The sequence below is a fragment of the Staphylococcus schleiferi genome, assembly GCF_025558325.1.
Taxonomy (GTDB): domain Bacteria; phylum Bacillota; class Bacilli; order Staphylococcales; family Staphylococcaceae; genus Staphylococcus; species Staphylococcus schleiferi.
The window spans coordinates 1,557,129-1,787,814 of sequence record NZ_CP094712.1 but is presented as its reverse complement, the minus strand read 5'-3'; the positions used below and the strand labels follow the sequence as shown (position 1 = coordinate 1,787,814).

Annotated in this window: 205 protein-coding genes, 1 tRNA gene and 2 pseudogenes (2 of these 208 only partly in view); 181 read left to right on the top strand and 27 right to left on the bottom strand. The window is 36.0% G+C overall.

Annotation, left to right across the window (positions count from 1 at the left end; all coding sequences use genetic code 11):
• The 5 genes and pseudogenes from MUA40_RS08365 to MUA40_RS12140 all read left to right on the top strand — a co-directional run.
• On the top strand, window positions 1-795 hold the 3' portion of the coding sequence (locus MUA40_RS08365) for a class I SAM-dependent rRNA methyltransferase (RefSeq protein WP_016424747.1). 375 nt of this gene lie to the left of the window's left edge; only the last 795 of its 1,170 coding nucleotides appear in the window; its start codon lies off the left edge, out of view; it ends in the stop codon at window positions 793-795.
• Window positions 796-853: 58 nt separating this feature from the next.
• Window positions 854-1,384, top strand: coding sequence for a hypothetical protein (locus tag MUA40_RS08360; RefSeq protein ID WP_037559087.1), 531 nt, complete (start codon window positions 854-856; stop codon window positions 1,382-1,384).
• A 166-nt stretch (window positions 1,385-1,550) separates the two neighbouring features.
• The gene (locus tag MUA40_RS08355; RefSeq protein WP_016424749.1) at window positions 1,551-1,817 is read left to right on the top strand and encodes a phosphocarrier protein HPr; all 267 of its coding nucleotides are present in this window, start codon (window positions 1,551-1,553) and stop codon (window positions 1,815-1,817) included.
• Window positions 1,817-3,538, top strand: coding sequence for a phosphoenolpyruvate--protein phosphotransferase (gene ptsP / locus MUA40_RS08350; RefSeq protein WP_016424750.1), 1,722 nt, complete (start codon window positions 1,817-1,819; stop codon window positions 3,536-3,538). The genes MUA40_RS08355 and ptsP overlap by 1 nt, the downstream gene beginning before the upstream one ends.
• Window positions 3,539-3,757: 219 nt before the next feature.
• Window positions 3,758-5,077: pseudogene (locus tag MUA40_RS12140) on the top strand (ISL3 family transposase).
• Window positions 5,078-5,154: 77 nt separating this feature from the next.
• On the opposite strand, the gene MUA40_RS08335 reads toward MUA40_RS12140, so the two are convergent.
• Window positions 5,155-5,391 (bottom strand): glutaredoxin family protein, encoded by a 237-nt coding sequence (locus MUA40_RS08335; RefSeq protein ID WP_016424751.1) that lies wholly within the window; start codon window positions 5,389-5,391, stop codon window positions 5,155-5,157.
• A 204-nt stretch (window positions 5,392-5,595) separates the two neighbouring features.
• On the opposite strand from MUA40_RS08335, the gene MUA40_RS08330 reads away from it, so the two are divergent.
• The 3 genes from MUA40_RS08330 (at window position 5,596) to MUA40_RS08320 (ending at window position 8,957) form a co-directional block, all read left to right on the top strand.
• Window positions 5,596-6,942 carry a cytochrome ubiquinol oxidase subunit I gene (locus MUA40_RS08330; protein ID WP_262569388.1) on the top strand — a complete coding sequence of 449 codons (1,347 nt, stop codon included), beginning with the start codon at window positions 5,596-5,598 and terminating at the stop codon, window positions 6,940-6,942.
• A complete protein-coding gene (locus tag MUA40_RS08325) occupies window positions 6,942-7,970 on the top strand; it encodes a cytochrome d ubiquinol oxidase subunit II (protein ID WP_126496403.1) in 1,029 nt (342 codons plus the stop codon). The genes MUA40_RS08330 and MUA40_RS08325 overlap by 1 nt, the downstream gene beginning before the upstream one ends.
• 327 nt (window positions 7,971-8,297) lie before the next feature.
• Complete coding sequence (locus MUA40_RS08320) at window positions 8,298-8,957, top strand: potassium channel family protein (protein ID WP_016424754.1); 660 nt, start codon at window positions 8,298-8,300, stop codon at window positions 8,955-8,957.
• 160 nt (window positions 8,958-9,117) lie between these two features.
• Here MUA40_RS08320 and rnjA read toward each other — a convergent pair whose 3' ends face one another.
• Together rnjA and MUA40_RS08310 are read right to left on the bottom strand one after the other, a co-directional pair.
• Window positions 9,118-10,803: a ribonuclease J1 gene (gene rnjA, locus MUA40_RS08315; RefSeq protein WP_016424755.1), complete on the bottom strand. Its 1,686-nt coding sequence runs from the start codon at window positions 10,801-10,803 to the stop codon at window positions 9,118-9,120.
• Window positions 10,803-11,018 carry a DNA-dependent RNA polymerase subunit epsilon gene (locus tag MUA40_RS08310; RefSeq protein WP_016424756.1) on the bottom strand — a complete coding sequence of 72 codons (216 nt, stop codon included), beginning with the start codon at window positions 11,016-11,018 and terminating at the stop codon, window positions 10,803-10,805. Before MUA40_RS08310 ends, rnjA begins: the two co-directional genes overlap by 1 nt.
• A gap of 342 nt (window positions 11,019-11,360) precedes the next feature.
• Here MUA40_RS08310 and MUA40_RS08305 point away from each other — a divergent pair, with 342 nt between their 5' ends.
• Window positions 11,361-11,630, top strand: coding sequence for a hypothetical protein (locus tag MUA40_RS08305; protein ID WP_016424757.1), 270 nt, complete (start codon window positions 11,361-11,363; stop codon window positions 11,628-11,630).
• A 157-nt stretch (window positions 11,631-11,787) separates the two neighbouring features.
• Here MUA40_RS08305 and def (MUA40_RS08300) read toward each other — a convergent pair whose 3' ends face one another.
• On the bottom strand, window positions 11,788-12,339 hold the full coding sequence (gene def, locus MUA40_RS08300; RefSeq protein WP_016424758.1) for a peptide deformylase: 552 nt from the start codon (window positions 12,337-12,339) through the stop codon (window positions 11,788-11,790).
• A gap of 459 nt (window positions 12,340-12,798) precedes the next feature.
• On the opposite strand from def (MUA40_RS08300), the gene MUA40_RS08295 reads away from it, so the two are divergent.
• The 13 genes from MUA40_RS08295 to MUA40_RS08235 all read left to right on the top strand — a co-directional run bounded on the left by MUA40_RS08295 (window position 12,799) and on the right by MUA40_RS08235 (window position 25,585).
• Window positions 12,799-13,431 carry a YkyA family protein gene (locus tag MUA40_RS08295; RefSeq protein WP_016424759.1) on the top strand — a complete coding sequence of 211 codons (633 nt, stop codon included), beginning with the start codon at window positions 12,799-12,801 and terminating at the stop codon, window positions 13,429-13,431.
• 159 nt (window positions 13,432-13,590) lie between these two features.
• On the top strand, window positions 13,591-14,703 hold the full coding sequence (gene pdhA, locus MUA40_RS08290; RefSeq protein ID WP_050331357.1) for a pyruvate dehydrogenase (acetyl-transferring) E1 component subunit alpha: 1,113 nt from the start codon (window positions 13,591-13,593) through the stop codon (window positions 14,701-14,703).
• Window positions 14,704-14,706: 3 nt separating this feature from the next.
• Complete coding sequence (locus MUA40_RS08285; RefSeq protein WP_050331356.1) at window positions 14,707-15,684, top strand: alpha-ketoacid dehydrogenase subunit beta; 978 nt, start codon at window positions 14,707-14,709, stop codon at window positions 15,682-15,684.
• A 134-nt stretch (window positions 15,685-15,818) separates the two neighbouring features.
• Window positions 15,819-17,120: a dihydrolipoamide acetyltransferase family protein gene (locus tag MUA40_RS08280; protein WP_016424762.1), complete on the top strand. Its 1,302-nt coding sequence runs from the start codon at window positions 15,819-15,821 to the stop codon at window positions 17,118-17,120.
• Window positions 17,121-17,123: 3 nt separating this feature from the next.
• Complete coding sequence (gene lpdA, locus MUA40_RS08275; protein WP_126496409.1) at window positions 17,124-18,530, top strand: dihydrolipoyl dehydrogenase; 1,407 nt, start codon at window positions 17,124-17,126, stop codon at window positions 18,528-18,530.
• A gap of 123 nt (window positions 18,531-18,653) precedes the next feature.
• The gene (locus MUA40_RS08270) at window positions 18,654-18,926 is read left to right on the top strand and encodes a UPF0223 family protein (RefSeq protein WP_016424764.1); all 273 of its coding nucleotides are present in this window, start codon (window positions 18,654-18,656) and stop codon (window positions 18,924-18,926) included.
• A 101-nt stretch (window positions 18,927-19,027) separates the two neighbouring features.
• Window positions 19,028-19,567, top strand: coding sequence for a helix-turn-helix domain-containing protein (locus tag MUA40_RS08265; RefSeq protein ID WP_016424765.1), 540 nt, complete (start codon window positions 19,028-19,030; stop codon window positions 19,565-19,567).
• A gap of 13 nt (window positions 19,568-19,580) precedes the next feature.
• Window positions 19,581-20,681 (top strand): ABC transporter ATP-binding protein, encoded by a 1,101-nt coding sequence (locus MUA40_RS08260; protein ID WP_016424766.1) that lies wholly within the window; start codon window positions 19,581-19,583, stop codon window positions 20,679-20,681.
• Complete coding sequence (locus tag MUA40_RS08255) at window positions 20,668-21,474, top strand: ABC transporter permease (protein ID WP_016424767.1); 807 nt, start codon at window positions 20,668-20,670, stop codon at window positions 21,472-21,474. The genes MUA40_RS08260 and MUA40_RS08255 overlap by 14 nt, the downstream gene beginning before the upstream one ends.
• Window positions 21,471-22,283, top strand: a complete 813-nt coding sequence (locus tag MUA40_RS08250) for an ABC transporter permease (RefSeq protein WP_016424768.1) — start codon at window positions 21,471-21,473, stop codon at window positions 22,281-22,283. Before MUA40_RS08255 ends, MUA40_RS08250 begins: the two co-directional genes overlap by 4 nt.
• Window positions 22,280-23,353: an ABC transporter substrate-binding protein gene (locus MUA40_RS08245; RefSeq protein ID WP_262569385.1), complete on the top strand. Its 1,074-nt coding sequence runs from the start codon at window positions 22,280-22,282 to the stop codon at window positions 23,351-23,353. Before MUA40_RS08250 ends, MUA40_RS08245 begins: the two co-directional genes overlap by 4 nt.
• Before the next feature lie 65 nt (window positions 23,354-23,418).
• Entirely contained in the window at window positions 23,419-24,456 is a 1,038-nt protein-coding gene (gene auxB / locus MUA40_RS08240) for a lipoteichoic acid stability factor AuxB (protein WP_016424770.1), read from the top strand.
• A 466-nt stretch (window positions 24,457-24,922) separates the two neighbouring features.
• Entirely contained in the window at window positions 24,923-25,585 is a 663-nt protein-coding gene (locus MUA40_RS08235) for a DUF4064 domain-containing protein (protein ID WP_016424771.1), read from the top strand.
• Window positions 25,586-25,641: 56 nt separating this feature from the next.
• On the opposite strand, the gene MUA40_RS08230 is transcribed toward MUA40_RS08235, so the two are convergent.
• Window positions 25,642-26,253 carry a YktB family protein gene (locus MUA40_RS08230; RefSeq protein WP_016424772.1) on the bottom strand — a complete coding sequence of 204 codons (612 nt, stop codon included), beginning with the start codon at window positions 26,251-26,253 and terminating at the stop codon, window positions 25,642-25,644.
• Window positions 26,254-26,368: 115 nt separating this feature from the next.
• Here MUA40_RS08230 and MUA40_RS08225 point away from each other — a divergent pair, with 115 nt between their 5' ends.
• Window positions 26,369-27,187 carry an inositol monophosphatase family protein gene (locus MUA40_RS08225; RefSeq protein ID WP_126496413.1) on the top strand — a complete coding sequence of 273 codons (819 nt, stop codon included), beginning with the start codon at window positions 26,369-26,371 and terminating at the stop codon, window positions 27,185-27,187.
• Window positions 27,188-27,265: 78 nt separating this feature from the next.
• Here the strand turns inward: MUA40_RS08225 and MUA40_RS08220 are convergent, their stop codons facing one another.
• Entirely contained in the window at window positions 27,266-27,457 is a 192-nt protein-coding gene (locus MUA40_RS08220; RefSeq protein WP_228480309.1) for a DUF5325 family protein, read from the bottom strand.
• Between the two features lie 92 nt (window positions 27,458-27,549).
• Between MUA40_RS08220 and typA the strand changes: the two genes are divergently transcribed.
• The 3 genes from typA (at window position 27,550) to MUA40_RS08205 (ending at window position 31,794) form a co-directional block, all read left to right on the top strand.
• On the top strand, window positions 27,550-29,400 hold the full coding sequence (gene typA, locus MUA40_RS08215) for a translational GTPase TypA (protein WP_016424775.1): 1,851 nt from the start codon (window positions 27,550-27,552) through the stop codon (window positions 29,398-29,400).
• A 264-nt stretch (window positions 29,401-29,664) separates the two neighbouring features.
• Window positions 29,665-30,792, top strand: coding sequence for an NADH-dependent flavin oxidoreductase (locus MUA40_RS08210; protein WP_016424776.1), 1,128 nt, complete (start codon window positions 29,665-29,667; stop codon window positions 30,790-30,792).
• 291 nt (window positions 30,793-31,083) lie between these two features.
• Window positions 31,084-31,794: a transposase gene (locus MUA40_RS08205; RefSeq protein ID WP_126496624.1), complete on the top strand. Its 711-nt coding sequence runs from the start codon at window positions 31,084-31,086 to the stop codon at window positions 31,792-31,794.
• On the opposite strand, the gene MUA40_RS08200 is transcribed toward MUA40_RS08205, so the two are convergent.
• The gene (locus tag MUA40_RS08200; RefSeq protein ID WP_050332208.1) at window positions 31,786-31,971 is read right to left on the bottom strand and encodes a DUF2197 domain-containing protein; all 186 of its coding nucleotides are present in this window, start codon (window positions 31,969-31,971) and stop codon (window positions 31,786-31,788) included. The two genes, MUA40_RS08205 and MUA40_RS08200, sit on opposite strands and share 9 nt — an antisense overlap.
• Before the next feature lies 1 nt (window position 31,972).
• Complete coding sequence (locus MUA40_RS08195; protein WP_016424778.1) at window positions 31,973-32,455, bottom strand: hypothetical protein; 483 nt, start codon at window positions 32,453-32,455, stop codon at window positions 31,973-31,975.
• A 136-nt stretch (window positions 32,456-32,591) separates the two neighbouring features.
• On the opposite strand from MUA40_RS08195, the gene MUA40_RS08190 reads away from it, so the two are divergent.
• From MUA40_RS08190 to MUA40_RS08180, 3 genes are all read left to right on the top strand, one after another.
• Window positions 32,592-32,867: an Fpa/YlaN family protein gene (locus MUA40_RS08190; RefSeq protein WP_016424779.1), complete on the top strand. Its 276-nt coding sequence runs from the start codon at window positions 32,592-32,594 to the stop codon at window positions 32,865-32,867.
• 71 nt (window positions 32,868-32,938) lie between these two features.
• Window positions 32,939-34,159 carry a cell division peptidoglycan polymerase FtsW gene (ftsW, locus tag MUA40_RS08185; RefSeq protein WP_016424780.1) on the top strand — a complete coding sequence of 407 codons (1,221 nt, stop codon included), beginning with the start codon at window positions 32,939-32,941 and terminating at the stop codon, window positions 34,157-34,159.
• A gap of 345 nt (window positions 34,160-34,504) precedes the next feature.
• Entirely contained in the window at window positions 34,505-37,954 is a 3,450-nt protein-coding gene (locus tag MUA40_RS08180; protein WP_016424781.1) for a pyruvate carboxylase, read from the top strand.
• 105 nt (window positions 37,955-38,059) lie between these two features.
• Here the strand turns inward: MUA40_RS08180 and MUA40_RS08175 are convergent, their stop codons facing one another.
• Complete coding sequence (locus MUA40_RS08175; RefSeq protein ID WP_037559095.1) at window positions 38,060-38,968, bottom strand: COX15/CtaA family protein; 909 nt, start codon at window positions 38,966-38,968, stop codon at window positions 38,060-38,062.
• A 216-nt stretch (window positions 38,969-39,184) separates the two neighbouring features.
• Here MUA40_RS08175 and cyoE point away from each other — a divergent pair, with 216 nt between their 5' ends.
• The 4 genes from cyoE (at window position 39,185) to MUA40_RS08155 (ending at window position 42,620) form a co-directional block, all read left to right on the top strand.
• Window positions 39,185-40,096: a heme o synthase gene (gene cyoE, locus MUA40_RS08170; RefSeq protein ID WP_167732957.1), complete on the top strand. Its 912-nt coding sequence runs from the start codon at window positions 39,185-39,187 to the stop codon at window positions 40,094-40,096.
• 27 nt (window positions 40,097-40,123) lie between these two features.
• Window positions 40,124-40,585: a DUF420 domain-containing protein gene (locus MUA40_RS08165; protein ID WP_016424784.1), complete on the top strand. Its 462-nt coding sequence runs from the start codon at window positions 40,124-40,126 to the stop codon at window positions 40,583-40,585.
• A 531-nt stretch (window positions 40,586-41,116) separates the two neighbouring features.
• Window positions 41,117-42,187: a CAP domain-containing protein gene (locus tag MUA40_RS08160; RefSeq protein WP_262569377.1), complete on the top strand. Its 1,071-nt coding sequence runs from the start codon at window positions 41,117-41,119 to the stop codon at window positions 42,185-42,187.
• Complete coding sequence (locus MUA40_RS08155; RefSeq protein ID WP_194368641.1) at window positions 42,177-42,620, top strand: YlbF/YmcA family competence regulator; 444 nt, start codon at window positions 42,177-42,179, stop codon at window positions 42,618-42,620. Before MUA40_RS08160 ends, MUA40_RS08155 begins: the two co-directional genes overlap by 11 nt.
• A gap of 128 nt (window positions 42,621-42,748) precedes the next feature.
• Here the strand turns inward: MUA40_RS08155 and MUA40_RS08150 are convergent, their stop codons facing one another.
• Complete coding sequence (locus MUA40_RS08150; RefSeq protein ID WP_016424787.1) at window positions 42,749-43,678, bottom strand: lysophosphatidylglycerol phospholipase D; 930 nt, start codon at window positions 43,676-43,678, stop codon at window positions 42,749-42,751.
• 96 nt (window positions 43,679-43,774) lie between these two features.
• Here MUA40_RS08150 and MUA40_RS08145 point away from each other — a divergent pair, with 96 nt between their 5' ends.
• The gene (locus MUA40_RS08145) at window positions 43,775-44,020 is read left to right on the top strand and encodes a YlbG family protein (protein WP_016424788.1); all 246 of its coding nucleotides are present in this window, start codon (window positions 43,775-43,777) and stop codon (window positions 44,018-44,020) included.
• Window positions 44,021-44,022: 2 nt separating this feature from the next.
• On the opposite strand, the gene MUA40_RS08140 is transcribed toward MUA40_RS08145, so the two are convergent.
• A complete protein-coding gene (locus tag MUA40_RS08140; RefSeq protein WP_016424789.1) occupies window positions 44,023-44,412 on the bottom strand; it encodes a DUF7147 family protein in 390 nt (129 codons plus the stop codon).
• A 63-nt stretch (window positions 44,413-44,475) separates the two neighbouring features.
• Between MUA40_RS08140 and rsmD the strand changes: the two genes are divergently transcribed.
• On the top strand, window positions 44,476-45,030 hold the full coding sequence (gene rsmD / locus MUA40_RS08135) for a 16S rRNA (guanine(966)-N(2))-methyltransferase RsmD (RefSeq protein WP_016424790.1): 555 nt from the start codon (window positions 44,476-44,478) through the stop codon (window positions 45,028-45,030).
• Window positions 45,023-45,508: a pantetheine-phosphate adenylyltransferase gene (coaD, locus tag MUA40_RS08130; protein ID WP_016424791.1), complete on the top strand. Its 486-nt coding sequence runs from the start codon at window positions 45,023-45,025 to the stop codon at window positions 45,506-45,508. The genes rsmD and coaD overlap by 8 nt, the downstream gene beginning before the upstream one ends.
• A gap of 304 nt (window positions 45,509-45,812) precedes the next feature.
• Here the strand turns inward: coaD and MUA40_RS08125 are convergent, their stop codons facing one another.
• Window positions 45,813-46,946 (bottom strand): nucleotidyltransferase, encoded by a 1,134-nt coding sequence (locus MUA40_RS08125; protein WP_016424792.1) that lies wholly within the window; start codon window positions 46,944-46,946, stop codon window positions 45,813-45,815.
• Window positions 46,947-47,072: 126 nt separating this feature from the next.
• On the opposite strand from MUA40_RS08125, the gene MUA40_RS08120 reads away from it, so the two are divergent.
• The 5 genes from MUA40_RS08120 (at window position 47,073) to pheT (ending at window position 52,655) form a co-directional block, all read left to right on the top strand.
• On the top strand, window positions 47,073-47,612 hold the full coding sequence (locus MUA40_RS08120) for a YceD family protein (protein ID WP_262569375.1): 540 nt from the start codon (window positions 47,073-47,075) through the stop codon (window positions 47,610-47,612).
• Window positions 47,613-47,659: 47 nt separating this feature from the next.
• On the top strand, window positions 47,660-47,833 hold the full coding sequence (gene rpmF / locus MUA40_RS08115) for a 50S ribosomal protein L32 (protein ID WP_262569374.1): 174 nt from the start codon (window positions 47,660-47,662) through the stop codon (window positions 47,831-47,833).
• Window positions 47,834-47,984: 151 nt separating this feature from the next.
• Entirely contained in the window at window positions 47,985-48,731 is a 747-nt protein-coding gene (locus tag MUA40_RS08110) for a TrmH family RNA methyltransferase (protein WP_016424795.1), read from the top strand.
• 461 nt (window positions 48,732-49,192) lie between these two features.
• A complete protein-coding gene (gene pheS / locus MUA40_RS08105) occupies window positions 49,193-50,263 on the top strand; it encodes a phenylalanine--tRNA ligase subunit alpha (RefSeq protein ID WP_016424796.1) in 1,071 nt (356 codons plus the stop codon).
• The gene (gene pheT / locus MUA40_RS08100; protein ID WP_016424797.1) at window positions 50,250-52,655 is read left to right on the top strand and encodes a phenylalanine--tRNA ligase subunit beta; all 2,406 of its coding nucleotides are present in this window, start codon (window positions 50,250-50,252) and stop codon (window positions 52,653-52,655) included. The genes pheS and pheT overlap by 14 nt, the downstream gene beginning before the upstream one ends.
• Window positions 52,656-52,819: 164 nt before the next feature.
• Here pheT and rnhC read toward each other — a convergent pair whose 3' ends face one another.
• Window positions 52,820-53,755, bottom strand: coding sequence for a ribonuclease HIII (gene rnhC, locus MUA40_RS08095; RefSeq protein WP_016424798.1), 936 nt, complete (start codon window positions 53,753-53,755; stop codon window positions 52,820-52,822).
• Window positions 53,756-54,090: 335 nt separating this feature from the next.
• Here rnhC and zapA point away from each other — a divergent pair, with 335 nt between their 5' ends.
• The 12 genes from zapA (at window position 54,091) to MUA40_RS08035 (ending at window position 66,869) form a co-directional block, all read left to right on the top strand.
• Window positions 54,091-54,357: a cell division protein ZapA gene (zapA, locus tag MUA40_RS08090; RefSeq protein WP_016424799.1), complete on the top strand. Its 267-nt coding sequence runs from the start codon at window positions 54,091-54,093 to the stop codon at window positions 54,355-54,357.
• A 1-nt stretch (window position 54,358) separates the two neighbouring features.
• Entirely contained in the window at window positions 54,359-54,880 is a 522-nt protein-coding gene (locus MUA40_RS08085) for a CvpA family protein (protein ID WP_016424800.1), read from the top strand.
• A 71-nt stretch (window positions 54,881-54,951) separates the two neighbouring features.
• Window positions 54,952-56,661 (top strand): DNA polymerase/3'-5' exonuclease PolX, encoded by a 1,710-nt coding sequence (gene polX / locus MUA40_RS08080; protein WP_167732952.1) that lies wholly within the window; start codon window positions 54,952-54,954, stop codon window positions 56,659-56,661.
• A 15-nt stretch (window positions 56,662-56,676) separates the two neighbouring features.
• The gene (locus MUA40_RS08075) at window positions 56,677-59,025 is read left to right on the top strand and encodes an endonuclease MutS2 (protein WP_016424802.1); all 2,349 of its coding nucleotides are present in this window, start codon (window positions 56,677-56,679) and stop codon (window positions 59,023-59,025) included.
• 77 nt (window positions 59,026-59,102) lie between these two features.
• Entirely contained in the window at window positions 59,103-59,417 is a 315-nt protein-coding gene (trxA, locus tag MUA40_RS08070; protein WP_016424803.1) for a thioredoxin, read from the top strand.
• A gap of 221 nt (window positions 59,418-59,638) precedes the next feature.
• Window positions 59,639-61,429, top strand: a complete 1,791-nt coding sequence (gene uvrC, locus MUA40_RS08065) for an excinuclease ABC subunit UvrC (RefSeq protein ID WP_016424804.1) — start codon at window positions 59,639-59,641, stop codon at window positions 61,427-61,429.
• A gap of 159 nt (window positions 61,430-61,588) precedes the next feature.
• Window positions 61,589-62,200, top strand: a complete 612-nt coding sequence (locus tag MUA40_RS08060; RefSeq protein ID WP_016424805.1) for a succinate dehydrogenase cytochrome b558 subunit — start codon at window positions 61,589-61,591, stop codon at window positions 62,198-62,200.
• Window positions 62,201-62,231: 31 nt separating this feature from the next.
• A complete protein-coding gene (gene sdhA, locus MUA40_RS08055; protein ID WP_016424806.1) occupies window positions 62,232-63,998 on the top strand; it encodes a succinate dehydrogenase flavoprotein subunit in 1,767 nt (588 codons plus the stop codon).
• Complete coding sequence (gene sdhB / locus MUA40_RS08050) at window positions 63,998-64,801, top strand: succinate dehydrogenase iron-sulfur subunit (RefSeq protein ID WP_016424807.1); 804 nt, start codon at window positions 63,998-64,000, stop codon at window positions 64,799-64,801. The genes sdhA and sdhB overlap by 1 nt, the downstream gene beginning before the upstream one ends.
• A gap of 174 nt (window positions 64,802-64,975) precedes the next feature.
• Window positions 64,976-65,782 carry a glutamate racemase gene (racE, locus tag MUA40_RS08045; RefSeq protein ID WP_016424808.1) on the top strand — a complete coding sequence of 269 codons (807 nt, stop codon included), beginning with the start codon at window positions 64,976-64,978 and terminating at the stop codon, window positions 65,780-65,782.
• Window positions 65,783-65,784: 2 nt separating this feature from the next.
• Entirely contained in the window at window positions 65,785-66,369 is a 585-nt protein-coding gene (locus tag MUA40_RS08040) for an XTP/dITP diphosphatase (protein WP_016424809.1), read from the top strand.
• Complete coding sequence (locus tag MUA40_RS08035; protein ID WP_016424810.1) at window positions 66,366-66,869, top strand: YfcE family phosphodiesterase; 504 nt, start codon at window positions 66,366-66,368, stop codon at window positions 66,867-66,869. Before MUA40_RS08040 ends, MUA40_RS08035 begins: the two co-directional genes overlap by 4 nt.
• Window positions 66,870-67,092: 223 nt before the next feature.
• On the opposite strand, the gene MUA40_RS12135 is transcribed toward MUA40_RS08035, so the two are convergent.
• On the bottom strand, window positions 67,093-67,164 hold the full coding sequence (locus MUA40_RS12135) for an epsilon family phenol-soluble modulin (RefSeq protein ID WP_095658923.1): 72 nt from the start codon (window positions 67,162-67,164) through the stop codon (window positions 67,093-67,095).
• Between the two features lie 468 nt (window positions 67,165-67,632).
• Here MUA40_RS12135 and MUA40_RS08030 point away from each other — a divergent pair, with 468 nt between their 5' ends.
• From MUA40_RS08030 to MUA40_RS08005, 5 genes and pseudogenes are all read left to right on the top strand, one after another.
• Window positions 67,633-70,764 (top strand): fibrinogen-binding adhesin SdrG C-terminal domain-containing protein, encoded by a 3,132-nt coding sequence (locus tag MUA40_RS08030; protein ID WP_262569368.1) that lies wholly within the window; start codon window positions 67,633-67,635, stop codon window positions 70,762-70,764.
• Window positions 70,765-71,027: 263 nt separating this feature from the next.
• A pseudogene (locus tag MUA40_RS12130) lies at window positions 71,028-72,347 on the top strand (ISL3 family transposase).
• Window positions 72,348-72,660: 313 nt separating this feature from the next.
• On the top strand, window positions 72,661-73,158 hold the full coding sequence (locus MUA40_RS08015; protein WP_016424813.1) for a fibrinogen-binding protein: 498 nt from the start codon (window positions 72,661-72,663) through the stop codon (window positions 73,156-73,158).
• A gap of 424 nt (window positions 73,159-73,582) precedes the next feature.
• The gene (locus tag MUA40_RS08010) at window positions 73,583-73,768 is read left to right on the top strand and encodes a type II toxin-antitoxin system HicA family toxin (RefSeq protein WP_016424814.1); all 186 of its coding nucleotides are present in this window, start codon (window positions 73,583-73,585) and stop codon (window positions 73,766-73,768) included.
• A 33-nt stretch (window positions 73,769-73,801) separates the two neighbouring features.
• Window positions 73,802-74,197 (top strand): type II toxin-antitoxin system HicB family antitoxin, encoded by a 396-nt coding sequence (locus MUA40_RS08005; RefSeq protein WP_016424815.1) that lies wholly within the window; start codon window positions 73,802-73,804, stop codon window positions 74,195-74,197.
• A 239-nt stretch (window positions 74,198-74,436) separates the two neighbouring features.
• On the opposite strand, the gene MUA40_RS08000 is transcribed toward MUA40_RS08005, so the two are convergent.
• Window positions 74,437-74,510 (bottom strand) — tRNA-Arg (locus tag MUA40_RS08000).
• 297 nt (window positions 74,511-74,807) lie between these two features.
• Window positions 74,808-76,112 carry a TrkH family potassium uptake protein gene (locus MUA40_RS07995; RefSeq protein WP_016424816.1) on the bottom strand — a complete coding sequence of 435 codons (1,305 nt, stop codon included), beginning with the start codon at window positions 76,110-76,112 and terminating at the stop codon, window positions 74,808-74,810.
• 633 nt (window positions 76,113-76,745) lie between these two features.
• Here MUA40_RS07995 and MUA40_RS07990 point away from each other — a divergent pair.
• Window positions 76,746-77,432, top strand: a complete 687-nt coding sequence (locus tag MUA40_RS07990) for a YjjG family noncanonical pyrimidine nucleotidase (RefSeq protein WP_262569367.1) — start codon at window positions 76,746-76,748, stop codon at window positions 77,430-77,432.
• 255 nt (window positions 77,433-77,687) lie between these two features.
• On the opposite strand, the gene MUA40_RS07985 is transcribed toward MUA40_RS07990, so the two are convergent.
• The gene (locus MUA40_RS07985; RefSeq protein WP_016424818.1) at window positions 77,688-78,143 is read right to left on the bottom strand and encodes an N-acetyltransferase; all 456 of its coding nucleotides are present in this window, start codon (window positions 78,141-78,143) and stop codon (window positions 77,688-77,690) included.
• A 133-nt stretch (window positions 78,144-78,276) separates the two neighbouring features.
• Between MUA40_RS07985 and bshC the strand changes: the two genes are divergently transcribed.
• The 36 genes from bshC (at window position 78,277) to MUA40_RS07805 (ending at window position 120,084) form a co-directional block, all read left to right on the top strand.
• Window positions 78,277-79,890 (top strand): bacillithiol biosynthesis cysteine-adding enzyme BshC, encoded by a 1,614-nt coding sequence (gene bshC, locus MUA40_RS07980; protein ID WP_262569366.1) that lies wholly within the window; start codon window positions 78,277-78,279, stop codon window positions 79,888-79,890.
• A gap of 145 nt (window positions 79,891-80,035) precedes the next feature.
• Complete coding sequence (gene mraZ, locus MUA40_RS07975) at window positions 80,036-80,467, top strand: division/cell wall cluster transcriptional repressor MraZ (protein WP_016424820.1); 432 nt, start codon at window positions 80,036-80,038, stop codon at window positions 80,465-80,467.
• A gap of 15 nt (window positions 80,468-80,482) precedes the next feature.
• On the top strand, window positions 80,483-81,418 hold the full coding sequence (gene rsmH, locus MUA40_RS07970) for a 16S rRNA (cytosine(1402)-N(4))-methyltransferase RsmH (protein WP_167732740.1): 936 nt from the start codon (window positions 80,483-80,485) through the stop codon (window positions 81,416-81,418).
• 15 nt (window positions 81,419-81,433) lie between these two features.
• Window positions 81,434-81,838 carry a cell division protein FtsL gene (ftsL, locus tag MUA40_RS07965; RefSeq protein ID WP_016424822.1) on the top strand — a complete coding sequence of 135 codons (405 nt, stop codon included), beginning with the start codon at window positions 81,434-81,436 and terminating at the stop codon, window positions 81,836-81,838.
• Window positions 81,819-83,969 (top strand): penicillin-binding protein, encoded by a 2,151-nt coding sequence (locus MUA40_RS07960; protein WP_262569364.1) that lies wholly within the window; start codon window positions 81,819-81,821, stop codon window positions 83,967-83,969. Before ftsL ends, MUA40_RS07960 begins: the two co-directional genes overlap by 20 nt.
• A gap of 186 nt (window positions 83,970-84,155) precedes the next feature.
• The gene (gene mraY / locus MUA40_RS07955) at window positions 84,156-85,121 is read left to right on the top strand and encodes a phospho-N-acetylmuramoyl-pentapeptide-transferase (protein ID WP_167732741.1); all 966 of its coding nucleotides are present in this window, start codon (window positions 84,156-84,158) and stop codon (window positions 85,119-85,121) included.
• Window positions 85,122-86,471 carry a UDP-N-acetylmuramoyl-L-alanine--D-glutamate ligase gene (murD, locus tag MUA40_RS07950; protein ID WP_016424825.1) on the top strand — a complete coding sequence of 450 codons (1,350 nt, stop codon included), beginning with the start codon at window positions 85,122-85,124 and terminating at the stop codon, window positions 86,469-86,471.
• A 15-nt stretch (window positions 86,472-86,486) separates the two neighbouring features.
• Entirely contained in the window at window positions 86,487-87,434 is a 948-nt protein-coding gene (locus MUA40_RS07945; RefSeq protein WP_016424826.1) for a cell division protein FtsQ/DivIB, read from the top strand.
• 338 nt (window positions 87,435-87,772) lie between these two features.
• Window positions 87,773-89,173, top strand: a complete 1,401-nt coding sequence (gene ftsA / locus MUA40_RS07940; RefSeq protein WP_262569363.1) for a cell division protein FtsA — start codon at window positions 87,773-87,775, stop codon at window positions 89,171-89,173.
• Between the two features lie 29 nt (window positions 89,174-89,202).
• Complete coding sequence (gene ftsZ, locus MUA40_RS07935; protein WP_016424828.1) at window positions 89,203-90,372, top strand: cell division protein FtsZ; 1,170 nt, start codon at window positions 89,203-89,205, stop codon at window positions 90,370-90,372.
• Between the two features lie 140 nt (window positions 90,373-90,512).
• Window positions 90,513-91,325 carry a peptidoglycan editing factor PgeF gene (gene pgeF, locus MUA40_RS07930; protein ID WP_016424829.1) on the top strand — a complete coding sequence of 271 codons (813 nt, stop codon included), beginning with the start codon at window positions 90,513-90,515 and terminating at the stop codon, window positions 91,323-91,325.
• Window positions 91,326-92,000 (top strand): YggS family pyridoxal phosphate-dependent enzyme, encoded by a 675-nt coding sequence (locus MUA40_RS07925; protein ID WP_016424830.1) that lies wholly within the window; start codon window positions 91,326-91,328, stop codon window positions 91,998-92,000.
• Window positions 92,001-92,005: 5 nt separating this feature from the next.
• Window positions 92,006-92,572 carry a cell division protein SepF gene (locus tag MUA40_RS07920; protein ID WP_016424831.1) on the top strand — a complete coding sequence of 189 codons (567 nt, stop codon included), beginning with the start codon at window positions 92,006-92,008 and terminating at the stop codon, window positions 92,570-92,572.
• Between the two features lie 11 nt (window positions 92,573-92,583).
• Window positions 92,584-92,874, top strand: a complete 291-nt coding sequence (locus tag MUA40_RS07915; RefSeq protein WP_016424832.1) for a YggT family protein — start codon at window positions 92,584-92,586, stop codon at window positions 92,872-92,874.
• A gap of 640 nt (window positions 92,875-93,514) precedes the next feature.
• Complete coding sequence (locus tag MUA40_RS07910; RefSeq protein ID WP_016424833.1) at window positions 93,515-94,348, top strand: MurR/RpiR family transcriptional regulator; 834 nt, start codon at window positions 93,515-93,517, stop codon at window positions 94,346-94,348.
• A gap of 132 nt (window positions 94,349-94,480) precedes the next feature.
• Window positions 94,481-95,398 carry a dihydrodipicolinate synthase family protein gene (locus MUA40_RS07905; protein WP_126496363.1) on the top strand — a complete coding sequence of 306 codons (918 nt, stop codon included), beginning with the start codon at window positions 94,481-94,483 and terminating at the stop codon, window positions 95,396-95,398.
• 41 nt (window positions 95,399-95,439) lie between these two features.
• Window positions 95,440-96,981, top strand: a complete 1,542-nt coding sequence (locus MUA40_RS07900) for a sodium:solute symporter family protein (protein ID WP_016424835.1) — start codon at window positions 95,440-95,442, stop codon at window positions 96,979-96,981.
• Window positions 96,982-97,001: 20 nt separating this feature from the next.
• A complete protein-coding gene (locus MUA40_RS07895; RefSeq protein WP_016424836.1) occupies window positions 97,002-97,451 on the top strand; it encodes a NanQ anomerase/TabA/YiaL family protein in 450 nt (149 codons plus the stop codon).
• A 10-nt stretch (window positions 97,452-97,461) separates the two neighbouring features.
• Entirely contained in the window at window positions 97,462-99,567 is a 2,106-nt protein-coding gene (locus MUA40_RS07890) for a sialidase family protein (RefSeq protein ID WP_262569359.1), read from the top strand.
• A complete protein-coding gene (locus MUA40_RS07885; protein ID WP_016424838.1) occupies window positions 99,567-100,679 on the top strand; it encodes a Gfo/Idh/MocA family protein in 1,113 nt (370 codons plus the stop codon). The genes MUA40_RS07890 and MUA40_RS07885 overlap by 1 nt, the downstream gene beginning before the upstream one ends.
• 592 nt (window positions 100,680-101,271) lie before the next feature.
• The gene (locus tag MUA40_RS07880; RefSeq protein ID WP_126496358.1) at window positions 101,272-102,042 is read left to right on the top strand and encodes a YlmH family RNA-binding protein; all 771 of its coding nucleotides are present in this window, start codon (window positions 101,272-101,274) and stop codon (window positions 102,040-102,042) included.
• 23 nt (window positions 102,043-102,065) lie between these two features.
• Window positions 102,066-102,683, top strand: a complete 618-nt coding sequence (locus tag MUA40_RS07875; RefSeq protein WP_126496356.1) for a DivIVA domain-containing protein — start codon at window positions 102,066-102,068, stop codon at window positions 102,681-102,683.
• Window positions 102,684-102,881: 198 nt separating this feature from the next.
• A complete protein-coding gene (gene ileS / locus MUA40_RS07870; RefSeq protein ID WP_016424841.1) occupies window positions 102,882-105,626 on the top strand; it encodes an isoleucine--tRNA ligase in 2,745 nt (914 codons plus the stop codon).
• A gap of 326 nt (window positions 105,627-105,952) precedes the next feature.
• Entirely contained in the window at window positions 105,953-106,435 is a 483-nt protein-coding gene (gene lspA / locus MUA40_RS07865) for a signal peptidase II (RefSeq protein ID WP_016424842.1), read from the top strand.
• A gap of 2 nt (window positions 106,436-106,437) precedes the next feature.
• Window positions 106,438-107,355 (top strand): RluA family pseudouridine synthase, encoded by a 918-nt coding sequence (locus MUA40_RS07860; protein ID WP_016424843.1) that lies wholly within the window; start codon window positions 106,438-106,440, stop codon window positions 107,353-107,355.
• A 365-nt stretch (window positions 107,356-107,720) separates the two neighbouring features.
• On the top strand, window positions 107,721-108,245 hold the full coding sequence (gene pyrR, locus MUA40_RS07855; protein ID WP_050331977.1) for a bifunctional pyr operon transcriptional regulator/uracil phosphoribosyltransferase PyrR: 525 nt from the start codon (window positions 107,721-107,723) through the stop codon (window positions 108,243-108,245).
• Window positions 108,246-108,424: 179 nt separating this feature from the next.
• Complete coding sequence (locus tag MUA40_RS07850; RefSeq protein WP_016424845.1) at window positions 108,425-109,717, top strand: uracil-xanthine permease family protein; 1,293 nt, start codon at window positions 108,425-108,427, stop codon at window positions 109,715-109,717.
• A gap of 19 nt (window positions 109,718-109,736) precedes the next feature.
• Entirely contained in the window at window positions 109,737-110,615 is an 879-nt protein-coding gene (locus MUA40_RS07845) for an aspartate carbamoyltransferase catalytic subunit (protein WP_016424846.1), read from the top strand.
• 15 nt (window positions 110,616-110,630) lie between these two features.
• Complete coding sequence (locus MUA40_RS07840; protein ID WP_016424847.1) at window positions 110,631-111,905, top strand: dihydroorotase; 1,275 nt, start codon at window positions 110,631-110,633, stop codon at window positions 111,903-111,905.
• 2 nt (window positions 111,906-111,907) lie between these two features.
• Complete coding sequence (locus MUA40_RS07835; protein ID WP_016424848.1) at window positions 111,908-113,008, top strand: carbamoyl phosphate synthase small subunit; 1,101 nt, start codon at window positions 111,908-111,910, stop codon at window positions 113,006-113,008.
• Window positions 113,001-116,174 (top strand): carbamoyl-phosphate synthase large subunit, encoded by a 3,174-nt coding sequence (gene carB, locus MUA40_RS07830; protein WP_126495952.1) that lies wholly within the window; start codon window positions 113,001-113,003, stop codon window positions 116,172-116,174. Before MUA40_RS07835 ends, carB begins: the two co-directional genes overlap by 8 nt.
• A gap of 14 nt (window positions 116,175-116,188) precedes the next feature.
• Entirely contained in the window at window positions 116,189-116,953 is a 765-nt protein-coding gene (locus MUA40_RS07825; RefSeq protein ID WP_167732754.1) for a dihydroorotate dehydrogenase electron transfer subunit, read from the top strand.
• A complete protein-coding gene (locus tag MUA40_RS07820; RefSeq protein ID WP_016424851.1) occupies window positions 116,950-117,882 on the top strand; it encodes a dihydroorotate dehydrogenase in 933 nt (310 codons plus the stop codon). The genes MUA40_RS07825 and MUA40_RS07820 overlap by 4 nt, the downstream gene beginning before the upstream one ends.
• Entirely contained in the window at window positions 117,872-118,576 is a 705-nt protein-coding gene (gene pyrF / locus MUA40_RS07815) for an orotidine-5'-phosphate decarboxylase (protein ID WP_016424852.1), read from the top strand. The genes MUA40_RS07820 and pyrF overlap by 11 nt, the downstream gene beginning before the upstream one ends.
• The gene (gene pyrE / locus MUA40_RS07810) at window positions 118,564-119,172 is read left to right on the top strand and encodes an orotate phosphoribosyltransferase (protein ID WP_016424853.1); all 609 of its coding nucleotides are present in this window, start codon (window positions 118,564-118,566) and stop codon (window positions 119,170-119,172) included. Before pyrF ends, pyrE begins: the two co-directional genes overlap by 13 nt.
• A gap of 498 nt (window positions 119,173-119,670) precedes the next feature.
• Entirely contained in the window at window positions 119,671-120,084 is a 414-nt protein-coding gene (locus MUA40_RS07805) for a VOC family protein (RefSeq protein ID WP_016424854.1), read from the top strand.
• A 204-nt stretch (window positions 120,085-120,288) separates the two neighbouring features.
• Here MUA40_RS07805 and MUA40_RS07800 read toward each other — a convergent pair whose 3' ends face one another.
• Complete coding sequence (locus MUA40_RS07800; protein WP_194368849.1) at window positions 120,289-121,023, bottom strand: hypothetical protein; 735 nt, start codon at window positions 121,021-121,023, stop codon at window positions 120,289-120,291.
• A gap of 446 nt (window positions 121,024-121,469) precedes the next feature.
• On the opposite strand from MUA40_RS07800, the gene MUA40_RS07795 reads away from it, so the two are divergent.
• On the top strand, window positions 121,470-122,558 hold the full coding sequence (locus MUA40_RS07795) for a trypsin-like serine peptidase (protein WP_016424856.1): 1,089 nt from the start codon (window positions 121,470-121,472) through the stop codon (window positions 122,556-122,558).
• A gap of 179 nt (window positions 122,559-122,737) precedes the next feature.
• On the opposite strand, the gene MUA40_RS07790 is transcribed toward MUA40_RS07795, so the two are convergent.
• The gene (locus tag MUA40_RS07790) at window positions 122,738-124,441 is read right to left on the bottom strand and encodes an Rqc2 family fibronectin-binding protein (RefSeq protein WP_126495950.1); all 1,704 of its coding nucleotides are present in this window, start codon (window positions 124,439-124,441) and stop codon (window positions 122,738-122,740) included.
• A 161-nt stretch (window positions 124,442-124,602) separates the two neighbouring features.
• On the opposite strand from MUA40_RS07790, the gene gmk reads away from it, so the two are divergent.
• The 4 genes from gmk to priA all read left to right on the top strand — a co-directional run bounded on the left by gmk (window position 124,603) and on the right by priA (window position 129,240).
• Complete coding sequence (gene gmk / locus MUA40_RS07785) at window positions 124,603-125,226, top strand: guanylate kinase (RefSeq protein ID WP_016424858.1); 624 nt, start codon at window positions 124,603-124,605, stop codon at window positions 125,224-125,226.
• The gene (gene rpoZ / locus MUA40_RS07780) at window positions 125,226-125,435 is read left to right on the top strand and encodes a DNA-directed RNA polymerase subunit omega (RefSeq protein WP_016424859.1); all 210 of its coding nucleotides are present in this window, start codon (window positions 125,226-125,228) and stop codon (window positions 125,433-125,435) included. Before gmk ends, rpoZ begins: the two co-directional genes overlap by 1 nt.
• A gap of 194 nt (window positions 125,436-125,629) precedes the next feature.
• Window positions 125,630-126,835, top strand: a complete 1,206-nt coding sequence (gene coaBC, locus MUA40_RS07775; protein WP_194368851.1) for a bifunctional phosphopantothenoylcysteine decarboxylase/phosphopantothenate--cysteine ligase CoaBC — start codon at window positions 125,630-125,632, stop codon at window positions 126,833-126,835.
• Window positions 126,832-129,240 carry a primosomal protein N' gene (priA, locus tag MUA40_RS07770; RefSeq protein WP_167732747.1) on the top strand — a complete coding sequence of 803 codons (2,409 nt, stop codon included), beginning with the start codon at window positions 126,832-126,834 and terminating at the stop codon, window positions 129,238-129,240. Before coaBC ends, priA begins: the two co-directional genes overlap by 4 nt.
• 638 nt (window positions 129,241-129,878) lie before the next feature.
• Here priA and MUA40_RS07765 read toward each other — a convergent pair.
• A complete protein-coding gene (locus MUA40_RS07765; RefSeq protein ID WP_016424863.1) occupies window positions 129,879-130,499 on the bottom strand; it encodes a hypothetical protein in 621 nt (206 codons plus the stop codon).
• Between the two features lie 457 nt (window positions 130,500-130,956).
• On the opposite strand from MUA40_RS07765, the gene def (MUA40_RS07760) reads away from it, so the two are divergent.
• The 9 genes from def (MUA40_RS07760) (at window position 130,957) to MUA40_RS07720 (ending at window position 139,888) form a co-directional block, all read left to right on the top strand.
• Window positions 130,957-131,442: a peptide deformylase gene (def, locus tag MUA40_RS07760; RefSeq protein ID WP_016424864.1), complete on the top strand. Its 486-nt coding sequence runs from the start codon at window positions 130,957-130,959 to the stop codon at window positions 131,440-131,442.
• Entirely contained in the window at window positions 131,435-132,367 is a 933-nt protein-coding gene (gene fmt, locus MUA40_RS07755; protein WP_016424865.1) for a methionyl-tRNA formyltransferase, read from the top strand. The genes def (MUA40_RS07760) and fmt overlap by 8 nt, the downstream gene beginning before the upstream one ends.
• Entirely contained in the window at window positions 132,368-133,669 is a 1,302-nt protein-coding gene (rsmB, locus tag MUA40_RS07750) for a 16S rRNA (cytosine(967)-C(5))-methyltransferase RsmB (RefSeq protein WP_016424866.1), read from the top strand.
• A 6-nt stretch (window positions 133,670-133,675) separates the two neighbouring features.
• Window positions 133,676-134,770, top strand: coding sequence for a dual-specificity RNA methyltransferase RlmN (rlmN, locus tag MUA40_RS07745; protein WP_016424867.1), 1,095 nt, complete (start codon window positions 133,676-133,678; stop codon window positions 134,768-134,770).
• Window positions 134,771-134,776: 6 nt separating this feature from the next.
• Window positions 134,777-135,520 (top strand): Stp1/IreP family PP2C-type Ser/Thr phosphatase, encoded by a 744-nt coding sequence (locus MUA40_RS07740; protein ID WP_016424868.1) that lies wholly within the window; start codon window positions 134,777-134,779, stop codon window positions 135,518-135,520.
• Window positions 135,517-137,541, top strand: a complete 2,025-nt coding sequence (gene pknB / locus MUA40_RS07735) for a Stk1 family PASTA domain-containing Ser/Thr kinase (RefSeq protein WP_126495948.1) — start codon at window positions 135,517-135,519, stop codon at window positions 137,539-137,541. Before MUA40_RS07740 ends, pknB begins: the two co-directional genes overlap by 4 nt.
• A 179-nt stretch (window positions 137,542-137,720) precedes the next feature.
• Entirely contained in the window at window positions 137,721-138,596 is an 876-nt protein-coding gene (rsgA, locus tag MUA40_RS07730; RefSeq protein ID WP_155976633.1) for a ribosome small subunit-dependent GTPase A, read from the top strand.
• Window positions 138,596-139,246: a ribulose-phosphate 3-epimerase gene (gene rpe / locus MUA40_RS07725; protein ID WP_016424871.1), complete on the top strand. Its 651-nt coding sequence runs from the start codon at window positions 138,596-138,598 to the stop codon at window positions 139,244-139,246. The genes rsgA and rpe overlap by 1 nt, the downstream gene beginning before the upstream one ends.
• A gap of 3 nt (window positions 139,247-139,249) precedes the next feature.
• Window positions 139,250-139,888 (top strand): thiamine diphosphokinase, encoded by a 639-nt coding sequence (locus tag MUA40_RS07720; RefSeq protein WP_016424872.1) that lies wholly within the window; start codon window positions 139,250-139,252, stop codon window positions 139,886-139,888.
• 67 nt (window positions 139,889-139,955) lie between these two features.
• On the opposite strand, the gene rpmB is transcribed toward MUA40_RS07720, so the two are convergent.
• The gene (gene rpmB / locus MUA40_RS07715) at window positions 139,956-140,144 is read right to left on the bottom strand and encodes a 50S ribosomal protein L28 (RefSeq protein ID WP_016424873.1); all 189 of its coding nucleotides are present in this window, start codon (window positions 140,142-140,144) and stop codon (window positions 139,956-139,958) included.
• Window positions 140,145-140,480: 336 nt separating this feature from the next.
• Between rpmB and MUA40_RS07710 the strand changes: the two genes are divergently transcribed.
• The 19 genes from MUA40_RS07710 (at window position 140,481) to rplS (ending at window position 160,467) form a co-directional block, all read left to right on the top strand.
• A complete protein-coding gene (locus MUA40_RS07710) occupies window positions 140,481-140,855 on the top strand; it encodes an Asp23/Gls24 family envelope stress response protein (RefSeq protein ID WP_016424874.1) in 375 nt (124 codons plus the stop codon).
• Between the two features lie 12 nt (window positions 140,856-140,867).
• The gene (gene fakA / locus MUA40_RS07705) at window positions 140,868-142,529 is read left to right on the top strand and encodes a fatty acid kinase catalytic subunit FakA (RefSeq protein WP_016424875.1); all 1,662 of its coding nucleotides are present in this window, start codon (window positions 140,868-140,870) and stop codon (window positions 142,527-142,529) included.
• A 362-nt stretch (window positions 142,530-142,891) separates the two neighbouring features.
• The gene (gene sdaAB / locus MUA40_RS07700; protein ID WP_016424876.1) at window positions 142,892-143,557 is read left to right on the top strand and encodes an L-serine ammonia-lyase, iron-sulfur-dependent subunit beta; all 666 of its coding nucleotides are present in this window, start codon (window positions 142,892-142,894) and stop codon (window positions 143,555-143,557) included.
• 16 nt (window positions 143,558-143,573) lie between these two features.
• Window positions 143,574-144,443: an L-serine ammonia-lyase, iron-sulfur-dependent, subunit alpha gene (gene sdaAA, locus MUA40_RS07695; protein ID WP_126495953.1), complete on the top strand. Its 870-nt coding sequence runs from the start codon at window positions 143,574-143,576 to the stop codon at window positions 144,441-144,443.
• A 2-nt stretch (window positions 144,444-144,445) separates the two neighbouring features.
• Window positions 144,446-146,491 carry an ATP-dependent DNA helicase RecG gene (gene recG / locus MUA40_RS07690; protein WP_194368859.1) on the top strand — a complete coding sequence of 682 codons (2,046 nt, stop codon included), beginning with the start codon at window positions 144,446-144,448 and terminating at the stop codon, window positions 146,489-146,491.
• A 144-nt stretch (window positions 146,492-146,635) separates the two neighbouring features.
• Window positions 146,636-147,196 (top strand): transcription factor FapR, encoded by a 561-nt coding sequence (gene fapR, locus MUA40_RS07685; RefSeq protein WP_016424879.1) that lies wholly within the window; start codon window positions 146,636-146,638, stop codon window positions 147,194-147,196.
• Window position 147,197: 1 nt separating this feature from the next.
• Entirely contained in the window at window positions 147,198-148,175 is a 978-nt protein-coding gene (plsX, locus tag MUA40_RS07680; protein ID WP_167732751.1) for a phosphate acyltransferase PlsX, read from the top strand.
• A 1-nt stretch (window position 148,176) separates the two neighbouring features.
• Window positions 148,177-149,103: an ACP S-malonyltransferase gene (fabD, locus tag MUA40_RS07675; protein ID WP_126495945.1), complete on the top strand. Its 927-nt coding sequence runs from the start codon at window positions 148,177-148,179 to the stop codon at window positions 149,101-149,103.
• Complete coding sequence (gene fabG / locus MUA40_RS07670) at window positions 149,096-149,833, top strand: 3-oxoacyl-[acyl-carrier-protein] reductase (protein ID WP_167732752.1); 738 nt, start codon at window positions 149,096-149,098, stop codon at window positions 149,831-149,833. Before fabD ends, fabG begins: the two co-directional genes overlap by 8 nt.
• A 277-nt stretch (window positions 149,834-150,110) precedes the next feature.
• Complete coding sequence (locus tag MUA40_RS07665; protein WP_016424883.1) at window positions 150,111-150,344, top strand: acyl carrier protein; 234 nt, start codon at window positions 150,111-150,113, stop codon at window positions 150,342-150,344.
• A gap of 294 nt (window positions 150,345-150,638) precedes the next feature.
• Window positions 150,639-151,370 carry a ribonuclease III gene (gene rnc, locus MUA40_RS07660; protein ID WP_016424884.1) on the top strand — a complete coding sequence of 244 codons (732 nt, stop codon included), beginning with the start codon at window positions 150,639-150,641 and terminating at the stop codon, window positions 151,368-151,370.
• A 3-nt stretch (window positions 151,371-151,373) separates the two neighbouring features.
• Complete coding sequence (gene smc / locus MUA40_RS07655; protein WP_016424885.1) at window positions 151,374-154,943, top strand: chromosome segregation protein SMC; 3,570 nt, start codon at window positions 151,374-151,376, stop codon at window positions 154,941-154,943.
• A complete protein-coding gene (gene ftsY / locus MUA40_RS07650; RefSeq protein ID WP_167732753.1) occupies window positions 154,944-156,137 on the top strand; it encodes a signal recognition particle-docking protein FtsY in 1,194 nt (397 codons plus the stop codon).
• 3 nt (window positions 156,138-156,140) lie between these two features.
• On the top strand, window positions 156,141-156,473 hold the full coding sequence (locus MUA40_RS07645) for a putative DNA-binding protein (RefSeq protein ID WP_016424887.1): 333 nt from the start codon (window positions 156,141-156,143) through the stop codon (window positions 156,471-156,473).
• A gap of 13 nt (window positions 156,474-156,486) precedes the next feature.
• Entirely contained in the window at window positions 156,487-157,854 is a 1,368-nt protein-coding gene (gene ffh, locus MUA40_RS07640) for a signal recognition particle protein (protein WP_016424888.1), read from the top strand.
• Between the two features lie 389 nt (window positions 157,855-158,243).
• The gene (rpsP, locus tag MUA40_RS07635; protein WP_016424889.1) at window positions 158,244-158,519 is read left to right on the top strand and encodes a 30S ribosomal protein S16; all 276 of its coding nucleotides are present in this window, start codon (window positions 158,244-158,246) and stop codon (window positions 158,517-158,519) included.
• A gap of 259 nt (window positions 158,520-158,778) precedes the next feature.
• Window positions 158,779-159,282, top strand: a complete 504-nt coding sequence (rimM, locus tag MUA40_RS07630; RefSeq protein WP_016424890.1) for a ribosome maturation factor RimM — start codon at window positions 158,779-158,781, stop codon at window positions 159,280-159,282.
• Window positions 159,279-160,004 carry a tRNA (guanosine(37)-N1)-methyltransferase TrmD gene (gene trmD, locus MUA40_RS07625; protein WP_016424891.1) on the top strand — a complete coding sequence of 242 codons (726 nt, stop codon included), beginning with the start codon at window positions 159,279-159,281 and terminating at the stop codon, window positions 160,002-160,004. The genes rimM and trmD overlap by 4 nt, the downstream gene beginning before the upstream one ends.
• Window positions 160,005-160,116: 112 nt before the next feature.
• Window positions 160,117-160,467 carry a 50S ribosomal protein L19 gene (gene rplS / locus MUA40_RS07620; RefSeq protein ID WP_016424892.1) on the top strand — a complete coding sequence of 117 codons (351 nt, stop codon included), beginning with the start codon at window positions 160,117-160,119 and terminating at the stop codon, window positions 160,465-160,467.
• Window positions 160,468-160,918: 451 nt separating this feature from the next.
• Here rplS and MUA40_RS07615 read toward each other — a convergent pair whose 3' ends face one another.
• The 4 genes from MUA40_RS07615 to MUA40_RS07600 form a co-directional block, all read right to left on the bottom strand.
• Window positions 160,919-162,118 (bottom strand): IS110 family RNA-guided transposase, encoded by a 1,200-nt coding sequence (locus tag MUA40_RS07615; RefSeq protein WP_281182775.1) that lies wholly within the window; start codon window positions 162,116-162,118, stop codon window positions 160,919-160,921.
• A gap of 507 nt (window positions 162,119-162,625) precedes the next feature.
• Window positions 162,626-165,223, bottom strand: coding sequence for a YfhO family protein (locus tag MUA40_RS07610; protein WP_392390494.1), 2,598 nt, complete (start codon window positions 165,221-165,223; stop codon window positions 162,626-162,628).
• On the bottom strand, window positions 165,198-167,822 hold the full coding sequence (locus MUA40_RS07605; RefSeq protein ID WP_167732676.1) for a YfhO family protein: 2,625 nt from the start codon (window positions 167,820-167,822) through the stop codon (window positions 165,198-165,200). The genes MUA40_RS07610 and MUA40_RS07605 overlap by 26 nt, the downstream gene beginning before the upstream one ends.
• A 21-nt stretch (window positions 167,823-167,843) precedes the next feature.
• The gene (locus MUA40_RS07600; protein WP_016424896.1) at window positions 167,844-168,227 is read right to left on the bottom strand and encodes a GtrA family protein; all 384 of its coding nucleotides are present in this window, start codon (window positions 168,225-168,227) and stop codon (window positions 167,844-167,846) included.
• A gap of 269 nt (window positions 168,228-168,496) precedes the next feature.
• Between MUA40_RS07600 and ylqF the strand changes: the two genes are divergently transcribed.
• The 3 genes from ylqF (at window position 168,497) to MUA40_RS07585 (ending at window position 170,536) form a co-directional block, all read left to right on the top strand.
• Entirely contained in the window at window positions 168,497-169,360 is an 864-nt protein-coding gene (gene ylqF, locus MUA40_RS07595; protein ID WP_016424897.1) for a ribosome biogenesis GTPase YlqF, read from the top strand.
• Entirely contained in the window at window positions 169,361-170,149 is a 789-nt protein-coding gene (locus MUA40_RS07590) for a ribonuclease HII (RefSeq protein WP_016424898.1), read from the top strand.
• 117 nt (window positions 170,150-170,266) lie between these two features.
• Window positions 170,267-170,536 carry a hypothetical protein gene (locus tag MUA40_RS07585; RefSeq protein WP_016424899.1) on the top strand — a complete coding sequence of 90 codons (270 nt, stop codon included), beginning with the start codon at window positions 170,267-170,269 and terminating at the stop codon, window positions 170,534-170,536.
• A gap of 143 nt (window positions 170,537-170,679) precedes the next feature.
• Here the strand turns inward: MUA40_RS07585 and MUA40_RS07580 are convergent, their stop codons facing one another.
• Window positions 170,680-171,009, bottom strand: coding sequence for a nucleoside triphosphate pyrophosphohydrolase family protein (locus MUA40_RS07580; RefSeq protein WP_016424900.1), 330 nt, complete (start codon window positions 171,007-171,009; stop codon window positions 170,680-170,682).
• Between the two features lie 306 nt (window positions 171,010-171,315).
• Between MUA40_RS07580 and sucC the strand changes: the two genes are divergently transcribed.
• The 41 genes from sucC to rny all read left to right on the top strand — a co-directional run bounded on the left by sucC (window position 171,316) and on the right by rny (window position 220,521).
• The gene (gene sucC, locus MUA40_RS07575) at window positions 171,316-172,482 is read left to right on the top strand and encodes an ADP-forming succinate--CoA ligase subunit beta (protein ID WP_016424901.1); all 1,167 of its coding nucleotides are present in this window, start codon (window positions 171,316-171,318) and stop codon (window positions 172,480-172,482) included.
• Between the two features lie 21 nt (window positions 172,483-172,503).
• Entirely contained in the window at window positions 172,504-173,412 is a 909-nt protein-coding gene (gene sucD, locus MUA40_RS07570; protein WP_167732673.1) for a succinate--CoA ligase subunit alpha, read from the top strand.
• Between the two features lie 212 nt (window positions 173,413-173,624).
• On the top strand, window positions 173,625-174,494 hold the full coding sequence (gene dprA / locus MUA40_RS07565) for a DNA-processing protein DprA (protein WP_262569350.1): 870 nt from the start codon (window positions 173,625-173,627) through the stop codon (window positions 174,492-174,494).
• Between the two features lie 100 nt (window positions 174,495-174,594).
• A complete protein-coding gene (gene topA / locus MUA40_RS07560) occupies window positions 174,595-176,664 on the top strand; it encodes a type I DNA topoisomerase (RefSeq protein WP_167732671.1) in 2,070 nt (689 codons plus the stop codon).
• Window positions 176,665-176,688: 24 nt separating this feature from the next.
• Window positions 176,689-177,993 carry an FADH(2)-oxidizing methylenetetrahydrofolate--tRNA-(uracil(54)-C(5))-methyltransferase TrmFO gene (trmFO, locus tag MUA40_RS07555; RefSeq protein WP_016424905.1) on the top strand — a complete coding sequence of 435 codons (1,305 nt, stop codon included), beginning with the start codon at window positions 176,689-176,691 and terminating at the stop codon, window positions 177,991-177,993.
• 117 nt (window positions 177,994-178,110) lie between these two features.
• Complete coding sequence (gene xerC, locus MUA40_RS07550) at window positions 178,111-179,001, top strand: tyrosine recombinase XerC (RefSeq protein ID WP_016424906.1); 891 nt, start codon at window positions 178,111-178,113, stop codon at window positions 178,999-179,001.
• Window positions 179,002-179,007: 6 nt separating this feature from the next.
• Complete coding sequence (gene hslV, locus MUA40_RS07545) at window positions 179,008-179,550, top strand: ATP-dependent protease subunit HslV (RefSeq protein WP_016424907.1); 543 nt, start codon at window positions 179,008-179,010, stop codon at window positions 179,548-179,550.
• A gap of 15 nt (window positions 179,551-179,565) precedes the next feature.
• Window positions 179,566-180,975 carry an ATP-dependent protease ATPase subunit HslU gene (hslU, locus tag MUA40_RS07540; RefSeq protein WP_016424908.1) on the top strand — a complete coding sequence of 470 codons (1,410 nt, stop codon included), beginning with the start codon at window positions 179,566-179,568 and terminating at the stop codon, window positions 180,973-180,975.
• A gap of 19 nt (window positions 180,976-180,994) precedes the next feature.
• On the top strand, window positions 180,995-181,768 hold the full coding sequence (gene codY / locus MUA40_RS07535; RefSeq protein ID WP_016424909.1) for a GTP-sensing pleiotropic transcriptional regulator CodY: 774 nt from the start codon (window positions 180,995-180,997) through the stop codon (window positions 181,766-181,768).
• A gap of 164 nt (window positions 181,769-181,932) precedes the next feature.
• Window positions 181,933-182,730: a 30S ribosomal protein S2 gene (gene rpsB / locus MUA40_RS07530; protein WP_016424910.1), complete on the top strand. Its 798-nt coding sequence runs from the start codon at window positions 181,933-181,935 to the stop codon at window positions 182,728-182,730.
• Between the two features lie 223 nt (window positions 182,731-182,953).
• The gene (tsf, locus tag MUA40_RS07525; protein WP_262569346.1) at window positions 182,954-183,832 is read left to right on the top strand and encodes a translation elongation factor Ts; all 879 of its coding nucleotides are present in this window, start codon (window positions 182,954-182,956) and stop codon (window positions 183,830-183,832) included.
• A 150-nt stretch (window positions 183,833-183,982) separates the two neighbouring features.
• On the top strand, window positions 183,983-184,705 hold the full coding sequence (gene pyrH, locus MUA40_RS07520; RefSeq protein ID WP_016424912.1) for a UMP kinase: 723 nt from the start codon (window positions 183,983-183,985) through the stop codon (window positions 184,703-184,705).
• Between the two features lie 17 nt (window positions 184,706-184,722).
• Window positions 184,723-185,277, top strand: a complete 555-nt coding sequence (gene frr, locus MUA40_RS07515) for a ribosome recycling factor (protein WP_016424913.1) — start codon at window positions 184,723-184,725, stop codon at window positions 185,275-185,277.
• 331 nt (window positions 185,278-185,608) lie between these two features.
• Window positions 185,609-186,370 (top strand): undecaprenyl pyrophosphate synthase, encoded by a 762-nt coding sequence (locus MUA40_RS07510; RefSeq protein WP_016424914.1) that lies wholly within the window; start codon window positions 185,609-185,611, stop codon window positions 186,368-186,370.
• Between the two features lie 14 nt (window positions 186,371-186,384).
• Window positions 186,385-187,167 (top strand): phosphatidate cytidylyltransferase, encoded by a 783-nt coding sequence (locus tag MUA40_RS07505; RefSeq protein ID WP_016424915.1) that lies wholly within the window; start codon window positions 186,385-186,387, stop codon window positions 187,165-187,167.
• A 19-nt stretch (window positions 187,168-187,186) separates the two neighbouring features.
• The gene (dxr, locus tag MUA40_RS07500) at window positions 187,187-188,317 is read left to right on the top strand and encodes a 1-deoxy-D-xylulose-5-phosphate reductoisomerase (protein ID WP_016424916.1); all 1,131 of its coding nucleotides are present in this window, start codon (window positions 187,187-187,189) and stop codon (window positions 188,315-188,317) included.
• Window positions 188,317-189,603, top strand: coding sequence for an RIP metalloprotease RseP (rseP, locus tag MUA40_RS07495; protein ID WP_262569343.1), 1,287 nt, complete (start codon window positions 188,317-188,319; stop codon window positions 189,601-189,603). Before dxr ends, rseP begins: the two co-directional genes overlap by 1 nt.
• A gap of 25 nt (window positions 189,604-189,628) precedes the next feature.
• The gene (locus tag MUA40_RS07490) at window positions 189,629-191,335 is read left to right on the top strand and encodes a proline--tRNA ligase (RefSeq protein WP_167732670.1); all 1,707 of its coding nucleotides are present in this window, start codon (window positions 189,629-189,631) and stop codon (window positions 191,333-191,335) included.
• 209 nt (window positions 191,336-191,544) lie between these two features.
• The gene (locus MUA40_RS07485) at window positions 191,545-195,852 is read left to right on the top strand and encodes a PolC-type DNA polymerase III (RefSeq protein ID WP_262569342.1); all 4,308 of its coding nucleotides are present in this window, start codon (window positions 191,545-191,547) and stop codon (window positions 195,850-195,852) included.
• A gap of 123 nt (window positions 195,853-195,975) precedes the next feature.
• A complete protein-coding gene (gene rimP / locus MUA40_RS07480) occupies window positions 195,976-196,443 on the top strand; it encodes a ribosome maturation factor RimP (protein WP_016424920.1) in 468 nt (155 codons plus the stop codon).
• An 18-nt stretch (window positions 196,444-196,461) separates the two neighbouring features.
• Window positions 196,462-197,607 carry a transcription termination factor NusA gene (gene nusA, locus MUA40_RS07475; protein WP_016424921.1) on the top strand — a complete coding sequence of 382 codons (1,146 nt, stop codon included), beginning with the start codon at window positions 196,462-196,464 and terminating at the stop codon, window positions 197,605-197,607.
• Window positions 197,608-197,619: 12 nt separating this feature from the next.
• On the top strand, window positions 197,620-197,907 hold the full coding sequence (rnpM, locus tag MUA40_RS07470; protein ID WP_016424922.1) for an RNase P modulator RnpM: 288 nt from the start codon (window positions 197,620-197,622) through the stop codon (window positions 197,905-197,907).
• Complete coding sequence (locus MUA40_RS07465; RefSeq protein WP_016424923.1) at window positions 197,904-198,209, top strand: L7Ae/L30e/S12e/Gadd45 family ribosomal protein; 306 nt, start codon at window positions 197,904-197,906, stop codon at window positions 198,207-198,209. Before rnpM ends, MUA40_RS07465 begins: the two co-directional genes overlap by 4 nt.
• 16 nt (window positions 198,210-198,225) lie before the next feature.
• On the top strand, window positions 198,226-200,328 hold the full coding sequence (infB, locus tag MUA40_RS07460) for a translation initiation factor IF-2 (protein ID WP_016424924.1): 2,103 nt from the start codon (window positions 198,226-198,228) through the stop codon (window positions 200,326-200,328).
• Between the two features lie 272 nt (window positions 200,329-200,600).
• The gene (rbfA, locus tag MUA40_RS07455; protein ID WP_016424925.1) at window positions 200,601-200,945 is read left to right on the top strand and encodes a 30S ribosome-binding factor RbfA; all 345 of its coding nucleotides are present in this window, start codon (window positions 200,601-200,603) and stop codon (window positions 200,943-200,945) included.
• Between the two features lie 80 nt (window positions 200,946-201,025).
• Window positions 201,026-201,943, top strand: coding sequence for a tRNA pseudouridine(55) synthase TruB (gene truB, locus MUA40_RS07450; protein WP_167732669.1), 918 nt, complete (start codon window positions 201,026-201,028; stop codon window positions 201,941-201,943).
• Between the two features lie 15 nt (window positions 201,944-201,958).
• Window positions 201,959-202,930 carry a riboflavin biosynthesis protein RibF gene (gene ribF, locus MUA40_RS07445; protein WP_016424927.1) on the top strand — a complete coding sequence of 324 codons (972 nt, stop codon included), beginning with the start codon at window positions 201,959-201,961 and terminating at the stop codon, window positions 202,928-202,930.
• A 102-nt stretch (window positions 202,931-203,032) separates the two neighbouring features.
• A complete protein-coding gene (gene rpsO, locus MUA40_RS07440) occupies window positions 203,033-203,302 on the top strand; it encodes a 30S ribosomal protein S15 (protein WP_016424928.1) in 270 nt (89 codons plus the stop codon).
• 149 nt (window positions 203,303-203,451) lie between these two features.
• Window positions 203,452-205,551 carry a polyribonucleotide nucleotidyltransferase gene (gene pnp, locus MUA40_RS07435; protein ID WP_016424929.1) on the top strand — a complete coding sequence of 700 codons (2,100 nt, stop codon included), beginning with the start codon at window positions 203,452-203,454 and terminating at the stop codon, window positions 205,549-205,551.
• Between the two features lie 370 nt (window positions 205,552-205,921).
• Window positions 205,922-207,595 carry a ribonuclease J2 gene (gene rnjB, locus MUA40_RS07430; RefSeq protein ID WP_016424930.1) on the top strand — a complete coding sequence of 558 codons (1,674 nt, stop codon included), beginning with the start codon at window positions 205,922-205,924 and terminating at the stop codon, window positions 207,593-207,595.
• A gap of 136 nt (window positions 207,596-207,731) precedes the next feature.
• The gene (locus tag MUA40_RS07425) at window positions 207,732-210,095 is read left to right on the top strand and encodes a DNA translocase FtsK (protein ID WP_016424931.1); all 2,364 of its coding nucleotides are present in this window, start codon (window positions 207,732-207,734) and stop codon (window positions 210,093-210,095) included.
• A 3-nt stretch (window positions 210,096-210,098) separates the two neighbouring features.
• The gene (locus MUA40_RS07420; RefSeq protein WP_016424932.1) at window positions 210,099-210,815 is read left to right on the top strand and encodes a GntR family transcriptional regulator; all 717 of its coding nucleotides are present in this window, start codon (window positions 210,099-210,101) and stop codon (window positions 210,813-210,815) included.
• Between the two features lie 36 nt (window positions 210,816-210,851).
• A complete protein-coding gene (gene yfmF / locus MUA40_RS07415; protein WP_016424933.1) occupies window positions 210,852-212,117 on the top strand; it encodes an EF-P 5-aminopentanol modification-associated protein YfmF in 1,266 nt (421 codons plus the stop codon).
• Between the two features lies 1 nt (window position 212,118).
• Window positions 212,119-213,408 carry an EF-P 5-aminopentanol modification-associated protein YfmH gene (gene yfmH, locus MUA40_RS07410; RefSeq protein WP_016424934.1) on the top strand — a complete coding sequence of 430 codons (1,290 nt, stop codon included), beginning with the start codon at window positions 212,119-212,121 and terminating at the stop codon, window positions 213,406-213,408.
• A complete protein-coding gene (gene ymfI, locus MUA40_RS07405) occupies window positions 213,405-214,109 on the top strand; it encodes an elongation factor P 5-aminopentanone reductase (protein WP_016424935.1) in 705 nt (234 codons plus the stop codon). Before yfmH ends, ymfI begins: the two co-directional genes overlap by 4 nt.
• A 54-nt stretch (window positions 214,110-214,163) precedes the next feature.
• Window positions 214,164-215,009 carry a DUF3388 domain-containing protein gene (locus MUA40_RS07400; protein WP_016424936.1) on the top strand — a complete coding sequence of 282 codons (846 nt, stop codon included), beginning with the start codon at window positions 214,164-214,166 and terminating at the stop codon, window positions 215,007-215,009.
• Between the two features lie 20 nt (window positions 215,010-215,029).
• A complete protein-coding gene (locus MUA40_RS07395; RefSeq protein ID WP_016424937.1) occupies window positions 215,030-215,425 on the top strand; it encodes a helix-turn-helix domain-containing protein in 396 nt (131 codons plus the stop codon).
• A 40-nt stretch (window positions 215,426-215,465) separates the two neighbouring features.
• Window positions 215,466-216,053 carry a CDP-diacylglycerol--glycerol-3-phosphate 3-phosphatidyltransferase gene (pgsA, locus tag MUA40_RS07390; RefSeq protein WP_016424938.1) on the top strand — a complete coding sequence of 196 codons (588 nt, stop codon included), beginning with the start codon at window positions 215,466-215,468 and terminating at the stop codon, window positions 216,051-216,053.
• 259 nt (window positions 216,054-216,312) lie between these two features.
• Window positions 216,313-217,461: a CinA family nicotinamide mononucleotide deamidase-related protein gene (locus MUA40_RS07385; RefSeq protein ID WP_016424939.1), complete on the top strand. Its 1,149-nt coding sequence runs from the start codon at window positions 216,313-216,315 to the stop codon at window positions 217,459-217,461.
• 165 nt (window positions 217,462-217,626) lie between these two features.
• Window positions 217,627-218,670 carry a recombinase RecA gene (recA, locus tag MUA40_RS07380; RefSeq protein ID WP_037559108.1) on the top strand — a complete coding sequence of 348 codons (1,044 nt, stop codon included), beginning with the start codon at window positions 217,627-217,629 and terminating at the stop codon, window positions 218,668-218,670.
• Window positions 218,671-218,961: 291 nt separating this feature from the next.
• A complete protein-coding gene (gene rny, locus MUA40_RS07375) occupies window positions 218,962-220,521 on the top strand; it encodes a ribonuclease Y (protein ID WP_016424941.1) in 1,560 nt (519 codons plus the stop codon).
• Window positions 220,522-220,647: 126 nt separating this feature from the next.
• Here rny and MUA40_RS07370 read toward each other — a convergent pair whose 3' ends face one another.
• Window positions 220,648-220,866, bottom strand: a complete 219-nt coding sequence (locus tag MUA40_RS07370) for a hypothetical protein (RefSeq protein ID WP_016424942.1) — start codon at window positions 220,864-220,866, stop codon at window positions 220,648-220,650.
• Between the two features lie 198 nt (window positions 220,867-221,064).
• On the opposite strand from MUA40_RS07370, the gene MUA40_RS07365 reads away from it, so the two are divergent.
• From MUA40_RS07365 to thiW, 9 genes are all read left to right on the top strand, one after another.
• Window positions 221,065-221,448 (top strand): ArsR/SmtB family transcription factor, encoded by a 384-nt coding sequence (locus tag MUA40_RS07365; protein ID WP_016424943.1) that lies wholly within the window; start codon window positions 221,065-221,067, stop codon window positions 221,446-221,448.
• The gene (locus MUA40_RS07360) at window positions 221,432-223,594 is read left to right on the top strand and encodes a heavy metal translocating P-type ATPase (RefSeq protein WP_262569333.1); all 2,163 of its coding nucleotides are present in this window, start codon (window positions 221,432-221,434) and stop codon (window positions 223,592-223,594) included. The genes MUA40_RS07365 and MUA40_RS07360 overlap by 17 nt, the downstream gene beginning before the upstream one ends.
• Before the next feature lie 329 nt (window positions 223,595-223,923).
• Window positions 223,924-224,718, top strand: a complete 795-nt coding sequence (locus MUA40_RS07355; RefSeq protein ID WP_016424945.1) for a TIGR00282 family metallophosphoesterase — start codon at window positions 223,924-223,926, stop codon at window positions 224,716-224,718.
• A gap of 150 nt (window positions 224,719-224,868) precedes the next feature.
• A complete protein-coding gene (locus tag MUA40_RS07350; RefSeq protein WP_262569332.1) occupies window positions 224,869-226,629 on the top strand; it encodes a 2-oxoacid:acceptor oxidoreductase subunit alpha in 1,761 nt (586 codons plus the stop codon).
• Complete coding sequence (locus MUA40_RS07345) at window positions 226,630-227,496, top strand: 2-oxoacid:ferredoxin oxidoreductase subunit beta (RefSeq protein ID WP_165544941.1); 867 nt, start codon at window positions 226,630-226,632, stop codon at window positions 227,494-227,496.
• Window positions 227,497-227,861: 365 nt separating this feature from the next.
• A complete protein-coding gene (locus MUA40_RS07340; protein ID WP_016424948.1) occupies window positions 227,862-228,164 on the top strand; it encodes a thiamine-binding protein in 303 nt (100 codons plus the stop codon).
• Between the two features lie 101 nt (window positions 228,165-228,265).
• Window positions 228,266-229,813 (top strand): tRNA (N6-isopentenyl adenosine(37)-C2)-methylthiotransferase MiaB, encoded by a 1,548-nt coding sequence (gene miaB / locus MUA40_RS07335; protein WP_262569330.1) that lies wholly within the window; start codon window positions 228,266-228,268, stop codon window positions 229,811-229,813.
• A gap of 1 nt (window position 229,814) precedes the next feature.
• The gene (locus MUA40_RS07330; protein WP_037559109.1) at window positions 229,815-230,168 is read left to right on the top strand and encodes a YlbF/YmcA family competence regulator; all 354 of its coding nucleotides are present in this window, start codon (window positions 229,815-229,817) and stop codon (window positions 230,166-230,168) included.
• A 139-nt stretch (window positions 230,169-230,307) separates the two neighbouring features.
• Window positions 230,308-230,686: the 5' portion of an energy coupling factor transporter S component ThiW gene (gene thiW / locus MUA40_RS07325; protein WP_167732664.1), read on the top strand. It continues 137 nt past the right edge of the window; 379 of the gene's 516 nt are visible here — the first part of the coding sequence; it begins with the start codon at window positions 230,308-230,310; the stop codon falls past the right edge of the window.

Sequence of the window (230,686 nt, the reverse complement as noted above, 5' to 3'; positions counted from 1 at the left end):
TGGTATTCAGTGGGAATTTATCAATTTCGTGATTCTATTCTTGGGGCAATCAAACAGGTCTTTCCGTTTCGTTCAATTTTTGAAAAAACGAGATTTAAACATCAATCTATTAAAGGTGGATGGGTTGAAGGGGAAAAACCGGAATTTCCAATTGTGATTGAGGAAAATTTCACGTTTTACAATGTGCACCTCGATGATGGACCGATGACAGGTATATTTTTAGATCAAAAAGAGGCAAGAAAAAAATTAAGAGATTATTATTCAGAAGACAGAAAGGTTTTAAATCTATTTAGTTATACAGGTGCGTTTTCTGTAATTTCTGCGACAGGCGGTGCAAAAACAACAAGTGTAGACTTAGCGAATCGTTCCCGTCCCATGACTGAAGAAAATTTTGGACTCAATGGTATCGATCCGAAATCACAAAATATTTTTGTCATGGATACGTTTGATTTTTATAAATATGCAGAAAGACATGGGCTGACATTCGATACAATCGTGATTGATCCACCAAGCTTTGCCCGCAATAAAAAGAAGACTTTTTCTGTTACTAAAAATTACCCGCAATTGATTGAAGGGGCTTTAACATTATTAAATGCGAAGGGCAGTCTCATTTTAAGTACAAATCACAGTGCTTATTCATTAAAAGCATTTAAAAATATGGTTAAAAAAACGTTAGATCATGAAGGCGTCGCTTATCAAATTGATGAGGTAATGGGTTTGCCTAAAGATTTTAAAACACATCCACATTTTAAACCGTCGAAATATCTTAAATTGATTTTTGTGACACTTCAGTAATATTTGAAATTGAAACGGGGTATAAGAAGGTAATAACGGTTTGAAAGGTGGAGTTGAAATGGGTATTTCCAATAAAATTAGCGAAACAGTAGGGAATAAAGTCTTAAATATTGAAAACATAAAACGAAAAAATACATTACCAGTCACGACTTCAGAAATAAATGAAAGACGTCAACGTGCTGAAAACCTTGTGAAGAAAAAAGCTTTTCTTTCATCGAGTGCAACCATCGTTCCAATACCAGGATTCGATTTTGGCGTCGATATGAAATTAATGCGTGACATTATAGAAGATGTCAATAAAATTTATGGTTTAGATCACAAACAAGTGAATAAAATGAGCGATGATATGAAAAATCGTGTCTTGATGGCTGCAGGCATTCAAGGCAGTCAATTTATAGGAAAGAAAGTATCAAGCGGTATTTTAAAAGTAGTTGTGAGAGATGTCGCAAAACGTGCAGCGGCTAAACAAACACGTTGGTTTCCTCTTGTAGGACAAGCGGTATCGGCATCAATTAGTTATTACTTTATGAATAAAGTAGGAAAAGATCACATTCAAAAATGTGAAAATGTTGTTAAGGCATTGTTATAATTTATAAAATTCCGTGACGATTTTTTGAACCAATCCTGTGAAAATCAAGGGATGAAAGCATTTACGAATTGAATTTAAATATAGAATTTGGTAATGTTAAGCTATGTAGCAAAGTTAGTAATAATTTAAGCTAGTAAATCTAGAAATTGAAGGAGTAAGATGTAAGATGGAACAACAATCATATGTAATTATTGACGAAACAGGTATTCATGCACGTCCTGCAACAATGCTTGTTCAAACAGCTTCTAAATTTGACTCAGATATTCAATTAGAGTACAACGCTAAAAAAGTCAACTTAAAATCAATCATGGGTGTTATGAGCTTAGGTGTCGGAAAAGACGCAGAAATTACTATTTATGCTGATGGTAGTGACGAAAAAGAAGCAATCAGTGCGATTACTGAAGTCTTATCAAAAGAAGGGTTAACAAAATAATGTCAAATATAATTAAGGGAATTGCAGCTTCAGATGGTGTTGCTATTGCCAAAGCGTATTTGCTCGTTGAACCTGATTTGAGTTTTAGTCAAGAGACAACAGATCAGCCTGAACAAGAAATCCAAAAATTCAACGATGCGTTGAAAAATTCTAAAATAGAGTTAACAAAAATTCGCAATAATGCGGAAGAACAATTGGGTGCTGACAAAGCGGCCATTTTTGATGCGCATTTATTAGTACTTGATGATCCAGAATTGATTAACCCTATTGAAGAAAAAATAAAGAATGACAAAGCAAGCGCACCACATGCGTTAACTGAAGTGTCACAAAACTTTATTTCAATTTTTGAATCAATGGATAATGAATACATGAAAGAACGTGCTGCGGATATACGCGATGTGTCCAAACGTGTTTTAGCACATCTTCTTGGTGTTGAATTACCAAATCCGAGTATTATCGATGAAAGCGTCGTCATTGTGGGCCATGATTTGACGCCATCAGATACAGCACAATTAAATAAACAATATGTTCAAGGATTCGTTACAAATATTGGTGGTCGTACTTCACACTCAGCGATTATGAGTCGTTCATTAGAGATTCCAGCTGTTGTAGGGACAAAATCAATTACTGAATCTGTAGAACAAGGTGATATGGTGATTATTGACGGTTTAACTGGAGATGTTATCATTGATCCAACGGAAGATGAACTAAAAGCGTATCAACATAAACGTGAATCATTCTTTGCTGATCGTGAAGCACTTAAACAATTACGTGATGAACCATCAAAAACAAAAGATGGTCAACATGTTGAACTTGCCGCAAATATTGGGACACCTAATGATTTGCCAGGTGTAAAAGATAACGGTGCAGAAGGTATTGGCTTATATCGTACAGAATTCTTATATATGGGTCGCGATACGATGCCTTCAGAAGATGAGCAATTTGAAGCTTATAAAAAAGTATTACAAGAAATGAATGGTAAACGCGTAGTTGTTCGTACGTTAGATATCGGCGGAGATAAAGAATTGCCATATCTTAACTTGCCTAAGGAAATGAACCCATTCCTTGGATACCGTGCAATTCGTCTTTGTTTAGATCAACCTGAAATTTTCCGTCCACAATTAAGAGCGTTATTACGCGCTTCAACTTACGGAAAACTGAACATTATGTTCCCAATGGTTGCGACGATTAAAGAATTCCGCGATGCAAAAGCGCTTCTTCTTGAAGAAAAAGAAAACTTAAAACAAGAAGGCGTTGAAGTTAGCGATGATATTGAGTTAGGTATTATGGTGGAAATTCCATCTACAGCAGCTTTAGCTGATGTTTTTGCTAAAGAAGTTGACTTCTTTAGTATTGGAACGAATGACTTAATTCAATATACGATGGCAGCTGACCGTATGTCAGAACGTGTATCATATCTTTACCAACCTTACAATCCTTCAATTTTACGCTTAGTTAAGCAAGTAATTGAAGCATCTCATAAAGAAGGTAAATGGACAGGTATGTGTGGTGAAATGGCTGGAGATGAAACAGCTATTCCACTATTAATTGGTTTAGGGCTCGATGAATTTTCAATGAGCGCGACATCCATTTTAAAAGCACGCCGACAAATTAAAAATTTAAGTCAAACTGAGATGACACAATTAGCAGACCGCGCAATTAATTGTGCTACTGTCGATGAAGTTGTTGATTTAGTCAAATCAAAAACAAGTCAGGCTTAGTTCACTTTACTGTAAAACGAACAGGAGCATGCACCTCAAAGTGCACGCTCCTGTTTTGTTTTACACAAATTAACGATAACGCCTTAAAATATGGGTTGTATATTTTTAACGGTTGGTGAAATATTCACTGACCGTTATTTTAATTTTTGATATTAAAAAAGCACAAATATCTCTATAATTGTAAGTGACCAAACCAACGATTAAGGAGATATTGTGCCTATGTGTAATGATATATCAGAAATGCTTGGAATTAAAGTCAAAAATTTAAAAATCACTCAAAATCTAGGATTAGATGTACATAAAAACGTAAAGGCATTATTATACGAAGGCCAATTGACATATCATCCCAGTGCTTGTGCGTGTTGTGGAATTAAAAATGATGCCCATTTAATTATTAAACATGGCTTTCGTAAAACGAAAGTTTATATGGGATTAATTTTTGAAAGACCTGCCTATTTAAAATTGAAGAAACAGCGCTTTTACTGTAAAGCTTGTCAACAAACCTTTACAGCTCAAACACCCTATATTCAACCCCGATGTACCATCTCAAATGAGGTCAAACGCATGATGACCCGGAAACTATCTAAAGTCATCTCTGAAAAGGATGTCGCTGAAAGTCTATGTGTATCACCTTCAACTGTCCATCGCCATTTAAAAGAGGTAAGTGATTCGGTGAAGACGCAGGCACATCATGTTTTACCGGAGCACTTAGCTTTTGACGAATTCAAATCAACGAAAGATGTCGAAGGTGCGATGAGCTTTATTTACTGTGATAGTGTAACCCATGATATCATCGATATTTTACCTGATCGTCGCAAACATAAATGAGAAGCCTATTTTTTAAAGTTCTCTAGAAAGCAACGTGAAAGAGTGAAAACCATCTCTATAGATATGTTTCCACCTTATATCGCACTCATTCAAGACTTATTTCCTCATGCGGAGATAATTATGGATCGCTTTCATATCGTGCAGGCTATCAATCGTGAAATCAATCGATGCCGAGTTCAAGTTATGAATGGTTTTAGGACAAAAGATAGACCTCAATATAATAAATTAAAGCGTTATTGGAAGTTACTATTAAAAGCGCCCTTAGATTTAGATCGAATGATATATCAGTCATACGGACTTTTTAAGTCTTGGCAGAGTCAATACAGTTTAGTTCAGTATTTATTGGAGCTTGATGAGAGGCTCAAAGAGACATATGAAACGGGGCATCGTCTTTTAAGTGCTCTGAAAGTAAACGATATCCAGCAATTACGCTTCATCTTACAGGATTCAAAAACAAAAGATATTTCACAAGGACTCAAGCGCGTCATTCAAACATTCATCAAATATTTGCCCTATATCTCAAATACGATGCGTTATCCACATTTAACGAATGGGCCAATTGAGGGCATTAATAATAAAATAAAACTGATTAAACGGGTTTCTTATGGTTATAGAAATTTCTGGAATTTTAGGAATCGAATCTTAATCATTTCCAAGGTATTTGTAAGTGAATATAAAAAACGCATTAAACAACAAAATAACGTTGCTTAATGCGTTATCGTCTCGCCAACCGACGTTGACAAAGAACCAAAATATGACGTCTGTTGCATATGAGATGACTCCCACTATTATGAAGTAGGAATCCCCAATTTTTGATTTAATTGATCTAAATCAACTTGGAACATAGGCACCTGATCAATCAAAATAAAAGGTGTAGAAAATGCGTCCCAGTCAATCATTTCATTTCGAAATTGCGTATTTGCAATGTTGCGCTCTTCAAAATTAACGTGATTTTCGTTGAGATAATTTTTAACAAACGCACAAGGCGGACAGTCATTTTGTGTATAGATAATTACTTCAGCCATAATTGAGCCAACTTTCTTTTCAATTTGTTCTTCATCATAAGTTAAAAATGGTCAAAAAGCAAATTTATAGTTTGATTAAAAATGACAAATTTAAGTCTTGTCAATAAATTGTCACGTGTGAAGTGAACAAAAAGATATTAAAACTATGAAAGATGGGCTTATAATAAAAATCACTTTACTTTTAAAACTAAGGAGGGAATCAAAATGGATGCAGTGGATATTAGTCGGTTTTTGACAGGAATGACACTTGCAGTCCACATTATTTTTGCAACAATAGGCGTCGGTATGCCACTTTTCTTTGCAATCGCTGAATTTATCGGTATTAAAAAGAAAAGTGATCAACATATAGCATTAGCCCAACGGTGGTCGAAAGGTTACACAATTACAGTGGTCGTTGGTGTAGTAACAGGTACAATTATTGGTTTACAGTTATCATTACTATGGCCTACATTTATGCGAATTGGTGGGCATGTCATCGCATTACCTTTATTTATGGAAACTTTTGCCTTTTTCTTTGAAGCCATTTTTCTAAGTATTTATTTATATACTTGGAATCGTTTTAAAAATCAATGGATACATTTTTTAATTAGTATTCCGGTTATTATTGGTGGTACGTTTTCAGCTTTATTTATTACGTCAGTGAACTCTTTTATGAATACACCAGCAGGAATGGTATTTAAAGATGGAAGAATGGTCAATGTTGATCCAATAGAAGCGATGTTTAATGCTTCTTTCTTTGTTCGTTCATTCCATGTTGTTACAACTGCAGTAATGACAATGGCCTTTATTTTAGCAAGTATTGCAGCATTTAAGTTACTTAAAAATAAAGTGGAAAAAGATCGCCAATATCATCAAGCAGCACTCAAAGTGACAATGATCGCAGGTCTGCTTTTTACGATGCTATCCATGTTAGCAGGCGATTTATCAGCTAAATTTTTACACCATGAACAACCAGAAAAACTTGCTGCGTATGAATGGCACTTTAATACCGAATCTAATGCGGATTTAGTTTTATTTGGTGTGTTGGATGAGTCTACTCAGGAAGTTAAAGGTGCAATCCACATTCCTGGTGCCTTAAGTTTTCTATCTGATAGTCACTTTGATACGAAAGTGAAAGGATTAAACGATTTTCCAAAAGATGAGTTACCCCCTTTGATTGTGCATTATTTCTTTGATCTCATGGTGACATTTGGTATTTTTTGTTTCGTCGTTTCGTTCGCATACGTGATTGCGATGTGGGTGAAAAAATTAAATCCACATCATAAGGTGATTCTATATGCGACTTTATTGACTGGACCTGCAGCAATGTTAGCGATTGAATTCGGTTGGTTTTTAACAGAACTCGGTCGACAACCTTGGATAGTTAGAGGATTCTTAAAAGTTCAAGACGCAGCAACAAATGCAAATGGTCTCGTTTTTGTGACTATGCTTTTTGCAATACTCTATTTCGTGCTCTTGTTCTCTGCAACATACGTATTAGTAAGAATGTTTAAAAATAAAGCGGCATACGAAGATATTGAACGTATCGCAAGAAGTAGAGGTGAATTATGATGAGTTATGAAATCATTGGTATCACTGTTTTGTGGTTGTTTTTATTCGGCTATATCATTGTGGCATCTATCGATTTCGGTGCGGGTTTCTTTTCACTCCATGCGAAACTTTTTGGACAATCTCATTATATTAACCGTTTGATACAACGCTATCTTAACCCAGTATGGGAAGTTACCAATGTATTCTTTGTCTTTTTCTTCGTCGGCATTGTTGGTTTCTTCCCAGATACAGCTTACTATTATGGTACAGTTTTACTGATCCCAGGTTCAATCGCATTAATTCTACTTGCTGCAAGAGGCGCATTTTATGCATTTGAAAACTACGGTCAAGATAGTAAGTTGTCTTGGTTAATGATATATGGTATTTCAGGATTATTAATCCCTGCAGCACTATCGACAGCATTAACAATTTCAGAAGGTGGTTTCCTTAAAAAAACAGCTTCTGGAAGTATCGATCTCAACTGGACAGAGTTGTTGTTAAGTCCATACGGTTGGGCGGTTGTTTTATTAGCTATCGTTTCAGTGTTATATATTTCATCAGGATTTTTAACATTCTATGCGCATCGTGCTCAAGATTGGAAAGCCTACGCACTATTACGTAAATGGTTTCTCATGTGGGGCGCGCCTATGATTTTGATGTCGTTATTTGTATTTTTATCGTTAAGAATACAAAATAAAGCACACTTTAACGCAGCGGTTTTTGATTACGGCTGGTTATTCATAATCAGTTTCGTATCATTTTTAATTGCTGGGGTGCTTACGTACCTCAAAAAGGCGCATGGTATTGCATTCTTATTTGTGATGTTACAAATGGGAACAGCATTTTTCGGTTATGGTCTCAGTAAATTACCATACATTCTTTACCCTTATATTCATATAGATGATGCGGTAACGAATGATAGTATGGCACTTGTATTGACTATCGCTTTTATATGCGGTCTGTTGCTTTTAATTCCTTCACTTTACTTTATTTTGAAGTTATTTGTTTTTGACAAAGACTATGTGAGAGGTCATAAAAAAGGCTACTAACGCACTCAAAATAAAAAACATGTGATTGTTGATTTTAATCAGTTCATTCATGCATAACACATGGATTTGTAGTAATATAAGAATATCATTAATTGATGTGCGCATATTATGAGATAATCAAGTATGATTGATGCATGTAAGTCATTAAGTGGCTCTTTGAGAAAATATTGTTTTGCGCTATGTCGAGTAAACCAAAGGGCTATTGAAAAGATTTTTAATGGGAGTGAAATGAAAGTCTAAAAGGTGTTTTAGATTTTGTTTCACTCCCTTTCCCACGCATGCATTGCGCACATATTTTAGCGTAAAATCAACTTCAGGAGGCCTGTAATGGATAAAGAATATGTAGTCATTGGACTAGGGCGTTTTGGTGGCAGTATTGTTAGAGAATTAAATGCGTTAGACATGGATGTTATGGCGATAGATAAAGACGAAAACCGCGTAGATGAATATAGTGATATTGCAACACATGCTGTCGTGGCAGATACGACGGATGAAGCGGTAATGAAAAGTTTAGGGATTCGTAATTTTGACCATGTCATTGTTGCGATTGGTGAAAACATTCAAGCAAGTACACTGACAACACTTATATTAAAAGAGTTGGGTGTCAAAAAAGTAACGGCAAAGGCACAAAATGATTATCATGCTAAAATTTTGAACAAAATAGGTGCCGATACAGTCGTACACCCTGAAAGAGACATGGGACGTCGTATTGCGCACAATGTTGCAAGTGCGACAGTGTTAGACTACCTAGAGCTGTCAGACGAACATTCTATTGTTGAAATTAAAGTGAGTGAAACAATGGCGGGCCAAACATTAATTGAGCTCGACGTGCGTGCTCAATTTGGTATCAATATTATAGCGATTAAACGAGGAAAAGAAATTATTGTAGCGCCAGATCCAGACATTGCATTAGAATTTGATGATATTTTAATTATTATCGGTCATGATAATGACTTAACGCGTTTTGAGAAAAAAATGGCACATTAGTTTTAAAATAAAAGGACGAAGTTGGAACATGAATGTCAACTTCGTCCTTTTTGAGTTTAAACGCGCATTAAAATTGTTGTAGCATAAAACAACAGAGGGGTTTACGAATTTGATTTATCGCATGCCCCTCTGTTTTATCATTTTTATATCATGACTTTAATTATTTTGTTTTATCATTTACTTTCATAATGACTGGTAAAATCATCGGTTTTCTTGCTGTTTTTTCATATAAATAAGGTTGCAATGTTTCAATAATAGAAGATTTAACTTGATGCCATTGAATATTTTCATTGTTATTCAATTTATTGATTACATCTTGCTTGATTTTTTTCTGTGCATCATAGATTAATTGGCCTGACTCACGCATATATACAAAACCGCGTGAAATAATATCAGGGCCTGACAAAAGTTTGTTCGTATTAAAATCAATACTCACAACGACAATAACAAGTCCTTCTTCAGACAAGAGTTTACGGTCTCTAATAACAACATTGCCGATGTCACCAATACCGCTACCGTCGACAAGGACTGTGCCTGATGGGATACGACCCGCTTTACGCGCACTATCACGCGTAAGCGCAAGCACATCACCAATATCATGAATAAAAACATTTTCTTCTTTAACACCACAATCAATACCAGTTTGACCATGTGCCATTAGCATACGATATTCACCATGAATAGGTAAGAAGAACTTAGGTCGAATAAGGCGTAACATTAATTGTTGGTCACCTTGTGAACCGTGTCCAGAAGTGTGAATATTTGATATTTTACTATGAATCACTTCTGCGCCCGCTTGATAAAGTGCATTGATCGTGCGATTAATACTTTTTGTATTACCTGGAATTGGTGAAGAACTGAAGACAACTGTATCCTCAGGAATAATTTTAATTTGTTTATGCGTACCGTTAGCGATTCGAGATAAAGCGGCCATAGGCTCACCTTGAGAACCCGTACACAAAATAAGTAATTCGTGTTTTGGAATACTATTAATTTTGCTTGGCTCTACAAAAGTTTCAGGTGGTGCTTTAACATAACCCAGTTCAGTACCGATTTTAATATTGTTTTCCATTGATCGACCAAATGTCACGATTTTTCGATTGTACTTTACAGCAGCTTCAACCGCTTGTTGGACACGGTATATATTAGATGCAAATGTTGCAAAGATAATACGTCCGGTACAATTACGGAAAATTTTATCGACATTTTGACCAACTTCACGTTCACTTAAAGTGAAATCGGGAACAAGGGAGTTCGTGGAGTCAGAGAGTAAACAAAGGACCCCTTCGTCACCTAGTTTTGCCATTCTACCAATATTGGCAGGGGCACCTACAGGCGTAAAATCAAATTTAAAGTCACCTGTGTGTACGACTTTGCCTTCAGGCGTATCGACAACGACACCATAAGTTTCTGGAATACTGTGTGTTGTAAGATAGAAACTAATTTTGAAATGTTTAGATTCGATCACTGTATCTTCAGTGATTTCGTTTAAATTAGCTTGACGTAACAAATGATGCTCTTCTAATTTATTACGAATCAGACCTAATGCAAGCGGTCCGCTATAAATTGGTACGTTAATCTTTTTAAGCAGGTAGGGCACACCACCGATATGGTCTTCGTGACCATGTGTGATTACTAATCCCACGATTTTATCTTGATTCTGCTCAAGATACGTATAATCTGGTATAACATAATCGATACCAAGTAAACTATCGTCAGGGAATTTGATACCTGCATCAATGATTACGATTTCGTCTCTGTATTCAACGGCATAAGTATTTTTACCGACTTCACCTAAGCCGCCTAATGCATAGACGCCCACTTCATTTTTTTGAAGTTGTTTCATTATTGTGCTTTCTCCACGTTAAAATGATCGGATTGTTTTTCATACTCTAAATGTGCGCCCTCTAATTTAGTTATGAATTCAATATTGTAGTTGCGTTCTTTTAAATAACGACGAACTTGTTCTTCAGTTTGTGCTTCAACATAAATCGTTTGTGTATTTTCACGTACGATCACTTCATCACGATTATGTTGATAAAATACTTTAAAAATTGACATTAATTCGTTCCTCCTAAATTGGATATCTCTTTATAATAAATCGATTTACATGCCACAGGGTTAAAAATTGAATTTTAAAATAAAAAATATGAACCGAATCATGATTAAACAATGTGTTCAATAACATTCAATTCATCATTTCATTCACTTTAATCTCGCATGTACATCGCTAATTTTGATTTCCGTTCTTGATGAGGGGTATTGTATTTCAAATACAGCCCAGTTGCTTTTATTTTACATGAAGTCATCGAATAAATAAAGCGGAATGTGATAAACTAAAATAGTACCTAAATGAGATAAGTGGTATATCTCTTTAAAATGTCCCGAAAAAAGGTGATGAAGATGAAAAGTGTAGCGCAGTTATTAACAGAAGTTAAAGAGGAACGTAATCGTGAGGACAAAAAATTAATTGAGATTCAGTTCGAAGTCAGAAACGAACAAGTGACAATGTTTTTTGAATATGAAGAAGAGCAAGCAACACAAGATAACCACTACTTTATTAGACATCATCATGATCCAGAGTTTTTAGACATGGAAACTTTTCAATTACTTAAAGAGGCGTTGGATGATGAAGGAATTAGACACAAACAAAGAAGAGATGTGTTTTTATAATCTCAATAGGGCAGTGATGTATATCACCATACATTTAACCTATCCACGTCTCAGGCATCAGCTCATTTAACGAAACCCCAAATCTCACTTGAATTCATCAGAGATTTGGGGCTTTGCTATTTATAATTAGAATTTACTGAATATCAATTGACAATGTTTAAACTTCGACTGCACCATCTTTAGGTTTGAGTGGGTTATCGTGATCGATACGATCATAGAATAAAACGCCATCTAAATGATCGAGCTCATGTTGCACGACAATGGCAGGATAACCTTTAAGTCTCAAACTGATTTCGTTACCATCGATATCATAACCTTTTAATTTGATTCGATAATGACGGTGAACTAAACCAGGCACGTCTTCGTCAACGCTTAGACATCCTTCACCTGTAGGTAAATAACCGTCTTGTACGCTATAGCTTACGATTTTAGGATTGACGATACCCATATCATATGAATTGCCATTTCCATCATCTGGTAAATAAATGGCAAACATACGTTTAGGTACATTGATTTGAGGTGCAGCAAGACCTACACCACTACGTAATTGATATTTTTCAGCAATTTCTGGATCTTGACTATTTCTTAAAAAAGTTTGCATATCTAATAAAGTTTGACGTTCTTCGTCAGTTAATGGGAACTCCACTTCTTTTGATCTTTGGCGAAGTGTTGGATGTCCATCTCTAATAATATCTTTCATTGTTAACATATTTGACACCTTCCTTATTTATTAATATATCAAAAAATGACTTAAAAGTGATAGTCGTTTACTCTTAATTACTCAATAAATATTTGACAAAATTAAAAAGGAATTTGTGATTTTATTCTATATCATGCTAACATCTCAAAAATTGAAAAAAGTGCCACTTTTTAATACGGTTTAAGACGCTTTTTACGGAGAGTCATATTAGTTTAATTTAAACTTAAAATAGACATCTTTTAATAGTTTGAGATAAGTTCAATATATTAATGCGTAATATTGAGTTGTATACGATGTGTTTTGGTATAATGAAAAATGAGTGGGATATGAACCAATAATTCAAAATCGTTACAATAGTAAGGATTTGTAAAATAGAGTTATGAATTGACGCAGAAAACGAAGCATCATTTGAATTATGAAGGAAATTTCATTAATATAGCCATTGACAATATAAGGAGGACCATAAATATGAAATTCAAAAAAACAATGGGTGTAGCAATGGCTGCAACGATATTGCTAGCAGGTTGTAACAATGACAAAGAGCATTTTGAGAACTACAATAATGGACTTGAAAAAATGCAAAAAGCAGAAGCGCCAATTCAAAACATTAATAAAGAAATGAATAAACTTGAAAAAGAAAAAGAAAAAATTTCTAAAGAAGTAAGTGGCAAAGATATCAGCAAAGTTCAAGATAAAGTTAAAGCTTTCTTAGATAATGCATCACAAAGAGAAAAGCAACTTGATAAAGAGTCTAAAGCAATGGCGCAATCAGAGAAAGATTTCCAAAATATCAAAAAAGAATCTAACAAAATTGAAGATAAAGATGACAAAAAAGAATATGATCAGCTAAACCAAGCTTTAGAAGAAAAATATAAAAAGCATAAAGATTTTGTGAAAGGTTATCAAAATATTATTAATAAAGAAAAAGACTTATTTGGTTATTTCAAAAATTCTTCTGGTACTCAACAAGAAGTGGATAAACGATCAGAAGCTTTAAATAAAGCACAAAAAGAAATGAAGAAAAAGGTTGATAACTATACAAAAGCAATTCGAAAAGTACAAACAGAGAAACAAGATGTTGATGAAATCGCTAACAAATAGAATATAACAGTTTGAGTTCTATAGTATAACAGTTGGCTATACTGTTGTTATATCAAGTGTTACAGAAGTTGCATAAAACTGTTTAACAGTTTTTATATTTTGTGTTACACTAAAGTAAGTTGAATTATATTTATAAACGGGAAAGGTATGGTGAATTGCATGGCTGCTAAGTTAAAAGCCCAATTCGATGCAGAACAAGTATTGAAAGATACTGAGTCGAAATTTGAGATGGTTCAAATCTTAGATGCAGATGGAAATGTAACGAACGAAGATTTACTTCCGGATTTATCGGATGAACAGTTAGTTGAATTAATGAGAAGAATGGTATGGACACGTATTTTAGACCAACGTTCAATTTCATTGAACAGACAAGGTCGTCTTGGTTTCTACGCGCCGACTGCTGGTCAAGAAGCTTCACAATTAGCTTCACAATACGCTTTAGAACAAGAAGACTTTATTCTTCCTGGATATCGTGATGTACCACAATTAATTTGGCATGGCTTACCATTGACTAAAGCATTCTTATTCTCACGTGGACACTTTGTAGGTAACCAAATGCCTGAAGGTGTGAATGCGTTAAGCCCACAAATCATTATCGGTGCACAATACATCCAAACTGCAGGTGTGGCACTAGGTCTTAAAAAACGAGGTAAAAAAGCTGTAGCTATCACTTATACTGGTGACGGTGGTTCTTCACAAGGTGACTTCTATGAAGGTATTAACTTTGCTTCAGCATACAAAGTACCTGCGATTTTTGTTATTCAAAATAACAACTACGCAATCTCAACACCACGTGATAAACAAACTGCAGCTAAATCATTAGCTCAAAAAGCAATTGCAGTAGGTATCCCTGGTATTCAAGTTGACGGTATGGATGCTTTAGCAGTATACCAAGCAACTAAAGAAGCTCGTGAACGCGCAATTAATGGTGAAGGTCCAACATTAATTGAAACAATGACTTACCGTTATGGTCCACATACAATGGCTGGGGATGACCCAACTAAATATAGAACTTCTGATGAAGATTCAGAGTGGGAGAAAAAAGATCCGCTCGTTCGCTTCAGAAAATTCTTAGAAAATAAAGGCTTATGGTCAGAAGACAAAGAAAATGAAGTCATCGAACAAGCTAAAAATGAAATTAAAGCTGCAATTAAAGAAGCAGATAAAACAGAAAAACAAACTGTAACTTCATTAATGGAAATCATGTATGAAGATATGCCTTACAATCTTAAAGAACAATACGAAATCTACAAAGAGAAGGAGTCGAAGTAAGCCATGGCACAAATGACAATGGTTCAAGCGATTAATAATGCGCTAGCAACTGAACTTAAAAATGACGAAAACACTTTGTTATTTGGTGAAGACGTTGGTGTAAACGGCGGTGTATTCCGTGTAACAGAGGGTTTACAAAAAGAATTCGGTGAAGACCGTGTATTCGATACACCTTTAGCTGAATCAGGAATCGGTGGTTTAGCGTTAGGTCTTACAACACAAGGATACCGTCCTATTATGGAAATCCAATTCTTAGGTTTCGTATTTGAAGTATTCGACTCAGTTGCAGGACAAATTGCACGTCATCGTTTCCGTACAGGTAACTCTAAAGCTGCACCAGTTACAATTCGTACACCATTTGGTGGGGGCGTACACACACCAGAATTGCACGCTGATAACTTAGAAGGTGTTTTAGCACAATCTCCTGGTTTGAAAGTTGTTATCCCATCAGGTCCATATGATGCAAAAGGATTGTTAATTGAAAGTATCCGTAGCAATGATCCTGTTGTTTATCTTGAACATATGAAATTATATCGTTCATTCCGTGAAGAAGTACCAGAAGAAGAATATACAATTGAAATCGGTAAAGCTAACGTTAAACGCGAAGGTACTGATTTAACAATTATCGCATACGGTGCAATGGTACAAGAATCATTAAAAGCAGCTGAAGAACTTGAAAAAGAAGGTCACTCAGTTGAAGTAATTGACTTACGTACAGTTCAACCATTAGACATTGATACTTTAGTTGCATCAACTGAAAAAACAGGTCGTGTGGTTGTTGTTCAAGAAGCTCAAAAACAAGCAGGTGTTGGAGCAAACGTGGTATCAGAATTATCACAACGTGCCATCTTATCATTAGAAGCGCCAATTGGTCGCGTAGCTGCACCAGATACGATTTATCCATTTACACAAGCAGAAAATGTTTGGTTACCAAATAAAAATGATATTATTGAGCAAGCAAAAGCAACACTAGAATTTTAATAGAGAAATTGAGAAGATGTGTTAAACGAGAAAGTCACAGAGGCACAAATGGAGAATGAAACGGTCAGCCGTTTCTTCTCCTAAATCTGTGTGGACAACTTATTATTAAAAATTGATTTTTAGGAGGAAACAACGTGGCATTTGAATTTAGATTACCCGATATTGGTGAAGGTATCCACGAAGGTGAAATCGTAAAGTGGTTTGTTAAAGCTGGAGATACTATTGAAGAAGATGACGTATTATGTGAAGTACAAAATGATAAATCAGTTGTTGAAATTCCATCACCTGTAAGCGGTACTGTAGAAAAAGTACTTGTTGAAGAAGGAACAGTTGCAGTAGTCGGCGACACAATTGTAATGATTGACGCACCTGATGCTGAAGAAATGGAATTCAAAGGCGGTCATAGTCACGACGGTGGTTCTGATAAAGCAGAAGAAGCACCTCAAGAAGAAGCAAAAGCTGAACCAGCTGCAGCACCTCAAGAAGCTGGTGAAGTCGATGAAAATAGACACGTTAAAGCAATGCCATCTGTACGTAAATATGCACGCGATAATAATGTCAACATTAAAGCTGTCAATGGTACAGGTAAAAATGGTAGAATTACTAAAGAAGATGTAAATGCATACATTAATGGTGGTGGCCAAGCAGCACCTGAATCACAAAGTGCATCAGCATCTGAAGCACCTCAAGAATCTGCAGCACCAGCAGCATCAACAGTTTCAACTGAAGGTGAATTCCCTGAAACAACTGAAAAAATCCCTGCAATGCGTAAAGCAATTGCTAAAGCAATGGTTAACTCTAAACATACTGCACCTCACGTAACATTAATGGATGAAATTGATGTTCAAGAATTATGGGATCACCGTAAGAAATTCAAAGAAATTGCTGCTGAACAAGGTACAAAATTAACATTCTTACCATATGTTGTGAAAGCATTAGTTTCTGCATTGAAAAAATACCCAGCACTTAACACTTCATTTAATGAAGAAGCAGGTGAAGTTGTTCATAAACATTACTGGAACATCGGTATTGCAGCAGATACAGAAAGAGGTTTATTAGTACCTGTTGTTAAAAATGCAGACCGTAAATCAATGTTCGAAATTTCAGATGAAATTAATGAACTTGCTGTAAAAGCGCGTGATGGTAAATTAACTTCTGACGAAATGAAAGGTGCAACATGTACAATCAGTAACATTGGTTCTGCAGGTGGTCAATGGTTTACACCAGTTATCAACCACCCAGAAGTTGCGATTTTAGGTATTGGCCGTATTGCACAAAAACCTATCGTAAAAGATGGTGAAATTGTAGCAGCGCCTGTACTAGCATTATCACTTAGCTTTGACCATAGACAAATCGATGGTGCAACAGGTCAAAATGCTATGAACCACATCAAACGTTTATTAAACAATCCAGAACTATTATTAATGGAGGGGTAAAATATGGTAGTCGGAGATTTTCCAATTGAAACAGATACTATTGTCATTGGGGCAGGCCCTGGTGGTTATGTTGCAGCGATCCGTGCTGCACAATTAGGTCAAAAAGTAACAATCGTTGAGAAAGGTAACTTAGGTGGTGTGTGTTTAAACGTAGGTTGTATTCCTTCTAAAGCGTTATTAAATGTTTCTCACCGCTTTGAACAAGCTCAACACGGTTCAGACCTTGGTATTACAGCAGAAAATGTTTCTTTAGACTTCGGTAAAGTTCAAAATTTTAAAGGTTCAGTTGTTAACAAATTAACAAGCGGCGTTGAATCTTTATTAAAAGGTAACAAAGTTGAAATCGTTAAAGGTGAAGCTTATTTCGTTGATGCACACAGTTTACGTGTTATGGATGAAAAAAGTGCACAAACTTACAACTTTAAAAATGCTATCGTTGCAACAGGTTCACGCCCAATTCAAATTCCTAATTTTGAATTTGGTGGTCGCGTTCTTGATTCAACAGGTGCATTAAACTTACAAGAAGTACCAGAAAAATTAGTCGTTGTTGGTGGCGGTTATATCGGTTCAGAACTAGGTACTGCTTATGCGAACTTCGGTACTGAAGTAACAATTCTTGAAGGTGCGAAAGAAATCTTAGGCGGTTTCGAAAAACAAATGGTTGCACCAGTTAAGAAAGAAATGAAAGCTAAAGGTATGAAGATCGAAACTGAAGCTTTAGCTAAATCTGCTGAAGAAACTGAAAATGGCGTTAAAGTGACTTATGAAGTTAAAGGCGAAGAAAAAACAATCGAAGCTGACTACGTATTAGTAACTGTAGGTCGTCGTCCAAATACAGACGAGCTTGGTTTAGAAGAAGCAGGCGTTAAACTTACTGATCGTGGTTTAATTGAAGTCGATAAACAAAGCCGTACTTCTGTTGATAGTATCTATGCAATTGGTGATATTGTTCCAGGATTACCATTAGCACATAAAGCAAGCTATGAAGCAAAAGTTGCTGCTGAAGCGATTGCTGGACAAAATGCAGAAGTAGATTACATTGGTATGCCAGCAGTATGTTTCACTGAGCCTGAATTGGCACAAGTGGGTTATACTGAAGCACAAGCTAAAGAAGAAGGCATCGAATATAAAGCTTCTAAATTCCCTTATCAAGCAAACGGCCGTGCATTATCATTAGATGATACAAACGGATTCGTTAAATTGATTACACTTAAAGAAGATGACACATTAATTGGTGCGCAAGTGGTAGGTACAAGTGCATCAGACGTGATCGCTGAACTTGGTTTAGCAATTGAATCAGGTATGAATGCTGAAGATATCGCTTTAACTGTACATGCCCACCCAACTTTAGGTGAAATGAGCATGGAAGCAGCTGAAAAAGCTTTAGGATTACCAATCCATACAATGTAATAATAGTTATATAAATGAGGGACCGAAACATCATTGTTTCAGTCCCTTTTTTCAATTTCAGAACAATGTTAGAATGAACAACGAGATGTGTGGAATGGATTCCAACTTTAAGGAGGGGCTCGAATGGATTATCATTATCCAATTGATATGGACTGGTCGAAAGATGAAATCATGGATGTCATTACATTTTTTAATGCGATTGAATCCTACTATGAACAACACATTGCAAGAGAAGTTTTAATGACACGTTATCGTCGTTTCAAAGCAGTTGTTCCGGGTAAAGCTGATGAAAAACGTATTTTTGAAGATTTCAGAAAGCACAGTGGCTATGACAGTTATTTTGTGATGAAACAAGCTAAAGAAAATCCAGATCAAGAAATTTTATCAAACAAGTAAAAAACTATTGTAATTTCGTGAGCGATTTGTTATTTTTATTAAGCATTAAACAAAATGTTTAGTAAAAGTAAACAAGTCGCTTTTTTGAGTGGAGGAACTTTATGGAGATTGGTCAAAAGATTAAAAACTTGAGACGCTTAAAAAATTTAACGCAAGAAGAGCTTGGTGAAAGGACAGATTTATCTAAGGGCTATATTTCTCAAATTGAGAGTAATAAAACTTCTCCAAGCATGGAAACATTCTTAAATATTCTCGAAGTGTTAGGTACTTCTCCAAAAGAATTTTTTGATACGAAATACGTCACAAAAGTACATTATCCGAAAAATGAGCAACTGACTTATGATGAAGATGAAAAAGGGTATTTTTTACAATGGCCAGTAAAACGTTCGAATGAGTTTGATATGGAACCTTTATTACTGACATTGCAACCTTATGCGTCATATAAAGATTTTCAGCCTTCTGTCTCTGACACATTTGTATATTGTTTAGAAGGGAAGGTTACACTGACTTTAGGCGATCATCAATATACTGCTGAACAGGGGGATGCACTTTATTTTAAAGCACATGCCACACATCGTTTATCTAATGCGGGTCATGTTTGTGCAAAGTTGATGATTGTTGCTACATCATCATATTTATAGGAGGGTTTTAGAATTGAGTGAGTTATTATCTTTTAAGAAGATTACTAAAAAGTATGATGAAACGACAATTTTAGATGCAGTTGATTTAGAGATAGAATCTGGTTATTTTTATACGATACTTGGGCCATCAGGATGTGGTAAGACGACGATGCTAAGACTGATTGCGGGATTTGAATCGCCGGACGCGGGAGAAATTGTGTATTTAGGTAAAAACATTAATCAATGGCCAGCAAATCAGCGACAAGTCAATACCGTTTTCCAAGATTATGCTTTATTTCCACATTTAAATGTTTATGATAACGTGGCATTTGGTTTGAAATTAAAAAAGCTAAATAAGCAACAAATTGATGAAAAAGTAAAAGAAGCACTTAAATTAGTAAAGCTTGAAAAATATATTGAAAGTTCTATACATGCATTAAGTGGTGGACAAAAACAACGTATTGCGATTGCACGTGCAATTGTCAATGAACCAGAGATTTTATTACTCGATGAATCGTTATCCGCATTAGATTTGAAATTGCGTACTGAAATGCAGTACGAATTAAGAGCGTTACAGAAACGTCTTGGGATTACTTTCGTATTTGTAACACATGATCAAGAAGAAGCTTTAGCGATGAGCGACTTTATTTTTGTAATGCGTGAAGGAAAAATTGAACAATTTGGAACACCACTTGATATTTATGATGAGCCCGTCAATCGTTTTGTGGCAGATTTTATTGGTGAATCCAATATTGTTGAGGGTGTTATGGTGGAGGACTATATCGTCAATATCTATGGTCAAAATTTTGATTGTGTAGATAAAGATATCCCGCCACAAACGCAAGTCGATGTCGTTATTCGACCAGAAGATATTACAGTTGTTCCTGAAGAAAAAGGGCTTTTTAAAGCGACTGTGACAAGTTCGCTATTTAGAGGCGTACATTACGAAATGATATGTGAAGATCGAAAAGGGTATGAATGGACAATTCAATCGACTAAAAATGCAAATATAGGAGCACGTGTAGGACTCGATTTTGAGCCAGAAGCGATTCATATCATGGTGCCAGGTGAAACTGAAGAAGAGTTTGATAAACGTATAGAAGGTTATGGAGAATTAAGCTATGAAACACATTAATCGTTGGCTCGCAATTCCTTATTTGCTATGGATGGTTTTCTTCATTATCATACCTGTCGTGTTACTCCTTTATTTTTCATTCGTCAATGAAGATGGACACTTTACTTTGATGAATTATCGTCAATTTTTAACAGCGCATTATATGATGATGCTCGGTGAATCTATTATTTATGCCTTTATCATTACCTTGATTTGTCTTTTAGTCAGTTATCCGGCTGCGTATTTTATTCAACAGTCTAAAAATGCAGCCACTTGGTTGTTGATCATGATTATACCTACATGGATGAATTTACTACTTAAGACATATGCATTTATTGGTATTTTCAGTCATGATGGATTTATCAACAAAATTTTGATGTCCTTTCATCTTCCAGCACAGCCTATACTGTTCACAGCGCCAGCCTTTATCTTTGTTTCGGCATATATTTATATTCCGTTTATGTTACTTCCAATTTATAACAGTATGAAAGATATTCCTGAGCAGCTCTTTTTTGCAGCACAAGACTTAGGTGCAAATCGAGCGACGGTGATTAGAAAAGTTTTATTACCGTTAACGGCTGAAGGTGTGAAAACAGGTATTCAAGTGACTTTTATTCCTGCATTATCTCTATTTATGATTACGAGATTGATTGCCGGTAATAAAGTGATTAATATTGGTACAGCGATTGAAGAACAATTTTTGGTGATACAAAACTATGGTATGGGCTCAACAATTGCAATATTTTTAGTGTTATTCATGGCATTTGTCATGGTATTAACACGAAGTAAGCAAAAAGGGGGCACATCAAAATGAAATGGTACGGTAAAACTTATTTGTACACCTTATTAGTCGTTTTGTATTTGCCGATATTCTTTTTAATGTTGTATTCGTTTAATAGTGCGGGGAATATGACGCATTTTGAAGGTTTTACATGGGAACATTATCAAGCTTTATTTCAAAATAAACATCTCTTGCAAGTTGTTTTTAATACAATTGCGATTGCATTATTAGCAGCGAGTATTGCAACTATCATTGGTGTTTTTGGAGCATTGTTGTTGTACCAACTTCGGAATCAAACATTAAAAATGTCGTTGCTCACTTTAAATAACGTTTTAATGGTTTCTTCCGATGTTGTAATAGGGGCTTCATTTTTAATTATGTTTACAGCGATAGGTCATTTTACGGGATATGGATTAGGTTTTACCTCTGTCCTCATCTCACATATTGCCTTTTGTATTCCTATTGTTGTCATTATAGTTTTACCAAAATTATACGAAATGAACGATTCAATTATGAATGCAGCACGTGATTTAGGTGCTACCGAGTTTCAATTATTGAGTAAGGTGCTCATTCCGCATATCATGCCGGGAATTATTGGTGGCTTTTTTATGGCACTAACTTACTCTCTAGATGATTTTACAGTGAGCTTCTTTGTGACAGGTAACGGCTTTAGTGTTTTATCTGTTGAAATCTATGCGATGGCACGACGTGGTGTAAGTATGGAAATTAATGCTATTTCTACGATTTTATTTGTATTGATTATGGTTGGCTTAATCAGCTATCAACTGATACAGCGCCATAAACAGAAGAAGCAATCCAGTAAAAGAGGTGTGACGATATGAAACAATTGATACAACTCATTGGGGGCGCACTCTTACTGGGTTTAATCAGTTTGGGTGTCGGGTATTGGATTAACCATGATGAAATTGGTGGCAAGCAACAAGAAAAGCTGTACGTCTATAATTGGGGAGAATATATTGATCCTGAAATAATTCAGCAATTTGAACAGAAAACAGGGATACAAGTGGTTTATGAAACATTTGATTCTAACGAAGCGATGGAGGCAAAAATTCGCAATGGCGGTACGCATTACGATGTGGCCTTTCCGAGTGATTACACGATAGAAAAAATGAGAAAAGCGCATTTATTGCGTCCAATTGATCATCAAAAAATTCCAAACATGAAGCATCTAGACCCACATTATATGAATCAGCCTTTTGATCCTAAAAATACTTATTCGATTCCATATTTCTTTGGGACAGTCGCCATTTTGTATAATAAAGAAAAATATCCTGATATCGATTTTAATAGTTGGAATGATTTAAAAAATCCACGGTTAAAAAATGATGTATTATTGGTGGATGGCGCTCGAGAAATTATGGGTCTATCTCTCAATAGTTTAGGGTATAGTTTAAATGATACGAATGAGACACATTTAGAATCGGCAGAACAAAACTTAAAAACGTTTTCTCCTAATATTCGAGGTGTTGTAGGCGATGAAATTAAAATGATGCTTGAGCAACATGAGGCGAATGTTGCTGTCATTTGGAGCGGTTCGGCAGCACCATTGTTTCAAGAAAACGATCATTTTGACTATGTCGTGCCAAAAGAAGGTTCGAATTTATGGTTTGATAATATGGTCATTCCTAAAACGGCACAAAATGTTGAAGGTGCACATCAATTTATTAACTTTTTGTTGGATCCTAAAGTGAGTAAGCAAAATACCGAATGGGTGGGTTATGGTACACCTAATCAAACGGCTAGAAAATTATTGCCAAAAGAAATGAGTCACGATCATCGTGTTTACCCAACACGAGAAGAGCAAAAACGTCTTGAAGTGTACAAAGATTTAGGGCCAGATGTGTTAAATGAATACAATGAGCGTTTCCTAAATTTCAAAATGGCGTTATGATTCTAGTGATTTCATTTGAGTTTAGTTATAATTAAGTGAGTAAGATAAATAAGAGGAGTGGAAGCATGACTGGAGAAGCATATACACAAATCAGTCGTCCTGTAAATCGTCTTGCTGAGAAGATTCTTGGCTGGTTGAGTTGGATATTATTATTAGGTGCTACAGTTGTGGCGATGTTTTTTGGCTTGGTTCTCTTTAGTAACGAGAATTCAATTCAAAAACTAGAAAATGGGGTTGCCAATAATGCCACTTTGCAAGATTTTTTAGCAAGTAATAATTTAAATGCAACCCAACTTGTGATTATGTTACAGAACGGTGTATGGGCATTTATCGTATATTTGATCGTATGTCTATTGATTTCATTCCTAGCATTGATTTCAATGAATCATCGTATTGTATCAGGACTGCTATTTTTGTTAGTAGCGATTATTACATTACCATTATTTTTTATTTTAGTTCCATTATTCTTTTTTATTGTTGCGCTAATGATGTTTGGAAGAAAAGAAAAATATGAACTTGTACCTATGTACCAAGACATGGGCGGCTATCCATCATATAGAGAGAATACGTATGATGAAGATGAGGGAGATCTGCCTCATACGCAATCGACACACTTCAATGCGGAAAAAGAGGACACGCATGTTGAAAACGAGGGGCCATCTGATGATGAACCAGTTGTATTATCACGGTCTGCAAAGTATAATCATAAGCCGATTAAGAAAAATGAGGTTGAACAATCAACACATGATATCAATGATGCAGAAGATGACACACTCATTTATGATAGTCGTACAATGTCTCACCAAGCTGAGCCTGAACAAGATGTGGAAAATGATGTAACGACTTCAGAAGAATATGACGAGGATGATACGGTTACATCACCTGAAGCGCTTAAAGCACAACGTAAGCAAGAGAAAGCAGAACTCAAAGCACAACGTAAAGAAGAGAAAAAAGCACGTAAGGCGCATGAAAAAGAACAAAGAAAGCATAGAGTGAGTGCATCGACACAACGTCGCCAAAATTATGATAATCGTTTGAAATTGCAACAAGATAGACCAAAACAGTCTGCTGAAGACAGCGAGCAAGAAGACGAAAAGCAATAACGTTATTTGAATCGCAAAATAAAAAAGGCACTTATTTCAGTGCATGTCTTTAATCATTAAAAGTTAGATTTTAGTATCGCTTTGAGATTAGACATGAACATCGGAATAAGTGCCTTTTAATAATGTAGAAAATAGCACAAGCTTGCCAGTGAATATGATAATAAAAATCTCGATAAATTATTGGTTTAGCCTATTTATTCAAATTTTAATATAATTATCTTTAAATCTTATCTATTTTAATATATCATTGATTTTAGGTGTCCGTTTGACGTTGGATACTAACACGTGTATCACGTTGAGTATATTGATTTTATTTTTACTAATATAAAATGTAACTTATAGGTTTATTGTAAAAATGATGTCATTTTGTGCGGACATGCTCAAAATTTAGCAATACACATAAAATGAAGTATTATGCGTTTACAAGTTTGAAAAAAGGCAATACAGTCAATAAGGAGGTTTTAATATGTCAGATCAATACGTTTATAATCAGCATAAAAATGATGAACGCATCGTCAACAGAAATGATGCAAAAGTACCATTCAAGCGTACAGCAGAGAAAGTTTTAACGTGGGTAGGAATTGTTCTACACGCAATTTGGTTCGTTTTAATTATTGGTGCGATTGCTATTTTTAAAAATCCAGAATTTCAACAACAAATTGAGATGACGGGTCAAGATGCGTCTCAATTGAATAATATTAACCCAACTTCATTGATTACTTTTCTTATTCCTTTAGTTGTTGCGCTAGTGGCCGTATTCTTGTTTAAAAAGCCTATTTTAGCAGGGATATTACTAATTATAGCTGCTGCAACAGGTGTATTTTTAAGCGCAAGTTTGATTTCAGGAATTTTGTGGTTAATTGCAGGTATTATGTTACTTGTCCGCAAGCCAAAAAATGGAAACTACATTTATCAAAATCCTGAACACCGCTCACAACAATATCAAGAAAATCCTCAAGATGTGGAAGCCCAACGTCATCAGGAGAGACAAAATGTTGTACATGAACCACAAGATAGAGAAGTTAATCAAAACCAAACGCAACATGCAGAAAATAGCGGAGATCAGTATCAAAATAATAGAGATGAATCACTAAAAAGATTAGATGATTTAGATCGAGATGATAAATAATTATAAAAAGACTTGGCAATGACCAAGTCTTTTTATTATGGCATCTATGCTTTACATTAACTGTAAAATTTTAAAAGATGCTTAAATGTGTCTTCTAAAAAGGCAATAAATGCTTTATCCGTTTTCAAATGCTCAGATTGAGGAGGAATCGCTCGTGCTACAAAAAACTCGCCCTTTTTAACATTTTTAGCGCGTGCGATACCTTTTTGAAGTTCTTCTTTTGATAAATCTTGTATACGAGATTTATCGGGCTGTGTATGATCTAAAGATATTTGGAAGTCGTTAGGCAGATCAAGAAGCGTTTCTAATTTGTTTTCAAATACTTCAACATCTTTAGCTTTGTTTTTATCTTCATGCATGAGTCCATACATCACAAACAAGTGATCTTCGAATAAGCCAATTTGAAAATGGGGCATCATTTTATAACCACGTTTATTCGTTGCGAAAGCGACCCAAGTATCTTTGGGCGGATTGACCGTACGTCTAGCATGTTTAGCTACATGTGCATAAAAAGTATCACCAGTTAAAGTTTCAAGATAATCTGTAAAATAGTCGCCAAGTGCGTGTAATTGAGGTCGAATTTGTTGTTCTAATGCTTCCATTCTTGCATCTAGACCTTCTACTTCAAAGACTTTAAAATCTTTGGGTTTAAACGTATATTTTGTCATCATACGCCTCCTTATGTATCCGTGTTAAACTGATTTCATTGTAGCATATACCGAACTGCGAAACATTCATCTTGCCCCATTTTAGTGTATAATGAATTTAATAGGAGTGAGTCGAATGCATTTATATGATTTTGCGAAAAGTTTAGTTTTAGAAGCAGGAAATAATATTAGAAAAAAGATGGGTGACACACTTGCAATTGAAGCTAAGTCGAACCCCAATGATTTAGTAACGAATGTAGATAAAGAGACAGAACAGTTTATTGTGAGTCAAATCCAAGAGAGCTACCCAAATCATCGCATTATTGGTGAAGAAGGCCACGGCCATGACATTGAAACGACTGAAGGCATTGTCTGGGTGATTGACCCGATTGATGGTACGTTAAACTTTATTCATCAAAGTGAAAACTTTGCAATATCAATAGGTATCTTTAAAGAAGGGAAGCCTTATGCAGGGTTTGTCTATGATGTGATGAGAGATGTACTTTACCATGCCAAAGCTGGGAAAGGTGCACTGATGAATGAAGAACCTTTACCTCTTTTAGAGGATACTGTCGTAAGTGAGAGTATTATTGGTATGAATCCAAATTGGCTCACAAAACCTAAATTAGGCACAATGTTAGAACCTATCGTAAGTGACTCAAGAAGTGCACGCGCATATGGATCAGCAGCACTCGAAATTGTTTACGTTGCTACAGGACAGCTTGCTGCATATATGACACCACGTTTACAACCATGGGACTATGCTGGAGGCATCATTATACTAGAAGAAGTGGATGGGATTGCGACAAATTTCTTAGGAGAACCTTTAGCAATGACGCATCCGAATTCTGTTCTCGTAGGAAATAAAAAAGTACACACAGCAATTCGACAGGACTATTTGCGTCAGCATGATGAGACACTCATCGCTTTGCATGAAAAGTTGAAACATAAGTAAAATGGGTATAAACAAAGGCTGGGACATCAATGTGTCTCAGCCCTTAAATTTATTAAAAGATGTAGTCATTCGTGGTTGTTATAGCCAATCGTTTTCACGGTATTTCTTTTTTAATGAAAAGCCTACACCAAACGTTGCTACCATTAAAATAAATGTGACGATCATCCAAAATACATTGGTTGCAGCGATTGCAAAGCTAAACATGGTTAAAAAGAAAATTGCAAGAATTGATAGCAATAAAAAAATTGATTGAGATTTTTTCATCTTAATCCCACCTAACTCTGTTTCTTCATTTCATTTCTATGATATAATAAACGAGTTGTAAAAGAAAGTGGTAATTTACCCGAGAAAGGAATTAAAGTATGACAAAATTTAGAGAAGATGTTCGTAACATTGCGATTATCGCTCACGTAGACCATGGTAAAACGACATTGGTTGATGAACTATTAAAACAATCTGGTATTTTTCGTGAGAATGAGCATGTTGAAGAACGTGCGATGGATTCTAATGACTTAGAAAGAGAACGTGGGATCACAATATTAGCGAAAAATACAGCAGTTAACTATAAAGACACACGTATTAATATTTTAGATACACCTGGGCATGCTGACTTCGGAGGAGAAGTTGAGCGTATTATGAAAATGGTAGACGGTGTTGTTTTAGTTGTAGATGCCTATGAGGGAACAATGCCACAAACACGATTTGTTTTGAAAAAGGCATTAGAACAAAACTTGAAACCTGTTGTTGTTGTGAATAAAATTGATAAACCTTCAGCACGTCCTGAGGGAGTAGTGGATGAAGTTTTAGATTTATTCATTGAACTTGATGCAAATGATGACCAACTTGAGTTTCCTGTTGTCTATGCTTCAGCGATTAATGGTACTGCAAGCCTTGATCCTGAAAAACAAGATGAAAACATGCAAAGCTTATATGAAACGATTTTAGAATATATTCCAGCACCAGTTGATAATCGTGACGAGCCTTTACAATTCCAACCTGCATTGCTTGATTATAATGACTATGTAGGGCGTATTGGAATAGGGCGCGTATTTAGAGGGACAATGCGTGTTGGTGAAAGCGTATCATTATTAAAATTAGATGGATCAGTTAAAAATTTCCGTGTGACTAAAATATTTGGTTATTTTGGTTTAAAACGAGAAGAAATTCAAGAAGCCTATGCAGGTGATTTGATTGCTGTCTCAGGTATGGAAGACATTAACGTAGGTGAAACAATCACACCACAAGATCATCAAGATGCATTACCTGTATTACGTATTGATGAACCAACACTTGAAATGACTTTTAAAGTGAATAATTCACCGTTTGCGGGTAGAGAAGGTCAATTTGTAACAGCACGACAAATTCAAGAGCGCTTAGACAACCAACTTGAAACAGACGTATCATTGAAAGTTACACCAACAGACTCACCAGATGCATGGACAGTTGCAGGACGTGGGGAGCTTCACTTATCAATTTTAATCGAAAATATGAGACGTGAAGGTTTTGAATTACAAGTTTCAAAACCACAAGTTATTTTAAAAGATATTGATGGTGTGTTACATGAACCATTTGAACGCGTTCAAGCTGAAGTGCCAGAAGAATATTCAGGTGCAGTGATTGAGTCTTTAGGACAACGTAAAGGTGAAATGGTGGATATGGTAACGACAGATAATGGATTGACACGTCTAATCTTTAACGTGCCTGCGCGTGGATTAATTGGTTATACAACTGAATTCATGTCTATGACACGTGGTTACGGTATCATTAACCATACATTTGATGAGTTTAGACCTCGTATTAAAGGTCGTATTGGTGGACGTCGTAACGGTGTGTTAGTTTCTATGGACCAAGGATCTGCAAGTGAATATGCGATTTTAGGTTTAGAAGACCGTGGTATTAACTTTATGGAACCTGGAACAGATGTATACGAAGGAATGATTGTAGGTCAAAATAACAGAGAAAATGATTTGACTGTCAATATTACTAAAGTTAAACATCAAACTAACGTACGTTCTGCGACAAAAGACCAAACAGAAACAATGAAAAAACCTCGTAAGTTATCGTTAGAAGAAGCGTTAGAATTTATTAACGATGATGAATTGGTAGAGGTAACACCTGAAAACGTGAGATTGAGAAAGAAAATTTTAAATAAAGGTCAACGTGAAAAAGAAGCTAAACGTATTAAACAAATGATGGAATCAGAAGAAAATTAATATAAGTCGACTTTCATTTAAAAGAGTGAGACAAAAAATCAATTTGATTTTAACGTCTCGCTCTTTTTATTATAGGTTAAAAGCACCCACAGAAATTCTTTACAGTCGTTATTGTGTTTGCATTGTTAACTAAATGTACTTGATTAATTGAAAAGAGCGAATTTTTTAAATAAGAGTAAATTTGTTTTAATATAAGCTGTTTATTTTATTTATAATCCGCCTTGTATTAAAATGTGTTCGAAACACATTTGAGGAGGAGTTAAAATGGAGCAAAAGTTTGAGCCATTATTCGAGTCACTAAAATTACCTAACGGAAGCACATTAAGAAATCGTTTTGTCTTAGCACCGTTAACACATACATTGTCAAATGATGATGGGACAACGTCTTCTACAGAGTTAGGTTATATTGAACCTCGAGCTAAAGATGTAGGCTTAGCTATTTCAGCTGCAAGCTATATCAACATTGAAGGTAAAGCATTTCCAGGTGAACCATCAGTGTCGAAAAAAGAAGACTTACCTGGATTGAAAGAACTTGCGTGTACAATGAAAAAAGGAGGCGCTAAAGCAGTCATCCAAATTCACCACGGGGGCGCTAAAGCTTTGCCAGAATTAGTTCCTAATGGCGATGTGAAAGCACCTAGTGCACTTTCAACAGGTGGTTTTGGTCACAAAGAGCCACACGAAGTCCGTGCGATGACTGTTGAAGAAATTCAACAAGCAATTGTTGATTATGGTAAAGCAGCTTCGCTAGCTATTGAAGCTGGATTTGATGGCGTTGAAATTCATGGTGCGAATCACTATCTCATTCATCAGTTTGTATCTCCATTTTATAATCGTCGAGAAGATGAGTGGGGCGAGCCTCTTCGTTTTCCTATGGCTGTAGTTAATGAAGTATTACGTGTCGTTAATGAAGAAGCACCAGATGACTTTATTGTAGGTTATCGTTTTTCACCAGAGGAAGCGGAAGACCCAGGAATTTCAATGGAACTTACACAACGCTTAGTGAGTGAGTTAATTGAAAAACCACTTGATTATCTCCACGTTTCACTGATGGATATTCACTCAGTAACACGCGAAGGTAAGTATAAAGGTCAAAAACGTATCGACTTATTACTTGATTGGATTAACAATCGTATGCCATTAATTGGTGTCGGCGCCATCTTTACTGCTGATGATGCGGTAAATGCGTTGAATACAGGCGTTCCGTTAGTATGCCTTGGACGTGAATTATTATTCGATCCAGCATATATTTCTAAAATTAAATCTGGTCAAACGGACGAAATCATTTCATATTTCGATCCAGAACGTGAAGATAAACACCAATTACCTGAGAGATTATGGGAAGCATTTGCTTCAGGTTTTTACCCATATCCTAAAAAAGAAGAAGCTTAAACGATATAAATTAAGAGTCTGGAACATAAATACCAAAATAAATAGCTCGAAGATGATTTTGAAAAAAATCGTCTTCGAGCTTCCTTTTTATTATCATGCTTCGTATTATATAGGCTCGCTTTCCGAGGGGACAGCCTCAGCCTGTAGTCTTCGGCTCGTCCTGTTCCCTCAGGAGTCTCGCTATAAATACTTCGCTTATATATGTAATCATTCACCATTATACTTAAAAAAATAAGGCACTTTCGTATAATTTAATTCATCACAACAAAAACTAAATTAACGAGGTGCCTTATGCAAAAAGATTATAATATGTCTCAATTAACTCTACCAATAGAAACATCTATTTTAATTCCTGATAATGATTTATCCCAACATGTCAATGATATCGTTGAATCAATACCAGATATTGAATTCGAGGGATTCAAACACCATCGTGGTTCGACTGCTTACCATCCTAAAATGATGTTAAAAATCATTCTATATGCCTACACACAATCTGTTTTCTCTGGACGTAAGATCGAAAGATTACTTCATGATAGTCTTCGCATGATGTGGCTTTCTCAACGTCAAACACCTTCCTATAAAACCATCAACCGTTCAGCTTGTCCACTTCGAAATCAGTGTATGAAATCTAATTCAAAAGCAAATAAAAAAATCATGAGAAATTATAATTGGGAGTACTTTAAAGCTCAAATTAATCAAAAGCTTTCTAAACCAGAAACACAAAAAATCTACAATCAAAGAAAAATTGATGTAGAACCCGTTTTTAGATTTATGAAAGCTATTTTGGTGTTCAATCGAATGTCCGTGCGGGGGATAAATAAGGTCAAACGAGAGTTTGGCTTTGTCCTCATGGCATTAAATTTAAGGAAATTAGTCGCATCTAGTGCGGCTAAACTGATGATAAAAGGAAAAAATCCGAGATTTTTCGTTTTTTACGAAAACCTCGGATTTCATCGATTCCTGAGACAATTTTGTCTCAAGCTCTTGTTTTCATTTTGAATGATAAGATTGCGTGTGAGGTGATGAAATTGGTCGTTGTTTAGGTGTATCTAAGCGACTTTTACATTCATCGCACATAAATGTTTTAATTGGATTGTTCTTCAATCGTTTTGCTAAACGTGTATGCTCATCCAATAAAACTTCAGTATCACATATCACACATTTCACTTTCCACAAATTAACGCACCTCGATATGAGTCACATGCTTGAATTCATATTGATAGCCATCTTCTACTGTATAAACAAAGCTATCGACGCCATTATCTTCATATAAACGTTTGCCTTCTTTGGCAAATTGGAAAAAGAGATATGGTAGAAATTCAAAAGGGATATCGATATGAGATTCCGCATTAGACAGACGAATAATAGTAGCCTCTTTAAGCGGCTCTGCATTTTTGAAAAAAGGTGTCATATTAATAGCAAATGAACCTTGTAACACAGCGCGCTTTTTATAGTCAATCTCAGAATTTAATGTAGGGGGATTCGTTTGGCCTTCTAATATAGCTCGATTCCACTCTCTATTATCATCAAATTGAATCGGTTTTTGACCTTCAAAGACGCCTTTTTCTAAATCTTCTAATGTTACTTTTCGATCGTCAAAAATCCAAGTCGTACTATCAAGCGTGATTGGAAATTTAACAGCACCTTTAATCTGAATCATTGTTAAACACTCCCTCAATTTAGCTAATTTCATTTTATCATACTTAGGAATGAGGCATACTAAATTTACTTGCTTTTTAATATCCGATAAGATAAAATTTTTAATATAAAAGAAAATTTATGGGGGGGACGCTGTCATGAGTAAGCAACAACATATGAGCAATGTTGCATATGAACAGTTGAATAAAGACGCAGAACGTATTTTGCAACTAATTAAAGTTCAAATAGATAATTTAACATTACCTCAATGTCCTTTATATGAGGAAGTTTTAGATACACAAATGTACGGCTTACAAAAAGAAGTTGATTTTGCAGTCAATCTTGGCCTTGTGAGTGAAGAAGATGGCAAAAAGCTAATGTTACGTTTAGAAAAAGAGTTATCAAAATTACACGAAGCATTTACACGTGTCTAACGTTTGCTATCGGTACAAAAGTGTAGCACGTTTTTCGCATTGTAAGTGCGAGGAATTGGATGAATTAACATATGAATAATATGAAAAGATTATTTCGATATATTTTGAGATCCTCTAAATATATCGATTTTCCATTATTAATTACATATCTTGTACTCTGCTTTATTGGATTAACAATGGTGTACAGTGCAAGTATGGTGGCTGCGACGCGAGGAACATTAACAGGCGGTAGACCGGTGGCAGGAACATATTTTTATACGAGACAGATTATTTACGTATTGATGGGTTTTAGTATTGTATTCTTCATGGCTTACATTATGGATGTTAAAATCTTGAAAAAACGTAATGTACAGCTCGGTATGATGGCGATGATTATCTTCTTACTTTTTGCGACACTTGCATTTGGATCTGAAATTAACGGTTCTAAAAGTTGGTTGAATTTAGGATTTATGAATTTACAAGCTTCTGAGTTATTAAAAATCGCTATTATTTTATATGTTCCGTATATTATAGAAAGAAAGCGTTTCGAAATTCAGCGCAATCCTTCAGTTATTTTATGGCCAATCCTGTTTGTAGGTTTTTGTTTAGGTCTCGTCCTTTTACAAAAAGACGTAGGTCAAACGTTACTTACAGGTGCTATATTTTTTAGTATTATCGTTTATTCAGGTATCGGTGTCAAAAACTTAATTAAGATTGGTTCTTACGCTTTAGGAGCATTAATTGTAGTCATTATCATTATTGTTATTTTTAGAATTAATGTTTTACCTTCGTACTTGACGGCACGATTTAGCGCGTTAGAAAATCCATTCAACTATGAATCAGGTATAGGTTACCATCTTTCTAACTCACTATTAGCAATTGGTAACGGTGGCTTGTTTGGTCGAGGCCTTGGAAATAGTATTATGAAACTAGGTTATTTACCTGAACCCCATACTGATTTTATATTCGCAATTATATGTGAAGAGCTTGGTTTTGTGGGTGCCTTTTTAGTAATCGGTTTGATTTTCTTTATCGTTTATCGCGCTTTTGAACTTGCATCACAAACAAAATCATATTTCTATAAGTTGGTTTGTGTAGGTATTGCAAGTTATATTGCTTTACAATCATTTGTTAATCTAGGTGGTATCTCTGGATTAATTCCTTTAACAGGTGTGCCACTTCCATTTATTAGTTTTGGTGGTTCATCTATGCTCAGCTTAAGTGCTGCGATGGGATTACTTTTAATTGTTGCAAAACAAATTAAATACGACGATGCCAAGCAACGTTATTATGAAAAACAAAATAAAATCTAGTCATCTCAAAGAATTTCACAAATTTAAAAGCTTGTGTGCATAAAAGCGAATTTTTATTTTAAATTTCGTTTTTATGCACTTTTTTTATATCTTGAACAGCTTTGTACAATGACAAACGTCATGAGAGATCACTTTTCTTTTTGACATCGATCTCGATAACAGATAAAATGACTTTATCCATTTGTATAAATTATTGTAAATGATAAGTTTTATTTATCATCATTCTGATAGTTGATTTTAAAATACAAATGATTTTTAAACTTGTTTCTTTAAAATACCGAGCTATTTTTGTTATAATTAATATTGTATTTTTAGAATTTTCGAACTATTTAGGAGGCTTATAAAATGAAACGCATCAATAAGCTATTAGTAGCTAATCGTGGTGAAATCGCTATTCGCATTTTCCGAGCGGCAACAGAGTTAGGCATTCAGACGGTTGCAATATATTCAAAAGAAGACATGGGTTCATTACATAGATATAAAGCAGACGAATCGTATTTAGTTGGCGAAGATCTTGGTCCATCAGAAAGTTATTTAAATATTGAACGCATCATTCAAGTGGCAAAAGATGCAGATGTTGATGCAATTCATCCAGGTTACGGCTTCCTAAGTGAAAATATGCATTTTGCAAAACGATGTGCAGAAGAAGATATTATCTTCATTGGACCGCACCTCGAACATTTAGATATGTTTGGCGACAAAGTTAAAGCGCGTGAAACAGCCATTAAAGCAGAGCTACCGGTGATACCGGGAACGGATGGCCCGGTTGACAATTTTGAACGAGCTAAAGCTTTTGCAGAAGAAGCAGGGTTCCCGTTAATGATTAAAGCGACAAGCGGTGGCGGCGGTAAAGGTATGAGAATTGTAAAGGAAGCATCTGAACTTGAAGAAGCCTTTACACGTGCCAAATCCGAAGCTGAAAAATCATTTGGTAATAGTGAAGTTTACATTGAAAAGTTTATTGATAATCCAAAACACATTGAAGTTCAAATTATTGGTGATGAAGCGGGCAATATCATTCATTTATATGAAAGAGACTGTTCAGTCCAACGTCGTCATCAAAAAGTGGTAGAGGTGGCACCTTCTGTAAGTTTACCGACGGCATTAAGAATGCGTATTTGTGATGCGGCAGTCGATTTAATGAAAAAGATTAAATATGTCAATGCAGGAACCGTTGAATTTCTAGTTTCTGGTGATGATTTTTACTTTATAGAAGTAAACCCACGCGTACAAGTTGAACATACAATTACTGAAATGATTACAGGTGTGGATATCGTTAAAACACAAATTTTGATTGCTGACGGTGAGTCTCTACATGATGAAGCGATTGCAATGCCACGCCAAGACGAGATTCATACTTTAGGTTATGCAATACAATGTCGAATCACAACTGAAGATCCTACTCAAGATTTTATGCCTGATACGGGTCGCATCGTAGCTTATCGCTCAAGTGGAGGTTTTGGTGTTCGTTTAGATGCAGGTGATGCCTTCCAAGGTGCAGAAATTTCGCCTTTTTATGATTCATTGCTTGTTAAAGTATCAACACACGCCATCAGTTATAAGGAAGCACGAGAAAAGATGGAGCGCTCATTACAAGAAATGCGTATTAGGGGTGTAAAAACGAATATCCCATTTTTGCGTAATGTCATTAATCATGCTCAATTTGCTTCTGGCGATTACACAACTAAGTTTCTTGAGGCTTCACCAGAGTTATTTGTGATTCAACCTTCGCGTGACAGAGGGACAAAAACATTAGAATATATCGGAAATGTCACAATAAATGGTTTTCCGAATGTAGAGAAACGACCAAAACCAAATTTTGAACACCCGGATATTCCTACTACGGATACGAAAGCGATTGCTCAGTTAAGAGGGACGAAACAGTTGTTAGATGAGAAAGGTCCTCAAGCTGTTGCGGATTGGGTTAAAGCGCAGGATGAAGTCCTTTTAACAGATACGACGTTTAGAGATGCGCACCAATCTTTATTAGCGACACGGGTGCGGACACATGATCTTTTGAAAATTGCGCCTGAAACAGCCAATGTGATGAAAGATAATTTTTCACTTGAAATGTGGGGCGGCGCTACATTTGATGTAGCCTATAACTTTTTGAAAGAAAATCCGTGGGAACGTTTAAGTAAATTAAGAAAAGCGATACCGAATGTCCTATTTCAAATGTTATTACGTGCGTCAAATGCTGTAGGTTATAAAAATTATCCAGACAATGTCATTCAAAAGTTTGTTGAGGAAAGTGCTGCAGCGGGTATAGATGTGTTTAGAATATTTGACTCACTTAACTGGGTAGAGCAAATGAAAGTTGCGAATGAAGCGGTTCAAAAAGCAGGTAAAATTTCAGAAGGGACAATCTGTTATACAGGCGATATTTTAAACCCAGAACGTTCAGATGTTTATACGTTAGATTATTATGTGAAGATGGCACAGACATTAGAAAGAGAAGGTTTCCATATGTTAGCCATTAAAGATATGGCCGGCTTACTAAAACCGAGAGCTGCCTACGAGTTAATTGGTGAACTGAAAGCAGCAGTTAATCTTCCTATTCATTTGCATACACATGATACAAGTGGTAACGGTATTTTAACATACAAGCAAGCTATTGATGCTGGCGTAGATATTATCGATACTGCGGTTGCTGCGATGTCAGGTTTGACGAGTCAACCAAGTAGTAACTCGATCTACTACGCAATGAGTGGTTTTGAGCGTAAGATTCGCATGGACATCGAAGGTCATGAAACACTTTCTCATTATTGGGATGCAGTACGTCCATACTATAGTGATTTTGAAAGTGATATGAAATCGCCACATACGGAAATCTATCAACATGAAATGCCAGGTGGTCAATATTCAAATCTTCGTCAACAAGCTAAAAGCTTAGGTTTAGGTGAACGTTTTAGTGAAGTGAAAGACATGTACCGTCGCGTGAATTTCTTATTTGGCGATATTGTTAAAGTAACGCCATCTTCAAAAGTAGTCGGTGACATGGCGCTTTATATGGTTCAAAATGAATTGGACGAAAAAGATGTTGTTGCTCAAGGACATAAATTAGATTTTCCAGAATCTGTTGTGTCATTTTTTAAAGGTGAGATTGGGCAACCTGTTAACGGCTTCAATAAGGATTTACAACGTGTTATATTGAAAGGACAAGCGCCACTCACTGAGCGTCCTGGTGAATATTTAGAGCCAATCGATTTTGATGCACTTCGTGAAGAATTGCAGGAAAAGCAACAAGAAAAGGTGACAGAGCAAGACCTCATTAGCTATGCGTTATATCCAAAAGTGTACGAGCAATATGTTAAAACATATGAGCAGTTTGGTAATGTTGCCATTTTAGATACACCAACATTCTTCTTTGGTATGAGAGATAATGAAAAAATAGAAATCGAGATTGATAAAGGTAAAATTTTAATTATCCAACTTAAAACAATTACAAATCCTGATGAAAATGGTGTACGAACTGTCTTCTTTGATATGAATGGTCAAGCACGCCGTATTCAAGTGAAAGATGAAAACATTCAAGCTTCTCATCTAGCGAAACCGAAAGCGGATAAAGCAGATCCAACACATATTGGTGCACAGATGCCGGGTACAATTATAGAAGTTAAAGTAGCTGAAGGTGAGCAAGTTGAGGCAGGACAGTCATTGATTATTAGTGAAGCTATGAAAATGGAAACAACGATTCAAGCACCTTTTAAAGGAACAATCAAAAAAATTCATGTTTCAGCGAATGACAGTATTGAATCTCAAGACTTACTTATTGAGATAGAAGCAGAATCATAAAATAATTCGAGTTGTAGCGATTTCTACAATAAAAAAGCTAATTCCCAACTTTTAAAAAGGGAATTAGCTTTTATGTTAAATAAAATGATTAGATGCATATTTGTGCTATTGTTCTCCGCGATTTGACCGCAGTATAAGTAGTAGGAAATAACTGATTAGTCCAAAGAGCAACGTGATAAATAAGGCGTGGAATAATGCAATGATTAAATTAACATTTGTAACGATAGATAACGCCCCAGTTGTTACTTGTAAAATAATCAGTATAAAACTTGCAGTGTACCCGTATTGGATTGTCCGGATATTCGGATAATATTTGACCGCATGAATGTAAGCGACAAGCACTGCGATAAAGGCAATCAGTGCCATAAATCTATGCGCGAGTTGTACCCAATCATGTACATCATGTGGGACAATATCATTAAATGGTACAGGCCATGAACCGTATGCGAGACTAGAATCTGTGTGTCGTACAAGTGCACCTGTATAAATCGTTAAATAAATAATGATAGTCATCACCCAAGTGTATACTTGAAGTGGCTTTTTAATATGTACCTTATTCGCTTCATATTTTTGGTCTAAATCAAAAATAATTAATGTTAAAACAAAAACTGATGAAAAACTAATTAACGAAATACCAAAATGTAGTGCTAAAACATAATCATTTTGTTGCCAAACGACAGCAGCAGCCCCTACCAAAGCTTGAATAAGTAAGAAACCGATACTAATAAGACTTAAAGGTTTTACCTCTTTAATATGACCGATATTTTTCCAAGCAGTAATGACGAGCCATGTCACAAATATCACTGATAAACCAGATACTGCTCTGTGACTCAATTCAATAATGGTATCTATAGGTAGATTTTGGGGCAAGAAAGCACCATGGCATAGTGGCCAGTCAGATCCACATCCGTCTTCTGAGCCCGTTTTTGTAACGAGTGCACCACCAAGTTGAACCCAAGTCATTATCAATGTTGATACGACAGCTAGCCACTTTAGGTTTCGCTTATTAAACAATCTCAAACACCCCACTATTACATAAAATAGTAAATCATTTTTATTAATTTACATTACTGTCATTATATCAAAAAGCTTTCATAAAAATGTGTTTTTAGAGTGAAGTTTTTCAGAATGTCGATAAAGTGTCACAAATTTTTCTTATTTAAACTGGTCATTCTTACGCCTTTCATATATCATTGGTGTATATGTTATTTGAAAAAGGGGGGGGAATTGATGGCAAAGTCAGAAGTTATATCACACACTTCCGGCCGCATCACTTACAAGGAACTGAAACAAATCATTAAGTTAGGTCTTGTCCAAGGCAACTTAATTCCTTCATTTGCGGGTGCTTGGTTAGCGATTGTGATGTCTCATCATGCGTTTTTAGCTTCTATTCCACAAATTATTATTATGATGTTGGGATCAACACTCGTAATGGGAGGCGCATGTGCACTTAACAATTATTATGACCAAGATATCGACCAAGTGATGCCAAGTAAACAAAATAGACCGACCGTTAACGATCGCATTTCAGACCGTCAGTTACTTCTATTAAGTTTTGGAATGATGATTGTTGGTGAAATCTTATTGTTTATGATTAATATGCCGGCTGGCGTGATTGGTTTAACAGGTATTGTCGGCTATGTGTCATTTTATTCTATATGGTCAAAACGTCATACAACATGGAATACTGTCATTGGTAGTTTTCCCGGAGCGGTACCACCTTTAATTGGTTGGGTTGCAATCAACGGCGAACTTAGTATGATGGCGTGGGCATTATTTTTAGTTGTATTTTGTTGGCAACCTATTCATTTTTATGCACTCGCAATTAAGCGTAAAGATGAATATGCGATGGCTCAAGTTCCTATGTTGCCATCTGTTAAAGGATTTAAGCGTACACGTTTAGGTATGTTTTTGTGGTTGGTTTTACTCTTGCCACTTCCATTCTTAATGCACGAATTAGGTAGTGTATTTATTGTCTTAGCATCATTATTGAATATCGGGTGGATATTATTAGGATTGACAAGTTTTAAAACGTCAACGAATCAAACAAAATGGGCAACAAAGATGTTTATCTATTCTTTAAATTACCTCGTTCTGTTTTTTGCTCTTGTTGTCGTTATCTCTTTAATTAAAATGATTTAAAAAGATTACGAGTGAGGAATGAATATCATGAATGTACCTATTTTACCTACAATAAGTACGACGTGTATTGTTATCAGTGCCATACTAGTTGCGATAGGTTGGCGCTTGATATGGAAACGTCGCATCGAGCAGCATAAAAAAACAATGCTATGGGCAGCAGTGTTTGCAGTGACGTTCTTTCTAATTTATGCGAGTCGTACGATATTTATCGGTAACACTGCTTTTGGTGGGCCTGCTTCCGTCAAAGTTTATTACACAATTTTTCTAGTTTTTCATATTACACTTGCCACAGTTGGTGGTGTGTTAGGGCTAGTACAAATTATTACGGGATTAAGAGACAAATACAATGTACATAGAAAAGTGGGGCCTATTGCATCGGTAGTTTGGTTTTTTACCGCAATTACAGGTGTAGCTGTTTATATTCTTTTATATGTTCTTTATCCTGGTGGAGAAACAACTTCTCTGATTAAAGCAACATTTGGGTTTTAAATATTTGGATTGAGCCTCTTTAAGACCAATCGCGTTATTTTAGAAGAGCGGAGCGTCGAAATCTACTTGGTGACTTTAGATTTCTGTTCCGCTCTTTTTATCATATATTTAGACTATGGCGAATGAGACGTATTTTCAAATTTGATACACAAGCATCAAGTAATGCAATTGACCCGGGGTTAATTTTTTCTCACAAAGGGTATTGTTTTGTTAAAATAAATACGATTGACTTTTAAACGACTCAGGTATTGAAATGATGGAATAAAAAGTGCGATGATAAATTAATATACATTTAATGGAAGTAAAGTCATACGTTAATCAATACAAGTTTATGACTCTAGTGATATGTTAGAGAGTGACAGACGTCTAATGAATATTGGCGTTTCTTAACTCATTAACATATTTGTTTTGAACCCAATTAGTTCAAATTAATCATTGGAGTATTAAGAATGCGTTTCTCAAACATTATGGATTATACAAAATGACAACGTTCGTTGCTCAGACGACAAGCATAGGTGAAGGGAGGATACAATGAAAAGTAAAGTTTTAAAAGTAGTTGCAGTTTTATTGTTAGTAGGGTTTTTAGTGTATCTTTTTTATTCGCCAAAGCTAGAATTTGATGTTCTAGAAAATCCGAATCAATCTACTACGACAAAGAAAGAAAAGACGCCGCATATTAAAAAAAATGAAGGTGAAAATCCAAAATTAACGACTGGCGTCGGAACTCTAATGGGTAAGCCAATTCAGCATGTAATGGATCGCTACGGTATCGCGGATCGTATCTATTCGTATCAGAAAGATTATAAATGTTTTGTTTTTAAAGATGACGACCGCTATATGTTGTTTTTAACAAAACACAATAAAGTGAAATCGGTTTATGTGACGGGGGCAAAATCTCAAAATGAAACGGGGCCTATCAAAATCAATGATACCGCGTCGAACCTTTTTAATTCATATTCAATCAATACTGAGCCTCAATTTACCGTAAAAAATCAAAATTATCATTATGAGTTATCTGATAAAGACATTAAAACACAGTCTCTTATTCAATTTGGTAATATTTATGCGCAAGTCTTTATTGATCAACAAAGAAATAAAGTTATCGGTATTCGCTATCTCGACAAAGAAGCATTAGCAGATATCAACCCTTATGCCCAAAACAATAGTAGCTCTAAAGAAACAGACAAGGAGAACGCAAAAGATAAGCCTTCAGATCAAAATGTGAACCAACGATTGACATTGTATGAGTTAACCAACGAAATTCGTAAACTCAATGGACGACAACCTTTAAAAGTGAATCAGACTTTAGAAGATGTTGCAACTGTTGATTTGTTTAATTCTGGAGATGCTGCTAATGCAGAATTTACAGAAAGTAACTTAAACGACCTTGTTAATAAAACAGATATACATTATCAATCTGTATCGCAAAATGTAGGTTATAATTTCAACGATGTCCCTTCACTCGTCCACAGTTGGATTAATTCAGATGTTCACCGCTCCCGGATGTTAAGTAAAAAATATCAAGAAATTGGTGGTGAAGTCGAACAACAATATTATCTATTAATATTTTTAGAGAAAGGTGATGAAGAAAGTGTACGATGAAGCGCTCATGGCAGTTTTAGATCAAGCTGATGAATTGGCTGATAAAATTAAAGCTTCAGAAGCTTTCGATGCTTATCAAAAGGCAAAATCATCTCTGGAATCCGATCAAGTTGCGCAAAGCTTATATGCTGATTTTTTAAAAAGTAAAGTGAAGTATGATGAAGTTCAACGTTTTGGTCGCTATCATCCTGATTATCAAGAAGTGATGAGACAAACAAGACGCCTTAAAAAAGCGTACGAAATGCATAAAAGTGTTGTTAATTTTAAAAGATCTGAAACAGAGTTACAGCAACTCTTAGATGAAGTTGTAACGATTATTGGAACCAGTGTTTCAGAAAATGTAAAGATTGATGCAGGTACACCGCTATTTGAAGCTTTGACTACAGGCGGTTGTGCGACAGGTGCAAGCTGTCAATGTCATCCGCAACTTTAAGTAGGTATTAAATAAAAAGTGCATCAAATAATGCGCAATAGCAAAAGCCAATTTAAACATGTTAAGAAATTCGTTTTTCTTAATGCTTAAATTGGCTTTTTGCGTTAGGTTGATGTGTGCGATGAATTCTAGATGTTGGAGCGATAAGCAGTGAGAAACTGGCGTCCAATCGTAGGGCGATCAGTAACAATCGTATGCACACCTTGTTCTACAAGGTCGTGCATTGCATCCACACTATTGACTCCATAATAGCCAGGGATAATATGAGATTGGTTGAGCCAGTTAATCAATTTTGGCTGAACGAGTGGAATGCGATGAAAATCAGTAGGCATTTGAAACGTTTGTGCGCGTCCGCGGTACCAAGCATGTAGTCCTAAATATAATTTTAAAATTGCGTCAGTTACCTCAGCTTGACTTGCACCAATTGCAATCTCGCCACGGCTGATATCGTAAAAACGTTCGATTTGCACTTTATAAAAGCTGGTTACTAAGACACGTTTTTCTGCGTGGTTTCGCTTGATTGTCTCATATAAGCGTTGGGCAGCAATTTGTCCTTCGTAACTCTGAGGATGATCTTTAATATCAATATTGACCAATTGATTAGGATAGCGAGATAAGAGTTCATCCATCGTCATAATTTTGGCTTCTGGATGGTTTTGGTAAGGTTTTTTACCATTCAAATCTTTAAAACGATAACCTGCATCAAGCGCTTTTAATTCAGCTAAAGTATGGTCACGAACGTAACCTGAACCGTTTGTTGTGCGGTTGACATCAGCATCATGAAATACAATCACTTTTTCATCTTTAGATATGCGAATATCTGTTTCAAATCCTGTAAGATTCATTTCAACCGAATGATCGAAAGCAAGGATAGTCGATTCAGGGCGCTCAGCCATACCGCCACGATGGCTAAATATATAGGGTGCAGGATGCTGGAAAAATTCAGGGATTTGTCGATGCACCGATCCTTTTTTATAATGTTTAATAAAAGCGGCACCGCCTATGAGTGAGGTGATGCTTAATAGAGTTCGAGTAATCAAACGTCGTGATTGCGTCATTCCACTTTCCTCCCATCGGATGATAGATTCTTTAAAGCTACTTTTCGGATGACCCGTCTCATGGTACGATACTATTGTAAAGATTGAGGTGAAAATATGAATATCATACAACGTGAAAAGATTATTATTTATTTAAAAAATATGAAACATGAACGTCATATTAGAAAATATGGCCATATCGTTTATAGTAATCCGCAAGAACAATACGTTTCTATGTATGTCAGCCAAGATCGTGTAGATGAAGTTGTGACAAAATTAATGAAACTAAAATATGTGACTCGAGTTGTTGGCTCACCTTATAAGTATTTAAAAAGAGAATACTCAAAAGAAGTGAACGAATAATGTCATTCTAAATGAGGGATCCAATTTTGTAATCGTAATACACTTTTTAAATAATTAAAATATAATGCTAATTCAGGATAATCATCAGGTGCATGCACGTCAATACCTACCATTTCAATATTGTAGGGTTTGGCAAATGATTGTATCAGCTCATATTTTTTATTGCTCTCTGGATATGGATAACGTACTGCATCCAACATCATATATATCGCTTGAAATTTACGCCCTTCAGTAGGCTGCATAATCATAGCGACAGATGTTAATTGTTTTTCTGACTTAGGCGTATGAAAGAAAACAATACGATCGATACGTTCATAGTTGTATTGAATTAATGTTTTAAACTCATAAAGGTCGGTAAGACCATGTCCTAATACGATAAAAGATTGTTGCATGATGATATCCTCCTTATAAATCAAAGTATATTAAAAATGAAATCAGATTGGAAGTGTGAATCAATGCGGGTCATCGCAGGAAAACATAAAAGTAAGCCTTTAGAAACATTGGAAGGGCGTCATACACGACCTACGATGGATAAAGTGAAAGAAGGAATATTTAATAGTCTTCACTCAGTCTCCGGCTTAGGTTTAGATTTGTTTGCGGGGAGTGGGAGTTTAGGGATAGAAGCACTTTCTCGTGGTATGGATCAAGTTATTTTTGTTGATCAAAACATCCGAGCGGTAAAAATTATACATCAAAATTTGAACAAATTAGGTTTAACACAACAGGCAGAAGTTTACAAAAATAGTGCAGATCGTGCTTTGAAAGCTTTGTCTAAAAGAGAAATTCAATTTGATGTGATTTTTTTAGATCCTCCTTATGAAAAGGGACTTATTGATCAAGCACTTCAAAAAATTCATGAATTTAATTTATTAAAGCAAAATGGTATGATTGTTTGTGAATATAGTCACCGTGAATCAATTGATACGTCACTATTTGAAGAAGTTAAACGTTATCATTATGGTTTGACAGATACTTGTGTTTTGAAAAGAGGAGAAAATAACCATGGTTAATACAAAAGCAGTCATTCCTGGAAGTTTTGACCCCATTACGAAAGGCCATTTAGACATCATAGAAAGAAGTGCTGGCCGTTTTGATGAATTACACGTCTGTGTGTTGCGAAATAGTAGTAAAAAAGGGACATTTACAAATGAGGAACGTGTTTCTCTTATTGAAAAGTCTGTAGAACATCTTTCAAATGTATACGTGCATTCATTTAGTGGCTTGCTTGTTGATTTTTGTGATGAAATTGGTGCGACGACAATTATTAGAGGATTACGTGCGGTCAGTGATTTTGAATATGAACTCAGAATCACCTCAATGAATAAGAAACTTAATGATAAAGTCGAAACACTGTATATGATGAGTTCTATGGATTACTCTTTTATAAGTTCGAGTGTCGTGAAAGAAGTGGCGCAATACGATGCGGATATTTCGGAGTTTGTGCCAAAACACGTTGAAGAAGCTTTATTAAAAAAGTTTGGAAAATAAACAAAACCCACGTCGAACCATAAGCATTTATTAAAAAACATACAATCAATTGGAAATGAAGCGGTAAAACGATATGACGTCAATTGCGTTCAATGGTGTATTGTTCAACGTAAGCATCCGTTCTTACAATGTTTATGATGAAAAGATGATTTTCTTAGTACAACCTTGAAAAACGAATTTAATAACAAACTGGAAAACGTTTTGAGTTGAAGTGAACCTATAGTGCTATTCAAAACGTTTTCTTTTTGTTTATGATAGTTAATTGTAAAAGAGCGATTCTATTGCGCTTTGCATCCGTATAACTTTATCGTGCAATAGAAACAGGTGTGTTGAAATCATTCATTGTTTCGTCTGTTAATAAATTGTATATCTCTGTTGCTTTAATTTCATGTTTGAAAAGGGAAGCATTTTCACGATTGACATTGGTAATGAATTGTTTTTCAGGGGCAATCGATTTTAAATACTTTAAATATTGTTGCCCCTTTTGAGACATTGCTAGTATTCTTACGCCGGGGAGTTGTTGATTGACATCGCTATATTGAAAGTTAAGTAAAATATTCATCAAAATACGTTGAATGTGTGTATAAGTATAGCGCTTTGTTTTTAGTGCTGTCATCAATTCATCATAGTTTGAAACTTGAGTAATGACTTTATGTAATCTATTTTCAAAGCCTTCGCTCATCGTATAGATGCTTTTTAAACTTTCAGGAGATTGTTGTAATATCGACAATTTAATCAATTGAAATAACCGTTCTGAGTCGCAATAAGGTTGCGTCATGAGTTGAACATTTTGTTTAGGAACCATCGTTTTCCAAACATCATCTTTACCGCATAAACTTTTGCGAATAGCGGTACCACTTGCTAGGTAGTCATGTTGAAATTGGTCATCGTGATGGTGCGTGTGCGCGCGACTTATAGTCATCGGCTGAAGTTTTGGATTATGGCGCAAGATGTTTTTAATGTAGGCAATTGCAAGTACATTATTAGGTTCTGCTAAAAGGTCGGTATTTAAAGTTTCACCTGCAATGCGTGCAAAGCTTTTACCAGATTTAATTTCACGTTTAAAAGCGTCTGTCTCTTCTAGTTCAAGCAATTGTTCTGCAGTTTGTTTCAACTGAACCATATCGCCACTTTCACTACCAAAGCTGAGCACATCTGCTTGCATATACGTAGCCACTTTGATCCCCATTTCAGCAAAGATATCGCTAGATGAAAGTGATCCGAGTAAAGGTAATTCTACAACAATATCACAAGCCACTGTAGCCATTTGTGCACGTTTAAATTTATTAAATATAGCAGGCATGCCACGCATCATAAATTGACCGCTCATAACAGCGATAGTGACATCAGCCTTAGCTTCTCGTTGGCTTTGAGTTGCATGGTAGAGATGCCCGTTGTGGAATGGATTATATTCTGTAATCATGGCAACACTTTTCATTTGCATTCTATCCTTTCGTGTTTCATTATAAATATTGTATCAGAACATAAGATGTTAAGAAAAAATCTTGACAACTTAAGATTCAAAAGTTAAAATAAATTTTGTGCTTGTTAGAGGTGAAGCCATATGAAATGGTCAATAACACAATTAAGAAAATACCAAGGACAACCTTTTAAATTTAGTCAAACCGTTACATTTAACGATCTTGTTCAAAAATTAGATATTTTGGACTTATCTCCTATTCAAATAGAAGGGGAGCTTACCGTTAAATCCAACGAAGTAGTTGCTCAAATGCATTTAACTGGGAATTATACTATGGCATGCGCGCGAACATTAGTCCCCGTGGATGTTCCATTAGATGCATCAACAACAGAAGTGTTTGACTTAGATGGTTTGTATGAAGATGAGGACGATGAGCATTATCATCTTGCAACGGATGGCATGATTAACCTCCGAGATATCGCCGAGGAAATCGTAATGCTTGAAAAGCCAATGCGCGTTGTTGCCGATGATAGCGAAGACATGCTGACAGGTGGTCAAGGTTGGGAAGTTATTGACGAAGATGATTTGCATAATGACCCATCTCATGATGAATCAAAAGTAAATGTCGATCCAAGGCTTCAGAAATTACAACAATTATACGATGATCTTAACCATGCACGCTAAGCTTTTTGAAATACATGCGTCTAATCGAATAAAAGGGAGGATTAATCATGGCAGTACCAAAAAGAAGAACTTCTAAAACAAGAAAAAACAAACGTCGTACTCACATTAAATTAGCAGTACCTGGTTTTCAAGAGTGCGGAAACTGTGGTGAATTTAAATTAGCTCACCTTGTATGCCCAAGCTGTGGTTCATACAAAGGTGAAGAAGTCGTTTCTAAATAATAGACTTTTTACAGTTTAATAATATTAAGTTAAAATAAGGCTGGAACTATTGCTGTTCCAGCCTTATTTTTCTGGATATTATAAAATACATTAACCAAAATTGAGACAGTTGCCACACTTACAGGATAGGTGGAAGTGAAAAGAGGTTATTATGGAACAAATCACATCTATACAAAATGCAAAAATCAAAAATTTTAATAAGTTAAAAAAGAAAAGGGAACGAGATAAACAAGGTTTAGCGATTATAGAAGGACCACATTTGATTGAGGCCGCTTTTCAAAGTGGTATTATCATCAAGCAATTATTTATGATTGAACCACAACGTGTCGACCAAGGGTTGATTCAACATGCTGAAGAAGTGTATGAAATCAATCAAAAAGTTGCTGAGAGTTTGTCAGGGACGATGACCCCACAGGGCGTTTTCGCGGTAATAGAAAAGTCTGAAGTGAATATGAAGCAAGCCCAACAAGTACTTATTTTAGATCGTATCCAAGATCCAGGGAATTTAGGTACGCTTATTCGAACAGCGGATGCTGCAGGCTTAGATTTAGTGATACTTACTAAAGGGACTGCAGATGTCTATCAAGATAAGGTTTTGCGTGCGAGTCAAGGAAGTGTTTTTCATATTCCTATCCAAGTTGTCGATAACGTTATAGATTTTATCGCTCACTTCGATGGCCCGATTTATGGAACAGCACTTGAAGAGGCAACAGTTTATCATCAAGTGGCTACACGCCAATCTCATTTTGGATTAATCGTTGGAAACGAAGGACAAGGGGTTGCACCTGAATTATTGCAACATGCGACTCAAAATTTAACCATCCCAATCTATGGACAAGCTGAAAGTTTAAATGTCGCAGTCGCTGCAGGGATTTTAATGTTTTATTTGAAAGGATAAAAGAGAACGAATCTGGGTTGACCCTTTCTAACTGCATGTATATAATAAACGTATTAACAATTCAACAATTGCGAACAAAAAGACGTAAACTATTAAAGAAGTTGCTTAGGGAAGTATGACATTAACTGAAAGTGATACTCAACTTACATAGTTTTTTTCACCTTTTTAGCTACTTAAAGAGATTTAAGTCGGAGTGATATCCGTTATCAACATCAAATCAGAGTGTATGTATTTATTTTACATAAAACTGGGTGGTACCACGGAAAGATTTCGTCCCATTTCTATTGGGGTGGAATCTTTTTTATTTTCATTAAATGAATGGAAAAGAAGTATAGGCTACGACAAAATTGCCGCTTAGTCAACGAAAAATCTAAAATGATAAAGTGGGGAAAAAGTAAAAATTAAGTTTTACTTTTTTGATGACGAGGCAAGTGTTGGTTTAAATAAAAGGAGGAACAATAATGGTGCAAAATGATGAAATGACGAAAATCAAACATCAAGCGATTGAAGACATTCAACAAGCAGAAGATGAAAAATCATTGCAAGATGTTAAGGTTAAATATCTAGGTAAAAAGGGGCTAGTCACTGGACTTATGAAACATATGAAAGACTTGCCTAAAGAAGAAAAACCGGCTTACGGTCAACAAGTGAATGTCGTTAGACAAGCGATTGAAAGTGACATTGAAGCACGACAAACTGTTTTAGCTGAAGCTAAATTAAATCAACAGCTTGCAGAAGAGTCAATTGATGTGACACTTCCAGGTAGAAAAGTTGCAAACGGTGCACAACATCCGTTAACACGGACTATAGAAGAAATTGAAGATTTATTTTTAGGCTTAGGTTATGAAATTGTTACAGGTTATGAAGTAGAACAAGATTACTATAATTTTGAAGCATTAAACTTACCGAAGTCACACCCAGCTAGAGATATGCAAGATAGCTTTTATATCACAGAAGAAATATTGCTTCGTACACACACATCACCTGTACAAGCGCGAACTATGGAAAAAAGACAAGGACAAGGTCCTGTTAAAATTATTTGTCCAGGTAAAGTTTATCGACGTGATTCAGACGATGCAACGCATAGTCATCAATTCACACAAATTGAAGGTCTCGTTGTAGACGAAAACATTAAAATGAGTGACTTAAAAGGAACGTTGGAGTTATTAGCGAAATCATTGTTCGGTGCTGATCGTGAAATTCGCTTACGCCCAAGTTATTTCCCGTTCACTGAACCATCAGTAGAAGTTGACGTGTCTTGTTTTAAGTGTAAAGGAAAAGGCTGTAATGTATGTAAACACACAGGCTGGATAGAAATTTTAGGTGCAGGCATGGTGCATCCCAACGTGCTAGAGATGGCAGGCTTTGATTCAACTAAATACTCTGGATTTGCTTTTGGTATGGGGCCAGACCGAATCGCAATGCTCAAATACGGTATAGAAGACATTCGTCATTTCTATACAAATGATGTGCGTTTCTTAAATCAATTTAAAGCAGTAGAAGATAGAGGTGACCAAGATGTTAATATCTAAAGAATGGCTAGAAGAATACGTTGAAATTGATGTTTCTGTCAAAGATTTAGCAGAACGAATTACACGTACAGGTATTGAAGTAGATGATATTCATGATTTTACAAAAGATATTAAAAATTTAGTTGTAGGTTATGTTGAATCAGTGGCAGCACATCCAGATGCGGCTAAATTAAATATTTGCCAAGTTGATATTGGCGAAGAAGCACCTGTACAAATCGTCTGTGGTGCTCCGAATATTGGAGAAGGGCAAACTGTCATTGTCGCAAAAGTTGGAGCTAGATTACCGGGTGGCATCAAAATTAAAAAGGCAAAATTACGTGGAGAAGTCTCTCATGGTATGATCTGTTCATTACAAGAAATAGGCTTATCAAGTAGTGTTGTGCCAAAAGCATTTGAAAACGGGATTTATCAATTTTCATCAAAAATTACACCAGGAACAGAGGCACTTGAGGCACTCTATCTCAATGATCAGTCTATGGAATTCGATTTAACACCAAACCGAGCAGATGCATTAAGTATGATTGGAACAGCATATGAAACAGCGGCGCTTTATGGTAAAAAAGTAACAAAACCTGAAACAACAGCGACTGAATTAGAAGAAAGCGCAACTAATGCAATATCAGTCAAAGTAGAAAATGCCTCAAAAGTACCTTATTATAGTGCACGCGTTGTAAAAAACGTGAAAATTGAACCTTCACCAGAATGGATGCAAGCACGTTTAATGAAAGCAGGTATTCGCCCAATTAACAATGTTGTAGATATTTCTAACTATGTCATGTTGGAGTACGGTCAACCACTACATATGTTTGATAAAGATCAAATCGGTTCAAACGAAATTGTAGTTAGACGAGCACATGAAAATGAGTTGATGACGACTTTAGATGATCAAGAAAGAAAATTACTGGATACAGACATTGTTATCACAAATGGCAAGCAGCCGATTGCACTTGGTGGTGTAATGGGTGGAGATTTTTCTGAAGTTACACCCCAAACACAAAACGTAGTCGTCGAAGGTGCCATTTTCGATTCAGTATCGATTCGTCATACTTCACGCCGTTTAAATTTAAGAAGCGAATCTTCTAGCCGTTTTGAAAAAGGACTGGCAACAGAATTCTTAGATGAAGCGGTCGATCGTGCGTGTTATTTACTAGAAACACTTGCGAGTGGACAAGTTTTAAGTGGTCGCGTTTCAGATGGAGATTTGGGCGCGTTGACTACAGAAATTAAGATTACTACTGATAAAGTAAATCGAACTGTCGGTTTTAATCTTACAGAGGCAGACATTATCCGTGTCTTTAATCAACTTGGTTTTGAAACTGAAGTCGATGGTTCAGAAATCACTGTTAAAGTGCCATCACGCCGTCGTGATATTACAATACAAGCTGATTTAATTGAAGAAATTGCAAGAATATATGGTTATGACAACATTCCATCGAGTCTGCCAATATTTGAACATGTAACAAGTGGCGCACTCACTGATCGTCAACGTAAAACACGTGTGGTTAAAAATGCATTAGAAGGTGCGGGTTTATCTCAAGCGATTACTTATTCTTTAGTTGATCAAGAACGTGCAACTGCATTTACAACAGTAGACCGAGAAACGATTTCATTATTAATGCCAATGAGTGAAGCACATTCAACATTACGCCAAAGCCTTATTCCACATTTAATAGATGCAACGCAATATAATGTAGCTCGTAAAAATCATAATATTGCTTTATATGAATTGGGTAATGTCTTTTTTGGTAACGGGGAAGGCGCATTACCAGACCAAGTGGAATATTTAAGTGGTATCATGACTGGAGAATATGTCTCTAATCCTTGGCAAGGTAAAAAAGAAATAGTGGATTTCTATCTGTTAAAAGGTGTTGTTGATCGTGTAGCTGATAAATTAGCATTGCACTTTGAGTATGAAACAGCACAAATCGACGGGCTACATCCTGGCCGTACGGCAGCTGTAATTTTAAATGGAGAAGCGATTGGTTTTATTGGTGAGCTTCATCCAACAGTAGCAAAATCTTATGACCTGTCACGTACTTACGTTTTTGAATTGAATTATGAAAAAATCATGCAACAATCTGTGGGATATATCAATTACCAACCTATTCCTAAATTCCCAGGTGTAACAAGAGATATTGCATTAGTTGTGAAGTCAGAAGTAAGAGCTGCAAACTTAATACAAACGATTCGTGAAAATGGCGGAGAAATCTTGAAAGATGCTTCTGTATTTGATGTCTATGAAGGAGAACACATGGAAGAAGGTCAAAAATCCGTTGCGATACGACTTGAATATTTAGATGAAACAAATACGCTAACTGAAGAACAAGTCTCAAAAGTTCACGAACTGATTCTTTCTGCTTTAGAAGCTAAAGGCGCGACTTTAAGAGCTTAATAGCAAAAGTATATGGTAAAGAAACATCTAGCAGGGTCTCAGTATAGAATTAAAATTATAGAATCATAAAAAGCTATATCACAATATACTAAAAAATGTAGGGAAACTAGCCATTTTAAATTGCTGTTTTCCTACATTTTAATTTATTGGGTTTAATGACATAATCAAGCGTTGTATTTTGCATCCACGAGTTTAAGTGCTTTATTACGGTTGCTAAAATGTTTTTTACTTATTTGATCTAACGTTTGAATACCGTGCTTCTCTATTATTTTTGCTGCGGTGAGATCTACTTTATGGCTCGCACCTTTTAATATAGGCATACGATACTTATCTGATAATAAGTCCATATGTTTAACAAAAGCGTAGCGTGAAATGATACTTGCTGCCGCAATGGCTAGTGATTTTGATTCACCTTTCGTTTCAAATTGTGTTTTGTCCAATTCAGGGACGTTGCCTGATGCATATCTTTGATAAACAGCAGGTTGAGCGAATTGGTCAATCACAATATAATCGAGCGTTGTGTTATCGATTTTCTCTAATACATTTTTAATGCATTCGTTATGTAAGACGGCTTTCATTTTAACTTGTGACCAGCCCAAACTTTGGCGTTCATTGTACTTAGGGTTATCGAGTACAAGGAGTGAGTGAGGTAAAAAAGTGACAAGTTGCTCTGCTAATTCCGTAATTTTAGCATCCGTTAATTTTTTTGAATCGTCCACCCCTAATTCTTTAAGAATGGGGATATTTTGTTTTGAAACGAAACACGCACATACCGTAAGTGGACCAAAATAGTCGCCACTCCCAGCTTCGTCGCTCCCTATACAGCTCATATTGTTATATGAAATCGAGGTCGTTGACTTTGATTGCTTTTGTGATGGAGTTGAGGAAGGATTTGCTTTCGACCCAAGAAGTTGCTTAGCGATTGCTTCAGCGTTTTGCCCTTGAAACATTACTTTTTTTGAATGATAAATACTAATCGTAACACCTTTATACTTCGCGCGTGCTTGCATCCCTGTAGGAAGGTTTTGCATTTCTGGTTTCAGTTGAGCTAAAAGTTGCTCGATGTCAGCTGAACTCAGTTTTACAACAATATTTGACATGTTTTAACCTCGCTTCTTATTTTTCCTCTCAAATCGTAACATAGCAAAGAGAGGATATAAACGATAAAGTAGAATTCAACGGTTTCGTCTATAACTTGCAGTTCGCCATTTGAACTCAACTCTCTATACGGAATGTTATATTATTTGAAGAATATTCATTGTAGATAATAAGCAATGTGACGTCAACTTGATATATAGGTATAAATGAAAAAAGAGGGTTCTCTTCGTTTGTATTTCTAACGAAGCATTGTACTCTGAATGATACACAAAAGCACCTATCTCGTGTATAATGAACCATGATGAATAAAAATGAAAATAGGGCTAGGTGAGTGAAGATGGGTGAGTTCAAAAATCGAATCAATGTAACGATTAATGATCAGAATTATACGATTTTAGGAGAAGACGATCCTGAACATATTCGTTATGTCGCTGACTTAGTAGATGGTAAAATAAAAGAGTTAGGACGCAAAAATGCAGGTTTGGATTCTGTTAGAAAATCTGTATTAACTGCAGTTAATGTTATGCATGAACTCGTACTCTTAGAAGAAGAAAATGCACGTTTGCGAGAAGAGATACAGCGTTTAAAACAAAGAGGCAACTAATGTGTTATTATTATTAATTTTAATTGTCATATTTTTGTTTGCGATGACAGGATTTCATAGAGGCGGGGTTGCGAGTGCACTACATTTAGGAAGTACGTTTTTTTCGTTATGGGTGGCAAGTCGCTTTTATCAGCCACTTAGTCATTACTCTAAATTATTTATACCTTATCCGAGAACGCGTGCATATGAAACGGATTTTGTAGTAGCATTAGATCATCACGAGGCACGATTCAATCACATTGTGGTATTTCTCCTCATTGTGATTGTCATCAAAACAATGATGTATCTTGTGATTAACAGTTTTGACCAGCTGTTTGAGACGCAACGGATGGCAATGTTTAATCGTTTAACGGGTGCATTTGTAGCATGCTGTTCTGCATTCATTTGTCTGCATTATATCTGCTTTTTATTTGCGTTATTTCCAGATGCAACCCTTCAAAATGCATTGGCGCATTCTATGACAGGTCAGTGGTTCGTAACAGAGGTTCCACTTTTATCAGAGTTTACATTGAATTTAAAATAGACCAAATCAACGAGGCTGAAACGTAAATGGATCTCATACTGTTTCACCCTCTTTTTTAATGAGGTGATATGATGACAAAAAAAGATGTAATTCGTTTATTAGAAGATATTGCGACATATATGGAATTAAAAGGTGAAAATGCGTTTAAAGTATCTGCATACCGCAAAGCAGTGCAGAGTCTAGAAGCTGATGAACGTACAATGGACCAAATTAAAGATGTGACAGAGTTAAAAAATATTGGGAAAGGTGTAGGAGAAGTAATCAACATGTTTGTACAAACCGGAAAATCTCCTACGTTAGAATCACTGAAAGCTGAAGTTCCGAGCGGCCTCATCCCTTTGCTTAAAATAAAAGGATTAGGCAGTAAAAGAATTGCTAAACTTTATCACGAATTAAATATTACAGATCAGGCATCTTTTCAAAAGGCATGTGAAAATCATGAGATCAGCGCACTCAGTGGTTTTGGTAAAAAAACTGAAGAGAAATATTTAGAAGAAGTAAAAGCATTAGGTGCCAAAAAAGAGCGTTATCCTATTGATACGATGATGGGTTTAAGTCGTACAATTGATGACTATTTACAAACAATTGACGAGATTGAGCGTTTTGAAGTTGCAGGTAGTTTTCGTCGTATGAAAGAAATGAGTAAAGATTTAGACTATATCATTAGTACGAATGCGCCTTTAAAAGTGCAAAAGCAACTGTTAGAGATGCCCAATAAAGTAGAAGATGTCGCGGTAGGTGAAACGAAAGTCTCATTGGAGTTGAGTTATGATGACGAGACGATTGGTGTGGATTTCCGTTTAATCGAGCCTAATGCCTTCTATCATACACTACAACACTTCACAGGTTCTAAAGCGCATAATATTAGAATTCGACAAATTGCTAAAGAAACACAAGAAAAAGTGAGTGAGTATGGGATTGAGCAACCAGATGGTCATTTACTACAATTGGATAGTGAAGCGGCGATTTATGAACATTTCGGTGTGCAATGGATAGAACCAAGTATGCGAGAAGATGGTTCAGAATTTGATAGAGACTTGTCAAAAATTATCAGATTAGAAGATATAAATGGTGACATTCATATGCATACAACTGCAAGTGATGGTGCACATCAATTGCGTGAGATGATTGAAGCGAATATTGAAAAAGGCTATGGTTTTATGTGTATCACTGACCATTCTCAAAGTTTACGAGTAGCTAATGGCTTGTCAGTCGAACGTTTATTAAAACAAAACGAAGAGATTAAAGCATTAAATGAAGAATATTCAGAGATAGATATTTATTCAGGGACAGAAATGGATATTCTTTCAGATGGACGATTAGATTATGATGATGACATATTATCACAATTGGACTACGTCATTGCATCAATTCATCAAAGTTTTAATCAATCTGAAAAAGAAATTATGAAGCGTTTAGAAAGTGCGTGTCGAAATCCTTACGTTCGCCACATTGCTCACCCGACTGGACGCCTTATTGGACGAAGAGACGGCTATAAACCAGATATTAATCAGTTGGTAAAATTATGTCGAGAAACTGGCACAGTTTTAGAAATCAATGCTAACCCAAAACGGTTAGATTTAAGTGCCGATGTGTTACGTCAAAATCCAGACTTAATGGTAACAATTAATACAGATGCGCATCATACAAGACATTTAGATTTTATGAAATTTGGTATCGCAACAGCGCAAAAAGGTTTTGTAAAAAAAGAAAATGTAGTGAATGCTATGTCTCGTGAAGCATTTAAATCATTTATTAGAAACCCAAAGCAACCTAAATAGAAATTGAGGGATTGGATGAAACAAAAAACTTTAGAAATATTAGAGTTTGATAAAATTAAATCATTGATAGAACAAGAAGTGATGAGTGATTTAGCAGTTGAAAAGGTTAAGCAGCTGACTCCCTCTTCTGACTATGATACGGTCGTTCATCAAATGAATGAAATGGATGAAATTGCTAAAATTTATAATCAATATCGCATCCCGAGTATGAGCGGATTATCACGTGTAGAACCCTTCATTAAACGTGCAACAATTGGCGGTACTTTAAATGTACAGGAATTAAATGCGATAAAGATGCTGATTCAAGTTCAAAATCAGTTTAAGACATTTTATAATCAAATCGTTGAAGATGAAGAGACGATTAACTATGAAAGTTTGGATACACAGATGCAGCAATTACCGGTTTTAACTGACTTATATCAATCAATTCATCAAAAATGTGATAGTGATGATTTGTATGATTCTGCAAGTGTGCAGTTACAGTCGATTCGAAGTCGTATCTCTAAAACAAATCAAAATATTAAAACACAGCTTGATCGCATTGTAAAATCTACTGGAAATCAAAAAAAGCTTTCTGATGCCATTGTGACAGTGAGAAATGAACGTAATGTAATTCCTGTTAAAGCTGAATATCGACAAGACTTTAATGGTATTGTTCATGACCAATCGGCGTCGGGTCAAACACTTTATATTGAACCTGCATCAGTTGTAGAATTAAACAACCAAGTGAGCCGTTTGCGCAGTGAGGAAGCAACAGAGCGCCAACGCATTTTAGCTCAATTGACACAGGAAGTTGCAGAAGAAGCTGACGCTTGCTTGCTTTCTGAAAAGGTCATGGGACATTTAGACTTTTTGGTTGGTAAAGCGAGATATGCCTCTAAAATCAAAGGAACTAAACCAGAATTTTTTAAAGAGCGACAAGTCTATTTGCCGAAAGCATTTCATCCACTCTTGGATCGTGAAACGGTTGTGGCGAATACAATAGAATTTGCTTCTTCTATTCAAACAGTGATTATTACCGGTCCGAATACGGGTGGTAAGACCGTGACGCTTAAAACATTGGGGTTAATCATTATCATGGCACAATCTGGCTTACTGATTCCAACTTTAGATGGCAGTCAATTGAGTGTATTTGATCATGTGTTTTGTGATATTGGTGACGAACAATCCATTGAGCAGTCGCTGTCAACGTTTTCTTCACATATGAAAACCATCGTTTCTATTTTAGACGAAGCGAATGCACAAAGTTTGATACTTTTTGACGAATTGGGTGCTGGAACTGATCCAAGTGAAGGTGCGGCATTAGCTATGAGCATTCTTGATGATGTTCATGAGTTAGGCGCGCTTGTGATGGCAACAACGCATTATCCTGAATTAAAAGCTTATAGTTATAATCGTGCAGGTGTGATGAATGCAAGTGTTGAATTTGACGTCAATACGTTAAGCCCGACTTACAAATTATTAATGGGTGTACCGGGACGTTCAAATGCGTTTGATATTTCTAAGCGTCTAGGATTAAAATCTAAAATTATTCATCACGCAAAGTCAATGATTGGTCAAGATGAACAAGAAATTAATGAAATGATTGCAGCATTAGAAAATAATGCGAAACGTGTAGATAATCAACGCATTGAATTAGATCGTCTTGTTCGTGAAGCTTCTCAAACACATAAAGCATTATCAGAAGCATATGAGAAATATCAAAACTATGAAGCACGATTAATGGAAGATGCTAAAGAGAAAGCGAATCAGCGTGTGAAATCCGCAATGGAAGAAGCAGATGATATTTTGAAATCGTTGCGAGAGATGCGCGATCAAAAAGGTGCAGAAGTTAAAGAACATGAACTTATCGAACAAAAGAAACGACTTGAAGACCAGTATGAAGCATCCTCAATCAAACAAAATGTTAAAAAGCAAAAATGGGATGATATTGTGGCTGGCGATGAAGTTAAAGTGTTATCGTATGGTCAAAAAGGTGAAGTTTTAGAGCTGTTGGACAATGAAGAAGCAGTTGTACAAATGGGGATCATTAAAATGAAAATCCCGTTAAAAGATTTAGAGAAAAAAGAAAAGACTAAAGAAAAAACGACAAAAATGGTCACAAGAACAAACCGTTCACCTGTCAAAATGGAGTTAGATTTAAGAGGGTATCGCTATGATGAAGCCATGAGCGCGTTAGACCAATATCTTGATCAAGCGGTATTGAGTAATTACGAAGACGTATATATTATTCACGGAAAAGGAACGGGTGCACTTCAAAAAGGTGTACAACAACATTTGAAAAAACACAAAAGCGTCTCCACTTTTAGAACGGGGATGCCAAGTGAAGGTGGGTTTGGTGTGACGGTTGCTACAATTAAATAATGAGCAATTGTAGTGAAATGCAAAATACAATTTGTTATAATTTGACCATCACATGATAATTAAGGAGGCAACTTCGTATGGCATTAATAGAAGTAAAAGATTCAAATTTTGAAGAACAAATTAATGAAGGTGTTAAATTAGTAGACTTTTGGGCAACTTGGTGTGGTCCATGTAAAATGATTGCGCCTGTTTTAGAAGACTTAGCGCAAGATTATGATGGTAAAGCTGATATCTTAAAATTAGATGTTGACCAAAACCAAGCAACAGCTGCAAAATACGAAGTAATGAGTATTCCAACACTTATCGTATTTAAAGATGGTGAGCCAGTTGATAAAGTTGTTGGTTTCCAACCAAAAGAAAATTTAGCTCAAGTTCTAGATAAACACATTTAATGTGAGTGCCTCTTTTTTAATTTAAACGAAAGACGTTATCGCATTATTATGAAAAATTAAAAGCGCAATAGGTGATGACATGATTGATGCGCTTAAAAGAAGCTAATATCTATAAAATCGCCATTGCGGGGGTGAGATAGATTATAATTGTAATTGATTATAATTCTGTTTCACTCCCTTTTCATTGTTAGAGCTGGGGAAATAAAGAAGGTGAATGAATGATGGAGGATACAAAGCAGCATATTAGGCAAAAATTATCTGTGTTGCCTATGGAGCCGGGTTGTTACTTGATGAAAGATCGGCAAGACCAAGTGATTTATGTAGGGAAAGCGAAGAAATTAAGAAATCGTGTCCGTTCTTACTTTACAGGTGCACACGATACGAAAACAACGCGACTTGTGAGAGAAATAGTTGATTTCGAATATATTGTCACATCGAGCGAGACAGAGTCGTTGTTGTTGGAACTAAATTTAATTAAAAAGTATCAACCTCGTTATAACGTATTATTAAAAGATGATAAAAGTTATCCGTTTATTAAAATAACAAAAGAGCGGCACCCTAAACTGATCGTAACGCGAACAGTTCGTAAAGGAAGCGGAAAATATTTTGGACCTTATCCTAATGCTTATTCTGCACATGAAACGAAAAAATTATTAGATCGTATCTATCCATTTCGTAAATGTGATAAAATGCCAGATCGTTTATGCCTCTATTATCACATTGGGCAATGTTTAGGACCTTGTGTGTATCCAGTAGACCAATCAGAATATGAAAGAATGACAAGGGAAATTACCGAATTTTTAAACGGGGAAGATAAAACGATTTTAAGAAATCTAGAAGAAAAAATGCAAAAAGCGAGTGAAAATCTAGAGTTTGAACAAGCGAAAGAATATCGTGATTTAATTCAACACATTCATAATTTAACGAAAAAGCAAAAAATTATGTCAGCTGATCAAACAGTTAGAGACGTCTTCGGTTATAGTGTGAATAAAGGATGGATGTGTATCCAAGTCTTTTTCATTAGACAAGGTAATCTGATTGAAAGAGAAGCAACGATGTTTCCTTTGCAACAAACCCCTGAAGAAGAATTCTATACGTTTATTGGTCAGTTCTATCAATTAAATCAACATTTCTTACCTAGAGAAGTTCATGTTCCTTCAAATCTTGATACGACTATGATTGGCTCAGTGGTAGATACGAAAATCCTTTCACCTCAGCGTGGTCAAAAAAAGCAACTTGTTGATATGGCAAATAAAAATGCACATATTGCATTAGACAATAAATTTGAACTCATTGCTAGAGATGAATCTCGAACAGTCAAAGCAATCGAACAATTGGGTGATGCGATGGGAATTCAAACACCTATTCGTATTGAGGCTTTTGATAATTCGAACATACAAGGGGTGGATCCTGTTTCTGCAATGGTCAGTTTTATCGATGGAAAGCCAGATAAAAAAGGATATCGTAAATACAAAATAAAATCTGTCGAAGGTCCTGACGACTACAAATCTATGCAAGAAGCAGTGCGTCGTCGCTATACACGTGTGTTAAATGAAGGTTTGCCTCTTCCAGACTTGATTATTGTTGATGGTGGGAAAGGTCACATGTCAAGTGTCGCAAGTGTATTAGAAAATGAGTTGGGCTTAGACATTCCAATTGCGGGGCTCGCTAAAAATGACAAGCACCAAACTTCAGAATTATTGTATGGAGAGACTGCGCAGGTTATTCCGTTGAAGAAAAATAGCCAAGCTTTCTATTTATTACAACGTATTCAAGATGAAGTGCATCGTTTTGCGATTACTTTCCATCGTCAAACGAGACAAAAAACAGGAATGCAATCAGTGTTAGATCAAGTGGAAGGTATTGGTCCAAAACGCAAAACAAAATTATTAAGAACATTTGGTTCGATTAAAAAAATGCGTGAAGCAAGTGTGGATCAACTTCAAGAAGCAGGACTGCCTAAAAATACTGCAACTTTACTCTATGAAACACTAAATGAACAAAATGAATGAATTTGGTATGAGAATCATTCTCATACCCAAATTTGTCACATTTAGTGTTACAATAAAAGAGAGTTGATTTCTTTTTTTACATTCATATGCAAACGTTTTCTATAATCCGACACTTAAAAAGAAATCAAAAATTAAAAAGTATTGCAGGGGGGACTTCCTTTGGCACAATCGAAGAATCAATTCTACCTTCGACGTTTACATTCTTTACTTGGTGTGATTCCATTAGGGGCGTTTTTACTTGTTCATTTAATGGTAAACCATCAAGCAACACAAGGGGTAGAAGCATTTAACAAAGCGGCACATTTTATGGAGTCGTTACCATTTCTATATGCCTTAGAGATTATCATGATTTATATTCCAATTTTATATCATGCGGTCTATGGGGTACATATAGCGTTTACAGCGAGTCAAAATATCGGGCATTACTCGTATATGCGAAACTGGTTATTCTTACTTCAACGTGCATCTGGATTATTAACATTTGTGTTTATTATGATTCACTTATGGCAAACACGTATTCAAAAATTCTTCGGGCAAGAAGTCAATTTTGATATGGTTCATCAAATTGTTTCTAATCCAGCTTGGCTCATTTTCTATATCGTATGTATTATTGCGGTAGTATTCCATTTTTCGAATGGTCTTTGGTCATTCTTAGTAACATGGGGTTTCTTACAATCACCAAAATCACAACGCGTATTTACTTGGATTTCACTGATCGTGTTCGTGATTGTTTCTTATATCGGTGTTAGCGCAATTTTAGCTTTCGTATAACGTTTAATCATTTCAGGGGAGTGACAATTCTATGGCAGAGAAGAAAATTATTGTTGTCGGAGGCGGACTAGCCGGTCTCATGTCAACAATTAAAGCAGCGGAACAGGGAGCGCATGTAGATTTATTCTCAATTGTTCCAGTAAAACGCTCTCACTCTGTTTGTGCGCAGGGTGGTATTAATGGAGCAGTCAACACTAAAGGTGAAGGTGATTCTCCATGGATACACTTCGACGATACAGTTTATGGGGGCGACTTTTTAGCGGATCAGCCTCCAGTTAAAGCCATGACTGAAGCAGCGCCGAAGATAATCCACTTATTAGACCGTATGGGTGTCATGTTTAACAGAACAAATGAAGGTTTATTAGACTTCCGACGTTTTGGTGGAACATTACATCACAGAACTGCTTTCGCGGGAGCAACAACAGGTCAACAGTTGCTATATGCATTAGATGAACAAGTGCGTAGCTTCGAAGTTGATGGCTATGTGACTAAATATGAAGGTTGGGAATTTTTAGGTATTGTTAAAGATGAGGACAATGCTGCACGTGGTATTGTTGCTCAAAATATCACAACTTCAGAAATCCAATCTTTCGGTTCAGATGCTGTAATTATGGCAACAGGTGGCCCGGGTATTATCTTCGGTAAAACAACGAACTCTATGATCAATACAGGTTCTGCAGCTTCGATTGTTTATCAACAAGGGGTTAAATATGCTAATGGTGAGTTTATCCAAATCCATCCAACTGCAATTCCAGGCGATGATAAACTTCGTCTTATGAGTGAATCCGCTCGTGGTGAAGGTGGACGTATTTGGACATACAAAGATGGTAAGCCGTGGTATTTCTTGGAAGAAAAATATCCTGACTATGGTAACCTCGTACCGCGTGATATTGCGACACGTGAAATTTTTGATGTCTGTGTCAACCAAAAGCTCGGTATCAATGGTGAAAACATGGTATACCTCGATTTATCGCATAAAGATCCACACGAATTAGATGTTAAGCTCGGTGGTATCATTGAAATTTATGAAAAATTTACTGGTGATGATCCACGTAAAGTACCAATGAAAATTTTCCCAGCGGTTCACTATTCGATGGGTGGCCTTTATGTAGATTATGATCAAATGACAAATATAGATGGGTTATTTGCAGCAGGAGAGTGTGACTTTTCACAACATGGGGGTAACCGCCTAGGTGCTAACTCACTCTTATCCGCAATATATGGCGGAACAGTAGCTGGACCGAACGCAGTTAAATATGTTGAAAATGTTGAAAAATCATATGTCGACATGGATGAAAGTATGTATCAACGTCGTGTAGAAGAAGAGCAAGCACGTTTTGATAAGTTGTTGAATATGAAAGGAACAGAAAACGCATATAAATTGCACCGTGAACTTGGTGAAATTATGACAGCGAATGTTACGGTAGTACGTCATAACGATAATCTTTTAGAGACGGATAAAAAGATTGTTGAATTAATGAAACGTTATCACGATATTGACATGGAAGATACATCACAATGGAGTAACCAAGCGGTCTTCTTTACACGTCAATTGTGGAATATGCTTGTACTCGCACGTGTGATTACAATTGGTGCTTACAATCGTAATGAATCACGTGGTGCACATTATAAACCTGAATTCCCGAACAGAAATGACGATGAGTGGTTGAAACATACATTAGCTGAGTATAAAGGACCAGAAGAAAAACCAGCATTCACATATAAACCAGTTGATGTGAGCTTAATTCCACCTCGTAAACGTGACTACACAAGTAAGTCAAAAGGGGGTAAAAAATAATGGCAGAAACGGTAGAAAAACAACCAACTGAAACAAAAACTTCTAAGAAAACAGTTACGTTAATTATTAAACGTCAAAAAGATCAAAACTCAAAACCTTATGAAGAAACATTTGTTATTCCTTATCGAGATAACATGAATGTGATTGCTGCGTTAATGGAAATTCGTCGTAATCCGATTAATGACAAAGGGGAAAAAACAACACCTGTCACATGGGATATGAGTTGTTTAGAAGAGGTTTGTGGTGCGTGTTCAATGGTGATTAACGGGCGTGCACGTCAATCATGTTCTGCTATTGTTGATCAACTAGAACAACCGATTCGACTTGAGCCTATGAATACTTTCCCTGTTATCCGTGATTTACAAGTAGACCGTACACGGATGTTTGATAATCTTAAACGTATGAAAGCATGGGTACCTATTGATGGAACATATGACTTAGGCCCAGGACCTCGTATGCCAGAGAAAAAACGTCAAACAGCATATGAATTATCAAAATGTATGACTTGTGGGGTATGCTTAGAAGTATGTCCAAACGTGACAAGTACAAACAATTTTGTAGGCGCACAAGCTATTTCCCAAGTACGTTTATTCAACTTGCATCCAACAGGCGCTATGACTAAAGATGAACGTTTAAATGCGCTCATGGATCAAGGTGGCTTACAAGCATGTGGTAACTCACAAAACTGTGTGCAAGCTTGTCCTAAAGGTATTCCATTAACAACATCAATTGCTGCACTTAATCGTGAAACATCATTCCACATGTTCAAATCGTTCTTTGGTTCAGACCATGAAATTGAATAATTGAAATATAAGCGGTGAATGGACTTAAATGTGAGTCTATTCACCGCTTTTTCTATTTCCATATAAAAGAAAAACGCGTATTGATGATTAGATGACAGGTACGCTTTCAGTGTCCAATAATATAACAGATATGATAAAATAAAATACATAATGAAAATGAACAGGATGAATGTGATGGATAAACCGATTGGTGTTATGGATTCGGGCGTTGGTGGCTTAACTGTTGCGAAAGAGATTATGAGACAGCTTCCTAATGAAACAATTTATTACTTAGGGGATGTTGGACGTTGTCCATATGGTCCGAGAAACCAAGAAGAAGTTAAACAGTTTACGATTGAAATGGCGATGTATTTAACACAGTTTGATATAAAAATGCTTGTAATTGCTTGTAATACGGCGACAGCCGTTGCTTTAGAACCTTTACAAAAGCAATTAAGAATTCCGGTTATCGGAGTGATTGAACCTGGGGCACGTACAGCGATTATGACAACTAAAAATCAAAACGTACTTGTCTTAGGGACAGAAGGAACAATTAAATCTGAAGCTTACAGAGAGCATATTAAGCGTATTAATCCTAAGGTAGACGTGTACGGTGTGGCATGTCCAGGCTTTGTCCCATTGGTAGAAGAAATGAAGTATAAAGATCCAACGATTACGAATATTATTATTCACCAGACGCTTAAGAGTTGGAGACAAACGGATGCGGATACAGTGATTTTAGGTTGTACCCATTATCCACTGCTTTATCAACCGATATTTGACTACTTTGGTAAAACGAAAACAGTCATTTCATCTGGTTTAGAAACAGCGAGAGAAGTGAGTGCACTTTTAACATTTAGTCAAGAACATGCCAACTATGATCCACATCCGAAACATCGTTTTTTCGCAAATGGGGAAGTGAGATACATGACTTATATTATTAAAGAATGGCTCAATATAGACACACAAGTAGAACGAATACATTTAGGTGAGGAGGAATAAAAATGACGGATATTGTTATTGCATCGTCAAATAAAGGTAAAATAAACGATTTTAAAGTTATTTTTTCAGATTATAATGTGATTGGAATCAATGAAATCATTGAAGACTTTGATGTAGAAGAAACAGGCACTACATTTGAAGAAAATGCACGTTTGAAATCTGAAGCGGCAGCTAAAGCTTTAAATAAGACTGTGATTGCTGATGATAGTGGTTTAGAAGTAACCGCTTTAAATGGCGAACCTGGCGTTTATTCAGCACGATATGCAGGACCAGAGAAAAATGATGAAGCTAACATTCAAAAAGTACTTGAAGGTTTAGAAGATAAAAACGATCGCACAGCTCGTTTTGTTTGTGTCATCAGTATGACCACTGCAGAAGGCGTGACGAAAACATTTAGAGGTACGGTTGAAGGGGAAATTACCTTGAACAAAATTGGTGAAAATGGATTTGGCTATGATCCTATTTTCTTAGTACCCGATCAACAAAAAACTATGGCGCAATTAACAGCTGAAGAGAAATCAGATATTAGTCATCGACGAAAAGCAATAGATCAACTACAAGCCTATATTGAAGGTGAGGCAAAATGAAAAAACTGATCGTCGCTAGCGATAATCACTCAGAATCAGGGATCTTGTATCAAATTTATGAAGAACATCAAGATGCAGACGCATTTTATCATTTGGGCGATTCCGAATTTGCCTATCAAGATACAGAGTTAAGTTTATATCATCGCGTAAAAGGCAACATGGACTTTTATCCAGAATTTCCAGAATCACAAGTAGACAATTTTGAAGAAGCAAATGTTTTTTACACACATGGCCATTTATTTGGGGTCAATCGTTCACGTGTCGAATTGGCACATGTTGCAGCACAACATCAAGCAGCGATTGCATTATACGGACATACCCATGTCGCACGTTACGAAAAAATCAATGATGTACACGTGATTAACCCAGGAAGCATATCACAATCTAGAAGTGACATTGAAGAAACATATGCAGAAGTGATAATCGATGGAAAAGACAGTGAAGTTCGATTTAGAAATCGTAATCACAAGATAATCGATACGATCCCTTTCGAACTATAAAGAAGTATTTTTAAATCACTTATGACAAAAAGCAAGGATGTATCGAAAGGATAGTATTAATTTCAGTGTCATCTGTATTATTATTTATTTAAAGAAAATCATGTTTTGACTGAATCAAAGTGAATTATCATATAAAAAAGCCGCTTTTCCATAATATTTTATGGATGAGCGGCTTTTTAGGTACATACATCATACATACGAGCGGTTCGTGTTAAAAGCAAGATTATTTGTTGTCGCCACCAAATAAACCTTTGATGAATTCGATGGCTTTTTTGATTAAGTTGATGATAAACATTGTCTTCACCTCCTTTGTATTTCTTAACTGTAGTATAACGGCTAATCTCCTTGTTTAGCGTATTTTTACGTACTTGGTTACTTTAGTTTCTTAAATGTAGTTAATAAATTAATCACAGACAGTCACGATTGCGTAAGTGTCTTATTTTATTAAATAATAAACTCAAAATAGATAGTATTATAATAATGTTTTATAACAATAAAAATCAAACGATTTTCTCTAATAACTCATGAGGCATTAAAAAATGTTTTTCTCAATTTTTATTATTTCACACTACTATTGTCACTAAGACTGAGGGGCAGAGTTAAATTCATATTACTTTTATAGTGTGAAACTATTTATTTATTCATCTTTTAATTTTTTACTTTATCAAGCAAAAGGGTTGCTTGATTGAATTAATCTCTATATAATACGGCTTAATGTACTTGAAGCCAGATATATATTTAATGAAAAGGGAGAAAATAATTAGTGAAAAAAACTCAAAAATTTAGTATTAGAAAGCATAAATTTGGTGCTGCCTCAGTTTTATTAGGGATTATGGTATTTATAGGAATCGGTCAGCATCATGAAGCTGAAGCCGCAGAAGATGTTAAAAAGCAAAGTACAGTAGGGAATAGAAATGAAGATAACAGTGAAATAGATGAAAATACTACAGAACAAATAAATGTAGAGCAAGAACCAAGCCAAGAACAAAATCAAGATTTAAAACTACAGGCAGAAAATCAACAAAGCCAAAGTGAAAATCAAACAGAAGCGAATGCTGTTTCAGCACAACCTGTTAAAGCAGAAGCACAAGAGCAAGTGCCTTCGAATACAACAGTTGAAGCATCTGAACCAAAATCTGAAGAAACAGGTGATGGGAAACCTGCAACTCAGAATCAAACTGCACCTCAATCATTAACAGCACCTACTACACCAAAGAGCGCAGAAACACAAACATCCACACCACATGTAAGGGCTACAACTTATAACAACCCCCAACAAGGTCAAGACGTTACGAATAAAGTAGAAGTAGTAAACAGTTCTATTACAGGGAAAGATCAAAATAAAACTGTAAATCCACATAATGCTGAGCGTGTAACATTAAACTATGAATGGAAATTTAAAAATGGTATAAAACCAAATGACTATTTTGACTTTACTATTAGTGACAATGTAGACACTAAAGGCGTTTCAAAAATTGGTAAAGTTCCAATGATAAAAGATAGTGAAGCAATTATTGCGACTGGACAAATTTTAAATGAAACTACAATTAGATATACGTTTTCTAATTATGTTGAAAATAAGCAAGAATTAAATGCGCAATTGTCACTTAACTTATTTATTAGACCTGATAAAGTGACAAATGCGGGTAGTCAAACGATTATTTCTAAATTAGGTGATAAAGAAACAAGTCAATCATTTAATGTAGTTTATCTACCAGGTGTCACTGATTATTATGGGGTAAATGTAAATGGAAGAATTTATGAGCTCGATAAAGAAAATAAAACTTTTAAACATCTTGCTTATATAAATCCAGATAAAGCGTCGGTTAAATCAGTGACAATTTATGGTAATCTAACTCAAGGAAAACCATCGAATCAATATACACCTAATGTGAAAGTATATAAATTTAAAGGGCAAGGGAAGCTCGCTGAAAGTGTTTATGCAGACTTAAAAGATGTGACTAAATTTGAAGATGTTACGTCTAACGTCAATTTAAAAACAAGCGGTGGAGGATCATATACGCTTGAATTTCCAGATTTAACAAATGGTGCTTATTTAGTTGATTACGAATCAAAATTTGAAGTTTCAAATAGTGACTTAAATTTAAGAACTGTATTGGATGGATATAACGGAAATACACGTTATTACTATTACCCGCATACTAGATTAACATGGGATAACGGTGTGGCTTTTTATTCTAATAAAGCAAATGGCGCAGGAAAAAACCGACCATTAGAACCAATTATTCAATCAAGTACACCAATAGATCTTGATATGAACACAGCACCTGAACCTGAAAGATATGAAGCAACGGGTGTTTTAGAAGAAAGTGAAGACAGTAAACCAATTGTTTTTGAAAGTCAATCTGGTCAAGATTTCGGAGATGGTGGTTATGACTATACCGAAACTGTAGAAGACTCTAATCCAATAGAGATTTCAGAATCAACACATGAGAACTCAGAGCATCATTCAGATGTTGTAGAATTTGAAGAAGAAACAAATCCGGGTGGTAGTGAAAGTCAACATGAGTCAAATGTTGTTGAATATGATGAAGATACGGCTAAAGGTATTGTGACAGGAGCTGTGACTGACCATACTACAGTTGAAGATACAAAAGAATATACAACTGAAAACAATTTAGTTGAATTAGAAGATACGTTAAATCCTAATGTGAGTGGTCAAGCTGAAGGGCCTATTGAAGAAATTACTGAAAATGACAACTACAATGAAATGAGTGGTTTGGGCTTAGAAAGTGGAGATAATGGTTACACAGAAACTGAAGAAATTGACGAAAATCATTTTATTGATACAAATAGTCAATTAGGAACTGAAAATGGAACAAATTCAGATGATCAAACATTTGAAGAGGATACAGAAGAAGATAAGCCTGTATACGAAATCGGCTCAAGTCAAGAAATAGTCGAAGATACAACATTACCAAGTGAAAGTGGAATGAACTCAGGTAATCAAACGTTTGAAGAAGATACAGATGAGGACAAACCTGTATACGAAATCGGCTCAAGTCAAGAAATAGTCGAAGATTCAACGTTACCAAATGAAAGTGGAATGAATTCAGGTAATCAAACGTTTGAAGAAGATACAGATGAGGACAAACCTGTATACGAAATCGGCTCAAGTCAAGAAATAGTCGAAGATTCAACGTTACCAAATGAAAGTGGAATGAATTCAGGAAACCAAACGTTTGAAGAAGACACAGAAGAAGATAAAGATGTTATTCAACAAGGTGGTCACAGTCCGGTAGATATTACTGAAGACACCCAACCACAAATCGGTGGTCAGCATCAAGGTGAACAAACGCTTGAAGAGGATACTGTAAAACCAGATCAACCGCAGCCACCTGTTGATCATGAGTTCACACCTCAAGAAAATGTACCGCCTGTACCACCTACAGATAAGGAAACAGCACCGAAAGATCAAGAAATGCCAAAACCACCAGTGAATGAAGAAACTCAGCCAAATCAACCAAATCAACCAGAATCACCGACACCACAAGAGGATAAAGAAATGAATCCAAATCAACCGCAACCTTCTTCACCACCAATGGAAAATACTACTTCTAATGATTCAAAAACACCAATGGCTCCTAAAGATTCAGAGACAATGCCAGCTGTTTCAAAACAGACTACAATGACTAGTGGCCAAGTGAAGAAAACTAATCAGGCTGAAGCTATGGTCCAAACAGAAAATCAAAAATTACAGATGAATCAAGCAGAAGATGCAAAAGAAGATCAACATAGTAATGCTGATGAAAAAGCCTTACCGAATACTGGTCAAGGAAAAGCAAATCAAACTCCTGCTGTTTTAGGTACTATATTTGGCGTATTTGGTCTGTTACTTCTACGTCGCAGAAAAAATAATCAACATACAAAATAGTATTGTATTCCTATGAAATAAATCTTTTGAATAAGGTTTTAAGCAAGAAGAGCTCGTTTTTGATGTGCACCCCAAAAGTTAGACCTAAAATCTAACATTTGGAGGTCACTCCATTTAAACGGGCTCTTTTTTATTGTGGTTGTATATTTTTAACGGTTGGTGAAATATTCACTGACCGTTATTTTAATTTTTGATATTAAAAAAGCACAAATATCTCTATAATTGTAAGTGACCAAACCAACGATTAAGGAGATATTGTGCCTATGTGTAATGATATATCAGAAATGCTTGGAATTAAAGTCAAAAATTTAAAAATCACTCAAAATCTAGGATTAGATGTACATAAAAACGTAAAGGCATTATTATACGAAGGCCAATTGACATATCATCCCAGTGCTTGTGCGTGTTGTGGAATTAAAAATGATGCCCATTTAATTATTAAACATGGCTTTCGTAAAACGAAAGTTTATATGGGATTAATTTTTGAAAGACCTGCCTATTTAAAATTGAAGAAACAGCGCTTTTACTGTAAAGCTTGTCAACAAACCTTTACAGCTCAAACACCCTATATTCAACCCCGATGTACCATCTCAAATGAGGTCAAACGCATGATGACCCGGAAACTATCTAAAGTCATCTCTGAAAAGGATGTCGCTGAAAGTCTATGTGTATCACCTTCAACTGTCCATCGCCATTTAAAAGAGGTAAGTGATTCGGTGAAGACGCAGGCACATCATGTTTTACCGGAGCACTTAGCTTTTGACGAATTCAAATCAACGAAAGATGTCGAAGGTGCGATGAGCTTTATTTACTGTGATAGTGTAACCCATGATATCATCGATATTTTACCTGATCGTCGCAAACATAAATGAGAAGCCTATTTTTTAAAGTTCTCTAGAAAGCAACGTGAAAGAGTGAAAACCATCTCTATAGATATGTTTCCACCTTATATCGCACTCATTCAAGACTTATTTCCTCATGCGGAGATAATTATGGATCGCTTTCATATCGTGCAGGCTATCAATCGTGAAATCAATCGATGCCGAGTTCAAGTTATGAATGGTTTTAGGACAAAAGATAGACCTCAATATAATAAATTAAAGCGTTATTGGAAGTTACTATTAAAAGCGCCCTTAGATTTAGATCGAATGATATATCAGTCATACGGACTTTTTAAGTCTTGGCAGAGTCAATACAGTTTAGTTCAGTATTTATTGGAGCTTGATGAGAGGCTCAAAGAGACATATGAAACGGGGCATCGTCTTTTAAGTGCTCTGAAAGTAAACGATATCCAGCAATTACGCTTCATCTTACAGGATTCAAAAACAAAAGATATTTCACAAGGACTCAAGCGCGTCATTCAAACATTCATCAAATATTTGCCCTATATCTCAAATACGATGCGTTATCCACATTTAACGAATGGGCCAATTGAGGGCATTAATAATAAAATAAAACTGATTAAACGGGTTTCTTATGGTTATAGAAATTTCTGGAATTTTAGGAATCGAATCTTAATCATTTCCAAGGTATTTGTAAGTGAATATAAAAAACGCATTAAACAACAAAATAACGTTGCTTAATGCGTTATCGTCTCGCCAACCGACGTTGACAAAGAACCTTTATTGTTTAATTATGGAAAGTGATATAAATATTGAATTCTTAATTCGAAATTAATGTATAGGAAGTAAAGAGAGTTCATTATTATTTTATTGTTGCCTACTGCTAAAGCGAATTCATAAGCTAAGAGAAATGCTGAATACATCTCAAAATCATTAAATTCATTTAATAATGATGATAAATAGTTATGAATAGTTAATTAATAGTTAATTACTAAATGGTAGAAAATCATGTATTGTATATATCTGTTAGTTATAAAAATTGGAGGAAAAAATTATGAAAAATAAATTGATAACAAAATCATTATTAGCTATTGCTACAATTGGAATTACAGCAACAACATTTATTGGAACTGCTGATGCAAGTCAAGGATATGGTCCAAGAGAAAAAACACCAGTAAGTATTAAAAATAACATCGTGACATATAGTGATGGAACATACAAATATCAATCAAGACCACATTTCAATAAAACACCAAAATACATTAAATTTATCCACGCAAACAATATTGTTGAATATAATGATGGTACATTTAGCTATGGTGCCCGTCCACAAATCAACAAAGCTGAAAAGAAAAGTGACTTAACGATAAAAAGAGAGCAACAACTTGCGAATGCTAAACAATTAGTAACAGAATTTGAAAAAACACATACAGTTCAAGCGCATAGAAAAGCACAAAGAGCCGTAAACATTGTTTCTTTTGAATATAAAGCTCAAAAGGATGCACTACAACAAAGAATCGAAAATGTTTTAAAACAAGGATATGTAAAATAATCAAGTATTTAAATACTGGTTTTAGATTTTAATTCATGACATTACACTCTTTAAAGCTAACGTATTGGTTAATCTGACATATTGGGAGTTTGTCAGAATGAATTCAATAAACCTATACCAACCAATAACTGATATGTCTATGCGATAGGGAAGTTTAAAAGTTAATTTAATCCAATAAAAAGCGCCATGATTTCTAATAATTGTTAGAAAACATGACGCTTTTTATTATAAAAAATACATAAAAATGAAGTAATGCAAGCGGTTATCATTTTATACTTTTTTCTACTGAATATAAGAGTAAAATGATAGTCAAATATAAAAAGTAACTTTATTACCTTATCAAATTAGGACGTCTTAATTGGTCTGTCTTTTTAATTATTAGTCTCTTAACATATGTTATAATATATGTATTAGTTGAAAATTGATGAGCTCATCAAGAGAAGTTATTGAGAAGATTGAGCAAGGTGAGTGGTATCTTGTAAGAGTGGTTGGTAGTCACCATCACTTTAAACATCCAACGCGTAAAGGTAAAGTCACTGTTCCACATCCGAAGAAAGATTTACCACGTGGAACAGAACGCTCAATGTTAAAGCAAGGAGGACTTTTATAGCCTCTTATATCTTCTTTTATAGGAGGGATGAATATGAAGTATCATTTCTATGCAGTATTACAACAAGAAAATAACGACTATAACGTATACTTTCCGGATTTACCAGGTGCGATAACGTTTGGTAATGACATTGAAGATGCTGTATTTATGGCACAGGATGCATTAGAGGGGCATTTACTGGTGAAGGAAGATGATGGTGACGAGATACCTAAACCATCTGAGTTTAAGGAGCTTGTCAATAATCTAGAGGATAATGAGCAATTACAATTAGTGACTGTCGATACTAAACTTGTTAGGATTAAAGAAGAGAATAAGACAGTGAATAAGATGGTTACATTGCCACAGTATCTGGTTGTGTTAGGTAAAGAGAAAGGTGTTAACTTTAGTCAGACATTACAGAGAGCATTGAAAGAAGAATTAAATATATAAGATTGAGACATCACATTGCGTGGTGTCTTTTTATGATGACTAAAATAGTAATTAGCGCGAACGTTGGTATAGATAAGGTGGGGTTAACAATTAAACAATAAATATTACCGGATGATTTTTTGTGATCGGATAATAATAAAAACTATACCGGCGACAGACGGGGTAATTAAGCAATAATACAATTTTGACACGCGCAAAACAAAAACCCTCTAACAACAATAGTTAGAGGGTTTAATTAGCGTCCTGGGAGGGATTCGAACCCCCGACCGATGGCTTAGAAGGCCATTGCTCTATCCAGCTGAGCTACCAGGACATTTTTAACACAAGATTAATTATAACGAACAATTTGTGATAAATCAATATTGTCTTCAAATCTTTTATATACAATTAACACGATATACAAAATATTACAATATAAATTTGTCGGTATATATTAGAATCCTAAACAAGAACAACACGAGGCGATTTTAAACAATAAAATTTGAGTTTTCATATTAATTTTAATTTGTAAACCAACTTTAAAATAAAAAGACAGTTGCTGACGGAAATATACGTTAGTTTTAAAATCTAGCGTAATCTTTGTCAGTAACTGCCAAATTAGAAAGAAGTATCACAAGTATAAGTGACTTTTTGCGTAATGGAATGTTTCTCTTGTTCTATGTTGCAAGAGTCCTAATAGTGTAAGCACACCTACTTTACCTACAATCATTGTCATTATAATAAGCAACTTAGCGACTGTGCCATATTCCGTCGAAATACCTGTAGACAAACCGACTGTACCGAATGCAGAGATGACTTCAAAGGCAATCGCTTCAAATTGTAAGTTAGGTTGTGCGACTGAAAAGCAAAAGATAATCATAATCACGAACATCATAGCTGTTAACGTAATCGCAACCGCTTTTTGAATTTGTTTTTGATCAATAGAACGGCGGAATAAATGTGTGTGGCGGTGACCGTTCAACGATGTGATGACATATAAAATCACAAGTGCGAATGTCGTGACTTTTATCCCACCGGCTGCACTGATAGGTCCAGCACCAATAAACATCAAAATCATCGTCAACATTAATGTACCTGGCGCGAGATGTGAAAAATCAATGGTATTAAAGCCTGCTGTTCTCGTACTTACAGATTGAAAGAACGATGCTAGAAGTTGTTGTGAAAACGACATCCCTTTAAAAGCGTGTGCGTATTCTAAGACAAAGTAACCTAATGTACCAACAACAATTAATATAAATGTGACAAAAAGAGTGACTTTTGTATGAAGCTGCAATCTTTTAAGTTGATGCGTTGTAACAATATCGAATAAAACGATATAGCCGATACCGCCTAAAATAATTAACATCGCTACCATCAAATTAACGACGGGATCATGAGCGTAAGCAATTAAGTTATCACTAAAAAGTGAAAATCCTGCATTATTCAGCGCAGAGACAGAGGTAAAAACGCTAATAAAAAGGCCATAAGACCAACCATATTCAGGCACAAATACAGTTGAAAGTACGAGTGCACCTATTGTTTCGAAACTGATTGTGAATATGAAAATAAATTTAGAAAAATCTGTGACATTTAATGATTCATCAATATTTAACTCCAATTTGAAAAGCTGATTATTTCGATAACTAATGCGTTTTTGAGATATAATTAATGCCAATATTGAAACTGCGACAATCCCCATACCACCAATTTGAATAAGGAGCATGATGATTGTTTCTCCCAAAACGTTAAACTGGGATGTAATATCGACTGTTGATAAACCCGTAACTGTAAAAGCACTCGTTGCTACGTACAATGCGTCAATAAAAGAAATGGGCTTTTTACCCGTCCACGGTAAATAGAGAAGGATGCTTCCTATGAGTGTGGTAGTTAAAAATAATGTGAGATATATTTGAATTGGTTGTTTTTTACTATACATCAATAAAGCCTCAGTTCTTTTTTGGTTATAATAACACGTTATCTTGAAAAAACAAATTTCTACTTTTTTGAACAACAAAATAAAGTAGGAAGCTAATGCACTCGAGAAAAGTGCGTCTATCCTCCTACTTTATCATAAAAAGTTAATATTGAGATAATAGAAAAATTATTTTTTTCCAAACGTGTCAACTAAACCTTTGATTAAATTGATAATACCTAAAATAACATTTGCCCAAGTCATAGGAATGACCTCCTTTGATGTATTTGTACATTTATTATAATGTCTGAATCTTAGAAAAAGTGCATTATTTCCTACTTTATTGTTTTTTAGACTTAAACGTCATTAAATGTGTCGAAATGTTGACAGTTAGGGCGCTATTTCATACAGATACGCAAAAAGTGGTTAATGAAGCATTCGATGGGGTCAATCACTTTTGTTTCACTCTTCAACTTAATTCAGCCTCTCAGTAGAACCATCAATATAATACAAATAAGCATTTCGGTAATGTATTGTAATTATTCATAAGTGCATCATTGACAACGGCTGCTTCGATTGTACATTATATTTGTGTTTCAATAGATTGCTATTTTTGGTAAACTTGTGTGCATATTAAGAATAAATGGAGTGGAAAAAATGAGCTATAAAGTGATTTTATTCGACTTTGATGATACATTGGTGGATTTTCATGATGCCGAAGTCAAAGCTTATGCGCATTTAATGTCAACCTATAGAGTACCCAAAGCGATGCAAGATTATGAAGGCTTTAAAAAAATCGACCAAGCCCATTGGGAAGCTTTTCAACGCGGCGAGTTAACGAGACAAGAAGTGTTAAGTCATCGTTTTGTAGAAACTTTTTCAACATACCAAATGGAGATGGATGGCCACGAAGCGGACGTTACTTTTCGTGATGGCCTCGCTTTAGCACCTATCAAATGGTTAGATGGTATAGAGCACCTGTTAGATCAATTAAAACATAGATACGAAATCGCAATTGTCACAAACGGTGTGACGGATACTCAAAAACGTCGTATTGCGAAAACGGATTTAAAATCCTTTATAGCAAATATTTTTATATCGGATGAAATTGGTGCACAAAAGCCGCGTGTTGAATTTTTTGACTCGGTTTTCAACGTTTATAAGGATTATCAAAAAAGTGATTTTTTAATTATCGGTGATTCTTTAACTTCAGATATTCAAGGCGGTATCAACGCAGGGATTGATACATGTTGGTACAATCATCGCCAGTTAGACAACAATACAGCAATTGAACCGACATATACAATCGAACACATCTGTGATTTAACCCGAATTCTGAAATAGCGGATAAATCATAAAGAGTGGACGGACTGTCTTATCAGATACTGTCCTTTATGATTTTGAGTCTATACATAGGTAAAGAGGATTCGATTCGAAACTCCGGGTGAAGATCACCAGTACATTTAGATTTGATGTTAAATAAAAAAAGAGTAGGGCGGAAATCAATGTCATTTCGTCGTCCTACTCCAATATGCGACGTGTGAAGATAATAGCACGTCGTTTTTTATGATTTGATTTATATTTTTGTCGCTACATGAATTATGATTTAGTTTGAGGTTCCCAAACTAAAATATCATGGCCATCATCATTTTTAGCATTTAAATCTTTAAAACCATTTTTGACAAAGAAGTCTTTTGATTCAAATCTCGCAATTGCTTTAATAGGTAATTGAAATGATTTTGCATAATCAATTAATGCAGAACCATAACCTTTATCTTGATATTTTTTTAAAACTTCAAGCTTCCAAACGACAAGATAATCTTCATAATCAGGGAAATACGTTTCTTCAACTTCACCTTTACGATATAAAGCCATCCTTGCGCCTATTTTCTCACCAACATAAATGCCGTAAAATGGTGATTTTGAACTTGCATCAATCATTTCCCCATGTAGTTCATTCACCATATACAAATCTTTGTTACCAAAATTCTGACGAAAGTCCTCAAAAAGTTCCTCAGTTTTATAGTTAATATCGAGGTGTTCAACTTTAGTCATGTGATAACCCCCCTTTGTTTATATTAATTTAATTATAACTTATTTATTTTAATTTTTGAAGCAAGCCGTAAGATTGTCAGATATTGATTGAACCTTTATACTGTTATGGAATACTGTTTAAGGAGAAATGAGCATGGATTGTTTAAGTATTTCAGTTAATGAGAGGGATCAATTTATACAGCGCATCATGAAGCAAGATAACGATGTGCTGAAATTTTATGATTATGATCCAACTGAAGGGGAGAGTTTTGAGCGGCGAATGCAAGCCCCTAATAATGGAAGGGAAAAGGCAATTGCTAAAGTAATTCGCAACTATATGTCTGATTTGGTTTTATCCGATGCTCAAGCACGTACATTAAAAGCACTAGAAGCGGGTGCGAAAGTGGTGATTGGTGGTCAACAGGCGGGATTATTTACTGGCCCATTATATACTTTCCATAAAATCATTTCTATTGTAGTAAAAGCAAATGAACTCGAAAATATGTATGGAGAAGCTGTTGTTCCAGTGTTTTGGATTGCCGGTGAAGATCACGATTTTGATGAAGTGAATCATACTTATGTCATGCAGGAACGTACAGGTCACTTACAGAAAGTGAAATATCATACAATGGCACCACCAGAATCGAATGTATCTAGATATGTACCTGACAAAGATGCTTTGAAAGACGCATTACGTGTTTATTTTGAAGTTTTGCCTGAAACAAAGCATTCCAAATCACTTTATCAAAATCTCTTGCAGTGGATTGATGAAGCGACAAACTGGACGACGTTATTTAAAAAGATGATTCATGCGTGTTTTAAGTCTACAGGCTTGCTTTTAATCGATGCACAATTTGAGCCGTTAAGAGAGTTAGAAAAACCACTTCTCCAGTCAATTATTAAAAATCATCAAAAATTGGATGATGCTTTTAGATCACAACAAAAAGAAACTGTGGCCAATGGTTTATCACCGATGATTCAAACAGATACGAATGTTCATATGTTTATCCATTATGAGGATCAACGTCAAATGATAAAGTATGAAAATGGGGCGTTTCGTTTGAGTAAGTCTGATGTGACATTTGATGAAGCGACATTATTAGCTGAAATTGATAAAAATCCAAGCTTGTTTTCAAATAATGTTGTGACACGTCCTTTGACGGAAGAATGGCTTTTCAACACGGTTGCGTTTATTGGTGGCCCGAGTGAAATTAAATATTGGGCTGAACTGCAAAAAGTTTTTCGTGAAATGGACATTGAAATGCCGATTGTATTACCTCGAATGCGCATGACTTATCTTTCACCAAAAGTTGAAAAATTATTGGAAACATATAGATTGGATTTAGGCGAGGTCATTACAGAAGGTACAGCATCAGCGAAAGCACGCTTTATACGCGCACAAGCTTCAGATGAAGTTTTAAACGAAATTGCACGTATGCGTGAACAGCAAATCGAATTCTATGAGAAATTAGACGCCATAGTTGGGGAATCAGAAGACAATCATAAGTTGTTAAAGAAAAACCATCAAATTCATACACATCAATATGACTATTTGAAAACACGTTATTTAAAAAATATTGAGCGAGAAAATGAGATTAGCATGCGTCATTTTCAAATTTTGTCTCAAACACTCCATCCAATGGGGGGGTTACAAGAACGTGTTTGGAATCCCCTCCAATTATTGAATCAATTTGGGATAGATATGTTCACATCCTCCACCTTCCCTCCACTTCACTACACATTTGAGCAAATCGTTATAAAAACATGATAGTATCAAGCTTTTGACAGTGGTTCGATTGAGTCGAACCACTGTTTTTTTATGTCGAATTTGATAAATTTTGGAGATTTTTACAGAATTAGTGGAGGATAGTGGGGAGATGTGGTAAATTATATTTAAGGTGAGGTGAGATAAAATGTTCATGGGCGAATATGAAAATAAATTGGACACTAAAGGCCGTATGATTGTTCCATCTAAATTTCGTTATGACTTAAATGAACGTTTTATTATCACTAGAGGCCTTGATAAGTGTTTATTCGGTTACACACTTGAAGAATGGCAAACCATTGAAGAAAAAATGAAAGCCTTACCTATGACTAAACGAGACGCACGTAAATTTATGCGTATGTTCTTCTCTGGTGCGATTGAAGTGGAAATTGATAAACAAGGGAGAATTAATATCCCAGCAAAATTAAGAGAGTATGCAAATCTTGATAAAGAGTGTACGGTCATCGGTGTTTCAAATCGTATTGAAATATGGGACCGAGATACTTGGAATGCTTTCTATGATGAATCTGAAGAAAGTTTTGAAGAAATTGCAGAAGACTTAATCGATTTTGATTTTTAAATTGGAGGGTTTGCAGTGTTTCACCACATCAGCGTGTTATTAAAAGAAACAGTAGATCAACTAAATATTAAAGAAAATGGCATCTATGTTGATTGCACGTTAGGTGGCGCAGGGCACTCGCAATATCTCTTGAGCCAGTTATCAGATGAAGGTCGTTTAATTGCGATTGATCAAGATATCACGGCAATTCAACATGCAAAAGAAAAATTACAGCAAGACATTCACAAAGTAACTTTTGTACATAATAATTTTAGAAATTTAGCACAAATTTTAGCGGATTTGAATATTGAAAAAGTAGATGGGATTCTTTATGATCTTGGCGTTTCAAGTCCTCAACTCGATATACCCGAACGTGGGTTTAGCTACCAACATAATGCAAAACTTGATATGAGAATGGATCAATCGCAATCTCTTTCCGCCTACGAAGTTGTCAACACATGGTCTTACGAAGCGTTAGTGAAGATCTTTTTTCGTTATGGGGAAGAAAAATTTTCAAAGCAAATCGCAAGAAAAATTGAAAGCAAACGTGAACAAAGGCCGATTGAAACAACTTTTGACCTTGTTGATTGCATTAAAGAAGGTATTCCTGCAAAAGCAAGGCGAAAAGGGGGGCACCCAGCGAAACGTGTTTTTCAAGCGATTCGTATTGCAGTAAATGATGAACTGTCAGCATTTGAAGACTCGTTAGAACAAGCAATTGAGCATGTTAAAGTGAACGGTCGCATTTCAGTCATTACATTCCATTCATTAGAAGATCGATTATGTAAACAAATATTTCAAGAATATGAAAAAGGGCCAGAAGTACCGCGTGGGCTTCCGGTAATCCCAGACGCCTATACGCCTAAGCTCAAACGAGTCAATAGAAAACCTATAGTAGCAAGTGACGTAGATTTAGAGGATAACAATCGAGCGAGAAGTGCCAAACTTCGAGTGGCAGAAATTTTAAAATAGAGAGGCGAGAGAGATATGGCTGTAGAAAGAATTTATGATGCTTATCAACCACAAGTTGAAGAACAACCCAAATTAAGACCGCAAAAAAAGCAAGTGACACATAAACAAACAGTTACAAAGAAAGTTACCGTTAAATTAACACGCTTTGAAAAAATGTTATACATAGCACTTATTACAATCATTGCCGCTATTAGTATCTATATGCTATCTTTAAAAATGGATGCTTACGATACAAGAGGCAAAATTGCAGATTTAGATCAAAAAATTGAGAAACAATCCAGTCAAAATAGCGCATTAAAGTCAGAAACTATGAAAAATGCTTCGTATCAACGCATCTATGAAAAAGCCGAAAAACAAGGTATGAGTTTAAAGAACGACAATATAAAGGTAGTGCGTAAAGATGGCGAAACGAAAAATTAAGATTAAAAAAAATAAGCTAGGAGCAGTCCTCCTGATGAGTTTTTTCGGGCTGCTCTTTTTTCTATTGATTTTAAGATATAGTTTTATTATGTTAACCGGCCATTCGTCTGGTGAAGATTTAATTGTACGCGCCAATGAAAAATATTTAGCCCATTTAGATCAGGATGCCGAACGAGGCAAGATTTATGACCGAAATAACAAAGTGCTTGCAGAAGATGTCGATAGATTTAGATTAGCGGCTGTTTTGGATAAAAGAGCGAGTAAAGACTCTAAAAAGCCAAGACATGTAGTTGATAAGAAGAAAACAGCAAAAGTTCTCGCTAAAGTCATTGATATGCCTGAAAAAGAAATTGAAAAACGACTTAATACTAAAAAAGCATTCCAAGTTGAATTTGGACGCGCAGGGCAAAACTTAACGTATCATGATAAAGAAATCATTGAGAAAGCCAATTTGCCGGGCATTACGTTATATCCTGAAGTTCAACGATTTTATCCGAATGGTAACTTTGCCTCACATTTAGTAGGGATGGCCCAGAAGGACCCAGATACAGGTGAGTTAAAAGGTGCACTTGGTGTAGAGAAAATTTTTGATAGCTATTTATCAGGTAAAAAAGGCCACTCTTCTTTTACAAAAGATATTTGGGGTTATATTATTCCAAACTCAAAAAATGAAGTTGCACCTAAACGTGGTGATGATGTGCATTTGACAATTGATTCAAATATTCAAGTGTTTGTCGAAGAAGCACTTGATGATATGGTCAAACATTATGCCCCGAAAGATGTGTTTGCTGTCGTTATGGATGCTAAAACAGGAGGAATTTTAGCTTATAGTCAAAGACCTACCTTTAATCCAGATACAGGTGAAGATTTTGGAAAGAAATGGGCAAATGATTTATATCAAAATACGTATGAACCGGGTTCTACATTTAAAAGTTTTGGTTTAGCAGCAGCAATTCAAGAAGGAAAGTTTAAACCAAATGATAAGTATGAATCAGGATACAGAGATATTGAAGGCTCTCGTATTTATGACTGGAACAAAAAAGGGTGGGGCAAAATTAATATGAGTTTAGGTTTTACATACTCATCTAACACACTCATGATGACACTTCAAGATCTTGTTGGTGCTGATAAAATGCAGTCTTGGTACGAAAAATTTGGTTTTGGAAAATCCACAGGTAGTTTATTTGATGGTGAACAAAAAGGGAATATTGCTTGGGAAAATAAATTGATGCAAAAAACATCTGCGTTCGGTCAATCAACAACAGTGACACCTGCGCAAATGTTGCAAGCCCAATCCGCATTTTTTAACAAAGGTGAAATGTTGCGCCCTTATTTTATTCAGTCCATTATGAACCCAGTTTCTAATCAAACATTTTTTGAAGGTAAACGTGAGGTAGCGGGTAAACCGATTACGCCTGAAACTGCGAAAAAAGTGGATAAACAATTGGATGAAGTTGTGAACAGCGAAGATAGTCACGCTAAAAACTATCGTATCGATGGTTATCGTATCGGCGGTAAAACAGGGACTGCCCAAGTTGCCGATCCGGATAATGGCGGTTATGTCAAAGGGCCTAACCCATACTTTGTAAGCTTTATGGGACACGCACCAAGCAACAATCCACGCGTCGTTGTTTATGCCGGTATGAGTCTCGCTCAAAAAAATGACCAAGAAGCGTACGAAATGGGTGTCAGCAAGGCTTTTAATCCAATCATGAAACACACGTTACAATATTTAAATGTTGATAACAACGAAGTGAATGATAAATCAACAATTAATAGTGTGCCAAAAGTTAAAAATAGTACCGTGCAACGTGCCGAAGACGAAATTAAAGGTAAAAAATTGAATCCAGTCGTTATCGGTAATGGAGAGAAGGTGGTTAACCAAAGTCCTTCATCAAGCACAAAACTATTACCTAACAGTCATGTATTACTGATGACAGATGGCGATATGACAATGCCAGATATGACAGGTTGGACACGTGATGATATTGTTGCATTTGAGTCATTAACAGGTATTGAAGTCAAAGTTAAAGGTAGCGGATTTGTAAAAACACAATCTCAGTCTCCGCAATCTGCAATTGATAAGAAAAGCAAAATTGAAGTTACGCTTGAGTCTGAAAATACAGAATAGCTGAATGGAAGGACTATCATTCTTGAACAAGGCGTGCATTGGGGTGAGGAGAGGACAAAGGCTTGATATCCTCTCCTTCATGTCCGCCTTATAAAATAAGTTTGTATCGATTAGTTAAATGAAGGAAGAACAACATCTTTTAAACAAATGAATGTAAAAAATGAATGAAAGATAGAGGAGAATAATATGGGAATTTTCAGCGCAATCATCGCATTTATCATTACTGCAGTTTTAGTTCCAATACTCATACCAACTTTAAAGAGGATGAAATTTGGACAAAGTATTCGTGAAGAAGGTCCTCAAAGTCACATGAAGAAAACAGGTACACCAACGATGGGTGGATTAACATTTTTAATTGGTGCAATTGTTACAACGATTATTGCTAGTGTATTTGTAGAACCAGCAAGTCCGTTGCTGTTACTGCTCTTTGTCACAATTGGTTTTGGCTTAATTGGCTTTATTGACGACTATATCATTGTAGTGAAGAAAAACAATCAAGGTTTAACAAGTAAACAGAAGTTTTTAGCGCAAATTGCTATCGCAGTTATATTTTTTGTCGTGGCAAAAGTGTTTAATGCATTTGACTTCTCAACTAATCTGAATTTACCTTTCACTGATATCAGTATTCCTTTATCGTATGCCTATATTATATTTATCATTTTTTGGCAAGTTGGTTTTTCTAATGCAGTAAATCTAACTGACGGCTTAGATGGATTAGCGACAGGTCTTTCTATTATTGGATTTACAATTTACGCAATTATGAGTTTCGTATTAGAGCAACCTTCAATTGGTGTATTTTGTATGATTATGGTAGCCGCGCTTGCAGGCTTTTTACCTTATAATATTAACCCTGCAAAAGTGTTTATGGGAGATACAGGAAGCTTGGCATTAGGTGGTATTTTCGCGACGATTTCAATTATGTTGAATCAAGAATTATCACTTTTATTAGTCGGATTTGTTTTTGTCATTGAAACTTTATCAGTAATGATACAAGTGACATCTTTTAAATTAACAGGTAAACGTATATTTAAAATGAGTCCACTTCATCATCACTTTGAACTAGTTGGTTGGAGCGAATGGAAAGTCGTTACTGTATTTTGGTCAGTAGGTTTAATTACAGGCTTAATTGGCTTGTGGATTGGAGTGAGTTAATTGATTAACTATACAGGGCTAAAGGGTAAAAAAGTACTTGTTATTGGGTTAGCAAAAAGTGGCTACGAAGCTGCTAAGTTATTACATCGTCTTGGTGCAGAGGTCACGGTTAATGACGGAAATGACGTTTCGCAAGATGCGCATGCTAGAGATTTAGAAAATATGGGGATTAATGTCGTGAGTGGTTCGCATCCACTGGCCTTATTAGATGAAGCCCCAATTATTTTTAAAAACCCGGGAATACCGTACACAGTCCCAATTATACAAGAAGCACAAAAACAAGGATTGAAGGTCTTAACAGAAGTTGAATTAAGTTATTTAATTTCTGAAGCGCCGATTATTGGGATTACGGGAACAAACGGAAAAACAACGGTCACTTCGTTGATTGGTGACATGTTTAGTAAAAGTAGAGAAAATGGCAGACTAGCAGGAAATATTGGCTATGTTGCCTCAAAAGTCGCTCAAGAAGTACGTGCAGATGAATATCTCGTTACAGAGCTGTCCTCATTTCAATTGTTAGGTATTGAGCATTACCGCCCGCATATTGCGATTATTACAAATATTTACTCAGCACATCTCGATTTTCATGAAAATCTTGAAAATTATCAAAATGCTAAAAAGCGTATTTTTCAGAACCAAACTGAAAGTGACTATTTGATTTTCAATTATCATCAACGCCATTTAATCGATGTCTCACAAGTTAAAGCAAAAATTTTATATTTTTCTACACAACATGAAGTCGAAGGCATTTATGTAAAAGATCAATATATTGTCTATTATGGCGTTCGTATTATTCATTTGGATGACATCGTATTGCCAGGTGAACACAACCTTGAAAATATTTTAGCGGCTGTTATGGCTGCGATATTAGCAGGTGTTTCAGTAAGTGCGATTATTCAGTCATTAACTACATTTTCAGGCATCGAACACCGCTTGCAGTATATTGGTAATAATAAAACGAATAAATATTACAATGACTCTAAAGCAACAAATACGTTAGCGACTCAATTTGCGTTAAATTCATTTAAGCAACCTATTATTTGGTTGTGTGGTGGTTTAGACCGAGGCAATGACTTTGATGATTTAATTCCTTATATGACGAATGTTAGAGTTATGGTAACCTTTGGTGAAACGCAAGAAAAGTTTGTTAAACTAGGAGAGAGTCAAGGTAAATACGTAATCCGAGCAGTAGATGTCACAGATGCAGTTGCTAAAGTGCAAGATATTATTGAGCCAAACGATGTTGTATTATTATCACCAGCATGTGCAAGTTGGGATCAATATGATACTTTCGAACAGCGCGGTGAGAACTTTATTAAGGCGTTTCGTGAACATTTGCCATCACATTAAAGGATGTGACGTTGTATGACGGAAAATAAGGTACCAAGAATCGATAATGAATATTTAAAAGAAAAGCGTAAGAAACAATTGGTAAAACGACGACGTAGGCAACGGTACATCGTTATTGTTTTACTCATTGTAGTCATACTGATTCTCTTATATATGTTTACACCGATAAGTAAAATTAAAGATGCTGAAATACATGGAAATCATTATATTTCTGATCAAGAAATCATAAAAGCACTAAAAATTGATAATCACCCAAGAATTTATGCTTATGCTGCGAGTGACGCAGAACAAAGAATTGAAAAAGAAGATTTAGTCGATAGCGTTTCTATTCATAAAGGTTTGTTTAATCATTTAACAGTTGATGTTAAAGAACATGAAATTATTGGTGTAACTTCTGAGAAATCTAAAACGGTGCCTATTATTGAAAGTGGCAAAGTGTTAAAAGATTTTAAAGGAGAAATACCGAACGAAGCCCCATACTTGGAAGGATTCAAAGGCGATGACAAAACAGATATCATTACAGCGCTTCACAAAATGGATCGCACAACACGGGGACAAATTTCAGAAATTGTAAGTACACCGCAAAAAAATCAGCCAGATTTGATTAAACTTTATATGAGAGATGGCATTGAAGTGGTTGGTAAGATTAAAACCATAGCCGATAAACTCAAATATTATCCAAGTATGTCCCAAGCGTTAGAAAAAGATGAATCGGGTCATTTGAAAAAATCTGGATTTATAGATTTATCGGTTGGTGCTACATTTATTCCTTATGAAAATGTTAAAAATGAAAAAGGCAGTTCGGCGAGTGCGAAAGAAGTTCAAAGTGGCACAGCAATTGAAGACGAAGCAAAAGACGATTTACAAAAAGCGTTGAATAAAATTAAAGATGATAAAGACGACAAAGACAACAAAGATAACAATGATAATAAGGAAACAAAAGACAACCAAAAGGATTCCTAAGCAAGATTAAATAGAGCGATGATTTGAATTGGAATTGTTGAATCAGCCTTTTTCAATTCAATCATTTGATGTCGTCATTGACTCAAAAATGAGAATCAACTTGTAGTCATTTGTACGATTTGATACGAGGATTTGGATGAATTTAATTCAAAGTATGCTTGCGACTTCATTTTCTTAAAAAAATGAAGTGCAATATTTGAATTATTTTTTTGAAACCTACTACTAAAGTCTTAGGAAAAAGTTGAAAATCCAATGTGTTTATAGTTCACATTGATAGTTTGTTATTGTACACTTATAATAGTGTAATTATGTAAAGAAATGTCAGGAGGTGCCTATCTATGGAAGAGCATTATTATGTTAGTGTAGATATCGGCTCATCAAGCGTGAAAGCGATTGTTGGTGAAAAATTTCATAACGGAATTAATGTGATAGGTACAGGGCAGACCTATACGAGTGGTATTAAAAATGGTTTGATTGATGATTTTGATATTGCAAAACAAGCGATTAAAGACACAATTAAGAAAGCATCAATAGCATCAAGCGTTGATATTAAAGAAGTTTTTTTAAAGTTACCCATTGTAAGTACAGAAGTTTTTGATGAAACAAACAAAATTGAGTTTCACAAAGATACAGAAATTAATGGGACACATATTGAAGAAGTACTCGACGGTATTCGTGAGAAAAATGCCGAGCCTGGAACGGATGTCATTAATACGTTCCCAATTCGATTTATTGTTGATGATGACAATGAAGTTTCTGATCCAAATGAACTTGTCGCACGTCATTCACTTCAAGTGGATGCTGGTGTCATCGCGATCAATAGATCCATTTTAATTAATACGATTAAATGTGTTGAATCTTGTGGCGTAGATGTTTTAGATGTCTATTCAGATTCACTCAACTATCGTTCGGTTTTAACACCTACTGAGCGTGAACTTGGTGCATGCGTCATCGATATCGGTGAAGATCTTACACAAATTGCATTTTATGAACGCGGTGAATTAGTCGATGCAGATGTCGTCTTTAAGGCGGGACGTCGCATTACAGAAGACATCGCAAAATTTTTAAACACTACATATGAAACAGCTGAGAAGATTAAGCAACAATATGGACATGCATTTTATGACTCAGCTTCAGATCAAGATGTATTCAGTGTTGAACAGCTTGATTCTGATGAACCTGCACAATTCACTCAAAAAGAATTGAGTGATGCGATTGAAGCACGTGTAGAAGAAATATTCTTTGATGTTTTTGATATTTTAGCAGAATTAGGGTTAAACAAAGTAAATGGTGGTTTTGTCGTAACAGGTGGCTCTGCCAATTTACTAGGTGTAAAAGAATTACTACAAGATATGGTCAGCGAAAAAGTGCGTATTCATACACCGTCACAAATGGGAGTAAGAAAACCAGAATTTTCTTCAGCAATTTCGACAATTTCTAGTAGTATTGCTTTCGATGAGTTATTAGATTATGTTACAATAAGTAATCATGATAATGAAGAAATTGAAGAAGAGATTATTGAAAGCGATTCAAAACGACAAGAACCTAAAGTAGGTGGATTTGAATCATTTTTCAAGAAAAAATCGAAAAAACAACCACAAGAAACTTCAAAATCAGAACATGTTGAAGAAGATACTTCGGTAGAGGTATTTGAAGACGATGTAGACCGAAATGAACAAGCGCAACCAAAACAAGAAGAGAGCAAGTTTAAAAAGATAATGAATTCACTGTTTGATTGATTGGCTACAAAGATTAGGAGGAAATTTAAATGTTAGAATTTGAACAAGGATTTAATCATTTAGCGACACTTAAAGTCATCGGTGTCGGCGGTGGCGGTAACAACGCTGTGAATCGAATGATTGACCACGGTATGAACAACGTTGAATTTATTGCAATTAACACGGATGGACAAGCTTTAAACTTATCTAAAGCAGAATCTAAAATCCAAATTGGTGAAAAACTTACACGTGGCTTAGGTGCAGGTGCAAACCCTGAAATCGGTAAAAAAGCTGCCGAAGAGTCAAGAGAACAAATTGAAGATGCCATTCAAGGTGCAGATATGGTGTTTGTTACTGCCGGTATGGGTGGTGGTACTGGAACAGGTGCTGCGCCAGTTGTAGCCAAAATCGCTAAAGAAATGGGTGCATTAACAGTCGGTGTTGTAACGCGTCCATTTGGCTTTGAAGGCCGTAAGCGTCAAACACAAGCAGCTGCTGGTGTTGAAGCAATGAAAGCAGCAGTTGATACATTAATCGTTATTCCAAACGATCGTTTATTAGATATCGTTGATAAGTCTACACCAATGATGGAAGCATTCAAAGAAGCAGATAACGTATTACGTCAAGGTGTTCAAGGTATTTCTGACTTAATCGCTGTATCTGGTGAAGTTAACCTTGACTTTGCAGACGTTAAAACAATTATGTCTAACCAAGGTTCAGCATTGATGGGTATCGGTGTGTCATCAGGTGAAAACAGAGCAGTAGAAGCTGCTAAAAAAGCGATTTCTTCTCCATTACTTGAGACTTCAATCGTAGGTGCGCAAGGTGTGTTAATGAATATCACTGGTGGCGAATCATTATCATTATTTGAAGCACAAGAAGCTGCTGATATTGTTCAAGATGCAGCAGATGAAGATGTTAACATGATCTTCGGTACAGTGATTAACCCTGAGCTTCAAGATGAAATTGTAGTAACAGTGATTGCGACTGGTTTTGAAGATAAACCATCATCTCATGCACGTAAACAAGGTCATTCTGGTTTTGGTGCAAGTGCATCACAAACTGCGCCAAAAGAATCAAGTTTCGGTGGCCACAATGCACCAGCAACTTCTCAAGAAAAAGAAGTTGAAAGCGGACGTAGTCATACAACAGCGGACGATGATATTCCAAGCTTCATTCGTAACAGAGAAGAAAGACGTTCAAGAAGAACACGTCGTTAATTGTGTATACGTTGATATATGAAATACACTTAAATGTGTAGTGAACTGCTAGGACAATTGTCATTTCTTCATTGTCCTAGCTTTTTTAATGGCATCTTAATTTAAAGCGCTTTACATTTATTCATAAAGGAGTGATTTTTATGGATTTATTCGTTGAAAAACCGCATCATCTCAGTTATCAGCCTAGTTTAGGACATGGTGTTCATATTGGTATAACAACACGACAAGGTGGTTTAAGTGCTTATCCTTCTGATGCCTTTAACATGGCAAGATATGTTGAAGACAAAGATGAAAATATTACAAAGCATCAAGAAATATTAGGTCAAGAAATAGGGTATTCCCCAGAAAATTGGGTTTTTCCAATTCAAACGCATGAAGCTAAAGTAGTTGAAGTATCAAAAGAGGATCGAGGTAAAAATATAGAAACATTATCGAATGATGTATTATTCGGTGTGGATGGGTTATATACGTATGATACAGATACGGTTTTAACCATGTGCTTTGCAGACTGTGTGCCTATTTATTTTTACAGTCCAAAACATCATTATATTGCGCTAGCACACGCTGGATGGCGTGGGACAGTAGCAACAATCGTGCACCGTGTACTAGATCAGTTTCCTTTTGATTATAAAGATATTTATGTGGTGATTGGCCCTGCGACATCGAATAGTTATGAGATTAACGATGATATATTGAAAAAATTTCAAAATTTGCCTATCCCAATTGAGGCATATGTTGAGACGAGAGATACAGACAGACACGGTATCGATTTGAAATATGCCAATCAATTGTTATGTGAGTATTATGGCGTTCCTAAAGAAAATATATATCGCACCGATTATTCGACATCCGAAGACTTAGAGCGTTTCTTTTCGTATCGCGTAGAAAAAGGGAATACGGGAAGAATGTTAGCATTTATTGGCCAATCATCGAATGAAAGAAGGTATGAATAAATGTCAGTAAAATCGAATTTAGAGGAAATTCAACAAGAGATACGAGAGCACGCACATCAGAGAGACGATGAAACATTACCAAACGTGATTGCAGTGACGAAATATGTTACAATAGAGCGAGCTATAGAAGCATATGAAGCTGGTCTTCGGCACTTTGGTGAAAATCGTATTGAAGGCTTTTTGGAAAAGAAAGCAGCATTACCTGATGATGTAAAAATGCATTTTATCGGTTCGTTACAATCACGTAAAGTGAAAGATGTCATCGATGAAATAGACTATTTACATGCATTAGATCGCCAAAGTTTAGCCAAAGAGATTAGCAAACGTGCACATCATGAAATTAAATGCTTTGTCCAAGTGAATGTCTCTGGCGAAACGTCGAAACATGGTATTTCGCTTGATGAAGTCATTCCATTTATTGAAATGTTAAAAGACTATCGTTATATTCATGTTGTCGGACTAATGACAATGGCACCTTATACTGACGATACAGCATACTTAAAATCAATTTTTGAAAAACTTAAAATTAAACGCGATGAAGTCCAAGCAATGAATCTAACACATGCGCCATGTACCGAGTTATCAATGGGTATGAGCAATGATTTTCATATTGCTACGGAAGCAGGTGCGACATTTGTGAGAATTGGAACGCGTCTAGTAGGAAAAGAGGAGTGAATCCATTGGCTATTAAAGATCTGTTTAACGGTTTTTTCTCAATTGAAGAAGAAGATGATGATGAATTCATTGAAGAAGAAGAGCGTCGTCAAGAACGTGAGCAGCAATCACAAAATGCACAGCAACCGGCAAAACAGCAAAGTGAGAGACCTCGTGCAATTCAATCTGTGCCTAATAAACGACAAACTACGCGTATGAAGTCTTCTCAAAATGATAAGCAATACCAAGTTGCACAAAAACAAGAGCAAGGGAATGTGGTGAGTATGAATCAAGCCCAAGAGAATTATCAAAGCGGTAATTCAAAAATGTGTTTATTTGAACCACGCGTATTTTCAGATACACAGGATATTGCAGACGAGTTGAAAAACCGTCGTGCAACACTTGTTAATCTTCAACGCATTGACCCAGTATCGGCAAAACGTATTATAGACTTCTTAAGTGGTACAGTTTATGCTATCGGAGGAGATATACAACGTGTGGGTGCAGATATTTTTCTATGTACACCTGACAATGTCGAAGTTGCAGGTAGTATTACAGATCATATCGAATCCATGGGAAATCATTATGAATAAGGGAGAATTCTATGAGTATACAGTTAATCACGACAATCTTTAATTTTCTTTTATTTTTGGTCGAAGCTTATACGTTTGGTATGATTATTTATATTTTCATGTCTTGGCTTCCAGGCGCACGTGAAAGTGTCGTAGGTCGCTTCATGGCTAAAATATATGAGCCTTTTTTAGAACCATTTAGAAGAATTATACCGCCACTCGGTTTTATCGATATATCACCGATTGTCGCATTTATCGTACTGAATTTATTTCAACGTGGACTTCAATCCATTTTTAATTTAATCATTAATCATTTTTATTAATATGAGTGTACCGACAAGGTCGTATGTCTCATGAAGAATAAATGTACAGTGTTTCAATTTACTGAGATTGTCGATGATCTCGTTTCTTTCGACATGTGTCAGAAGTGCGTTGTATAAATCACATATCATTAATTCAATATATTGTTTAGGCGTTTCTCAATGGCGTATTGAGAAACGTTTTTGACATTTTAAGAAAAAATGAAGAGCATAATTTTCTCGTAATGAGATAATCAAGACATTTTAGATTATCATTAGCCATTTACCATTAATCAGTATTACGCTATCGGACAGATAAGCTTAACTCAAGTGATATATAAGACGTTGAACAGAAATCCAGCTGATTTCGTAGTTCAACGTCTTATTTAGTTTGTGCGTTTGATCATGAATTGAAGGGTGGGAACGACACTTTTGCTATCAATGATATTTGGCACCATTATCGCACTTCAATTTGTTATTGCGTTAGAATGCTAATGGGTTCAATTATTTGTGAAAGAAAACAAATATTAAAAATAGAATGACATGTTATCGTCTTTTACGCTTATTTCTGAAACATGTTTCTAAATTGAATGTAGCATTGAAAAACAGAACAAGCTTTACTAAAATAATAATTGTAAACGTTTACATTAAGTGAGGTCTTAACATGAGATTATACAAAGAGCTCGTTCCAATGATCGAATCCAATTTAGATAATATGACTCACAGTGAAAAAACAGTAGCCAAATATTTTTTAAATCAAACCTCTGTTGAAGATTTATCGACGGATGCTTTTTGTCACAAACTTCATGTATCTAAAGCAACATTAACCCGTTTTTCTAAAAAATGTGGATTTAAAGGATTTAGAGAATTCATTTTTCATTATAAAGAAATGCTACGTGAAAAAAGAGGATTGCTTGCATATAAAGATTTAACACAAAAGGTCTTATTTGATTATGAGGAAATGCTACGCAAGAATTATTCTGTCATAGATGAAAGGAAGCTTGAAAGAATTACCACAATGATTGAATCTGCTGAGCGAGTTTATTTATACGGTAAAGGGAGCTCGGCACTAGCTTTAAAGGAGATGAAAATGAGGTTTATGCGTCTTGGAATCATTTGTGAAATGATTGAAGATGAAGATATGTTTATATGGAATAACCTGCTTGTTAATGAAAAGTGTCTAGTAATCGGTGCATCTATTTCAGGAAAAACCAAGACCGTTCTTGACGCTTTACAAACAGCAAAAGTCTATGGTGCCCATACGGTTTTAATGACAACAAGAAATATGAATAAAAGTGATTTTTGTTGTGACGAAATTTTACTTTTAGCTGCAGCCGACCATCTAGCATATGGAAATCGTATTTCACCACAACTTCCAATTTTATTGATGACTGATTGCTTATTTTCATATTATTTGGAAAATCCAGATCGCAAATACTACTTCGAACAAACGATTATTAATAAAGATACCGAATTTAAATTCAAAAAGGATGTTTAATAATGTCATGTTAAGGTTGGCCGCTTAAATCTTTATACATCATTTTAATGTTGTGAAAAATATAATTTTCTAATTGTTAGCCGCTTGTTTGCTTAAGTGAAAAGGGGTTCTAAAAAGAAGGGGGAATTAAAAATGAAAAGCATAGATAAATACAAAGGGATCATACCAGCTTTTTATGCGTGTTATGACTCAAATGGAGAAGTAAGTTTAGATAAGGTAAAAAGGCAAGTGCAATACTTTATTGATAAAGGTGTTAAAGGAATCTATGTCAATGGGTCTTCAGGAGAATGTATCTACCTTAATGTAGAAGAGCGTAAGTCAATTATCGAAGCAGTTATGGAAGTAGCTAAGGGCCAACTTACTGTAATCAATCATGTTGCATGTAATAACACGAGAGATAGCGTTGATTTAGCAAAGCACTCTGAAAAGTTAGGCGTAGATGCAATTGCTGCCATTCCACCTATTTATTTTAAATTACCAGAATATTCAATTAAAAATTATTGGAATACTATAAGTGATGCAGCGTCGAATACAGATTTTATTATTTATAACATTCCTCAACTCGCTGGTGTAGCACTTTCTACTCAATTATATGATGAAATGCGTCAAAATCCAAAAGTCATTGGCGTGAAAAATTCATCGATACCTGTTCAAGATATTCAAAATTTCGTAGCATCTGGCGGTGATAATTATATTGTATTTAATGGCCCGGATGAACAGTTCTTAGGTGGGCGAATGATGGGAGCAGAAGGGGGCATTGGAGGTACATATGGTGTAATGCCGGAATTATTTTTGAAATTGGATGCTTTAATTAAAGCACATCAATTCGAGCAAGCCCAAAAATTACAATTTGCAATAAATGAAATTATTGCAGTACTTGTTTCAGGTCACGGCAACATGTATGCCATTGCTAAAGAAGTACTTAGACTGAATGAAAAGCTTGATCTTGGTTCAGTTCGTGAGCCTTTAACACCATTAAATGATAGTGATAAAAGCTTAGCAGCTGATGCAGTTCAAAAAATTAATCATACAAGAAATGCCTTTATCTAAAATAGAAAAATAAAGAAAGGCTTGTTAAGGGAGTGTTTACAGTGAATACTACAGGTTTTACAATTATTGACTTATTCGTTTTAATTGTTTATTTACTTGCCGTGCTTGTCGCTGGACTTTATTTTTCAAAAAAAGAAATGAAAGGTAAAGAATTTTTTAAAGGTGATGGTTCTGTACCTTGGTATGTTACATCAGTATCTATATTTGCCACAATGTTAAGTCCGATTTCCTTTTTAGGATTAGCTGGAAACTCATATGCAGGAAGTTGGATATTATGGTTTGCACAGCTTGGTATGCTTATTGCAATACCTTTAGCGATAAAATACGTGCTCCCTATTTTTGCGAGGATGGATATTGATACAGCTTACGATTATTTAGAAAGACGCTATGAAGCAAAATCATTACGTGTTATCTCTGCAATTCTTTTCATTATTTACCAATTAGGTCGTATCTCTATTATCATGTACCTTCCATCTGTTGGTTTAGCAACACTGACTGGAATAGATATCAATATTTTAATAATTCTTATGGGTGTTATAGCAATTATTTACTCATATACAGGTGGCTTAAAATCCGTTCTTTGGACTGATTTTATTCAAGGCGTTATTTTATCAGGCGGTGCTTTGATTGCATTATTTGTGTTGATTTACGATGTAGATGGAGGGATTGGTGCAATCACACAACAACTGGCACATGGGAAATTCATAGCACCAACAGAAAAGATATTTGATCCTAACATTTTATCAAGCTCGATTTTCTTAATTGTCGTTGGATCGGGATTAACAATTTTTTCTTCTTACGCATCTTCACAAGACTTAGTTCAACGTTTTACAACAACTCAAAGTATAAGCAAGTTAAATAAGATGCTTTTTACGAATGGCGCACTATCTCTCGGTATTGCAACAGTTTTTTATCTAATTGGTACAGGATTGTATGTCTTTTATAAAGTGCAAAATGTGAGTGAGGCAACAAATCAAATACCGCAAGATCAAATCTTTATGTACTTTATTGCTTATCAACTTCCTGTAGGTGTAACAGGTATTATTTTAGCTGCAATCTATGCGGCGGCTCAATCAACAATTTCGACCGGGTTAAATTCAGTTGCAACCTCTTGGACACTTGATATTCAAGATGTGATTTCAAAAGGAATGTCCGATAAACGTCGAACACGTATAGCACAAATTGTTTCATTATTAGTAGGTATTTTTTCTATTGTTGTTTCTATTATAATGGCACATTCAGATATCAAATCTGCTTATGAATGGTTTAATGGTTTTATGGGACTTGTACTTGGATTGTTAGGTGGTGTCTTTGTACTTGGATTCATAAGTAAAAAAGCTAACAAATACGGAGCTTATGCCGCTTTAATTGTATCAACTATTGTAATGGTTTGTATTAAATATGTTATCCCGCCAGAAGTGGTTAATTATTGGGCGTATTCACTTATTTCTATTAGCGTTTCTTTTGTTTCTGGTTATACGGTTTCTATTTTAACTGGAAATAAAGTAAGTGCGCCTCAATATACAACGATTCACGATATCCCAGAAATCTTATCGGATGAGTCATGGGCGAAGCGTCACTAAAAGGATAAGGAGGATATAAAATGATTATTGCTGAAAGAGATGATTTTAAAAGATATGTAAGTCTAAATACACATTTTCAAAAAGTAGATGAATTTATAAATCAAACAGATTTAACACAGTTAGAAGAAGGACGAATCGAAATTGATGGTGATCGTGTATTTGCTAATTGTATGACGTATATCGCGGACGGTATACCCGGCAAACAATTTGAAAATCATAGAAAATATATCGATATTCATCTTGTTATTAACAACCTTGAAAAAATGGCAGTAACAGAACCGAAACATGCGAAATCGATTTCAAAATATGATGAAGAAAATGACTTTGAACTATTTGTTAGCGATACTTATCAGACGATTGAATTAACATCATCTAATCTTCTTGTCACTTTTGAAGAAGACTTGCACCAACCTAAATTGAATAAGAATAATCAACTTGTTAAAAAGTTAGTAATTAAAGTAAAAATATAAGGAGGCTAAAATGAAAAAATTAAAGATTCTAATTTGTGCCGTGATTATATTTTTAGTGATGGGTTGTTATGAATTAAACACTAATGTTCAAGTAAATGCTCAAACTGATAAGAATGAAGATAATTCTTTATTATTTGAAAAAAATAATATTGAGTTAAAGGGTGGTGGTATTAATGTAACTGAAGATATTCTAGATAAACTTAATGGTCCTGGTTTTATAGTAATTATTAAATATAGTCAATCCAAGCCCGATGGTGTTCAAGCCTTATTTGGAATATCAAATTCTAAAAAAGGAAATGCAAATAGTTATTTAGATTTATATATTAATGAAAAAGGTGAATTGGGAATGGAGGCCCGTGATTCAGGATCTCAAACAAATAATGTAGTAAGTAGACCGGCTTCTGTTTGGGGAAAATACAAAAATAAACCAGTGTCTAATACTGTTGCTTTAGTGTCAAATAATAATTCTAACACATACGCTCTTTATTCAAATGGATATAAAATAGAAGAAAAAAAGCTGGATAAATTCTTAAAACTTAATGATATAAAAGGATTAGATTCCATTGTTATTGGTGGAGTTAACAGAGAAGGAACAAATAAATTTGGGTTTAACGGAACAATTGAAAATATTAAAATTTATAATTATCCATTGAATGAAAAAAACTTGGAAAATAAAACTCAAAATAATATTTCAAATCATTTGGTCTATAAGGCTAATGATGCTACAGGTTCAAATTATTTTAGAATTCCTGTTTTGTATACTTTGAGCAATGGTAGAGTATTATCAAGTATTGATGCTCGCTATGGTGGCACACATGATTTTTTAAATAAAATTAATATAGCAACGAGTTATACAGATAATAATGGTAGTTCCTGGTCAAAACCTAATATTGCTTTGTCGTTTAATGATTTTGCATCGGTGCCATTAGAGTGGCCTAGAGATGCTAGTAAACGTGACATGCAAATAAGTGGGGGAGCAACATTTATAGATTCGGTAATATTAGAGAAAAACAATCACCAAACTATGCTTTTTGCAGATATAATGCCTGCTGGTGTTAGTTTTCGTGATTCCGTTCGAAACGATTCAGGTTTTAAAAAAATTGGTAAGAAGTATTATTTAAAATTGAAAAAAAGTGGAGATAGTGAATATCAATATTCAATTAGAGATAATGGAATAATCTATGATGATCGAAATAATCAATCTACCGAATACACTGTGGATGACAATTATTCAATTAGCAAAAATGGTGAAAAGTTAAAAGTTGAGCAATATTCTGCACAAATAATTAACGGTAAGAAAAAAGAGTATAAAAACGGAAAACTAGTAGATATGAATATATTTTACAAAGATTCATTATTTAAGGTTGTACAGACTAATTATATTTCATATTGTGTAAGTAATGATTTCGGAAGTTCTTGGTCAAAACCAATACTAATCCCTGGATTACTTGGAGAAAATCATAATTCTCCATATTTAGCTCCAGGCAGAGGAATTGTGGAACATAGTAAGGGTAGAATACTCATTCCATCATATACTGGGAAGGAATCTGTATTTATTTATAGTGACGATAATGGCAAATCCTGGGGGACAAAAGTTATATCTTTGCCATCAAACTGGTCTGCTGAGGCGCAATTAGTTGAATTGAAACCAGGAATTTTACAAGCTTATATGAGAACTAATAATGGAAAAATAGCTTTTATAACAAGTAAAGATGCTGGTGAAACATGGAGTGAGCCAGAATATTTAGATTTCATTTCTAATCCAAACTATGGAACAGAACTTTCTATAATCAATTACAGTCAAAAGATTGATGGTAAAAATGCTGTTATCTTAAGTACTCCAAATTCAAAATATGGCAGAAGAAATGGTCAAATTTGGATTGGTTTAGTGGATGAAAATAATCATATTGATTGGCGTTACCATCATAATGTTGATTATAGTCAATATGGCTACTCATATTCTTCATTAACAGAATTACCTAACAATGATATTGGATTAATGTTTGAAAAATATGATTCATGGTCTAGGAAAGAATTACATATTAAAAATGTAGTTCCTTTCGTTTCTTATCAGATTGAAGAACTAAAAAATACTGAGAAAGAAAGTGAAAAATAATGATTAAATATGGCATTGTTGGTACGGGTTATTTTGGTGCTGATTTAGCTAGGGCAATTCATAAAATTGAGGATGCCAGTGTGACTGCAGTTTTTGATCCTCATCATGCTGAAGCTATTGCAGCTGAACTAAATGCAGAGATATGCGATAGTTTAGACGCATTGGTTAGAAGACAGGATATTGATTGTGTGATTGTAGCATCACCTAGCCATCTTCATCGTGAACCGGTGATTAAAGCAGCAGAACAAGGGAAGCATGTGTTCTGTGAAAAACCTATCGCATTGAATTATCAAGATTGTAAAGCAATGGTAGATGCATGTAAAGCAAATGGAGTCATTTTTATGGCGGGTCATATTATGAACTTTTTTAATGGTGTCCATTATGCGAAGTCTTTGGTGAATGAAGGCAGAATTGGAAAAGTATTATATTGTCATGCTACAAGAACCGGATGGGAAGAACCACAACCGACTGTTTCTTGGAAAAAACTGCGTTCGCAATCAGGTGGACATTTGTATCATCATATTCATGAATTAGATTGTATACAATTTATAATGGGTGGACTTCCTGAAAAAGCCACAATGGTAGGAGGTAATGTTTATCATAAAGGCGAGCAGTTTGGTGATGAAGATGATATGCTTATTATCAATTTAGAATATAGCGATGAACGATATGCGCTATTAGAGTATGGAAATGCTTTTCGTTGGGGAGAGCATTATGTTTTGATTGAAGGAACAGAGGGTGCAATCAAACTTGACTTGTATCAAACAGGTGGAACATTACGTGTCAAAGGTGAAGGCGAATCGCATTTTCTAATACACGAAACGCAAGAGGAAGATGAGGAGAGAACCGAAATATATACTGGCCGTGGCATGGATGGTGCAATTGCATATGGTAAACCAGGCATAAGAACACCCCTATGGTTACAAACATGTATAGACAAAGAAGTAAACTACCTTCATCAAGTTTTAAAAGGTGAGCCAGTTTCCGATGAATTCATCAAGCTTTTAAATGGTGTTGCTGCACTTGAATCTATTGCTACCGCAGATGCTTGTACTATATCTTTAAATGAAGATCGAAAAGTGTCATTAAATGAAATTATAAATACTAAGTAGTAAAACATTGAATCAAGAAATAGACTTCTTATTATAAATTGTCAGAAATAATTGTTGGTCTTTTAGAGGGGGATAAGACAAAAGGGGTACATTTTCCTAAGTGAGCATCTTAAAAACCCGACTCTTTATTATGTATGACTAATAAGTAAAATTTAGAGATTAAGTAGCATAGCGTTGCTTAATCTCTTTTTTGGGTGGCTTACAAAAATCTGTACATAAAATGAAAGGACTGCCTAAATGATCAAAGTTTTTATAACCTAAGACAATCCGTTATATCAGCTTTGCTTTACTGATAATGCTCTCAAGGAGGTCGTATACATAAAGCTCAACGATTAACTAAAGTCGTACAACATTGAAAAAGAGTGTGAATGATTGATGATGGACGATAATATTAGTGTAAAAATACAATGTGTATGACATTTTTCTTTGCTATCAATAATTAAAGAACTTGAAGCTAATGAATTGAATGAGAAGCTTCTTCTTTATTAAAGTGCGAAATTAATGATAAAATTGATAGGAAATATATTATTCGTGACTTATTTAATTAAAGCACGATGAAATGGATGTATTAATATGAAAAGGAGTTCCATCTTTGGATATTTATCAACATTTTAGACCTGAGGAACATGAACAAATCGATTATTTATTAGATAAAGTAAGGCAGGCTGAAACACAGTATGCGCCTGTGTTAACACACTTTTTAGATCCACGTGGTCAATATATGTTGCAAGTGATTGTAGGTAGTTTTAGTGATTTGCATGTGACTTTTAATGGTGGACATCAAGCTGAAAGGTGCCGTGCTGTAATTGCGCCGAGTTATTTTGACCCCACTTTGGACGATTTTGAAATCAGTTTAATTGAAATCGACTATCCTTCAAAATTTGTGACACTTCAACATCAACATGTTTTAGGAACATTAATGTCATTAGGGATTGAACGTGAACAAGTGGGCGATATTATTGTTGCGGATCGAATACAATTCGTTTTGACAAAACAACTGGAATCGTATATCATGTTAGAATTAACACGTATTAAAGGGGCTACGATTAAACTTAATGTTATCCCGTTTGAAGATATGGTACAATCAGAAGCGTATTGGGAGACACATGAAGCAACAGTCAGTGCAACACGCCTTGATGTCGTTTTAAAAGAAATGATCCGAAAGTCACGTACCATAGCGAAAACTTATATTCAACGTAAGCGTGTCAAAGTCAACCACACATTGATTGAGGCAGCTGATTTTCAGCTTCAAGCTGGGGATTTATTATCGATACAAGGATATGGACGCGCTAAAGTGGTTGAAATAGGGAGTCGTACTAAAAAAGATAAACTAAGAATCACCTATCAAACTTTATTTAAATAGTGTATGATGGAGGAGGGCAATTTATGGCTTTTACACCAAGCGAGATTAAAAACAAATCGTTTACGCGTATTAAAAATGGCTTTGAACCTGAAGAAGTTGAACAATATTTAGAACAATTGAGTCAAGAACTTGAGCGTTTAAGAGAAGATAAAAAGCAATTAGAAAACGTTTTAAATGAACGCGACTCACATATCCAATCTTTTAAAGATGTTGAAAAATCAGTTGGAGAAGCAATTGTGAGTGCCCAAAGAGCGGCTGACGAAACTAAAGCTGCTGCGCAAAAAGAACATGATGCCATTATTCAAAAAGCACAAGCAGAGGCAAATCGAATTGTGAATGATGGTTTAGAAAAAGCACGTCGTTTATCTTTCCAAACTGAAGATATGAAGCGACAATCGAAAATTTTCCGTTCTCGCTTTAGAATGCTTGTTGAAGCGCAGCTAGATTTATTAAAAAATGATGATTGGGACTATCTCCTTAATTATGATTTAGATGCACAACAAGTGACTGAGGAAAATTTCCAACATTTAAACCAACAAGATATTACAGCAGAAGAGCAACAGGTTGCTCAAAATAACAATGAGAAGCCACAATCAGATGAAAACGAAACAACACAATCTAAAGATGAAACAGACAAGTAAGAAAAGATAAGCATGGATACAGCGAGTTAGGGAGAGTGAGAGCCTAATAGATGTCCTTTTCTTATATCACTGTTTTGTTGAATATTAATAAATTTTTTGAGAGAACTCTAAGCTGAGTTAATCAGGGTGGTACCGCGGTCATTCCGTCCCTGTTATTGAGCTTAGAGTTCTTTTTCAGTTAAAGGAGTGTAATGTCAAATGGACTACAAAGATACTTTATTAATGCCAAAAACAGATTTTCCTATGCGTGGGGGTCTTCCTAATAAAGAACCTCAAATTCAACAAAAATGGAAAGAGCAAGATTTGTATCAAAAAATTCTTAAGAAAAATGAAGGCAATCCGTCATATATTTTGCATGATGGTCCACCGTATGCAAACGGAAGCGTTCATATGGGACACGCTTTAAATAAAATTTTGAAAGACTTCATTACGCGTTATAAATCGATGCAAGGTTTCTATACACCATATGTTCCAGGTTGGGATACACATGGCTTACCAATCGAACAAGCATTAACAAAAAAAGGTGTAAAACGTAAAGAAATGTCAATTTCAGAATTTCGTGATCGTTGCCAAGCTTTCGCTATGGAACAAATTGAAATTCAGAAAAAAGACTTTGAGCGTTTAGGTATTAATGGCGATTTCCAAAATCCTTATATCACATTGAAACCTGAATTTGAAGCAGCTCAAATTCGTTTATTCGGTGAAATGGCAGATAAAGGTCTAATTTATAAAGGGAAAAAACCGGTTTATTGGTCACCTTCTAGTGAATCATCATTAGCAGAAGCAGAGATTGAATATCATGATAAACGTTCTGCATCCATCTACGTTGCTTTTGACGTTAAAGACGGCAAAGGTGTTGTGGATGAAGACGCTAAATTTATTATTTGGACAACAACGCCATGGACATTACCATCTAATGTTGCGATTACTGTTCACCCTGAATTAACTTATGTCCAAATGAATGTAGATGGAACGAAATATATTATTGCGGAAGCACTTGTTGATAGTGTTGTAGAGCAATTAGGTTGGGATAAAGAGACGATTGTACGTGAGCAAGATTTTAAAGGTTCAGAGCTTGAATATGTTGAAGCGCAACATCCTTTCATTGACCGTACTTCTTTAGTCATCAATGGTGAACATGTTACTACAGATGCGGGTACAGGATGTGTTCATACTGCACCTGGACATGGTGAAGATGACTATATCGTTGGTCAAAAATATGGTTTAGATGTGATTAGTCCTGTCGATGCTAAAGGTGTATTCACAGCAGAAGCGGGTCAGTTTGAAGGTATGTTTTATGATAAAGCAAACAAAGCGATTACAGAATTGTTAACTGAAAAAGGTGCTTTATTGAAACTTGAATTTATTACACATAGTTATCCCCACGATTGGCGTACGAAAAAACCAGTTATTTTCCGTGCAACACCACAATGGTTTGCATCAATTTCGAAAGTACGTCAAGATATTTTAGACGCGATTGACAATACTCAATTCAAAGTTGAATGGGGTAAAACACGTATTTATAACATGATTCGTGACCGTGGTGAGTGGGTCATTTCTCGTCAACGTGTTTGGGGTGTACCTTTACCAGTCTTTTATGCTGAAAATGGCGACATCATTATGACAAAAGAAACGGTATACCACGTTGCGGATTTATTTGAAAAACACGGTTCAAATATCTGGTTTGAAAAAGATGCGAAAGACTTATTACCAGAAGGATTTACGCATCCAGGTAGTCCAAACGGTGTATTTACTAAAGAAGAAGATATCATGGATGTATGGTTTGACTCAGGTTCTTCTCACAGAGGCGTACTTGAAACGCGTCCTGAGCTTAGTTTTCCAGCTGACTTATATTTAGAAGGTAGCGACCAATATCGTGGTTGGTTTAACTCATCAATTACAACAGCTGTCGCAACACGTGGTTTGGCACCTTACAAAATGTTACTTTCTCATGGTTTCGTGATGGATGGAGAAGGTAAAAAGATGAGTAAATCCTTAGGTAACGTGACTGCGCCAGATACAGTTGTTAAACAAAAAGGTGCAGATATCGCACGTCTTTGGGTAAGTTCAGTTGACTATCTTGCGGATGTTCGTATTTCTGATGAGATTCTTAAACAAGTGGCGGATGTTTACCGCAAAATCAGAAACACATTACGTTTCTTATTAGGTAATGTGAATGATTTTGATCCTGCAACAGATCGCATTGCAGAAGCCGATTTATTAGAAGTGGATCGCTATGTTTTACATCGCTTAAGAGAATTTACAGCGAGCACATTAGATCATTATGAACAATTTGATTATCTTGATATTTATCAAGAAGTTCAAAACTTTATTAATGTTGAACTTAGTAACTTCTACTTAGATTATGGTAAAGACATTTTATATATTGAAAAACGTGACGCACACAAACGTCGTAGTATGCAAACTGTACTTTTCGAGATTTTAGTTAATATGACAAAATTACTAGCTCCGATTATTCCACATACAGCGGATGAAGTTTGGTCACATATTGAACATGTTGAAGAAGAAAGTGTACATTTAACGAATATGCCTGAAAAAGAAGCTGTAGATCAAGCATTGCTTGATAAATGGGGTCAATTTATGGCATTGCGTGATGACGTTAACCGTGCATTAGAAGCAGCGAGAAATGAAAAAACAATTGGTAAATCTTTAGAAGCAAAAGTGAAAATTGGTAATAGCCCTTCATTTGATACAGTTGCATTTTTAGAAGGCTTTGAAGATTTACATCAACTCTTTATCGTTTCTCAAGTCGAAGTTGTGGATGCACCTCAAGGTGAAGTTTATCAACATGGAACAATCGAAATTGTTCATGCAGAAGGACAAAAATGTGAACGTTGTTGGAATTATAGTAAATCTTTAGGTACAGTGGCTGGCTTATCTGGATTATGTCCACGATGCCAAGCGGTTGTGAAGACTCTATAAGTTAACGTTGGCTGAGTGACAGAAGTCATTTGGAAGCAATTGACGTATTCTGTTAACTAAAGTCGCCTAATTTGGAAATCAAATATGATTTACACGATTGACCTCCTAATAGCACGAGAATGTTATTGGGAGGTCAATTTATGAAAAAGTAAGCTTCATCTATTTTTTCTCACTGTTGATATAAATATTCCAGTCGTTTTGAAACAAAGCGGTTATTCTACTTGCAATAATGACGTGGACTTTATAAGTAAATAGAGAGTATCGTTTACCGTACTTTTTTATATCGTGTTATAATATAACGGTGATTAAAAGAAAGGAAAAATAATATGAAACGACAATATTATCTCGGGCTTTCAATATTGATAGTGGTTTTGATTTTGATTGCCGATCAAGTAACTAAATTTGTGATTCGAACACAAATGGCAGTAGGTGAATCATTTAATGTGATTCCTCACTTTTTATCTATCACATCACATCGAAATAATGGCGCAGCTTGGGGCATATTAAGTGGTAAAATCACATTCTTTTACATTATTACAGTCATCATTCTTATCGCTTTAGTTGTATTTTTTATTAAGGAAGCTAAAAATCAAATGATGATGCAAATTGCGATAAGCTTACTTTTTGCGGGTGCATTAGGTAATTTTATTGATCGCGTTCGTACAGGGGAAGTTGTAGACTTTGTAGATACGGTCATTTTTGGATATGACTTCCCAATTTTTAATATTGCTGATGCAAGTTTAACGATAGGTGTTATTTTGCTCGTGATTGTACTACTTAAAGATCAGAATCAAAAAGGTGAGGTGTAATAATGGAAAAGCATGAATTTACAATTGATAACGAAGCCCACCATTTACAGCGTATAGATAAAATTTTACCGGAATTTAACTCAGAGTGGTCTCGTAGTCAAATACAAGATTGGATTAAAGAAGGCTTAGTTCAAGTGAATGGGAAAACCATTAAATCCAATTATAAACTTAAAACGGGAGATCACGTAGAAGTAACGGAAAAAGAAGTGGTAGAGGCAGATATACAACCAGAAAATTTAAACTTAGATATTTATTATGAAGATGAAGATGTCGCTATCGTCTATAAACCTAAAGGGATGGTCGTTCATCCGTCAGCAGGACACTACTCAGGAACACTCGTAAATGGTTTGATGTATCAAATTAAAAACTTATCAGGCATTAATGGTGAGATTCGACCTGGGATTGTGCACCGTATTGACAAAGATACGTCAGGTTTATTAATGGTTGCTAAAAATGATGTGGCACATCGAAGTCTTGTTGAACAATTAATGGCTAAAACGGTTACGCGTAAATATACGGCGCTTGTTCATGGACATATCCCGCATGAATTTGGCACGATAGATGCGCCAATAGGACGAAATAAAAATGATAGACAGGCGATGGCAGTTGAAGATGATGGAAAAGAAGCTGTTACGCATTTTAATGTAATAGAAAATTTTAAAAACTACACATTAGTCGAATGTCAATTGGAAACAGGACGTACACACCAAATTCGTGTGCATATGAAATATATCGGTTATCCACTTGTAGGGGATCCGAAATATGGTCCTAAGAAAACGTTAGATATCGGGGGTCAAGCGTTACATGCAGGTGTAATTGGATTTAATCATCCACGTACAGGAGCGTATATTGAACGTGTTGCACCGTTACCCGAAACGTTTGAACAGTTATTAGGACAATTAAGAAAAGAAGAGAAATAAGCTTAATTGTAGAGTGTATAATCACGATGATGGATGAAATTAACCTCAAAAGTTCTAATAGTGAATTTTTCTATCATGTGCAACGATTAGAAAATTAGAAAACTTACTATATAGGCTTTACAAGTCCTGTAAAAAGCGTTACCATTGTTTTAAGAAAAATTATAAAAACAAACGTCTTTAATGTAGAGTCCTGTGAGGCTCAAAAGACATGAATAGAGAACGTAAAAATCTTTTCTATCCTAAATAAGAATGTGTTTTAAACGTACGAGAGACGTTAAAATATTTCGATCAGGATATGACGAATTTTGCTTATTCTAAACTCGTGTCTATTAAAGACACGAGTTTTTTGTTAGGAGTGAATAATGTTGGTTGAACGTGTGATTTTAGATGAATCGGCGATAAATCGTACGCTAACACGTATTGCTCATGAAATCTTAGAATATAATAAAGGATCAGACAACTTAGCGTTACTTGGTATTAAAACGCGCGGAGAGTATCTGGCAAAACGTATTCAACAAAAGATTCAACAAATTGAAGAAGTCGAAGTCCCAACTGGCACGATAGATATTACTGACTTTCGAGATGATATTGACGCAAGAAGTCAACAGTTAAACAAGACTTTTGAAATTAATGCAGACTTAACGAATCGTGTAGTCATCATTGTGGACGATGTTTTATACACAGGTCGAACAGTTAGAGCCTCACTTGATGCGATTTTAATGTATACAAGACCTAAAAAGATAGGGCTTGCTACACTGGTCGATCGTGGTCATCGAGAGTTACCAATACGCGCTGACTTCGTTGGTAAAAACATACCGACTTCACATGAAGAATCTGTCAGTGTTTATTTAAATGAAATTGACCAGCGCAATGCCGTTGTCATCACATAAAGCCTTTTAATTCAGTACGAGAGACTGACAAAGGACGAGCACATCCTATTTGATTCATTTTATGCTATTCAAATGTTGTATTTGTATAGGCGATAATGGATGAAATGTATAGATGTCAAACCTCAGTCTCTTACCTTAAAAAGGTGAAGAGACTTTTTTTATGCGAAAGGAAGAAAACTATGGAAAACGATCAAATGTTTAAACGTACCGTACAACCGGTACTCGATGTGAATGAAAGACCAAAAGCGGGGCAATGGGCATTTTTAAGTTTGCAGCACTTATTTGCGATGTTTGGTGCCACGGTACTTGTTCCGTTTCTCACTGGCCTTCCAGTATCATCGGCCTTGCTTGCATCAGGAATTGGTACATTATTCTACATATTAATAACGAAAGGAAAGATTCCTGCATATTTAGGCTCTAGTTTCGCTTTTATCACACCGATTATTACAGGTTTGAGCACAAATAGCTTAGGCGATATGCTTGTAGCCTTATTCATGAGTGGTGTGATGTACGTCATTATTGGGATTGCCATTAAGTTAAGCGGGATTAACTGGTTAATGCATCTCTTACCACCCGTTGTTGTCGGTCCTGTCATTATGGTCATTGGTCTTAGCCTTGCACCAACTGCTGTTAATATGGTGATGTTTGAAAATGCAGGAGATATGAAAGGCTACAACCTCAGTTATATTGCAGTTGCAGGTATTACATTATTAGTCACTTTGATTGTTCAAGGATTTGCGAAAGGCTTCTTTTCACTGATACCTGTACTCATAGGTATAGTCGTAGGATATATTACAGCGATTATGTTTGGAATAGTGGACTTTAAGCCAGTTGAAAAAGCAGCATGGTTCCAGTTCCCGGACATTTACTTACCATTTGCTGATTATCATCCTTCCATTCACCTCGGTTTGATCACCATCATGTTGCCTATTGTATTTGTAACAGTTAGTGAACATATTGGTCACCAAATGGTCATCAATAAAATCGTAGGACGTAATTTCTTCGAAGATCCAGGTTTACATCGCTCAATCATCGGCGACGGGGTTTCAACAATGTTTTCAAGTATTATCGGTGGACCACCAAGTACAACTTACGGTGAAAACATTGGTGTGTTGGCCATTACAAAAATTTACAGTATTTATGTCATCGGTGGTGCTGCGGTATTTGCCATCATGCTAGGTTTTGTAGGTAAATTTACAGCATTGATTTCATCTATCCCGACACCAGTAATGGGCGGTGTGTCAATCTTATTATTTGGAACAATCGCAGCGAGTGGTTTAAGAATGCTCGTAGAAAGCCAAGTGGATTTTGCTCAAAATCGTAATCTTGTCATTGCTTCAGTCATTTTAGTAATAGGAATTGGAAATATGATGCTTAACTTATCTGATTTAGGTGTCAAATTAACTATTGAAGGTATGGCATTATCAGCAACAGCAGGTATTTTATTGAATTTACTCTTACCAAAACGATAAACATTAGGAGGTCTTGTCAATGGAACATCTTGTTTCAATGGAACACTTATCTGTAAAAGAAATTGAAAACCTTATTCAAAAAGCTTCTCAATACAAGAAAGGTAAAGACGTACCCAGTTTAGAAGGTCATTATATAGCGAACTTATTTTTTGAAAACTCTACACGTACAAAATGTAGTTTTGAAATGGCTGAACACCGATTAAATATTAAACAAATTAATTTTGAATCAACAGCTTCTTCTGTGCAAAAAGGAGAATCGCTTTATGATACTTGTCGTACACTCCAAAGTATAGGTTGCGACGCTTTAGTCATCAGACATGAACAAAATAACTATTATGATGAATTGTTGAATATGGGCATTCCTATCATTAATGCGGGTGATGGAAGTGGCCAACATCCAACACAGAGTCTGTTAGATTTAATGACCATTTACGAAGAGTTTGGACGATTTAAAGGATTGAATGTTGTGATATGTGGAGATATTAAAAACTCACGTGTTGCGCGAAGTAACTATCACAGTTTGACAGCACTGGGTGCGAATGTTTCATTCTCAAGTCCTGAAATTTGGCAAGACGATACGATGGAAGCAGAATATGTCGACTTAGATGACGTCATCGATCAAGTGGATATTGTGATGTTACTAAGAGTACAACATGAAAGACATACTGTTGGCTCACATGGGTTTGAAAAAGCTTCATACCATGCTCAATATGGGCTCACAGAAGAACGCTACAAAAAATTACAAGAACATGCGATTGTTATGCATCCTGCACCAGTCAATCGGGATGTTGAAATTGCCGATTCTTTAGTTGAAGCACCGCAATCACGAATTTTTAAACAAATGGAAAATGGTGTGTATCTCAGAATGGCTGTACTGACAGAAACAATTAAAAAATAAGGGAGAGAATCGGATATGAAATTAATTCAAAATGCAAAAATGTTAGAAGCAGGTCAATTAAAAAAGGTAGATGTTTTGATTGAAGGTAAAACAATCAAGCAAATTGCTGAATCAATAGAAGCAACAGATGAAATGACTGTCATCGATGCGAAAGGTCATTTCTTATCTCCAGGGTTTATCGATGTCCATGTACATTTAAGAGAACCTGGTGGTGAATACAAAGAAACGATTGAAACAGGAACGCGTGCAGTGGCTCGCGGTGGTTTTACAACTGTTTGTCCGATGCCTAATACAAAGCCTGTTCCTGATTCTATAGAAAATTTAACGCATTTGAATGAATTAATTGCTAAAAGTGCGCATGTACGTGTACTACCTTATGCGTCAATCACTGTAAGACAGGCTGGGAGAGCGCATGTAGATTTTAAAGCACTTACAGAAAATGGTGCTTTTGCTTTTACAGATGATGGTGTGGGTGTCCAACAAGCTTCAATGATGTATGAAGCAATGCAACAAGCTAAAGCTCAAAATAAAGCTGTCGTTGCCCACTGTGAAGACAATAGTTTGATTTACGGTGGTGCTATGCATGAAGGTAAAAGAAGTAAAGCGCTCGGTATTCCGGGGATTCCAAATATTTGTGAATCTGTCCAAATTGCTCGTGATGTTTTGTTGAGTGAAGCAACAGGGTGTCACTATCATGTTTGTCATGTTTCTACAAAAGAAAGTGTACGCGTGATTAGAGATGCTAAAAAAGCAGGTATTCCAGTAACAGCAGAAGTCACACCTCATCATCTTTTACTAACAGAGGATGATATTCCAGGTGACAATGCGATCTATAAAATGAATCCGCCATTAAGAAGTCACGAAGATAGAGCGGCATTATTGGAAGGTTTATTAGATGGCACAATTGACTGCATTGCAACAGATCATGCGCCACACGCAGCAGAAGAAAAAGCACAACCTATGACACGTGCACCATTCGGTATTGTGGGTAGTGAGACGGCATTCCCATTATTGTACACGCACTTTGTTAAAAATGGAGACTGGTCATTACAACAACTTGTAGACTACTTAACAACGAAACCTGCACAAACTTTTGACTTACCATACGGTCGTTTAGAAGAAGGTGGCTTAGCAGATTTAACGTTGATTAATTTAGAAGACGAATACGAAATTAAAGCAGAAGATTTCTTGTCTAAAGCATCGAATACACCATTCTTAGGAGAAAAAGTATACGGTAATCCTATTTTAACAATGGTAGAAGGACATATTTGTTATGAGGGGGCAAAATAAAGATGTTTGAAAAACGTTATCTCGTGTTAGAAGATGGCTCACATTATACTGGATTTAAATTAGGATCAGACCGCTTAACACAAGGTGAGATTGTTTTTAACACTGCAATGACAGGATATCAAGAAACAATTTCAGACCCTTCGTATACAGGGCAAATTATTACATTTACTTATCCACTTATTGGCAACTATGGGATCAATCGTGATGATTTCGAATCATTGACGCCTACATTAAATGGTGTTGTGGTTAAAGAAGCTTGTACGACACCAAGTAATTTTCGGGCGCAAAAGTCGATAGATGAAGTTTTGAAAGAATACGACATCCCCGGTATAAGTGGTGTAGATACAAGAAGTATTACGAAAAAAATTCGTCAGCATGGGGTTTTAAAAGCTGCTTTTGTAGACCATGAAACAGAAATTGATGAAATGATTCAAAAACTACAAACAATGACTTTCCCTAGAACAGAGGTGCCAACAGTTTCTACAAAAACGCCTTATGTTTCAACGGGATTTGATCTTCGCGTGGTACTTGTAGATTTCGGTAAAAAACAAAATATTGTGCGTGAATTAAATGCACGTGGGTGTGAAGTGACAGTCGTTCCTTATGATACTTCAGCTGATGAAATTCTTAAAATGCGTCCAGACGGTGTTATGTTATCCAATGGACCTGGAGACCCAGAGGATGTCGAAGTTGCTCTTGAAATGATTAATGGTATTTTAGGTAAAATTCCATTCTTCGGAATTTGTTTAGGCCATCAATTATTTGCCTTATCTCAAGGTGCAAAGTCATTCAAAATGAAGTTTGGACACCGTGGCGCGAATCACCCAGTAAAAGATTTAAAAACTGGGAAAATAGCACTTACGAGTCAAAACCATGGTTATGCCATTGATGCAGCATCTATTGAAAACACAGATTTAGAGATTACACATATCGCTATAAATGACGGTACAGTTGAAGGACTTAAACATAAAACGTTACCTGCATTTTCGGTGCAATATCACCCAGAAGCTTGTCCTGGACCAACAGATTCTAATTACTTATTCGATCAGTTTGTTGAAATGATGCAACAAAATAAACAAAAGGAGCGCGTTACTTATGCCTAAAAGAAATGACATTGAAACGATTCTTGTGATAGGTTCAGGACCTATTATTATTGGTCAAGCAGCAGAATTTGATTACGCTGGCACACAAGCTTGTTTAGCACTTAAAGAAGAAGGCTATCGTGTCATTTTAGTGAACTCGAATCCTGCTACGATTATGACGGATAAAGAAATTGCGGATAAAGTCTATATTGAACCCTTAACACATGATTTTATTGCACGCATCATCCGTAAAGAACAACCTGATGCATTACTGCCTACATTAGGTGGACAAACAGGATTAAACATGGCGATTGAACTTCACGAAAGCGGTGTGTTGGAATCCAATCATGTTCAACTTTTAGGTACAAAACTATCTTCTATTGAACAAGCTGAAGACCGTGAATTATTCCGTAGCTTGATGAATGAACTGGATGTGCCTGTACCAGAGAGTGATATTGTAAACACGCTTGAACAAGCAATCGAATTTAAAAATAAAGTTGGTTATCCATTGATCGTTCGACCTGCCTTCACAATGGGAGGAACAGGTGGTGGTATTTGCCATAACGATGAGGAATTACATGAAGTGGTTTCTAATGGATTGAAATACAGCCCAGCAACGCAATGTTTAATTGAAAAATCAATAGCAGGCTTTAAAGAAATTGAATACGAAGTGATGCGCGATAAAAATGATAACGCAATTGTTGTATGTAATATGGAAAATATTGACCCTGTTGGTATTCATACAGGAGATTCTGTTGTTGTGGCGCCAAGTCAAACACTATCAGACGTGGAATATCAAATGTTACGTGATGTTTCTCTTAAAGTCATTCGTGCTTTAGGTATTGAAGGTGGTTGTAACGTTCAACTTGCCCTTGATCCACATTCAATGCAGTACTATATCATTGAAGTGAATCCACGTGTATCTCGTTCATCTGCATTAGCTTCAAAAGCAACCGGCTACCCGATTGCAAAACTCGCTGCTAAAATCGCTGTAGGGCTCACATTAGATGAAATGAAAAACCCTGTTACTGGGACATCTTACGCGGCATTTGAACCAAGTTTGGATTATATCGTATCAAAAATTCCACGCTTTCCGTTTGATAAATTTGAAAAAGGTGAACGTGAGCTCGGCACACAAATGAAAGCGACTGGAGAAGTCATGTCAATCGGTCGTACATATGAAGAATCATTATTAAAGGCGATTCGTTCATTGGAGTATGGCGTCCATCATTTAGGTTTACCTAACGGTGAATCTTATGATTTGGATTACATTAAATCTCGAATTCAAGCCCAAGATGATGAGCGTTTATTCTTTATTGGTGAAGCGATTCGCAGAGGAACAACACTCGAAGAACTTCATGAAATGACACGTATCGATTACTTCTTCTTAAATAAATTTAAAAACATCATCGACATGGAACATGCGTTAAAAGAAAACAAAGGGGATATCGATTATTTAAGATTTGCGAAGCGTTTTGGCTTCAGTGATCGTGTCATCGCACATCGCTTTGAAATGACAGAGGAAGCGGTATATCAACTACGTCAAAAACATCATATTAATCCAGTATATAAAATGGTGGATACATGTGCAGCTGAATTCGAATCTGCAACGCCATATTATTATGGAACTTACGAAGAAGAAAATGAGTCTATCGTTACAGAAAAAGAAAAAATTATTGTTTTAGGTTCAGGTCCGATTCGTATTGGTCAAGGTGTAGAGTTTGACTATGCAACGGTACACGCAGTTTGGGCTATCCAAAATGCCGGCTATGAAGCTATTATCGTCAATAACAATCCAGAAACAGTGTCAACAGATTTCTCTATCTCAGATAAGCTTTATTTTGAACCATTAACAGAAGAAGACGTTATGAACATTATTAACTTAGAACGTCCTAAAGGTGTTGTCGTTCAGTTTGGTGGTCAAACTGCAATCAACCTTGCTGATAAATTAGCAAAATATGGTGTGGAAATTTTAGGAACATCATTAGAGAATTTAAATCGCGCTGAAGACCGAAAAGAGTTTGAAGCTTTGCTCAACCAAATTCAAGTACCACAACCAAAAGGGAAAACAGCAACTTCAGCTGAAGAAGCTTTGGCTAATGCGAGAGACATCGGTTATCCAGTAGTTGTAAGACCGTCTTACGTATTAGGCGGACGCGCAATGGAAATTGTTTATAACGATGACGAGTTAGAAAACTATATGAAAGAAGCGGTTAAAGCGAGTCCTGAACACCCTGTATTAGTGGACCGTTACCTAACAGGTAAAGAAATAGAAGTTGATGCCATTTGTGATGGTGACACGGTTATTATTCCGGGAATCATGGAACATATTGAACGTGCTGGTGTTCACTCTGGAGACTCCATTGCGGTATACCCACCACAAACGTTAACTCAAGATGAGATTGATACGCTTGAAGCTTATACAATTAAACTGGCAAAAGGACTAAATGTTATCGGCTTAATTAACATCCAGTTCGTCCTTGCACATGATGGGGTATATGTTTTAGAAGTGAATCCAAGATCAAGTCGAACAGTCCCATTTTTAAGTAAAATTACTGAAATTCCAATGGCACAGCTTGCTATGAAAGCCATTATGGGACAAAAATTAGCGGAACTCGGTTTTGAACCCGGTATTCAACCTTATCAAGAAGGGGTATTTGTTAAAGCACCCGTATTTAGTTTTAATAAATTAAAAAATGTAGATATCACTTTAGGACCTGAAATGAAATCTACAGGTGAAGTCATGGGACGCGATTTAACACTTGAAAAGGCGCTTTACAAAGGTTTGACAGCAGCAGGGATGGAAGTTAAAGATTATGGAACGGTATTAATTACTGTGAGTGATAAAGATAAAGACGAAATGGTTAAAATTGCAAAGCGTTTGAATGAAGTGGGGTATAAAATTATAGCGACAGAGGGCACAGCTAAAAAATTAGCTGAGCATGCGATTAAAGTGCAAACGGTTGATAAAATTGGCGGTCATGACGATCTCATCACGAAGATTCAAAATGGCGATGTTCAAATTGTTATTAACACGATGACTAAAGGTAAAACAATCGAAAGAGACGGTTTCCAAATTCGTCGCGCATCAGTAGAAAATGGCGTGCCATGTCTCACATCACTTGATACAGCAAATGCATTAACGAATGTGATTGAAAGTATGACATTCTCTATGAGAAATATGTAGGAGGTTAAGTTGTGGTGGAAAAATTAACTGTCATCTCTAATCAAAATATTGCGGATCGTATTTATGAATTGAAAGTATCTGGGCCGGCGGTTGCTGATTTAAAGCAACCCGGTCAGTTTGTCCACATTAAGACTGGAGAAGGCTCATTACACATGTTACGAAGACCGATTTCAATTTGTGAAATTGATCAAGAAAGCAATAGCTTTACAATGCTTTTCCGTGCTGAAGGAGAAGGTACGAAGCGTATTGCAGCTTTACATGAAGGGGATGAAATCGACATTTTAGCACCACTCGGAAATGGCTTCCCAGTTGATAAAGCGAAGCGAAAAGCATTACTTGTAGGTGGCGGAATAGGGGTACCACCGCTTTATGAACTGTCTAAACAACTCAATCAAAATGGAATTGAAACTGTTCATGTACTTGGTTTTCGTTCATCTAAGGATGTTTTTTATGAAAATCAATTCAAAGCTTTAGGAGAAACACATATCGTAACAGAAGATGGTTCACAAGGTGAAAAAGGGTTTGTAACAACGGTCATTGACCAACTCCCAATCGATTATGATATTTTTTATACATGTGGGCCGAAACCGATGTTAAAAGCATTAAATGAATTAGAAACTTTAAAGGATGTACCTGGATACATTTCATTAGAAGAAAGAATGGGATGCGGTATTGGTGCTTGTTTTGCTTGTGTATGTCATGTGCCTCAACATCCGACTGATTACGTTAAAGTATGTACAGATGGACCTGTTTTCGAGAGAGGAGCTGTTGTATTATGAGTCGATTAAATGTAGAAATACCCGGTTTGTCTCTTAAAAACCCAGTTATGCCAGCCAGTGGTTGCTTTGCATTTGGGGCAGAATACGGACAATTTTATGACTTGTCTGATTTAGGTGCAATCATGATTAAAGCGGCCACAAAAGAAGCAAGGTTCGGTAATGAAACACCACGTGTTGCCGAAACGGATAGCGGTATGATTAATGCCATCGGATTACAAAATCCGGGCGTCCATCATATTATTGAACACGAATTGAAAGCATTGGAAGCTTATGATGTGCCAATTATTGCGAACGTAGCCGGTTCTTTAGAAGAAGATTATGTCTACGTTGCAGAGCATATTTCTAAAGCACCCAATGTAAAGGCACTAGAATTAAACATCTCTTGTCCTAATGTTAAAGAGGGTGGCATGCAATTTGGTGTCGATCCTGAAGTGGCAGCAGAATTAACACGCAAAGTTAAGGCAGTATCTTCCGTGCCGGTTTATGTTAAATTATCACCTAATGTGACCAATATTGTGGAAATGGCTCAAGCTATCGCTGAATATGCGGATGGACTCACAATGATTAACACCCTTGTTGGTCTTAAAATCGATCCTCGTACGGGCCAACCTATTATTCATAATATTATCGGTGGCTTAAGTGGTCCTGCAATTAAGCCAGTCGCATTACGGATGGTCTATGAAGTAAGAAAAGCATTGCCTCATATTCCTATTATCGCAATGGGCGGCGTTCAAAACGCTCAAGACGTCATTGATTATATTTCAGTAGGTGCAGATGCGGTTGCTGTCGGGACTGCAAATTTCCAAAATCCTTTAGTATGTAAAGAAATTATTGATGCCTTACCTGAACGATTAGATGAACTCAATGTTCAACACATCTTAGACTTAAAACGACGCACGCAGAAAGGATTGTCAGTACATGAGAAATGATCCCATTATCGCATTAGATTTCGCAACTGAAGCAGACGTTATTGCATTTTTAAACCACTTTGATGAATCTTTATTTGTTAAAGTGGGCATGGAACTTTTTTATCAAACCGGACCTGAGCTTATTAAAAAGATAAAAGCATTAGGCCATGATATTTTTCTCGACTTGAAATTACATGATATTCCAAATACTGTGGGCAAGGCGATGGAAGGATTAGCTCAACTCGATGTTGATATGGTTAACGTACATGCTGCTGGTGGTTCAGAAATGATGAAACGTGCCGTTGAAGGTTTAAAAAAGCATAATCCAGATATTAAACTGATCGCAGTTACACAACTTACATCGACATCAGAAGCACAACTTCACCATGAACAAAATATTCAATCAACGATGGAAGAAGCAGTGTTGAATTACGCACAACTCGCACAACGTGCTGGACTTGATGGTGTGGTTTGCTCACCATTAGAAGCGAGTCTATTAAGAACGGAATGTGGAGAGAACTTCTTAAAAGTGACGCCAGGAATTCGTCCGGCGAATAGTGCATCAGATGATCAAAAAAGAATAACGACACCTGAAGATGCAAAAAAACGTGGGTCTACACACATCGTTGTGGGTCGACCTATTACGCAAAGTGACAATCCTGTAGAAAGCTATCATCAAATTAAGGAAAGTTGGTTAAATGAATGTCAAAATTAATTGCAAAATCATTATTAGATATTGAAGCAGTTTCTTTATCTCCAAGCGAGATGTTTACATGGAGCTCGGGTATCAAGTCGCCGATTTACTGTGATAATCGTGTGACGTTAGGTTATCCTGAAGTGCGTGAAGCAATCCGTGATGGTTTAATACAACTTATTGAAAAACACTTTCCAGATGTTGAAGTTGTTTCTGGAACAGCAACTGCGGGAATTCCACATGCAGCTTATATCTCAGATAAAATGAGTTTGCCGATGAATTATGTACGCTCAAAAAGTAAAAGTCACGGTAAGCAAAACCAAATAGAAGGTGCATTAAGTAACAATAAAAAAGTAGTGGTTGTGGAAGATTTAATTTCGACGGGTGGTTCATCGATTACAGCAGTGAATGCTTTACGTGAGGCTGGAGCGGATGTATTAGGCGTCGTTGCCATCTTTACATACGGATTAAGTAAAGCTGATGAAATGTTTAATGATGCCAAAGTCCCTTTTTATACGTTGAGTCATTACGATGAGTTAATCGAAGTTGCACAAGCTGAAGGTAAAATCTCAGAAGCAGATATTGAAACATTAATTAATTGGCGTAATCAACTTTAATTGTGTGATGCGCACTAGAAAGCGCGGGATAAGGAAATCAATTTGATTGCTATCCCGCTTCTTTATATTTATCGTTTCATTATGGTATCGCTATTATATTTAATACTGTAAGGATTGATCGGTTGTATTCAAGTATATAAGGATAGGTATAATTATTTTAAATACCAACGTAAAAATAACCAGCCACCCACAATAATTAAAAGCATTACTAAAAGTGGTATTAATAAATTCATGCTAATCATAAAATGACCTCCAAAAATGATTTAACCTTATTGTAACGGGTTATAATATAGAGTGAAAGTCAAAAGAAATAATCAAACAAAGTCATAAAGAGGAAATAGTTGTAAAAAGCTATTATCTCATAGGGCAGAGAAAAGGAAAGTAGGGTTCGAACAAATTAAAGGTGACAAAGTTCAAATTTAAACGAACGACGTTGTTACCCTTTCTAAAATACCTAAAGTTCCATTTCTCGAATATTGCATGAAGGAGACGATCAAAATGAAAATACCTAAAATTACGACATTTCTAATGTTTAATGGGAATGCTGAAGAAGCTATACAACGTTATACATCATTATTTCAAGATAGTGAAATTATCACAATGGTGAAATATGATGATACCATTCCTGAGCAGGCAGGAAAGGTACAACATTCTATTTTTACACTCAATGGTCAAGTGTTCATGGCGATTGATAATATGAATGGCGCAGAGATTGAAATGAATCCAGCAATGTCATTGTATGTGACAGTCAAAGATCAATTTGAAATGGATACATTATATAATGGTTTAAAAGATGGTGGTGCGATTCTAATGCCTAAAACAGAAATGCCACCCCAATATCGTGAGTTTGCATGGGTTCAAGATAAGTTTGGTGTGAATTTCCAACTTGCACTTCCTGAATCGACACGCTAGAAGCCGAAAGGGTGGAGTTAAACACCGCGTGAATGAAAAAGAAAAGTGGCTGAGGCTGTTACTTCGGAAAGTAAAGTTATACGATACGTATTTTTCCTAAAAAAGAAGCGCTAAGACGATTTTCTATTAAAAGTCATCTTAGCGCTATTTATTTTGGGATATAAGTCCGTGTTTTTTTAAATGTCAACGCATTTTTAATATAAATTATTCTTCATTTTTAAACCAAGACTTAATTTTTTCAGTAATTTCATCAAGCTTTTTGTTCACTTTTTCTAACTCTTTTTCCATAGCGTCGTTATTACCATTTTGTCTTTCTTTTTCAGCGTTTTGTAAATTGTCCACGGTATCATCATATTGATTTGCTACTTTATTCGCTTGTTTATCATTTGTATGATTTTTTAAGTTTTCAATCTCTTGCTTTAATTGATCAATTTTAGACTGTGTATCGCTGTGGTTATTTTTAATACTATCTTTTGTATCTTGAATTTGTTGTTGTAATTCTTTATCTTTTTGTTCCACATATTGATTTTCTGATTTATTGTTGTCAGGTGTTTGTTGAGAATTTGTCGTCGCATTATTTTGATCAGATGTCTCATTTTGTGTATCGTCACTACTGCAAGATTTTACAATAAAAACAACTAACAGTAATAAAACAATGATAAAGCCGAATAAGAGCCATTTGTTTCTACTTTTGCTTTGGTTGAGTGCTTCTCGTTGTTCTTGTTCATAACGATAATCACGATCAGTATAATACTTATTTTGTTGATCTGCTGTGTTAATCAGTATGCCACCAAAAACTTGATGTTGTTGGGCATCAGTTAATGTATGAATATTTAAATCCGTATTCAGTTGATTATACTTATCATAAGCAATAATCGTTCCATCATCTAATATTTTTTCTACTCTAGGATAATCTAAACGCTTACCTTGTCTTTTCATGTATATCCTCCTTCAAAACCGTGGTTACAGTTTCAAGTATGACCGCATGCGCTACTCTTATCTTAACATAACCACGTCCATCGCAAATCTTCTATATCGCTTTAACTTGTTTTTACCATTTTATTGATAGCCGATGCAACTGTTTTTGTCTTCAATCCTACTAAGGTCTTACGTTAAAAGTGTTTTTAAACGGTGATGCATAAGATTCAATTGAACAAGCGTGCATACTTATTTAACTAATTTCAAAATCAAGACTTATTGCAGGCTATACATACTGTATAAATAATTTAAACTAATTAATGTAATATTTTTATAAAAATAAAATAAATTTAACTACACATGTAATATTTTTTAGATAGATTGGGTATATAAAATTATAATTTATTTTACTGATATGAAGCATATCATGTGAAATAAATAAAAAAATAAAAAAAGGAGCATGTGTCATGAAGAAAAAACCTTTTTTAGTCAGTACTGTTTTAGTCACAGGGTTACTTTTGGAAACGAGTTTTGTAGGATTTGCTCAAGCAGAAACGAACGATCATCAAAGTCAACATGCCGAAATACCAAGTCAAAAGCCAACAGAGCCTCCAACATCGGGTCATCTTGAATTAGATCAAAGCAAACTTAAAAGTATCGATGAGAAAAAAGGGAATGTGCCTGAAAAAGTTTTTGGTAAAGATGACCGTGTACGTGTTTCAAATTACAAAGACAGCCCATACCGACAAGTCGTTCTGCTCAATATGACTTTCCCTGATGGTAAAACATACATTGGTTCAGGTACGATGATTGGTGATAACGCTGTATTAACTGCTGGCCATAATGTGTATTCAAAAGGCGTAGGTTTTGCGACTAAAATTACTGTTTATGCAGGTGTAAACGGTCAAAATTATGAAATTGGTAAAGCAGAGTCTAAAAAATTAATGACATTGAAACAATGGCAAGACTCAGAGGATTCTAATTATGATATGGCATTAATAACATTGGATTCGGATTTAGGTAAGAAAACAGGAACACTTTCTGTGACTTCAAATATGAATGTCAATGAACCGATTGAAACATCTGGTTTTCCTGGCGACAAAGGTGGAAATGTGCAATATCGTGCAAATGGTGTGATTAAAAATTTAACTGAACATAATATTCATTATTTAATGGATACAAATCCAGGTCAAAGTGGAAGTAGTGTGAGAAATACGAACCAACAAGTGATTGGTGTACACACTTATGGTAATGTGGATTTTAATGGAGCGACACGTTTAACTGCGCTAAACATTGACTATATTAAACATTGGATGGGTCAACCTGAAGCACATCCGTATCAAAAAAATGTGAAACTGCTACATTCAAATAGTCTGCTTTGGAAAGACTTGAACTTTAAAAATAAAGTGACTGAAAAACATTTGAAATTAGACGGCACATATAAAGCTAAATACTTATATCATCATCCAAATGGAGAAACTTACTTATCTATTTATGATGCTAACAATAAATGGGTAGGCTATTTGGATAGTAAAGATGTCAAAATCTTAAAATAAATGAAATTTGAGACATCAAAAGTGGGTTGATACCCGCTGTCAGTTATCACACCTTAAGTCAGTAGATGTCTAGGTTGCGCATACGCTTTTGTTGCGTTTTGCGCAACCCTAGTCATCTCCGAGCGACAATCAATGTGCAGATTGAGGACCACTCGATAAGGTATTTAAATTTACAACGATTAAATTTTTTCTGATTCGAGTTGACGAATCATATCATAATCTGGTGTTGCATAAAGTGTTTTTTGACTGTCATATGTGACAAATCCAGGCTTGCTGCCACTCGGTTTGTGCACGTTTCGAATCGCAGTATAATCAACTGGAATTTGCCCGGATTGCCCTGCTTTAGAATAATAGGCCGCTATCATTGCAGCTTCCTCTATCGTTTTTTGGGATGGGTCATCGTTTAATATGACCACATGACTGCCAGGAATATCTTTGGTATGAAACCATAAATGCTTATTTTGAGCACGCTTATTCGTTAAATAATCATTTTGTTTATTATTTTTACCAACTAAAATCATATCCCCGTCAGTTGAAAGATAAGATTGTAATTGAATCTTCTGTTGCTTTTTCTTTCTTTGAAGTTTTTTCTGTTTTAAATAACCTTGCTCTACTAACTCTTCTCTAATATCATCTATTTCTTGTACTTGAATGTGTGCGAGTTGTTGCTCTATATTTTCAAAATAATTGATGTTATCTTTAGTCAATTGAATCTGATGCGTTAATTCTCTTTCACGCGTTTTTAAACGGTTATACTGTTTATAGTAATATTGTGCATTCTCTGCAGGGGAGCGCGTTGGATCTAATGGAATGGTCACGTTTTCACCTGTATAGTAATTTAATGCCTCTAAAGAACTGTCTCCATTTTGAAGTCGATATATATTGGCAGTTATCAGCTCACCATATAATTGTTGGGTTTCTTTATTTTGTGTGCCAGCTTGTTCGTCAATCAGCTTAGCGAGCTTATTTTGATATTTTTGTAATAATTGTTGGACCAACTTAACGAGATCATTTGCACGTTGTTTGACACGCTCGCGCTCGCCTCTTGCATCATAGAAACAATCAAGCAATTCGTGGAGCGAATCAAATGTCACGATATCATCGTAAAATTGGTGTAACTTCATAAAGTAGAATTCTTCTTTTCCTGTCTCATGATTTTTGTGGAAAATAGGTTGCGATGGCATCGTTGTTTCTGACATCACTTCATCATAAGCTTCTGGTAATGTTTCAGAAGTCATAAAATGGCGTCTCATCGTAATTTCTTTAGTGATGAGCGGTGAGAATCCTTCAAATGTTTGTAGCAGCTGTCGATCAATTTTTCCGGCATTAAAATCGATATAAGATAAAACCTGCTGACCTGAAACGTCATATGGATTGTGTTTGTTTTGACTTGGTGGTGCTTCATATTGGAACCCAGGCATAACAGTACGATACTGATTTGTATTAGGCGTTAAATGTTTAAAGCCTTCTATAATTTTTCTATCTTCATTCACTAAAATTAGATTACTATGTTTCCCCATAATTTCTAATATAACTGTGCGATAAATCGTATCACCAATTTCATCTTTACTTTCAACATCAATTTCAACTCGACGGTCATTTCCGATTTGTCGAATGGCATTAATGCGTCCACCTTCTAAGTGTTTACGGAATACACGTGCAAACATAGGTGGTTCAAAAGGATTATCATATTTTTTAGTCGTAATATGAAGGCGTGCGAAATTAGGGTGAATAGATAACAATAATTGATGGTTTTTCCGCTGTTGTCTCACGACCATAATAATTGTATCGTTTTCCGGTTGATTAATTTTATGAATACGCCCAGATACAAGAAATTGTAACGCGTCTACCATTTTCTTTGTAAATAAACCATCAAATGCCATAATCATCTGCCACCTTTAAAATTTTTCATTACACTATTATAACATGTGCCAACAATGACGTCAGACGTAAAGTTTTTAATTTAACGACTCTATACAATATAACAAAAACTGTGGTAAGATATGTAAATAAATAGAAGAATAGCGAAGAAAGGTCGTACGGCATGGATACTGAAAAAGGCTTACTCATAGTTCTCTCGGGCCCTTCTGGCGTTGGTAAGGGCACAGTCAGGAAACGTATTTTTGATGATCCTCACACATCTTATAAATATTCAATCTCAATGACGACACGTGAAATGCGTGAAGGCGAAGCGGATGGGGTGGATTACTTTTTCAAAACAAGAGAGGCATTTGAAAAATTAATTGAAGAAGATGAATTTATTGAATACGCGGAGTATGTCGGAAATTACTACGGAACACCGGTTCAATATGTAAAAGATACAATGAATGCAGGGCATGATGTATTTTTAGAAATCGAAGTTGAAGGGGCAAAACAAGTTCGTAAAAAATTTCCAGATGCATTGTTTATCTTTTTAGCACCACCAAGTCTTGACCATTTGACTGAACGTCTGATTGGTCGTGGCACAGAATCTACTGAAAAGATTCAAAGTCGTGTCAATGAAGCAAAAAAAGAAGTTGAAATGATGAATTTATATGATTACGTTGTAGTGAATGATGAAGTTGATTTGGCAAAAGACCGAATTCAATGTATTGTCGCAGCTGAACATTTAAAACGTGAACGTATAGAAGCTAAATATAGAAAAATGTTATTGGAGGCAAAAAAATAATGTTATACCCATCGCTACATCAATTACAAGATAAAATCAATTCTAAATATTTAATTGCTACAACAGCGGCTAAGCGTGCACGAGAAATCCAAGCCGATCCTGAACATCTATTATTAGACAGTTACAGCAGTAAAAAAACTGTAGGACGCGCACTTGAAGAAATTGCTGCAAGTAAAATTCATCCACATGTAGATGAGAAAAACTTTTAATTAAGACTTAAATCTCAATATCAAATTATGCGCTTTTCAATAGTCTTCGATCAAGAAGTCATTATTGAAAAGCGTATTTATTATGGAAGTCATATTTGAATGACGCATAGACAAGCTTTGAATTTGGCGTTAATGAAAGGAAAGACTAAATATATTATAATGCCTTTAAGAGCGAAAAAACGGGAGTGGAAATGATGAAAAATATTTTGTTAGCTGTAACAGGTGGTATTGCCGCATATAAAACCATTGATTTAACGAGCAAGCTTACACAGGCAGGTTTTAATGTACGCGTTATGTTGACTGAACATGCATTACAATTTGTCACGCCACTATCGTTTCAAGCAATCAGTCGCAATGCGGTATATACCAATACATTTATTGAAGAAAATCCCGAAGAAATTCAACATATTGCATTAGGGGATTGGGCGGATGCAATCGTTGTTGCACCTGCCACTGCCAATATTATCTCGAAATTGAGCCATGGTATTGCAGATGATATGGTCACAACAACATTGCTTGCAACGAAGACACCAAAATTTATCGCACCGGCGATGAATGTCAATATGTATGAAAATCCACGCATACAAGATAATATCAAAACTTTGACGGCTGACGGCTATCATTTTATTGAACCTGGAGAAGGATTTTTAGCATGTGGGTATGTAGCAAAAGGTCGTATGGCAGAGCCATTAGAAATCAAAAATGTTCTTGAAAGAGAGATGGCAGAGAGACCGACGTCAACAGAAGAGAATTATTTTAAAGATAAACGTGTACTGATTACGGCAGGTCCAACGGTGGAAATCATTGATCCAGTCCGTTTTGTTTCAAATCGTGCTTCAGGAAAAATGGGTTACGCGATTGCTGAAGCATTGGTATCTTTAGGTGCAAAAGTGACATTGGTATCAGGCCCAACAACATTAGACGTACCTAATGGTGTTGACTTTGTGTCAGTGACAACAGCAGATGAAATGTTTCATGCGGTAGTAGAACGCTATGAGACACAAGATATTATATTTAAATCGGCTGCTGTTTCAGACTATACGCCTGTGACGCCTTTACCTCATAAAATGAAAAAACAAGACGGCAATGTGACTGTAGAATTTAAAAGAACACAAGATATTTTGAAGTATTTAGGGGACCATAAAACAACACAAAAATTGGTTGGCTTTGCAGCAGAAACACAAAATGTAGCGCATTATGCAAAAGAAAAATTAAAAAACAAAAATGCTGATGTCATCATTGCGAATAATGTTGGAGATCAGTCAATTGGATTTAGTTCAGATGATAATGAAGTGACATTGTTCTTTAAAGAAGGTTCAAGCTACCCGATACAAAAAGGACCTAAAAAAGCACTCGCAACAAAGATTTTATCAGCGTTAGAAAGTAGTTGGCACCAATGATTGCTCAAGTTGTTGTTGATATCGCTTCAAAAAGCGTAGATAAAACTTTCGATTATCAAATTCCAAAAGATTTAGAAGCTACCATTCAACCTGGTGTACGTGTTATCGTTCCATTTGGACCTCGAAAAATACAAGGATATGTCATGAAATGTGTATCTGAAGCTGAAGCCAATTACGATTTATCTCGGCTCAAATCAATTATCGAAGTTAAAGATATTCAACCTGAACTCACTGCAGAATTAGTGCAATTAAGTGAATGGTACAGCCATTATTTTATTTCAAAGCGAATATCGATACTTGAGGCGATGTTACCGAGTGCAATTAAAGCGAAATATTCTAAAGCCTTTAAAATAAAAGACCGCACACAGCTACCAGATAGGCTAGCACAATGTTTTAATAATGATGGAATCTACTTTTATAAACAAGCACAAGCGGACGAAAATATTACTGAAATGTTGTCTTATATGAAAAAAGATGTCGTTGAGGGTGTGACGATTTTATCTCAAAACACGTCAAAGAAAACACAACGTGCAGTACGCGTGAATGATTTTGATGCAGCAGAAGCGCATTTAGAAACACTCACTAAAAGACCAAAACAATATGAATTGCTCGCTTTTTTATTAGATGAACATCATAGAGATGTAAGTTTAAAAGAACTAAAGGCAATGACTTTCTCAGAGTCAGCAATCAATACTTTAGAGAAGCAAGGTGTAATTGAAAAATATGATGCCATTGTCGAAAGAGACCCGTATGAAGGACGTATATTTGAGCAAGATCAAAAGCGTATTTTAACCTCTGAGCAACAAGCAGCTTTTGTGAAGTTAGAAGATGCTGTCACAAATCAACGTTCAGAGACGTTTTTACTGCACGGTGTTACTGGCTCAGGTAAAACAGAGGTCTATTTACAAATTATTGAGCAAGTTTTAGCGCATAATCAAGAAGCGATGATGCTTGTACCAGAGATCGCACTCACACCGCAAATGGTCATCCGCTTCAAACGTCGCTTTGGAGATGAGGTGGCAGTGCTACATTCTGGTTTATCTAAAGGAGAACGTTATGACGAGTGGCAAAAAATAAGAGACGGTCGTGCAAAAGTAAGCGTAGGGGCACGTTCAAGTGTTTTTGCGCCATTCAAAAATTTAGGTATTATTATTATTGATGAAGAGCATGAGTCTACATATAAACAAGAAGATTATCCTAGATATCATGCAAAAGATATTGCGGAATGGCGTAGTCGATATCATCATTGTCCACTTGTTCTAGGTAGCGCAACACCAAGTTTAGAAAGTTATGCAAGAGCAGAAAAAGGCGTATATACATTACTTGCCATGCCTACACGTGTAAATCAACAGCCTTTACCTGAAATCGAAATTTTAGATATGCGTGAAGAACTTGCGAATGGCAATCGCTCATTATTTTCAAATGCACTGTCAGATGCGATTGAAGACCGCTTGAATAAAAAAGAACAAGTCGTACTGTTTTTAAATCGTCGGGGCTATGCCTCATTTATGTTATGTCGAGATTGTGGTCATGTGCCTCAATGTCCTAATTGTGATATCTCACTGACATACCATAAATCTTCTGATCAGTTGAAATGTCATTATTGTGGTCATCAAGAACCTGCGCCCACTCAATGTCCAAATTGTGGGAGTGAACATATTCGTCAAATGGGGACGGGGACACAGCGCGTCGAAGAAATTCTCAATCAACGCTTTCCTGAGGCGCGTATTATACGTATGGATGTTGATACTACGACTAAAAAAGGAAGTCATGAGAAGCTGTTGAAACAGTTTGGAGAAGGAAAAGGTGACATTTTATTAGGAACGCAGATGATAGCGAAAGGTTTGGATTTTCCGAATATCACATTAGTTGGTGTTTTGAATGCAGATACGATGCTTAATTTGCCTGATTTCCGCTCGAGTGAACGGACTTTCCAAATATTAACGCAAGTTGCAGGTCGTGCAGGGCGACACGATAAAAAAGGAGAAGTAATTATTCAAACTTATAATCCTGATCATTATGCCGTGTATGATGTCCAACAAAATGATTATGTCAGCTTTTATCAAAAAGAGATGCAGTATCGAAAGCTTGCTCAATATCCACCGTATTACTATCTCATCAATTTTACAATCACTCATGAAAAAATGAAGGAAGTATTGCAAGCTGCATCACATGTTCATCAAATTTTGTTACAACATCTTACAGATAAAGCTTTTGTATTAGGGCCATCACCATCAGCATTGTCACGTATCAATAACGAATATCGATTTCAAGTTTTAGTTAAATATAAAAGTGAACCTGCTTTAATCGACGCCTTACGTTATTTAGACGACTATTATCATGAAATGTTTATTAAAAAGAAATTGGCGTTAAAAATCGATATTAACCCTCATATGATGATGTAAAACGATTATTTTAAATTTTAATCCATTCAATCTTCGACTCATAAATCGCTCAGCTCTAGTAATAAGGTTTTGATTGTTAACGGTTGAGCGTATTGAATATGCATGACCAGAAAATTTTGCTGTAGCTAATGATTGCGCAATAGCACTCTGACTTCTCAATATGAAGCTTTTGAGAAGTCTAATCTGCTTTGCGAGAAGAATCACCAGCTACAAAATCTGTTTTCAGATGTCGGTCTTATTAAAATGGTACTTAAGACGACTCAAAATTTATGTTGAAAACCTGTTATGTAGTGAATAAAAGAATATACTTGAGCATGTGAAAATTGAGATGGATAAAATCGAATACATTCAATAAATCATTGGATGTTAATCATGCTTATTAAAAATAAATGGTATTTATCTATATTGATTATTATATTTATTGTAGCATTTTTGATGGCATCAAATGTTAAAGTTTTTGATTCATCATTCTGGACGACATTATTTAATGGCATTATGATTGTTAATTTTTTACTTATTTTCATAGGCGCCTTACTCAAAACAGATAATAAAAGGAATAGAATTTACTTTAAATAGGGAGTTAATTACAGGTGAATAGTTCAGTTATAATGAGTAATTAAGAAACTATGCATTTTATGTTATTCATCTTCCTCTATTAGATTGTCATCGTCAGCTTCGATATCTCCCACGTGCTCTTGTTCTTTTTCATGTTGTTCTTCCCACTCTAATTGATCTTGAATCCACTTTTCATGTGCCTTTTGTTCTTCAGGTGTTCTATAGACGCCATTATGGTCATAATCAAATGTTTCTGGTTCACGTGTTTCGTATACTGACTTTTCTTCACCGCGTTCGATACGTAATGAGCTTTCATATGCTGCTAATGCAGGTCCTTCCATTACGTTGCCTTGAGGGATAACACCGTTCGCCACCGCACTATTATAGGCTTCAATTTTTTGTTGGTCAGTATAATCGCCGTTGAGTATCTGTTCTAATGTTGCTCTATCTCTCACATTGTGTGTATCCAATTGAGTTTGTGATGTATCTTCTTGAAGTGTTGTTTTATTCTCATCCTCTTTAATATCCTCATCAGTTGTGACAACATTGGCTTGGGGCTTTTCAACTGTTTTATTTTTAGAAGTGTGTTTTTCTTCTTTAGAATAGCGTTTATGTTTAGACGTGCTTTGCTTATCGGTGTCGGGTTCGCTACAAGCTGTTAAAATCAGAAGGCTTGTAAAAATTAAAGTGAATATTTTTCTCATTAACAATCTCCTCCATAAATGATTGATAGGTGTTAACAATTGTATTCTTTTTACATTGAAACTCTACTAAACTTAAATAGGTGAACAAATAAAATCGAGTTAAGCTTTTTCGTTTGAATGCATTAAATAGTTCCAAATGACAATTTTAAAATTTATACAATGTTGTTAAACACAATATTAATATTATTCCGCGAAATATAGATTGGCGGAATCTTTTTTGATAATTTATAAACGTTTAGAAAGTTTTTAATGCTATCAAAAGTAACGATAATTTTTTCATCTTTTGTCATTAAAAAAGGTTAGATTGTTGTAGTATAAGTTAAAGTTGAGGATTGTGTTTCATTCCCATGTATCACTTCATTATTTTTGTTATGATGAAAGCGGATAGTTATCGCAATTTTTGACGTAATAAGCTATAATATAATGATAAATTTTTTATGAGGAGCTGGAGCTTCATATGATAAAAAAGATAAGAACGAATATTCATCCGAGTCTCAGAAAAAAGTCAGCCCCTGTGACGAAGTTTGACAGCCACGTTGAACGTGTTCTACAAGATCTTGAAGATACGATGTATGATGCAGGGGGACAAGCATTGGCAGCGCCTCAAATTGGTGTGGAAGAACAAATTGCACTGGTCGATATGGAGCAAGATGGTCTTTTACAATTAATTAACCCAGAAGTCATTAGTCAATCTGAAGAAAAGACGACAGAATTAGAAGGTTGTTTAAGTGTTCCTGGACGTTTTGGTGAAGTGACGAGAAGTCAAATGATTAAAGTAAAGAGTTTTGATATTAAGGGTAATGAAGTCGAGTTAACAGCGTATGATGATATCGCGCGTATGATTTTACATGTGATTGATAATTTGAACGGGATATTATTTGTAGATGTGATGGATCGTGAAATTTCTGATGCAGAATTGGAGGCATATTTAGAAGATGAGTAAAATAATTTTTATGGGCACACCTGATTTTTCAACATCAATTTTAGAAATGTTAATTGAAAAAGAAGAGGTTATTGCGGTAGTTACACAACCGGATAGACCTGTCGGACGTAAGCGTGTTTTAACCCCACCACCTGTAAAACAAGTGGCTGTTGCACATCAAATTCCTGTTTATCAACCTGAAAAGTTAGTGCATTCAGACGAATTGGAACAGTTACTAGCAATGGAGTGTGACCTCATAGTGACTGCGGCATTTGGTCAGTTATTACCTGAACAATTGTTGGAACATCCGCGTTTTGGTGCTGTAAACGTACACGCATCCTTATTACCTAAATATCGTGGCGGTGCACCCATTCATCAATCGATTATTGATGGTGAAGCTGAAACAGGTGTAACGATCATGTATATGGTCAAAAAACTAGATGCCGGTGACATTATCTCTCAACGTGCGATTCCAATTGAAGCGGAAGACAATGTAGGGACGATGCATGATAAATTGAGTCAGCTCGGTACAGAATTATTAGAAGAAACGCTTCCATCTCTGTTAAATGGTACAAATTCACGTACACCTCAAGATGAGGCACATGTATCATTCGCTTCGAATATACAACGTGAAGATGAACGCATACACTGGGATCGTGATGCATTGACAATTTATAACCATATTAGAGGTTTGTCGCCATGGCCCGTTGCATATACGCAATTTGAGGATAAAACGATGAAAATATACGCTGCTGAAATTGTAAAAAATCAAAGTGGTAAAGCGGGTCAAATTATTGAAACGACAAAAAGACAAATCATTGTCGGAACAGGCTCTGAGGACAGCATTGCGTTAACTGAAATACAGTTATCAGGAAAAAAACGGATGCCAGTGTCGCAATTCCTGAGTGGTTATCAAGAAAACCTTGTAGGAAAGGAATTTGTGTAAATGGCAACGGTACGTGAACTAAGTTTGATGACAATTGAAGCTGTCATTAAAGATGGGGCTTATAGTAACTTGAAAATGAATGAAACATTACAGTCATATGCTTTAAATCCAGCAGACCGTGCATTATACACTGAACTTGTTTATGGGACGATTAAACGAAAGCTAACTTTAGATTTCTATTTAAAACCTTTTGTTAAGACGAAAATTAAAGGCTGGGTGCGTCGACTTTTATGGATGAGTCTGTACCAACATCTCTATTTAGATAAAATTCCAACACATGCAATTATTCATGAAGCAGTGAATATTGCTAAACAACGTGGAGGGCAACAGACAGGAAACGTGGTCAATGCGATTTTAAGACAAGTGACGACGCAAAATCTTCCTGATATCGATGCGATAAAAAAGAAAGAAATACGCCTTTCTGTAAAATACAGTATTCCTGTCTGGATTATAAAACATTGGTTAACTCATTTTGGAGAAGCTGTGACGACATCTATTGCCGAAAACTTACTATTGCCCGCTGCACAAACAGTACGTGTGAATCAAACTCGAATCGCCATTGACGAGGCAAAAGAAGCTCTAGAAAAAGAAGGATTACACGTTGAAAAGGATGACCATTTGCCTGAATGTTTACATGTTTCAGGTCATGGTGTGATGCATACATCTCTTTTTAAAAAAGGTTATGTGAGTATTCAAGACAAAAGTTCAATGTTTGTTGCGCATATGTTAAACCTTCAATCAGGAGATTCGGTCTTAGATAGTTGTAGTGCACCGGGCGGTAAAGCGTGTCATATTGCGGAATTATTAAATGGGACAGGCCAGGTGTTAGCTACAGATTTGCATGACCATAAAATTACGTTAATAGAAAATAATATTCATAAGTTGGGGCTTACGCATATTAAAGCGATGCAACATGATGCAACAAAACCTTACGATCAAATGTTTGACAAGATACTGTTAGATGCGCCTTGTAGTGGTTTAGGGGTAATTCGACATAAACCAGAAATCAAGTATACGATGACACCTGAAGTTATAGATGAATTAGTGACAATTCAACTTAAGTTATTAAATAATGTTGCTCAGAATTTGAAACCAGGGGGTACACTTGTCTATTCGACTTGTACAATTGAGCAACTAGAAAATGAAAATGTAATTTATACATTTTTAAAGTCAAACCATGATTTTGAATTTGACCCTGTGATTGACCCGCGCAATGGAGAATATACAAAAACATTACAACTCTTACCGCAAGATATGAATACAGATGGTTTCTTTATCACGAGAGTAAAAAAGAAAGGATAATGGTGAATGATTACAGCTGAAAAAAAGAAGAAAAATAAATTTCTTCCTGATTTTGAAAAGCAATCGATTTATTCGTTACGATTTGATGAAATGAAGGATTGGTTAAAAGAACAAGGGCAACAAAGTTTTAGAGCAAAGCAAATATTTGAATGGTTATATGAGAAAAGAGTTAATAGTTTTGAAGAAATGACAAATCTTTCAAAAGATTTAAGACATTTATTGGACTCTCATTTTTCAATTACGACGTTACAAACCGTCGTTAAACAAGAAAGCCGAGACGGTACGATTAAGTTTTTATTTGAATTACAAGATGGGTATACAATTGAAACGGTATTAATGCGTCACGATTATGGGAATTCAGTTTGTGTCACGACACAAGTCGGTTGCCGTATAGGATGTACGTTTTGTGCTTCTACACTTGGAGGATTGAAACGAAATCTTGAGGCTGGTGAAATCGTGTCTCAAGTTTTAACTGTTCAAAAAGCATTAGATGAAACAGACGAGCGTGTCTCTTCTATTGTAATCATGGGCATAGGTGAACCTTTCGAAAACTACGATGAGATGATGGATTTCTTAAAAATTGTAAATGATGACAATGGTTTGAATATTGGTGCACGTCATATTACAGTATCCACTTCAGGTATTGTACCTAGAATTTATGACTTTGCTGATGAATCATTACAAATTAATTTCGCGGTAAGCTTGCATGCAGCAAATAACGAAATTCGTTCAAAACTAATGCCAATTAATAGAGCGTACGATGTCAACAAATTGATGGATGCTATTCAATACTATCAAGAAAAAACAAACCGTCGTATTACATTTGAATATGGTTTGTTTGGCGGTGTAAACGATCAAATCGAACATGCACGTGAACTTGCACAACTGATTAAACCGCTCAACTGTCACGTGAATTTAATTCCTGTGAACCATGTTCCTGAGAGAAATTATGTTAAAACACCGAAAGATGATATTTTTAAATTTGAAAAGGAATTAAAAAAATTAGGAATCAATGCTACAATTAGACGTGAACAAGGTTCGGATATTGATGCTGCGTGTGGACAGCTAAGAGCAAAGGAACGACAAGCGGAAACGAGGTAGAACATAATGTTAAATGCAGAATTTTTTTCAGTGACAGGGAATTTTCGTGAAAATAATGAAGATGCAGGTGGTGTGTTTTATAACAAAACAGATCAACAACTTTTAGTCATGTGTGATGGGATGGGCGGACACCAAGCAGGTGAGGTCGCATCTCAATTTGTCGTAGAAGCCTTACAAACACGATTTGAAGCAGAAAATTATATTGAGCCAGAACAAGCGGAACATTGGTTGAAACATACTTTACAAGTTGTGAATCGTGATCTATATGATACAGCACAACAAAATCCTGCTTATCAAGGTATGGGAACAACATGCGTCTGTGCGCTTGTATTTGATCATCATATCGTGGTCGCAAATGTAGGAGATTCTCGTGCTTATCTCACGAATGGAAGACGTATGGATCAAATTACGATCGATCATACATTTGTAAATCAATTGGTGATGCTAGGTGAAATAACTGAGGAAGAAGCTTTTCTACATCCAAGAAGACATATTATTACTAAAGTCATGGGTACAAATCGTTTTGTTACACCAGATATCTTTACGAAGCGAACACAATTTTATCAATATCTGATTTTAAATTCTGACGGTTTAACTGATTATGTCAAATCTCATAAAATACATGATGTTTTAAAACAAGAACAAGATATTCATGCGACAGGTCAAGCGATTCTTGATCTTGCTGTCGAACATGAAGCGAAAGATAATATCTCTTTTGTTCTTGCAGAAATTGCAGGTGAGCCTGTATGATAGGGCGTTTGATAGATGATCGCTATGAATTAACCCAAATTCTTGGCGGCGGTGGTATGTCGAATGTCTACGTTGCGATGGACACCATTTTAAATCGTAAAGTGGCAGTCAAATTGATTCATATTTTGCCGAATGAAAAACAAGCAACAGTGCAACGCTTTGAAAGAGAAGTGCAAAATACGACACGGTTATCTCATAAAAATATTGTGAGCGTACTCGATGTGGGTGAAGAAGATGATTGTTTCTTTTTAGTGATGGAATATATTGAGGGACCAACTTTGTCAGATTATATAAAAGCACATGGGCCCTTACAGCCACAAAAAGCACTACAATTTATGGAGCAAGTTTTAAGTGGCATCCGTCATGCACATGAACAAGGGATTATCCATCGGGATATTAAGCCGCAAAATATGATTATTGATCGTAATCAAACATTAAAAATTGTGGATTTTGGTATCGCCAAAGCATTAAGTGAAACAGCGATGACCCAGACGAATCACGTAGTCGGAACAGTGCAATATCTTTCACCAGAACAAGCAAAAGGTGAGAAAACGGGAGAGCGCTCTGATATTTATTCTTTAGGTATCGTTTTGTATGAAATGTTAACTGGACAGCCACCATTTAATGGCGAAACGCCTGTTAGTATTGCGATTAAGCAGATACAAGAGACGGTCCCTAATGTAAGTGATAAAAGAAGAGATGTTCCGCAAGCGTTAAGTAACGTCATTTTAAAAGCGACAGAAAAAGAGCAAAGTAATAGATATCGCTCTGTCTCAGAGATGGCGAGTGATGTCATGTCTACACTAGATCCTAGTCGTAAAAATGAACCCCTATATGAATCGGATACCTCTAAAACGAAAACAGTGCCTATCGATAAAAATGCGCTAAAAATAGAACAAGATAAACAAAAAAAATCTGTAAAAGAAACAACACAAATTCCAATCGTTCAAACAGAAAAACAAGCTGAGCCTAAACAGTCTAAGAAGGCCTCTTATTATGTGCCAACACAAAAGCGTTCTGTCCGTAAAAAAGTGGTCTTTGGTCTTATCTTAGTCCTGTTAGTTGCAAGTTTGTTTGTTTTTATGGCCGCAGCTATGATTGGCAATAAATATAGCCAAGTTCCTGATGTACTGGGTAAATCAGAACAACAAACTGAAAAGTTATTAAAAGATAACAAGCTTAAAATTGGCCACATTTCACATGAATATAGTGACCATTATGATAAAGAACGTGTTATGGCCATTAAACCGGAAGCTGGCTCAAAAGTAGAACAAAACAGTCAGGTTGATATTGTTATTTCTAAAGGCCAGCATATTGAAAAAATGCCGAATCTTATCGGTATGACTAAACGGGATGCTGAGAATAAGTTGAAGGAATTAGGCTTTAGTCATGTGACTTTTACAACAGCGTACACGCAAAATGATTTTGAAAAAGGAAGCATAGAAGCACAAAGTATTACACCAGGTGAAAATGTTGTCGTTACTAAAGATGCAGTACAGCTTACCGAGTCACTTGGAAAGCGACAAATCTATGTTGATGATTACACAAATCAAGATTACGATAAGGTCAAACAAGAGCTAGAAGACAAAGGTTTAAATGTTGAAATAGAAAAAGAACGTGCAGATAATCATGTGAAAGAAAATCATATCATTAATCACACACCTAAAAAGACGAACGTCGATGAAGGAGACACTGTAAGATTTATCGTCTCTACCGGCAAAGAAGATGATGATGACAGTGAGGATAAAGCAGATCGTGATTCTAAAACTGTGCGGGAGAAACCTTATTCTGAAAATGTGACAATTCCATATAGTGGTAAAAACAAAAAAGCACAAAAAGTAGAAGTGTATATCCAAGATAAAAATAATGATAGCGATTCACCGGCTGAAACTTTCACTATTTCTAAAAGTATTTCTTATCCTTTAAATTTAACGATACCTAAAGATGATTCAGGTCATTACGAAATTAAAGTAGATGGGAAAACGGTTGACAGAAAAACAATTCATTACGATGATTTATAACTAATCAATACGCCATATGATTCAAATGTTGTTTAAGCATTCGAAACCATATGGCGTATTCTCATATTCTATATATTTAATATAGAGATGATGGATTCGTTCCGCACTTTATAATGTCTTTGTGTGCTTGGCTTTGATATAATAACTAAGGAATCTAAAGGAAAAAATGAGGTGTGAATTTGAAAACAGGTAGAATTATCAGATCATTAAGTGGTGTTTATCGAGTCGATGTTGAAGGTGAAATATATGATGCAAAAGCACGAGGGCTTTTTAGAAAAAAACAAATTTCGCCGATTGTTGGTGATATTGTCGACATCGATATTGAAACCCATTCATCAGGCTATATTCAGCATGTACATCCTCGGAAGAATGAATTAAAACGCCCACCTGTGAGTAATATTGACTTGTTGATTGTTGTGATGAGCGCGGTGTCACCCAATTTTTCAAGTCAACTCTTAGATCGTTTTCTCGTCATCGGACATTCATATGGTCTACATCCTAACATCTTAATTACTAAAAAAGATCTTGCGTCTAAAGATGAGCAAATTAAAATTCAAGACACATTAGATTATTATGAGAAAATAGGTTATCAAACACAATTTATTGGTAAAGATGACGATGTGAAGCGTGTCTTTAAAGATTGGGCGCCTGGTTTGGCTGTATTGAGCGGTCAGTCTGGTGTAGGGAAATCAACGCTTCTAAATCGCTATGCGCCAGATTTAGCGTTGGCAACGAATGAAATATCACAATCTTTAAATAGAGGTAAGCATACAACAAGACATGTCGAATTATATAAGCGTGAAAATGGGCATATCGCTGATACACCAGGATTTAGCGCTTTAGATTTTGAACATATCGAAAAGGAAGAGCTTCGAGACTATTTTATCGATATCGCACAATTGGGTGAACTTTGTAAGTTTAGAAACTGTTACCATATTAATGAACCCAAATGTCATGTCAAAGAGAAAGTAGCACAAAATGAGCTACCTGAATTCCGTTATCAGCATTATGTTCAACTTTTTAATGAAATTTCTAATCGAAAGGTAAGGTACTAATGACAAAAATATTTCCTTCTTTATTATCGGCAGATTTTCTGAACTTAAAACAGGAAATGATTGAACTTGAGCGTGCAGGGGTAGATGCGCTGCATTTTGATGTGATGGACGGTCAATTCGTTCCAAATATTTCAATTGGTTTTCCAATTCTTGAAGCTGTCCGATCTGCGACATCTTTACCGATTGACGTTCATTTAATGATTAATAACCCAGAGCAGTATATTGATACTTTTATCGATAAAGGTGCAAATAAACTGTCTGTACATTATGAAGCTACACCGCATATCCACAGAATTATTCAAAGAATTAAAAATAGAGGGGTTGAAGCGGGTGTTGTCATTAATCCAGGTACACCCATCAGTGCTTTAGACACGCTTTTAGATGAAGTGGATTATGTTCTGATTATGTCCGTAAACCCTGGATTTGGTGGCCAAAAATTTATTCCATCATCATTAAGAAAGATAGCGCAATTAAAAGAACAAAGAAAACAACGTGAACTTGATTTTAAAATTGAAGTTGATGGTGGTGTCAATGCCGAAACAGCAGCTCAAGTGATTGAAGCGGGTGCGGATTGGTTAGTGGCTGGTTCTTATTTCTTTAATCAACAAAATTATCAGCAAGCCACACAAATTTTAAAAGGTGAGGCATAGCCCATGACAAAAAGCATCTGTTTGTTATGTAGTTCTCGTACTTTACCTGAAAAACTATTAGAACACCATCATGATCAAGAGTGGGCGGGTGTTGATAGAGGCACACTTCTTTTACTTCAACATCAAATCACACCTGTTTTTGCGGTAGGTGATTTTGATTCGATTTCATCTTCTGAACGTGAATGGATTAAATCGCATATTGCAATTGAACCTGTGCCTGCAGAAAAAGCAGATACAGATTTAGCGCTAGCGGTTCACCAAGCAGTTGCTTTAGGTTACGATGACATTCAAATCTATGGCGCTACAGGTGGACGACTAGATCACTTTATGGGCGCAATGGCATTGCTCCAAAATCCAGATTTTGTAAACAAGAAAATAGTAATAATTGATAAAATGAATGAGATTGAATATTTAACAGAGGGTCGCTACACAATCGAGAATAATGAAAGTTTTAAATATGTATCTTTTCCTTTAGGTGCAGATCAGGTGAAGTTATCTTTAAAAGGTTTTAAGTATGAATTAGATGAAGTGACTTTACAACGCGGATCCACACTGACGATTTCAAATGAATTTATAGAGGATAAGGGCGAAGTGATTGTTCATGAAGGGGCGGTTTTTCTTATGAGAAGCCGTGACGAATAAAAATTAAAGCAACAAAAAAACGAGTCTTCCACATAAAGACTCGTTTTATTTTAATCTATTTTGTTAATTATACGCGAGTGACTTTACCTGATTTTAAAGCACGAGCTGAAACCCAAACTTTTTTAGGTTTACCATCAACAAGGATTCTAACTTTTTGTAAATTAGCATTCCAACGACGTTTTGAAGCGTTTAACGCGTGTGAACGGTTGTTTCCTGTTGAAGCTTTACGTCCTGTAACGAAACATTCTTTACCCATCATCGTACCTCCTTTAAGAAATACAAATACACTTTGCTACTACATACTAACGTAATATACCACATTAAACATTGACATGCAATATTAAATTAGGGTATATTTTCAGATATTACTTTTTGTAGTGGTCGATTTCTGATATAATTTACTGTTGTGATTAAACGTTGTTTGCTAAGAATGACGAACAAGGAACATCTCCATTGGCATAAGACTTGTATGTATAGTAATATAAGGTTTACTAGAAATTGATTTTCTTTACATTTTGTTCATGTAAGTTTTGAAAATTAAAAAATGGATGATGACATAAAGCGGACTGATTGAGAATAGGAGGCGTATGATATGGCATTAGAAATTACGAATGATTATGGTAGTATTGACATTTCAAACGAAGTGATAGCATCTATTGTAGGCGGAAAAGCTGTAGAATGTTACGGTATTGTGGGTATGGCATCTCGTCAGCAAGTGAGAGATGGTATTGCAGAAATTCTCGGACATGAAAATTATGCTAAAGGTATTGTTGTGAGAGAAAATGAAGGCGTATTAGATGTTGATATGCATATCATTGTCAGCTATGGCGTTAAAATCTCAGAAGTTGCGCAAAATGTGCAATCAACAGTGAAATATACTTTAGAGCATACATTAAAACTAAAAGTAAACTCTGTGAATATTTTTGTACAGGGCGTACGTTTTAATAATGACGGGAATGACAAATAGGAGGATATTTGCATGATTACTAAGATCAACGGCAATTTATTTGCCGAAATGATTATACAAGGGGCTCAAAACTTATCGAATAATGCGGATATGGTTGACGCGTTAAATGTTTATCCAGTACCTGACGGGGACACAGGGACAAATATGAACTTATCTATGACTTCAGGGCGCGAAGAAGTTCAAAGTCATCTTACAAGTCATATCGGTGACTTAGGGAAAGCTTTTTCAAAAGGTTTGTTGATGGGCGCACGTGGTAATTCAGGTGTGATTTTATCACAAATTTTTAGAGGTTTTTCTAAAGCATTAGAAGATGAAAAAGATATCGATGCTAAGCAGTTTGCGCACAGTTTTGACGCCGGTGTTAAAACAGCGTATAAGGCAGTGATGAAACCGGTTGAAGGAACAATTTTAACTGTTGCGAAAGATGCAGCACAAGCAGCAATCGATGTAGCTGAAGAAACAGAAGACTGTTTGGAAATGATGACGCGCGTTTATGAGGCTGCGCAAAAATCACTTGAAAATACACCGAATCTTTTACCTGTCTTAAAGGAAGTCGGTGTTGTTGACAGTGGTGGTAAAGGATTAACGCTTGTTTATGAAGGTTTCTTAAAAGCAATGAAAGGTGAAAAAGTAGAAGCGCATGCACCTAAAGTGGATACAGAAACTTTCTTTAATGATGAACATGATTTTCACGGTGTCATTAACACAGAAGATATTGTTTACGGTTACTGTACTGAAATGATGGTCCGCTTTCAACCTGGCAAAGAAAAATTTGATGAAACGACTTTCCGTTCAGATATGAGTGGATTTGGTGATTCTTTACTTGTGATTAGTGACGATGAAATTGTTAAAGTTCATGTTCACACTGAGACGCCAGGCGAAGTATTCACGTTCGGTCAAAAATACGGTGAATTAATTAAAGTTAAAGCTGAAAATATGCGCGAACAACATCGTGAGGTATTACGTAAAGAAGCATCGAATGAAAGTACAAAACAAAAGCAAGAACCTGCTCAAAATGTTGAAACGGCAATCGTTACGATTTCTATGGGCGAGGGCATTACGGAATTATTTAAATCCATGGGTGCAACACATGTCATTAGTGGTGGTCAAACGATGAATCCGTCTACGGAAGATATCGTCAATGTGATTAATGAAAGTGGTTGCAAACGTGCAATTATCTTGCCGAATAATAAAAATATACAAATGGCCAGTCAACAAGCAGCTGAAATTGTTGACGTAGAAGCTGTTGTCATTCCAACGCGTACTGTGCCTCAAGGTATTGTAGCTATGTTCCATTATGATGAAAGTGTTGAACTTGATGAAAATGAAACTGCGATGACTGCGGCTTTAGAAAATGTGAAGTCTGGTTCAATTACATATGCTGTTCGAGATACAAAAATTGATGGCATTAAAATTGAAAAAGATGCATATATGGGATTAGTGGAAGATAAAATCATTGCGAGTGATCGTGATGAACAACAAGTCGTTCAAAAAACTTTGGAAACAATGTTGGATGAAGATAGTGAAATTCTAACGATTATTACTGGTGATGAAGCAAATTCAGAAACAACTGAATGGATTGAATCATTTGTTGAAACACATTTTGAAGATGTTGAGATTGAAGTTCAAAATGGTCAACAACCTATTTATCCTTATTTGTTTGCCGTCGAATAAACCATGGATTCAGTAGCTCAGTGTGCGGTCTTTTATGCTTGACTTAGGGCGCTGATATCTATGTTGAAGAGGCGCAATGAAATAGATGGATTACTTTCATATGTGATTACGCCTCATAGGGGTGAAATAGTCATTTCTTGTTTAATATGAGATGACTGTTTTACTCCTATTTTTAATGAAAAATAACATCAATTAGTGGCGTTAATGAATGATATTGAGTGATTGCATGTCATTAAGAAGATGTTTTAAATATTTATGAAACTTTCTATTTTATATGTTTACAATGTCAAATTTTTAATCAATATGGAAGATTGTTATAATAAAGTTACACTTTAAGTGGTCTAAAACGGGGGGAGCAAAAAATGAAGTATAAAAGCGTATTTGATATTATAGGGCCAACAATGGTCGGTCCTTCATCATCACATACAGCAGGTGCAGTCAGAATCGGATTGGTTGCTAGAGATCTGTTTGGAAAACAACCGAATCGTGCTGATATCTATTTATATGGTTCTTTTATGGAAACGTACAAAGGACATGGTACAGACGTAGCATTGGTCGGCGGATTGTTAGGTTACGATACAGATGATGATCGAATTGAATCTAGTTTGGAAACCGCAGAATCACAAGGAATGCGGGTACATTTTATAGAAATGACTGAGGAACGTTCACACCCGAATACAGCGATTATAGATATGACAGATGGCGATAAAAATATATCTGTTGAAGGTGTTTCAATCGGTGGTGGCAAAATAGAAATTGTGGCGATTAATGGTTTTCCACTTGCGATTAGTGGTAATTATCCAACCTTACTCGTCTTCCACCAAGACACATTCGGTACAATAGGTAAAGTAGCTAATATTTTAGGTGATTACAGCATTAATGTTGGGAGTATGCAAGTCGCGCGTAAAGAAAAAGGCGACGAAGCATTAATGACCTGTGAATTAGATGATGATATTAGTGAAGATGTTTTAGGTTTGATTAGAAAAGTACCTGGTGTTGTGACAGTATCGTTAATGGGGGATGCGTAAAATGGAAAGCATTAAAATGTTTAAGAGTGTGAAAGAATTAATTGCGAAATGTGAAGCTGAAAATAAAGCGATATATGAAGTGATGCTCGAACAAGAGATGGCTGTTACAGGTTTGTCTGCTGAAGCTGTTTATACACAGATGAATCATAACTTAGAAACAATGGAAAAAGCATTAGAAGAAGGACTTGCTGGCGTCACATCTAAAACAGGGCTAACAGGTGGCGATGCTGTTTTAATGAAAGCGTATATTGAAAAAGGCCAAACCCTTGCTGGAGATCTCGTTTTAGATGCTGTGAGTAAAGCAGTGGCAACAAATGAAGTCAATGCAGCAATGGGGAAAATCTGTGCGACACCAACTGCTGGTTCAGCAGGTGTTGTACCTGGCGTTTTATTTTCACTAAAAAATCGATTACAATTAAGTCGACAAGATATGCTGAATTTTTTACTTACATCAGGCGCGTTTGGTTTCGTTGTAGCAAATAATGCCTCTATCTCAGGGGCGGCAGGCGGATGCCAAGCTGAAGTGGGTTCAGCAAGTGCGATGGCAGCTGCTGCTATTGTAGAAGCGGCAGGTGGTACGCCACAACAATCCGCAGAAGGATTTGCAATTTGTCTTAAAAATATGCTCGGCTTAGTTTGTGACCCGGTCGCAGGTTTAGTGGAAGTCCCTTGTGTTAAAAGAAATGCTGCAGGTGCGTCAAATGCGATTGTTTCTGCTGACATGGCTTTAGCGGGGATTGAATCTCGTATTCCTACCGACGAAGTGATTGATGCGATGTACAAAATTGGACAAACGATGCCTTCTGCGTTACGTGAAACGGGCCGTGGTGGCTTGGCAGGTACACCGACCGGTCAACGATTAAAACAACAAATTTTTGGTGATTAAATATGACAAACATCAATCTTATCAATAATCCTTATAGTTTAAAGGAAATTAAAGGCTTAGGTCCAAAGCGACTCGCCGTTTTAAATGAAATGAATATTGATACCATTCAAGATCTTGTGCTTTATTTGCCAACGCGTTATGAAGATAATACGTTGGTAGATATCACAACTGCGGAAGATGAAGCCAATGTGACAGTTCGAGGAGAAGTTTATTCGACTCCAACTGTCGCTTTTTTTGGACGTAACCGCTCTAAGTTAACTGTGCATGTAATGGTAAATGGCGTTGCAGTGAAAGCGATATATTTTAATCAGCCCTATTTGAAGAATAAAATCCAATTACATGAAACAGTCATTATAAAAGGGAAATGGTCACGACGAAAGCAAGAAATAAATGGAAACAAAATGTTTTTTAGTGCTGATTCCCTTTCCGATGCCCAGTACACCCCCATCTATCGTGTAAAGGAAGGGATTAAACAAAAACAACTTAGAGATATGATACGAGAAACATTAAATCATATTACGATTGAAGAATGGTTACCTGAAGCGTTGCGTACTAAATATAAATTAGAAACATTGAGCGATACATTGCACGCTTTACATGAAGCGAAAGATCAACAGTCTCTCATTAAAGCGAGACGAACGTTTGCATTTACAGAATTTTTTATGTTTGAATTACGGATGCAATGGTTGAACAGAATTGAAAAATCATCTGATGAAGCGATTGAAGTGGATTATGATTTGCAACGAGTCAAAGCTTTTATTCAAACGTTGCCATTTGAATTAACAGAAGGTCAAAAGCAGAGTGTGAATGAAATCTTTAGAGATTTGAAAGCGCCGATACGGATGCATCGTTTGTTACAAGGAGATGTTGGGTCAGGTAAAACGGTTGTAGCGGCGATTTGTATGTATGCGATGAAGACTGCAGGTTTTCAATCTGCTTTAATGGTACCGACAGAAATTCTTGCAGAACAACATGCTGATAGCCTTGCACAACTATTTGGGCCGCATATGAATGTGGCACTTCTGACAGGTTCGGTCAAAGGGAAAAGACGAAAATTACTTTTAGAACAGTTGGAAAACGGAGAGATAGATTGTGTAGTAGGAACACATGCATTAATTCAAGATGACGTTAATTTTAAAGATGTGGGCTTAGTAATTACAGACGAACAACACCGCTTTGGCGTTCAACAAAGACAGAAGCTGCGTGAAAAAGGGGCTTTGTCCAATGTATTATTTATGACAGCTACCCCTATACCTAGGACGTTGGCAATTTCAGTTTTTGGTGAAATGGATGTTTCATCAATAAAAAGTCTACCTAAAGGACGCAAGCCTATTCAAACGCATTGGATCAAACATGAAAGATACGATCTAGCCATTGAAAAAATGAATAATGAGTTGAAAAAGGGACGCCAAGCTTATGTCATTTCACCATTAATAGAAAGCTCTGAGCATTTGGAAGATGTGCAAAATGCAATTGCTTTATATGAAAATCTGCAAGTTGCCTTGCCAAATCAGCGGATTGGACTGTTACACGGAAGAATGACTTCGGATGAGAAAGATCAAGTGATGCATCAGTTTAGTGCTCATGAACTTGATGTGCTTGTTGCAACAACTGTTGTCGAAGTAGGGGTCAATGTGCCTAACGCAACATTTATGATGATATATGATGCAGACCGCTTCGGATTATCTACTTTACACCAACTTCGTGGACGGGTCGGTCGAAGTGACCATCAAAGTTATTGTGTGCTGATTGCTTCTCCTAAAACCGAGACCGGTATCGAACGGATGCAAATTATGACGCAGACCACGGATGGATTCGAACTGAGTGAGAGAGATTTAGAAATGCGTGGACCGGGAGATTTTTTTGGTGTGAAACAAAGTGGCTTGCCTGACTTTTTAGTCGGAAATCTTGTTGAAGATTATCGAATGCTAGAAGTTGCAAGGGATGAGGCTGCACAACTCATTCAATCAGGTGACTTTTTCACGCCAGCATACGAACGTTTGCGCACATTTATTGAAGATAAAATACTCTATCAAAGTTTTGATTAATGATGACACTCAAAAAATAAGAGAGAAAATCGCTGTGTCATCACACTTTACAAGCATATTAAATTGTTTTGAAACTAAGGTTGAACGTGTTAAAATAATGTGGAGTCAATTGAGACTTGGTACTAAATTTTGGGTGGCGATGATGTGAAAAAGACTAAGGATGAGAGACGCGCGCTAATTGAAACAACCATCCAACAAAATCCGTTCATTACGGATCAAGCATTAAGCGAGATGTTTGAAGTGAGTATACAAACGATTCGTCTTGATCGTAGTCAACTTAAAATACCAGAACTACGTGAACGTGTGAAAAGTGTCGCAAAAGATCAATACCAAAATATTAGTGCTTTGGAGGATCAAGACATTATCGGTGATATCGTTTCGCTTGAACCGAATCATTATGGGAAATCTATTTTGACAATCACCAAAAAGGACGTTTTTTCTAGAAATGAAATCGCGCGTGGACATGTTTTGTTTGCACAAGCGAATTCTTTATGTGTCGCAATGGTTAAACATATCGCTGTATTAACAAAAGAAAGTCATATTCACTTTGTAAAACCTGTTCATTTAGGTGATGTTGTCATGGCAACAGCAGAGGTTCAATTTCATGATGACAAATATTATGAAATGAGTGTCACTTCTTATGTTGAAAAAGAAAGAGTCTTTGAAGGAATATTTAAAATGTATTACATAAGTGAGGATGAATAAGATGGTAAAATTAGCTGTAGATATGATGGGTGGCGACGATGCACCGAATATCGTTCTCGAAGGTGTTGAAAAAGCAGTTAATGATTTTGAGGACTTGGAAATAATTTTATTTGGGGATGAAAAGCAATGTCATATTCAGCATCCTAGAGTAGAAGTCAGACATACGACTGAAGAAATTACGATGGAAGATGAACCTGTTCGCGCAATTAAGCGTAAAAAAGACAGTTCAATGGTACGTATGGCAGAAGCGGTAAAAAATGGTGAGGCAGATGCATGTGTATCAGCTGGGAATACGGGTGCACTCATGTCGGCAGGACTATTTATCGTAGGCCGCTTACCGGGTGTTGCACGTCCAGCACTAGTGGTAACATTACCAACAGTAAAGGGTAAAGGTGTTGTCCTCTTAGATGTAGGCGCAAATGCTGACGCAAAGGCCGAACATTTATATCAAAATGCTGTGCTCGGACATATTTATGCACAAAAGCTAAGAGGTATTGAAACGCCTAAAGTTGCGTTGTTAAATATCGGTACCGAAGCTAAAAAAGGAAACAGCTTAACAAAAGAAGCTTTTAACTTAATGTCAAAAACTGAACAGTTTCAATTTGTTGGTAATATTGAAGCGAAGTCTATCATGGAAGACGAAGCAGATGTCATAGTGACAGACGGTTATACAGGTAATATGATTTTGAAAAATTTAGAAGGTATTGCCAAATCGTTTGGAAAAATCATTAAAAATGATTTATTACATAGTGTGAAAAATAAACTGGCAGCTTTAATGATGAAAAAAGATATTAAGCATATTGCGAAACAATTAGATTACACTGAGTATGGCGGCTCGGTGCTACTTGGGCTTGATGGAATTGTAGTAAAAGCACATGGAAGTTCAAATGCCAAAGCTTTTTATTCAGCGATTCGCCAAGCAAAAATTGCAGCGGATACGCGCATTGTTGAAAACATGAGAGAAAAGGTGGCTGAATAAAGTGGGTAAAACAGTTTTAATGTTTCCGGGACAAGGTGCCCAAAAAGTCGGAATGGCACAAGATTTGTATCAACAAGATCAAGCTGCAACACATATTCTTGATGAAGCACAATCACAAATGCCTTTTGATTTATTAGAAACGATGTTTGAGGATCCGGAAGGGATTTTAGGTCAAACTGAAAATACACAACCTGCGCTTCTTACGCACAGTATGGCGCTTTATGCGGCTATGGGACAACCTAAAAGTGACTTTACATTAGGTCATAGTCTCGGTGAATATGCGAGTTTAGTGATGAGCGGTGTTTTAAAATTTGAAGATGCCGTTCAAATCGTTCGTAAACGTGGGGAACTCATGGCACAAGCTTTTCCTAAAGGCGTCGGAAGTATGGCAGCCGTATTAGGTCTCTCTTTGGATGAAGTGAAAGCGATTTGTGATCAAATTTCAACGGAACAGTACGTCGTTGAACCTGCGAATATCAATTGTCCTGGTCAAATTGTTGTTTCAGGTCATAAAGAAGCCATCGATCGTTTTGTGGCTGATGGTAAAAGTTTAGGTGCTAAACGTGTTTTACCGTTAGATGTTTCAGGACCATTTCATTCGTCGATGATGCAAGTCATTGAATCAGAATTTACAACTTATATTAATCAGTTTGAATGGCACTCAGCGACAACACCAGTCGTTCAAAATGTGAATGCATCCGCTGAAGTAGATGCGACACAAATCAAGCAAAATATGATTAAACAGTTATATGTCCCTGTTCAATTTATTGATTCTGTAGAATGGTTAATCGAACAAGGTGTAGACCACTTTATAGAAGTAGGTCCAGGCAAAGTTCTATCCGGTTTAGTTAAAAAGATTAACAGAAATGTAAAAATAACTTCGATCCAAACACTCGAAGATGTAAAGGAATGGAAAGCAGATGAGTAAAGTAGCATTAGTCACAGGCGCTTCTCGCGGTATCGGCCGTAGTATTGCATTGCAGTTAGCAGAAGAAGGTTATCATGTTGTCGTTAACTATGCAGGCAATCAAGAAAAAGCAGAAGAAGTTGTTGAACAAATTAAACAAAAAGGCGTTGATGCAGTAGCCATTCAAGCTAATGTTTCAAACGGCGATGAAGTAAAAGCGATGATTAAAGAAGTCGTTAAAACATTTGGTTCAATCGATGTACTTGTAAACAATGCAGGGATTACAAGAGATAATCTATTGATAAGAATGAAAGAACGTGAATGGGACGAAGTCATTGATACAAACTTAAAAGGTGTCTTTAATTGTATTCAAAAAGTGACGCCACAAATGTTAAAACAACGCCATGGTCGCATTATCAACTTAACAAGTATCGTCGGTGCGGTAGGGAATCCTGGACAAATTAACTATGTTGCGTCTAAGGCGGGTGTCATTGGTATGACAAAAACAGCGGCAAGAGAACTTGCATCACGTAACATTACGGTTAATGCAGTAGCCCCTGGTTTTATTGTTTCTGACATGACAGATGCATTAAATGACGAGTTGAAAGAAACGATGAAATCACAAATTCCACTAGGTCGCTTTGGACAAGATACGGATATTGCGCATACAGTTGCATTTCTTGCTTCTGATAAAGCGGAATATATCACAGGTCAAACGATACATGTAAATGGTGGCATGCATATGGAATAAAGTTTGAGACATGACTTTGTTTCAGACTAAAAAAGTGTGAAATGATTGTAACAAATAAATGTGAAATAAATATTTTAATGCATATTAATCAAATATCGATTTCATATGATTTGAATCATGGTATAATAGTTCTCGTAAACGGATGAGTCTTCTCGGAAATGGGTTGTATTTAGGCCAATAAAATGGCAAAATATAACAGTCGAGTGTTTCAATTCGATACGAAGAATCATGCAAAGTGTTGAACTACAGCACAAGCTTTTAAAGGAGGTGAAGGGCTGTGGAAAACTTCGATAAAGTAAAAGACATCATTGTTGATCGTTTAGGCGTAGACGCTGATAAAGTAACTGAAGGTGCATCTTTCAAAGAAGATTTAGGTGCAGATTCACTTGATATTGCTGAATTAGTGATGGAATTAGAGGATGAATTTGGTACTGAAATTCCAGATGAAGAAGCGGAAAAAATCAACACAGTTGGAGACGCTGTTAATTACATTAATACACTTGAAAAATAATTGTTTTCATCTGAGTCGATGTTTCGGCTCAGATTTTTTACTAATCTGATAGGTTTCAAGTGTAACATCACGTATAATAGAAGAGCAATTGTGATTGAAGTGTCAATTGAATGATGAGTCCCACTTTTAGTGAACAACATGACAACATGTGATGTGCTCACTAAAAGTTTGGGAGCGTGTTCATATTCATATATCACCTCTTGGTACACTTGTGGTGAATGTTGTGTCGAACGGAAAAGACTGTGAAGACATCATCATGTACCTCAAAAACACTCAATACAAGGAGGTCAACTCATGGCGAAGGTGAGAAAGGAAGAACTAGTATTACAATTTGAAAAAAACTTTAAAAATAAAATGAAAGAACTTCATTTAACCTATCATGATATTTCGATATATCAACAGGCATTTTCTCATTCAAGTTTTATAAACGATTATAATATGGAACGAATCGAGCATAATGAGCGATTAGAATTTTTAGGGGATGCGGTATTAGAATTAACCGTCTCGCGTTATTTATTTGATGAATACCCGCATTTACCAGAAGGGGATTTAACAAAGATGAGGGCAACAATGGTTTGTGAACCTTCACTCGTCATTTTTGCACAGCAAATTGATCTGATGCCATTGATTTTGTTAGGAAAAGGCGAAGAAAAAACGGGTGGTCGAACTCGCCCTTCATTAGTGGCTGATGTGTTTGAAGCATTTGTCGGTGCAATATATTTGGATCAAGGGTTAGAAACGGTTTGGAAATTTGCAGAAGCTGTTATTTTTCCTCATGTAAAAGATCAGCAACATTTAGGCGTGATTGATTTCAAAACGAAATTGCAAGAGTATGTTCATCAGAATTATCTTGGCGTCATTACGTATCGTATCGCTAAAGAAGACGGGCCTGCGCATAATAAAACTTTTACCTCTGAAATTATAATCAATGGGAAGCCTGTATCTCAAGGTGAAGGACGTACTAAAAAAGAATCTGAACAAAAAGCAGCTGAACAGGCATATTTGCAAATGACACATAAGGAGTAGACAATGGTGTATTTAAAGTCAATTGATGCATATGGATTTAAATCATTTGCTGAGTCAACGCAGATTGAATTTGATGAAGGTGTAACTGCAATTGTAGGACCTAATGGGAGTGGTAAAAGTAATATTACCGATGCAATTAAATGGGTGCTCGGTGAACAATCTGCACGTGTATTGCGTGGGAGTAAGATGGAGGATATTATTTTCTCCGGTTCAAAACATCGTCATGCACAAAATTTTGCAGAGGTTCAGTTGAAATTAGATAACAGCAAAGGCATTTTGAATATCGATGCTGCAGAAGTTGTTGTAACAAGACGACTTTATCGTAATGGAGATAGCGCTTTTTATCTTAATAATGAAAGACAGCGTCTCAAAGATATTAGAGAGTTATTTTTAGATTCAGGTTTGGGAAAAGAAGCATTTAGCATTATTTCTCAAGGTAAAGTGGATGAGGTTTTGAATGCCAAACCGATTGATAGGCGTCAAATTATCGAAGAGTCAGCAGGCGTTCTAAAATATAAAAAGAGAAAAGAAGCCTCACTAGAAAAACTCGATGATACAGAAATCAATCTGACACGTGTTGAAGATATTTTGTATGACTTAGAAGGTAGAGTAGAACCTTTAAAAGAAGAAGCGTCAATCGCAAAAGAATATTTGCAACTCAGTCAAACATTAGAACAAAGTGATATTAGAGTCACTGTTCACGATATTCAGTCTTATCAAAAACAAATCGAAACGCATGATGCGACCTTAAATGAATTAAAGAGCACCCAAGCTAAAATCGCGCAAAAAAAATCTAAAATTACGCATATGATTCAGACCGCTAAAGGGAAGCGTTATGAAATCGATCAACAACTTGAAAAGGTTAACCAAAAATTGATTGAATCTACTGAGCAAGTTGAAAAGTTGTCGGGTCAATATCAATTGATTGAAGAAAGACAAAAGAATCAGTCTCAAGCCAACGCACGCATTGAAGAAGAACAAGCTGCGTTAGAGCGTCAACAGGCGCAACTTGAAAAAGATATGCAAGCAGTAGAAAGAACGATTTCAGATTTGAAAGAAAAACGTAAAACGCTTAATCATCATATCCAAAAGTTAGAGGACCAGTTATATCAATCGGATGAGTCCATTGAAGAAACATTAGAGCAAAGTAAAGATACTTACTATCAATTAATGACGGAACAAGCGGACGTTAATAATGATATTCGCTTTCTAACGCGTACGATTGATGAACATAAAGTGAAGCAATCTCGCCTAGATTCACGTTTGACTGAAGCTTATAATCAGCTAAAAGAGGCGCAACATCAAATTGAAACCATGAGTCAGCAACGTCATGACAAGCAACAACGAATGCAAGCGGTGCAGCAACAAAGTGAGCAATTCGAAAATGAATTAGCTCAAATTCAACAAAATCAAAAAGATGATGAATCAAGGTTGTATCAGGCTTATCGATATAATGATAAGCTAAAATCACGAATTGAAAGTATGAAAATACGTGAAGAAGATTTTAGCCATTTTTATCAAGGAGTTAAAGCAGTTTTACAAGCTAAAAATCAATTGACTGGCATCCATGGTGCTGTTGCCCAACAAATCAATGTTTCTAACGAATATACGACTGCCATTGAAACAGCTTTGGGCGCAACGACACAACATGTCATTGTTACTGATGAACGTGCCGCACGTGAAGCCATTAATTATTTAAAAACAAAAAGACTAGGTCGTGCTACATTTTTACCCTTATCTGTCATTAAAGGGAAAAAGCTTGATGTGTCACTCGTACGTATTGCGGAACAGCAAGCGGGATTTATTACTATTGCTAGTGATGCAGTGCAAGTTGACGCGCAGTATCGACATATCATCGACAATTTATTAGGTCGAACCTTGATTGTAGATACGTTAAAACATGCGAATGAAATTGCACGGGCAATTCAATATAAAACGCGTATCGTCACGTTAGAAGGCGAAATTGTTAATCCTGGTGGCTCTATGACAGGTGGTGGTACACAGCAACGCCAAACGATATTAGGGCAAAAAGATGAGCTGAACCGTTTGCAAGCACAACTCAAACAATATGTTGCACAAACACAGGCGCTCGAACAAGCTTGCCAAAAAAGAAAAAAAGAGCAAGATGATTTGAGTCAACGTTATGTAGAGGTACAACAACAATACAATCAGTTGAAACGCGAATTACATGATTTAGCATTAGCGATTGATCGCTATACTGAAATAGAGCAGCGTTTGAAAAATGAGCATGAAGAATTTGAATTTGAAAAAAATGACGGTTATCAAGCAGATAAAAGTGAAGCGACATTAGTTGCTAAGCAAAAGCGGAAAGATGAGATTGAAAAAGAACTCAATGCTTTAGATGCACAAATTAAAGCAATGACTGAAAAAAATAAAGAAGGTAAAGTACAGACGACACAACTTCAGCAACAATTGCATCAATACCAATCTGACTTAGCCGTTATTAAAGAACGTTTAACGACGCAGCAACAGCATCTCAAACGTTATAATAAAGAACAACATGACATCGACGCGCATCAGCAAAAATTACTTGATCAATTAGCAGTCATAAACTCTGATGAGGTGAATGACAGTTCGATTTTAGAAAATATTCAAGCGCAAATCACGCAAAAACAACAAGAAAAGCAAGCAGATTTAAATCAACAAAATGAGCTAAGACATACACGTCAAGATACAGAAGATTTAATAGAATCGAATGAAAAAGCATTAGAAGACACGCATCAAAACTTACTGGATATCGAGAGTCAATATCAAGACATTAAATCTGCCCAATCACGACTAGACGTACTCATTGATCATGCGTTAAAACATTTAGACGAAAAATATCACATGACTTATGAACATGCAGCCGCAACGTACCCAAGTCAACCTGAAGAGATTGAGGCATTACGTCAAAAAGTGAAATTAACACAAATGTCAATCGATGAACTGGGGCCAGTCAATCTGAATGCTATTGAACAATATGAAGAGGTCGAAGCGCGTTACACGTTCCTTTCTGAGCAAAGAAACGACTTACGTGATGCGAAATCAACGTTAGAGCAAATTATTCAAGAAATGGATGTCGAGGTTTCTGACCGTTTTAGTACAACATTTCATGCGATTCAAGACCATTTTGCTGAGGTGTTTAAGTCCTTGTTTGGCGGAGGACAAGCAGAATTAACTTTGACTGAAAAAGATTATTTAACTGCTGGCGTCGAAATCAAAGTCCAACCGCCAGGCAAAAAATTACAGCATCTCTCGCTTTTAAGTGGCGGTGAAAGAGCTCTAAGTGCAATTGCTTTATTATTTGCAATCTTGAAAGTTAGATCCGCGCCGTTTGTTATTCTTGATGAAGTCGAAGCGGCATTAGACGAAGCCAATGTGATGCGCTATGCATCGTATTTAAGAACGTTATCAAAGGAAACACAGTTTATCGTCATTACCCATCGTAAAGGCACAATGGAAATGTGTGACCGTCTTTACGGTGTGACGATGCAAGAAATGGGTGTTTCCCGTTTAGTCAGTGTGAATTTGAATACTATAGATGAAGTGATAAAGGAGGACTCAAAATAAATGAGCTTTTTTAAACGATTAAAAGATAAGTTTGCCAAACCCGAGCGAGAACAAGATGAACTGTTACAACAAGATGAGACAATGCAAGATGAAGCGGAGCGTAAAAAGTTAAATGAAGCAGACACTTCATTAAAGCCTCAAGACGATAGTTCGTCTATTGATGATGAGTTCGATGATGGGTTAATATCTATTGAAGAGTTTGAAGAGTTAGAATCTCAAAAAATTGGTGCGAAATTCCGTGAAGGTTTAGAAAAATCACGTGAAAACTTCCAAAATCAATTAAATAACTTATTAGCGCATTATCGAAAAGTGGATGAAGATTTCTTTGAAGCGTTGGAAGAAATGTTAATCCAAGCCGACGTTGGATTTAATACTGTGATGGAATTAGTTGATGAATTACGTTTAGAAGCTAAGCGACGTAATATTACAGAAACTGAAGATTTACGCGAAGCCATTGTAGAAAAGATTGTTGAAATATACCAACAAGATGACGATCAATCAGAAGTCATGAATATTGAAGATGGCCGTTTAAACGTGATTTTAATGGTCGGTGTCAATGGTGTAGGGAAAACGACAACGATTGGTAAGTTAGCACATCGTTATCAATTGCAAGGTAAAAAAGTCATGCTCGCAGCAGGTGATACTTTCCGTGCGGGTGCCATTCAACAGCTTGAAGTATGGGGTGAACGCGTGGGTGTTGACGTCGTTCGTCAAGGAGAAGGATCTGACCCTGCCGCTGTCATGTATGATGCCATTAACGCCGCTAAAAATAAAGGTGTCGATATTTTAATTTGTGATACAGCAGGTCGACTTCAAAATAAACAAAATTTAATGAATGAACTTGAAAAAGTTAAGCGTGTTATCTCACGTTCGATTCCTGAAGCACCCCATGAGGTTTTACTTTGCTTAGATGCAACAACAGGTCAAAATGCTTTAGCACAAGCTAAGGCGTTTAAAGAAGTTACAAATGTGACAGGTATCGTTTTAACGAAATTAGATGGTACAGCTAAAGGGGGTATTGTGTTAGCGATACGTAATGAATTGCATATCCCAGTTAAATATGTAGGACTTGGTGAAAAAATGGATGATTTACAACCATTTAATGCTGAAAGTTACGTTTATGGTTTGTTTGCTGACATGATCGAACAAAATGTACCAGAATCTAATGATGATGATTCTAAGAATGAGGCATAGCCTATGCATGAAAATGACTTGATCAAAACAATTCGTATGAATTACTTATTTGATTTTTATCAATCACTCTTAACAGAAAAGCAGCGTAATTACTTACGACTCTTTTATTTAGAAGATTATGCATTAAGTGAAATTGCAGAGACATTTGAAGTGAGTCGTCAAGCAGTGTATGATAACATAAGAAGAACTGGCGATTTGGTAGAAGACTATGAAGCAAAATTGGGTTTATACCGTCGTTTTAAACGAAGACAAGAAATTTATCAATTAATGCATCAAAATATTAAAGAACCAGAACGTATTCAATCATATATTAAAGAACTTGAAGAACTAGAATAAGGAGGGTCACTTTATGGCTTTTGAAGGATTATCCGATCGACTGCAAGCGACAATGCAGAAAATAAAAGGTAAAGGTAAAGTGACTGAAGCTGATATCAAAGCGATGATGCGGGAGGTCCGTCTTGCTTTATTAGAAGCGGACGTAAACTTTAAAGTCGTCAAAAACTTTGTTAAGACAGTTTCAGACCGAGCTTTAGGCTCTGACGTCATGAAGTCATTAACACCAGGCCAACAAGTGATTAAAATCGTACAAGAGGAGCTCACTGCTTTAATGGGTGGCGATAATAGTACGATTACGATGGCTAAAAAACCACCTACAGTTGTGATGATGGTAGGTTTACAAGGGGCAGGTAAAACGACAACTGCAGGGAAACTAGCTTTATTAATGCGTAAAAAATACAATAAAAAGCCGTTGCTCGTTGCAGCTGATATTTATCGTCCTGCCGCTATTAATCAATTACAGACTGTCGGAAAACAAATTGACATCCCTGTCTACACTGAGGGCGATCAAGTTAAACCTCAACAAATCGTGACGAATGCATTGCAACATGCAAAAGATGAGCATTTAGACTTTGTTATTATTGATACAGCAGGTCGTCTGCATATTGATGAAGCGCTAATGAATGAGCTTCAAGAAGTGAAAGAAATTGCTAAACCAAATGAAATCATGTTAGTCGTGGATGCAATGACAGGTCAAGACGCTGTAAATGTGGCAGAGTCATTTGATCAACAGTTAGATGTTACGGGTGTTACATTAACTAAACTAGATGGTGACACACGTGGTGGGGCAGCACTTTCTATTAGAGCAGTAACACAAAAACCGATTAAATTTATAGGTATGAGCGAAAAGCTAGATGGCTTAGAATTGTTCCATCCTGAACGTATGGCATCACGTATATTAGGTATGGGTGACGTTTTAAGTCTGATTGAAAAAGCACAACAAGAAGTGGATGAAGAAAAAGCTAAAGACTTAGAAAAGAAAATGCGCACGTCGTCATTCACACTTGATGACTTTTTAGAACAGTTGGATCAAGTGAAAAATTTAGGGCCACTTGATGATATTATGAGAATGATTCCAGGTATGAATAAAATGAAAGGCTTGGATAAACTTAATATGAGCGATAAACAAATCGATCACATTAAAGCAATTATTCAGTCTATGACACCGACAGAAAGAGAAGACCCTGCTAAACTAAATGTTTCTAGAAAACGTAGAATTGCGAACGGTTCTGGACGCTCAATTCAAGAAGTCAACCGTCTGTTAAAACAATTCAACGATATGAAGAAAATGATGAAACAATTTACAGGTGGCGGAAAAGGTAAAAAAGGTAAGCAAAACCAATTACAAAATATGCTTAAAGGCATGAATCTGCCATTCTAAAGTGAGTTCGAGTCATCAAATTTTTGATAGCCTTGCCACAATGAACGTGTTTGCTTAGGCGCCGAAAACTACAGGTCAGGTTGAGGCTGGCGAAGTTATATCATATGAAGATTTATAATAAATAGCGCTCAGGCGATTTTCTATTCAAAATCATCTGAGCGCTATTTATTTTTGCATTGTCTCAAGCGCATTCAATGTTTGTCTTTTTCTTTTGTGCATCAAACACAGCCATAATTGACTGTTTGAAAGCTTTTGCGAGGCTTCACCAACATCTTTATTTCAATATATATGTTGGTAAAGAAATTTCTCTTTACAAACGATGTATGACCTGTTATTATAGTTTCTTGTAGATAACAAAACTTAATGAGAATTAAAGGAGAGAATAATAAATGGCAGTTAAAATTCGTTTAACACGTTTAGGTTCAAAAAGAAATCCATTTTACCGTATTGTAGTAGCAGATGCACGTTCACCACGTGATGGTCGTATCATCGAGCAAATCGGTACTTACAACCCAGCAGCAGTAAATGCGCCAGAGGTTAAAATTGATGAAGAATTAGCACTTAAATGGTTAAAAGACGGTGCAAAACCAACAGATACAGTTCACAATATTTTATCACGTGAAGGTATTTTAAAAACTTTCGATGAGCAAAAGAAAGCAAAATAATTTTGTTTTAACATTGAGCAGTCAAAGCCATCATAAAAAGTGCTCATAATCTGCTTTTTGATGATGCTTTGCTATTTGAAGTATAAAGTCATCTACATTGACTTTATTACTTCAGTGTTTTCATAGGCGAGACATAAATAGGATTCAAACCCTATGACAAATTGAATCATCGGTGTTAAGGGTGAGACGAAATGTTACTGAAATGTAACCGAGTCTCACCCTTTTTATACATAACAATAAGAAATGGGAGGTGCACATCATGAAAGTAGAAGTGGGTAAAATTGTAAATACGCACGGCATTAAAGGCGAGTTAAAAGTTCAATCACATTCTGATTTCACAGATATTCGCTTTCAACCAGGTGAAACATTACAAATTGATACACCAACGGAAACAATGAATGTCGTTGTTAAATCACATCGTATGCATAAAGGTTTGCATATGCTCACATTTGAAGGCTATACCAATATTAATGAAGTTGAACATTTAAAAGGTTCTCATTTATTTCAAGAAAGAGATCATAAAGATATTGAACTCGGTACGCATGAATACTACTATTCTGACATCATTGGTTGTACGGTTTTTGACGAAGATAGACCAATCGGACGTGTCACAGAAATCTTTGAGACAGGCGCAAATGATGTTTGGGTTGTTAAAGGAGAGAAAGAACATCTCATTCCTTACATAGCGGATGTCGTAAAAGAGGTTGATATTGAGAATCGTAAAATTATGATTACACCACTTGAAGGGTTGTTAAACGAATGAAGATCGATTATTTAACATTGTTTCCAGAAATGTTTGACGGTGTGTTGAATCAATCTATTTTAAAACGTGCGCGTGAAAAAGAAATTTTACAGACACAGACGATTAATTTTCGAGATTACGCAGATAATAAGCATCATCAAGTCGATGATTATCCATTTGGTGGCGGGCAAGGTATGGTGTTAAAACCTGAACCTATCTTCAATGCAATGGATGCGATTGATGTCACGGATGAAACACGAGTGATATTGATGACGCCACAAGGTAAACCGTTTGATCAAAAATTGGCAGAGTCTTTATCGAAAGAAAAGCATCTCGTTTTTATTTGCGGTCATTATGAAGGTTATGATGAAAGAATAAGAGAAAAATTGGTCACGGATGAAATTTCAGTCGGTGATTTCGTGTTAACTGGAGGCGAATTGCCTGCGATGGTAATGACAGATGCCATTGTAAGATTGATACCTGGTGTATTAAGTAAGCAGGCATCACATGAAGATGATTCATTTTCAAGCGGTTTGTTGGAATTTCCTCAGTACACGCGCCCAAGAACGTTTAAAGATATGTCTGTTCCAGATGTATTACTTTCGGGAAATCATGCCCATATTGAACAATGGCGTCACGAACAATCATTAAAAAGAACTTTTGAAAAACGCCCAGATTTATTAGCAGCCTATGATTTAAGTGAAAAAGATCAAAAGTATATTGAATCTTTAAAAGAACATTGAAAAACAAATTGATTTATGCTAGTATATTTTGAGTGTGGAAACACAAAAATCACTATGATCCGCTGCTATATTTTGTCGAGGCAAGAACATAGGTTGAAGGAGAGAATAAAAAATGACAAATCACAAATTAATTGAAGCAGTGACTAAGTCACAATTACGCGATGATATCCCAGCATTCCGTGCAGGTGACACTTTACGTGTACACGTTCGTATTATTGAAGGTAGCCGTGAGCGTATCCAAGTATTCGAAGGTGTTGTTATCAAACGTCGTGGTGGCGGTATTTCTGAAACTTTCACAGTTCGTAAAATTTCATCTGGTGTAGGTGTTGAACGTACATTCCCATTACACACACCAAAAATTGAAAAAATCGAAGTGAAACGTCGCGGTAAAGTACGTCGTGCGAAACTTTACTACTTACGTAGCTTACGTGGTAAAGCAGCGCGTATCCAAGAAATTCGTTAATTTCGAAGCGCAAAGTAACAAAATAAACATAAAACAAAGAGACTGAGACAAAATTGTCTCAATAATCGATGAAATCCGAGGTTTTCGTAAAAAACGAAAAATCTCGGATTTTTTCCTTTTATCATCAGTTTAGCCGCACTAGATGCGACTAATTTCCTTAGGCACCGCGTTAGTTTTTATTGGCATTAATTAAATTATACGAAAGTGCCTTATTTTTTAAAGTATAATGGTGAATGATTACATATATAATACGAAGCATGATAATAAAAAGGAAGCTCGAAGACGATTTTTATCAAAATCTTCTTCGAGCTATTTATTTTGGTATTTATGTCCCAGACTCTTTCCTACGATTAGTCAAGTCTTTATGTTTAAAATAAGCATTACTAAATTAGCCCGTTCAATTTAATTTTTTTGAATAAGGTGTTATGATGTATATGATTATATGGTTACATTAGTGTGGTGCTTTTTGATAATCATATAATTGATTGTTAGTAATAAGATAATGAATGGTTTTTAACAAACGATTCACACTAGCTATGACTGCAGTCTTATGAGGTTTCTCATTTGGCTGCTTTCTTAATTTGTAGTAATAGTCTGCAACATGATTTTTATAACGATTTCGTCCTCTAATGATATTCATGATGATTAGAAACAATAAACGTCTAGCTTTCTTATTACCTCTTTTATTAATTGTATCTCTGCTCATAGAATTACCTGATTGATAACGTTTTATATCAATTCCGACATACGCATTGAGTTGTTTGTTTGTTTCAAAATGTGTTATATCTCCAAGCTCTCCAATCAGTAAAGCAGTGGTTAATTCTCCTAACCCAGGAATAGAAACTATATTTTCAAACGCATCAGTTGTCTTAGCTAATTTAATCATCTCTTTATCAAACAAATCTTTTTCATGCATAGATTTAAGTAATTTATCACATAGATGTCTTAATTTCTCTACGAGAAATGAAGATTGTTTAACTGTAGGGAAGCTATTTTGTGCTATTGAAATCAAATCATTCGTATACTTTTGAGCTTTTTTAATGGACATGCCTTTAGCTGTTGAATTAAGTATGGTATGAGTTAATTCGTCATGTGTTAATGCGAAAACACAATTGGGATGAGGAAATACTTTAGCTATATTTAAAGCAATCTTAGAGTACCTATTTTTAAATAACTTTTCTAAGCCTGGAAATGTTTGATGAAGCACTTCAACTAATTCTACCTTTAGTTTATTTTGATCATTTTCCATTTCTAAATGAAATCTTGCACGTTCTCTAAGCTCAAAATATATTTCTTCAGTATGACGTTGAATTTTAGCGTCCTTCATATTGAATGCCAAAAGCGCAAGTTTATGTGCATCAGCTTGATCGGTTTTCCATGATCTTAAAGAACTTGTTCTGAATTTAGCTTCTAACGGGTTCATCTCAATATAATTAATTTGATTTACGCGACAAAATCGAGTCATACCTCTTGAATAAATACCAGTAGATTCAAAAATGATTTGTAGGTGGTCTAAATCATTCAAATACTTTAATAAATAATTATAACCATTTTTATTATTTTGAATGGTAAATTCTCTTTGAAATTGATCGTTATGATAATGAGCTACGACACTACTTCTTTTACTAATATCAACACCTAAGTAATTGATAAATATAGCCTCCTTTAAAGAATTGAGAAGCTTTGAACTTTACTTAGCCTTTTTCATCTCATTTTCCTATACACGGTTTCAAGAACCCAACATACTTCAAACGAATTTCAAAAGGAGAGTAAAGCTGATCAGTTTAAATTGCGGATTCAAAGATCCAAGAGTCTACTCGATCTACTTCTCTCTACAACTATAAAAAATAGCTGTGAAGAAATCTATCGTCATAAATTTCTTCACAGCTAATCTTAGTATGTTTTATATTTCAAATTTTATAGACATCTTGATATGAGAGCAATCATCTGTGAATTCGTGACCTCATCTTGATGAAATGACGAAAGCTCGTTTGGGATATTGGAACAATAGTAATGTAGATTTATAATAATCTAGAAATGAGGTCTATCTCGTAAATCACTTTTACATTCCATCAATATGATTATTAAAAATGTGTCTAATATCGTGAATTTCAAGTAATACTTTCTATTTATAATTATATTTGCGATTATTGAATTCTTAATGCGTTTTTCTTAACCATTTTCGATACAATAATGCGCTGATGAGACCGATCAACGTAAGTCCTGTTAACGTTTTCCAATAAGGTAGAGCATAGTGTAGTGTTATCTCAGTATCTCCTTTTTGTACAGGAATAAGCGTCATTAGCCCATTGCCTTGTTTAACTGCTCTTGGTTCTCCATGCGCTTCTGCTGACAATCCTTCTCGATAAGGAAAAGGTAATACAAGGTACTGTGCTTGATTTGAATGAAAATGTGCTTTCAATTGTTGTGCACCGCGTTCAATTCGAACGGGCTGTACCCTTTTTTGAGCTTTTTTAAGTGTTTGATAGTTTTCGCCATATATACCTTTAACACGGAAACGATAGTTCCCTTGCTTAAGTTTGACTTGAACAGTATCTTTGGCGGGAACCCGTACTGTAACCGGTGTGACAAAACGACGATAGGCATAATTTAATGATGTACGTCTTTGATAGAAATCATCCACTTTTAAGTAATGTGGCAGACTAGGGCTCAGTAATTCAACATCCATCTCAATGTAATAATCTTTAAAAGCTGAATGTTGTTGGTGCGGGATTTGAATATCTACGCCGCCATCTTTTTTATGAACTGATAAGCGATCTTGTTTTAATGTTGCATCGCGAGGTTGAATGGTTGCTTTAGAAACGAAATTAGTATTCGGTTCAAAAGATTGATTCGCTTTTGCATCTGGCATCACGACCCCTTGTAACATGGCTTGCTCGCGATCTAGAGGCGATTTTAAGTCGTCAGGATTGTATACTTTGTTTGTTAAGTGCGCACTCGGATATTGGATAAGATTTTTAGCATGTGCCCATGTTGTTTTGCCATCTTTAATCTCGTTTTCAGGTTGCATACCATAAGGTAAAAGTGTATCTGGCGCTTTTTTGATACGATCTGAAACGCCCCATAAAGCATATAAGTTTGCACGATCGCCTAATAATCGATAAGTACTATTACTATCATATTCCATATTAATCTGCATTTCTTTATCATAATAATGAAGAATACGACCATCAAAAATGCTAGAGTAGAGCGCCACACCATTAAACCCATAAATGAGACTTGAATTCACTGCATAAGGATCCATATAGTCTATACGCGCAACAGATGTCTGATGTTGTTTAATTCGGTTAATTTCTCGTTGTAATGTAGGACTATGATATTTCGCAGCTTGCAAATCTTTCATTGTTGACTGATAAGGTGCGATATTATTATGATGATAATCGATAAGTAGGACAAATTGTTGTACTACAAAGAAGATTAGAATTATCCATCGCATGTTTTGAGTTAATTTCTTTTGTCTAAGTGCATAATGACTCAAAATGATTAGGATGATGATACTGACAATCATCCACCACATGGCACCTCTCGAAAAGAGCAGGGTTGCGACAGCTAAAAGAATTATCGGGATGAGTGACTGTAAAAACGCTCTGCGTGTCAATTCATTGAAATATTTAATCCATAGCGTAATGAGTGCACTTGTTGTCAGTGCAAGGAAATATACCCAGCGTCGTTGTGGAAATGAAAACCCGTTAAATGCACTATCAAAATAAGGTGATAAAGAACCAATTAAAAGAAGCCATGTTAAAACAGCAAACATTTTATATTCGTAATGACGATAGAGTTTAAATGAACATAACGCAACTAATGCAATAAATGTAACTGTAATATAAAATCCATTTGTAAAGATATGATATTTCTGAGAAAAATCTATGATGGGCGAAATCATGACCTCATTCGATTCTCGATCATTATTTAAAAACGAACGTACGCCTGTTATAAATCCAAACGAAGCGATACAAAAGCTGATGATGGCAGCGGGTATCAACAGGTAAAGTTTTTGCCATCTTGTGACACAATCTTTAGGATGTGTATGTATCATACGATAAATTAAGTAGACTGTCAGGCCAATTAATTCGTAATAACTGAAATAAAAGTTCGAATATAAAGTTAAAGCAATCGCAATAATAAACAAACCGATTTTACGGTTTCTGAAAAAACGTTCCATGCCCCAAATAGATAAAGGTAAATAAATTAAAATATCTCCAAAGAATGACCAAGTAAAATTAAAATAGTAAACGACGGAAGAGCTTGCGTAGAGAAATGCTCCTAAATAACGTTCATAACGTTTAAACTCAAATGCTCTAAACATGCCGTATGCAGCGATAAAAGTCATGATACACCGTAAATAAGCCGTAAATATTTGGTTACCAGGCCAAAAAGCAATCCCTTGAGGATGCATATGAAATAGCCATTGTCCTAAAGCAACAAATAAGAAATTAAGATACATCATGGGAGAAGTAGCATAATAATAGGCTAAATCAGTAAAGTAATCACCGCCAAGCCCTAAAGATAAATCATAGAAGGACTTAAAATGAGTAAAACGATCGTATAAAAACATTTGGAATGGCATCATTTGCTTAAATCCGTCTCCGTTACCACTATAAATGATTCCATGAACGATAAAGCGATAGAGGACTGGTAAATAAACAATCAATCCCACTAAACTTGCAACGACCATCAGTTTAAGCCCTTTTTTAAAGGACAACGTTTTAGTTTGCTTTTTCAACTTTTTCACTCTTTCTTTTTTGATAATGTTGTCGACACCAACGGCTAAACATGAAACTAAGTCCGACGCTGAATATCGAAATGATAATCAGTGTTATAAAATACGGTGGACGGTAAGTCAATTGGATTTCCTTTGCATGCGCTGAAACTGGGATGCCTGTCATCATATAGTTCACTTTTTCAACCTTTACCTTTTTACCATCAACTTTAGCGACCATACCTTGACGATAAGGGATGTTTATAACTGCCATACCCCCCTGATGTGATCTCAAACGAATCAAAAATTTACCTTGTTTTTCCACCAAATGATGCTTCATGTGATGGTTGGCATTTTTGAGAATTTGATAATTTTCTCCGTATAAACCACATAATTGGAAATGATAAAGACCTTGAGGAGAAAATTGAAGACGAATATTGCCATTTTCATCTGGCTGAGTCCGATATAATAATTCATTTTGACCCGTACGATAAATGGAATCATTAAACAAACGATTGTTTTGATAGCCATTTACTGTAATCGTGCTGTTACTATCAGGCAATCCTTTTTTTACATAAACAATAAGATAAAAATCTTTATTATTTTTTCGAATCGCATACGGAACATGAATTCGCAAGCCACCATTTGATTGTGAGACTTTAATGTTATTCTCATCCATTTTATGTGCATGAATATATGAAGGATAGACCTTTTTAATAAGATTACTGGCTTTTGTCGGATAAGGGTGTCCTTTATTATCTAAGACGACACCTTCAATCATGGCATGTTCACGATCTAAAGGCTGTTTTAAATCACTTGATCGATAGTAACGATTCATGACACGAACTGGCGGAAGGATATCCTGATTTTCATATATTTGATATTGACCTTGTTGTTTCACCCATTTAAAGTTTGCGGGTAATTCATGTTGATAATCTTTCAACATTTGATAACGAACAGAAAATAAACTCGCGATATTGGAGCGGCTTCCTGTCGATTGGTAACGGCTTACAGATTCATCTTTCAAATTAATCATCAATTCGCGATAATAAAGTGCTACAAGATGGTGATCAAATATACTCGAATATAGACTTAAGCCTCTAAAATTCTGATACATTGGTGTGTTATCTTGCGCATTTACTCGCCAATCGATACGTTCTCCGCCCCGTAACTGGGACTTCATGTTGTTAACAAGTTCTTGTTGAAGCGGTGTATTGTAAAGACTTGCTTGTACATAAAACCGATTTGCCCTTTTTTCATGGTCTTGATGAAAGATTTGATACTTTGTAAAAACAAGAGAGACAAGTAAAGTCAATATGAATAACGATATCAAATAAATACTGAATAGAAATGAGAAAATATACTTTCTCGGTTTATTTTTTAATAATAAGGCTAATAGCCCGATGAAAAAGACCACGGGTAACGTATATATCCAAACGACATAGCGCTCATAAAAATAAGCGCTTATCCATACAACTAAAATTGCCGGAATAGAAGTGAAGATATACGTTCTGTAGTCTACAGATTTGAAGTGATGGAGATAGCATGCGATTAAACCACTCGAAGCAAATGCGATTAAATAGTGCCAGCGCTTTTGTGGCGCAGAAAAGCCGTTAAAGAGGCTGTCAACATACGGAATAAATGCGCATACAATCGTGATGAAACTTAGAATAGCAAATAGTCTAAAATAAAAATGACGGTATAATTTAAACGTCAGCAAAGCTTGAATCGTAAGGAATAATATAACGATTAAATAATTATCGTAAAATAAATTTGAGCTAGAATTAAATGGCTCAACGAATGGGATACGGCCACTATAAGGAATCCTGCTATTATTTAAAAAGCTGTGAACACCATGAAAGAAAAAGCAAAGACTTGCACCTACGCCTAAAATGGACCCAATAAAAAGGGGAACAAAAGATTGCTTTCGACGTATTAAATCTTCATCATGCTGGTAAATTAAACGCAAAAGATAATAAATGATACCCATTAACACTTGATAATAAGCAAAATAAAAATTGTTGATGAATGATATGGCGACAACAGTCACAAATAGTCCTATTTTTCCAGTTCTAAAAAAGCGCTCGATACTTAAAAAAAGGAGAGGCATCCAAATGAATACATCACTGAAAAATGGCCAATAGACTGTAAATCGAAAATATATCGGCGAAGTTGCAAATAAAAACGCAAATAAAATTGCAGTGTGACGTTTTAAGTTTATGTATCTTGCATATGCGTATGTCGCAAGGATAATACAAGCACATTTTATAATTGAAACAATCAGTGCGAGTTTCAACCAATACATCATTTGAGTTGGATCGACAAGTCCCCAATGATGTAATAACCAAGTTATAAGTGCAGTAATTATGAAAATGATATTCGTTGAAAAGTAGTAAGATAGATCTGTAAAAAAATCTCCACCCAATCCGAAATCGGTCGCATAAAAAAAGGTACCCTCAGACCATTTTTGATATAAAAACATCTGAATCGGTACCATTTGTTCTAGACCATCGTTAGGCCCAGTGAACAATAAACCATCAACGCAAAAGCGATAAATGATATACGCGTGACCTATTAAAGATAAAATCAATGCTGTGATAATCATGTTTACAGATTGAAAAAAGCGCTTCATCATTGAACCCCACTTTATATATTATCGATCTTTAAGGATATATTTAGATAAGACATAAGTGATTGGAATCGTTACAATTAAACCGATAAAAGGTGCAATCGATTCGTTAAAATTTAAATATTGTACAAAAATAAAAATAAGTAACGTTTGAGTGCCCATATTCACAACTTGTGTTAGCGGAAATGCTAAAAACTTTTTTAAGGTTGGTTTGACTTTATAAACAAAGTAACAATTTAAATAGTAAGAAATAACAAAAGCGACAATAAAACCAACGATATGGCTAATAAGATAATGAATATGAAGTAAGTTTAAAAGGATAAGGTATACGACGTAATAGTTCATCGTGTTAATACCACCTACGAGAATAAACCTAAAAATTTCAGTAATTCTTTCTATATTATACATCAAAAAATACCTGCTTTCATGGAATCAAACGTTGTGTGATTAATAGCTATTGACGTTCAAGTTAATTATACTTAAAGTAGTGTAGGTACCTCATCGCATTCTAAGACCATACATGCGATTCATGTATGCAGACGTTAAAGCCTATCGTGATGAATGCGTATGAATAGAACAACTTAAAGTGATATATTTCTATCAAAATCAATAATTAATATAACATAGATAAATTGAAAAGACGATGTCTAGCGCATTATTTAAAGGAGTTTAAAATTATGGTGATTCAGTGGTTTCCCGGTCACATGGCCAAAGCGAAAAGAGAAGTAACAGAGCAATTAAAAAAAGTGGATGTTGTATTTGAGTTAGTAGATGCACGAATTCCATTAAGTTCAAGAAATCCGATGATTGATGAAGTGATTCAACAAAAGCCACGCGTAGTCATTTTTAATAAAAAAGATATGTCTCAGTTAAATGAAATGGAAAAGTGGTATACATTTTTTAAAGAAAAAGGGGCCTATCCTGTTGCGGTCGATGCTAAGCACGGTAAAGGTTTAAAGCAGGTCGAAGTCGCAGCTATAGAAGTAACGAAAGAAAAATTCGAACGTGAAAAAGCTAAAGGCTTAAAACCGAGAGCGATTCGCGCGATGATAGTGGGTATCCCAAATGTAGGTAAATCAACGCTAATAAACAAATTGGCAAAACGCACAATCGCACAAACAGGAAATAAACCAGGTGTAACGAAGCAGCAACAATGGATTAAAGTGGGCCAATCATTACAATTATTAGACACACCAGGGATTTTATGGCCTAAATTTGAAGATCAGTTAATTGGTAAAAAGCTAAGTTTAACAGGTGCCATTAAAGATAGCATTGTGCATTTGGATGAAGTTGCCATTTATGGGTTAGAGTTTTTAATCGAACATGATTATGAAGGTTTATTGGCACATTATAAAATTGATGTGCCGCGTGATGCAGATAATATTGAATGGTTTGACGCAATTGGGCGTAAAAGAGGCCTCTTACAGCGTGGAAATGAAGTAGACTATGAAGCTGTGATTGAATTGATTATTCATGAAATTAGAAATGCGAAAATAGGGACATATTGTTTCGATATTTATGATGAATTGAGTGCGCAATAAATGAGACCCTCAAAAACCATTGCTCAAATCAAAGAAGAAATACAAACCATTCAAACTATCCAAAGTTTAAAAGCACATCCGGATTATCATGATGCTCGAAAGGGCGTACAACGTATTTTTTTAAGTCGTGAAAAGCAAATCGAAAAAATACAGGCACAGCTATTAAAATATGATGAAATGTGCCAATTTGAAAATGAAATTTTAGCACATCATCCGGAAGCATTGATTTGTGGAATAGATGAGGTGGGTAGAGGACCTTTAGCAGGGCCTGTTGTTGCGAGTGCGGTCGTTTTACAACCTGAGCATCACTATATCGGTATCAATGACTCTAAACAACTTTCCCCAGCTAAACGCAAAAACTTGAATACACAGTTGCAAGCAAACGTACGTGCATGGCAAATTGGAGTGGCCACACCACAAGAAATCGACCAATTCAATATATATGAAGCAACCAAATTAGCCATGTATCGCGCAATTGAAAATTTAACTGTAGTGCCTACGCATTATTTAATTGATGCGATGACATTAGATAAAATCACTGCACCACAGCAGTCCATTATAAAAGGGGATGCTCGAAGTGTTTCAATAGCAGCAGCGAGTATTATTGCGAAAGAATATCGGGATGATTTGATGGCGTCTTATGATCAACAATACCCTGGCTATGATTTTTCAAATAACGCCGGTTACGGAACGAAAAAACATTTAGACGGTTTGGAAGCGTACGGTGTGACAGATATTCACCGAAAAAGTTTTGAACCGATTAAGTCAATCGTCGCAAAGCAGCTATAAGAATGAGTTACTGATTTGATTCTATTTTGAAGGTTAATTAATCGTATTCGTTTGCAAATTTGTGAAACTATGTTTTACTATAATTAATTTCCAATTAAAGAAAGGAATTTGAAATTTATGGATGAAACATTACAGAAATTGTATAAAGTACTCGTTCACTTTGAAGAAACAGAAGTGGAGATTACACATGATGAAAAGAAATTAGAAAAAATAAAGCAAGAAATTGAACAAAATTTAAATATCTCTATTGAAGAAGAACAACAAGCTGACCTGATTCGTCTATTAAAAGACCATAATTTTGCTGTGGAATCAACAGAAGATGAACAAAAAACGATTAATGTCCCAATGGATGATGACACGCAAGTCACTTTCCAAGCAGACAAGTAATTTGATAAATCATTCATCCGCTTCTCTGAATAATAAACTTTAAAAATAACCGGAAGTGAGGTCGCCATATCACATGTATGGCAAACTCATTTCCGGCCTTTGTTTTATGCATTTTTCTATGCTTCAAAACAATGCATCTTATATCAATAATCTTTGCGGTGAATTGAATCTTGATGGTTAAAGCCATTTGGATAACGACGCTCAAGTTTTTCGATGTTTAACTGTGCAATTTCATTCAAATCGGTATCAATGGCAGATGCACATGTAGAAAGATACCACAATACATCTCCAAGTTCCTTTTTAAAAGCCTCCTTATCAAAGTCGTGACCATGATACAAATGCTTTTTGATAATATCCGCGACTTCGCCAGATTCTCCATTAAGTCCCAATACGGCCATTTGTATATGTTTATGAAAGTCGGGATGATCTTTTAAAGTTCGCATTGCTTTTTGTTGATATGTATTAAAATCCATTAAAGATACCTCCTATTTTTCAGTCTTTCAATGTTTAAGGAAAGCTAAGTCCATATTATCATAGTCAACTGCGATAAAAGTGAAATTTAATGCAATACGGAAAAGATGCGTCCACCATAAGGTTCTCTCTGTGCCATCCTTTTATCACTCATGCGCACTAAAAGGTGAGGCGCTCAAATTAAATGGATTAAATCAGTGTTAAAAGTCTGATAAATAGAGAGAACTCTATGTCTATCTGTTTACAATAGCGCTTACATTTCCTATAATTGAAATTGAACTTAACCTTAAGAAACAGGAGGATGGAGTATGAATATCCATGAGTATCAAGGAAAAGAAATTTTTCGCTCAATGGGCGTAGCAGTACCAGAAGGGCGCGTAGCTTTTTCAGCTGAAGAAGCTGTAGAAAAAGCAAAAGAGTTAGATACAGATGTTTATGTTGTAAAAGCACAAATTCACGCTGGGGGACGTGGTAAAGCAGGCGGTGTAAAAATTGCTAAGTCTTTATCAGAAGTTGAAACATACGCGAATGAATTGTTAGGTAAAGTGCTCGTTACACATCAAACGGGTCCAGAAGGTAAAGAAGTAAAACGCTTATACATCGAAGAAGGTGCAGATATTCAAAAAGAATATTACGTTGGCTTTGTGATTGATCGCGCAACAGATCGCGTAACTTTAATGGCATCTGAAGAAGGCGGAACTGAAATTGAAGAAGTTGCGGCTAAAAGTCCAGAAAAGATTTTTAAAGAAACAATCGACCCTGTCGTAGGTTTATCGCCTTATCAAGCGCGTCGAATTGCGTTTAACATTAACATTCCTAAAGCATCAATTAATAAAGCAGTAAAATTTTTGATTTCTTTATACAATGTGTTCATTGAAAAAGATTGTTCTATTGTTGAAATTAATCCACTTGTTTTAACAGGTGAAGGGGAAGTTTTAGCGTTAGACTCTAAAATTAACTTCGATGACAATGCGTTATTCCGTCATAAAGATGTGGTGGAACTACGTGACTTGGATGAAGAAGATCCAAAAGAAATCGAAGCTTCTAAATATGAATTGTCCTATATCGCTTTAGACGGAAATATTGGTTGTATGGTTAACGGTGCCGGCTTAGCAATGGCAACAATGGATACAATTAACCATTTTAACGGTACACCTGCCAATTTCTTAGACGTAGGTGGCGGCGCTACAAAAGAAAAAGTGACTGAAGCTTTTAAAATTATTTTAGGTGATGACAACGTAAAAGGTATTTTTGTAAATATCTTCGGGGGAATTATGCGCTGTGATGTCATTGCTGAAGGTATTGTAGCTGCTGTTAAAGAAGTCGAACTTACATTACCATTAGTCGTTCGTCTTGAAGGAACAAATGTAGACCAAGGTAAAAAAATCTTAAAAGAATCAGGTTTAGCAATTGAACCCGCTAGCACTATGGCTGAAGGCGCTCAAAAAATCGTTAAACTTGTAAGCGAAGCGTAAGGAAAGGATGGGACAACTAAAATGAGCGTATTTGTAGATAAGAATTCAAAAGTTATCGTACAAGGTATTACAGGGTCAACTGCCCTTTTCCATACTAAACAAATGTTAGAATATGGGACACAAATCGTCGCAGGTGTAACACCAGGTAAAGGTGGACAAGTGGTCGAAGGTGTACCGGTTTATAATACGGTGGAGGAAGCTAAAAAAGAAACAGGCGCAAACGTTTCTGTCATTTATGTACCTGCACCATTTGCTGCAGATGCTATTTTAGAGTGTGCAGATGCAGAATTAGATTTAGCTATCTGTATTACTGAGCATATTCCTGTTATTGATATGGTTAAAGTGAAACGTTATCTTGAAGGTAGAAAAACACGTTTAATTGGACCAAACTGCCCAGGTGTCATTACATCGGATGAAACAAAAATTGGTATTATGCCAGGTTATATTCATAAAAAAGGACATGTCGGTGTTGTTTCACGTTCAGGTACATTAACTTATGAAGCTGTTCATCAATTGACTGAAGAAGGCATCGGTCAATCTACAGCGGTAGGTATTGGTGGAGACCCAGTTAATGGTACAAACTTCATTGATGTTTTAGAAGCTTTTAATAACGATGATGAAACAAAAGCTGTAGTGATGATTGGTGAAATTGGTGGTACTGCTGAAGAAGAAGCGGCAGAATGGATTAAAGCCAATATGACTAAACCGGTTATCGGCTTTATCGGGGGTCAAACAGCCCCTCCAGGGAAACGTATGGGACACGCAGGTGCTATTATCTCTGGTGGTAAAGGAACTGCAGAAGAAAAAATTAAAACGCTTAACGATTGTGGCGTAAAAACAGCTGCAACACCTTCTGAAATTGGTGCAACGTTAATTGAAGCAGCTAAAGAAGCTGGCATTTATAAATCATTATTAACTGTGAAGGCATAACAGCATAGATAAAAGTTAAATATTAAAAAGGGTTGGCTTAAGTCAGCCCTTTTTGTGCTTGATTTATAAATGAGCCCATTCTTTGTGTTGAACTGCTCAATGAACAGATATATAGAACGCTGTTTAATTGAAAGAATAACTATTAAATTCTTTTTAGACATACATGATAGGGCAAAAATACCTTATAATCTTAATGAGGTGACTAAAAGAAGATGAAACAACTGTTCCTTTTACTATTATATGCCGGCTTTACAACACAACAGATTCAAAAGATGTATCCCATCTTACTCACTTTAAAAGGTAATATCGACGACGTTAGCAACTATCTCAATGAAATGTTGAAAATAACGCCTTCTCAAACTATTGTGCAAAAAATAAGGCGTTTTCGTTCATTAAAAATCGATACTATAGAGTCTGATTTAAAACGACATTGTATTACTCCTCTAGCGATTCATGACCCTCTTTATCCTTCCCAATTAAAAGAAATTCATGACCCTCCTTTTGTTCTTTTTTGTAAAGGTAATCTCCAAACATTCAAAGCGATGAAACATACTCTAGCAATTGTTGGCGCAAGGCGTTGTACAGACTACACCCCACAAGCCCTTTCTTATTTATTTAAAGACTTACGCGAATATCCACTCACTATTATTTCTGGCTTAGCATATGGAACCGATGCACTTGCACATCAATTTGCACTTGACTATCATATGCATACTGTAGGTGTTCTTGGATTTGGTCATCATCGTCATTATCCTGCAAGTACATTTCAGTTGCGACAAAAGATCGAAAACCAGTATCTTACAATAAGTGAATATCCCCCTCACATACCTATCGCAAAATTTAGATTTCCTGAAAGAAATAGATTGATTAGTGGATTATCTCAGGGGGTATTAATTACAGAAGCTCAGGCACGGAGCGGGGCACTCATTACCTTGGATCAAGCATTGGAACAAAATCGTAATGTTTATGTCTTACCAGGTGATATGTTTAATCAGCATACAAGAGGTAATCTATTGCGCGTCAAAGAGGGGGCAGAAGTGGTTTTATCTGCACAAGATATTCTTAAAGATTATAAAAATTAAATGTTAATGCTTTGTGAAATAATTATAAAAGATTGACAAATATAAAATTAACCGTTTATCATTTATCTTTGTAAATAGAAAAAGCAAGGGGGTAACTACTTTGGCAGATAATCTTGTCATAGTTGAATCGCCTGCAAAAGCGAAAACGATAGAGAAATATTTAGGCAAGAAGTATAAAGTCATTGCATCTATGGGTCACGTGAGAGACTTACCACGTAGCCAAATGGGTGTAGATGTTGAAGACAATTATGAGCCTAAGTATATCACTATAAGAGGAAAGGGACCTGTCGTAAAAGATTTGAAGCGACATGCGAAAAAGGCTAAAAAAGTTTTTCTTGCAAGTGACCCCGACCGCGAAGGTGAAGCAATTGCATGGCACTTAGCAAATATACTTGAGTTAGAAGATAGTAAAGAGAATCGAGTTGTATTTAATGAGATCACTAAAGATGCTGTGAAAGAAAGTTTCAAACATCCACGCGGCATTGAAATGGATCTTGTGGATGCGCAACAAGCGCGCCGTATTTTAGACCGTTTAGTGGGTTATAATATTTCTCCAGTTTTATGGAAAAAGGTAAAAAAAGGGTTATCAGCTGGACGTGTGCAATCTGTCGCATTACGCCTCATCATTGATCGTGAAAACGAGATTCGTAATTTTAAGCCCGAAGAATATTGGTCAATTGAAGGCGAGTTTCGTTATGGAAAATCAAAATTTAATGCCAAGTTTCTACATTATAAAGGTAAACCTTACAAGTTAACGAATAAAGATGATGTCGCTGTAATCACTAAAGCATTGGATGGGGATCGTTTTACCGTTTCAAATGTTTCGACAAAAGAAAAAACGCGTCGACCTGCGTTTCCTTTTACGACGTCAACATTGCAACAAGAAGCTGCACGTAAGTTGAACTTCAAAGCGCGTAAAACCATGATGATTGCACAACAATTATATGAAGGAATCGACTTAAAAAGAAAAGGGACAATAGGTCTGATTACTTATATGAGAACAGACTCTACACGTATTTCTAAAGATGCACAAAATGAAGCTAAACAATATATCGAGTCTCAATATGGCGCTGATTATTTATCAAAATCAACACAAAAAGGAAAGCAAGGGGACCAGGATGCCCATGAAGCGATTCGTCCAACGAGCACACTTCGTACACCTGCTGAGATGAAAGATTTCTTAACTCGGGATCAATATCGCTTATACAAATTAATTTGGGAAAGATTTGTAGCAAGTCAAATGGCACCTGCGATTTTAGATACTGTTTCTGTTGATTTGACACAAAACGATATTAAGTTTAGAGCGAATGGCCAAACGATTAAATTTAAAGGCTTTATGACGTTATATGTGGAAACGAATGATGATAAAGGGAAAGAAAAAGAAAACCGCTTACCGAAATTAGAAGTAGGTAATGAAGTGATTGCTACTAAAATAGACCCAGCTCAGCATTTTACACAACCCCCACCACGATATACTGAAGCACGTCTAGTTAAAACGTTAGAAGAATTAAAAATTGGGCGACCATCAACTTATGCCCCTACAATTGACACCATTCAAAAAAGGAATTATGTTAAAAATGAAAGTAAACGTTTCATGCCAACTGAACTCGGTGAGATTGTACACGAACAAGTGAAAGAGTACTTTCCTGAAATCATTGATGTGGAATTCACAGTCAATATGGAAACGTTACTCGATAAAATTGCTGACGGTGATATTGCTTGGAAAAAGGTTGTTGGAGACTTTTACAACAGCTTTAAACAAGATGTTGCACGCGCAGAAGAAGAAATGGAAAAAATTGAAATCAAAGACGAGCCTGCCGGTGAAGATTGTGAAGTCTGCGGTAGCCCGATGGTAATTAAAATGGGGCGTTATGGTAAGTTTATGGCATGTTCAAATTTTCCAGATTGTCGCAATACAAAAGCAATTACGAAACCGATTGGTGTTAAATGTCCTAAGTGTAAAACAGGTGATGTCGTCGAACGTAAATCTAAGAAAAACCGTGTCTTTTATGGTTGTTCAAATTATCCAGAATGTGATTTTATCTCGTGGGATAAACCTATCGGCAGAGATTGTCCAAAATGTAACCATTATCTTGCTGAACACAAAAAAGGACGTACAACGCAAGTCGTTTGTTCGAACTGTGATTATAAAGAAGAAGTTCAAAAATAATGTTTTAAAGAGAGGAAAATAATAATGACATCTGTTAATATTATTGGCGCTGGTTTAGCAGGGTCTGAAGCAGCATTTCAACTTGCAGAACGCGGAATCAAAGTGAATTTATATGAAATGCGTCCTGTAAAACAAACACCAGCGCATCATACAGACAAATTTGCTGAATTGGTATGTTCTAATTCGTTACGTGGTAATGCATTAACGAATGCGGTCGGTGTATTAAAGGAAGAAATGAGACAATTAAACTCATTAATTATTGAAGCGGCAGATAAAGCACGTGTGCCTGCGGGTGGCGCTTTAGCTGTTGATAGACATGACTTTGCAGGTTATATAACTGAGACATTAAAAAATCATCCCAATGTTACGGTTAAAAATGAAGAAATCACTTCTATCCCTGAAGGCCCTACAATTATTGCGACAGGACCATTGACAACTGAACCTTTGGCAAAAGAAATTGTCGCATTAACTGGTGAAGATCAGTTATACTTTTATGATGCTGCAGCACCGATTATTGAAAAAGATTCAATTGATATGGATAAAGTGTATCTTAAATCACGTTATGATAAAGGCGAAGCAGCTTACTTGAATTGTCCGATGACGGAAGAGGAGTTTAACCGCTTTTATGAGGCAGCACTTGAAGCAGAAGTAGCCCCGATGAACGATTTTGAAAAAGAAAAGTACTTTGAAGGATGTATGCCTTTTGAAGTCATGGCGGGTAGAGGTCCGAAAACGTTGTTATTTGGACCAATGAAGCCAGTTGGATTGGAAGATCCGAAAACAGGGAAACGTCCTTACGCCGTTGTTCAACTACGTCAAGATGATGCGGCAGGTACGCTTTATAATATTGTAGGTTTTCAAACGAGATTAAAATGGGGCGCTCAAAAAGAAGTGATTCGTCTTATTCCTGGATTGGAAAATGTAGATATTGTGAGATATGGCGTCATGCACCGCAATACGTTTATTAATTCACCTGAAGTTTTAAATGAAACATATGCTTTTAAAGACCGTGAGAACTTATTTTTTGCTGGACAGATGACAGGTGTTGAAGGGTACGTAGAAAGTGCTGCTAGTGGATTGGTTGCAGGCATCAATTTAGCACACCGTATGCTTAATAAAGCAGATGTCATTTTCCCTCGTGAAACGATGATAGGAAGTATGGCTTATTATATTTCACATGCAACGAACAATAAGAACTTCCAACCGATGAATGCGAACTTCGGATTAGTACCTGCTTTGGAAGAACGTATAAAAGATAAAAAAGAGCGCTATGAAACACTCGCGCAACGTGCATTAACACAACTGAATCATTTTAAAGAGACATTATAAATGGTCTAAAAAATGGCAAAATAAGTAAAATTTTGATAAATACAAAAATTCAATGTATAATCAATGCAGTTCCCCTTATCATTATGCTACAATGCTAATGATGGAGGGGTTTTTGCTTTGAAACAAATCCAAGAACAATTTTTAGATACATTAAAAAGAGAGCGTTTTTTCTCATCGCATACGTTAAAAGCTTATCACGACGATTTAGACCAATTTAATCATTTTCTTGATCGAGAACAACTAGGATTGAGAGATTTCAAATACAGTGACGCAAGAAACTATTTACAAACACTTTATGATTTAGGTTTACAACGTACAACAGTATCAAGAAAAATTTCTACATTGCGTAGTTTTTATGCTTTTTGGATGACACAAGAGCAAGATGTAGTGAATCCATTTGTCCAATTAGTTCATCCCAAAAAAGAGCGTTATTTACCTACGTTTTTTTATACAGAAGAAATGGAAGCGTTATTTCAAACGGTAAGTAAGGGGAACCAAAAAGATCTCAGAGACCGAGTAATTCTTGAGTTGCTTTATGCGACAGGAATTCGGGTTTCGGAATTGGTGTCTTTAAAAGTTTCAGATGTTGATTTAGAAATGTGTTGGGTAAAAGTATTGGGTAAAGGTGGAAAAGAACGAATTGTACCTTTCGGCGAATTTTGTCGACAGAGTCTTGAAGTATATTTAGAACAGTTTAAGCCTATTCAAAATGTACAGCACGACTATTTGATTACAAACTTAAAAGGTCAACCGATTACCGAAAGAGGTGTGCGCTATGTTTTAAATGATATCGTCAAACGGACAGCTGGTGTGACTGCGATTCATCCGCATAAGTTGAGACATACATTTGCAACACATATGTTAAATGAAGGTGCAGACCTTAGAACTGTTCAAAGCTTACTTGGACATGTTAATTTATCTACGACAGGCCGATATACACATGTAACAAATCGACAGTTGAGAAATGTTTATTTAAAGGCACATCCACGTGCGAGAAAAGGAGAGTAATTTAACATGAGTTCATCAATTCATGCGACAACGATATACGCAGTAAGACATAATGGTGAAGCAGCGATGGCCGGAGATGGTCAAGTCACTTTAGGTGAACAAGTCATTATGAAACAAACTGCTAAAAAAGTTCGTAAATTGTATAATAACCGCGTCGTTGCTGGTTTTGCTGGCAGTGTTTCAGACGCATTCACATTGTTTGAAAAGTTTGAAGGAAAATTACAACAATATAGTGGTAATTTGGAAAGAGCTGCTGTAGAACTCGCAAAAGAGTGGCGAGGCGATAAACAACTCCGCCAACTTGAAGCGATGTTAATTGTCATGAACAAAGATAATATTTTAGTCGTTAGTGGTACAGGTGAAGTGATTGCACCGGATGATGATTTAATTGCAATTGGTTCGGGTGGTAATTTTGCCTTGAGCGCCGGACGCGCACTAAAAAGACACGCACCACATATGAGTGCACAAGAAATGGCCTATGAAAGCCTTAAAGTGGCTTCTGAAATTTGCGTGTTCACTAATGATCACATCACTGTAGAAGAATTATAATGGAGGGTTTAAAGCATGGAGAACAATGCGATTAAATATACACCTAAAGACATCGTAGATAAACTCAATGAATATATCGTTGGGCAAGATGAAGCGAAGAAAAAGGTAGCCATTGCCCTTAGAAATCGTTACCGTCGTAGTTTGCTTGAGGATGAAGTTAAACAAGAAATTGCCCCTAAAAATATATTAATGATGGGACCAACAGGTGTGGGTAAAACTGAAATTGCCCGTCGTATGGCTAAAATAGTTGGTGCACCATTTTTAAAAGTTGAAGCGACAAAGTTTACTGAAGTAGGTTATGTCGGTAGAGATGTTGAGAGTATGGTGCGTGACTTAGTCGATGTTTCGGTAAGATTAGTTAAAGATGAGAAAAAAGCAAATGTGGTTGAAGCAGCAACGGCAAAAGCTAACGAAAAACTCGTTAAACTCCTTGTTCCTAGTCTTAAGAAAAAAGCTAACAAAAATACTAATAATCCTTTAGAATCTTTATTTGGTGGTGCAATTCCAAACTTTGGTCAGCAAAATGAAGAAGAGGAAGAAGAGCCGCCAACAGAAGAAATCAAAACAAAACGTTCTGAAATTAAATTGCAACTCCTTAACGGAAAGCTAGAGGAAGAAAAAGTGCGTGTTAAAGTAGAGCAAGATCCGGGTGCTTTAGGCATGTTAGGTACACAGCAAAACGAACAAATGCAAGAAATGATGAGCCAATTAATGCCTAAGAAAAAAGTTGAAAAAGAAGTACCTGTTAAAACAGCACGTAAAATTCTTGTTGATCAATTTGCTGACGAAATGATTGATCACGAGACTGCAAACCAAGAAGCGCTTGAACTTGCTGAGCAAATGGGAATTATCTTTATAGATGAAATTGATAAAGTTGCTACGACAAGCCAAAACAGTGGCCAAGATGTTTCTCGACAAGGTGTGCAACGTGATATTTTACCTATCCTTGAGGGTAGCGTTGTAAGAACAAAATATGGTACTGTGAGTACGGAACATATGCTCTTTATCGGCGCGGGTGCGTTTCATGTTTCTAAACCAAGCGATTTGATTCCAGAACTTCAAGGTCGATTCCCAATTCGTGTAGAATTAAAAGATCTCACTGTAGATGATTTTGTAAGAATTTTAAAAGAACCAAAATTATCTCTGATTAAACAGTATGAGTTGCTATTGCAAACGGAAGAAGTCACAGTAAATTTCACAGACGAAGCGATTTACAGACTTGCAGAGATGGCATATCATGTCAATCAAGAAACGGATAATATCGGTGCCCGCAGACTGCATACAATCTTAGAAAAAATGTTAGAAGACTTGTCATTCGAAGCGCCGCATATGCCACACGCTCAAGTGGATATTACGCCACAATATGTAGACGATAAATTAAAAACAATTTCAACGAACAAAGATTTAAGCGAATTTATTTTATAAGAAAAAAAGGAGAAATGACATGAGCTTATTATCGAAAACGAGAGAATTAAGTAGTTTGTTACAAAAACATAAAGGTATCTCTGTCGACTTCAAAGATGTTGCCCAAACGGTGAGTAAAGTTACAGTTACAAATGTATTCATCGTTTCTCGTCGCGGTAAAATTTTGGGATCTTGCTTGAATGAATTACTTAAAAATGAACGTATTATTCAAATGCTAGAGGACCGTCATATTCCAGAGGCTTACACGGATAAATTAATGCACGTATATGAAACGTCATCAAATATTACAATTGATAGTGATTTATCAGTATTCCCACCAGAAAATGAAGATTTATTCAAAGACTCAAGAACAACAATTTTCCCAATTATTGGTGGAGGCGAACGCTTAGCAACACTTGTTCTAGGCCGTGTTGCCGATGACTTCAACGAAAATGATCTTGTGCTTGGTGAATATGCTGCAACAGTAATCGGTATGGAAATATTACGTGAAAAACATTCAGAGATTGAATCTGTAGCTCGTGATAAAGCAGCAATCTCAATGGCGATCAACTCTTTATCTTACTCAGAAAAAGAAGCGATTGACCATATATTTGAAGAACTTGGTGGTAAAGAAGGTCTCTTAATTGCCTCAAAAGTTGCAGACCGCGTAGGTATCACACGTTCAGTTATCGTTAACGCTTTAAGAAAACTTGAAAGTGCCGGCGTTATTGAATCACGTTCTTTAGGTATGAAAGGGACTTTTATTAAAGTTAAGAAAGAAGCATTCTTAGACGAGTTAACGCGTGCAGAATAATTGGATTGCGTTGTTGCAAACTCGCGCATGTTATGATATATTAATTAGCGGCTATAAAAGTCAAAACACACACGCAACACCGAAGTATAAAAGGGTGCGATGAATTTCATCGTTTTTATATGAGTGTTCGTGGCGGATGTAAACCAATAGGAGGAATTTATATTATGGCAGTAATTTCTATGAAACAATTACTAGAAGCTGGTGTTCACTTCGGTCATCAAACACGCCGTTGGAACCCAAAAATGAAAAAGTACATCTTCACTGAAAGAAACGGTATCTACATTATCGACTTACAAAAAACAGTGAAAAAAGTTGAAGAAGCATACAACTTTATTAAACAAGTATCTGAAGAAGGCGGTAAAGTCTTATTCGTAGGTACTAAAAAACAAGCGCAAGAATCAGTGAAAGCTGAAGCAGAACGCGCTGGCCACTTCTATGTTAACCAAAGATGGTTAGGTGGTATTTTAACAAACTATAAAACAATCTCTAAACGTGTACAACGTATTTCTGAAATTGAAAAAATGGAAGAAGATGGAACATTTGATGTTCTTCCTAAAAAAGAAGTTGTAGAACTTAAAAAAGAATATGACCGTTTAATTAAATTCTTAGGCGGTATTCGTGATATGAAATCAATGCCACAAGCATTATTTGTCGTTGACCCACGCAAAGAGCGCAACGCGATTGCAGAAGCACGTAAATTAAACATCCCTATCGTTGGTATCGTTGATACAAACTGTGATCCGGATGAAATTGATTACGTAATCCCAGCGAATGACGACGCAATTCGTGCGGTTAAATTATTAACTGGTAAAATGGCAGACGCAATTTTAGAAGGTCAACAAGGTGTATCAAACGATGAAGTAGCTGCTGAACAAAACATCGACTTAACTGAAGATGAAAAAGCAGATAACGAATCAGCTGAAGCAGTAGAAACAACTGAAACATCTGTTGAATCTAACTAAGTCGCATCTTGAAATGGGTGTGGGATAGAAACTTATTTGTTTTCATCGACCCACTAATGGCAAAGATGACTTGGATTGAGAAAAGCTTGATTTAAAGTGTAGGATCAAACGCGTCATCTACTGCCACTTTATCATTTTGAGTATTTTCATTGGGTTGAGACGTGAATATGTCCCAGCCCCTTTTTTTAAAATAAATATTGATTGAATATTGGAGGAATCATGAATGGCAATTTCAGCTAAACTTGTTAAAGAATTACGTGAAAGAACTGGCGCAGGTATGATGGATTGTAAAAAAGCATTAGAAGCAACTGATGGTGACATTGATAAAGCCATTGACTACTTACGTGAAAAAGGTATTGCTAAAGCAGCTAAAAAAGCAGACCGTATTGCAGCAGAAGGTATTACACATGTTGAAGTTAAAGGTAACGATGCTGTTATCGTTGAAATCAACTCAGAAACAGACTTTGTTGCACGTAACGAAGGTTTCCAACAACTTGTAAAAGAAATTGCTAACCAAATTCTTGAAACAAAAGTGGATTCAGTTGAAGCTTTAAATGAAACAACATTACCAAACGGTAAAACAGTTTCTGAACATATGACTGAAGCGATTTCAACAATTGGTGAAAAATTAAGCTTACGTCGTTTCGAAATCAAATCAAAATCAGATAGTGACGCATTCGGTGCTTACTTACACATGGGCGGACGTATTGGTGTTCTTGCAGTTGTTGAAGGTTCAACTGACGAAGAAGCTGCAAAAGATGTTGCGATGCACATCGCTGCAATCAACCCTAAATACGTTTCATCTGACCAAGTAAGTAAAGAAGAAATCAACCATGAAAGAGAAGTATTAAAACAACAAGCATTAAATGAAGGTAAACCAGAAAACATCGTTGAAAAAATGGTTGAAGGTCGTTTACGCAAATATCTTCAAGAGATTTGTGCTGTTAACCAAAACTTCGTTAAAGACCCTGACCAAACAGTTGAACAATTCCTTAAATCAAAAGGTGGTCAATTAGTAGACTTCGTTCGTTACGAAGTGGGTGAAGGTTTAGAAAAACGTGAAGAAAACTTTGCTGATGAAGTAAAAGGACAAATGAAATAATCGACACGGTTTTGTATAAGAAAGAAGACACCTTTCGTGTCCTCCTCTGCAGGACTTCAATGCAAGATTGAAGCCGTGTAGAAGGGTGATGCTTATTGTGTCTTCTTTACTTGTATTGTTTTACATATTACGAATAGAGAGGTTAAAATAATGACTGAAACTTCAAAATATAAGCGAGTAGTTTTGAAACTGAGTGGAGAAGCATTAGCAGGGGACAAAGGATTTGGAATTAATCCAATGATTATTAAAAGCATTGCACAACAAGTAGCAGAAGTCGCAAAAATGGATACAGAAGTTGCTGTCATCGTGGGTGGCGGTAACATTTGGCGCGGAAAAACAGGTAGTGACTTAGGCATGGATCGAGGAACTGCTGATTATATGGGTATGCTCGCGACAGTGATGAATGCACTTGCATTACAAGATAGCTTAGAACAACTTGATTGTGATACACGTGTCCTTACATCTATAGAAATGAAGCAAGTTGCAGAACCTTATATTCGTCGTCGTGCGATTCGTCACTTAGAGAAAAAACGCGTTGTTATTTTTGCAGCGGGTATCGGTAACCCATACTTCTCAACAGATACAACAGCTGCATTACGTGCTGCTGAAGTTGAAGCAGACGTCATCTTAATGGGGAAAAATAATGTTGATGGTGTTTACTCAGCAGATCCAAAAGTAGACCCGAATGCTAAAAAATATGAACGTTTAACATACATTCAATTGTTACAGGAAGGTTTACAAGTCATGGATTCGACAGCCTCTTCATTCTGTATGGACAACAATATACCTTTAAAAGTGTTCTCTATCATGGAAGAAGGTAATATTAAACGTGCTGTCCAAGGTGAAGATATAGGGACAATTATTACAAAATAATATAGAGGTGCAAAAAAATGAAAGAAACTATTCAAGATGCTAAAAGTCGTATGAAAAAATCAATTGAGAATTTATCTCGTGAATTGGCACAAATTAATGCAGGACGCGCAAACTCTAACTTATTAGCTGGTGTTGAAGCGGACTACTATGGTGCACCAACACCTGTCCAACAATTAGCAAGTATTAACGTACCTGAAGCACGTCTTCTTGTCGTTTCACCATACGATAAAACATCTATTGGTGATATTGAAAAAGCGATTATTGCTGCAAACTTAGGTGTTAATCCTACGAGTGACGGAGAAGTGATTCGTATTATGGTGCCAGCACTCACTGAAGAACGTCGTAAAGAACTTGTTAAAGACGTCAAGAAAACAGGTGAAAACGCAAAAGTATCTGTTCGTAATATTCGACGTGATGCAAATGATCATCTAAAAAGACAACAAAAAGATGGCGAAATTTCTGAAGATGAATTACGAAATGGTTCTGATGAAGTTCAAAAAATCACTGATTCATCAATTAAAGATATCGATCAGTTAGTTGCTGATAAAGAAAAAGATATTATGTCAGTTTAAGTTTTAGACATACCGACGAGTAGACAAGAATCAATCAAAATGAATAGGGTGAAATTGACGCTTCTCCTCAATTAAAAGAAGCCTAATATAGATAAAATAAAATCAATGTTATATGTATTATTTCTTATCATATCGTGATACGTCACCCTCATTTCATAGTAAAATTGTAGAAATGGTTTGCCTTCTCACTGAGCTGTACCGAATACGACTTTGGTACAGTTTTTTTCTTTGTTTATTCAATGCGCTGATTGAGTGTGATAAAATGGTAGATAATTGTACGCTAAAGAGATTATAATATTTTAAGAGACGGAATAGGCTCGGAGGAACGCGCATGTTTAAGAAATTTAAGAAGAAAATCGACAGTCAAAAACATGTCGATCAAATCGATTTACATAATATACCTGAACATATAGCGATTATTATGGATGGCAATGGTCGTTGGGCAAAACAACGAAAAATGCCACGAATTAAAGGTCACTATCAGGGAATGCAGACGATTAAAACCATTACGCGAGCAGCTAGCGATTTGAATGTTAAATATTTAACACTTTATGCATTTTCAACTGAGAATTGGTCACGTCCTGATGAAGAGGTTAACTATATCATGGGATTACCTGTTAACTTTTTAAATACATTTTTACCCGAATTGATTGAAAAAAACGTACGTGTTGAAACGATTGGTTTTATAAATGATTTACCTGAAAAAACAATTCAAGCCATAGATGAGGCTAAAAATAAAACAGCTGACAACACTGGATTGACATTAATATTTGCAATCAATTATGGGGGACGAGCTGAAATTATCAATGGTATTCAGAATATGATGAAAGAGATGCGACACGCTTCAGATGATGATATTGATACACTTACTGAGCAGCATTTCCAAAAATATTTAATGACACACGATTACCCAGATCCAGAATTATTAATACGGACTTCAGGCGAACAACGTATAAGCAACTTTTTGATTTGGCAATTATCTTATAGTGAGTTTATATTTAATTCTAAATTGTGGCCTGACTTTGATGAGGCAGAATTAAGAGCATGTATAAAAACATATCAATCACGCCAAAGACGATTTGGAGGATTGTAGATAGGAGTAGTGGGATGAAAGTAAGAACAATCACAACGATTGTCGCATTAATCGTTTTCTTACCTATTTTACTGATTGGCGGATCAGTATGGATGTATTTTACATTCTTATTAGCTTTAATTGCTTTAAAAGAACTTTTAAACATGAATCGGATTCAATTGCTGTCAATACCAGGTATTATCAGTGCCTTGGCTTTAATTATTATTATGATTCCACAAGATTTTGGTGCATGGGTGCCCGTGTTACAACAGAAATCGTTGATAGCGATGAGCTTTGTTATTTTAAGTTATACGGTTATGTCCAAAAACCGCTTCAGTTTCATGGATTCCGCATTTTGTTTAATGTCTGTTGCTTACGTGGGGATTGGATTCATGTACTTCTATGAAACGAGAGAAGCCGGCTTACAATATATCCTATTTGGTTTGTTGATCGTTTGGTTAACAGATACAGGGGCGTATATTTTTGGCCGACTTTTTGGAAAACATAAACTATGGCCGATTATTAGTCCGAATAAAACGGTTGAAGGCTTCATCGGCGGATTGATTTGTAGCCTCCTCGTACCCCTTACATTTATGTTTTTTGTGTCATTTGAGTATCACATCAGTTTAATTCTATTATTAACTGTTGTGCTCAGTGTCTTCGGACAGTTAGGTGACTTAGTAGAATCAGGATTTAAACGCCATTTCGGTGTGAAAGATTCTGGACGTCTCCTACCTGGACATGGTGGTATTTTAGACCGTTTTGATAGTTTCATGTTTGTTTTACCTTTAATGAATATTTTCTTAATTCAAATGTAAAGTGAAATGAGGAACATTAATGAAAAATATAGCAATATTAGGCGCGTCAGGTTCAATAGGTCAGCAAGCGATTGATGTGATTGCGCGTCATCCAGAATCATTTAACTTGATTAGTTTTACAGTTGGGAAAAATATTGAATTTGCAATTGAAGTGATTGAAAAGTTTAAACCAGAAATTGTTGCTGTTCAAGATGAAGCGGATGTTGAACGCTTAAAACCTTATCATTCTCATATAGTGAGTGGGCGTCAAGGATTAATCGATGTTTCAACATATGAGAAAAACGATTTAGTTTTAAATGCGCTACTGGGAAGTGTCGGGTTAGAGCCTACAATGAAAGCGATTGAAGCAGGGAAAAATATAGCACTTGCGAATAAAGAGACTTTAGTTGTGGCCGGAAAACTTGTCATGGCACATGCAAAGCGTTATGGTGTTGATATCCTTCCTGTAGATTCAGAGCATGCTGCAATTTTCCAATGTTTAAATGGCGAAGATATGCATCAAATTAAAAATGTTACAATTACTGCGAGTGGTGGTTCTTTCCGAGAGTTAACACGTGAACAACTAGAACATGTTACTGTCGAAGATGCATTGAACCACCCCAATTGGTCAATGGGGAATAAAATAACGATTGACTCTGCAACGATGATGAACAAAGGCTTTGAAGTGATTGAAGCAAAATGGTTGTTTGATTTGGAAATAGACCAAATTAAAACAATCTTGCATAAAGAGAGCATTATTCATTCAATGGTCGAATTCGTTGATACGAGTGTGATGGCACAACTTGGTACCCCTGACATGCGTATGCCGATTCAATATGCATTTACTTATCCAGAGAGAATTGAACATCGAGCGCCATCATTAGATTTAGCGCAAGTGTCGCAATTGCACTTCCAAGAAATGGATCTGGATCGATATCGATGTTTGAAGTTTGCTTATGATGCATTGCGTATCGGTGGATCCATGCCAGTTGTACTTAATGCTGTTAATGAAGTGGCAGTGGCTAAGTTTTTAAACCATGAGATCACATTTCTTGAAATTGAGCATATGATTGAGCGTGAAATGGCAGCACATGAAGTGATTCCGGACCCATCATTAGAAGAAATTTTAGAAATCGACCATTACTATAAAACAAAACCATATGAGGTGTAGTGCCTATGTTAATAACACTTATCGCTTTTATTATCGTATTCGGTGTGCTTGTATTCGTGCACGAGTTCGGTCACATGTTTTTTGCGAAACGGGCAGGTATCATGTGTCCAGAATTTGCAATTGGTATGGGACCTAAAATCTTCAGTTTTCGTAAAGATGAAACACTTTATACTATTCGTTTATTACCTGTAGGTGGGTATGTCCGTATGGCTGGAGATGGACTAGAAGAAGCGCCTGTACAGCCGGGGATGCATGTTAAAATTAAAGTGAACGATCAAGATGAAGTGACGCACATCATTTTAGACGATCAACACAAATTTCAAAAAATAGAAGCTATAGAAGTAAAGAAAATTGATTTACAAGAACAATTGTATATTGAAGGTGTTGCTGCAGACGATCAAGCGCGCCATCATTATCCAATTGCGAAGAAAGCTTATTTTGTACAAAATGGAAGCTTAATACAAATTGCACCGAGAGATCGACAATTTGCACACAAAAAACCGTATCAAAAGTTTTTAACTTTATTTGCGGGACCGTTATTTAATTTCATTTTAGCTTTCGTACTATTAATTGGTTTAGCCTATTATCAAGGTGCGCCAAGTACGACAATTGATCAGATTGCAAAAGATTCACCTGCAGAACAAATTGGTCTTCACAAAGGTGATACAATCAAAAAAATTGGAAACCAAGAAATTAATCGCTTTGAAGATGTGAGTAAAGCATTAAGTCAAACTAAAGGAAATGAAACGACGATCGTAGTCGAACGTAACGGTAAAACAATTGATAAAAAGTTTGAACCGAAAAAAGTAGAAATTCAAACTTCTAAAACTTCCAAACAAACGGCTTATCAACTTGGTTTTACATCAACAAAAGAAAGATCTCTATTCGAACCTTTAATTTTTGGTATTGAAGAAACGTTACGCTTTGGGAAACTCATCTTTGTTGCAGTTGTTGGCATGATTTCAAGTATTTTCACGGGAACATTTAGTTTTGATATGTTAAATGGACCAGTCGGTATCTATAAAAATGTCGACACCGTCGTTAAAACTGGGATCATTAATTTAATTACTTGGACTGCAGCATTAAGTGTGAACTTAGGTATTATGAACCTTTTACCTATTCCAGCACTTGATGGTGGACGTATTTTATTTGTATTTTATGAAGCCATCTTTAGAAAACCAGCCAATAAAAAAGCTGAGACAGTGATCATAGCAGCGGGTGCAGTGTTTGTACTTGTTGTTATGGTGCTCGTCACTTGGAATGATATACAACGTTATTTCTTATAAAACGATTAGGGAGGAACAATGAAGGATGAAGCAATCAAAAGTTTTTATTCCAACACTAAGAGAAGTACCTGCTGAAGCAGAGGCAAAAAGCCATCAACTATTATTAAAAGCAGGTTTAATTAAACAAAATGCAGCAGGCGTATATAGTTACTTGCCGATTGCGACACGCGTAATCCATAAAATTTCTGAAATTATTCGTGAAGAAATGGAGCGCATTGATGCTGTAGAAGTTGTCATGCCTATATTACAGCAATCTGAATTATGGAAAGAGTCAGGACGATGGGATGCATATGGCATGGAATTGATGCGTCTTCGTGATCGTAATCAACGTGAGTTTGCGCTTGGACCGACGCATGAAGAAGTCGTAACATCACTTGTTCGTGATGAGTTGCGTTCTTATAAACAATTGCCTTTAACATTGTTTCAAATCCAAACAAAATTCCGTGACGAGAAAAGACCGAGATTTGGCTTATTACGTGGTAGAGAATTTATTATGAAAGATGCTTATTCATTCCACACAGATGAAGCTTCTTTAATGGAAACATATCAGAACATGTTTCATGCTTATCAAACGATATTTAACCGGGTGGGCTTAAATGTCAGACCGGTTGTTGCTGATTCAGGTGCAATTGGTGGTAATCATACACACGAATTCCACGCTTTAAGTGCAATTGGTGAAGATACAATCGTTTATAGTGAACAAAGTGACTATGCAGCAAACATCGAAAAAGCAGAAGTCCCTTACTATGCGTCTAATACGACTTTAGATGCACAAAAAGACTTAGAAAAGGTAGAGACGCCGAATATGAAAACAGCGAAACAAGTTGCTGATTTCTTAGATGTGCCATTAGAAAACATCACTAAAACAATGGTCTTTAAAGTGAACGGTGAATTCGTTTTAATTTTAGTTAGAGGACATCATGAACTCAATGAAGTTAAAATTAAAGATTACTTTAAAACAGACGATGTTGCTCTCGCTTCAGAAGACGAGATACGTAATTTGCTAAATGCAACGTCTGGCTCTTTAGGTCCGATTACTGATAGAGATATCAAAGTATATGCAGATCAATTCGTTCAATCTATAAACAATTTAATTGTAGGTGCTAACGAAGATGACTATCACTATGTCAATGCCAACGTAGATCGTGATTTTAAAGTTGAAGCTTATGGCGATTTCCGTTTTATCCTGGAAGGTGAGCCTCTAGCAGATGGATCCGGTCCGGCACGTTTTGCAGAAGGTATTGAAGTGGGACAAGTCTTTGTTTTAGGCGAAAAATATTCAGAGCCAATGCATGCGACCGTTTTAAATCAACAAGGACGCGAACAAAACCTTACAATGGGTTGTTACGGTATTGGTGTATCTCGAACATTAAGTGCAATTATTGAACAACATCATGATGAGCACGGTATCATTTGGCCAAAAGCAGTATCACCTTATGACATTCATTTAATTACAGTGAATCCTAAAAAAGAAGATCAACGTGAATGTGCAGACCGTTTATATGATTTATTACAAACACAGTATGATGTGTTGTATGATGATAGAAACGAGCGTGCAGGCGTGAAATTCAATGATGCAGATTTGATTGGTTTACCGCTTCGTGTGGTAGTCGGAAAAAATGCATCTGAAGGTATTGTAGAAGTTAAAAGAAGAGACAATGGCGAAAGTGAAGAAGTCCATGTTGATGCTTTGTTAGCGCATTTAGAAAAATGTAGTGAACAAATTCAGTAAGAAGATGCCAATCATTTGTTATAATAAAAATAAGCATATTGCTTCACGATAGGTTAACCGATTGGGTTCTATTGATGATGCAACAACAATAAGAAGGCTGAGGAATCTATTGATTTCTCAGCCTTATCCCGTATGAAATATAAAATGGCTTGAAAGTCATTTTTAAATACAAATGGATGTACGGCAATTAAAATAAGGTGGTTATGAGTGTGGCATTAAAGGATCAAGAAAAGTTTAAGATTCTCTTAAAACAAATTCATATGCAAGATTATTTTGATCAAGATATTATCGAACAAGGTCTATTGACACGCATCGATGTTTCTGAAAAATCTCGTGAATGGATTTTTCATATCCAATTACCACGATTATTAAAATATGATGATTATGCTGTATTGACTCATGCAATGAAAGAGAGCTTTCAAGATATCGCAAATGTTGATTGGAAAATTACAGTTGCAACGCATCAAGGTCAAGATGAGTATTTATTAAAATATTTTGGAGATTGTATCGACCAAACGCAACTATCTCCTAAGGTCAAAGGTCAACTTAAACAGAAACGTATTGTGATGTCAGGCAATGTTGTTAAAGTACTTGTTCAAAATGATGTTGAAGGTCAGCACTTTAATAAGGTTTGCAATGGCAGCCTAGTCAAAGCAATGCAACGATGTGGTTTTGATGTTGATAAAGTGGTGTTTGAAACTGATGAGCATGGTCATGACGATGATTTAGCTTCTCTTGAAGCACACATTCAACAAGAGGATGAGCAAAGTGCGAGAGAAGCAACAGCAAAAATAGAAAAGATGAAAGAACAACGTGCAAAAGATGATAACGAAGTGTCCGTAACGCGTTGTCAAATCGGTAAACCAATTCAAGTTGAAAATGTGAGACCGATTGAAAGTATTATTGAGGAAGAGTTTAAAGTCGCTATTGAAGGTGTCATTTTTGATATTAACCTTAAAGAACTCAAAAGTGGACGCCATATTGTGGAACTTAAGGTGACGGACTATACAGACTCATTAGTACTTAAAATGTTTACGCGTAAAAATAAAGACGACTTAGAACACTTCAAAGCATTATCTGAAGGTAAATGGATAAGAGCACAAGGACGTATCGAAGAAGATATGTTTATTCGAGATCTTGTGATGATGATGTCAGATATTGAAGAGATCAAGCGTACACCAAAAGTGGATAAGGCTGAAGAAAAACGCGTCGAATTTCATCTGCATACTTCTATGAGCCAAATGGACGGTGTGACACATATCGGTGAATATGTTGCACAAGCGGCTAAATGGGGTCATGAAGCGATTGCAGTGACAGATCATAATGTTGTACAAGCATATCCAGATGCGCATGCTGCAGCAGAAAAACATGGCATAAAAATGATTTATGGTATGGAAGGGATGCTCGTTGATGATGGTGTGCCTATTGCATATAAACCGACCGATATACGATTAAGCGATGCTACATATGTCGTATTTGACGTCGAGACAACAGGTTTATCCAACCAATATGACAAAATTATAGAATTAGCTGCAGTAAAAGTGAAAAACGGTGAAATTATAGACAAGTTTGAACGTTTTAGTAATCCACACGAAAAGCTGTCTGAAACGATTAAGAATTTAACTCACATTACCGATGACATGTTACGAGATGCGCCAGAGATAAAAGAGGTGCTCACAGATTTTAAAGCATGGGTAGGAGATGCCATTTTTGTTGCACATAACGCCTCTTTTGATATGGGCTTTATAGACACAAACTATGAGCGACTTGGCTTCGGTCCTTCAACTAATGGGGTTATTGATACACTTGAACTCTCACGTACAATCAATACAAGTTATGGTAAGCACGGATTGAACTTTTTAGCTAAAAAGTATGGCGTTGAACTGACACAACATCACCGCGCAATTTATGATACCGAAGCAACTGCTTATATTTTCATTAAAATGTTAGCGCAACTTAAAGCATTAGATGTACACAACCATCAAGATATTAATAAAAAATTATCAAATGAGGATGCTTATAAGCGAGCACGCCCACAACACGTTACGCTGATTGTTCAAAACCAGACAGGCTTAAAGAACTTATTTAAAATCGTCAGCGCTTCACTTGTTAAATATTATTACCGTACACCTAGAATTCCACGTTCACTATTAGATCAATATCGTGAAGGTATTTTAGTTGGAACAGCATGTGATGAAGGTGAAGTTTTCACTGCAGTGATGCAAAAAGATCAATCTGAAGTCGAACGGATTGCCAAGTATTACGACTATATTGAGATACAACCACCTGCACTTTATCAAGATTTGCTTGATCGTGAATTAATTCGCGACAATGAAACGCTTGTAGAAATTTACGAACGAATTTTGAAAGTGGGCGAAACGAATAATATTCCAGTCATCGCAACAGGTAATGTACACTATTTACACGAACACGATAGTATCGCACGGAAAATTTTAATTGCTTCTCAACCTGGTAATCCATTGAACCGATCTACTTTACCTGAAGCACATTTCAGAACAACTGATGAGATGCTTAATGATTTTCACTTTTTAGGTGAATCTCGGGCTTATCAAGTCGTAGTCGAGAATACAAGAGCTTTAGCAGAGCGCGTTGAAAAAGTTGTACCCATTAAAGATAAACTTTATACACCTAATATGGATGGTGCCAATGAAGAAATCCGTGAAATGAGTTATAATAACGCCAAAAAACTATACGGTGAAGATTTACCGCAAATCGTTATTGATCGATTAGAAAAAGAGTTAGAAAGTATTATTGGAAACGGATTCGCCGTTATCTATTTGATTTCACAAAGACTCGTGAAAAAGTCGCTCGAAGATGGTTATTTAGTTGGTTCGCGTGGATCAGTGGGTTCAAGCTTTGTTGCGACAATGACTGAAATTACAGAAGTAAATCCATTGCCACCACATTATATTTGTCCTAAGTGTAAAAAAAGTGAATTTTTTAATGATGGTTCAGTCGGTTCTGGATTTGATTTACCTGACAAAACTTGTGAATGTGGGACGCAAATGATTAAAGAAGGCCAAGACATCCCATTTGAAACATTTCTAGGGTTCAAAGGGGATAAAGTCCCCGATATTGACTTGAACTTTAGTGGCGAATATCAGCCACAAGCACATAATTACACTAAAGTATTGTTTGGAGAGGATTACGTTTATCGTGCAGGGACAATTGGTACGGTTGCTGAAAAAACAGCATTCGGTTTTGTGAAAGGTTATTTAAATGACCAAGGTATCCATAAACGAGGCGCAGAAGTTGATCGTTTAGTTAAAGGTTGTACCGGTGTTAAACGGACAACAGGTCAACATCCAGGTGGTATTATCGTTGTACCGGATTATATGGATATCTATGACTTTACACCGATTCAATATCCTGCAGATGATCAAAATTCGCCTTGGATGACGACCCATTTCGACTTCCACTCAATACACGATAACGTATTGAAACTCGATATTCTAGGACACGATGATCCGACAATGATTCGAATGTTACAAGATTTATCAGGTATTGATCCTAAAACAATACCTGTAGATGATAAAGAAACGATGGGCATCTTTAGTTCTCCTGAGCCATTAGGTGTGACTGAAGAAGAAATATTAGCGAAAACAGGAACGTTTGGTGTCCCTGAGTTTGGGACAGGCTTTGTAAGACAAATGTTAGAAGATACGAAGCCAACTACTTTTTCAGAGCTCGTCCAAATCTCAGGTTTATCACATGGAACGGATGTATGGTTAGGAAATGCGCAAGAACTTGTTCGAAGTGGAACTTGTACACTTTCGAGCTGTATTGGTTGTCGTGACGACATCATGGTTTATTTAATGTATGCAGGTCTTGAACCTTCACTTGCATTTAAAATTATGGAAGCGGTACGTAAAGGTAAAGGGTTAACAGAAGAATTTGAACAAGTCATGAAAGAGAATAACGTGCCTGATTGGTACCTCGATTCTTGTAAAAAAATAAAATACATGTTCCCGAAAGCCCACGCAGCAGCGTACGTTCTTATGGCCGTGAGAATTGCTTATTTTAAAGTGCATCATCCTCTATACTATTATGCAAGTTATTTTACAGTAAGAGCATCCGATTTTGATTTATTGACAATGGTGAAAGACAAAGAAAGTATTCGAAATACAGTGAAAGACATGTATTCACGTTATATGGATCTTGGTAAAAAAGAAAAAGACATTTTAACCGTGCTTGAAATTATGAATGAAATGGCACATCGAGGTTATCGTATGCAACCAGTCAATCTTGAGAAAAGTCAGGCTTATGAATTTACAATCGAAAGGGATACATTAATTCCGCCTTTCGTTGCTGTTCCTGGACTTGGTGAAAACGTTGCAAAACGGATCGTAGAAGCAAGAGAAGATGGGCCGTTTCTTTCAAAAGAGGATTTAAATAAAAAAGCGGGCGTTTCTCAAAAAATTATTGAGTACCTCGATGATTTAGGAACTTTACATGATATGCCAGACAAAGCACAACTCTCTATTTTTGATATGTAACATTCATTTGTCGCCTTATCAAAACTGTGATATAATAAGCATGCTTATAAAATTAGACTCAAGTAGAAAGAGTGGGTATCACCCGCTCTTTTCTATTTGTTTGTCAGTGATAAGGGGGCTCGTATGAGTAAAGTTACAGAGCAAGTTGAAACATTAATACAACCTGTCCTTGACGAATTAAATTTTGAATTAGTCGATGTTGAGTTTACAAAAGAGGGTAGAGATCATTATTTGCACATTGCGATTGATAAACCAGGCGGTGTGGATTTAAATGATTGTACATTAGCTTCTGAACGTATTAGTGAGGTCATGGATGCAAATGATCCGATCCCACAGGCTTATTATTTAGACGTTGCGTCACCAGGTGCTGAAAGACCGATTAAAAATGAAAAAGACTTTCAAAATGCGATAAATCAACCTGTATTTGTGTCGCTTTATGCACCAATTGAAGGTGAAAAAGAATGGTTAGGACGATTGGAATCCGTTTCTGACGAAGCGATTGAAGTCGAAGTAAAAATTAAATCTAAAACAAAAACGGTCACAATTCCACGTGATAAAGTTGCAAAAGCACGTCATGCAGTCATGCTTTAAATGTGAGGAGGAAAATGAGTGAAAAGTAATGAATTATTGTTAGCAACGGAATATTTAGAGAAAGAAAAGAAGATTCCAAGAGCGGTATTAGTAGATGCAATTGAAGCTGCTTTAATTACAGCTTATAAAAAGAATTATGATAGTGCGCGTAACGTACGTGTCGAACTTAATTTGGACAGTGGGACTTTCCGTGTCATTTCACGTAAAGAAGTTGTTGAAGAAGTATTTGATGACCGTGAAGAAATAGACTTGTCGACTGCATTAGTTAAAAATCCAGCATACGAAGTTGGGGACATTTATGAAGAAGATGTGACACCGAAAGATTTTGGGCGTGTAGGTGCACAAGCAGCGAAACAAGCTGTGATGCAACGTTTACGTGATGCAGAACGCGAAATTTTATATGAAGAATTTATTGATAAAGAAGAAGACATTATGACAGGTATTATTGACCGTGTCGACCATCGCTATGTTTACGTTAATTTAGGACGTACTGAAGCAGTGTTATCCGAAGCAGAACGAAGCCCTAATGAATCTTATGTACCGAATGCGCGCATTAAAGTTTATGTAAACAAAGTTGAGCAAACGACAAAAGGACCACAAATTTTTGTTTCTAGAAGTCATCCTGGCTTGTTAAAACGCTTATTCGAGCAAGAAGTGCCTGAAATTTTCGAAGGTACGGTTGAGGTTAAATCTGTTGCACGTGAAGCGGGAGACCGATCTAAAATTAGTGTTTACTCTGAAAATCCTGACATTGATGCAGTAGGTGCTTGTGTCGGTGCAAAAGGTGCGCGTGTGGAAGCGGTTGTAGAAGAACTCGGTGGTGAAAAAATTGATATCGTACAATGGAGTGACGATCCTAAAGTGTTTGTTAGAAATGCTTTAAGTCCATCTCAAGTGATCGATGTTATTGTTGATGAAGAAAACCAATCTACAACGGTCATTGTTCCAGATTATCAATTATCTCTTGCTATTGGGAAACGTGGACAAAACGCACGTCTTGCCGCGAAATTGACTGGCTGGAAAATTGATATCAAATCTGAATCAGATGCGAAAGAACTTGGTATTGGTGAAGCAAACAATACTGTTTCAGAATCAAATCATGTTGAAGATGAACAGCATGACGATGTTTTGGTTGATTTAGAGGATGAAAGCAACGAAAAATAGGAGGGATTTTGAATGAAAAAGAGAAAAATTCCTATGAGAAAGTGTATCTTATCAAATGAAATGAAACCTAAAAAAGATATGATCCGCGTCGTGCAAAATAAAGAAGGCGAAATATCTGCAGATGCAACTGGAAAATTACCAGGCCGTGGTGCTTATGTTTCAAAAGATATTGCGCTAATAGAACAGGCACAACAAGCACAAAAGTTAGAACAATTTTTTAAAGCGTCTCAAGAAACGTTAGAGCCAGTATATAAAGAAATTATTCGTCTAATTTATAGAGAAGAGATACCTACCAAATGAATCAACAACAAATTTTGAATTTCTTAGGCTTAGCGATGCGTGCAGGTAAAGTAAAAACGGGTGAGTCTGTTATTCTTGCTGAACTAAAAAAGCATCGATTAAAGCTTGTTTTAATTGCGAGTGATGCATCAGATAACACTAAAAACAATCTGATTAATAAGTGTCATAGTTATCAAACACCATATCGAATCATCAGCCATCGTGATGATTTAGGCGACGCATTGGGCAAAAGTGCACGTGTTAATATTGGTATCACTGATCAAGGATTTGCAAAGAAGTTGATGTCAATGATAGATGAATAATGTTAGGAGTGGTTTAATGGGTAAACAAAGAATTTATGAGTATGCAAAAGATTTAAATATAAAAAGTAAAGATGTGATTGATGAGTTGAAAAAAGAGGGCGTAGAAGTATCGAATCATATGCAAACTTTAGAAGATGATCAAGTTAAATCATTAGATAAAGTTTTCAAAAAAGATCAAGCACAAAAAGATACAAAACCGCAAAAAAATACTCAATCAAATCACAAAAACCAAAAACAAGGGAAAAACCAAAAAGGTAAACCAAACCAGCAACAAAAACAAAATAAAAAGAATAATAAAGGTTCTAAAAATAATAAACAAAACAAAAAGAACCAAAAAGCACAACAACCAACTGAACCTAAAGAAATGCCATCTAAAATTACGTATACAGAAGGCATTACAGTTGGAGAATTAGCTGACAAATTAGGTGTAGATTCATCTGAAATCATCAAAAAATTATTCTTGTTAGGTATTATGGCCAACATTAACCAATCTTTAGATGTTGAAGCTTTAGAGCTTGTTGCATCAGATTATGGTGTGGAAATCGAAGAAGAAGTCGTTGTAGATGATAATGATCTTTCTATTTACTTTGATGACATTGAAGAAGATGAAAATGCTACAGTAAGACCTGCAGTTGTTACAATCATGGGCCACGTTGATCATGGTAAAACAACTTTGTTAGACTCGATTCGTCACACACGTGTCACTGAAGGTGAAGCGGGTGGTATTACACAACACATTGGTGCTTACCAAATAGAAAACAATGGTAAAAAGATTACTTTCCTTGATACACCTGGACACGCCGCATTTACGACAATGCGTGCACGTGGCGCACAAGTGACAGATATTACTATTTTAGTTGTTGCTGCAGATGACGGTGTTATGCCACAAACAATTGAAGCGATAAATCACGCTAAAGAAGCAGATGTGCCAATTATTGTTGCAGTAAACAAAATTGATAAACCAACTGCAAACCCTGATCGCGTTATGCAAGAGTTAACAGAATATAATTTAATTCCTGAGGACTGGGGTGGCGATACGATTTTTGTGCCGCTATCAGCATTAAGTGGTGAAGGTATTGATGATTTACTTGAAATGTTAATTTTAGTATCAGAAGTCCAAGAATTAAAGGCGAACGCTAACAAACCAGCAGTTGGAACAGTGATTGAAGCGGAGTTAGACAAATCTCGTGGTCCAGCAGCGTCATTACTCGTTCAAAACGGAACATTGCATGTAGGTGATGCATTAGTCGTTGGGAACACACACGGTAAAGTGAGAGCGATGGTTAACGATTTAGGTAAACGAATCAAATCTGCAGGTCCTTCTACACCCGTTGAAATTACAGGTTTAAACGATGTACCACAAGCAGGCGACCGCTTTGTAGTCTTTAAAGACGAGAAGAAAGCACGTCGTATTGGTGAAGCACGTGAACAAGAAAGTATTTTACAACAACGTCAAGAAAGTAAAAATGTTTCCCTTGATAATTTATTTGAACAAATGAAACAAGGTGAAATGAAAGACTTAAACGTAATCATTAAAGGTGACGTACAAGGATCTGTTGAAGCTTTAGCTGCTTCATTAATGAAAATTGATGTGGAAGGCGTAAATGTACGTATTATCCACACTGCTACGGGCGCTATTAACGAATCCGACGTAACATTGGCTAACGCTTCAAACGGTATTATCATCGGTTTCAACGTACGTCCTGATGCAGGTGCAAAACGTGCGGCTGATGCTGAAAATGTAGATATGCGTCTACACCGCGTTATTTATAATGTTATTGAAGAAATTGAAGCAGCAATGAAAGGGATGCTTGATCCAGAATTCGAAGAAAAAGTCATTGGTCAAGCAGAAGTACGTCAAACATTTAAAGTTTCTAAAGTCGGTACAATTGCCGGAAGTTATGTGACAGAAGGTAAAATCACACGTGATTCAAGTGTCCGCATTATTCGTGACGGTGTTGTCCTATTTGAAGGTGAATTAGATACTTTAAAACGTTTTAAAGATGATGCAAAAGAAGTGGCCCAAGGTTATGAATGTGGTATCACAATTGCAAAATTCAATGATATTAAAGAGGGCGACATTATTGAAGCTTTCGTAATGGTAGAAGTCGAAAGATAAACTATTGTTGAATCATCACTTTAGCATGATAATGTATAAATGAGTTATAACAATACACTTTTCTGTTTGTTTAATATGTTTACAATACAGGAAAGTGTATTTTTTAATGTGGAAGTTCAAGTCTATTTTTAGTGCAGAATAAAAAAGATGGCCTCCTATCTATGTCAAGTCAGACTAGGGTGACGGTGAACTGGATTGACGCGTATTTAGGATGTCCTTTATAATGTGTAAATGAGGAAAACGCTACGAATAAAGTGAAAGGAGGCATAACTATGAATATGAGAGCAGAACGTGTCGGTGAACAGATGAAAAAAGAGTTAATGGACATTATCAATAACAAATTGAAAGATCCAAGAGTTGGATTTTTAACAATTACTGATGTGCAACCTACAAATGACTTATCATTAGCAAAAGTTTATTTGACTGTTTTAGGCAGTGATAAAGAACGTGAAGATACTTTTAAAGGTCTTGAAAAAGCAAAAGGATTTATTAAATCAGAAATTGGTCAACGTATGCGACTTAGAATTGTACCCGATTTGCAATTTGAATATGACGCATCAATTGAATACGGTAATCGTATTGAGCAGTTGATTCAAGATTTAAACAAGAGAGATTAACAGCATGCGCTAGAATACGTAGCCTGATTTTTCGATGGAATCAGCGTATTCTAGTTTTTTTGTGAAAAGGAGTAGATGAAATGTACCATGGCATTTTACCAGTAAATAAGCCACGCGGATTAACCAGTCACGATGTTGTTTTTAAATTGCGCAAGATTCTAAATACAAAGAAAATCGGCCATACTGGCACGTTAGATCCTGAAGTAGATGGTGTTTTGCCCATTTGTATTGGACAAGCCACTAAGGTCAGTGACTATGTCATGGAAATGGGGAAAACGTATCATGCTGAGGTCACACTCGGTTTATCCACTACGACTGAAGATCAAACCGGTGATGTATTAGAGCAAGTTAGATTACAACCATCCGATATCAATGCTAAGCAAATTGATGAAGTTCTAGAAAAATTTGAAGGTTGGACGACACAAATTCCTCCAATGTATTCTTCAGTAAAAGTAAACGGAAAAAAGCTCTATGAGTATGCAAGAAAAGGTGAAACCGTAGCGCGACCGGAAAGAGAAATATATATTGAACATATTGCACGGATATCAGAGTTACATTTTGAAGATGGAATGATGCGCTTTGAAATTGAAGTGACATGCGGGAAGGGAACGTATATCCGTGCACTAGCTACAGATATAGGAAAAACATTGAATCTCCCGGCACATATGTCACGTCTGACACGAACAATGAGTGGCGGTTTATCTTTAGAGCAAGCCTTAAGTTTGACCGAAATTGAAACGCTACATGAAGAAGAACGTTTACAAGAAAAACTGTTGCCGATTATCTATGGTCTGAAAGCTTTACCTATGTATCAAGTCACGGATGAAGCCTTAAAATTAAAAATTAAAAATGGACAAAAGTTTTTAAAAAATGCATTTGATGTTTCTTTTGACTCCCAAATTGTTATGATAGATGGTGAAACAGGTCGTGTTATGGCCATTTATGAAAGACATCCATCTCGTCAAGAGGAAATAAAGCCTAAAAAGGTTTTTAATTAAAGGAGATTATCGATTATGGAAGTTATTGAAATTACACATCCCATCCAACCTAACCAATATATACAAGAAGATATTGCGTTGGCTTTGGGATTTTTTGATGGACTACACCGTGGTCATCAAGCACTTTTAGAACAATTAGAAGCGACTGCAAAAGAAAAGGGACTCAAAAAAGCGGTTATGACATTTGATCCACATCCATCAGTTGTATTGAATCCAAAGCAAAAAAGAACCACTTATTTAACCCCTTTAGATGACAAAGTTGCTTTATTAGGCGAATATGATATTGATTATTGTCTCGTGGTTAACTTTTCATCTCGTTTTGCAGAAGTATCGCCTGATGAATTTGTGCAGTCTTATTTAGTGAAAAATCATGCACGCGCAATTATTGCTGGATTTGACTTTACATTTGGTAAATACGGCAAAGGGAACATGGCGATGATGCAAGAATATCAATCGCAATTCGAATGCATTACAGTAGGAAAAAAAGAACTGAATGATGAGAAAATATCAACGACTGCAATACGAAACGCGTTAAAATCAGGTGATTTAGCGAAGGCAAATGAACAACTTGGGTATCGTTATCGTATTAAAGGAACAGTTGTTCAAGGAGAAAAACGAGGCAGAACAATTGGTTTCCCAACTGCTAATATTGAACCGAGTGATGATTACGTACTTCCTACAAAGGGCGTTTATGCAGTGAGTTTAGTCATTGGTTCGAAAGAAAAAGTGTATAGAGGCGTATGCAACATTGGTGTGAAACCGACATTTCATGAAGATTTGCCTCAAGTTGTTATTGAAGTGAATATTTTTGATTTTGAAGAAAATATTTACGGTGAACGTGTTACTATTTATTGGCATCATTTTATTCGACCAGAGCTGAAATTTGATGGCATTGACCCGCTTGTGGCCCAAATGAATCAAGATAAAGAACGTGCCAAATATTTATTGGCTGTTGATTTTGACGATGAAGTATCTTATAATAGTTAAGTCTATTGATATTAGGACAGAGACCTTTATCTTGGTAGGTTGAGACTCCGACGCCTGACTCAGATAGAGGCACAATTAAAAATTAAAGGAGGAAATTGACAAATGGCAATTTCACAAGAACGTAAAAATGAATTAATTAAAGAATATCGTACACACGAAACAGATACAGGTTCACCTGAAGTACAAATCGCTGTATTAACTGCAGAAATCAGTGCATTAAACGATCACTTACGTATTCACAAAAAAGACCACCACTCACGTCGTGGTTTATTAAAAATGGTTGGTCGTCGTCGTCACTTATTAAACTACTTACGTGACAAAGACATCCAACGTTACCGTGAATTAATTAAATCATTAGGTATCCGTCGCTAATTTTAGAGAGTTAAAATAAGACGAATCAATGGGGCTGGGACAATTATCGTACCCGGCTCTTTTTTTTACTATTAAATGGCAAAAATGTAAGCTATAATATTGATAGTAAAAGGGTACGAAATGTAAAGAGGTAGGAGAGGAGATTTATCATGTCTCAAGAAAAAAAGGTTTTCAAGACGGAATGGGCAAACCAACCGTTAACAATAGAAACTGGACAATTGGCGAAACAAGCAAATGGTGCTGTACTCGTTAGATACGGTGACACCGTTGTACTATCTACAGCAACAGCTTCAAAAGAGCCACGTGATGGTGACTTTTTCCCGTTGACTGTCAATTATGAAGAAAAAATGTATGCGGCTGGGAAAATTCCGGGCGGATTTAAAAAAAGAGAAGGACGTCCAGGTGATGAAGCGACATTAACTGCACGTTTAATTGACCGTCCGATTCGACCATTATTCCCTGATGGCTACCGTCATGATGTTCAAATTATTAACACAGTTCTAAGTGCAGATCCAAATTGCTCTCCTGAAATGGCAGCAATGATTGGTTCTTCAATGGCATTGAGTGTTTCTGACATCCCATTTCAAGGTCCTATCGCAGGGGTAAATGTCGGATTAGTTGATGGCCAATATGTCATCAATCCAAACTTAGAGCAAAAAGCAGTATCACGCCTAGACTTAGAAGTTGCTGGTCATAAAGATGCTGTTAACATGGTTGAAGCAGGTGCAAGTGAGATTACTGAGGCTGAGATGCTAGAAGCGATATTATTTGGTCATGAAGAGATTAAACGCTTATGTGCATTTCAAGAAGAAATCATTGCACATTTACAACCAGAAAAACAAGAATTTATTCCAGAAGAAAAAAATCAAACGCTTATTGATTCCGTAACTGAAATGACTCAAAATGAAGGACTAAATCAAGCGATTCAAACGGTTGAAAAACAAGAGCGCGAAGAAAACCTTGATGCGATTAAAGAACGTGTCCTTGCAAACTTTGAAGACGAAGAAGATCCTGAAAATGAGGCTTTATTAAAAGAAGTTAATGCGATTATTAATACGTTAATCAAAGAAGAGGTAAGAAGATTAATTGCGGATGAAAAAATTCGTCCAGATGGTCGTAAGCCGGATGAAATTCGACCTTTATCATCAGAAGTTGGTTTATTACCACGTGCCCATGGGTCTGGCTTGTTTACACGAGGTCAAACACAAGCGTTATCAGTTTTAACACTAGGCTCAATTTCAGAATATCAAATCATTGATGGTTTGGGTGAAGAAGAGCATAAACGTTTTATGCATCATTATAACTTCCCGAATTTCTCTGTAGGTGAAACAGGTCCTGTTCGAGCACCGGGTAGACGCGAAATTGGTCATGGTGCTTTAGGTGAACGTGCATTGAGATATATCATTCCAGATGAGAAAGATTTTCCATACACTGTGCGTATTGTAAGTGAAGTATTAGAATCTAACGGTTCCTCTTCACAAGCTTCTATTTGTGGCTCTACTTTAGCTTTAATGGACGCAGGTGTGCCGATTAAAGCGCCAGTGGCAGGTATTGCGATGGGTCTTGTCACACGTGATGATCAATATACGATTTTAACGGATATCCAAGGCATGGAAGACGCTTTAGGTGATATGGACTTCAAAGTAGCGGGAACGACTGAAGGTATCACAGCGATTCAAATGGATATTAAAATAGATGGTTTAACTAAAGAAGTGATTGAAGAAGCGCTTGAACAAGCACGTAAAGGGCGTTTAGCGATTTTAGATCATATGATGCAAACGATTAATCAACCTAGAACAGAACTCAGTGCTTATGCACCTAAAGTTGAAACAATGCAAATCAAGCCTGAAAAAATTCGAGACGTCATTGGACCAGGCGGTAAACAAATCAATGAAATTATTGATGCGACAGGTGTTAAATTAGACATTGAACAAGATGGTACAGTATTTATTGGCTCAACGGAACAAGATATGATCAATCAAGCGCGTAGTTGGATTGAAAATATTGTCAGAGAAGCAGAAGTCGGACAAATTTACGATGCAAAAGTTAAACGTATTGAGAAGTTTGGTGCTTTTGTTGAATTGTTCCCAGGTAAAGATGCTTTAGTTCATATTTCTCAAATTTCAAACGAGCGTATTAATAAAGTGGAAGATGTATTAAAAATCGGCGATACATTGAATGTAAAAGTGACTGAAATTGACAAGCAAGGCCGTGTGAATGCATCTCATAAAGTGTTAATTTCACAATAAGTTTTTTAGAAATACATTGGTGTGTTAAGCCACCAATGTCGTTTCTGTTTAGCGTACCCCTAAAGTTGAAGTGCACAATTTCAGCTTTAGGGGTATTTATATCATATCGACAAAAACAACTTAAAGTGACTATGAATGAAATCATTCATAGTGCTAACATGTTCAAAAAGAAAATACAAACGCGAACGCTGTAATGATTTTAAACATTTCGATTTTAAAATACGCTATGCTTGGTGTGTTTAGCGAAAGAAAGCAAATTGTTTTCTGTTCCACTCGTAGCACTTTAATAGTGTACAGAGTTTGTATAATCAACTATAATAAAATATGAATGTAAAATGGACGGGCTATATATTGAGTAGGAGGTAAAATTTTGAATTTAGTAAAAAAGAAAAATAAAGATATACGAATTATACCACTAGGTGGTGTAGGAGAAATTGCCAAAAACATGTATATCATTGAAGTCGATGATGAAATGTTTATGTTAGATGCAGGATTAAAGTTTCCTGAAGATGAAATGTTAGGTATCGATATAGTGATTCCTGATATTCAATACGTACTAGAAAATAAACATAAATTAAAAGGTATTTTTCTAACACATGGACATGAACATGCGATTGGCGCGGTTTCATACGTATTAGAACAAGTAGACGCACCGGTATATGGTTCGAAATTAACAATAGGACTTGTAAAAGAAAACTTAAAAGCACGTCAAATTAATAAAAAAATTAGATATTATGTAGTCAACAATGAATCGGTGATGCGTTTTAAAGGTGTAAATGTGACATTTTTTAACACAACACATAGCATCCCGGATAGCTTAGGTGTATGTATTCATACATCTTACGGTGCAATTGTTTATACAGGTGAATTTAAGTTTGATCAGAGTTTACATGGCCAATATGCCCCGGACATGAAAAAAATGGCAGAAATCGGCGAAAATGGCGTCTTTGCACTTTTAAGTGACTCTACTGAAGCGGAAAAACCAGGTTATAATACGCCAGAAAACGTCATTGAAAGCCATATGTTTGATGCATTTGCAAAAGTAAAAGGGCGTTTAATTGTCTCATGTTATGCTTCTAACTTCATTCGTATACAACAAGTTTTAAATATTGCGAGCAAATTAAATAGAAAAGTATCATTTTTAGGCCGTTCATTAGAAAGTTCATTTAGCATTGCTCGTAAAATGGGATATTTTAATATTCCAAAAGACTTGTTAATACCAATGAGTGAAGTCGAAAACTATCCAAAAAACGAAGTCATCATTATTGCAACAGGTATGCAAGGTGAGCCAGTTGAAGCGTTGAGCCAGATGGCACGTCAAAAACATAAAATCATGAATATTGAAAAAGGCGATTCAGTCTTTTTAGCTATTACAGCTTCTGCCAATATGGAAGTGATTATCGCAAATACGCTCAATGAGTTAGCACGTGCAGGTGCATATGTGATTCCAAATAATAAAAAGATTCACGCTTCAAGTCATGGTTGCATGGAAGAATTAAAATTAATGTTAAACATGATGAAACCGGAATATTTTATACCGATTCAAGGTGAGTTTAAAATGCAAATTAGTCACGCTAAACTCGCGAGTGAATCAGGTGTGAACCCAGAAAAAATATTTTTAGCTGAAGCTGGAGATGTTATTTATTTTGATGGGGAAGACATGGCTTTAAATGAAAAAGTTAATGCAGGCAATGTTTTAATTGACGGTATCGGTGTTGGTGATGTCGGAAATATCGTTTTACGCGATAGACACTTGTTAGCAGAAGATGGTATTTTCATTGCTGTCGTCACACTTGATCCGAAAAAACGACGCATTGCAGCCGGTCCAGAAATTCAATCAAGAGGTTTCGTTTATGTTCGTGAAAGTGAAGCTTTATTGAAAGAAGCAGAAGATAAAGTGCGTGAAATTGTGGAAGCGGGATTACAAGAGAAACGTATTGAGTGGTCTGAAATGAAACAAAACATGAGAGATCAGGTGAGTAAACTGCTCTTTGAAAGCACACGAAGACGTCCAATGATTATTCCTGTGATTTCAGAAATATAAACGTTTAAACCAGTGTGATGTTCAAACAAGAAAACGAATCTTACTCTTTGAAATACTCGCATTTTAAAGAGTAGATTCGCTTTTTTCATCATACAGGTATTTTACATATTTAACAGAAAGTAGAAGGTGACGATGAATGCCGCAAACGAAAAAACGAAAATCACAAACGTCTCGCAGCAAGAAACGAACTTCTAAAAAAAAGCAAAACGATACACCACTAAGATTTATTTTGTCTATTGTTTTTGTAGTTATTTTAACTTTAGGTATTTTTCAATTAGGATTAGTGGGTATTGCAATTGATAGCTTTTTTAATTATCTGTTTGGCGTAACACGTTATCTGACCTATCTATTGTTATTACTAGGGACAGGTTTTTTTGCTTATAATGGAAAGTTACCAAAAACAAGAAGGCTAACGGGGTCAATCATTTTACAGATTGCACTATTATTGGTAGCTCAAATGCATTATATGATGATTGGGGATGCAGCAGCGAGACGTGAGCCTGTTTTATCTTATGTATACCACGCATATGAGACGGAAGGTTTTAACTATTTTGGTGGCGGTTTGCTTGGCTATATGTTTATTCATATTTTAACGCCATTGATTTCTATCGTAGGTATCGTCATACTCACATTAATTTTATTGATTTCGAGTGGTATTTTGTTATTGAAAAAACGTCATAGAGATGTTGCAAAGGTTGGCTTAGAAAACGTTAAACAGGCGACATCACATGCATATAATCGTTATGGTCATCATCGAGAGCAACGACGTTTACAAAAGCAAGAGAAAAAAGAGCAAAAGCGACTTGCTCAAGAACAATCTAAAAGTGAACAAATGAAAGACGTATCTGATTTTCCAGAGGTATCGTCAACAGAAGATGAAACACAGACAGACTATCCTTCAATTCCAATTTTAGGGCATAAAATGGCTTCAAATGACGGGCATCAAACAGCTAAAAATGAACAAGAAAACAATACAAAAGCAAATCCAATTCAACGGATTAATCATGCAGATGAAAATGTTGGCATCCCTTCAGACCAATCAGATGCTGAAGGCAGTATATCTGAAGCGGGCGAGGTGGCCAATCATGCGTACGAACTTCCACCGCTTTCTTTATTAGATGCTCCAAAACAACAACAAACAACTTCAAAAGCAGAAGTCCAACGAAAAGGAAGATTATTAGAAACAACTTTGAAAAATTTTGGTGTCAATGCGAAAGTGACGCAAATTAAAATCGGTCCAGCTGTGACACAATATGAGGTACAGCCTGCACAAGGGGTGAAAGTAAGTCGAATCGTTAATTTACATAACGATATCGCGCTAGCATTAGCGGCAAAAGATATTCGAATTGAAGCGCCTATCCCAGGAAAATCGGCTGTCGGTATTGAAGTACCTAATAATAAAATTGCGTTAGTGACTTTAAAAGAAGTATTAGATGAAAAATTCCCAACGCAAAATAAATTAGAAGTAGCATTAGGTCGTGATATATCTGGAGAACCAATTACTGCAGAGCTTAATAAAATGCCTCACTTATTAGTCGCAGGTTCAACCGGAAGTGGGAAATCGGTTTGTATCAACGGCATTATCACAAGTATTTTATTGAATGCAAAGCCACATGAAGTAAAACTTATGATGATTGATCCAAAAATGGTAGAATTAAATGTGTACAATGGAATTCCACATTTATTAACACCTGTTGTAACCAATCCACATAAAGCGGCGCAAGCATTAGAAAAAGTAGTTGGAGAAATGGAAAGAAGATATGATTTATTCCAACATTCAGGAACACGTAATATTGAAGGTTACAACGCATTAATGAATCAAAAAAATAATGAGTTGGATGAAAAAGAACCATTATTACCCTATATTGTCGTAATTGTAGATGAACTTGCAGATTTAATGATGGTAGCAGGTAAAGATGTTGAAACAGCGATTACACGCATCACACAAATGGCGCGTGCAGCGGGTATTCATCTCATTATAGCAACACAACGTCCTTCAGTAGATGTCATTACAGGTTTAATCAAAAATAACATTCCATCACGTATCGCCTTTGCGGTGAGCTCTCAAACGGACTCACGTACAATTATCGATAGTGGTGGTGCGGAAAAACTTCTTGGTAAAGGGGACATGTTATTTATTAAAAATGGTGGCTCTACGCGTACGCGTGTGCAAGGTGCATTTTTAAGTGATAATGAAGTGCAAAAAATCGTCTCATATGTCGTCGCCCAACAAAAAGCGAATTACGTTAAAGAGATGGAGCCAGATGCACAAGTGGATGAAGCGGATATGGAAAGTGATGATCCATTATACAAAGATGCTTATTTATTTGTTATTGAGCAACAAAAAGCAAGTACATCGCTATTACAACGCCAGTTTCGAATTGGTTATAATCGAGCATCGAGAATCATGGATGATTTAGAACGAAATCAGGTCATTGGACCACAAAAGGGGAGCAAGCCAAGACAAATTTTAGTTGATTTAAATGATGGAGAGGTGTAAGACATGTCGGTAAATCCTGACGTTAATATTGTGAAAGAATGGATACTTAAAGAAATTGAAGAAGAGCGCATTAAACCTGGTGAATCTTTACCGGGTTTATTGGCACTTGCACGTACATGTAATGTAAAGACAGATGACGTTCAGGTTGCGATTCACGAACTCGTTACTGAACAAATAGTCACACAAAATTTTGAAGAAGGCGCACGAGTTAAAGTACCACAGCCGTTCTTTTATCCTTTAGATGAATTAATGAGTATTGGACGCATGATATCTGATAAAGGTTATGAAAATGGCACCGTATTTTTAAGCCTTGATGAAGAAGAAGCATCGCTTGATGATTGTAAAGTGATGAACCTCGAACCTAAATCACAAATTACTGTTGTTGAACGTATTCGAACGGCTAATGGTCACCCAGTTGTCTATTGTTTAGATAAAGTAGCGACCGATGTATTTGAACATTTTGGTACGCATCATCCACAATCTTCTATATTGAAAGCTGTAGAAGCAGCAAGTCAGAAAAAAATCGCTTATGCTGAAACAGAAATGGAAGCGATTAGCTATGAACCTTATATCTCTGATGCTTTAGATTCAGATCCGCGCGACGGGTTAATGCTTTTACGTCAAGTTCATTTCACTGAAGATGGCACACCGATTTTATATTCTTTAAACTATTTCAAGAGTAGCCTTGTGAAGTTTCGGACGATAAGAAAACGTCTATAACATAATAATTATAGTTTTTTAAAAGGAGGAGTTGCTTTGAAACAGCTTCAACAAGAACCATCAAATTCAATTTCTGTCATGTCAACGCATAAATTTAAAACGACGACAGTGACTTTTAAATTTATGGCGCCATTAGATGTTGAGACGATGACACAACGTGCACTATTGAGTAAATTATTAGTTCGCGGAACACAAAACTATCCTACTGATAAAGCATTTAACCAATATTTGTCAGAATTATACGGTGCTTATGTGAATAGCTATGTATCTAAATATAAAGATCGACATGTGATCACCATCAGTTTAGAAATCGTGAATGAACGTTACCTATTAGATGATGAGCCTTTATTTGAAAAAGGTGTCGCATTATTAAAAGAGGTCATTTTAAATCCGCTTGTTTCTCATAAAGCTTTTAATGAAAACTTTCTAGCACAAGAAAAGCGTTTGTTAAAGAAAAAACTTAAAGCCATTGAGGATAATAAATCACAACTTGCATACTTGCAGTTACTTAAACATATGTTTGGCGATCATCCTTATCGTTTTATGGCGGCAGGAGAGCTTGCACATATTGATGACATATCAGCAACAGATATTTACCATACATATCAATCTATGCTAGAAAATGATTACTGCTCAGTATACGTCGTAGGTAACGTAGATGAAGAAGCTACAGTACAACATATTCAATCTGAGTTCAATATTCAACCTTTTACATATGCGTCAACTTCATTTGGTCAAGATATAAACCAAGATCAACCTGTAAAGGAAATCGTTGAAACGGATCAAGTCGATCAAGCCAAGTTAAATATAGGATTTAGATTTCCAACCCAATACGGTGAGCCTGATTATTACACGCTTGTTGTTTTTAATATGATGTTTGGTGGAGACCCTTCGTCTGTATTATTCAATGAAGTGCGTGAACAAAAAAGTTTAGCCTATTCCATTCATTCGCAAATAGACGGCAAAAATGGCTTCTTATTTGTATTAAGTGGCGTTTCAGTTAATGATTATGAACTCGCAAAAGAAACAATTATCGAAGCATTCAATAGATTTAAGTCAGGAGATTTTACAGAAGATAAAATGGCTTTGGCTAAAAAAATTATTTTATCGAATCGTAAAGAAGCAAAAGACCGACCTAAGCATATGATTGAAACGATGCATAACCAATTGTTACTTAAAGAACCTGAAAGTGAGTCCCAGTTTGAATCTCGCATTCAAGCGGTGACACGTCAAGATGTTCAACGTCTATGTCAAAATGCGCATTTAGATACCATTTATATTTTGACAAAGGGGGAAGCTTAATATGAACCATACGTACTATCAACAAATTGATGAAACAGTTTATCATACAACATTAGAAAACGGACTCAACCTTTTTGTCATTCCTAAAAAAGATTTTCAAAAAACATTTGTGACGTATACAACGCAATTTGGTTCGCTTGATCACCGATTCAAACCACATCAATCAGACCAATTTGTCAGTGTACCCGATGGGGTTGCGCATTTTTTAGAACATAAATTATTTGAAAAAGAAGAAGGCGACTTGTTTACGGAATTTGCTGAGCACGATGCACAAGTCAATGCATTTACGAGCTTTGATCGTACAAGTTACTTATTTAGTGCGACAAATCACGTTGACGACAATATTTTGAGATTGTTGAAAATGGTTGAAACCCCTTATTTTACTGAAGAATCAGTGGAAAAAGAAAAAGGTATAATTGCTGAAGAAATAAAAATGTACCAAGAGCAGCCAGGTTATCGACTAATGTTCAATACTTTACGCGCAATGTATCATGATCATCCTGTTAAAGTGGACATCGCAGGCTCAGTCGAAAGTATTTATCAAATTACTAAAGAAGATTTATATCTCTGTTATGAAACTTTTTATCATCCATCAAATATGGTTTTATTTGTCGTTGGTGATGTTGAACCTGCACATATAGAGCAATTGGTGAAACAACATGAAGATGCACGTGCAATTGAGGCACAGCCGGAAATTGAACGTGACCCGCTCAATGAAAGCAATGAAGTGGTCCAGTCTAATGTCAGTGAGCGCATGCATATTCAATCACCTCGATTAATGATTGGGCTTAAACATCCAGTTGATGACTTCACAGAACACCAACGTGTTAAAGAAGATATTGAAATGTCATTTTTCTTTGAGATGATTTATGGCGAAGAGACGAATTTCTATCAAGCTTTACTTGATCAAGACTTGATTGATGATACATTTAGTTATCAAACGGTGATAGAGCCCTCATATAGTTTTTCATTAATTACTTCTGCAACATCAAAACCTGATCAGTTAAAAAAATTATTGATTGATGAGTTAACAACAAATATGGGCCAAGTCAAAGATCAAAAAGCATTTGAATTATTGAAACGTCAATTTATAGGGGAGTATATTTCAAGTTTAAATGCCCCTGAATATATTGCGAATCAATCTACAAAGTTTTATTTTGATGGTGTTAGTTTATTTGAATTGTTGGAAATCATTGAAGGTATTACGCTAGAAACGATGAATGCGACTATTAAAAAACGGATTCAATTAGATGCGATAGTCGATAGTCGATTGGAGATGGAAAAATCGTGAAAGCTTTAGTTGTTGGTGGATCAGGCAATATAGGTCGTGCAATTACGCATGACCTTCTTTCACGTGGCTATGAAGTTATAGTGACTTATCATCATACAGCTATTGACGAACTGGTCAAAATGTATGAAAATCAGCCGGTTCAATTTGTGCAAATTGACTTAACAAAATCGATTCAACTTGAAGAGAAATTAAAATTTATTCAAAATTTAGATGTGTTAATTTATACGAGTGGGCAAAGTTTATTTGGCATGCTTCAAGATATGACGGATCAGCAAATTCACGATGCTTATATGGTGCATGTATTTCATTTTATTAAAATGTCTCAATTTTTTGTCGACCAATTGCGACAAAGTGAGAATGGACGTATTATCGTTATTTCATCTATTTGGGGTGAAACGGGAGCAAGTTTTGAAACCATTTATTCTTCCATGAAAGCGGCACAAATCGGATTTGTTAAAGCACTCGGACAGGAGTTATCTCGAACGAATGTGACAGTGAATGCGATTGCGCCAGGCGTTGTTGCGGGACGTATGACGGATGCGTTATCAGAAGAAGCACGTGAGGATTTGCTCGAATCATTGCCACAGCATCGATGGATAGACCCTTCAGAAATTGCACATGCAACGCAATACTTACTATCTCCTGAGGCGAAAAGTATCACGGGTACAGTTCAACGTATTAATGGTGGCTGGTATTGTTAATTTGCTATAATATGAATAAATAACGTATAGGCAAGCGTTGCAAGGGGGTTTTTCATGATTACACGTGAAAAAAGAGAATGGTACTTAGAGTATAATATCAATATCAATAGAGCAGGTTTGTTAGGTGATATTTCAAGTTTACTTGGGATGATGGGAATTAATATTGGTGCGATAAACGGTATTGATAAATCCATTCGTGCTTTTATTATTAGATCCGATAGTGAAGAGAAAGTAAAACGCTTTGAAACTTTACTTAAAGAAATTGATGATATTTCTCTAAGAGTCTTGCGTGAGCCAGAGTTAAAAGACAGACTTGCTGTGAGACATGGACGTTTTGTAAAACAAGATGAGCATAATAAAAAAATATTTCGTTTTGAACGAGACGATTTAGGTTTACTTGTTGATTTTATGGCTGAATTATTTAAAGAAGAAGGTCATAAATTAATTGGGATTCGAGGTATGCCACGTGTGGGTAAAACGGAATCTATTGTAGCTGGCAGTGTGTCTGCGCACAAGAGATGGTTGTTCATCAGTTCAACTTTAATTAAACAAACGGTTCGTAGTTCACTAATTAAAGGTGAATACGATAAAGATCATGTGTATATTATTGATGGTGCGGTCACTGCAAGAGAAACAAATCCGAGGCACCAAGAGCTTGTTAAAGAAGTGATGACGTTGCCATCAGTAAAGGTCGTTGAACATCCTGATTTATTTGTTGAAGCAAGCGATTATATTATGGATGATTTTGACTATATTATTGAATTAAGAACCGAAGAAAATCAGACCATTGAATATGAAGAAATGAAAAAGCAAACCGTTAGAAGTAAAAATAACTTAGATTTTGGAGATACATTTGGTGGTTTCGGAGACGGCTTTGGTGATGGTTTTGGTTCGTTCTAACGTTTGGAGGAGAGCATAAGTTGAAAACAATCGGTGAAGTACTGCAAAGTAAAAGAGAAGGTTTAGGAATGACTTTAGCTGAATTAGAAAAAAGAACACAAATTCAGCGAGAAACATTAGTTGCCATTGAACGCAATCAGTTTGAGCAATTTGAACATCCTAATCATATACGAGGTTTTATACAAAAATATGCGCAATCCGTGAATGTTGATGGCCCATTACTCATGGATAAGCATAAAGAAGAGTTGCCTTCCATGACATACCAAGCCCATGATATTTTACAACAAATCTCACAAAATCAAGATGCATTAGTATTTTCTAATACAGATGTGCAACCGAAAAAAGTTGCGATCATTATTGGTATGCTGATTGGTATTACAGCCGTACTTTGGGGGCTATTAACCATTGTGCTATAATAGCAATAAGAGAAACAGATAAGTGGAGAGAGGAATAATTATGAATATACCTAACCAGATCACATTGTTTCGAGTCATCTTAATTCCAATATTTATGTTGTTTGCACTTGTTGATTTTGGAATGGGGAATGTTTCTTTCTTAGGGGGACACTCGATTCGTATTGAATTTTTAATTAGTGGAATCATTTTTATCATCGCATCATTAAGTGATTTTTTAGATGGCTATTTAGCACGTAAATGGCAAATTGTAACAAATATGGGGAAATTTTTAGACCCGCTTGCTGATAAACTTCTTGTTTCTGCGGCTTTAGTTGTTTTAGTAGAACTTGGATTGACGAATTCTGTCGTTGCCATCATCGTTATTGCACGTGAATTTGCGGTGACAGGGTTGAGACTATTACAAATTGAGCAAGGCTTTGTGAGTGCGGCAGGTCAACTTGGAAAAATTAAAACGGCAGTAACGATGGTTGCCTTAGTTTTCATTTTATTAGGTGAGCCTTTAAGCCAGTGGATTGGTTTTTCTTTAGGGCAAATTTTATTGTATATTGGTGTATTTTTTACAATTTTATCAGGTATTGAATATTTCTATAAAGGTAGAGATGTTTTTTTACAAGATAAAAAAGCTTAATTTTATGATTAATTCAAGGATGAATGAACTTTTAAGAGTGAAACAAAGAGAACAATGTTGAATTGGGCTGTTTGTTTTACTCTTCTTTTATTTTGTTTGTAACAACAGGCTCACATAATAATCAAGTCTTTTGTAATGGAGTCTTAGTTGAAAAGGGTGATTCTGTAAAAACAATAAACGGTTTAGTTCCATTTCAAAGGGATATCAAGATATAATGAAGTTGTGAATAAGATTTTGTAGGCAGAAAGAAGGCAATATTATGAAAGTCTGTATTATCGCAGTAGGGTCAGAGTTACTTTTAGGCCAAATTACAAATACGAATGCTCAATTTTTATCACAAAAGTTGAATGAAGCGGGTCATCATGTGTTGGAGCATATCGTTGTGGGTGACAATGAAAAAAGACTTGAAACTGTCATAAAAAGAGCGCTGGAGCAATATGATGCATTAATTTTCACGGGTGGTTTAGGCCCCACAAAAGATGACTTAACAAAACAAACGGTTGCACGTGTTTTAAATAAAAAACTCGTAACAGATCAAGAAGCACTCAATTACATTAAAGATTATTTCAAACAACATGAAAAAGAAATGACGCCGAATAATAAGCAACAAGCACTTGTAATTGAAGGTGCAAAAGTATTAGCCAATCGTGTAGGAATGGCGCCGGGTATCTATTTTAATGAAAATGATAAACACATTGTTATGCTACCTGGGCCACCGAAAGAAATGCAGCCGATGGTCGTGAATGAACTCATGCCTTACTTTTCACAAGGTGGAAAAACAATTTTCTCTGAAGTGTTACGTTTTTGTGGGATAGGTGAATCACAAGTTGAAACAGAATTACTTGACTTAATCGATGCGCAAACAAACCCAACAATTGCACCACTTGCAGGTACGCACGAAGTCACAATCAGATTGACGGCAAGCGCGGATGATGAAAAAGCGAGTCAACAGTTAATAGCACCGATAAAAGATGAAATATTAAGTCGAATTGGTCATTATTATTATGGCTCCAATGACACTACACCTGAGCGCGCTGTTATGGCGTTACAAAAGAAATCATTTGCGATATATGATCAAGTGACAGAAGGTTTACTTTACTCTAGATTAAAAAAAGAGGATCATACACATCTATTAAAAGGGTATATGATGCATCATCCTCAATTTGTAGATGAAACAGCCACAATTGAGAACCAATTATATGCATCAGCAGTATTTGTGCAATCTTTATATGACACTGAACAGGCGATGAGCCTTCTTTCACAAGGTAATACAGTCTATATTGGTTTTCTAGATCGTGATCACTTCCGAATTGAAACATTTAAAATGAGTCATCACAGAAATTTACAACGTGATCGAAGTCAAAATTATGTGCTGATTGCATGGCTAAATGAACTAAAACAGCACTAATATGATATGATTTTGAACAAAACACAAGCACATGCGTTCTATTTTGTTAGTATTCAAATCACAAAATAGCGAACAAATATTCGCAAAATGCTTGTAATTTTAATTGAAAGCATGTATAGTAGAATTAAATTAAAAGGAAATTTTTATTTATTAGGGGGTCCTATATTGGATAATGAACGTCAAAAAGCACTCGACACAGTAATAAAAAATATGGAAAAGTCATTCGGTAAAGGTGCCGTTATGAAACTAGGTGAAAATAAAGATCGCCGTGTTTCAAGTGTTTCAACAGGTTCTGTTACATTGGATCATGCATTGGGGGTTGGCGGCTATCCAAAAGGTCGTATTATTGAAGTTTATGGCCCTGAAAGTTCTGGTAAAACTACTGTAGCGTTACACGCGATTGCTGAAGTGCAAAAAAATGGCGGTATTGCTGCGTTTATCGATGCTGAACATGCGTTGGATCCTGTCTATGCTGAAGCGCTCGGTGTGGATATCGATAATCTATACCTTTCTCAACCTGACCACGGTGAACAAGGTTTAGAAATTGCTGAAGCGTTCGTTAGAAGTGGTGCCGTGGACATTGTTATTGTGGACTCTGTTGCAGCCTTAACACCTAAAGCAGAAATCGAAGGTGAAATGGGTGATACACATGTTGGTTTACAAGCGCGTCTTATGTCTCAAGCATTACGTAAACTTTCAGCAGCCATTTCAAAATCAAATACGACTGCAATTTTCATTAACCAAATTCGTGAAAAAGTAGGTGTTATGTTCGGTAACCCTGAAACGACACCAGGTGGTCGTGCGTTGAAATTCTACAGTTCTGTTCGCTTAGAAGTCAGACGTGCAGAACAATTGAAACAAGGCCAAGACATCGTAGGTAACCGTACGAAAATCAAAGTTGTGAAAAATAAAGTGGCACCACCATTTAAAGTCGCTGAGGTCGATATCATGTATGGTCAAGGTATCTCTCGAGAAGGTGAATTGATTGATTTAGGTGTACAATATGACATCGTAGACAAATCTGGTGCATGGTATTCTTATAACGGTGAACGTATGGGTCAAGGTAAAGAGAATGTAAAACAATTCTTAAAAGAAAACCCACAATTAGAAGATGAAATCGATCGAAAACTCCGTGAAAAATTAGGTATTTTTGACGGTGATGTAGAAGAAAAAGAGCAAGAAGAGCCACAAACATTATTTGATGAATAATCATATTTCGATATAAAATTAAAAGTGAAACATGAATCTAAATAAGAATTAGATTCGGTTTCACTTTTTGTTTTGGAAAAGCTAATTGCAACAAAATTTCAAATAGAACATGATAGCGTGATGATTTTTCGTTTTGAAATGTATCATCTTTTTTATTCAATAGTGTTGGATACCTTGATTTTTCATTGTTCAAAACGTACAATTGAACTTGTATGATTCTTATTTTTAGTCATATAATCATATAGATTGGTTAACATACAGAACGAAATCCTAGAAAAAGGAGGTGTTTGTGTGAATTTATTAAGCCTCTTACTCATTTTGCTGGGTATAATTCTAGGAGTTGTTGTAGGGTATTTAATCGCCCAGAATTTAATATATCAAAAGCAGTCACAAGCCAAACGTACTGCTAAAGATATTATTGAACAAGCAAACAAAGAAGCAGAGAATCTTAAAAAAGAGAAATTAATCGAAGCTAAAGAAGAAAACCAAGTTCTAAGAGAACGCATCGAAAGCGAACTAAGGGAACGACGTGGAGAGCTTCAAAGGCAAGAATCCCGACTTCTTCAAAAAGAGGAGAACTTGGAGCGAAAATCTGATCTACTCGATAAAAAGGATGAGATTTTAGAGCAAAAAGAATCTAAACTTGAAGAAAGACAACAACAAGTAGACGCAAAAGAGAGTAGTGTTCAATCAATAATAATGAAGCACGAACAAGAATTAGAACGCATCTCCGGTCTCACACAAGAAGAAGCACGTAAAGAGCAATTGGAACGTGTAGAAGAAGAGTTGTCACAAGATATTGCAGTACTTGTTAAAGAAAAAGAGCGTGAAGCTAAAGAAAAAGTAAACCAAAAAGCAAAAGAATTACTCGCTACGACAGTGCAACGTTTTGCTGCTGATCATACTTCAGAGTCAACAGTGTCAGTTGTTAACTTACCTAATGACGAGATGAAAGGACGTATCATCGGTCGTGAAGGTAGAAATATTCGTACGTTAGAAACATTAACAGGTATTGATTTAATCATTGATGATACACCTGAAGCGGTAATTTTATCAGGTTTTGATCCTATTCGAAGAGAAATTGCCAAAACAGCGTTAATCAACCTCGTTTCTGACGGTCGTATTCATCCAGGCCGTATTGAAGATATGGTAGAAAAAGCAAGACGAGAAGTCGATGAAATTATTCGTGATGCAGGTGAACATGCAACATTTGAATTAAATATTCATAATATGCATCCTGATCTCGTTAAAATTTTAGGGCGTATGCATTATCGAACAAGTTATGGACAAAATGTGCTTAAACATTCTATTGAAGTAGCATATTTATCTGGAATGCTTGCTGCAGAATTGAACGAAGATGTAACACTGGCTAAAAGAGCCGGTTTATTACACGATATTGGTAAAGCGATTGATCACGAAGTTGAAGGAAGCCATGTTGAAATTGGTGTCGAATTAGCTAAAAAATATGGCGAACCTGAGACGGTCATCAATGCAATTCATTCACACCATGGAGAGGTTGAGCCGACATCGATTATATCTATTTTAGTTGCTGCTGCAGATGCTTTATCGGCTGCAAGACCTGGCGCTAGAAAAGAAACGTTAGAGAATTATATCAAACGTTTAGAACGATTAGAGGACATTTCTGAAAGCTATGATGGCGTGGAAAAAGCTTTTGCTATACAAGCAGGTCGTGAAATACGCGTGATTGTATCACCAGAAGAAATAGATGATTTAAAATCTCATCGCTTAGCGAGAGATATTAAAAATCAGATTGAGGATGAACTACAATATCCGGGTCATATCAAAGTGACAGTTGTTCGTGAGACGAGAGCAATTGAATATGCGAAGTAACAGTGTATGAAATAAAAACAGGTTTCATCATAATGTCATGTACATTATGATGAAACCTGTTTTTTTATTTGTATTCATATCCTAAATGATTAATTTTTCCATTTTAAATTTCAGTCGTCATCAAAGTTATTTACAGAGATGAAGTTCAGTTTCTTTCAATTCTTCTAAAGCACTAGATGTGTCATAACTACTTGAGGAAATGTTTGCATAACGTTCTGCCATTCGATACGCATTGATGTATAATTCGATACTCTCTTTTGCGATATCTTCAGGATTTTCTTTTTTAGATGGATTCGCGCTCAAAACAAGTTCTGCAAATTTTTCAGGATCAATACTAATTGACATAAGTTAATAAACAACTCCTAATGTTTTTATGAAAATACGTACTTATTGATTATTAAACAATAAGCATTCCTAATCTTTTCAATACCCCAACTGATTATATTTAATCATATATTTTTACATTCAAATATACACTTGAATAAAGAAATGAATCGAGTTATAATTTATTCAAACGAATACTTGAATGAAAGTGTGAGATAAATGACAAAACAACAAATTCCAACATGTGACACATTTAGTATAGATGCTGAAATCGTACACGAAGCTAAGCAAGAAATAGAAAATTCTAATATTGAACATGTAAGTCAAATGTTTAAAAGTATTGCTGATGTCAATCGTGCAAAAATTACATTTGCTTTGTGCGAACATGAAGAGCTGTGTGTTTGTGATATCGCAGAAATACTCAATATTACTGTTGCAAACGCGTCGCACCATTTAAGATCTTTGTACAAAAACGGAATCGTAACTTATCGGAAAGAAGGTAAACGTGCTTTTTATCGCTTGTATGACGAACATATCCGTCAAATTATGACAATATCTATTGAGCATAAGAAAGAAGTGGATGAAGATGGTACAAAATCATAAAACATATCGTATCGAAGGGTTATCGTGTGCCAATTGTGCGGGTAAATTTGAAAAGAATGTGAACAAGCTGACTTCAGTGGAAAAGGCGCAAGTTAATTTTGGCGCTTCGAAAATTTATGTAACCGGTCAACCTACTTTAGATGAATTAGAACATGCGGGTTCATTTGAAAATCTAAAAATTATTCCTGACGATCAACAAGTGAATGCGCAATCTCGTACGATGCATTCACCTGTCAAAGAGATGCACTTTATAGATAAATTCAAAGCATTTTATCATCAACATGAAACCATTATCTTTGCTGCGATTCTTGTTATTCTCGGTTATATTTCACAATGGCTAAACAACGCGAACAATACTATGACGCTCATATTGTATACGCTATCTATCGTCTTAAGTGGGAGCCAGTTGATTATTCAAGGGGTCAAAAATCTCCTCCATTTTGAATTTGATATGCGTACTTTGATGACGATTGCGATTATCGGGGGCGTATTAATCGGCCAATGGGGAGAAGTTGCTGTTGTAGTCATATTATTTGCAATCAGTGAAGCATTAGAACAATTTTCTATGGATAAAGCCCGTCAATCTATGGCTTCTTTAATGGAAATTGCGCCTGATGAGGCGACAATACTTAGACGGGGTCAATTATTGCGCTTAGCTACAGAAGAGGTTGAAGTTAATGATATTTTGTATGTTAAGCCTGGGCAAAAAATTGCTTTAGATGGGATTGTTGTTTCAGGTCATGCGTCAGTCAATCAAGCTGCTATCACTGGCGAATCAATGCCAGTTGATAAACGAGAAAGCGATGAAGTCTATGCAGGTACATTAAACGAAGATGGTGTGCTTGAAGTCAAAGTAACGAAAGCATCTAAAGATACGGCATTAGCGAAAATGATTCAATTGGTAGAAGCAGCCCAAGTTGAAAAAGCGCCCGCCCAAGCTTTCGTAGAAAAATTCGCAAAATATTATACGCCATGTATTATGGTGATTGCTTTCTTAGTAGCCATCCTTCCACCTTTATTATTAAATGATGCTTTTTTACCATGGATATATCAAGGACTTTCTGTTTTAGTCGTAGGCTGTCCCTGTGCTTTAGTTATTGCGACTCCGATTTCTATTGTTTCAAGTATAGGAAATGCTGCTAAAAACGGCGTGCTTATTAAAGGCGGGATTTACCTTGAGCAATTGAGTAAAGTTCAAACACTCGCGTTTGATAAAACAGGTACGCTAACAGTGGGCCATCCGGTCGTTACAGAGGTCATCCATTTAAATCAAAACCAAAAAGAAAGAATAGATACTTTAGGTTATCTTTCTGCTGTTGAAAACTTATCAAATCATCCTATCGCGAGAGCAGTGGTAGCCTACGCAACAGAAAAGCATATTGACTATCAACAATATCAGGTTAAAGATTTTCTATCTAAAACAGGGCAAGGTGTGCGTGCCGTTATTGAGGGAAACGACATTTTAATCGGTCAACCCCAATTATTTCATATCAATACCAATGAAGAACTTGTTGAACAAATCAATGATATGCAAAAGCAAGGCGACACCGTTATTTTAATGTCGATTAACCATACTTTAACCACTTTAATTACTGTTCGAGATCAAGTACGTGAACAGTCTCAAAAAGCAATTGAAGCACTTCAAAATTTAGGGATACAACATACAGTCATGTTGACAGGGGATAATTTAAATAGTGCACAAGCCATCAATCGAAAATTGAAATTGACAAATGTTGAAGCAGATTTAATGCCAGAAGATAAATTAAAGCATATAGAAAAATTAGAAGCTTTAAATGGTCCAGTAGGAATGGTTGGTGATGGTGTGAATGATGCACCTGCTCTAGCGCGTGCTTCTATCGGTATTGCGATGGGTGGTGCGAGCACCGATACAGCACTTGAAACTGCTGACATTGCTTTACTCGGCGATGATATGTCTAAATTGCCATTTACTTACCGGTTAAGTCGAAAAACGATGAATGTGATTAAAGCTAATATTGTCTTTGCGATTGGTATTAAATTAATTGCCTTACTCTTAGTTATACCTGGCTGGTTAACGTTATGGATTGCTATTTTTTCAGATATGGGTGCAACTTTGATTGTGGCTTTAAATGCAATTCGTTTGCTCTATGTGAAAGATGAAGCTTAATCAAGTAGAACGGTTGACATCTCTATTGAGAAAGATACAATAAGAGGTAAATCAACATCGTTAAATACTATACAATCTTTTCAAATAGAAATAACTTTTCGCGAATGACCACAACAGTTATGTCTAGCATTGATGAATGAAATGCATACTTTTAATATATCATTATGGGACGAGATGAGAATGAACAATGCCAAGAGTTTGTATGGAAGATTGTTCTTTTCATAGCTCGTCTCTTTTTATATGTTGCGTATGCTTTGTATATAGAATTTTTAAATAATGATACAGTTGAAATATACATAAATGCCCATATTTAGAGAGGACGAAACATAATGAGAATTTTATTTATAGGAGATATTGTCGGAAAAGTTGGACGCCAAGCGATATCAGAATGGTTGCCAAAACTGAAACAACGTTATCATCCGACCGTGACGATAGTGAATGCAGAAAATGCGGCGCACGGTAAAGGTTTAACTGAAAAAATATATAAAGAACTATTGCGTAATGGCGTTGATTTTATGACTATGGGAAACCATACTTATGGTCAACGAGAAATTTATGATTTTATACAAGATGCAACACGCCTTGTGAGACCCGCAAACTTTCCTGATGAAGCACCAGGGATTGGTATGCGTATTATTAATTTAAATGATAAAAAGCTAGCAGTTATTAATTTGCAGGGGCGTAGTTTTATGCCAGATATTGATGATCCTTTTAAAAAAGCCAATCAATTGATTGAAGAAGCGCAAAAAGAAACGGATTATATTTTTGTTGATTTTCATGCTGAAACCACTTCTGAGAAAAATGCAATGGCTTGGTTTTTAGATGGACGTGCGAGTGCTGTAGTTGGCACGCATACACATATTCAAACATCAGATAATCGTATTTTACCTCAAGGGACTGCTTTTATTACCGATGTAGGTATGACGGGCTATTATGATGGTATTCTTGGCATTAATCGTGATGAAATCATTAAACGATTCCTTACAAGTTTACCTCAACGTCACGTTGTTCCTGATGAAGGGCGTAGTGTGTTGTCAGGCGTTATTGTTGATTTAAAAGAAGACGGGACAGCCAAAAATATTGAACGTATTTTAATCAATGATGACCATCCGTTCGAAGCATAATATTCATTTAACGTTAATAGATCTAATAAAGGATATAAGCATTATCCGCCATTAGTATGAATTTTTTTAAAACCCATTATTTAATAGAGCAAATAATGGGTTATTTTGATATGATAAATAGTGAATTTAATCGTGTAGGAGGCTAAATCTATGAAAGCTCAATTGTCATGGAAAGTGGGAGGTCAGCAAGGCGAAGGGATTGAATCAACGGGAGAAATTTTCGCCACTGCAATGAATCGAAAAGGCTATTATTTGTATGGTTATCGTCATTTTTCAAGCCGAATTAAAGGAGGCCATACCAATAATAAAATCCGTGTCTCTACAACACCTGTTCACGCAATTAGTGATGATTTAGATATTCTTGTCGCATTTGATCAAGAAACAATTGTGTTAAATCATCATGAAATGCGAGAAGATAGTGTCATCCTAGCAGATAGTAAGGCTAAGCCTGAGAAACCAGAAGACTGTAAAGCGCAATTGGTTGTCTTACCCTTTACAGAAACTGCCAAATCATTAGGGACAACATTAATGAAAAATATGGTGGCCATTGGTGCAACAGCAGCGTTAATGGATTTAAATACTGACACATTTGAAGCGCTCATTACAAATATGTTTGAGAAAAAAGGAGAAAAAGTCGTTGAACTTAATATTCAAGCATTGAATGAAGGTTATCGTATTATGCAAGATGAGTTGGCTGGCATTCAAGGGGACTTTATGCTTGAAGAAAGCGCAGGTACGCCTCATCTTTATATGATAGGGAATGATGCCATTGGCTTAGGAGCAATCTCAGGAGGCTCAAGATTTATGGCTGCTTATCCGATTACGCCGGCTTCTGAAATAATGGAATATATGATTGAAAATTTACCAAAAGTGGGCGGAACCGTCATTCAAACCGAAGATGAAATCGCAGCTGCGACGATGGCGATTGGTGCGAACTATGGTGGTGTTCGTGCATTCACTGCTTCTGCTGGTCCAGGTCTCTCGTTAATGATGGAAGCGATAGGTTTATCTGGGATGACTGAAACACCGTTAGTCATAATGAATACGCAACGTGGTGGTCCATCTACAGGTTTACCAACAAAGCAAGAACAGTCTGACTTAATGCAGATGATTTATGGAACACACGGAGATATTCCTAAAATTGTCGTTGCGCCAACGGATGCTGAAGATGCTTTTTACCTTACAGTAGAAGCATTTAACTTAGCGGAAGAATATCAATGTCCAGTTATTTTACTAAGTGACTTACAACTTTCCTTAGGTAAGCAAACAGTGAAAAACTTAGATCATTCAAAAATTGAGATTCAACGCGGCTCAACTATTACAGAGGATATCGAACGCGATCCAGAAGATAAAGGGTACTTCAAACGCTATGCTTTAACAGAATCAGGTGTCTCACCACGACCTATTCCTGGTGTAAAAGGTGGTATTCACCATGTTACAGGTGTTGAACATAACGAAGAAGGAAAACCTAGTGAAGCCGCTCAAAATCGCCGAGATCAAATGGAAAAACGCATGCGTAAGACGGAACACTTATTGATTGAAAAACCTGTTGAAGGTCAATTGGAACATGAAGATGCGGATATTTTAATCCTTGGTTTCATTTCAACGAAGGGCGCAATTCAAGAAGGTGTTGCTAGACTAGAAGCGCAAGGAGCTAAAGTAAACCACCTCCAAATTCGTCAACTTCATCCATTCCCAACTCAAACAATCCAAGCAGCTGCTGATAAAGCGAAAAAAGTTGTTGTTGTTGAACATAACTACCAAGGCCAGCTCGCAAGCATTATCAAAATGAATGTTAACTTAGGCGATAAACTTGTTAAGCAAACGAAATATGACGGTACACCGTTTTTACCTTATGAGATTGAAGAAAAAGGTTTAGAAATCGTAAATGCGTTAAAGGAGAGAGTGTAATTGGCTACTTTTAAAGATTTTAGAAATAATGTGAAACCGAATTGGTGTCCAGGTTGTGGTGATTTCTCTGTACAAGCGGCGATTCAAAAAGCAGCTGCAAATGTGGGGCTTGAACCTGATGAGGTTGCCCTAATCACTGGGATTGGCTGTTCAGGGCGACTTTCTGGTTACGTAAATTCATACGGAGTGCATTCGATTCACGGTCGTGCATTACCTCTCGCACAAGGCGTTAAAATGGCCAATCGTGATTTAACTGTCATTGCATCAGGTGGAGATGGAGATGGTTATGCTATTGGTATGGGACATACCATTCATGCGTTACGCCGAAACATGAACATTACTTACATTGTTATGGATAATCAAATTTATGGTTTAACAAAAGGGCAAACTTCTCCGTCTTCAGCACCGGGATTTGTTACAAAAACGACACCAAAAGGGAATATCGAACAAAATGTTGCACCTCTTGAATTAGCTTTATCATCAGGAGCAACGTTTGTAGCACAAGGTTTTTCAAGTGATATTAAAGCTTTAACAAAAATGATTGAAGATGCGATTAATCATGATGGCTTCTCATTTGTAAATGTTTTTTCTCCATGTGTAACATACAACAAAGTGAATACGTACGATTGGTTCAAAGAGAATTTAACAGCGATTGAGGATATAGAGGGCTATGATGTGACAGATAAACAAGGTGCTATTCAAACCGTGCTACAACATGATTCATTAATTAAAGGTATTGTTTATCAAGATACTGAAACGCCATCATATGAATCTCAAATTGAAGCGTTAGGCGATACACCATTAGCAAAACATGATTTAAGTTTAAGTGAAGCACAGTTTGAATCTTTTACAAAACAATTTGTATAAAGCTTTATCTATAAAGTTTGCTGATTTGATTATAAAATATATTCTGCAAAAGCAACGGCACATTGAAGTGGCGTTGCTTTTTTAGTTGCTATTATCAATTAAAATAAAAGTGTAAAGATTCATTTTTATCATTTAAGGTTGAACAGTCTTATCAAAATGACTAAAAATGCTTTGATATTTATACATCAAAAAGTTTGCAGAAAAATTGATAGTTAAGAAAGAGCATGTTTATTAAAAGGCTCCAATCAAGGCTAGGCTATAAAACGTATTTTGATAGCAGACTAATTTTTACCACAAACTTAGGGATATTTTTTATTTTAATTGTAATCAGGTATAATATATAGAAGAAAGAGGAGGTTTTGTCATTGGTTGATACATTGATGAGTATACAAATCATTCCACAGACACCTCACGGAGAGGATGTCATTCCTTTTGTTGATGAAGCAATAAAAGTGATTGAGGCATCCGGGCTAAAATATCGTGTTGGTGCATTAGAAACAAATGTCGAAGGCGATATGAATGCGTTGCTTATTTTAATCCAAAAAATGAATGATCGGATGGTTGAATTAGAAGCACCTAGCGTCATTCATCAAATAAAGTTTTATCACGTTCCTGAAGGCATCAGTATTGAAACACTAACTGGTAAATATGACGATACTGAAAAATAGTGTAACGATTTTTATATTGACTTCGAAAAATATCATTTTGCACTTTGGCTAGAATTTTAATATAATGAACTAATGATATATGGGCAGAAAGGGTTTTGTATGTGAACGAAGAACAAAGAAAAGCTGGGACGATTGATGTTTTAGCACAACGTAATAATAAAGAGAAAGATTATAGTAAATATTTTGATTTTGAGCACGTTTATCAACCGCCAAGCTTAAAAGAAGCCAAAAAGCGTGGAAAAGAATCAGTTCAATATAATCGTGATTTTCAAATCGATGAAAAGTATCGCGGTATGGGGAAAGGACGCACTTTCCTAATTAAAACATATGGTTGTCAAATGAATGCACATGATACAGAGGTTATGGCGGGAATTTTTACTGCCTTAGGCTATACACCTACTGAAGGCATCAATTTGGCAGACGTCATTCTATTGAACACATGTGCGATTAGAGAAAATGCTGAAAATAAAGTGTTTGGAGAAATTGGGAATCTAAAACACATTAAACAAGAACGCCCAGATTGTTTAATCGGTGTGTGTGGCTGTATGTCACAAGAAGAGTCTGTGGTAAATAAAATTTTGAAATCATACCAAAATGTGGATATGATTTTTGGAACACATAACATTCATCGCTTACCTCAAATTTTGGAAGAAGCCTATCTTTCTAAAGCAATGGTTGTGGAAGTATGGTCAAAAGAAGGCGACGTTATCGAAAACCTTCCTAAAGTAAGAGACGGCAAAATTAAAGCATGGGTCAATATCATGTATGGATGTGACAAATTCTGTACATACTGTATCGTGCCATTTACACGAGGAAAAGAACGTAGTCGACGTCCTGAAGATATCATTGAAGAAGTACGTGATTTAGCACGTCAAGGTTATAAAGAAATTACGTTATTAGGTCAAAACGTGAATGCTTATGGTAAAGATTTAGAAGGTATTACTTATGGTTTAGGTGATTTAATGGCTGATATTTCAAAAATTGATATCCCGCGTGTCCGTTTTACAACAAGTCACCCGTGGGACTTTACAGATCGTATGATTGAAGTCATTGCTGAAGGTGGAAATATCGTGCCGCATATCCATTTACCAGTTCAATCTGGGAATAATGACGTGTTGAAAATTATGGGGCGTAAATATACAAGAGAGAGCTATTTAGATTTAGTAGATAGAATTAAGGCTGCCATTCCAGATGTTGCGCTCACAACAGATATTATCGTAGGGTATCCAAACGAAACAGAAGCACAATTTGAAGAAACGTTATCTTTATATGAAGCGGTTGGATTCGAGCATGCCTACACATATATTTATTCTCAACGTGACGGTACACCTGCTGCTAAAATGAAGGATAATGTACCAAATGAAGTGAAAAAAGCGCGTTTACAACGTTTGAACCGTTTAGTAAGCGAATATTCTTCACGTACGCTAGCGGCTTATGAGGGACAAACTGTTCGTGTATTATGTGAAGGTGCAAGTAAAAAAGATGATGAAGTATTAGCAGGTTATACAGAAAAAAATAAACTTGTTAACTTCCGAGCACCTAAATCTGTTATCGGTAAAATTGTAGATGTTAAGGTTGTTGAAGCAAAACAATTCTCACTTAATGGTGAATTTGTTGGTGTCAGTGAAGCAGCTGTGGTGACACCATAAGATGTATTCAAAAGAGTCGATTTTGGAAGCTGCTAAAGCATTGGGTCAGGCATTTCAATCTTTAGATACAATTCAAGATTATAGACGCATTGAAACACAAATTCATCAAAATGAACAGATTGCACAGCACATGTCAGAGTTGAAGCAGAATCAAAAGCAGTCTGTAAATCTACAAAACTATAATAAGCCGAATGCCTATGCACGTTCTGAAGCGAAGATAGATCAAATTAGAACGACAATAGATGATATCCCTATTGTCAATGAGTTTAGAACAGCACAGCAAGAGGCAAATGAGTTGCTCCATCTCGTTGTAGACACAATATCAACGCGAATTGAAAGTTCAACTGATGACTGAGATGTCTAGACGTTCAACATTGTGTAGCTAAATGAGAAGTTATGAATGAGGACATAGGTTTTTAAGGTAAAATAGAGTTTCTATTCTAAAAATATGGTAGAGCACATCATTGTTTCAACCGTGGTGGAGAGTGATATGTGTGAATACACGTAAATTGACACTGACAGCATTATTTGTGGCCGTTAATGTAGTGTTGAGTTCAGTAATTGTCATCCCCATTGGTCCGATTAAAGCAGCACCAGTTCAGCATTTTATCAATGTTTTGAGCGTTGTTTTAGTTGGACCATGGTACGGGCTGGCCCAAGCCTTCCTTTCTTCAAGCATTCGTGTATTGTTTGGAACAGGTACGCCGTTTGCGTTTCCTGGGAGTATGATTGGCGTTTTGCTAGCGAGCTTGTTTTATTATGTAAATCGGCACTTATTTGTTGCGGCGATAGGAGAAGTGATTGGTACAGGCATTATTGGGAGTTTGTTCTGTATTCCAATTGCGTGGATACTCCACTTAGATCATTTTCTCA

Coding starts and splice junctions, on each gene's coding strand:
- MUA40_RS08360 (WP_037559087.1), top strand. CDS start 854: ATGGGTATTTCCAATAAAATTAGCGAAACAGTAGGGAATAAAGTCTTA.
- MUA40_RS08355 (WP_016424749.1), top strand. CDS start 1,551: ATGGAACAACAATCATATGTAATTATTGACGAAACAGGTATTCATGCA.
- ptsP (WP_016424750.1), top strand. CDS start 1,817: ATGTCAAATATAATTAAGGGAATTGCAGCTTCAGATGGTGTTGCTATT.
- MUA40_RS08335 (WP_016424751.1), bottom strand. CDS start 5,391: ATGGCTGAAGTAATTATCTATACACAAAATGACTGTCCGCCTTGTGCG.
- MUA40_RS08330 (WP_262569388.1), top strand. CDS start 5,596: ATGGATGCAGTGGATATTAGTCGGTTTTTGACAGGAATGACACTTGCA.
- MUA40_RS08325 (WP_126496403.1), top strand. CDS start 6,942: ATGAGTTATGAAATCATTGGTATCACTGTTTTGTGGTTGTTTTTATTC.
- MUA40_RS08320 (WP_016424754.1), top strand. CDS start 8,298: ATGGATAAAGAATATGTAGTCATTGGACTAGGGCGTTTTGGTGGCAGT.
- rnjA (WP_016424755.1), bottom strand. CDS start 10,803: ATGAAACAACTTCAAAAAAATGAAGTGGGCGTCTATGCATTAGGCGGC.
- MUA40_RS08310 (WP_016424756.1), bottom strand. CDS start 11,018: ATGTCAATTTTTAAAGTATTTTATCAACATAATCGTGATGAAGTGATC.
- MUA40_RS08305 (WP_016424757.1), top strand. CDS start 11,361: ATGAAAAGTGTAGCGCAGTTATTAACAGAAGTTAAAGAGGAACGTAAT.
- def (WP_016424758.1), bottom strand. CDS start 12,339: ATGTTAACAATGAAAGATATTATTAGAGATGGACATCCAACACTTCGC.
- MUA40_RS08295 (WP_016424759.1), top strand. CDS start 12,799: ATGAAATTCAAAAAAACAATGGGTGTAGCAATGGCTGCAACGATATTG.
- pdhA (WP_050331357.1), top strand. CDS start 13,591: ATGGCTGCTAAGTTAAAAGCCCAATTCGATGCAGAACAAGTATTGAAA.
- MUA40_RS08285 (WP_050331356.1), top strand. CDS start 14,707: ATGGCACAAATGACAATGGTTCAAGCGATTAATAATGCGCTAGCAACT.
- lpdA (WP_126496409.1), top strand. CDS start 17,124: ATGGTAGTCGGAGATTTTCCAATTGAAACAGATACTATTGTCATTGGG.
- MUA40_RS08270 (WP_016424764.1), top strand. CDS start 18,654: ATGGATTATCATTATCCAATTGATATGGACTGGTCGAAAGATGAAATC.
- MUA40_RS08265 (WP_016424765.1), top strand. CDS start 19,028: ATGGAGATTGGTCAAAAGATTAAAAACTTGAGACGCTTAAAAAATTTA.
- MUA40_RS08255 (WP_016424767.1), top strand. CDS start 20,668: ATGAAACACATTAATCGTTGGCTCGCAATTCCTTATTTGCTATGGATG.
- MUA40_RS08250 (WP_016424768.1), top strand. CDS start 21,471: ATGAAATGGTACGGTAAAACTTATTTGTACACCTTATTAGTCGTTTTG.
- MUA40_RS08245 (WP_262569385.1), top strand. CDS start 22,280: ATGAAACAATTGATACAACTCATTGGGGGCGCACTCTTACTGGGTTTA.
- auxB (WP_016424770.1), top strand. CDS start 23,419: ATGACTGGAGAAGCATATACACAAATCAGTCGTCCTGTAAATCGTCTT.
- MUA40_RS08235 (WP_016424771.1), top strand. CDS start 24,923: ATGTCAGATCAATACGTTTATAATCAGCATAAAAATGATGAACGCATC.
- MUA40_RS08230 (WP_016424772.1), bottom strand. CDS start 26,253: ATGACAAAATATACGTTTAAACCCAAAGATTTTAAAGTCTTTGAAGTA.
- MUA40_RS08225 (WP_126496413.1), top strand. CDS start 26,369: ATGCATTTATATGATTTTGCGAAAAGTTTAGTTTTAGAAGCAGGAAAT.
- typA (WP_016424775.1), top strand. CDS start 27,550: ATGACAAAATTTAGAGAAGATGTTCGTAACATTGCGATTATCGCTCAC.
- MUA40_RS08210 (WP_016424776.1), top strand. CDS start 29,665: ATGGAGCAAAAGTTTGAGCCATTATTCGAGTCACTAAAATTACCTAAC.
- MUA40_RS08205 (WP_126496624.1), top strand. CDS start 31,084: ATGCAAAAAGATTATAATATGTCTCAATTAACTCTACCAATAGAAACA.
- MUA40_RS08195 (WP_016424778.1), bottom strand. CDS start 32,455: ATGATTCAGATTAAAGGTGCTGTTAAATTTCCAATCACGCTTGATAGT.
- MUA40_RS08190 (WP_016424779.1), top strand. CDS start 32,592: ATGAGTAAGCAACAACATATGAGCAATGTTGCATATGAACAGTTGAAT.
- ftsW (WP_016424780.1), top strand. CDS start 32,939: ATGAATAATATGAAAAGATTATTTCGATATATTTTGAGATCCTCTAAA.
- MUA40_RS08180 (WP_016424781.1), top strand. CDS start 34,505: ATGAAACGCATCAATAAGCTATTAGTAGCTAATCGTGGTGAAATCGCT.
- cyoE (WP_167732957.1), top strand. CDS start 39,185: ATGGCAAAGTCAGAAGTTATATCACACACTTCCGGCCGCATCACTTAC.
- MUA40_RS08165 (WP_016424784.1), top strand. CDS start 40,124: ATGAATGTACCTATTTTACCTACAATAAGTACGACGTGTATTGTTATC.
- MUA40_RS08160 (WP_262569377.1), top strand. CDS start 41,117: ATGAAAAGTAAAGTTTTAAAAGTAGTTGCAGTTTTATTGTTAGTAGGG.
- MUA40_RS08150 (WP_016424787.1), bottom strand. CDS start 43,678: ATGACGCAATCACGACGTTTGATTACTCGAACTCTATTAAGCATCACC.
- MUA40_RS08145 (WP_016424788.1), top strand. CDS start 43,775: ATGAATATCATACAACGTGAAAAGATTATTATTTATTTAAAAAATATG.
- MUA40_RS08140 (WP_016424789.1), bottom strand. CDS start 44,412: ATGCAACAATCTTTTATCGTATTAGGACATGGTCTTACCGACCTTTAT.
- rsmD (WP_016424790.1), top strand. CDS start 44,476: ATGCGGGTCATCGCAGGAAAACATAAAAGTAAGCCTTTAGAAACATTG.
- coaD (WP_016424791.1), top strand. CDS start 45,023: ATGGTTAATACAAAAGCAGTCATTCCTGGAAGTTTTGACCCCATTACG.
- MUA40_RS08125 (WP_016424792.1), bottom strand. CDS start 46,946: ATGAAAAGTGTTGCCATGATTACAGAATATAATCCATTCCACAACGGG.
- MUA40_RS08120 (WP_262569375.1), top strand. CDS start 47,073: ATGAAATGGTCAATAACACAATTAAGAAAATACCAAGGACAACCTTTT.
- rpmF (WP_262569374.1), top strand. CDS start 47,660: ATGGCAGTACCAAAAAGAAGAACTTCTAAAACAAGAAAAAACAAACGT.
- MUA40_RS08110 (WP_016424795.1), top strand. CDS start 47,985: ATGGAACAAATCACATCTATACAAAATGCAAAAATCAAAAATTTTAAT.
- pheS (WP_016424796.1), top strand. CDS start 49,193: ATGGTGCAAAATGATGAAATGACGAAAATCAAACATCAAGCGATTGAA.
- pheT (WP_016424797.1), top strand. CDS start 50,250: ATGTTAATATCTAAAGAATGGCTAGAAGAATACGTTGAAATTGATGTT.
- rnhC (WP_016424798.1), bottom strand. CDS start 53,755: ATGTCAAATATTGTTGTAAAACTGAGTTCAGCTGACATCGAGCAACTT.
- zapA (WP_016424799.1), top strand. CDS start 54,091: ATGGGTGAGTTCAAAAATCGAATCAATGTAACGATTAATGATCAGAAT.
- polX (WP_167732952.1), top strand. CDS start 54,952: ATGACAAAAAAAGATGTAATTCGTTTATTAGAAGATATTGCGACATAT.
- MUA40_RS08075 (WP_016424802.1), top strand. CDS start 56,677: ATGAAACAAAAAACTTTAGAAATATTAGAGTTTGATAAAATTAAATCA.
- trxA (WP_016424803.1), top strand. CDS start 59,103: ATGGCATTAATAGAAGTAAAAGATTCAAATTTTGAAGAACAAATTAAT.
- uvrC (WP_016424804.1), top strand. CDS start 59,639: ATGGAGGATACAAAGCAGCATATTAGGCAAAAATTATCTGTGTTGCCT.
- sdhA (WP_016424806.1), top strand. CDS start 62,232: ATGGCAGAGAAGAAAATTATTGTTGTCGGAGGCGGACTAGCCGGTCTC.
- sdhB (WP_016424807.1), top strand. CDS start 63,998: ATGGCAGAAACGGTAGAAAAACAACCAACTGAAACAAAAACTTCTAAG.
- racE (WP_016424808.1), top strand. CDS start 64,976: ATGGATAAACCGATTGGTGTTATGGATTCGGGCGTTGGTGGCTTAACT.
- MUA40_RS08040 (WP_016424809.1), top strand. CDS start 65,785: ATGACGGATATTGTTATTGCATCGTCAAATAAAGGTAAAATAAACGAT.
- MUA40_RS08035 (WP_016424810.1), top strand. CDS start 66,366: ATGAAAAAACTGATCGTCGCTAGCGATAATCACTCAGAATCAGGGATC.
- MUA40_RS08015 (WP_016424813.1), top strand. CDS start 72,661: ATGAAAAATAAATTGATAACAAAATCATTATTAGCTATTGCTACAATT.
- MUA40_RS08010 (WP_016424814.1), top strand. CDS start 73,583: ATGAGCTCATCAAGAGAAGTTATTGAGAAGATTGAGCAAGGTGAGTGG.
- MUA40_RS08005 (WP_016424815.1), top strand. CDS start 73,802: ATGAAGTATCATTTCTATGCAGTATTACAACAAGAAAATAACGACTAT.
- MUA40_RS07995 (WP_016424816.1), bottom strand. CDS start 76,112: ATGTATAGTAAAAAACAACCAATTCAAATATATCTCACATTATTTTTA.
- MUA40_RS07990 (WP_262569367.1), top strand. CDS start 76,746: ATGAGCTATAAAGTGATTTTATTCGACTTTGATGATACATTGGTGGAT.
- MUA40_RS07985 (WP_016424818.1), bottom strand. CDS start 78,143: ATGACTAAAGTTGAACACCTCGATATTAACTATAAAACTGAGGAACTT.
- bshC (WP_262569366.1), top strand. CDS start 78,277: ATGGATTGTTTAAGTATTTCAGTTAATGAGAGGGATCAATTTATACAG.
- mraZ (WP_016424820.1), top strand. CDS start 80,036: ATGTTCATGGGCGAATATGAAAATAAATTGGACACTAAAGGCCGTATG.
- ftsL (WP_016424822.1), top strand. CDS start 81,434: ATGGCTGTAGAAAGAATTTATGATGCTTATCAACCACAAGTTGAAGAA.
- MUA40_RS07960 (WP_262569364.1), top strand. CDS start 81,819: ATGGCGAAACGAAAAATTAAGATTAAAAAAAATAAGCTAGGAGCAGTC.
- mraY (WP_167732741.1), top strand. CDS start 84,156: ATGGGAATTTTCAGCGCAATCATCGCATTTATCATTACTGCAGTTTTA.
- MUA40_RS07945 (WP_016424826.1), top strand. CDS start 86,487: ATGACGGAAAATAAGGTACCAAGAATCGATAATGAATATTTAAAAGAA.
- ftsA (WP_262569363.1), top strand. CDS start 87,773: ATGGAAGAGCATTATTATGTTAGTGTAGATATCGGCTCATCAAGCGTG.
- ftsZ (WP_016424828.1), top strand. CDS start 89,203: ATGTTAGAATTTGAACAAGGATTTAATCATTTAGCGACACTTAAAGTC.
- pgeF (WP_016424829.1), top strand. CDS start 90,513: ATGGATTTATTCGTTGAAAAACCGCATCATCTCAGTTATCAGCCTAGT.
- MUA40_RS07925 (WP_016424830.1), top strand. CDS start 91,326: ATGTCAGTAAAATCGAATTTAGAGGAAATTCAACAAGAGATACGAGAG.
- MUA40_RS07915 (WP_016424832.1), top strand. CDS start 92,584: ATGAGTATACAGTTAATCACGACAATCTTTAATTTTCTTTTATTTTTG.
- MUA40_RS07910 (WP_016424833.1), top strand. CDS start 93,515: ATGAGATTATACAAAGAGCTCGTTCCAATGATCGAATCCAATTTAGAT.
- MUA40_RS07905 (WP_126496363.1), top strand. CDS start 94,481: ATGAAAAGCATAGATAAATACAAAGGGATCATACCAGCTTTTTATGCG.
- MUA40_RS07895 (WP_016424836.1), top strand. CDS start 97,002: ATGATTATTGCTGAAAGAGATGATTTTAAAAGATATGTAAGTCTAAAT.
- MUA40_RS07890 (WP_262569359.1), top strand. CDS start 97,462: ATGAAAAAATTAAAGATTCTAATTTGTGCCGTGATTATATTTTTAGTG.
- MUA40_RS07885 (WP_016424838.1), top strand. CDS start 99,567: ATGATTAAATATGGCATTGTTGGTACGGGTTATTTTGGTGCTGATTTA.
- MUA40_RS07875 (WP_126496356.1), top strand. CDS start 102,066: ATGGCTTTTACACCAAGCGAGATTAAAAACAAATCGTTTACGCGTATT.
- ileS (WP_016424841.1), top strand. CDS start 102,882: ATGGACTACAAAGATACTTTATTAATGCCAAAAACAGATTTTCCTATG.
- lspA (WP_016424842.1), top strand. CDS start 105,953: ATGAAACGACAATATTATCTCGGGCTTTCAATATTGATAGTGGTTTTG.
- MUA40_RS07860 (WP_016424843.1), top strand. CDS start 106,438: ATGGAAAAGCATGAATTTACAATTGATAACGAAGCCCACCATTTACAG.
- MUA40_RS07850 (WP_016424845.1), top strand. CDS start 108,425: ATGGAAAACGATCAAATGTTTAAACGTACCGTACAACCGGTACTCGAT.
- MUA40_RS07845 (WP_016424846.1), top strand. CDS start 109,737: ATGGAACATCTTGTTTCAATGGAACACTTATCTGTAAAAGAAATTGAA.
- MUA40_RS07840 (WP_016424847.1), top strand. CDS start 110,631: ATGAAATTAATTCAAAATGCAAAAATGTTAGAAGCAGGTCAATTAAAA.
- MUA40_RS07835 (WP_016424848.1), top strand. CDS start 111,908: ATGTTTGAAAAACGTTATCTCGTGTTAGAAGATGGCTCACATTATACT.
- carB (WP_126495952.1), top strand. CDS start 113,001: ATGCCTAAAAGAAATGACATTGAAACGATTCTTGTGATAGGTTCAGGA.
- MUA40_RS07820 (WP_016424851.1), top strand. CDS start 116,950: ATGAGTCGATTAAATGTAGAAATACCCGGTTTGTCTCTTAAAAACCCA.
- pyrF (WP_016424852.1), top strand. CDS start 117,872: ATGAGAAATGATCCCATTATCGCATTAGATTTCGCAACTGAAGCAGAC.
- pyrE (WP_016424853.1), top strand. CDS start 118,564: ATGTCAAAATTAATTGCAAAATCATTATTAGATATTGAAGCAGTTTCT.
- MUA40_RS07805 (WP_016424854.1), top strand. CDS start 119,671: ATGAAAATACCTAAAATTACGACATTTCTAATGTTTAATGGGAATGCT.
- MUA40_RS07800 (WP_194368849.1), bottom strand. CDS start 121,023: ATGAAAAGACAAGGTAAGCGTTTAGATTATCCTAGAGTAGAAAAAATA.
- MUA40_RS07795 (WP_016424856.1), top strand. CDS start 121,470: ATGAAGAAAAAACCTTTTTTAGTCAGTACTGTTTTAGTCACAGGGTTA.
- MUA40_RS07790 (WP_126495950.1), bottom strand. CDS start 124,441: ATGGCATTTGATGGTTTATTTACAAAGAAAATGGTAGACGCGTTACAA.
- gmk (WP_016424858.1), top strand. CDS start 124,603: ATGGATACTGAAAAAGGCTTACTCATAGTTCTCTCGGGCCCTTCTGGC.
- rpoZ (WP_016424859.1), top strand. CDS start 125,226: ATGTTATACCCATCGCTACATCAATTACAAGATAAAATCAATTCTAAA.
- coaBC (WP_194368851.1), top strand. CDS start 125,630: ATGAAAAATATTTTGTTAGCTGTAACAGGTGGTATTGCCGCATATAAA.
- priA (WP_167732747.1), top strand. CDS start 126,832: ATGATTGCTCAAGTTGTTGTTGATATCGCTTCAAAAAGCGTAGATAAA.
- MUA40_RS07765 (WP_016424863.1), bottom strand. CDS start 130,499: ATGAGAAAAATATTCACTTTAATTTTTACAAGCCTTCTGATTTTAACA.
- def (WP_016424864.1), top strand. CDS start 130,957: ATGATAAAAAAGATAAGAACGAATATTCATCCGAGTCTCAGAAAAAAG.
- fmt (WP_016424865.1), top strand. CDS start 131,435: ATGAGTAAAATAATTTTTATGGGCACACCTGATTTTTCAACATCAATT.
- rsmB (WP_016424866.1), top strand. CDS start 132,368: ATGGCAACGGTACGTGAACTAAGTTTGATGACAATTGAAGCTGTCATT.
- rlmN (WP_016424867.1), top strand. CDS start 133,676: ATGATTACAGCTGAAAAAAAGAAGAAAAATAAATTTCTTCCTGATTTT.
- MUA40_RS07740 (WP_016424868.1), top strand. CDS start 134,777: ATGTTAAATGCAGAATTTTTTTCAGTGACAGGGAATTTTCGTGAAAAT.
- pknB (WP_126495948.1), top strand. CDS start 135,517: ATGATAGGGCGTTTGATAGATGATCGCTATGAATTAACCCAAATTCTT.
- rpe (WP_016424871.1), top strand. CDS start 138,596: ATGACAAAAATATTTCCTTCTTTATTATCGGCAGATTTTCTGAACTTA.
- MUA40_RS07720 (WP_016424872.1), top strand. CDS start 139,250: ATGACAAAAAGCATCTGTTTGTTATGTAGTTCTCGTACTTTACCTGAA.
- rpmB (WP_016424873.1), bottom strand. CDS start 140,144: ATGGGTAAAGAATGTTTCGTTACAGGACGTAAAGCTTCAACAGGAAAC.
- MUA40_RS07710 (WP_016424874.1), top strand. CDS start 140,481: ATGGCATTAGAAATTACGAATGATTATGGTAGTATTGACATTTCAAAC.
- fakA (WP_016424875.1), top strand. CDS start 140,868: ATGATTACTAAGATCAACGGCAATTTATTTGCCGAAATGATTATACAA.
- sdaAB (WP_016424876.1), top strand. CDS start 142,892: ATGAAGTATAAAAGCGTATTTGATATTATAGGGCCAACAATGGTCGGT.
- sdaAA (WP_126495953.1), top strand. CDS start 143,574: ATGTTTAAGAGTGTGAAAGAATTAATTGCGAAATGTGAAGCTGAAAAT.
- recG (WP_194368859.1), top strand. CDS start 144,446: ATGACAAACATCAATCTTATCAATAATCCTTATAGTTTAAAGGAAATT.
- plsX (WP_167732751.1), top strand. CDS start 147,198: ATGGTAAAATTAGCTGTAGATATGATGGGTGGCGACGATGCACCGAAT.
- fabG (WP_167732752.1), top strand. CDS start 149,096: ATGAGTAAAGTAGCATTAGTCACAGGCGCTTCTCGCGGTATCGGCCGT.
- rnc (WP_016424884.1), top strand. CDS start 150,639: ATGGCGAAGGTGAGAAAGGAAGAACTAGTATTACAATTTGAAAAAAAC.
- smc (WP_016424885.1), top strand. CDS start 151,374: ATGGTGTATTTAAAGTCAATTGATGCATATGGATTTAAATCATTTGCT.
- ftsY (WP_167732753.1), top strand. CDS start 154,944: ATGAGCTTTTTTAAACGATTAAAAGATAAGTTTGCCAAACCCGAGCGA.
- MUA40_RS07645 (WP_016424887.1), top strand. CDS start 156,141: ATGCATGAAAATGACTTGATCAAAACAATTCGTATGAATTACTTATTT.
- ffh (WP_016424888.1), top strand. CDS start 156,487: ATGGCTTTTGAAGGATTATCCGATCGACTGCAAGCGACAATGCAGAAA.
- rpsP (WP_016424889.1), top strand. CDS start 158,244: ATGGCAGTTAAAATTCGTTTAACACGTTTAGGTTCAAAAAGAAATCCA.
- rimM (WP_016424890.1), top strand. CDS start 158,779: ATGAAAGTAGAAGTGGGTAAAATTGTAAATACGCACGGCATTAAAGGC.
- trmD (WP_016424891.1), top strand. CDS start 159,279: ATGAAGATCGATTATTTAACATTGTTTCCAGAAATGTTTGACGGTGTG.
- rplS (WP_016424892.1), top strand. CDS start 160,117: ATGACAAATCACAAATTAATTGAAGCAGTGACTAAGTCACAATTACGC.
- MUA40_RS07605 (WP_167732676.1), bottom strand. CDS start 167,822: ATGAAGCGCTTTTTTCAATCTGTAAACATGATTATCACAGCATTGATT.
- MUA40_RS07600 (WP_016424896.1), bottom strand. CDS start 168,227: ATGTATAATATAGAAAGAATTACTGAAATTTTTAGGTTTATTCTCGTA.
- ylqF (WP_016424897.1), top strand. CDS start 168,497: ATGGTGATTCAGTGGTTTCCCGGTCACATGGCCAAAGCGAAAAGAGAA.
- MUA40_RS07590 (WP_016424898.1), top strand. CDS start 169,361: ATGAGACCCTCAAAAACCATTGCTCAAATCAAAGAAGAAATACAAACC.
- MUA40_RS07585 (WP_016424899.1), top strand. CDS start 170,267: ATGGATGAAACATTACAGAAATTGTATAAAGTACTCGTTCACTTTGAA.
- MUA40_RS07580 (WP_016424900.1), bottom strand. CDS start 171,009: ATGGATTTTAATACATATCAACAAAAAGCAATGCGAACTTTAAAAGAT.
- sucC (WP_016424901.1), top strand. CDS start 171,316: ATGAATATCCATGAGTATCAAGGAAAAGAAATTTTTCGCTCAATGGGC.
- sucD (WP_167732673.1), top strand. CDS start 172,504: ATGAGCGTATTTGTAGATAAGAATTCAAAAGTTATCGTACAAGGTATT.
- dprA (WP_262569350.1), top strand. CDS start 173,625: ATGAAACAACTGTTCCTTTTACTATTATATGCCGGCTTTACAACACAA.
- trmFO (WP_016424905.1), top strand. CDS start 176,689: ATGACATCTGTTAATATTATTGGCGCTGGTTTAGCAGGGTCTGAAGCA.
- hslV (WP_016424907.1), top strand. CDS start 179,008: ATGAGTTCATCAATTCATGCGACAACGATATACGCAGTAAGACATAAT.
- hslU (WP_016424908.1), top strand. CDS start 179,566: ATGGAGAACAATGCGATTAAATATACACCTAAAGACATCGTAGATAAA.
- codY (WP_016424909.1), top strand. CDS start 180,995: ATGAGCTTATTATCGAAAACGAGAGAATTAAGTAGTTTGTTACAAAAA.
- rpsB (WP_016424910.1), top strand. CDS start 181,933: ATGGCAGTAATTTCTATGAAACAATTACTAGAAGCTGGTGTTCACTTC.
- tsf (WP_262569346.1), top strand. CDS start 182,954: ATGGCAATTTCAGCTAAACTTGTTAAAGAATTACGTGAAAGAACTGGC.
- pyrH (WP_016424912.1), top strand. CDS start 183,983: ATGACTGAAACTTCAAAATATAAGCGAGTAGTTTTGAAACTGAGTGGA.
- frr (WP_016424913.1), top strand. CDS start 184,723: ATGAAAGAAACTATTCAAGATGCTAAAAGTCGTATGAAAAAATCAATT.
- MUA40_RS07510 (WP_016424914.1), top strand. CDS start 185,609: ATGTTTAAGAAATTTAAGAAGAAAATCGACAGTCAAAAACATGTCGAT.
- MUA40_RS07505 (WP_016424915.1), top strand. CDS start 186,385: ATGAAAGTAAGAACAATCACAACGATTGTCGCATTAATCGTTTTCTTA.
- dxr (WP_016424916.1), top strand. CDS start 187,187: ATGAAAAATATAGCAATATTAGGCGCGTCAGGTTCAATAGGTCAGCAA.
- MUA40_RS07490 (WP_167732670.1), top strand. CDS start 189,629: ATGAAGCAATCAAAAGTTTTTATTCCAACACTAAGAGAAGTACCTGCT.
- rimP (WP_016424920.1), top strand. CDS start 195,976: ATGAGTAAAGTTACAGAGCAAGTTGAAACATTAATACAACCTGTCCTT.
- rnpM (WP_016424922.1), top strand. CDS start 197,620: ATGAAAAAGAGAAAAATTCCTATGAGAAAGTGTATCTTATCAAATGAA.
- MUA40_RS07465 (WP_016424923.1), top strand. CDS start 197,904: ATGAATCAACAACAAATTTTGAATTTCTTAGGCTTAGCGATGCGTGCA.
- infB (WP_016424924.1), top strand. CDS start 198,226: ATGGGTAAACAAAGAATTTATGAGTATGCAAAAGATTTAAATATAAAA.
- rbfA (WP_016424925.1), top strand. CDS start 200,601: ATGAATATGAGAGCAGAACGTGTCGGTGAACAGATGAAAAAAGAGTTA.
- truB (WP_167732669.1), top strand. CDS start 201,026: ATGTACCATGGCATTTTACCAGTAAATAAGCCACGCGGATTAACCAGT.
- ribF (WP_016424927.1), top strand. CDS start 201,959: ATGGAAGTTATTGAAATTACACATCCCATCCAACCTAACCAATATATA.
- rpsO (WP_016424928.1), top strand. CDS start 203,033: ATGGCAATTTCACAAGAACGTAAAAATGAATTAATTAAAGAATATCGT.
- pnp (WP_016424929.1), top strand. CDS start 203,452: ATGTCTCAAGAAAAAAAGGTTTTCAAGACGGAATGGGCAAACCAACCG.
- MUA40_RS07425 (WP_016424931.1), top strand. CDS start 207,732: ATGCCGCAAACGAAAAAACGAAAATCACAAACGTCTCGCAGCAAGAAA.
- MUA40_RS07420 (WP_016424932.1), top strand. CDS start 210,099: ATGTCGGTAAATCCTGACGTTAATATTGTGAAAGAATGGATACTTAAA.
- yfmH (WP_016424934.1), top strand. CDS start 212,119: ATGAACCATACGTACTATCAACAAATTGATGAAACAGTTTATCATACA.
- MUA40_RS07400 (WP_016424936.1), top strand. CDS start 214,164: ATGATTACACGTGAAAAAAGAGAATGGTACTTAGAGTATAATATCAAT.
- pgsA (WP_016424938.1), top strand. CDS start 215,466: ATGAATATACCTAACCAGATCACATTGTTTCGAGTCATCTTAATTCCA.
- MUA40_RS07385 (WP_016424939.1), top strand. CDS start 216,313: ATGAAAGTCTGTATTATCGCAGTAGGGTCAGAGTTACTTTTAGGCCAA.
- MUA40_RS07370 (WP_016424942.1), bottom strand. CDS start 220,866: ATGTCAATTAGTATTGATCCTGAAAAATTTGCAGAACTTGTTTTGAGC.
- MUA40_RS07365 (WP_016424943.1), top strand. CDS start 221,065: ATGACAAAACAACAAATTCCAACATGTGACACATTTAGTATAGATGCT.
- MUA40_RS07360 (WP_262569333.1), top strand. CDS start 221,432: ATGGTACAAAATCATAAAACATATCGTATCGAAGGGTTATCGTGTGCC.
- MUA40_RS07355 (WP_016424945.1), top strand. CDS start 223,924: ATGAGAATTTTATTTATAGGAGATATTGTCGGAAAAGTTGGACGCCAA.
- MUA40_RS07350 (WP_262569332.1), top strand. CDS start 224,869: ATGAAAGCTCAATTGTCATGGAAAGTGGGAGGTCAGCAAGGCGAAGGG.
- MUA40_RS07330 (WP_037559109.1), top strand. CDS start 229,815: ATGTATTCAAAAGAGTCGATTTTGGAAGCTGCTAAAGCATTGGGTCAG.